The sequence below is a fragment of the Lentzea sp. JNUCC 0626 genome, assembly GCF_043632865.1.
Lineage (GTDB): Bacteria > Actinomycetota > Actinomycetes > Mycobacteriales > Pseudonocardiaceae > Lentzea.
Map to the genome: position 1 here is coordinate 338,932 of NZ_CP171635.1, position 224,983 is coordinate 563,914.

213 protein-coding genes (2 of these 213 running past the window's edge) are annotated in these 224,983 nt (G+C 69.3%); 121 read left to right on the forward strand and 92 right to left on the reverse strand.

All coding sequences use genetic code 11. The annotated features are described in order from the left end of the window. On the forward strand, positions 1 to 811 hold the 3' portion of the coding sequence (locus JNUCC0626_RS01635; RefSeq protein ID WP_394621949.1) for an SDR family oxidoreductase. 143 nt of this gene lie to the left of the window's left edge; 811 of the gene's 954 nt are visible here — the last part of the coding sequence; its start codon lies beyond the left edge, outside the window; it ends in the stop codon at positions 809 to 811. Here JNUCC0626_RS01635 and JNUCC0626_RS01640 read toward each other — a convergent pair. Together JNUCC0626_RS01640 and JNUCC0626_RS01645 are read right to left on the reverse strand one after the other, a co-directional pair. Next, the gene (locus JNUCC0626_RS01640; protein WP_394617824.1) at positions 777 to 1,397 is read right to left on the reverse strand and encodes an alpha-ketoglutarate-dependent dioxygenase AlkB; all 621 of its coding nucleotides are present in this window, start codon (positions 1,395 to 1,397) and stop codon (positions 777 to 779) included. The two genes, JNUCC0626_RS01635 and JNUCC0626_RS01640, sit on opposite strands and share 35 nt — an antisense overlap. A gap of 25 nt (positions 1,398 to 1,422) precedes the next feature. Beyond that, positions 1,423 to 1,962 carry a TetR/AcrR family transcriptional regulator gene (locus JNUCC0626_RS01645; protein ID WP_394617825.1) on the reverse strand — a complete coding sequence of 180 codons (540 nt, stop codon included), beginning with the start codon at positions 1,960 to 1,962 and terminating at the stop codon, positions 1,423 to 1,425. Positions 1,963 to 2,013: 51 nt separating this feature from the next. Between JNUCC0626_RS01645 and JNUCC0626_RS01650 the strand changes: the two genes are divergently transcribed. Further along, positions 2,014 to 3,612 (forward strand): AMP-dependent synthetase/ligase, encoded by a 1,599-nt coding sequence (locus JNUCC0626_RS01650; protein WP_394617826.1) that lies wholly within the window; start codon positions 2,014 to 2,016, stop codon positions 3,610 to 3,612. A 52-nt stretch (positions 3,613 to 3,664) separates the two neighbouring features. On the opposite strand, the gene JNUCC0626_RS01655 is transcribed toward JNUCC0626_RS01650, so the two are convergent. Both JNUCC0626_RS01655 and JNUCC0626_RS01660 read right to left on the reverse strand, forming a co-directional pair. Beyond that, entirely contained in the window at positions 3,665 to 4,474 is an 810-nt protein-coding gene (locus JNUCC0626_RS01655) for a DUF2382 domain-containing protein (RefSeq protein ID WP_394617827.1), read from the reverse strand. Positions 4,475 to 4,608: 134 nt separating this feature from the next. Further along, entirely contained in the window at positions 4,609 to 5,313 is a 705-nt protein-coding gene (locus JNUCC0626_RS01660) for an SDR family oxidoreductase (protein WP_394617828.1), read from the reverse strand. Positions 5,314 to 5,390: 77 nt separating this feature from the next. On the opposite strand from JNUCC0626_RS01660, the gene JNUCC0626_RS01665 reads away from it, so the two are divergent. Next, entirely contained in the window at positions 5,391 to 6,233 is an 843-nt protein-coding gene (locus JNUCC0626_RS01665; protein ID WP_394617829.1) for a LysR family transcriptional regulator, read from the forward strand. Here JNUCC0626_RS01665 and ilvD read toward each other — a convergent pair. The 4 genes from ilvD to JNUCC0626_RS01685 all read right to left on the reverse strand — a co-directional run bounded on the left by ilvD (position 6,210) and on the right by JNUCC0626_RS01685 (position 11,136). Next, on the reverse strand, positions 6,210 to 7,898 hold the full coding sequence (gene ilvD, locus JNUCC0626_RS01670) for a dihydroxy-acid dehydratase (RefSeq protein WP_394617830.1): 1,689 nt from the start codon (positions 7,896 to 7,898) through the stop codon (positions 6,210 to 6,212). The genes JNUCC0626_RS01665 and ilvD overlap by 24 nt on opposite strands. Before the next feature lie 9 nt (positions 7,899 to 7,907). After that, complete coding sequence (locus JNUCC0626_RS01675; protein WP_394617831.1) at positions 7,908 to 8,486, reverse strand: hypothetical protein; 579 nt, start codon at positions 8,484 to 8,486, stop codon at positions 7,908 to 7,910. A 417-nt stretch (positions 8,487 to 8,903) separates the two neighbouring features. Beyond that, positions 8,904 to 10,073, reverse strand: coding sequence for an alginate lyase family protein (locus JNUCC0626_RS01680; RefSeq protein ID WP_394617832.1), 1,170 nt, complete (start codon positions 10,071 to 10,073; stop codon positions 8,904 to 8,906). Between the two features lie 10 nt (positions 10,074 to 10,083). Then, complete coding sequence (locus JNUCC0626_RS01685; protein ID WP_394617833.1) at positions 10,084 to 11,136, reverse strand: NADAR family protein; 1,053 nt, start codon at positions 11,134 to 11,136, stop codon at positions 10,084 to 10,086. 84 nt (positions 11,137 to 11,220) lie between these two features. Here JNUCC0626_RS01685 and JNUCC0626_RS01690 point away from each other — a divergent pair, with 84 nt between their 5' ends. Then, a complete protein-coding gene (locus JNUCC0626_RS01690) occupies positions 11,221 to 11,649 on the forward strand; it encodes a DUF6210 family protein (protein ID WP_394617834.1) in 429 nt (142 codons plus the stop codon). Between the two features lie 77 nt (positions 11,650 to 11,726). Here JNUCC0626_RS01690 and JNUCC0626_RS01695 read toward each other — a convergent pair whose 3' ends face one another. Further along, positions 11,727 to 13,199 (reverse strand): DUF1996 domain-containing protein, encoded by a 1,473-nt coding sequence (locus JNUCC0626_RS01695; RefSeq protein ID WP_394617835.1) that lies wholly within the window; start codon positions 13,197 to 13,199, stop codon positions 11,727 to 11,729. Positions 13,200 to 13,290: 91 nt separating this feature from the next. Beyond that, entirely contained in the window at positions 13,291 to 14,187 is an 897-nt protein-coding gene (locus JNUCC0626_RS01700; protein ID WP_394617836.1) for a DUF4142 domain-containing protein, read from the reverse strand. Positions 14,188 to 14,325: 138 nt separating this feature from the next. On the opposite strand from JNUCC0626_RS01700, the gene JNUCC0626_RS01705 reads away from it, so the two are divergent. From JNUCC0626_RS01705 to JNUCC0626_RS01735, 7 genes are all read left to right on the forward strand, one after another. After that, positions 14,326 to 15,084: an SGNH/GDSL hydrolase family protein gene (locus tag JNUCC0626_RS01705; protein WP_394617837.1), complete on the forward strand. Its 759-nt coding sequence runs from the start codon at positions 14,326 to 14,328 to the stop codon at positions 15,082 to 15,084. Between the two features lie 138 nt (positions 15,085 to 15,222). Continuing rightward, a complete protein-coding gene (locus JNUCC0626_RS01710) occupies positions 15,223 to 16,620 on the forward strand; it encodes an ABC transporter substrate-binding protein (RefSeq protein WP_394617838.1) in 1,398 nt (465 codons plus the stop codon). Next, positions 16,617 to 18,434 (forward strand): ABC transporter permease, encoded by a 1,818-nt coding sequence (locus JNUCC0626_RS01715; RefSeq protein WP_394617839.1) that lies wholly within the window; start codon positions 16,617 to 16,619, stop codon positions 18,432 to 18,434. The genes JNUCC0626_RS01710 and JNUCC0626_RS01715 overlap by 4 nt, the downstream gene beginning before the upstream one ends. Beyond that, on the forward strand, positions 18,431 to 19,123 hold the full coding sequence (locus JNUCC0626_RS01720; RefSeq protein ID WP_394617840.1) for an ABC transporter ATP-binding protein: 693 nt from the start codon (positions 18,431 to 18,433) through the stop codon (positions 19,121 to 19,123). Before JNUCC0626_RS01715 ends, JNUCC0626_RS01720 begins: the two co-directional genes overlap by 4 nt. Further along, positions 19,120 to 19,773 carry an ABC transporter ATP-binding protein gene (locus tag JNUCC0626_RS01725; RefSeq protein ID WP_394617841.1) on the forward strand — a complete coding sequence of 218 codons (654 nt, stop codon included), beginning with the start codon at positions 19,120 to 19,122 and terminating at the stop codon, positions 19,771 to 19,773. Before JNUCC0626_RS01720 ends, JNUCC0626_RS01725 begins: the two co-directional genes overlap by 4 nt. Beyond that, positions 19,770 to 21,023, forward strand: coding sequence for a choice-of-anchor P family protein (locus tag JNUCC0626_RS01730; RefSeq protein WP_394617842.1), 1,254 nt, complete (start codon positions 19,770 to 19,772; stop codon positions 21,021 to 21,023). Before JNUCC0626_RS01725 ends, JNUCC0626_RS01730 begins: the two co-directional genes overlap by 4 nt. Then, positions 21,020 to 21,349 carry a hypothetical protein gene (locus JNUCC0626_RS01735; protein ID WP_394617843.1) on the forward strand — a complete coding sequence of 110 codons (330 nt, stop codon included), beginning with the start codon at positions 21,020 to 21,022 and terminating at the stop codon, positions 21,347 to 21,349. The genes JNUCC0626_RS01730 and JNUCC0626_RS01735 overlap by 4 nt, the downstream gene beginning before the upstream one ends. Here the strand turns inward: JNUCC0626_RS01735 and JNUCC0626_RS01740 are convergent. Then, entirely contained in the window at positions 21,336 to 22,106 is a 771-nt protein-coding gene (locus JNUCC0626_RS01740; RefSeq protein WP_394617844.1) for a methyltransferase domain-containing protein, read from the reverse strand. The two genes, JNUCC0626_RS01735 and JNUCC0626_RS01740, sit on opposite strands and share 14 nt — an antisense overlap. Before the next feature lie 231 nt (positions 22,107 to 22,337). On the opposite strand from JNUCC0626_RS01740, the gene JNUCC0626_RS01745 reads away from it, so the two are divergent. Beyond that, entirely contained in the window at positions 22,338 to 23,672 is a 1,335-nt protein-coding gene (locus JNUCC0626_RS01745; protein WP_394617845.1) for a cellulose binding domain-containing protein, read from the forward strand. A 148-nt stretch (positions 23,673 to 23,820) separates the two neighbouring features. Continuing rightward, positions 23,821 to 24,864, forward strand: a complete 1,044-nt coding sequence (locus JNUCC0626_RS01750; protein WP_394617846.1) for an MFS transporter — start codon at positions 23,821 to 23,823, stop codon at positions 24,862 to 24,864. Here the strand turns inward: JNUCC0626_RS01750 and JNUCC0626_RS01755 are convergent. Then, positions 24,858 to 25,802 (reverse strand): DUF1152 domain-containing protein, encoded by a 945-nt coding sequence (locus JNUCC0626_RS01755; protein ID WP_394617847.1) that lies wholly within the window; start codon positions 25,800 to 25,802, stop codon positions 24,858 to 24,860. The genes JNUCC0626_RS01750 and JNUCC0626_RS01755 overlap by 7 nt on opposite strands. Further along, the gene (locus JNUCC0626_RS01760) at positions 25,742 to 26,440 is read right to left on the reverse strand and encodes an LLM class flavin-dependent oxidoreductase (RefSeq protein WP_394617848.1); all 699 of its coding nucleotides are present in this window, start codon (positions 26,438 to 26,440) and stop codon (positions 25,742 to 25,744) included. Before JNUCC0626_RS01760 ends, JNUCC0626_RS01755 begins: the two co-directional genes overlap by 61 nt. A gap of 126 nt (positions 26,441 to 26,566) precedes the next feature. Here JNUCC0626_RS01760 and JNUCC0626_RS01765 point away from each other — a divergent pair, with 126 nt between their 5' ends. Further along, positions 26,567 to 27,421: a bile acid:sodium symporter family protein gene (locus JNUCC0626_RS01765; RefSeq protein ID WP_394617849.1), complete on the forward strand. Its 855-nt coding sequence runs from the start codon at positions 26,567 to 26,569 to the stop codon at positions 27,419 to 27,421. Here the strand turns inward: JNUCC0626_RS01765 and JNUCC0626_RS01770 are convergent. Next, on the reverse strand, positions 27,418 to 27,939 hold the full coding sequence (locus JNUCC0626_RS01770; RefSeq protein WP_394617850.1) for a DUF6790 family protein: 522 nt from the start codon (positions 27,937 to 27,939) through the stop codon (positions 27,418 to 27,420). The two genes, JNUCC0626_RS01765 and JNUCC0626_RS01770, sit on opposite strands and share 4 nt — an antisense overlap. A gap of 58 nt (positions 27,940 to 27,997) precedes the next feature. On the opposite strand from JNUCC0626_RS01770, the gene JNUCC0626_RS01775 reads away from it, so the two are divergent. Genes JNUCC0626_RS01775 through JNUCC0626_RS01785 form a run of 3 tightly spaced genes read left to right on the forward strand, consistent with a single transcriptional unit; the run spans position 27,998 to position 30,793 of the window. Then, complete coding sequence (locus JNUCC0626_RS01775; RefSeq protein ID WP_394617851.1) at positions 27,998 to 28,414, forward strand: MarR family winged helix-turn-helix transcriptional regulator; 417 nt, start codon at positions 27,998 to 28,000, stop codon at positions 28,412 to 28,414. Positions 28,415 to 28,449: 35 nt separating this feature from the next. Continuing rightward, positions 28,450 to 29,850, forward strand: a complete 1,401-nt coding sequence (locus tag JNUCC0626_RS01780; protein ID WP_394617852.1) for a carboxylesterase/lipase family protein — start codon at positions 28,450 to 28,452, stop codon at positions 29,848 to 29,850. A gap of 37 nt (positions 29,851 to 29,887) precedes the next feature. Continuing rightward, the gene (locus JNUCC0626_RS01785) at positions 29,888 to 30,793 is read left to right on the forward strand and encodes a lipopolysaccharide kinase InaA family protein (protein WP_394617853.1); all 906 of its coding nucleotides are present in this window, start codon (positions 29,888 to 29,890) and stop codon (positions 30,791 to 30,793) included. Here JNUCC0626_RS01785 and JNUCC0626_RS01790 read toward each other — a convergent pair. Continuing rightward, positions 30,710 to 31,489, reverse strand: coding sequence for an ABC transporter permease (locus tag JNUCC0626_RS01790; protein ID WP_394617854.1), 780 nt, complete (start codon positions 31,487 to 31,489; stop codon positions 30,710 to 30,712). The genes JNUCC0626_RS01785 and JNUCC0626_RS01790 overlap by 84 nt on opposite strands. Then, complete coding sequence (locus tag JNUCC0626_RS01795; RefSeq protein ID WP_394617855.1) at positions 31,486 to 32,424, reverse strand: ATP-binding cassette domain-containing protein; 939 nt, start codon at positions 32,422 to 32,424, stop codon at positions 31,486 to 31,488. The genes JNUCC0626_RS01790 and JNUCC0626_RS01795 overlap by 4 nt, the downstream gene beginning before the upstream one ends. Positions 32,425 to 32,524: 100 nt before the next feature. On the opposite strand from JNUCC0626_RS01795, the gene JNUCC0626_RS01800 reads away from it, so the two are divergent. Continuing rightward, positions 32,525 to 33,274 carry a TetR/AcrR family transcriptional regulator gene (locus JNUCC0626_RS01800; protein WP_394617856.1) on the forward strand — a complete coding sequence of 250 codons (750 nt, stop codon included), beginning with the start codon at positions 32,525 to 32,527 and terminating at the stop codon, positions 33,272 to 33,274. 207 nt (positions 33,275 to 33,481) lie between these two features. After that, positions 33,482 to 34,246 carry an anti-sigma factor family protein gene (locus tag JNUCC0626_RS01805; protein ID WP_394617857.1) on the forward strand — a complete coding sequence of 255 codons (765 nt, stop codon included), beginning with the start codon at positions 33,482 to 33,484 and terminating at the stop codon, positions 34,244 to 34,246. A gap of 66 nt (positions 34,247 to 34,312) precedes the next feature. Here the strand turns inward: JNUCC0626_RS01805 and JNUCC0626_RS01810 are convergent, their stop codons facing one another. From JNUCC0626_RS01810 to JNUCC0626_RS01825, 4 genes are read right to left on the reverse strand one after another with little or no spacing between them, the layout of a single operon-like run. After that, a complete protein-coding gene (locus JNUCC0626_RS01810; RefSeq protein ID WP_394617858.1) occupies positions 34,313 to 35,728 on the reverse strand; it encodes a nickel/cobalt transporter in 1,416 nt (471 codons plus the stop codon). Then, positions 35,725 to 37,026 carry a tetratricopeptide repeat protein gene (locus JNUCC0626_RS01815; RefSeq protein WP_394617859.1) on the reverse strand — a complete coding sequence of 434 codons (1,302 nt, stop codon included), beginning with the start codon at positions 37,024 to 37,026 and terminating at the stop codon, positions 35,725 to 35,727. The genes JNUCC0626_RS01810 and JNUCC0626_RS01815 overlap by 4 nt, the downstream gene beginning before the upstream one ends. Further along, entirely contained in the window at positions 37,023 to 38,621 is a 1,599-nt protein-coding gene (locus tag JNUCC0626_RS01820) for a DUF4331 domain-containing protein (RefSeq protein WP_394617860.1), read from the reverse strand. Before JNUCC0626_RS01820 ends, JNUCC0626_RS01815 begins: the two co-directional genes overlap by 4 nt. A 39-nt stretch (positions 38,622 to 38,660) precedes the next feature. Beyond that, positions 38,661 to 39,836: a pyridoxal phosphate-dependent aminotransferase gene (locus JNUCC0626_RS01825; RefSeq protein WP_394617861.1), complete on the reverse strand. Its 1,176-nt coding sequence runs from the start codon at positions 39,834 to 39,836 to the stop codon at positions 38,661 to 38,663. Between the two features lie 200 nt (positions 39,837 to 40,036). On the opposite strand from JNUCC0626_RS01825, the gene JNUCC0626_RS01830 reads away from it, so the two are divergent. The 10 genes from JNUCC0626_RS01830 to JNUCC0626_RS01875 all read left to right on the forward strand — a co-directional run bounded on the left by JNUCC0626_RS01830 (position 40,037) and on the right by JNUCC0626_RS01875 (position 52,257). Continuing rightward, entirely contained in the window at positions 40,037 to 41,344 is a 1,308-nt protein-coding gene (locus JNUCC0626_RS01830; protein WP_394617862.1) for a hypothetical protein, read from the forward strand. A 77-nt stretch (positions 41,345 to 41,421) separates the two neighbouring features. Then, the gene (locus tag JNUCC0626_RS01835; protein WP_394617863.1) at positions 41,422 to 43,473 is read left to right on the forward strand and encodes a DNA gyrase/topoisomerase IV subunit B; all 2,052 of its coding nucleotides are present in this window, start codon (positions 41,422 to 41,424) and stop codon (positions 43,471 to 43,473) included. A 34-nt stretch (positions 43,474 to 43,507) separates the two neighbouring features. Further along, a complete protein-coding gene (locus JNUCC0626_RS01840) occupies positions 43,508 to 47,275 on the forward strand; it encodes a DNA gyrase subunit A (protein ID WP_394617864.1) in 3,768 nt (1,255 codons plus the stop codon). A gap of 58 nt (positions 47,276 to 47,333) precedes the next feature. Beyond that, positions 47,334 to 48,248, forward strand: coding sequence for an aminoglycoside phosphotransferase family protein (locus JNUCC0626_RS01845; RefSeq protein WP_394617865.1), 915 nt, complete (start codon positions 47,334 to 47,336; stop codon positions 48,246 to 48,248). 184 nt (positions 48,249 to 48,432) lie between these two features. Beyond that, complete coding sequence (locus JNUCC0626_RS01850; protein ID WP_394617866.1) at positions 48,433 to 48,963, forward strand: hypothetical protein; 531 nt, start codon at positions 48,433 to 48,435, stop codon at positions 48,961 to 48,963. Then, positions 48,960 to 49,526: a hypothetical protein gene (locus JNUCC0626_RS01855; RefSeq protein ID WP_394617867.1), complete on the forward strand. Its 567-nt coding sequence runs from the start codon at positions 48,960 to 48,962 to the stop codon at positions 49,524 to 49,526. The genes JNUCC0626_RS01850 and JNUCC0626_RS01855 overlap by 4 nt, the downstream gene beginning before the upstream one ends. Before the next feature lie 49 nt (positions 49,527 to 49,575). Next, positions 49,576 to 50,106: a hypothetical protein gene (locus JNUCC0626_RS01860; protein ID WP_394617868.1), complete on the forward strand. Its 531-nt coding sequence runs from the start codon at positions 49,576 to 49,578 to the stop codon at positions 50,104 to 50,106. After that, complete coding sequence (locus JNUCC0626_RS01865) at positions 50,103 to 50,252, forward strand: hypothetical protein (protein WP_394617869.1); 150 nt, start codon at positions 50,103 to 50,105, stop codon at positions 50,250 to 50,252. The genes JNUCC0626_RS01860 and JNUCC0626_RS01865 overlap by 4 nt, the downstream gene beginning before the upstream one ends. A 318-nt stretch (positions 50,253 to 50,570) precedes the next feature. After that, positions 50,571 to 51,188, forward strand: coding sequence for a hypothetical protein (locus JNUCC0626_RS01870; RefSeq protein ID WP_394617870.1), 618 nt, complete (start codon positions 50,571 to 50,573; stop codon positions 51,186 to 51,188). A 73-nt stretch (positions 51,189 to 51,261) separates the two neighbouring features. Then, positions 51,262 to 52,257: a methyltransferase gene (locus JNUCC0626_RS01875; protein ID WP_394617871.1), complete on the forward strand. Its 996-nt coding sequence runs from the start codon at positions 51,262 to 51,264 to the stop codon at positions 52,255 to 52,257. Here JNUCC0626_RS01875 and JNUCC0626_RS01880 read toward each other — a convergent pair. Further along, positions 52,254 to 54,566 (reverse strand): transketolase-like TK C-terminal-containing protein, encoded by a 2,313-nt coding sequence (locus JNUCC0626_RS01880; protein ID WP_394617872.1) that lies wholly within the window; start codon positions 54,564 to 54,566, stop codon positions 52,254 to 52,256. The two genes, JNUCC0626_RS01875 and JNUCC0626_RS01880, sit on opposite strands and share 4 nt — an antisense overlap. 132 nt (positions 54,567 to 54,698) lie before the next feature. On the opposite strand from JNUCC0626_RS01880, the gene JNUCC0626_RS01885 reads away from it, so the two are divergent. Continuing rightward, on the forward strand, positions 54,699 to 55,136 hold the full coding sequence (locus JNUCC0626_RS01885; RefSeq protein WP_285631181.1) for an Lrp/AsnC family transcriptional regulator: 438 nt from the start codon (positions 54,699 to 54,701) through the stop codon (positions 55,134 to 55,136). A 237-nt stretch (positions 55,137 to 55,373) separates the two neighbouring features. Further along, positions 55,374 to 57,077 carry a diguanylate cyclase domain-containing protein gene (locus JNUCC0626_RS01890; protein WP_394617873.1) on the forward strand — a complete coding sequence of 568 codons (1,704 nt, stop codon included), beginning with the start codon at positions 55,374 to 55,376 and terminating at the stop codon, positions 57,075 to 57,077. Here the strand turns inward: JNUCC0626_RS01890 and JNUCC0626_RS01895 are convergent. Continuing rightward, on the reverse strand, positions 57,074 to 58,174 hold the full coding sequence (locus tag JNUCC0626_RS01895) for a glycosyltransferase family 4 protein (protein WP_394617874.1): 1,101 nt from the start codon (positions 58,172 to 58,174) through the stop codon (positions 57,074 to 57,076). The two genes, JNUCC0626_RS01890 and JNUCC0626_RS01895, sit on opposite strands and share 4 nt — an antisense overlap. After that, positions 58,147 to 59,304, reverse strand: coding sequence for a lipopolysaccharide biosynthesis protein (locus JNUCC0626_RS01900; RefSeq protein ID WP_394617875.1), 1,158 nt, complete (start codon positions 59,302 to 59,304; stop codon positions 58,147 to 58,149). Before JNUCC0626_RS01900 ends, JNUCC0626_RS01895 begins: the two co-directional genes overlap by 28 nt. Before the next feature lie 223 nt (positions 59,305 to 59,527). Between JNUCC0626_RS01900 and JNUCC0626_RS01905 the strand changes: the two genes are divergently transcribed. The 4 genes from JNUCC0626_RS01905 (at position 59,528) to JNUCC0626_RS01920 (ending at position 66,108) form a co-directional block, all read left to right on the forward strand. Further along, the gene (locus JNUCC0626_RS01905; RefSeq protein ID WP_394617876.1) at positions 59,528 to 62,230 is read left to right on the forward strand and encodes an arabinosyltransferase domain-containing protein; all 2,703 of its coding nucleotides are present in this window, start codon (positions 59,528 to 59,530) and stop codon (positions 62,228 to 62,230) included. Continuing rightward, the gene (locus JNUCC0626_RS01910) at positions 62,227 to 62,730 is read left to right on the forward strand and encodes a phosphatase PAP2 family protein (protein WP_394617877.1); all 504 of its coding nucleotides are present in this window, start codon (positions 62,227 to 62,229) and stop codon (positions 62,728 to 62,730) included. Before JNUCC0626_RS01905 ends, JNUCC0626_RS01910 begins: the two co-directional genes overlap by 4 nt. After that, on the forward strand, positions 62,727 to 63,617 hold the full coding sequence (locus tag JNUCC0626_RS01915) for a decaprenyl-phosphate phosphoribosyltransferase (protein ID WP_394617878.1): 891 nt from the start codon (positions 62,727 to 62,729) through the stop codon (positions 63,615 to 63,617). The genes JNUCC0626_RS01910 and JNUCC0626_RS01915 overlap by 4 nt, the downstream gene beginning before the upstream one ends. 106 nt (positions 63,618 to 63,723) lie before the next feature. Then, positions 63,724 to 66,108, forward strand: coding sequence for a glycoside hydrolase family 32 protein (locus JNUCC0626_RS01920; protein WP_394617879.1), 2,385 nt, complete (start codon positions 63,724 to 63,726; stop codon positions 66,106 to 66,108). Here the strand turns inward: JNUCC0626_RS01920 and JNUCC0626_RS01925 are convergent. After that, positions 66,105 to 66,854 carry an SDR family NAD(P)-dependent oxidoreductase gene (locus JNUCC0626_RS01925; protein WP_394617880.1) on the reverse strand — a complete coding sequence of 250 codons (750 nt, stop codon included), beginning with the start codon at positions 66,852 to 66,854 and terminating at the stop codon, positions 66,105 to 66,107. The two genes, JNUCC0626_RS01920 and JNUCC0626_RS01925, sit on opposite strands and share 4 nt — an antisense overlap. A 111-nt stretch (positions 66,855 to 66,965) precedes the next feature. Further along, positions 66,966 to 68,147 (reverse strand): hypothetical protein, encoded by a 1,182-nt coding sequence (locus JNUCC0626_RS01930; RefSeq protein ID WP_394617881.1) that lies wholly within the window; start codon positions 68,145 to 68,147, stop codon positions 66,966 to 66,968. An 825-nt stretch (positions 68,148 to 68,972) separates the two neighbouring features. On the opposite strand from JNUCC0626_RS01930, the gene JNUCC0626_RS01935 reads away from it, so the two are divergent. Continuing rightward, complete coding sequence (locus JNUCC0626_RS01935; protein WP_394617882.1) at positions 68,973 to 69,206, forward strand: hypothetical protein; 234 nt, start codon at positions 68,973 to 68,975, stop codon at positions 69,204 to 69,206. Between the two features lie 49 nt (positions 69,207 to 69,255). Here the strand turns inward: JNUCC0626_RS01935 and JNUCC0626_RS01940 are convergent, their stop codons facing one another. Next, positions 69,256 to 69,807 carry a DivIVA domain-containing protein gene (locus JNUCC0626_RS01940; RefSeq protein ID WP_394617883.1) on the reverse strand — a complete coding sequence of 184 codons (552 nt, stop codon included), beginning with the start codon at positions 69,805 to 69,807 and terminating at the stop codon, positions 69,256 to 69,258. A 96-nt stretch (positions 69,808 to 69,903) separates the two neighbouring features. Between JNUCC0626_RS01940 and JNUCC0626_RS01945 the strand changes: the two genes are divergently transcribed. The 4 genes from JNUCC0626_RS01945 (at position 69,904) to JNUCC0626_RS01960 (ending at position 74,304) form a co-directional block, all read left to right on the forward strand. Further along, positions 69,904 to 70,272, forward strand: coding sequence for a YchJ family protein (locus JNUCC0626_RS01945; protein ID WP_394617884.1), 369 nt, complete (start codon positions 69,904 to 69,906; stop codon positions 70,270 to 70,272). Next, positions 70,269 to 70,946: a hypothetical protein gene (locus JNUCC0626_RS01950; protein WP_394617885.1), complete on the forward strand. Its 678-nt coding sequence runs from the start codon at positions 70,269 to 70,271 to the stop codon at positions 70,944 to 70,946. The genes JNUCC0626_RS01945 and JNUCC0626_RS01950 overlap by 4 nt, the downstream gene beginning before the upstream one ends. Positions 70,947 to 71,062: 116 nt before the next feature. Further along, positions 71,063 to 73,459, forward strand: coding sequence for a hypothetical protein (locus tag JNUCC0626_RS01955; RefSeq protein WP_394617886.1), 2,397 nt, complete (start codon positions 71,063 to 71,065; stop codon positions 73,457 to 73,459). 56 nt (positions 73,460 to 73,515) lie between these two features. Continuing rightward, positions 73,516 to 74,304 (forward strand): carboxylesterase family protein, encoded by a 789-nt coding sequence (locus JNUCC0626_RS01960; protein ID WP_394617887.1) that lies wholly within the window; start codon positions 73,516 to 73,518, stop codon positions 74,302 to 74,304. On the opposite strand, the gene JNUCC0626_RS01965 is transcribed toward JNUCC0626_RS01960, so the two are convergent. After that, on the reverse strand, positions 74,301 to 75,305 hold the full coding sequence (locus JNUCC0626_RS01965; RefSeq protein ID WP_394617888.1) for a GDSL-type esterase/lipase family protein: 1,005 nt from the start codon (positions 75,303 to 75,305) through the stop codon (positions 74,301 to 74,303). The genes JNUCC0626_RS01960 and JNUCC0626_RS01965 overlap by 4 nt on opposite strands. Positions 75,306 to 75,386: 81 nt before the next feature. Between JNUCC0626_RS01965 and JNUCC0626_RS01970 the strand changes: the two genes are divergently transcribed. Continuing rightward, positions 75,387 to 76,349, forward strand: coding sequence for a GlxA family transcriptional regulator (locus JNUCC0626_RS01970; protein ID WP_394617889.1), 963 nt, complete (start codon positions 75,387 to 75,389; stop codon positions 76,347 to 76,349). Further along, entirely contained in the window at positions 76,349 to 76,969 is a 621-nt protein-coding gene (locus JNUCC0626_RS01975; RefSeq protein ID WP_394617890.1) for a DJ-1/PfpI family protein, read from the forward strand. The genes JNUCC0626_RS01970 and JNUCC0626_RS01975 overlap by 1 nt, the downstream gene beginning before the upstream one ends. Here the strand turns inward: JNUCC0626_RS01975 and JNUCC0626_RS01980 are convergent. Both JNUCC0626_RS01980 and JNUCC0626_RS01985 read right to left on the reverse strand, forming a co-directional pair. Further along, positions 76,955 to 77,599, reverse strand: coding sequence for a response regulator (locus JNUCC0626_RS01980; RefSeq protein ID WP_394617891.1), 645 nt, complete (start codon positions 77,597 to 77,599; stop codon positions 76,955 to 76,957). The genes JNUCC0626_RS01975 and JNUCC0626_RS01980 overlap by 15 nt on opposite strands. Beyond that, complete coding sequence (locus JNUCC0626_RS01985; RefSeq protein ID WP_394617892.1) at positions 77,596 to 78,645, reverse strand: sensor histidine kinase; 1,050 nt, start codon at positions 78,643 to 78,645, stop codon at positions 77,596 to 77,598. Before JNUCC0626_RS01985 ends, JNUCC0626_RS01980 begins: the two co-directional genes overlap by 4 nt. A gap of 99 nt (positions 78,646 to 78,744) precedes the next feature. Between JNUCC0626_RS01985 and JNUCC0626_RS01990 the strand changes: the two genes are divergently transcribed. The 3 genes from JNUCC0626_RS01990 to JNUCC0626_RS02000 are packed head-to-tail and all read left to right on the forward strand — an operon-like array spanning position 78,745 to position 80,852. Beyond that, positions 78,745 to 79,605: an ABC transporter ATP-binding protein gene (locus tag JNUCC0626_RS01990; protein WP_394617893.1), complete on the forward strand. Its 861-nt coding sequence runs from the start codon at positions 78,745 to 78,747 to the stop codon at positions 79,603 to 79,605. Then, a complete protein-coding gene (locus JNUCC0626_RS01995; RefSeq protein ID WP_394617894.1) occupies positions 79,605 to 80,420 on the forward strand; it encodes an ABC transporter permease in 816 nt (271 codons plus the stop codon). The genes JNUCC0626_RS01990 and JNUCC0626_RS01995 overlap by 1 nt, the downstream gene beginning before the upstream one ends. A 60-nt stretch (positions 80,421 to 80,480) precedes the next feature. After that, on the forward strand, positions 80,481 to 80,852 hold the full coding sequence (locus JNUCC0626_RS02000; RefSeq protein WP_394617895.1) for a hypothetical protein: 372 nt from the start codon (positions 80,481 to 80,483) through the stop codon (positions 80,850 to 80,852). On the opposite strand, the gene JNUCC0626_RS02005 is transcribed toward JNUCC0626_RS02000, so the two are convergent. Genes JNUCC0626_RS02005 through JNUCC0626_RS02020 form a run of 4 tightly spaced genes read right to left on the reverse strand, consistent with a single transcriptional unit; the run spans position 80,771 to position 83,710 of the window. After that, complete coding sequence (locus tag JNUCC0626_RS02005; RefSeq protein ID WP_394617896.1) at positions 80,771 to 81,829, reverse strand: molybdopterin-dependent oxidoreductase; 1,059 nt, start codon at positions 81,827 to 81,829, stop codon at positions 80,771 to 80,773. The genes JNUCC0626_RS02000 and JNUCC0626_RS02005 overlap by 82 nt on opposite strands. Continuing rightward, entirely contained in the window at positions 81,826 to 82,422 is a 597-nt protein-coding gene (locus JNUCC0626_RS02010; protein WP_394617897.1) for a methyltransferase domain-containing protein, read from the reverse strand. Before JNUCC0626_RS02010 ends, JNUCC0626_RS02005 begins: the two co-directional genes overlap by 4 nt. Beyond that, the gene (locus JNUCC0626_RS02015; protein WP_394617898.1) at positions 82,422 to 83,075 is read right to left on the reverse strand and encodes a TIGR04282 family arsenosugar biosynthesis glycosyltransferase; all 654 of its coding nucleotides are present in this window, start codon (positions 83,073 to 83,075) and stop codon (positions 82,422 to 82,424) included. The genes JNUCC0626_RS02010 and JNUCC0626_RS02015 overlap by 1 nt, the downstream gene beginning before the upstream one ends. Next, positions 83,072 to 83,710, reverse strand: coding sequence for a glycosyltransferase family 2 protein (locus JNUCC0626_RS02020; RefSeq protein WP_394617899.1), 639 nt, complete (start codon positions 83,708 to 83,710; stop codon positions 83,072 to 83,074). Before JNUCC0626_RS02020 ends, JNUCC0626_RS02015 begins: the two co-directional genes overlap by 4 nt. 121 nt (positions 83,711 to 83,831) lie before the next feature. Between JNUCC0626_RS02020 and JNUCC0626_RS02025 the strand changes: the two genes are divergently transcribed. Then, positions 83,832 to 85,007, forward strand: a complete 1,176-nt coding sequence (locus JNUCC0626_RS02025; protein WP_394617900.1) for a hypothetical protein — start codon at positions 83,832 to 83,834, stop codon at positions 85,005 to 85,007. On the opposite strand, the gene JNUCC0626_RS02030 is transcribed toward JNUCC0626_RS02025, so the two are convergent. From JNUCC0626_RS02030 to JNUCC0626_RS02045, 4 genes are all read right to left on the reverse strand, one after another. Beyond that, positions 84,994 to 86,034, reverse strand: coding sequence for an NAD-dependent epimerase/dehydratase family protein (locus JNUCC0626_RS02030; protein WP_394617901.1), 1,041 nt, complete (start codon positions 86,032 to 86,034; stop codon positions 84,994 to 84,996). The genes JNUCC0626_RS02025 and JNUCC0626_RS02030 overlap by 14 nt on opposite strands. A gap of 18 nt (positions 86,035 to 86,052) precedes the next feature. Continuing rightward, positions 86,053 to 86,862 (reverse strand): sensor histidine kinase, encoded by an 810-nt coding sequence (locus JNUCC0626_RS02035; RefSeq protein ID WP_394617902.1) that lies wholly within the window; start codon positions 86,860 to 86,862, stop codon positions 86,053 to 86,055. Further along, positions 86,862 to 87,533 carry a response regulator transcription factor gene (locus tag JNUCC0626_RS02040; protein ID WP_394617903.1) on the reverse strand — a complete coding sequence of 224 codons (672 nt, stop codon included), beginning with the start codon at positions 87,531 to 87,533 and terminating at the stop codon, positions 86,862 to 86,864. The genes JNUCC0626_RS02035 and JNUCC0626_RS02040 overlap by 1 nt, the downstream gene beginning before the upstream one ends. 82 nt (positions 87,534 to 87,615) lie before the next feature. Beyond that, positions 87,616 to 88,791 (reverse strand): beta-1,3-glucanase family protein, encoded by a 1,176-nt coding sequence (locus JNUCC0626_RS02045; protein WP_394617904.1) that lies wholly within the window; start codon positions 88,789 to 88,791, stop codon positions 87,616 to 87,618. A gap of 83 nt (positions 88,792 to 88,874) precedes the next feature. Here JNUCC0626_RS02045 and JNUCC0626_RS02050 point away from each other — a divergent pair, with 83 nt between their 5' ends. Then, a complete protein-coding gene (locus tag JNUCC0626_RS02050) occupies positions 88,875 to 89,843 on the forward strand; it encodes an alcohol dehydrogenase catalytic domain-containing protein (RefSeq protein ID WP_394617905.1) in 969 nt (322 codons plus the stop codon). Here the strand turns inward: JNUCC0626_RS02050 and JNUCC0626_RS02055 are convergent. Then, complete coding sequence (locus JNUCC0626_RS02055; protein WP_394617906.1) at positions 89,761 to 90,876, reverse strand: YbfB/YjiJ family MFS transporter; 1,116 nt, start codon at positions 90,874 to 90,876, stop codon at positions 89,761 to 89,763. The two genes, JNUCC0626_RS02050 and JNUCC0626_RS02055, sit on opposite strands and share 83 nt — an antisense overlap. A gap of 64 nt (positions 90,877 to 90,940) precedes the next feature. Continuing rightward, positions 90,941 to 91,228, reverse strand: coding sequence for a muconolactone Delta-isomerase family protein (locus JNUCC0626_RS02060; protein WP_394617907.1), 288 nt, complete (start codon positions 91,226 to 91,228; stop codon positions 90,941 to 90,943). Between the two features lie 85 nt (positions 91,229 to 91,313). Between JNUCC0626_RS02060 and JNUCC0626_RS02065 the strand changes: the two genes are divergently transcribed. The 3 genes from JNUCC0626_RS02065 (at position 91,314) to JNUCC0626_RS02075 (ending at position 93,362) form a co-directional block, all read left to right on the forward strand. Next, positions 91,314 to 92,231, forward strand: a complete 918-nt coding sequence (locus JNUCC0626_RS02065) for a LysR family transcriptional regulator (RefSeq protein ID WP_394617908.1) — start codon at positions 91,314 to 91,316, stop codon at positions 92,229 to 92,231. A 103-nt stretch (positions 92,232 to 92,334) separates the two neighbouring features. Beyond that, positions 92,335 to 93,027, forward strand: coding sequence for an SDR family NAD(P)-dependent oxidoreductase (locus JNUCC0626_RS02070; RefSeq protein ID WP_394617909.1), 693 nt, complete (start codon positions 92,335 to 92,337; stop codon positions 93,025 to 93,027). Beyond that, entirely contained in the window at positions 93,027 to 93,362 is a 336-nt protein-coding gene (locus JNUCC0626_RS02075; protein WP_394617910.1) for a hypothetical protein, read from the forward strand. The genes JNUCC0626_RS02070 and JNUCC0626_RS02075 overlap by 1 nt, the downstream gene beginning before the upstream one ends. Here the strand turns inward: JNUCC0626_RS02075 and JNUCC0626_RS02080 are convergent. The 4 genes from JNUCC0626_RS02080 to JNUCC0626_RS02095 are packed head-to-tail and all read right to left on the reverse strand — an operon-like array spanning position 93,359 to position 97,312. After that, positions 93,359 to 95,692: a glycoside hydrolase family 65 protein gene (locus JNUCC0626_RS02080; protein WP_394617911.1), complete on the reverse strand. Its 2,334-nt coding sequence runs from the start codon at positions 95,690 to 95,692 to the stop codon at positions 93,359 to 93,361. The two genes, JNUCC0626_RS02075 and JNUCC0626_RS02080, sit on opposite strands and share 4 nt — an antisense overlap. After that, positions 95,689 to 96,366, reverse strand: coding sequence for an HAD family hydrolase (locus JNUCC0626_RS02085; protein ID WP_394617912.1), 678 nt, complete (start codon positions 96,364 to 96,366; stop codon positions 95,689 to 95,691). The genes JNUCC0626_RS02080 and JNUCC0626_RS02085 overlap by 4 nt, the downstream gene beginning before the upstream one ends. A gap of 7 nt (positions 96,367 to 96,373) precedes the next feature. Then, positions 96,374 to 96,586 carry a hypothetical protein gene (locus tag JNUCC0626_RS02090; protein WP_394617913.1) on the reverse strand — a complete coding sequence of 71 codons (213 nt, stop codon included), beginning with the start codon at positions 96,584 to 96,586 and terminating at the stop codon, positions 96,374 to 96,376. A 24-nt stretch (positions 96,587 to 96,610) separates the two neighbouring features. Further along, on the reverse strand, positions 96,611 to 97,312 hold the full coding sequence (locus tag JNUCC0626_RS02095) for a VIT1/CCC1 transporter family protein (protein WP_394617914.1): 702 nt from the start codon (positions 97,310 to 97,312) through the stop codon (positions 96,611 to 96,613). A 176-nt stretch (positions 97,313 to 97,488) separates the two neighbouring features. Between JNUCC0626_RS02095 and JNUCC0626_RS02100 the strand changes: the two genes are divergently transcribed. Together JNUCC0626_RS02100 and JNUCC0626_RS02105 are read left to right on the forward strand one after the other, a co-directional pair. Beyond that, entirely contained in the window at positions 97,489 to 98,133 is a 645-nt protein-coding gene (locus JNUCC0626_RS02100; protein ID WP_394617915.1) for a hypothetical protein, read from the forward strand. 496 nt (positions 98,134 to 98,629) lie between these two features. After that, positions 98,630 to 98,932: an iron-sulfur cluster biosynthesis protein gene (locus tag JNUCC0626_RS02105; protein ID WP_394617916.1), complete on the forward strand. Its 303-nt coding sequence runs from the start codon at positions 98,630 to 98,632 to the stop codon at positions 98,930 to 98,932. 64 nt (positions 98,933 to 98,996) lie between these two features. Here the strand turns inward: JNUCC0626_RS02105 and JNUCC0626_RS02110 are convergent, their stop codons facing one another. From JNUCC0626_RS02110 to JNUCC0626_RS02145, 8 genes are all read right to left on the reverse strand, one after another. After that, positions 98,997 to 99,554 (reverse strand): LysM peptidoglycan-binding domain-containing protein, encoded by a 558-nt coding sequence (locus tag JNUCC0626_RS02110; protein ID WP_394617917.1) that lies wholly within the window; start codon positions 99,552 to 99,554, stop codon positions 98,997 to 98,999. 166 nt (positions 99,555 to 99,720) lie between these two features. Next, the gene (locus tag JNUCC0626_RS02115) at positions 99,721 to 100,707 is read right to left on the reverse strand and encodes a C40 family peptidase (RefSeq protein WP_394617918.1); all 987 of its coding nucleotides are present in this window, start codon (positions 100,705 to 100,707) and stop codon (positions 99,721 to 99,723) included. Between the two features lie 221 nt (positions 100,708 to 100,928). Next, positions 100,929 to 101,897, reverse strand: a complete 969-nt coding sequence (locus tag JNUCC0626_RS02120) for a C40 family peptidase (protein WP_394617919.1) — start codon at positions 101,895 to 101,897, stop codon at positions 100,929 to 100,931. 63 nt (positions 101,898 to 101,960) lie between these two features. Then, positions 101,961 to 102,113: a hypothetical protein gene (locus JNUCC0626_RS02125; RefSeq protein WP_394617920.1), complete on the reverse strand. Its 153-nt coding sequence runs from the start codon at positions 102,111 to 102,113 to the stop codon at positions 101,961 to 101,963. Positions 102,114 to 102,164: 51 nt separating this feature from the next. Then, a complete protein-coding gene (locus tag JNUCC0626_RS02130) occupies positions 102,165 to 102,482 on the reverse strand; it encodes a hypothetical protein (protein WP_394617921.1) in 318 nt (105 codons plus the stop codon). 28 nt (positions 102,483 to 102,510) lie between these two features. After that, the gene (locus JNUCC0626_RS02135; RefSeq protein WP_394617922.1) at positions 102,511 to 103,695 is read right to left on the reverse strand and encodes an MFS transporter; all 1,185 of its coding nucleotides are present in this window, start codon (positions 103,693 to 103,695) and stop codon (positions 102,511 to 102,513) included. Next, positions 103,692 to 104,735 (reverse strand): PLP-dependent cysteine synthase family protein, encoded by a 1,044-nt coding sequence (locus JNUCC0626_RS02140; RefSeq protein WP_394617923.1) that lies wholly within the window; start codon positions 104,733 to 104,735, stop codon positions 103,692 to 103,694. The genes JNUCC0626_RS02135 and JNUCC0626_RS02140 overlap by 4 nt, the downstream gene beginning before the upstream one ends. A gap of 55 nt (positions 104,736 to 104,790) precedes the next feature. After that, the gene (locus JNUCC0626_RS02145) at positions 104,791 to 105,132 is read right to left on the reverse strand and encodes a hypothetical protein (RefSeq protein ID WP_394617924.1); all 342 of its coding nucleotides are present in this window, start codon (positions 105,130 to 105,132) and stop codon (positions 104,791 to 104,793) included. Positions 105,133 to 105,212: 80 nt separating this feature from the next. On the opposite strand from JNUCC0626_RS02145, the gene JNUCC0626_RS02150 reads away from it, so the two are divergent. Genes JNUCC0626_RS02150 through JNUCC0626_RS02170 form a run of 5 tightly spaced genes read left to right on the forward strand, consistent with a single transcriptional unit; the run spans position 105,213 to position 109,760 of the window. Further along, positions 105,213 to 106,205, forward strand: a complete 993-nt coding sequence (locus tag JNUCC0626_RS02150; RefSeq protein ID WP_394617925.1) for an ABC transporter substrate-binding protein — start codon at positions 105,213 to 105,215, stop codon at positions 106,203 to 106,205. Between the two features lie 4 nt (positions 106,206 to 106,209). Beyond that, positions 106,210 to 107,409 (forward strand): MFS transporter, encoded by a 1,200-nt coding sequence (locus tag JNUCC0626_RS02155; protein WP_394617926.1) that lies wholly within the window; start codon positions 106,210 to 106,212, stop codon positions 107,407 to 107,409. Positions 107,410 to 107,421: 12 nt separating this feature from the next. After that, the gene (locus tag JNUCC0626_RS02160; protein ID WP_394617927.1) at positions 107,422 to 108,426 is read left to right on the forward strand and encodes a hypothetical protein; all 1,005 of its coding nucleotides are present in this window, start codon (positions 107,422 to 107,424) and stop codon (positions 108,424 to 108,426) included. A gap of 18 nt (positions 108,427 to 108,444) precedes the next feature. Next, positions 108,445 to 109,362, forward strand: coding sequence for a prolyl aminopeptidase (pip, locus tag JNUCC0626_RS02165; protein ID WP_394617928.1), 918 nt, complete (start codon positions 108,445 to 108,447; stop codon positions 109,360 to 109,362). Further along, complete coding sequence (locus JNUCC0626_RS02170) at positions 109,359 to 109,760, forward strand: DUF1992 domain-containing protein (protein ID WP_394617929.1); 402 nt, start codon at positions 109,359 to 109,361, stop codon at positions 109,758 to 109,760. The genes pip and JNUCC0626_RS02170 overlap by 4 nt, the downstream gene beginning before the upstream one ends. A gap of 223 nt (positions 109,761 to 109,983) precedes the next feature. Here the strand turns inward: JNUCC0626_RS02170 and JNUCC0626_RS02175 are convergent, their stop codons facing one another. Then, positions 109,984 to 110,499: a lytic polysaccharide monooxygenase auxiliary activity family 9 protein gene (locus JNUCC0626_RS02175; RefSeq protein WP_394617930.1), complete on the reverse strand. Its 516-nt coding sequence runs from the start codon at positions 110,497 to 110,499 to the stop codon at positions 109,984 to 109,986. A gap of 447 nt (positions 110,500 to 110,946) precedes the next feature. Between JNUCC0626_RS02175 and JNUCC0626_RS02180 the strand changes: the two genes are divergently transcribed. Both JNUCC0626_RS02180 and JNUCC0626_RS02185 read left to right on the forward strand, forming a co-directional pair. Next, entirely contained in the window at positions 110,947 to 112,971 is a 2,025-nt protein-coding gene (locus JNUCC0626_RS02180) for an ATP-binding protein (RefSeq protein ID WP_394617931.1), read from the forward strand. Continuing rightward, complete coding sequence (locus JNUCC0626_RS02185) at positions 112,968 to 114,086, forward strand: helix-turn-helix transcriptional regulator (RefSeq protein ID WP_394617932.1); 1,119 nt, start codon at positions 112,968 to 112,970, stop codon at positions 114,084 to 114,086. Before JNUCC0626_RS02180 ends, JNUCC0626_RS02185 begins: the two co-directional genes overlap by 4 nt. On the opposite strand, the gene JNUCC0626_RS02190 is transcribed toward JNUCC0626_RS02185, so the two are convergent. Beyond that, positions 114,073 to 114,714, reverse strand: coding sequence for a DedA family protein (locus JNUCC0626_RS02190; RefSeq protein WP_394617933.1), 642 nt, complete (start codon positions 114,712 to 114,714; stop codon positions 114,073 to 114,075). The genes JNUCC0626_RS02185 and JNUCC0626_RS02190 overlap by 14 nt on opposite strands. 23 nt (positions 114,715 to 114,737) lie before the next feature. On the opposite strand from JNUCC0626_RS02190, the gene JNUCC0626_RS02195 reads away from it, so the two are divergent. The 3 genes from JNUCC0626_RS02195 to JNUCC0626_RS02205 all read left to right on the forward strand — a co-directional run bounded on the left by JNUCC0626_RS02195 (position 114,738) and on the right by JNUCC0626_RS02205 (position 116,459). Further along, positions 114,738 to 115,529: a cytochrome c biogenesis CcdA family protein gene (locus JNUCC0626_RS02195; protein ID WP_394617934.1), complete on the forward strand. Its 792-nt coding sequence runs from the start codon at positions 114,738 to 114,740 to the stop codon at positions 115,527 to 115,529. An 8-nt stretch (positions 115,530 to 115,537) separates the two neighbouring features. Further along, a complete protein-coding gene (locus tag JNUCC0626_RS02200) occupies positions 115,538 to 116,011 on the forward strand; it encodes a TlpA family protein disulfide reductase (protein WP_394617935.1) in 474 nt (157 codons plus the stop codon). A gap of 157 nt (positions 116,012 to 116,168) precedes the next feature. Beyond that, positions 116,169 to 116,459 carry an HPF/RaiA family ribosome-associated protein gene (locus tag JNUCC0626_RS02205; protein WP_394617936.1) on the forward strand — a complete coding sequence of 97 codons (291 nt, stop codon included), beginning with the start codon at positions 116,169 to 116,171 and terminating at the stop codon, positions 116,457 to 116,459. Between the two features lie 18 nt (positions 116,460 to 116,477). On the opposite strand, the gene JNUCC0626_RS02210 is transcribed toward JNUCC0626_RS02205, so the two are convergent. The 3 genes from JNUCC0626_RS02210 to JNUCC0626_RS02220 are packed head-to-tail and all read right to left on the reverse strand — an operon-like array spanning position 116,478 to position 120,365. Continuing rightward, on the reverse strand, positions 116,478 to 118,706 hold the full coding sequence (locus tag JNUCC0626_RS02210; protein ID WP_394617937.1) for a PEP/pyruvate-binding domain-containing protein: 2,229 nt from the start codon (positions 118,704 to 118,706) through the stop codon (positions 116,478 to 116,480). A 58-nt stretch (positions 118,707 to 118,764) separates the two neighbouring features. Beyond that, the gene (locus tag JNUCC0626_RS02215) at positions 118,765 to 119,862 is read right to left on the reverse strand and encodes an MAB_1171c family putative transporter (protein ID WP_394617938.1); all 1,098 of its coding nucleotides are present in this window, start codon (positions 119,860 to 119,862) and stop codon (positions 118,765 to 118,767) included. After that, positions 119,859 to 120,365, reverse strand: coding sequence for a hypothetical protein (locus tag JNUCC0626_RS02220; RefSeq protein ID WP_394617939.1), 507 nt, complete (start codon positions 120,363 to 120,365; stop codon positions 119,859 to 119,861). Before JNUCC0626_RS02220 ends, JNUCC0626_RS02215 begins: the two co-directional genes overlap by 4 nt. 69 nt (positions 120,366 to 120,434) lie before the next feature. On the opposite strand from JNUCC0626_RS02220, the gene JNUCC0626_RS02225 reads away from it, so the two are divergent. Both JNUCC0626_RS02225 and JNUCC0626_RS02230 read left to right on the forward strand, forming a co-directional pair. Continuing rightward, a complete protein-coding gene (locus JNUCC0626_RS02225) occupies positions 120,435 to 120,782 on the forward strand; it encodes a YciI family protein (protein ID WP_394617940.1) in 348 nt (115 codons plus the stop codon). After that, positions 120,782 to 121,972 carry an RNA polymerase sigma factor gene (locus tag JNUCC0626_RS02230; RefSeq protein WP_394617941.1) on the forward strand — a complete coding sequence of 397 codons (1,191 nt, stop codon included), beginning with the start codon at positions 120,782 to 120,784 and terminating at the stop codon, positions 121,970 to 121,972. The genes JNUCC0626_RS02225 and JNUCC0626_RS02230 overlap by 1 nt, the downstream gene beginning before the upstream one ends. Here the strand turns inward: JNUCC0626_RS02230 and JNUCC0626_RS02235 are convergent. From JNUCC0626_RS02235 to JNUCC0626_RS02245, 3 genes are read right to left on the reverse strand one after another with little or no spacing between them, the layout of a single operon-like run. Further along, positions 121,913 to 122,470: a copper resistance CopC family protein gene (locus JNUCC0626_RS02235; RefSeq protein ID WP_394617942.1), complete on the reverse strand. Its 558-nt coding sequence runs from the start codon at positions 122,468 to 122,470 to the stop codon at positions 121,913 to 121,915. The genes JNUCC0626_RS02230 and JNUCC0626_RS02235 overlap by 60 nt on opposite strands. 25 nt (positions 122,471 to 122,495) lie before the next feature. Then, positions 122,496 to 122,996 carry a 2'-5' RNA ligase family protein gene (locus tag JNUCC0626_RS02240; RefSeq protein ID WP_394617943.1) on the reverse strand — a complete coding sequence of 167 codons (501 nt, stop codon included), beginning with the start codon at positions 122,994 to 122,996 and terminating at the stop codon, positions 122,496 to 122,498. Then, a complete protein-coding gene (locus tag JNUCC0626_RS02245; RefSeq protein ID WP_394617944.1) occupies positions 122,993 to 124,165 on the reverse strand; it encodes an MFS transporter in 1,173 nt (390 codons plus the stop codon). Before JNUCC0626_RS02245 ends, JNUCC0626_RS02240 begins: the two co-directional genes overlap by 4 nt. Before the next feature lie 125 nt (positions 124,166 to 124,290). On the opposite strand from JNUCC0626_RS02245, the gene JNUCC0626_RS02250 reads away from it, so the two are divergent. Both JNUCC0626_RS02250 and JNUCC0626_RS02255 read left to right on the forward strand, forming a co-directional pair. Next, entirely contained in the window at positions 124,291 to 124,686 is a 396-nt protein-coding gene (locus JNUCC0626_RS02250) for an ATP-binding protein (protein ID WP_394617945.1), read from the forward strand. 82 nt (positions 124,687 to 124,768) lie between these two features. Beyond that, on the forward strand, positions 124,769 to 125,170 hold the full coding sequence (locus tag JNUCC0626_RS02255) for an ATP-binding protein (RefSeq protein WP_394617946.1): 402 nt from the start codon (positions 124,769 to 124,771) through the stop codon (positions 125,168 to 125,170). On the opposite strand, the gene bla is transcribed toward JNUCC0626_RS02255, so the two are convergent. Genes bla through JNUCC0626_RS02270 form a run of 3 tightly spaced genes read right to left on the reverse strand, consistent with a single transcriptional unit; the run spans position 125,163 to position 130,197 of the window. Next, the gene (bla, locus tag JNUCC0626_RS02260; protein ID WP_394617947.1) at positions 125,163 to 126,062 is read right to left on the reverse strand and encodes a class A beta-lactamase; all 900 of its coding nucleotides are present in this window, start codon (positions 126,060 to 126,062) and stop codon (positions 125,163 to 125,165) included. The genes JNUCC0626_RS02255 and bla overlap by 8 nt on opposite strands. Before the next feature lie 4 nt (positions 126,063 to 126,066). Next, a complete protein-coding gene (locus JNUCC0626_RS02265; RefSeq protein WP_394621950.1) occupies positions 126,067 to 126,702 on the reverse strand; it encodes a GntR family transcriptional regulator in 636 nt (211 codons plus the stop codon). A gap of 18 nt (positions 126,703 to 126,720) precedes the next feature. Next, a complete protein-coding gene (locus tag JNUCC0626_RS02270; protein ID WP_394617948.1) occupies positions 126,721 to 130,197 on the reverse strand; it encodes a BTAD domain-containing putative transcriptional regulator in 3,477 nt (1,158 codons plus the stop codon). A 469-nt stretch (positions 130,198 to 130,666) separates the two neighbouring features. On the opposite strand from JNUCC0626_RS02270, the gene JNUCC0626_RS02275 reads away from it, so the two are divergent. Genes JNUCC0626_RS02275 through JNUCC0626_RS02300 form a run of 6 tightly spaced genes read left to right on the forward strand, consistent with a single transcriptional unit; the run spans position 130,667 to position 135,404 of the window. After that, positions 130,667 to 132,046, forward strand: a complete 1,380-nt coding sequence (locus tag JNUCC0626_RS02275; protein WP_394617949.1) for an extracellular solute-binding protein — start codon at positions 130,667 to 130,669, stop codon at positions 132,044 to 132,046. A gap of 25 nt (positions 132,047 to 132,071) precedes the next feature. Further along, positions 132,072 to 132,905: a carbohydrate ABC transporter permease gene (locus tag JNUCC0626_RS02280; protein ID WP_394617950.1), complete on the forward strand. Its 834-nt coding sequence runs from the start codon at positions 132,072 to 132,074 to the stop codon at positions 132,903 to 132,905. Beyond that, on the forward strand, positions 132,902 to 133,723 hold the full coding sequence (locus tag JNUCC0626_RS02285) for an ABC transporter permease subunit (RefSeq protein ID WP_394617951.1): 822 nt from the start codon (positions 132,902 to 132,904) through the stop codon (positions 133,721 to 133,723). The genes JNUCC0626_RS02280 and JNUCC0626_RS02285 overlap by 4 nt, the downstream gene beginning before the upstream one ends. Next, positions 133,723 to 134,088, forward strand: coding sequence for an ATP-binding cassette domain-containing protein (locus JNUCC0626_RS02290; RefSeq protein ID WP_394617952.1), 366 nt, complete (start codon positions 133,723 to 133,725; stop codon positions 134,086 to 134,088). Before JNUCC0626_RS02285 ends, JNUCC0626_RS02290 begins: the two co-directional genes overlap by 1 nt. Then, entirely contained in the window at positions 134,037 to 134,705 is a 669-nt protein-coding gene (locus JNUCC0626_RS02295) for an ABC transporter ATP-binding protein (protein WP_394617953.1), read from the forward strand. Before JNUCC0626_RS02290 ends, JNUCC0626_RS02295 begins: the two co-directional genes overlap by 52 nt. A gap of 6 nt (positions 134,706 to 134,711) precedes the next feature. Further along, positions 134,712 to 135,404, forward strand: a complete 693-nt coding sequence (locus tag JNUCC0626_RS02300; protein ID WP_394617954.1) for a phytanoyl-CoA dioxygenase family protein — start codon at positions 134,712 to 134,714, stop codon at positions 135,402 to 135,404. Here the strand turns inward: JNUCC0626_RS02300 and JNUCC0626_RS02305 are convergent. Then, the gene (locus JNUCC0626_RS02305; protein ID WP_394617955.1) at positions 135,380 to 136,513 is read right to left on the reverse strand and encodes a mandelate racemase/muconate lactonizing enzyme family protein; all 1,134 of its coding nucleotides are present in this window, start codon (positions 136,511 to 136,513) and stop codon (positions 135,380 to 135,382) included. The genes JNUCC0626_RS02300 and JNUCC0626_RS02305 overlap by 25 nt on opposite strands. Before the next feature lie 74 nt (positions 136,514 to 136,587). Between JNUCC0626_RS02305 and JNUCC0626_RS02310 the strand changes: the two genes are divergently transcribed. The 6 genes from JNUCC0626_RS02310 to JNUCC0626_RS02335 all read left to right on the forward strand — a co-directional run bounded on the left by JNUCC0626_RS02310 (position 136,588) and on the right by JNUCC0626_RS02335 (position 145,244). Further along, a complete protein-coding gene (locus JNUCC0626_RS02310) occupies positions 136,588 to 137,403 on the forward strand; it encodes an ABC transporter permease (RefSeq protein ID WP_394617956.1) in 816 nt (271 codons plus the stop codon). Between the two features lie 2 nt (positions 137,404 to 137,405). After that, a complete protein-coding gene (locus tag JNUCC0626_RS02315) occupies positions 137,406 to 138,413 on the forward strand; it encodes an ABC transporter substrate-binding protein (RefSeq protein WP_394621951.1) in 1,008 nt (335 codons plus the stop codon). 11 nt (positions 138,414 to 138,424) lie between these two features. Next, a complete protein-coding gene (locus tag JNUCC0626_RS02320) occupies positions 138,425 to 139,222 on the forward strand; it encodes an ABC transporter ATP-binding protein (RefSeq protein WP_394617957.1) in 798 nt (265 codons plus the stop codon). Positions 139,223 to 139,290: 68 nt separating this feature from the next. After that, entirely contained in the window at positions 139,291 to 142,164 is a 2,874-nt protein-coding gene (locus JNUCC0626_RS02325; protein WP_394617958.1) for a PQQ-dependent sugar dehydrogenase, read from the forward strand. Between the two features lie 126 nt (positions 142,165 to 142,290). Further along, complete coding sequence (locus JNUCC0626_RS02330; RefSeq protein WP_394617959.1) at positions 142,291 to 144,324, forward strand: PQQ-dependent sugar dehydrogenase; 2,034 nt, start codon at positions 142,291 to 142,293, stop codon at positions 144,322 to 144,324. Beyond that, on the forward strand, positions 144,324 to 145,244 hold the full coding sequence (locus JNUCC0626_RS02335; RefSeq protein ID WP_394617960.1) for a hypothetical protein: 921 nt from the start codon (positions 144,324 to 144,326) through the stop codon (positions 145,242 to 145,244). The genes JNUCC0626_RS02330 and JNUCC0626_RS02335 overlap by 1 nt, the downstream gene beginning before the upstream one ends. Here the strand turns inward: JNUCC0626_RS02335 and JNUCC0626_RS02340 are convergent. Together JNUCC0626_RS02340 and JNUCC0626_RS02345 are read right to left on the reverse strand one after the other, a co-directional pair. Then, entirely contained in the window at positions 145,241 to 145,801 is a 561-nt protein-coding gene (locus JNUCC0626_RS02340) for a DUF4232 domain-containing protein (RefSeq protein ID WP_394617961.1), read from the reverse strand. The genes JNUCC0626_RS02335 and JNUCC0626_RS02340 overlap by 4 nt on opposite strands. 89 nt (positions 145,802 to 145,890) lie before the next feature. Continuing rightward, entirely contained in the window at positions 145,891 to 147,066 is a 1,176-nt protein-coding gene (locus tag JNUCC0626_RS02345) for an SGNH/GDSL hydrolase family protein (RefSeq protein ID WP_394617962.1), read from the reverse strand. Between the two features lie 67 nt (positions 147,067 to 147,133). Between JNUCC0626_RS02345 and JNUCC0626_RS02350 the strand changes: the two genes are divergently transcribed. Beyond that, on the forward strand, positions 147,134 to 147,673 hold the full coding sequence (locus JNUCC0626_RS02350) for a class I SAM-dependent methyltransferase (RefSeq protein WP_394617963.1): 540 nt from the start codon (positions 147,134 to 147,136) through the stop codon (positions 147,671 to 147,673). 61 nt (positions 147,674 to 147,734) lie between these two features. Then, entirely contained in the window at positions 147,735 to 149,438 is a 1,704-nt protein-coding gene (locus tag JNUCC0626_RS02355) for a hypothetical protein (protein WP_394617964.1), read from the forward strand. Between the two features lie 13 nt (positions 149,439 to 149,451). Here the strand turns inward: JNUCC0626_RS02355 and JNUCC0626_RS02360 are convergent, their stop codons facing one another. Continuing rightward, positions 149,452 to 150,270, reverse strand: a complete 819-nt coding sequence (locus tag JNUCC0626_RS02360; RefSeq protein ID WP_394617965.1) for a LysR family transcriptional regulator — start codon at positions 150,268 to 150,270, stop codon at positions 149,452 to 149,454. Positions 150,271 to 150,353: 83 nt separating this feature from the next. On the opposite strand from JNUCC0626_RS02360, the gene JNUCC0626_RS02365 reads away from it, so the two are divergent. Then, entirely contained in the window at positions 150,354 to 151,232 is an 879-nt protein-coding gene (locus JNUCC0626_RS02365) for an MBL fold metallo-hydrolase (protein ID WP_394617966.1), read from the forward strand. Here the strand turns inward: JNUCC0626_RS02365 and JNUCC0626_RS02370 are convergent. Then, positions 151,229 to 151,579 carry an MmcQ/YjbR family DNA-binding protein gene (locus tag JNUCC0626_RS02370; protein WP_394617967.1) on the reverse strand — a complete coding sequence of 117 codons (351 nt, stop codon included), beginning with the start codon at positions 151,577 to 151,579 and terminating at the stop codon, positions 151,229 to 151,231. The two genes, JNUCC0626_RS02365 and JNUCC0626_RS02370, sit on opposite strands and share 4 nt — an antisense overlap. Before the next feature lie 324 nt (positions 151,580 to 151,903). Between JNUCC0626_RS02370 and JNUCC0626_RS02375 the strand changes: the two genes are divergently transcribed. From JNUCC0626_RS02375 to JNUCC0626_RS02385, 3 genes are all read left to right on the forward strand, one after another. Then, positions 151,904 to 152,638 carry a carbonic anhydrase family protein gene (locus JNUCC0626_RS02375; RefSeq protein ID WP_394617968.1) on the forward strand — a complete coding sequence of 245 codons (735 nt, stop codon included), beginning with the start codon at positions 151,904 to 151,906 and terminating at the stop codon, positions 152,636 to 152,638. A gap of 189 nt (positions 152,639 to 152,827) precedes the next feature. Further along, positions 152,828 to 154,039 carry an MFS transporter gene (locus JNUCC0626_RS02380; protein ID WP_394617969.1) on the forward strand — a complete coding sequence of 404 codons (1,212 nt, stop codon included), beginning with the start codon at positions 152,828 to 152,830 and terminating at the stop codon, positions 154,037 to 154,039. Between the two features lie 21 nt (positions 154,040 to 154,060). Beyond that, positions 154,061 to 155,287, forward strand: coding sequence for an MFS transporter (locus tag JNUCC0626_RS02385; RefSeq protein WP_394617970.1), 1,227 nt, complete (start codon positions 154,061 to 154,063; stop codon positions 155,285 to 155,287). Here JNUCC0626_RS02385 and JNUCC0626_RS02390 read toward each other — a convergent pair. Then, entirely contained in the window at positions 155,194 to 155,787 is a 594-nt protein-coding gene (locus tag JNUCC0626_RS02390) for a DedA family protein (protein ID WP_394617971.1), read from the reverse strand. The two genes, JNUCC0626_RS02385 and JNUCC0626_RS02390, sit on opposite strands and share 94 nt — an antisense overlap. Before the next feature lie 117 nt (positions 155,788 to 155,904). Here JNUCC0626_RS02390 and JNUCC0626_RS02395 point away from each other — a divergent pair, with 117 nt between their 5' ends. From JNUCC0626_RS02395 to JNUCC0626_RS02420, 6 genes are all read left to right on the forward strand, one after another. Further along, positions 155,905 to 156,438, forward strand: a complete 534-nt coding sequence (locus JNUCC0626_RS02395; protein WP_394617972.1) for a DUF1453 domain-containing protein — start codon at positions 155,905 to 155,907, stop codon at positions 156,436 to 156,438. Next, positions 156,435 to 157,487: a sensor histidine kinase gene (locus tag JNUCC0626_RS02400; RefSeq protein WP_394617973.1), complete on the forward strand. Its 1,053-nt coding sequence runs from the start codon at positions 156,435 to 156,437 to the stop codon at positions 157,485 to 157,487. The genes JNUCC0626_RS02395 and JNUCC0626_RS02400 overlap by 4 nt, the downstream gene beginning before the upstream one ends. Next, entirely contained in the window at positions 157,484 to 158,107 is a 624-nt protein-coding gene (locus tag JNUCC0626_RS02405; protein ID WP_394617974.1) for a response regulator, read from the forward strand. Before JNUCC0626_RS02400 ends, JNUCC0626_RS02405 begins: the two co-directional genes overlap by 4 nt. 93 nt (positions 158,108 to 158,200) lie before the next feature. Then, positions 158,201 to 158,965: a hypothetical protein gene (locus tag JNUCC0626_RS02410; RefSeq protein ID WP_394617975.1), complete on the forward strand. Its 765-nt coding sequence runs from the start codon at positions 158,201 to 158,203 to the stop codon at positions 158,963 to 158,965. Positions 158,966 to 159,065: 100 nt separating this feature from the next. Continuing rightward, entirely contained in the window at positions 159,066 to 160,418 is a 1,353-nt protein-coding gene (locus tag JNUCC0626_RS02415) for a gamma-glutamyltransferase (RefSeq protein WP_394617976.1), read from the forward strand. Between the two features lie 100 nt (positions 160,419 to 160,518). Further along, a complete protein-coding gene (locus JNUCC0626_RS02420) occupies positions 160,519 to 161,682 on the forward strand; it encodes an MFS transporter (protein ID WP_394617977.1) in 1,164 nt (387 codons plus the stop codon). Here the strand turns inward: JNUCC0626_RS02420 and JNUCC0626_RS02425 are convergent. Next, the gene (locus JNUCC0626_RS02425; RefSeq protein WP_394617978.1) at positions 161,635 to 162,750 is read right to left on the reverse strand and encodes a hypothetical protein; all 1,116 of its coding nucleotides are present in this window, start codon (positions 162,748 to 162,750) and stop codon (positions 161,635 to 161,637) included. The genes JNUCC0626_RS02420 and JNUCC0626_RS02425 overlap by 48 nt on opposite strands. Positions 162,751 to 162,760: 10 nt before the next feature. Then, the gene (locus tag JNUCC0626_RS02430; RefSeq protein WP_394617979.1) at positions 162,761 to 164,449 is read right to left on the reverse strand and encodes a serine/threonine-protein kinase; all 1,689 of its coding nucleotides are present in this window, start codon (positions 164,447 to 164,449) and stop codon (positions 162,761 to 162,763) included. 52 nt (positions 164,450 to 164,501) lie between these two features. On the opposite strand from JNUCC0626_RS02430, the gene JNUCC0626_RS02435 reads away from it, so the two are divergent. The 3 genes from JNUCC0626_RS02435 (at position 164,502) to JNUCC0626_RS02445 (ending at position 167,036) form a co-directional block, all read left to right on the forward strand. Further along, the gene (locus JNUCC0626_RS02435) at positions 164,502 to 165,254 is read left to right on the forward strand and encodes an FHA domain-containing protein (protein WP_394617980.1); all 753 of its coding nucleotides are present in this window, start codon (positions 164,502 to 164,504) and stop codon (positions 165,252 to 165,254) included. A 322-nt stretch (positions 165,255 to 165,576) separates the two neighbouring features. After that, positions 165,577 to 166,494, forward strand: coding sequence for a hypothetical protein (locus tag JNUCC0626_RS02440; protein ID WP_394617981.1), 918 nt, complete (start codon positions 165,577 to 165,579; stop codon positions 166,492 to 166,494). Then, positions 166,491 to 167,036, forward strand: coding sequence for a histidine phosphatase family protein (locus tag JNUCC0626_RS02445; protein ID WP_394617982.1), 546 nt, complete (start codon positions 166,491 to 166,493; stop codon positions 167,034 to 167,036). The genes JNUCC0626_RS02440 and JNUCC0626_RS02445 overlap by 4 nt, the downstream gene beginning before the upstream one ends. On the opposite strand, the gene JNUCC0626_RS02450 is transcribed toward JNUCC0626_RS02445, so the two are convergent. Next, positions 167,008 to 168,162, reverse strand: coding sequence for a metallophosphoesterase (locus tag JNUCC0626_RS02450; RefSeq protein WP_394617983.1), 1,155 nt, complete (start codon positions 168,160 to 168,162; stop codon positions 167,008 to 167,010). The two genes, JNUCC0626_RS02445 and JNUCC0626_RS02450, sit on opposite strands and share 29 nt — an antisense overlap. Positions 168,163 to 168,341: 179 nt before the next feature. On the opposite strand from JNUCC0626_RS02450, the gene JNUCC0626_RS02455 reads away from it, so the two are divergent. From JNUCC0626_RS02455 to JNUCC0626_RS02465, 3 genes are all read left to right on the forward strand, one after another. Continuing rightward, positions 168,342 to 168,731 carry a hypothetical protein gene (locus JNUCC0626_RS02455; protein WP_394617984.1) on the forward strand — a complete coding sequence of 130 codons (390 nt, stop codon included), beginning with the start codon at positions 168,342 to 168,344 and terminating at the stop codon, positions 168,729 to 168,731. Positions 168,732 to 168,805: 74 nt separating this feature from the next. Then, entirely contained in the window at positions 168,806 to 170,050 is a 1,245-nt protein-coding gene (locus tag JNUCC0626_RS02460; RefSeq protein WP_394617985.1) for a PIN-like domain-containing protein, read from the forward strand. Between the two features lie 106 nt (positions 170,051 to 170,156). Further along, a complete protein-coding gene (locus JNUCC0626_RS02465; protein ID WP_394617986.1) occupies positions 170,157 to 173,177 on the forward strand; it encodes an amidohydrolase family protein in 3,021 nt (1,006 codons plus the stop codon). Here JNUCC0626_RS02465 and JNUCC0626_RS02470 read toward each other — a convergent pair. From JNUCC0626_RS02470 to JNUCC0626_RS02490, 5 genes are read right to left on the reverse strand one after another with little or no spacing between them, the layout of a single operon-like run. Continuing rightward, on the reverse strand, positions 173,171 to 174,049 hold the full coding sequence (locus JNUCC0626_RS02470; protein ID WP_394617987.1) for a dioxygenase: 879 nt from the start codon (positions 174,047 to 174,049) through the stop codon (positions 173,171 to 173,173). The two genes, JNUCC0626_RS02465 and JNUCC0626_RS02470, sit on opposite strands and share 7 nt — an antisense overlap. Next, positions 174,046 to 175,059 carry a maleylacetate reductase gene (locus JNUCC0626_RS02475; protein WP_394617988.1) on the reverse strand — a complete coding sequence of 338 codons (1,014 nt, stop codon included), beginning with the start codon at positions 175,057 to 175,059 and terminating at the stop codon, positions 174,046 to 174,048. Before JNUCC0626_RS02475 ends, JNUCC0626_RS02470 begins: the two co-directional genes overlap by 4 nt. Continuing rightward, on the reverse strand, positions 175,056 to 176,813 hold the full coding sequence (locus JNUCC0626_RS02480; protein WP_394617989.1) for an FAD-dependent oxidoreductase: 1,758 nt from the start codon (positions 176,811 to 176,813) through the stop codon (positions 175,056 to 175,058). The genes JNUCC0626_RS02475 and JNUCC0626_RS02480 overlap by 4 nt, the downstream gene beginning before the upstream one ends. A 47-nt stretch (positions 176,814 to 176,860) precedes the next feature. Further along, positions 176,861 to 177,766, reverse strand: coding sequence for a helix-turn-helix domain-containing protein (locus tag JNUCC0626_RS02485; protein ID WP_394617990.1), 906 nt, complete (start codon positions 177,764 to 177,766; stop codon positions 176,861 to 176,863). A 21-nt stretch (positions 177,767 to 177,787) separates the two neighbouring features. Then, a complete protein-coding gene (locus JNUCC0626_RS02490; RefSeq protein ID WP_394617991.1) occupies positions 177,788 to 177,964 on the reverse strand; it encodes a hypothetical protein in 177 nt (58 codons plus the stop codon). A 243-nt stretch (positions 177,965 to 178,207) separates the two neighbouring features. On the opposite strand from JNUCC0626_RS02490, the gene JNUCC0626_RS02495 reads away from it, so the two are divergent. After that, positions 178,208 to 179,005, forward strand: coding sequence for a GlxA family transcriptional regulator (locus JNUCC0626_RS02495; protein WP_394617992.1), 798 nt, complete (start codon positions 178,208 to 178,210; stop codon positions 179,003 to 179,005). A 7-nt stretch (positions 179,006 to 179,012) separates the two neighbouring features. On the opposite strand, the gene JNUCC0626_RS02500 is transcribed toward JNUCC0626_RS02495, so the two are convergent. Then, positions 179,013 to 179,447 (reverse strand): NUDIX domain-containing protein, encoded by a 435-nt coding sequence (locus tag JNUCC0626_RS02500; protein WP_394617993.1) that lies wholly within the window; start codon positions 179,445 to 179,447, stop codon positions 179,013 to 179,015. Positions 179,448 to 179,502: 55 nt separating this feature from the next. On the opposite strand from JNUCC0626_RS02500, the gene JNUCC0626_RS02505 reads away from it, so the two are divergent. Then, a complete protein-coding gene (locus JNUCC0626_RS02505) occupies positions 179,503 to 180,438 on the forward strand; it encodes a phosphotransferase (protein WP_394617994.1) in 936 nt (311 codons plus the stop codon). Here the strand turns inward: JNUCC0626_RS02505 and JNUCC0626_RS02510 are convergent. The 3 genes from JNUCC0626_RS02510 to metH form a co-directional block, all read right to left on the reverse strand. Further along, on the reverse strand, positions 180,429 to 182,351 hold the full coding sequence (locus JNUCC0626_RS02510) for a putative bifunctional diguanylate cyclase/phosphodiesterase (RefSeq protein ID WP_394617995.1): 1,923 nt from the start codon (positions 182,349 to 182,351) through the stop codon (positions 180,429 to 180,431). The genes JNUCC0626_RS02505 and JNUCC0626_RS02510 overlap by 10 nt on opposite strands. Next, positions 182,348 to 183,382 (reverse strand): sugar ABC transporter substrate-binding protein, encoded by a 1,035-nt coding sequence (locus JNUCC0626_RS02515; RefSeq protein WP_394617996.1) that lies wholly within the window; start codon positions 183,380 to 183,382, stop codon positions 182,348 to 182,350. Before JNUCC0626_RS02515 ends, JNUCC0626_RS02510 begins: the two co-directional genes overlap by 4 nt. Before the next feature lie 126 nt (positions 183,383 to 183,508). Beyond that, a complete protein-coding gene (metH, locus tag JNUCC0626_RS02520) occupies positions 183,509 to 187,084 on the reverse strand; it encodes a methionine synthase (protein WP_394617997.1) in 3,576 nt (1,191 codons plus the stop codon). Between the two features lie 179 nt (positions 187,085 to 187,263). Between metH and JNUCC0626_RS02525 the strand changes: the two genes are divergently transcribed. The 6 genes from JNUCC0626_RS02525 to JNUCC0626_RS02550 all read left to right on the forward strand — a co-directional run bounded on the left by JNUCC0626_RS02525 (position 187,264) and on the right by JNUCC0626_RS02550 (position 195,856). Beyond that, entirely contained in the window at positions 187,264 to 188,094 is an 831-nt protein-coding gene (locus JNUCC0626_RS02525) for a patatin-like phospholipase family protein (protein ID WP_394617998.1), read from the forward strand. Between the two features lie 596 nt (positions 188,095 to 188,690). Then, entirely contained in the window at positions 188,691 to 190,328 is a 1,638-nt protein-coding gene (locus JNUCC0626_RS02530; protein WP_394617999.1) for a glycosyl hydrolase family 8, read from the forward strand. 120 nt (positions 190,329 to 190,448) lie between these two features. Further along, positions 190,449 to 192,140: a glycosyl hydrolase family 8 gene (locus tag JNUCC0626_RS02535; RefSeq protein WP_394618000.1), complete on the forward strand. Its 1,692-nt coding sequence runs from the start codon at positions 190,449 to 190,451 to the stop codon at positions 192,138 to 192,140. Between the two features lie 30 nt (positions 192,141 to 192,170). Then, a complete protein-coding gene (locus JNUCC0626_RS02540; RefSeq protein WP_394618001.1) occupies positions 192,171 to 193,808 on the forward strand; it encodes a HEAT repeat domain-containing protein in 1,638 nt (545 codons plus the stop codon). 34 nt (positions 193,809 to 193,842) lie between these two features. Beyond that, positions 193,843 to 195,147, forward strand: a complete 1,305-nt coding sequence (locus JNUCC0626_RS02545) for a serine hydrolase domain-containing protein (protein WP_394618002.1) — start codon at positions 193,843 to 193,845, stop codon at positions 195,145 to 195,147. Positions 195,148 to 195,154: 7 nt separating this feature from the next. Next, entirely contained in the window at positions 195,155 to 195,856 is a 702-nt protein-coding gene (locus JNUCC0626_RS02550) for a MerR family transcriptional regulator (RefSeq protein ID WP_394618003.1), read from the forward strand. Here JNUCC0626_RS02550 and JNUCC0626_RS02555 read toward each other — a convergent pair. After that, positions 195,837 to 196,904, reverse strand: a complete 1,068-nt coding sequence (locus tag JNUCC0626_RS02555) for a class I SAM-dependent methyltransferase (RefSeq protein ID WP_394618004.1) — start codon at positions 196,902 to 196,904, stop codon at positions 195,837 to 195,839. The two genes, JNUCC0626_RS02550 and JNUCC0626_RS02555, sit on opposite strands and share 20 nt — an antisense overlap. 59 nt (positions 196,905 to 196,963) lie before the next feature. Here JNUCC0626_RS02555 and JNUCC0626_RS02560 point away from each other — a divergent pair, with 59 nt between their 5' ends. The 3 genes from JNUCC0626_RS02560 to JNUCC0626_RS02570 all read left to right on the forward strand — a co-directional run bounded on the left by JNUCC0626_RS02560 (position 196,964) and on the right by JNUCC0626_RS02570 (position 201,412). Continuing rightward, entirely contained in the window at positions 196,964 to 197,848 is an 885-nt protein-coding gene (locus tag JNUCC0626_RS02560) for a DUF5829 family protein (protein ID WP_394618005.1), read from the forward strand. Between the two features lie 37 nt (positions 197,849 to 197,885). Next, the gene (locus JNUCC0626_RS02565) at positions 197,886 to 200,360 is read left to right on the forward strand and encodes a LuxR C-terminal-related transcriptional regulator (protein WP_394618006.1); all 2,475 of its coding nucleotides are present in this window, start codon (positions 197,886 to 197,888) and stop codon (positions 200,358 to 200,360) included. A gap of 77 nt (positions 200,361 to 200,437) precedes the next feature. Further along, complete coding sequence (locus JNUCC0626_RS02570; RefSeq protein WP_394618007.1) at positions 200,438 to 201,412, forward strand: alpha/beta fold hydrolase; 975 nt, start codon at positions 200,438 to 200,440, stop codon at positions 201,410 to 201,412. Here JNUCC0626_RS02570 and JNUCC0626_RS02575 read toward each other — a convergent pair. After that, a complete protein-coding gene (locus tag JNUCC0626_RS02575; protein ID WP_394618008.1) occupies positions 201,409 to 202,761 on the reverse strand; it encodes an amidohydrolase family protein in 1,353 nt (450 codons plus the stop codon). The genes JNUCC0626_RS02570 and JNUCC0626_RS02575 overlap by 4 nt on opposite strands. A gap of 122 nt (positions 202,762 to 202,883) precedes the next feature. Next, positions 202,884 to 203,921 carry a sugar ABC transporter substrate-binding protein gene (locus tag JNUCC0626_RS02580; protein ID WP_394618009.1) on the reverse strand — a complete coding sequence of 346 codons (1,038 nt, stop codon included), beginning with the start codon at positions 203,919 to 203,921 and terminating at the stop codon, positions 202,884 to 202,886. A 124-nt stretch (positions 203,922 to 204,045) separates the two neighbouring features. Between JNUCC0626_RS02580 and JNUCC0626_RS02585 the strand changes: the two genes are divergently transcribed. Continuing rightward, positions 204,046 to 206,001: a putative bifunctional diguanylate cyclase/phosphodiesterase gene (locus tag JNUCC0626_RS02585; protein WP_394618010.1), complete on the forward strand. Its 1,956-nt coding sequence runs from the start codon at positions 204,046 to 204,048 to the stop codon at positions 205,999 to 206,001. On the opposite strand, the gene JNUCC0626_RS02590 is transcribed toward JNUCC0626_RS02585, so the two are convergent. The 4 genes from JNUCC0626_RS02590 to JNUCC0626_RS02605 form a co-directional block, all read right to left on the reverse strand. Further along, the gene (locus tag JNUCC0626_RS02590; RefSeq protein WP_394618011.1) at positions 205,988 to 207,319 is read right to left on the reverse strand and encodes a M28 family peptidase; all 1,332 of its coding nucleotides are present in this window, start codon (positions 207,317 to 207,319) and stop codon (positions 205,988 to 205,990) included. The genes JNUCC0626_RS02585 and JNUCC0626_RS02590 overlap by 14 nt on opposite strands. Positions 207,320 to 207,372: 53 nt before the next feature. Continuing rightward, positions 207,373 to 208,392, reverse strand: a complete 1,020-nt coding sequence (locus tag JNUCC0626_RS02595) for a YbaB/EbfC family nucleoid-associated protein (RefSeq protein ID WP_394618012.1) — start codon at positions 208,390 to 208,392, stop codon at positions 207,373 to 207,375. 130 nt (positions 208,393 to 208,522) lie between these two features. Further along, a complete protein-coding gene (locus tag JNUCC0626_RS02600; RefSeq protein WP_394618013.1) occupies positions 208,523 to 209,824 on the reverse strand; it encodes a PepSY-associated TM helix domain-containing protein in 1,302 nt (433 codons plus the stop codon). A gap of 65 nt (positions 209,825 to 209,889) precedes the next feature. Next, complete coding sequence (locus JNUCC0626_RS02605; RefSeq protein WP_394618014.1) at positions 209,890 to 210,399, reverse strand: hypothetical protein; 510 nt, start codon at positions 210,397 to 210,399, stop codon at positions 209,890 to 209,892. Positions 210,400 to 210,471: 72 nt separating this feature from the next. Between JNUCC0626_RS02605 and JNUCC0626_RS02610 the strand changes: the two genes are divergently transcribed. Next, on the forward strand, positions 210,472 to 210,864 hold the full coding sequence (locus tag JNUCC0626_RS02610; protein ID WP_394618015.1) for a GNAT family N-acetyltransferase: 393 nt from the start codon (positions 210,472 to 210,474) through the stop codon (positions 210,862 to 210,864). On the opposite strand, the gene JNUCC0626_RS02615 is transcribed toward JNUCC0626_RS02610, so the two are convergent. Together JNUCC0626_RS02615 and JNUCC0626_RS02620 are read right to left on the reverse strand one after the other, a co-directional pair. Then, entirely contained in the window at positions 210,861 to 211,169 is a 309-nt protein-coding gene (locus tag JNUCC0626_RS02615; protein WP_394618016.1) for a hypothetical protein, read from the reverse strand. The two genes, JNUCC0626_RS02610 and JNUCC0626_RS02615, sit on opposite strands and share 4 nt — an antisense overlap. A 15-nt stretch (positions 211,170 to 211,184) precedes the next feature. Then, on the reverse strand, positions 211,185 to 211,757 hold the full coding sequence (locus JNUCC0626_RS02620; protein ID WP_394618017.1) for a PadR family transcriptional regulator: 573 nt from the start codon (positions 211,755 to 211,757) through the stop codon (positions 211,185 to 211,187). Positions 211,758 to 211,815: 58 nt separating this feature from the next. On the opposite strand from JNUCC0626_RS02620, the gene JNUCC0626_RS02625 reads away from it, so the two are divergent. Further along, positions 211,816 to 212,205: a nuclear transport factor 2 family protein gene (locus JNUCC0626_RS02625; protein ID WP_394618018.1), complete on the forward strand. Its 390-nt coding sequence runs from the start codon at positions 211,816 to 211,818 to the stop codon at positions 212,203 to 212,205. Here the strand turns inward: JNUCC0626_RS02625 and JNUCC0626_RS02630 are convergent. Continuing rightward, a complete protein-coding gene (locus tag JNUCC0626_RS02630) occupies positions 212,202 to 212,678 on the reverse strand; it encodes a nucleotidyltransferase domain-containing protein (protein WP_394618019.1) in 477 nt (158 codons plus the stop codon). The two genes, JNUCC0626_RS02625 and JNUCC0626_RS02630, sit on opposite strands and share 4 nt — an antisense overlap. A gap of 174 nt (positions 212,679 to 212,852) precedes the next feature. Between JNUCC0626_RS02630 and add the strand changes: the two genes are divergently transcribed. The 6 genes from add (at position 212,853) to JNUCC0626_RS02660 (ending at position 218,091) form a co-directional block, all read left to right on the forward strand. Further along, a complete protein-coding gene (gene add, locus JNUCC0626_RS02635; RefSeq protein WP_394618020.1) occupies positions 212,853 to 213,851 on the forward strand; it encodes an adenosine deaminase in 999 nt (332 codons plus the stop codon). A gap of 228 nt (positions 213,852 to 214,079) precedes the next feature. Then, positions 214,080 to 214,856, forward strand: a complete 777-nt coding sequence (locus JNUCC0626_RS02640) for an SGNH/GDSL hydrolase family protein (RefSeq protein ID WP_394618021.1) — start codon at positions 214,080 to 214,082, stop codon at positions 214,854 to 214,856. A 123-nt stretch (positions 214,857 to 214,979) separates the two neighbouring features. After that, complete coding sequence (locus JNUCC0626_RS02645) at positions 214,980 to 215,885, forward strand: AraC family transcriptional regulator (protein ID WP_394618022.1); 906 nt, start codon at positions 214,980 to 214,982, stop codon at positions 215,883 to 215,885. Positions 215,886 to 215,938: 53 nt separating this feature from the next. Next, the gene (locus JNUCC0626_RS02650) at positions 215,939 to 216,295 is read left to right on the forward strand and encodes an STAS domain-containing protein (protein WP_394618023.1); all 357 of its coding nucleotides are present in this window, start codon (positions 215,939 to 215,941) and stop codon (positions 216,293 to 216,295) included. A gap of 11 nt (positions 216,296 to 216,306) precedes the next feature. Further along, positions 216,307 to 217,572 carry a prolyl oligopeptidase family serine peptidase gene (locus tag JNUCC0626_RS02655; protein WP_394618024.1) on the forward strand — a complete coding sequence of 422 codons (1,266 nt, stop codon included), beginning with the start codon at positions 216,307 to 216,309 and terminating at the stop codon, positions 217,570 to 217,572. A gap of 207 nt (positions 217,573 to 217,779) precedes the next feature. Next, positions 217,780 to 218,091 (forward strand): macro domain-containing protein, encoded by a 312-nt coding sequence (locus tag JNUCC0626_RS02660; protein ID WP_394618025.1) that lies wholly within the window; start codon positions 217,780 to 217,782, stop codon positions 218,089 to 218,091. Here JNUCC0626_RS02660 and JNUCC0626_RS02665 read toward each other — a convergent pair. Together JNUCC0626_RS02665 and JNUCC0626_RS02670 are read right to left on the reverse strand one after the other, a co-directional pair. Then, complete coding sequence (locus JNUCC0626_RS02665; protein WP_394618026.1) at positions 218,079 to 218,621, reverse strand: hypothetical protein; 543 nt, start codon at positions 218,619 to 218,621, stop codon at positions 218,079 to 218,081. The genes JNUCC0626_RS02660 and JNUCC0626_RS02665 overlap by 13 nt on opposite strands. Beyond that, positions 218,618 to 219,607 (reverse strand): LacI family DNA-binding transcriptional regulator, encoded by a 990-nt coding sequence (locus tag JNUCC0626_RS02670; protein WP_394618027.1) that lies wholly within the window; start codon positions 219,605 to 219,607, stop codon positions 218,618 to 218,620. The genes JNUCC0626_RS02665 and JNUCC0626_RS02670 overlap by 4 nt, the downstream gene beginning before the upstream one ends. A 124-nt stretch (positions 219,608 to 219,731) precedes the next feature. On the opposite strand from JNUCC0626_RS02670, the gene JNUCC0626_RS02675 reads away from it, so the two are divergent. The 5 genes in view from JNUCC0626_RS02675 to JNUCC0626_RS02695 are tightly spaced (at most 7 nt apart) and all read left to right on the forward strand, a layout consistent with a single transcriptional unit that may run on beyond the window. Beyond that, the gene (locus tag JNUCC0626_RS02675; protein ID WP_394618028.1) at positions 219,732 to 220,772 is read left to right on the forward strand and encodes an ABC transporter substrate-binding protein; all 1,041 of its coding nucleotides are present in this window, start codon (positions 219,732 to 219,734) and stop codon (positions 220,770 to 220,772) included. Next, positions 220,762 to 222,264 (forward strand): sugar ABC transporter ATP-binding protein, encoded by a 1,503-nt coding sequence (locus tag JNUCC0626_RS02680; RefSeq protein WP_394618029.1) that lies wholly within the window; start codon positions 220,762 to 220,764, stop codon positions 222,262 to 222,264. The genes JNUCC0626_RS02675 and JNUCC0626_RS02680 overlap by 11 nt, the downstream gene beginning before the upstream one ends. Continuing rightward, positions 222,233 to 223,198 carry an ABC transporter permease gene (locus tag JNUCC0626_RS02685; protein WP_394618030.1) on the forward strand — a complete coding sequence of 322 codons (966 nt, stop codon included), beginning with the start codon at positions 222,233 to 222,235 and terminating at the stop codon, positions 223,196 to 223,198. The genes JNUCC0626_RS02680 and JNUCC0626_RS02685 overlap by 32 nt, the downstream gene beginning before the upstream one ends. After that, complete coding sequence (locus JNUCC0626_RS02690; RefSeq protein WP_394618031.1) at positions 223,195 to 224,169, forward strand: ABC transporter permease; 975 nt, start codon at positions 223,195 to 223,197, stop codon at positions 224,167 to 224,169. The genes JNUCC0626_RS02685 and JNUCC0626_RS02690 overlap by 4 nt, the downstream gene beginning before the upstream one ends. Positions 224,170 to 224,176: 7 nt before the next feature. Beyond that, positions 224,177 to 224,983 carry the start of an AbfB domain-containing protein gene (locus JNUCC0626_RS02695; RefSeq protein WP_394618032.1) on the forward strand. Its footprint extends 1,911 nt past the window's final position, so only the first 807 of its 2,718 coding nucleotides appear in the window; the start codon lies at positions 224,177 to 224,179; the stop codon falls past the right edge of the window.

The following is a 224,983-nucleotide window of genomic DNA, read 5'->3' on the forward strand; positions in this document are numbered from 1 at the left end:
GGCCGAGGTCGTCCTGCCGGTCCGCAACCAGCGCAAGGGCGAGGCGGCGCTCGCTTCGGTCCGGGGTGCGGACGTGTCGTTGCGGTCGCTCGACCTGTCGTCGTTGCGCTCGGTCGACGCGCTGGCCACGGCGTTGCTGGACGAGGGCAAGCCGGTGGACGTCCTGGTCTGCAACGCGGGCGTGATGACCCCGCCGGAGCGGCAGACCACAGAGGACGGTTTCGAGCTCCAGTTCGGCACCAACCACCTGGGCCACTTCGCGCTCGTGACGCGGCTGCTGCCGTTGCTCAAGGGAGGCCGGGTGGTCTCGCAGATCAGCATCGCGGCCAACGAGGGCGCGATCAACTGGGACGACCTGAACTGGGAGCGCTCTTACAGCGGCCGCAAGGCGTACAGCCAGTCGAAGATCGCCTTCGGCCTGTTCGGGCTGGAGCTCGCCCGGCGCAGTGCCGCGGCCGGCTGGGGCGTCACGAGCGTCCTGTCGCACCCCGGCGTCGCACCGACCAACCTGCTCGCCGCCCGCCCCGAGATCGGCCGCAGCGGCGACACGCTCGGCGTGCGGTTCATCCGGGTCATGTCCAGGATCGGTGTCCTCGGCACGGTCGAGTCGGCCCAGCTCCCGGCCTGGCTCGCGGCGACGACGCCTGAGCCCGCACCGTTCTACGGCCCGAGCCGCTTCGGTCACCTGAGCGGCCCGGCGGCCGAGCAGAAGCTCTACAGCCGCCTGACCAGCGCCGACGAGGCGCGGCGGGTGTGGGAGGTGTCCGAGGAACTGGTCAGCGGACTCCGTGCGGGCGGAACTGGACGCTGATCCGCGGCCCGACGACCTTCGACGTCTTCGGGATGGCGTGCTCCCAGGTGCGTTGGCACGAGCCGCCCATCACGAGCAGGTCGCCGTGCCCCAACGCGTACTTGTGCGTCTCACCGCCCCCGCGCGGCCGCAGCAGCAGCGCGCGGGGCGTGCCGACGGACAGGATCGCGACCATCGTGTCCTCGGTCTGGCCCCGGCCGATCGTGTCGCCGTGCCACGCGACGCTGTCCCGCCCGTCGCGGTAGTAGCAGAGGCCCGCCGTGGTGAACGGCTCGTTCAGCTCGGCCAGGTAGTGCCTGCTCAGCTGCTCGCGGGCGGTCGTCAGGACGTCGAACGGCAGCGCGCCGTCGTAGAAGCGGAGCAGGCGCGGCACGTCGACCACCGAGTCGTACATCTGGCGGCGTTCGGCCCGCCACGGCACCTCCTCGACCAGCTGGTCGAACACCGCGTCGGCGCCCGACAGCCAGCCCGGCTGCACGTCGATCCACGCGCCGTGGTCCAGCTCGGTGCGGCGCGGGGCGAGCGGGGCCAGTTCCGGCTCCGCTTCCAGGTCGAAGAGGGATCCCTGGCGCATGGACGGCAGCATAATCGAACACGTGTTCTAAAGCATGTCAGGGCTTGAGGACTGCCCACACCGCGTCCGCCACGACCTCGCGCGCCTGCGCCAGGTCGAACACGCCGAGCAGGAACCGGCGCACCGACTCGTGCGCCGGGCCCATCGCCACGGGTTCCAGCGTCCACGGCGGCACGGTCCGCAGTTCGCCTGCCGCCATCCGGTCGAGGAACCAGGCGAGCACCGGCGCGAACTCCGACATCTTGGCCGCCGGGTCCGCGTGGTCGGGTGCGGCGTAGAGGAAGCGGGCGCGGCTCGGGTTCGCCATGACCCAGTCGAGGTAGCTCAACGTCAGGCCGCGCACGCCCTCGGCCGCTGTCGGGGCTTGGAGCGCGGGCAGCATCGCGGCGACGCACCGGCCGTAGCTGTCGGCGTAGAGCTGCGCGAACACGCCCGCCCGGCTGCCGAAGTGGTGGTAGATGCTGCCGTTCGACATGCCGGAGCGCTCGGTCAGGGCCGCGATCGTGACGGCGTCCAGGCCGCCTTCCTCGACGAGCCGCAGCGCCGCGGCGAGGAGAGACTGTCGTCGGTCGGACACGAGGGTTAGAGTACCGCTCTGGAGCGACGCTCTAGACGAAGGTGGAGAGCAATGGCGCTGTCGATTCCCGGCCTGCTGCGCGATCGCGCGGCCCGCACGCCCGACGCCGAGGCGATGCGGTACCGCGGTGAGGGCGGCTGGGTCTCGCTGACCTGGGCCCAGTTGCAGGACCGGGTCGCCGCCGAGGCGTTCGGGCTCGTGGCCGCGGGGCTGCGCAAGGGCGACCGCGTGGCGTTGATGGGCAAGACGAGCATCGAGTGGATCGTCACCGACCTCGCCGTGCTCGCCGCCGGGGGCGCCACCACGACGATCTATCCGAACAGCACGGCCGGCGAGGTCGCGCACATCGTCGGCGACTCCGGCAGCCGGATCGTGGTCGTCGAGACCGACGAGCACGCCGCGTCGATGCCGGACGGCGTCGAGGTGCTGCGGTTCGGGGCGGTGCCGCGCGGCGAGGGCGACTACGCCGCGTTGATCGGCGTGCTCGCGCCGGACGACCTCGCGACGTTGATCTACACCTCCGGCACGACCGGCACGCCCAAGGGTGTCGAACTCACCCACGAGAACTGGCTGACGACGGCGGAAGCCATTGCGTCGCTGGGCATCCTGCGGCCGGACGACCTGCACTTCCTGTGGCTGCCGCTGTCCCACGCGTTCGGCAAGGTGCTCACGATGGCGATGATCGCCGCGGGCGTGCCGACGGCGGTGGACGGCAGCGTCGAGCGGATCGTCGACAACCTGGGCGAACTGCGGCCGTCGATCGTGGCCGCCGCGCCGCGCATCTTCGAGAAGATCCACGGCCGGATCGTCGCCGGGGCGCGGGAGAAGGGCGGCGCCACCGAGAAGATCTTCCGGTGGGCCGACCGCGAGCACGGTCCGGCGACCCGCTGGCTCGCGGATCGCCTGGTGTACCGCAAGTTGCGCGACCGGGTGGGCGGGCGGATCCGCTACTTCGTGTCGGGCTCGGCGCCGCTCGCGCCGGAGATCGCCGAGTTCTTCGAACGCGCCGGCATCACGATCCTGGAGGGCTACGGGCTCACCGAGTCGTCCGCCGCCACGTTCTTCAACCGGCCGGGCATGATCAAGATCGGCACGGTCGGCCCGCCGATCCCCGGCATGGACGTGAAGATCGCGGACGACGGCGAGGTGCTGCTGCACGGCCCCGGTGTCATGCGCGGCTACCACAACCGGCCGGACGCGACGGCCGAGTCGCTGGTCGACGGCTGGCTGCACACCGGTGACATCGGCGAACTCGACGAGGCGGGCCGGTTGAAGATCACCGACCGCAAGAAGGAACTGATCAAGACCTCGGGCGGCAAGTACGTGGCGCCGGCCAGGATCGAGAGCATGATCAACGCGGCGTCGCCGTACATCAGCAACGTGATCGTGCACGGCGACCGGCGCAAGTACTGCGTGGCGCTGGTGACGCTCGACCCCGACACCGCCGCGGGTCTCACCAACGCGGAGGAAGAGGTCGGCACCGCGATCAAGACCGTCAACGCGCAGCTCGCGAGGCACGAGACGATCAAGCGCTTTGCCGTGCTGGAACACGACTTCAGCGTCGAGGACGGGTTGCTGACCGCGTCGCTCAAGCCACGCCGGCGGGAGATCGAGAAGCGGTACAAGGACGTTCTCGACGGTTTGTACTGACGCGGCGAACCGCCCACCGGCGGAAGTGGTGGGCGGTTCGCAACGACGTTCGTCAGCGGCGGCCGCGCGGTTCGTCGTCGCGTTCGACCTCGACGCGTTCCTTGCGGACCTCGCCCTTGACCTCGCGCTGCTCGGTGACGGCGTTCTTCTCGAGCCGGACCCGTTCGGTGGCCTCGGTGCGCTTCTGCACCACCGGTTCCTCGCGGTGCAGCGTGACCTCGGCCTGCTCGTCGGTGAAAGCCTTGCCCGCGTTGCCCTTCGCGGGCTCGCGGACGACCCGGACCTCCTCGTGCGTGACCGGCACCGTGATGTTGCGCTGCTCGGTGACCGTGTGCTTGACGAGCCGGACCCGGCCCGTCTCGACGCTGCGGGTGCCGACGTCGAGCTTCTCCTCGGAGAGCGTGACCTCGGCGCCCTCGTCCCGCACGTCCTTGCCGCGCCCGTCCTTGCCGCGCGTGCCTTCGGCCCGCATCTCGTTGCCGCGCATGGCTTCGCGCCTGCGGTCCTGCCCGCCGTCGATCCGGTCGTGCTCGCCGGTCTTGGCCTGCGGGATCATCCCGTAGTGCCGGTAGAGGGCGTCCTGCTCCTCGTCGGTCATGTGGTCGTCCGAGGTGTGCACGCTGGGCGCGTCCTTCACCTGCTGCTTGGAGACGGGGACGGTGATCCCGCCGCCCGCCACCTCGCCCTGCTGGATCGGGACGAAGCTCTCCTTCATGCCGAACAGTCCGGTGTGGACCTCGGCCCACATCGGCCTGCCGGTGCCGTCCTCCAGCCACACCCGCTTGACCGAACCGATCTTCTCGCCGTGGTTGTCGATCACGTCGCAGTCGTACAGAGCTTCAACGTGCTTCTGGTCGATCATTGCGTCGTCCCTCTCGCGATTGGCTGGTGGCTTGCCATCGCGAGGTACCCGCGGCCCGGCGCCGCACCGCGGGTGACCGCCGACCGGGTGACCGTGCGCGGGCGGCTGTTCAGCCGACCGGGCGACCTTGGGTTTCACCAGGCGACGACTCCCTCGTCGTCGAAGAAGCCGCCGCGCGGGCCGTCGTCGGGCAGGGTGGCGAGCCTGAGCGCGATCGCGGCGCCCTCCTCGGGTGAGCGCTGCGACGCGTGGCCGGTGAAGTCGGTGGCGACGTAGCCGGGGCAGCAGGCGTTCACGACGACGTTCGTGCCCTCGAACGCCCGCGCGTACTGGACGGTGAGGCTGTTGAGCATCGACTTCGACGGCGCGTAGGCGGCCATGATCGGGCCGGTGCGCAGCGCCAGCGACCCCATGTTGCTCGACACGTTCACGATGCGCGGCCGTTCTGCCTTGCGCAGCAACGGAAGCGCCGCGTTCGTGACCCGCACGACCCCGAACACGTTGGTGTCCAACACAGTTCGGACGGCGTCGAGGTCGAGCGTGGTCGGATCCTGGGGCATCGGGCCGCCGATGCCCGCGTTGTTGACCAGCACGTCGAGCCTGGAGAGCGAGGCGGCGGCCGTGGCCACGCTGTCGTCGGACGTGACGTCCAGTGCGACGCCGAACGCGTCGATTCCCTTGGCTTGCAGGCGTGTGACGGCCTCGGCGAGGCGGACGTCGTCGCGCGCGCCTACCGCGACCCGGAAGCCGAGCGCGCCGAGTCCTGCCGCGATGGCGAAGCCGATTCCCTTGTTCGCGCCGGTGACCAGCGCGGTCTTCGTGTCGTTCACGCCTTCCATGCTCGGCTCACGGTCCGGGCGGTGTCCAAGATCGATTCAGTAAGCCCTGATACCCGCCGGGTATTAGCCTCGGTGGCGTGGACGACCTGGAGACCCGCGAGCTGCGCTACTTCGTCGTCCTGGCCGAGGAGTTGCACTTCGGACGGGCGGCGGCACGGCTCGGCATCGCGCAACCGCCGCTCTCGCGGGCGATCAGCCTGCTGGAACGACGGCTGGGCGTGCGACTGCTCGACCGCGACCGCCGCGGCGCCGAACTGACCGACGCCGGGCGGGTGCTGGCGCGGGAGGGCAGGATCGCGCTCGACGCGGTCTCGGCAGCGGCCCGCCGGACGCGCCGCGCAGGCGATCCGGAACGGCCGTTGGTGCTCGTGACGAAGGCCGGTGCGTCGCACGAGTTGCTGCGCGCCCTGCTGGACGAGGTGCGCGTGCCGGTCGAGGTGCTGCTGTGCGAGGTGGGGGAGCAGGCGCACCGGCTGCGCGACGGGCAGGCCGACGTGGCGATCATGCACCGGCCGTACGACGACCTCGCCGGGTTCGAGACCGAGGACGTGCACGTCGAGGGCCAGGTGGCGATCGTGCCCGCCACGCACCCGCTCGCGGCGCGGGAGAGCGTGACGCTGGCCGAGGTCAGCGACGTGCCGGGCCTGCCGATCGCCCGCTGGCCACGCCTCGACGGCACCTACCCCGACGGCCCGGGGCCCGAGGTGCGCACCCAGTCGCAGCTGGCCCAGCTCGTGGCGCTCGGCCTGACCCTGCTCGTCATCCCCGCGTCGAGCCGCGCCTGGCAGTGGCCGGAGCACGTCGCGGTGCCGGTCACCGACGCTCCGGACGTGACGACGGTGCTGGCCTGGCCGCCAGGAGCACCCGCAGGTGAACTGGTCCTGGCGGCCAAGGCACTAGTCGCAGACCGCTCCGCGTGACGCCGAGCCGACGAGCTTGGCGTACTTGGCGAGCACACCCCGTTCGTAGCGCGGAGGAAGCGGGGCCCAGCCGTCCTTGCGGCTGTCCAGGTCGGCGTCCACGTCGAGGGTGCCCTCGGCGACGTTCAGCGTGATCCGGTCGCCGTCGCGCACGAACGCGATGGGTCCGCCGTCGACCGCCTCCGGTGCCACGTGCCCGACGCAGAGTCCCGTGGTGCCACCGGAGAAGCGGCCGTCGGTGAGCAGCAGGACGTCCTTGCCGAGGCCCGCGCCCTTGATCGCGGCGGTGATCGCGAGCATCTCGCGCATGCCCGGCCCGCCCTTCGGCCCCTCGTACCGGATGACCACGACGTCGCCGGCGGTGATCGTGCCGTCCTCCAACGCGTCCATCGCGGCGCGCTCGCGGTCGAACACCCGCGCGGTGCCGGTGAAGACGTCCGAGTCGAAGCCCGCGGACTTGACCACGGCCCCCTCCGGCGCGAGCGAGCCCTTGAGGATCGTGATGCCGCCGGTGTGGTGGATGGGCTTGTCCAACGCCCGCAGCACCAGGCCGTCCGGGTCGGGCGGAGCGATGTCGGCGAGGTTCTCGGCGACCGTGCGGCCGGTGACCGTCAGGCAGTCGCCGTGCAGCAGACCGGCGTCCAGCAACGCCTTCATCACCACGGGCACGCCGCCGATGCGGTCGACGTCGGTCATCACGTGCCGCCCGAACGGTTTCACGTCCGCGAGGTGCGGCACGCGCGCGCCGATGCGGCTGAAGTCGTCGAGGCTCAGTTCGACGCCGGCCTCGTGCGCGATGGCCAGCAGGTGCAGCACGGCGTTGGTCGAACCGCCGAACGCCATGACGACCGCGATGGCGTTCTCGAACGCCTCCCGCGTCATGATCTGCCGCGCGGTGATGCCCTTGCGGAGCATCTCCACCACGGCCTGGCCGGACCTGCGCGCGAACCCGTCACGACGCCGGTCCGTCGCAGGGGGAGCGGCACTGCCCGGCAACGACATGCCGAGCGCCTCGGCCGCGCTGGCCATGGTGTTCGCCGTGTACATGCCGCCGCACGCGCCCTCGCCCGGACAGATCGCGCGTTCGATCAGGTCGACGTCCTCGCGGCTCATGAGACCCCGTGCGCACGCACCGACGGCCTCGAAGGCGTCGATGATCGTGACCTCCTTCTCCGTGCCGTCGCTCAGCGTGACCCGGCCGGGCAGGATCGACCCGGCGTAGAGGAACACGCTGGCGAGGTCGAGCCGAGCCGCCGCCATCAGCATGCCGGGCAACGACTTGTCGCACCCCGCGAGCAACACCGACCCGTCCAGGCGCTCGGCCATCATCACGGTCTCGACGCTGTCCGCGATCACCTCGCGCGACACGAGCGAGAAGTGCATGCCCTCGTGCCCCATGGAGATGCCGTCCGACACCGAGATCGTGCCGAACTCCAGCGGGTACCCGCCCGCCGCGTGCACACCGTCCTTCGACGCCTTCGCGAGGCGGTCCAGCGGCAGGTTGCACGGGGTGATCTCGTTCCACGACGAGGCGACGCCGATCTGCGGCTTCTCCCAGTCCTCGTCACCCATGCCGACGGCCCGGAGCATCCCGCGCGCGGCGGTGCGTTCCAGGCCGTCGGTCACGTCGCGGCTGCGGGGCTTCACGTCCGGTGTATCGGTCATGAACGCACGCTAGTCGTCAGCGGGTGCGCTCTCATCCTGAGACGCGCGGAAGTCGAGCAACGTCGTGCTCCGGTGCCAGGCGAGCGCGATCGGCACGAGCAGCACCGCGTACGCCGTGATCGGCACGGCGACCCAGCCGCCCAGGTGCCGCGCGGCCTTGACGAGCATGAGCCCGATGTACACGAGGTAGATGAGAACGACCCCGCCGTACGCGATGAGCGTCGCGAACTTCTGCGCCTTCGGGGCCGTGTGCACGTTCGTGGCCCGCTCGCTGGCGATGACGCCGATGGTGTCGGGGTCGAGTCCGCCCGCCGCGGTGGCGAGTTCCCGTTCGAGCGCCAGGATGGAGCGGGCGCGCAGGGCGGCCACCGTGAGCAGGTTCGCGTGGAACGCCGCGATGCACAGCAGCGGGAACGGCAGCAGCGCGATGGCCCAGCCGAGCAGGTCGATCTTGTCGTAGAACGCGATGGTGCCGACGAGGTAGGTGACGGCGGCGCCCATGGTGGCGAGGCTGACGGTGAGCGTCGCGCTGCGGTCGGCGCGATCCGCCTGGTAGATCGAGGTGAGCACCTGGAGTCGATCGGCCACTGTTTCCCCCGAGTGTGAACGGCGCTGCGAACCTACCGGTCAGGTTGATCGGTCGGCGCCCGGAGGCCGTTACGCGCGCTGCAACGTGCCTTGTCCCGCAGGCGAAGTCCCAATGACCGGCCGACGAGGGGAGCTGTCGTGCACCGGCCGAGGTGCTTAAGAGCCCGCGTCTGGCGAACTGCGTCGACCTGTCGGTCGTGTTCTCGGGAGCCTGCCTGGACTCCGGCGTGCATGTGTTGATCGTGCTGCTGGAGTCGACGACGGGCGGCCTTCCGGACTCCGATCCGACCCCGACGGCCGGGCGCGTTCCTCCCGATCGACATCACGAGAAGATCGACGAAGCGCGGCGTCTCGTGACCACGGCGCGGGAGTTCCACTCGCGGTGGGGCGGCCGTCGACCGCCCCACCGCGGGCGCGTTACGACGGGTTCGCCGCGTGGGTCAGGGTTTCCCAGGCGATGAACAGGTTGTCGGTCGCGTGTGGACGGTTGGACTCGGTGTAGATCTTGGTGTTGGCCATCGCGATGCCCAGCCGGGTGTTCAGCGCGTTGTAGCTGACCTCCGGCGTCGGGCCGAGTTCGCGGCTCAGCCTGCCGCCGCACAGCCAGGACGGCATCGGCTCGCCGTTCTGGTACTTCGAGTGCAGGCCCCAGGCGTGGCGCATGCGGTCCTTGATCTCGCCCCAGATGTCCTGGCCCTGGATGTGCGCGGTCTCGGCGAGGTGCGAGGCGGCGGACAGGCCGTAGGCGGTGTGGGCGAAGTCGCGGCAGGTCTCCTGGGTGAGGCCGTCGACGAACGTGGACTGGTTGTGCCAGTAGGAGATGATCTCCGCCCTGGTGTCGATGCCGCTGCCCGGCGGCGTCTTCGGCAGGGCGCCGTCGGTGGTCAGGTAGATGAACGCCTGGATGCGCGTCCGGAAGATGCCGATGGCCTTGTCGTAGGCGGCGCGGTCCTCCAGGAAGACGGCGATGCCGATGGACGCCTCCATCATGCTGAGTTCCCAGTTGCCGTTGGTGTTCGCGCGGCCGTTCTGGATCTCCGGCAGGTAGACGGTGCGCAGCATCGTGCCGAACCTGGCGCTGTTGGGCCAGTTCCCGTACACGTGCTTGATGATCTCGGCGGCCTTGGGCCAGCTGCTCGCCGACCAGGCGGTCTGCAGCGGGGCGTTCGAGTTGGTGTGGTCGCGGATGGTGTTGGACCAGGCGTCCATGATCTGGATCGCCTTGTTCGCGTACCGGACGTCGCGGGTGACGTACCAGGCGAGGGACAGGGTGTAGGCGGCGAGGGCGTCTTCGCGTTCGTCGGTGCACCCGTTGTTCGGGTTGCTGACGGGACCGCATTCCACGACCGCGCGCGGCTTCGGCGTGCGGTTCAGGTCGGCGTACTTCGACGCCATCATGCGGTCGTACGCGAGCTTCCACGGCTGGGCGCCCGCCTGGACCTTGGCGCGCACGAAGTCCAGCTGTGGCCGGGACACGACGACTCCCGGGTGGACGAACGTCGCGGGCGCAGCCTGGGCTGAACCCGTGACCGGCACCAGAAGGGATGCCAGCAATGCGATCAGAACCGTGCAGGACCGGGTGACCATGCGGCCAGTGTTAGTGGTCTATACCTTTCTGGTCAATCATCCCGGTCGAAGATTCATGCTGATGAACCGGTTCATCGTTGTGAACGAACAGTTCCGCGCGAATCAGCTCCAGCAGACGCCCCATCCAGTTCCTGCCCTCACCCCAGAACTCCGAGAAGTCGCTGTAGATCAGGCGCGCGGTTCCGGTTTCCTTCAACGTTTCCACGAGTTCGGGGTGTTGCGCGAACTTGAGGCGCAGCAGTTTCGCCATCACGGCCGTGCGTGCCTGCGGTGCGACGGTCGCCTCGACCGCCTTCCACGCCTCGTCGACGCTCGCGTGCGTCTGCCCGTCGACGGTGACGGGGGAGGGGAAGGTGTTGCGCAGCACCAGGATCCCAGGGTCGCTCGGCCAGCCGTTCGGGAACGTCACGAGGTTGATCGGGATGCTCGGCCCGGTGGGCTCCGGCGGGTTGCGCTCCTCGTACTGCCGCACCCGTTCGTCGCGGTCGGCGAAGTAGGCCAGGGCGCGTGCGTGGACCTCGTCGGTGATGGCGTGCTCTTCGCCGCGCAGGACGAACGTGCCACCCGGCCCGAAGGCGAGCGCCTGCAACGGCCAGTCGTGGTGGTCCATGTCGCCGAGGGCGAACTGCCGCTTGTGCTCGGGGATGGCGAGGTAGGCCGTGTGCAGGGCGGCGCGGCCGGTCTCGTCCGGCCGGGCGAGGAATGCGTCGAGTGCCAGGTGGCACCTGGTAGTGGAGTCCCGGTGGTTGAGGCGGTCGATCTCGTCGCGGACGTCGGCGAGGAGCCTTTCGGCGGTTTGCCAGGTGCTCGGCTCGGCGAACGTCCACGACGCCAGGTCGTGCACCCAGGCTGTGCCGCCGTCGGGCAGGTCGGGTGCGTGCGAGGCGATGTCCCTCGCGAACTCGTCGAACGGGACCAAGCGCCAGAAGCCGACCATGCCGTCGGCGTAGATGAAGAGGTCCCGAAGGACGTGGAGGTCGCCCTCGCGGCAGAAGACGTGCTGCCAGGTTCCCTCGATGCGCTCGCCGTCCACGTCCCGCCAGGTGCGGTTCCCTCTCGCCACGGGCGAAGCCTAGCCGCGGTGTTTTCCTCGGGTACAACGAAATTCGAGTTGAGCGCATGGGCGCGGGCCGCCACGCTGTCGTCCATGAGCCCGAAACGCCTCGTCGTCCTCGACCCCGACGGCACCGCCGGCGACACCTGGACGCACGTGGTGGTCGAGGCGCCGACCGGAGTCGTCTACGGCAACCAGTGCGGCGGCACCGCCAACCGGTTCGGCCAGGCCGAGGGCTTTCTCGTGCCGGTGAACGGCCTCGACGCGCTGGACGTCCTGCGCCCGCTGTTCGAGAAGGAGCTGCGCGGCGCCGGTGCCTGGGGCCACGAGTGGACCGACACCCAGTTGGACAGGCTCCGCGACGCCGTCGGAACGATCAGCTACTGGGCGTGTGACGCGGAGGGGGAGGATCCCACCACCCCGCGCCTGGACGAGAGCCGCCTGCGGGAGGCCGACGAGGCCTGGCTTCCGGTGATCACCGCGGACGGTCCCGGAATCCTGGTGTGGTGCAACTCCGACTGACGTTCCACACAGGACAGCGAAGAGCCCCGGTGCGCGGGAGGTGCACCGGGGCTCGACACTCACTGGCGGTCAGAGCGTCACTCGCGGCACTTCTTGCCCGAGTTCACGCAGTTGACCAGGCGGTTCATGATCTTCTGCGACATCACGTTGGCGAAGTCGTCGTGGTCGGTGAGCGGGTTGTGCTCCTCCTCCGGGAAGGAGTCGACCAGGTAGCGACCGTCCTGCTGGACGTCCAGCGGGATCTTGTAGGTCAGCGAGATGCGCAGCTGCGGCACGGCCTTGAAGCCCTGCTTGCACTTGCCGTTGGCGTCCGGGAACACGATGTGGTCGCGGTGGTTCGCCGAGTCGATGTTCTTGCCGTCCCAGCAGCTCGGGAAGTCGTGCACGCGCTTGACGTCCGAGCCCTGCGGGCAGATCGGGTACTTGTCCATCAGGACCTTGTCCTCGAAGCCGGTGCAGGTCCAGGAGGCCTTGGCGTTCTTCGGGCCGTTCTGGCCGGCCTTGGCGTCGCCGTAGAGCACGCGCAGGAACTTGGGCATCGCGGTGACCTTGCCGACGGGCGAACCGCGGAACGTCAGGTCGACGACGGCCGGGCGCTGGATCTCGCCCTCGTTGCCCTCGAGCTCGTTGTTGGCGTTCTCCTCGCCGTTGTTCTGGTTCTGCTTGTCCTCGGTGCCCTCGGCCTGGGCGTTGTCCGAGTTCTCGTTGCCGTTGTCGAGACCCTTCTCGCCCTGGGCCGCGTCCTTCACCGCACACGCGGCGGCCGGGTTGAGGTCGGGAGCCTGCTGACCCTGGCGGCTGAACGCCAGCATCATCCGGTTGAGGATGGCGGCGCGCTTCTCGCGCGTCGGGCCGACGATGACGTTGTCACGGTCCTGGGCCTTGGTGCCGGCGACCTTCTTCTCGGCCTCCTCGGTCACCTTCTCGATGTTCTCGAGTTCCTTGTCGATCTCCGCCTGGGCGCCTTCCGGCACGTCCTCGGGGAGCAGCGACGCGACGTCGGGGCACTGGAGCTGGGCCTGGTTCTTGACGGCCTTGTCCTTGTCCTGCTGCGCCTTGTCGTCCTTCTTCGGCGGCGCCTGCTCGCCGCCCTCTTCGCCTTCCGCGGCCTCTTCCTCGTCGATGATGCGGACGACGGGCCAGAAGTAGGCGGACTTGTCGCCGTTCTTGCAGGTCGTTCCGGCGGCCTGCAGCGACTGGTTGTTGGAGTCCGCGTTCGTGGAGAGGTTGCCGACGTAGTCGTGCAGGTGCTCGGCACCGTTGCGGACACCGGGCTGTGCGATGAAGTTGTCCGGGTTGAAGTGATTGTTCTCGTTCCGCCCGCAGTTCACGGTGAACGTGCCTGTGGTGGCGTTGTTCTGTTGCCTTGGTTTCTTGACGTTCGGCTTCACCTTGGTGATGTCGACGAACAAGCTCTTGTCCGCCCCGTCGGCGAGCGCGGAGCCATCAGAAGAACTGATGGCCACCACCGCGGCACCGCCCGCGACCACGGCCATCGCCGCAGCAGCGGCGGTGAGCCAGATCGTGGATTTCCTCCGGTGAATAGCCATTTGCCACCTCGTGGTAGTCCGGTAAAACGGCATGGCGAAGTCGGCAGCGCTATGGCGCCGCTGTCTTCGATATGAACCTGGGTGTGCTGTTTTAGAACGAACGAGACTTGCGTCGGGATTTCTTCGACCGGGAGATGAATCTCATCCCCACTAGCGCGAGTGCGAGCACCGCGATGGCGCCGAAGAAGACGCCGTTGTTCTCACCGAAAACGCCCTGCTCGGCGGTGCGGGTGAACCGCGTGCCCTCGGGCACGGTCGGGATCACGCCGTCGGTGGGGTTGGTCGACTGGTCGCCCGCCGCCTGGTCACCCGTCGCGGCGCTGTTGTCCGCGGGTGGTGGCGGTGCGAGTGGTGCCGGTGACTCCAGTCCTGCGAAGTCGACGCGACCGGTGTCCTCGAGCACCTTCATGTGGTCGAAGACGGTGATCATCGCTTGGGTCGAGAGGATGCGCACCAGTTCGTTCTTGGTGCCCGCGCGGATCTGGGCGGCGTAGGCGTAGACCTTGCCGTGCGCCGCGCGCAGCCGGTTGGCGAAGACCGCGTCGAACTCGTCGCCGGTCGCCGCGTCCATCTCGGCGAGCCAGCCCTTCTGCTCGTCCGAGGCCTCGGTGGGCAACGTGTGGCCGAGCAGGACGCCCGCCCGGTTCACCACGTTGTCCAGGAGGGTGTGCCCCTCGATGAGGTGCTTGCTGGCTTCCTGGATCTTGGGCTGGTCCGGCCGCTTGGCCTTGCCCTTCTCCCCAGCGGGCTTCTCCCACAACCCGGCCTGCTTGACGCGGTTCAGGAAGTCCCGGTCAGCCGGTCCGAGCGGGCCCCACTGCGTCTGGACGACCTCGTCGCCCGTCCCGCTGCTCCCGGGAGGCGGGGTGGAGATGGGGGTGGACGGCGTCGTACTCGGCTGCCCGGCGGCGCTCCCGGTGTTCAGGAGCACTGCCAGCACGCAGCCGGCCACCGCGACCATCAGTCGCGTCGGCTTCGCCAAGTCCATGGGGAGTCGCACGAACGGGGATACGGCCAGGAATGGGAGCGCGCCTCAGTTCGAGACGCCGCCGTTATCGAACTGTTATCTCCCGGACCGCAACCCCCCGGCGTTCCTGCTGCATATGCCCGACATAGGGTCGTGAGCATGAGCAAGCGTTTTGTGGCGTTGGGGGACTCGTTCACCGAGGGAGTGGGCGACGTCGACGCCAGCAGGCCGAACGGCGTGCGCGGCTGGGCCGACCGGGTCGCCGACGTGCTGGGTTCTCTCGACCCCGACTTCACCTACGCCAACCTGGCCGTACGTGGCCGCCTGATGCCGCAGGTGCTGGGGGAACAGCTCGAGCGCGCGCTCGCGATGAAGCCCGATCTCGTTTCCCTCTATGCGGGTGGCAATGACCTCATGCGCCCCAAAGTGGACATTGACGCACTTATGCGCCGATACCGCGCGGCCGTCGCACGGCTCGTCACCGCGGGCGCGCGCGTAATCCTCTTCACGGGCGTGGACGGCGCCGACGACCCGGTGTTCCGCAAGATGCGTGGTCGCGTGGCCATCTACAACGAGCACGTGCGCTCCATTGCCGCCGAGCACTCGTGCGTGCTCGTCGACATGTGGAACATGCGCCAGCTGCGAGACCGTCGCATGTGGTCGGTCGACCGGCTGCACCTCAACTCGCTCGGGCACGCCGAGGTCGCCATCTCGGTGCTCGAAGGTCTCGGCGCCGCGCACGCGCTGGAACGGACCGTCCTCGGCGTGGCTCCTCTGGTCGACCGCCGCGCCAAGCGCGCGGAGGACTGGAAGTGGGCGCGCGAGCACGTCGTGCCGTGGGTCGTGCGCCGGGTGCGCGGCGAGTCGTCCGGCGACGTGATCAAGCCCCGTTGGCCGGAGCTGTTGCCGCCCTCGTAACTAGAACGCGTTCTCGCGGGGTGTTCTAACGACGGCAGTGTCTTTTGGTGACGGGTTTCCGCGTGATTCTTTGCATGTAGAACGCGTTCTAGAACCACCCTGGACCTGGATGGATGCAGAGCCCTAGCGTCCGACCGTATGGTTCGCAGGACCGCACTGATCGCACTGACGATCTGCGCGTTGATCGCCGGGTGCGGGAGCAGACTCACCGACGAACAACGCGCCGCACTCGTCGTGCCCCAGGGCGGCTCGGCGGGTGCTCAGGACGGCGTCGTCACCGGCGAGGACGGCGCCGTGCCCGACGGCACCGCGGGCGAGCAGCCGGGCGCCGCGAACCCGCAGCAGCCGAACAAGCAGCCGAACCCGCCCGGCAGCATCGCGGGCGCCTGCCAGGGCACCGGCGGCGCCACGGACAAGGGCGTGACGGCGGGCGAGATCACGATCGCCAACATCTCCGACATCAGCGGCCCCGTGCCCGGCATCTTCCAGTCCGCGCAGCAGGCCACCAAGGCGTTCGTCGAGTACTTCAACGCCACCCAGGGTTCGGTGTGCGGCCGCAAGCTCAAGCTCGTGTCGTTCGACTCGCGCACCGACAGCGGCGGCGATCAGCAGGCGACCGCCCAGGCCTGCGACCAGGCCTTCGCGCTGGTGGGGTCGATGTCGGCGTTCGATCAGGGCGGCGGGCCCGCGGCTCAGGGATGTGGAATCCCGGATCTGCGCGCCTCGACCGTCACGGCCCAACGGCAGCGCACGGCGGTGAGCTTCGGCGCCGCGTCCAACGTCGTGAACCTCGTGTCGTCTGCCGGACCGGACCTGGTCAAGCAGGCGTTCCCCGGCGCGATCGGCAACGCGGCGTACATGTACCTCAACGCCGACGCGAGCGCCCAGAACGCCAAGAGCATGCAGAAGGCGGCGGAGGCGCGCGGCATCAAGTTCGTGTACTCGCAGGCCATCGACATCGCGGACGTCAACTACGCGCCGTACGTGGCGAAGCTGAAGGAGACCGGCGCCAAGATCGTCTACTGGATCGGGTCTGCGCAGTACGCGGTGCGGTTGCAGCAGGCCATGCGGCAGCAGGGGTACACGCCGGAGGCGTTCATTACCGACCCGTCCGCCTACGACCCCGTGTACGTGCGGCAGGGAGGGGCGGCCGTGGACGGGACCGTGGTCTACACGAACGGCGCGTTGTTCGAGGAGTCGAACGCCCAGGTGGCGCTGTACAAGCAGTGGCTCGGGCGGGTGGCTCCGGGGGCGGCGCCGTCGTACTTCGGGATGTTCGCGTGGGCGGCGGCTCGGCTGTTCGTGACGACGGCGGCGAAGGTGGGGCCGCAGTTGACGCGGAAGGCGATGATCGACGCGGTGCGGCAGGTGCACGACTTCACGGCCGAGGGGATGGTGGCGCCGCAGGACGTCGGGGGGAAGCGGACTTCGGCCTGCATGACGCTGGTGAAGCTCAAGGGTGGCGCGTGGAGCCGGTTGGCACCGGCTTCGGGGTACTCGTGCGGGTCGCTGATCGACACGGGGGTCGGGGGATGACCGCGCTCCTGGCGTACACCATCTTCGGGCTCGTCACCGGCGGTGCCTACGCCGTCGTCGCGGGCGGCCTCGTGCTCACCTACAGCACCTCCAAGGTCTTCAACGTCGGCCACGGCGCCATCGGCATGGTCATGGCGTTCCTCTACTGGGAACTCGCCGAGAACCGCGGCCTCCCGCAGTGGCTCGCCCTGCTGCTGGTCGTCGGCGTGGCCGCGCCGCTCTTCGGGCTCGTCGTCGAGCGGTTCATCATGCGCCGCCTGGTCGGCGCGCCGGTCGGCATCTCGCTGGTGGCCGGAGTCGGTGTGCTGGTCGGGCTGATCGGCGTGGCGCAGGTGATCTGGCCGCCGCAGGCACGGCCGGTGCGGCCCTTCCTCGACCAGCTCGGCGTCCACATCGGACAGTCGTTCGTCAGCGGGCACGACCTGATCACGTTGCTGTGCGCGGTGCTGGTGGCGGGCGGGTTGTACGTGCTGCTCAACCGGACGCGCACCGGGCTTGCGATGCGGGCCTGCGTGGACGCGCCGGAGCTGGCGGCGTTGTACGGGACGCGGCCGCACCGGTTGTCGGCGTTGAGCTGGGCGATCGGGTCGGCGCTGGCGGCGTTGGGCGGCATTCTGCTGACGCCGGTGGTGCAGCTCGACTACGTGACGATGACGTTGCTGGTGATCACCGCGTACACCGCCGCGTTGGTGGGGCGATTGCGGAGTCTGCCGTGGACGTTCGTCGGGGCGTTGGGGCTCGGGCTGGTGCAGTCGTACGCGGTGGCCTACCTGCCGTCGTCGCCGTTCTGGATCTCGTTCCGGGCGGCGATTCCGGCGTTGCTGCTGTTCGTGGTGTTGCTGGCGATGCCGCAGTCGCCGTTGCGGATCGGTGGTGTGCGGGGGCAGCGCGGAGTGGCGGTGCCGACCGCGTTGACGACCGGGGTCGGGGCAGGGCTGTTCGGCGCGGCGGTCGTGGTGCTGGCGTTGCTGGTGGACTCGGTGGTGGCCGGGCAACTCGCGCTGGCGCTGGTGTTCGGGATCGTGCTGCTGTCGATGGTGCTGCTCACCGGGTACGGCGGGGTGGTGTCGCTGGGGCAGTTCACGTTCGTCGGCATCGGGGCCGTCACGGTCGCGCGGCTCGGCAGTGCGTCGCCGCTGAGCCTGCTGGCCGGGGCCGCGGTGGCGGCGGTGGTCGGGGCGTTGATCGCGTTGACGGTGTTGCGGGTGAGCGGGCTCTACCTGGCGTTGGCGACCTTGGGGTTCGCGCAGCTCATGGACAAGCTCGTGTTGCAGTCGCCGATCGCGTTCGGGGTGCGGGGGAGTCTGCAGGTGCCGCCGGTGGTCGGGTCGGCCACCGGGCAGATGCTGTTGGCGGCGTTCGTGTTCGTGCTGGTCGGGATCGGGGTGCTGGCGATCCGGCGCGGACGGCTCGGGCGGCGGATGATCGCGGTCAAGGACAGCTCGGCCGCCTGCGCGACCCTCGGCCTCAACGTGCGCTGGATCCGGGTGTGGGTGTTCGCGCTGTCGGCCGCGATCGCCGGGCTGGCAGGCGGGTTGTTCGCGCAGTTGCGGGAAACCGTGGCGGCCAGCGACTTCCAGCTGTTCAACAACCTGCCGTTGCTGCTGTTCGCGGTGATCGCGGGCGTGACGTCGGTGTCCGGCGCGTTGCTCGGCGGGACGCTGCTGATGCTGCTTCCCGTGCTGCAGAGCGGGTTTCCGGCGTTCGCGGGGGTGGCGGTGGTGCTGCTCGGCGTCGCGGCCGCCGGTCTCGCGCGCGATCCGAACGGCCTGGTCAGCTGGGGCTTCCGGGCCTGGTCCTGGCGGCGCGCATGAGCACGTTGCGGGTGGAGGGCGTGACGGTCCGCTTCGGCGAGGTGACCGCGGTCGACGACGTGTCACTCGTCGTCGAACCCGGCGTGACGGGGTTGATCGGCCCGAACGGCGCGGGCAAGACGACGTTGTTCGACGTGATCAGCGGCCTGCGCCGGCCGACGTCCGGCCGGGTCCTGCTGGACGCGGCCGACATCACCGGCCTCGGCCCGCACCAGCGTTCCCGGCTGGGCGTGGCGCGGACGTTCCAGCGGCTGGAGGTCTTCGGGTCGCTCACGGTCTGGGAGAACGTGGTGGTGGCGCTGGAAAGCCGCCGCCGTCCCGCCAAGCTGGCCGGCGAACTCCTGGACCGGGTGGGGATCGGCGAGTTCGCGCACAACCAGGCCGACACCGTGCCCACCGGTGCCGCCCGGTTGCTGGAGCTGGCCCGCGCGCTGGCCACCGACCCTTCGTTGCTGCTGCTGGACGAACCGTCGTCCGGGCTCGACCGCGCGGAGACCGAGGAGTTCGGCGAGCTGCTGCGCCAGCTCAGCGCGGAGGGCCGGTCGGTCGTGCTGGTGGAGCACGACATGGACCTCGTCATGGGCTACTGCGACCACGTGCACGTGCTGAACCTGGGACGGCTGCTGGTGTCCGCCACGCCCGACGTCGTCCGCGCGGACGACGGAGTCCGGGAGGCGTACCTCGGATGATCGACCTGATGGACGTCCACGCCGGCTACGGCCGCATCGAGGTGTTGCGCGGAGTCTCGCTGAACGTGCCGCGCGGCACCGTCACCGCGTTGCTGGGCCCGAACGGCGCGGGCAAGTCGACGCTCGTCAAAGTCCTCAGTGGACAGATCAGGGCCACCTCCGGCCACGTCCACCTGGCGGGCGTGCACGTCAACGACGCGCCCCCGGACGAACTGGCCCGCGCGGGACTGTGCACGATCCCGGAAGGCCGCGCGATCTTCCCGAACCTGACCGTGGCCGAGAACCTGCGGCTCATGCGCGGCGACCCGGCCGTGGTCTACGACAGGTTCCCGAAGTTGAAGACGCGGCGGGGGCAGCTCGCGGGGTCGATGTCCGGCGGCGAGCAGCAGATGCTGGCGTTCTCGCGGGCGTTGCTCACCGACCCGGCGGTCGTGGTGATCGACGAACTCTCGATGGGCCTGGCCCCGGTGATCGTCGCCGAGCTGTACGAGGTGGTGGGGGAGCTGGCGCGCGCGGGCGTGACGATGCTGATCGTCGAGCAGTTCGCCGAGACCGCCTCCGCCGTCGCCGACCAGGTCGTCGTGATGACACACGGAACCGTGTCCGCCGACCACGACCTCGCCACCGTCTACTTCGGAGGGACGACATGAGGTACGCGCTCGTTCTGCTGCTCCTCCTGCTGTCCCCGGCACCGGCTCAGGCCGCGGACATCGGCGGTTTCACGCTCTCCGCCCACGCCGCGCCGATCTCCGTGCTGCTGCACACCGATCTGCTCCCGGTCCCGGCCGAACCGCAGGGCGAGGTCCACCTCTCCTACACCCAGACCGAACTGGGCTCCGGCCCGATCGGCCGTTCGCTCGCCTCCTCGGTGTGGCCGGGCGCCGCCGTGGGCACGGGCCTGCCGCAACTGCTCGGCTTCGCCTACCCGGTGCAGGCCAACGCGGCCCACCCCGGCGGCCCGGCCGATCAGACCCAGCCGGGCATGCGTGCCGCCGCCGGTGCCGCGAAGGCCGAGTCGTACGCGGGCGCCAAGCAGGAGGTGCCGTTCCTGCTCACCGCCGACGGGCTCTCCTCCACCAGTGTCAGCTCGGTCAGCACGTCCGAAGCCCGTTCCACCGCCGTCACGTCCGCGCAGACGATCTCGCTGCTCGCCGGACTCGTCGTGCTGTCGGGCGTGAAGTTCGAGTCCGTGGCCGTGAGCGACGGCGCGAAAGGCAGCGGCACCAGCACGTTCAACGTCGCCGAGGTCACCGTGCTGGGTCAGAAGTTCCCGGTCAAGTCCCCGGACGCACCACCGGACGGCCTCCTGAAAGCCTTGGCGCCACTGGGCATCACCCTCGACTGGCCCACCGCGTCGTCGAAGGTCGAGGCCACGGCGGCGACCTCGACCTCGCGCGGCCTGACGCTGACCGTCGACGTCCTGGCGTTGCGCACCAAGCTCGGCCTCGGCGGCATCCTGGACGGCATCGTCGCCCCGCTGCTGCCCAAGGAACTCGTGCCGCTGCTCAACCCGCTGCGCAAGATGGTGGTGATCGTCGGCGACACCGAGGCCGTCGCGAACGCCTCCGCCGCCGCACCCCTGACCCCGCCCGACGTGCCCGCGCCCGGCATCGTGCCACCGCCGGCACTCGACGCACCCCCGCCGCTCTCCCCGGGCACGCCGCCGGTCGCGGGCGTGAACCCACCGGCCAAGTCCGTGGTGCCGGTGGCCTCCGCCCGCACCCGGCCCCGGTCGTTGCTCGACTTCCCGGGCGTGCCGGCGTTGCTGGTGCTCACCGGCCTCGGCGTCGCGGCGGCCGGTGCGTTCGGCATGAAGTCGTTCGGCACGTTCCTGCTGGGCGGCGCCCCCTGTCCTTCCGGGCACCCGACCGGTGTCCCCGACCTGAGGGTGAAGCCATGACGATCCAGGACCGCCGCCGGGCCCGCCTGCGCAACGGGCTCGGGCTGGTCGGCACGATGCTGATGACGGCGGGCATCGCGGCGATCCTCTTCGCCTGGTGGGGCGTCGCGCACACCGGGTACACGTTCGAGCAGATCCCGTACGTGGTGTCGGGCGGGATCCTCGGGGTGGGCCTGATCGGGGTCGGCGGGTTCCTCTACTTCGGGTCGTGGCTGACGAAGCTCCTGGAGGAGCAACGCCAGACCACGTACGCGCTCCTCCAGCTGCTGGAAGAGCGCGACCGGGAACGAGATCGCGAGAAGTTGGAACGAACTAGCGTGCTGTGAGTGCGTAAGCGGGCAACGGCACGTTGCCCTTGTCCCGCGCGACCTGCCGCAGCAACTCCTTCGCCAGCCCGTCCGGCGCGTCGTGCACCGCGAAGCCGACCTCCCAGTCGGCGTCCTGCAACGCGCTGGTGTCCACCGTGGACACCTCCTCGACCTGCCACCCGGTCCGCTCCAACGCCTCCAGCACCGTCGCGCGCGTCAGCGGCGCCCGCACGTTGAGATCGGTGTCGCCCGCGCGCCGGTCCTGGGCGAGCACGGCCAGCAGGTGCGGGATCTGGTCGGTGTGCGCGGGCATCGGGTCCCACTCGGCGAAGCAGAGCCGCGACCCGAGCTCGCGCGCCTTCCCCAGCGTCCGCTCCAGCAGCCCGGCGGACGCGAAGTACCAGGAGCAGTGGACCAGCACGACGAGGTCGTAGCCGGTGCCGACGTCGTCGGTGAGCACGTCCGTCTCGAAGCGCATGTCGATCCGGGACCCGAGCGGGCCGTCCTGCAGGCGCCGGGCGGAGTCGCCGACGGTGATCGGGGCGCCGTAGCCGGGGACGGCGATGTCGGTGCCGACGACGCGGCCGTCCGGGCCCACCTGGTCGGCCAGCACGGCGGTCATGTCGCCCTGGCCGCAGCCGATCTCCAGAACCCGTGCGCCCTGGGGGATCTGCCAGGTCCCGGCCAGGTCGAGGCGGTAGGCGGTCTGCGTGAGCTGGATGTCCGGACTTACCTCGTAGGCCGCCATCAGCTGCGCGAGTTCTTGAGCGTTCATATGGCTCGGAGAGTACGACTGAAACGTGCCGGTCGCGGAACCGGTTTCTCCCACGTCAGCGGGTTTCGTCAGCGACCGAACAATGTGAGTCTTAAGTGGATTTAAGGTGAGAGCGTTCTCATCCAACGTCTGTACCAGCACAAACAGTGTCCGTTTCATCCCCTTGAACAGGTGGTTTAGACCAGTTAACGTGCCCTTCATCACGTACCCCCTGCACGTGAATGGAGCACCATGAAGAAGTTTCGCTGGCAGATCCTGACTCTCGGGCTGGCGATAGCCACCGTGGTCGGAGGCGTGGTCGCCGCACCCGCGAGCGGCGCGTCGGGCGTGACGGCGGCGTTCACGAAGACGTCGGACTGGGGCAGCGGCTACGAGGCCAAGTACACGATCTCCAACAGCGGCGGGTCCGCGCTCTCGTCGTGGACCGTCGAGTTCACGTTGCCGAGCGGGCAGTCGATCGCGTCGCTCTGGGACGGCAGTTACGCGGCCAACGGCCAGAACATCACGGTCCGCAGCACCTGGAACGGCACCGTCCCGGTGGGCGGCAGCACCAGTTTCGGCTTCACCGTGAAGGGATCGGGCGCCGGCCCGTCCAACTGCAAGGTCAACGGCGGTTCGTGCGACGGCACCGGCAACCCGCCGACGACGACCACGACGACCACCACCACGACGACGTCGAACCCGCCGTTGCCCGGCAACGGCCGTGGCGCGCCGTACCTGTACCTCGGCTGGGGCAACCCGCAGAGCGCCACACAGGTCATGAGCCAGACCGGCGTCAAGTGGTTCACGCTCGCGTTCGTGCTGTCGAGCGGCGGCTGCAACCCCGCGTGGGACGGCCAGCGGCCGCTCACCGGCGGGGTCGACCAGCAGACGATCAACGCGATCCGCGCGGCCGGTGGTGACATCGTGCCGTCGTTCGGCGGGTGGAGCGGTAACAAGCTCGGCCCGAACTGCTCGACCCCCGAGGCGCTGGCCGGCGCGTACCAGCAGGTCATCAACGCCTACGGGCTCAAGGCGATCGACATCGACATCGAGAACACCGACGAGTTCGAGAACGCCGAGGTCGCCGACCGGATCGTCAACGCCCTGCGGATCGTCAAGCAGAACAACCCGGGCATCCAGACGATCGTCACCTTCGGCACGTCGACCACCGGCCCGAACTTCCACGGCAACCGGCTGATCGACCAGGCGAAGGCGTTGAACGCGAACATCGACGTGTTCACGATCATGCCGTTCGACTTCGGCAGCTCCAACGTCCGCCAGGACACCATCAACGCGGCGACGGGGCTCAAGAACAAGCTCAAGTCGACGTTCGGCTGGAGCGACGCCGAGGCGTTCAAGCACGTCGGCATCTCCGGCATGAACGGGCTGTCGGACCAGCGTGAGCTGACCACAGTCGACGACTGGACCGCGATCCGCGACTGGTCGAAGTCCAACGGCCTCGGGCGACTGGCCTTCTGGTCGGTCAACCGCGACCGCGGCGGCTGCGACGGGCAGGTCTCCGCGAGCTGCTCGGGCATCCAGCAGTCCGAGCTGGCGTTCACGAAGATCACCGCCGGCTTCTGAGCACGCTCCGGTAGGTAAGCGACTACACGCCGTCAGCGCCATTTATTCAGTGGCGCTGGCGGCTTAGTCTTGTGTCATGCGTCGACGACATTGATCTTCACCTGATCTATCCCGAACCGCGACGGCGTGGGCGTGGTGTTCGCACCTCGTGCCCATCTACGCGCTGTACGCGTTGCTCTTCGCCGACAGCGGGCTGTCGGACGCCTCCATCTCGGTGCTGCTCACGATCTGGTCGCTGACCGCGGTCGTGTTCGAGGTGCCGTCCGGAGCGCTGGCCGACCGGTTCTCGCGGCGGAGCTGTCTGGTCGTTTCCGGTGTGCTGCAAGCACTCGGGCACGCGGCCTGGATCGTGTTCCCCTCGTTCTGGGGGTTCGCGGCGGGGTTCGTGCTGTGGGGCTTGGGCGGCACGTTGCAGTCGGGGTCGTTCGAGGCCCTGGTGTACGACGGGCTCGCGGCCAACGGCGACGAAGACCAGTACGGACGCCTCAACGCGCGCATCGACACCATCGAGCTGATCTCGCAGGTGCCGGTCGCGGTCGTCGCCACCGTGCTGTTCTCGACCGGCGGTTACGAGTTGGCGGGCTGGGTGTCCGTCGTCGTGCTGCTGGCGTCGTCGGTGATCGCCTTGCGTTTCCCCGAACCTGAACGCGGCGGCGACGACGAGGACGAGGAACTCGGTTACCTCGACACGTTGAAGACCGGCCTGCGCGCGTCCGTGCCGATCAAACGCGCGGTGCTCGCGGTGGCGCTGGTCTACGCGATCGACGCGTTCGAGGAGTACTTCACGCTGCTGGCCCAGGACTGGCACGTGCCGACGGTGTGGGTGCCGATGGCGACGATCGGGGTGCCGTTGCTGGGCGCGGCCGGTGCGTCGCTCGCCGGGCGGTTGCCGTTCCGCGGCTGGGTGTTGTTCGCCTCGGGCCTGCTGCTGCTCGTGGCGGCGTGGCTGGCGGTGCCGGTCGCGATCGTCCTGTTGGGACTGTTCTACGGCCTGTACCGGTTCGTGCTCGTGCACGTGGAAACCGAGCTCCAGCACCGGATCGAGTCCGACGCCCGCGCGACCATCACGTCGGTGGCCGCGATCGGGTCGGAGTTCGTGGCGTTCGCGGTCTACGGACTGTGGGTGCTGGGCTCGGCGTTCGCCGTCGCCGTGATGATCCTGGTGGTGGCGTTGGTGGTGCGGCGTCAGTGAGGAAGCGCGCGCCTCGGACGGCGGTCGTCCACGCCCTCGCGGTACTCCTCGATCGCGAGGGCCACGTCGAACGCCGTCCGCGTCTTCTGCAGCGACGGCAGGTAGTGCACGCTCTCCGCGAGCGCGTCCAGATCGACGCTGAAGTACACGCCCATCAACGGGTTCACGAACAACTCGCTGCCCTCGGTGCGGGTCGTGAACTGCACGTCGCCGAACTCACCCCGCAACGACGCCGCGATCTGGCCGTTCACGATGCTCGGCGACAACGGCGTCGCCTCCTGCGCCTGCCGGACCGCGGTCGTGTAGGCGCGGGCCTCGTGGCTGTCCGACGGGATGGACAACGCGCCGAAGTACGCACCGCGCTTGTCGAGCGCCGCCAGGTTCTCCAGCACGTGCGCGTGACACACGCCGTGGTGCGCGTCGATGCCGAACCCGAGGCTCGTCACGATCTTGACCACGCCGTCGATCCCGGTGACCGCGGCGAGGCTCGTCATGTCCTCGGTGGGCGTGCCGAGGTGCTGTTCGTCGCCGCGCAGCAGGATGTCCGTGCCGCCGTCGACCAGGACGACGGCGTCGATGTCGTGCTTCTCGATGATCGTGCGGTAGGCGGCGCGCAACGGCCGCACGCCGGTGCGCGGGAACGCGTAGACGGTGCTGCCGAGGAACCGCGCCAGCTCGCGTTCGGGGAAGTACGCGTCCTCACCGGACGTCTCGGGCTCGACGGCGGCGAGCCCCGGCTCGAGCCACGCGTCGAGGTCGAGGCGTTCGAGGTCGCTGAAGCTCAGGCTCGCGTAGTGCACGCGCTTGCCGAGGTCGCGCAGCGCGACGCCGAGCGGGATGCCGGCGAAGACGTCGAAGCCGCCACCGGCGCCGGCGATCAGGACGTTGTTCGCTGCCCGGAGCCGGGCGAAGAGCGGTGGTGTGGCAAGGCTGAACACACCCGCGACCATAGCTTTTCGACGTCCGCGGGGCTCGTGACTTTGATCAGCAACCGGTCGGGGTCGTGGGCGAGACCGTCGTCGAGGTCGTCGGCCAGCACGCCCAGTCGCGGGTGCGCGGCCTGGTCCCGGTACCTCGCCACGTGCTCGGTCTGGCCGGCGAACACGAAAAGGCCGTCGTCGTGGTGCGCGGCGAGGTCGGCGATCTCGGGGGAGCGCGTGCAGGCGTGCCAGACGTACGGCCCGTTCGGCCACAACGCGCGGAGCTGCGCGTAGTTCTCGAACGTCAGCGGCAGGCCGTACTCGATCTCCTTGCCGAACCAGCCGAACACCTTCGCGGTGTTGCCCCGGCCCAGCACCAGGTCGGTGCGGCCGGGGGCGAGCAGGTCCAGGGTGCGGTAGTCGGCGGCGAGCCGCGCGGGGTCGTTCGTGGTGATCAGCGTGGTGGCCGTCGAGAGGGCGATCGTCGTGGTTGCCGCGATGTGGGCGAGGAGCGTGGCCGGGCAGGACGAGCTGAACGGCGGGTTGTGGTGCTCGCCGACCGCGAAGACGTCGAACCCCGCCGCGTCGGCCGCGCGGGCCAGGGCCACGATCCCGGCCGGGTCCTGCTCGCCCGCGGTGAAGACGCCGATCTGCACGGCGTCCAGTGTGCCCGGATCGTGACGCCGCTACCGCCACCTGGCCGATTCCATCGAGGCGGGCGTAACGCCAGGATCTTCCGAACAGATCAAACTGCACAAAGCTGGACATTCGCGGAGGCCGCCGTGCTAGTCGTACAGATCTTCCTGCCACTGGCGCTCGGCCTGGTGATGTTCGGCCTCGGCCTGACGCTCACCGTCGACGACTTCGCGCGCGTCGCCAAGTACCCCAAGGCCGCCGTCATCGCGCTCGTCTGCCAGGTGATCGTGCTGCCCGCGATCTGCCTCGGGCTGGTGTTCGCGTTCGGGCTCAAGGGCGTGCTGGCCGTCGGCATGATGCTGCTCGTCGCGTCGCCGGGCGGCACGAGCGCGAACCTCTTCAGCCACCTGGCGGGCGGGGACGTGGCGCTCAACATCACGCTCACCGCGATCAACTCGGTGCTGGCGGTGTTCACGTTGCCGCTCGTGGTGGGCCTGAGCATGGCGCACTTCATGGCCGACAACGCCGAGGTCGGGTTGCAGCCGGCGAAGTTCGTGCAGGTGTTCGCGATCGTGCTGGTGCCGGTGGCGATCGGCATGCTGGTGCGCCGCAAGTTCGAGGCGTGGGCGCTCAAGATGAACGACCCGGTGCGCATCGCGTCCGTGGTGGTGCTGGTGCTGGTGATCATCGCGGCGATCGCGCAGGCCTACGAGCAGCTGATCGACAACATCGGCACGCTCGGGCCGGTGGCGTTGCTGCTGAGCATCTTCAGCCTGCTGATCGGCTACTACGTGCCGAGGCTGTTCAAGGTGGAGCGCAAGCAGGCGATCGCCAGCGCGATGGAGATCGGCATCCACAACGCGACGATCGCGATCACGCTGGCGCTGACCGTGCTGAACGACGAGACGATGGCGATTCCGCCCGCCGTGTACGGGGTGTTGATGTACGTGCCGGCGGCGGTGGCGGCACGGTTGTTGTCCCGCGACAAGACCGCTGTTTAGGCAGTCGCCGGTTCGGGCGTGGCGGCCAGTCGCTGTGCCCTGAGCGCGAGGACGATCAGGACGGCGGGCGCGAGCACGTCGTAGATCAGGATGCCGCCGGTGTTGCCCGGCTGGTGGTTGCCCGCCGCGAACCACTGGTGGACGTGCCCGATCACCGCGCCCCACAGGAACATGCCCGCGCCCACGCCGACGAGCACGCGTTCCCTGGTGGTGGCCGACGCCGACGCGGCGTGGAAGGCCAGCACCGCCAGGGCGAGGTTGGCGAAGGCGATCTCGAACTCGAACGGGGTGCGGGCGAAGCCGATCGTGGCCGCCATCTCGTCCGGGACGACGAGGAACGCGACGACGAGCCACGCGCTGCCGCCGCCGAGCGCGGCGCCCGCCCACCACCGCTGCCAGGTCTCGAGGCGGGCTGCGGGGGACGGCCTGCGGCGCGTGCGCACGACCGCTCCGACGACCGCGATCAGCAGCCAGAGCAGGGGAAACGAGGTCTGGGCGAGGTAGCTGTAGGTGTCCATAGCTTCGAGTGTTGCATGGTTAATATTAACCGCGCAACATTGGGGTAAGATCGCTCTCGTGGACGACGGACTCGCGGACCTGTTGCATCGGGTCGTGTACCTGCTCGGAGAAGCCGCCCGGCAGCGGGAGGCGGACCCCGGCGGGCTCAGCTACAGCCAGCTGCGGCTGCTGGGCATGCTGGAGGAGATCCAACCGGCGACGCAGCACCAGCTCGCCCAGGCGTTGTCGGTCTCCGACCCGGCGATCAGCAGGGCGCTGCGGCCGTTGGAGGCGGCGGGGCACGTGGAGGTGCGCGTCGACCCCGAGCACGCGCGGCGGCGGTTGGTCAGCCTCACCGAGGCGGGCAGCAAAGCGTTCCACGACAACGGGAAACCGATGTACGACGAACTCCGCACCGCCCTGCTCGCGGCGGGTTTCCCGTACGAGCGGTACCTGGACGACACCCTGCGGCTGGCCGAGATCCTGGAGCGGTGAAACGCGGTTGCGGCCGGCGTTAGGTTGGGCGAGACATGCGTTCAACCTCAACCATCGTGCTCGCGGCCGCACTTCTCGCCGCCACCGCCGTTCCCGCCCATGCCGCGGGACTCGTCCGCACCGACACCGGATTCGTGTCGGGAACCACCACCGAAGCCCTGCGTTCGTTCCAGGGCATTCCCTTCGCCGCCCCGCCCGTCGGGGAGAACCGCTGGCGCGATCCGCAGCCGGCCCGACGCTGGCAGGGCGTGCGCGCCGCCGACCGGCCCGGCCCGAGCTGCGAAGCCGCCGAGGACTGCCTGTACCTCAACGTCACGGCACCTCGGAAAGCCTTCGGCACGCCCGTCCTCGTCTGGATCCACGGCGGCAGCTTCACCACCGGTGCCGGGGCCGACTACGGCCCGGACCGGTTGGCGCGCAACGGTTCGGTCGTCGTCACGATCAACTACCGGCTCGGCGCGTTCGGCTACTTCGGCTTTCCCGGCCTCGCGGGGTCGGGCGCGTTCGGGCTCGCCGACCAGCAGGCCGCGCTCCGCTGGGTCCAGCGCAACATCCGGCAGTTCGGCGGCGACCCCCGCAACGTCACCCTCTTCGGGGCGTCGGCGGGCGGGCTGTCGACGTGTGCCCAGCTGACCACGCCGCAGACCCGCGGCCTGGTCCACAAGGCGATCATCCAGAGTGGACCGTGCGCGTTCGGCACCCCGGCAGGGGAGAACCGGATCGAGCACGCCTGGCGCTCCCGCGAGGACGTCGAACGCCTCGGCGCCACCGCCACCCGCTGCCGTGACATCGCCTGCCTGCGCGCACTCGACTTCGCCGAGGTGAAGGCGCTACCGGGATTCGCGTCGCCCGCCTACGGCACGGAAGCGTTGCCGGAGAACCCGGTCACGGCGATGCGCGCCGGCCGCTTCCACCGGATCCCGGTGCTCACGGGCACCGCGCGCGACGAGTTCTCGGTGTTCGCCGCGTGGTTCTACCCGCCACTCGACGCCCAGGGGTACGAGCAGGCGCTGGTCGACGGATTCGGTGCCACCAAAGCACAACGGATCCTCGCCGCCTACCCGCCGGCCGGTGGCGACGAACGAGTGCCGCTCTCGCAGGCCCTCTCGGACATGACCTCGGCCTGCCCGACCGCCGAACTGCGCGCGCAGACCGGGGCGTTCGGCTACGAGTTCGCCGAGCCGGACCCGCCGATGATCTTCCCGGACATGCCGGACTTCCCGTACGGCGCCTACCACGGCTCGGAACTGCCGTTCCTGTTCGACTACGCCGGGGCGACGCTCACACCGGAGCAGCAGGAGTTGTCGGCCGGGATGGTCGAGGCGTGGTCCCGGTTCGCGAGGACCGGGCGTCCTGGCTGGTCACCGCACGAGGTGCGGCTCTTCGCGACCCGGCCGGTCCAGCCGGCCGACCACCGGTGCGCACTCTGGCGTTAACCGAGGCCTGACCTCCGGCGTGTTAGACCGTGGGCCCATGTTCCCGTTGTTGCGGACGGCGGTCCACGTCGAGCCGTTGCAGGGCGAGGGTCTCACCAACGTCCTGCACCTCGTCACGCTCGCGGACGGCCGCAAAGCCGTGCTGCGCCAACCCAAGGTGGCCCGCGACCTGCCGAAGTTCGTCGTGCCGGGAGCGCCGGAGATCCTCGCGCACAACGGCCGCGGCGACGTGCTGGTCGAGTACGTCGAGGGCCGCACGCTCGCGGACGCGCTGCCCGTGTCCGAAGAGGTCTGGCGCAGCATCGGCCGGGCGTTCCTCAAGATCCACCGGATCGGCCTGCTGCACAACGACGTCAACCTCCACAACATCATCGTGGGCGACGGCGAGGCTACGCTGATCGACTGGGACAACCCCGGCCAGGGCAACCCGCTCGACGAGCTGGCGGCGTTCGAGGAACACCTCTACCTGCACGGAACCGTGCTGCCCCAGGCGTTCTGGGGCGGCTACGGGTCCACCCCGGACCCGAACCTGCTGCGCGTGCACCGGATCGCGGGGTGCATCGGCTGGCTCGCGAGCGCGGACTGGCGGGAGTGGGAGGACGACAGGACCCTGAGCGCCGACAAACTGGCGCGGATCCGGAGCTGGCGGCGACTCCTCGCGAAGTGGCTCGCCGACCAGCTCCGGAACGACCTAGCGCGCTGCCCGCAATCCTTACCGGGCGATTTCGGTGCCCAGCAGAGCGCCTCGCGGCACCGACCCCCGCCCCCCCCATATGTCCAATATGAGGGGCGGGGGTCGGCACCACGATGCACTCGTCTGGACAGCGAACTCACCCGGCAAGGGTTAGCGGGCAACGCGCTAGCGGCTGAGGTTGCGATACTTCAGGACCGACAGAGGCCAGAAGATCGCCACGAACACCGCGGGCCACAGCACCGCGAGTAGCAGCGCGTTCTGCGCGGCCCACGAGTCACCGCCGACCCCGGGGTTGCCGAACAGCTCGCGCGCCGCCGCCACCGTCGACGACAGCGGGTTCCACTCCGCGACCACCCGCAGCCAGCCCGGCATCAGCTCCGGCGAGACGAACGTGTTCGCGAACATCGTCAGCGGGAACAGGAACATCCAGGACGCCTGCGCCGCCTCGGGTTTGACCAGCAGACCGAGGTAGATGCCCACCCAGACCAGCGCGAACCGCAGCCACAGGAACAACGCGAACGCCAGCAGGGCGCCCGGCAACCCGTCGTGGAACGACCAGCCGATCATCAGCCCGCACAGCGCGAGCACCAGCAGTTCCAGCGACGAGTTCACCAGGTCCGCGATGCTGCGCCCGGCCACCACGCCGGTCTGCGACATCGGCGACGCGCGGAACCGGTCCGTGACGCCCCGGTCGGCGTCCATCGACACCATCATCATCGTGGTGGCCACGCCGAACGCGATGGTCTGGCCGAACATGCCCGGCATCAGGAACTCGATGTAGTCGCCGCCGCCGAAGACGTTCATCGCGCTGCCGAACACCAGGCCGAAGATCAGCACCGAGATGACCGGGTAGGCGAGGTTCGCGAACACCCTGACCGGCTCGCGCAGCCAGTGGATCAGATCCCTCTTGGCGACGATCCACGAGTCGACGACCGCGTACCTCATGCCCGCACCTCTGCCTTGTGTCCGGTGATCGCCAGGAAGACCTCGTCCAGCGTCGGTCGCCGCAAAGCGATGTCCTCTGCCTCGACCCCCTTCGCCGCCAACGCCGACGTCACGCGGGTCAGCGCCGCGACCCGGTCGGCGACGGCCGCGCTCACCCGGAACGCGTCCGGGTCGATCTCGGCGTCCGGCCCGAGCACGTCCGCCACGACCGGCAGTGCGTCGGCGTCGCGGACGACGACCTCGATCCGGTCGCCGCCGAGCTTGGACTTGAGCCCCTCCGGCGTGCCCTGCGCGGCGACGCGGCCGGTGTCCATCACCACGATCTGGTCCGCGAGCTGGTCGGCCTCGTCCAGGTACTGCGTGGTCAGCAGGACGGTCGTGCCCTCGGCGACGACCCGCTTCACCTCGCGCCACACCTCGCCGCGGTTGCGCGGGTCGAGGCCGGTCGTCGGTTCGTCCAGGAACAGCACCGACGGCCGCATGATGAAGCTCGACGCCAGGTCCAGGCGCCGCCGCATGCCGCCCGAGTAGTGCTTGGCCCGCTTGTCTGCCGCGTCGGTGAGGCCGAACTGCTCCAGCAGCTCGTCGGCGCGGGCAGCGGCCTGGCTCTTGGACAGGTGGTAGAGCCTGCCCCACATGATCAGGTTCTCCTTGCCGGTCAGCACGTCGTCGACCGTGGACTGCTGACCGTTCAACGCCACCTGCCGCCGCACCGCCGGTGCCTCCCGCACCACGTCGTGGCCCGCCACCTCGGCGCGGCCGCCGTCCAGGCGCAGCAACGTGGCCAGGATGCGCACCGCCGTGGTCTTGCCGGCGCCGTTCGGGCCGAGCAGCCCGCACACCGTTCCGGCGGGCACGGACAGGTCGAACCCGTCGAGCGCCCAGTTCTTGTCGAATCTCTTGCGCAGGCCTTCCGCGTGCACCGCGTGTCCCACGACTTCACCCCCGTGACTAACTGCGTACGTTGTAGACGAGGTGTACGTTGTACACGGTTCTAGGATTCACATGCAAGCGCGTTGTGAACGAGGGGGTTGGGTGAAGAGCGATCGGGACCGGAGCGTGCGGCTGCTGTGGGAGCCGCCGGCCGAGGCGACCAGGGGGCCGAAAGCCGCGCTGAGCCAGTCGCGGGTGGTCGAGGCGGCGATCAAGGTGGCCGACGCGGACGGGATCGACGCGCTCACCATGCGCCGGGTGGCCGAGACGCTCGGCAGCACCGCCATGGCGCTCTACCGGCACGTCCCCGGCAAGTCCGAGCTGCTGGACTTGATGGTCGACGCGGTGTGGGGCGAGACCGAGCACACGCCGGAGGGGGAGTGGCGCGCCGGCCTCGAGTTCTTCGCGCGGCAGATGTGGGAGATGTACCGCGCACACCCGTGGATGCTCCAGCTGACGACCTCGCGCCGGGTGCCCGGCCCGCAGTCCATGACCCGCAACGACGCCGCCTACGCCGCCGTGTCGCGGCTCGGGCTCGCGTCCGAGGAGATGGTCGCGGTGGTGACGACGGTGGCCCAGTTCGTCGACGGCGTCGGCCGCACGATGGCCGACCGCATCCAGTCCGAACGGGAGACGGGCATCTCCGAGGAGGACTGGTGGAACGGCCGGGAGGAGCTCTGGGAGCAGTTCACGCCCGAGCGGCTGCCGATGATGAACCACATCTGGAACACCGGCGGCTTCCACCGCCTGCTTCCCGAGTTCGAGTTCGGTCTGGCGAGGGTCCTGGACGGCCTCGCGGTGTTCATTGAGTCCGAGGATCGACCGCTGGTTCGTCCACAGACGTGCCTGTAGTCATTCAAGGCACCTTGAGTCGTCCGATCGAGTGAAAAGGGCAGCTCAGCGCGGTGCGGAAGGGTAGTTGGGCGGTTACGTAATGCCATTGTTATGCGCAATCAGAATGAACTCGTTCGAACGCTGAACCGACCACTCCTATCTGCCCGTTTTCCTTCGTGACACCGTTTCGCCGCGGGGGTCGAATCGGGACGACGAGGAGGTCGTATGACAGCTGGCGCGCACGACGCGGTCACCCTTGGCTGCTACGCGCTCGGCGTTCTGGACGCGCACGAGAGTCTTGGCGTGGAGCAGCACCTTCGGGGCTGTCCGTCCTGCCGTGCGCAGGTCGCCGACTTCCATCGGATCCGAACAGCACTTGACGACGTGCCTCGTGAGGCATTTCTGCACGAGCTCGAGGACGACCTGCCCATGCCGTCGGACCTGCTGCTGCAACGCACGTTGCGGCAGATCAGGCAGGAGTCGGTCATCCCGCAGCAGCGGGAGTCCGCTCCTCGTCTGAGAGCCAGTCCGGCGCCGCCGCCGGTGGAGGACCTTCCCTCACCGCAGCACGCCAAGTCCCGGCGCTGGCCGGGCTATCTCGCCGCCGCGGCCGTCGCCGCGGTGGTCGCGTTCGGGGGTGCCGCGGTGTTCATGCAGAACGAGGCACCGAGCACGAGCATCGCCTCCACTCGCACGGGCGAGGGGACGGCGGGTGCGATCAAGCTGGTGGCGGAGATCGGTCAGTCCTCACAGGACCGGTACCTGGTGTCGGCGAACGTCGACGGACTGGCCGCCGCGCAGAAGTGCAAGCTGATCGTGGTGGGCACGGACGGGACGAAGACCGAGGCCTTCGCCTGGACCACGACCGAGAAGCAACGGGTCGAGGGCTCCAAGCTGCGGGTCAACGTGAGCGTCCCGCCGGAGCAGGTGAAGTCGATCGCGGTCGAGACTGCCGAGGGCAAGTCGATCGTGGTGGCGAACCTGTCGTAAGGGACGGAAACACACGAAGGGCCCGGATTCTTCGGAATCCGGGCCCTTCGAGTTGCATTGGTGTAATTAGACGGCCTGCAATGTCAGCCAGCCGCCGACGACGATGACCATCGCGGCTGTGCCCACCGGTGCGTAATGAGACAGCAGGCGAGTGGCGCGGCCGTCCAGGATTTTCTCCACGCGTTCCCGCGCCTTCACGAGCAGCAGTCCGACCGCGGTGAGCGTGCCGGCCATGCCGATTCCGTAGCCGACGACGAGAAGGACGCCGAACCACGTGCGGCCGAGCGCCATCGCGCCGAGCAGGACCACGAGAGCGGACGGCGAGGGCACCAGTCCGTTGGCCGCGCCCATGCCGATGAGGCTCGCGCGGGAGTACCCGTGGCCGTGGCCGTGCCCATGACCGTGTCCGTGGCCATGACCGTGCCCATGTCCGTGGCCGTGCCCGTGTCCATGACCGGTGAGGGCACCGGCGAGCGCGGGCTGGCGTTGAGCCGAGAGGGCCGACCGCAGCAACATCACGCCGATCCCGGCGATCAGCACACCGCTGACCAGGCCGAGCCAGCGCAGCACCTGTTCCCCGGCCAACGCGCTGGAGGCGCTGATGATCAGGCCGAGGATCAGCACGCCACCGGTGTGCGTGGCCGTGACCGACGCACCGACTATGAACGCGTCCTTGGGCGTGCCCTGCCGTCCGGCCAGATAGGCCGCGATGAGCGTCTTGCCGTGACCGGGCAACGCGGCGTGCGAGGCGCCGAGCACCAACGACAGCAACAAAGCCAGGAACCCGAGCCACGGCGTGAGGTCGTCGCTGCCCAGGATGTCGTTGAGCTTGGCGGCCGTGACGCTGAAGGACTGGATGGGGGAGCCGGACGCCTGCTTCGGCTCGGACCCCGTGCCCGGTTCGGCGCTGAACGCGACGCTGCGCACGTCCATCGGGCTGCTGAGCAGGTCCTCCGGGTACGTGCGCAGTTCGTCGCTGATGCTCGCGGTCGGCACCTTCGAGTCGGCGATCCTGACCCCGGTGCCGGCGGCGGTGATCTCCCGCCAGCCGACCCGGTCGGCGTTCGACTCGTCGCGGAACTCGAGCCGCGCCGGCCGGTCCAGGTCCACCTTGGCGGTGAACTCGCAGACCAGCCGCGTCGTGGCGAGTTCGGCCTGGCCGAGCGGATGGTCCTTGCCGGCACTGGAGAGCGTCCACGAGATCTGCCGTCCGTCCACGTAGGAACGGTCGGTGCGGGACACCTCGTCGCACCACTGCTTCGCGTCGCGGGCCTTGAGGTTCTCCTGCAACGTCGGGATCTCCGCCACGTCGACCACGGACCGGAGATCGATCCGGTCGGGGTGCAGGTGCAGCCCGTGGTAGTGGTTGACGCTGAAGTTGCCCAGCGGGTGGGCGGACGCTTCACCGTTGATGAAGAAGATGCCGGCGAGCAACAACGCGACCACCAGAACGGGTCGCACCACCCAGCTGGACAGGCTCACCTGCCGCCTCGCAGCTCCGCGAGCTTGCGGCCTGCCTTGAGGGACTGGAGCGGGGAGAAGTTCGCGTTCAGCCGCAGTGCCTGCACGAGCGCCTCCTGGGCCTCGGCGACGCGGCCGAGCGCGGCCAGGATCATCCCGCGGTGGTAGGAGAACGTGGCGTTCTGCCAGCCCAGCGCCACCGCGCGGTCGGAGTAGCTCAACGCTTCCGCGTCCCTTCCGTTGACGTGCAGTGCCCACGCCATGGCGTCGGCGACGAAGACGCTCTGTCGTCGGCTCCACTCGGCTTCCGCGCGGCGCAGCGCCTGCATGCCATCACCGCGGTCTGCGGCGACGAGGGCCGCGGCCAGATCGTCGGAAGCACCCTGGGACTCCATCAGTCGTTGCTGCTCGGAGAGCACCGCGTACTGCCGCGCGGCCTCCTCGGTCTTCCCGTTGGCCTCCAGCAGTTCCGCGTACTCCTGCAGGTACTGGGGCAGGGGAGCGCGCGCCACGAGCCTGCGGTACGAGTCCAGCGCGACGGGAGCGTCACCCCGTGCCGCCGCGACCTTCGCCATGCCTTGAGTGAGAGTCATGTCGTCTCCTCTCGCCGCCAGTCCCTGCTCGTAGTGCTGCGCGGCAACGTCCAACTGGTTGTGGTCGAACGCGAGTTCGCCCAGCCGGTAACGGCAGAACGCGATCTCCTCCGGTGTCGTCGAGGCCTTCAGCGCGCGGTCCATCGCGTCGCGGGCACCGTCGACGTTCCCGTGGAGTTCGAAGTGGAAGGAGGCACGGGCGAAGGACGCCGTGTTGGGCTTGAGGTCCAGCATCTTCTGCACCGCCTCCTCCGCGCCCGCGTCGTCGCCGAGCTGCGTCAACGCGTCCGCCAGCACGCCGTGGGCCTCCGCGGAGGCGGGCAGTGCGGCAATCGCCTTCGCGGCCCAGTCGCGGGCCGCGTGGAAGTCGTGGCGGGCGTTGGCGAGCGTCCCCATGCCGATGGCGGCGAGGCCCGTGTCACCCGCGTTCTTCAAAGCACCTTCGGCCTTCGCGTAATACGCCGGGTCGGCCGTGACCCGTGCCAGCTCCACGTAGGACGATCCGAGCCTCGCCCAGGAGTCCTTGTCCTGTGGGAGCTCGTGCAGCCGTTGCTGGAGCTGGTGCACCACCTTGTGCATCTGGTTCTGCTGCGCCACGGCCGGAACCACCGGCGCAGGGGGCGCGCCCCCGGCCCTGCTGTCGGCAGGACCGGAGGCGGCTAGGTAAGCAAGCGCCGCGGTGACCAGGAGAACCACCGCGACGGCCTGCTGTTGTTGGTACTTCACTTCGAGTGCGACCCGTACTTGCGGATGTGCTGCTGACGCTTGCGCCACAACAGGAAGCCCGCGCCGAACACGACCGCCGAGCCGACCGCCGTCGTCATGGCCATCGGGTCGATGTTGCCGATCTGACCGACCGGGTTGACCGCGACCTCGGCGCTGTTGCCGGAGGTGTTGACCGCGGTGCCGTTGCGGGGCAGGCCCACGTACGGGAAGTTCGCCTCGAACGGCTGGTCGTTCGCGTCGACCTTGTCACCGGTGGCGAGCGCGTCGACGAGCTTGCCGGACGCCGCGGCACCCTCCATCGCCTGGATCGCGATGTCCACCACGTCGTCGGTCAGGCGACGGCCGTTCGGGAAGCCCTGCGTGTCACCGGCGAGCAGGCCCAGGCGGTTCGGGTTGGCGTTCGGGTCGATCATCATGTTCAGCCGCAGCATCTCCGCCGGGCGGAACTTCTGCGCGTTCGCGTCCTGGTTGTTGACCTGCGAGTTCAGGTCGGCGTTGATCTGCGCGCCGAGCTTCTTCGTGATGCCGGTCAGGAAGATCTCGGCCAGGTCGTCGCGCTGGCCCTGCGGCGCCGGGATCTTGTAGATCGCCTCGATGAGCTTCGGCAGTTCCGGGTTCACGACCCGGTCCACCAGTTCCTTGACGTTCGCGTCCTGGTCGGGGCGCAGGCCGTTGAACGCGTCCTTCAGGCCCGCGGGCGCCACGACCTCGTTGACCAGCGGGTTGCCCAGCCGCGAGACCTGCACGAAGTCACCGGTCGGCTCCGCCTTGCCCGGCGAGAGCTTCAGGCTGCGCTTCTGCGTGGTGCTCCAGATGCCGATGTTCGGGTTGCGGTGGTTGTCGTTGCGCAGCGCCAGCGCGTTCTTCGGCAGCTGGATCGCGATCGTGTTGACGTTGTAGCCGCGCAGCGTGTCCTGGCCGACCTCGCTCAGGTTGCCGCCGTAGAGCAGGTCGAACACCCGCAGGTCGGCGAAGAACGAGTCCTCGGACGGGCCCACGTAGACCTTGCCACCGCCCGCGATCTGCGTGACGGCCTGGTCGCGCAGCTTCTTGAAGTCGGGCATCGACGCCGGGCCGTTCGGGGACGGCGCCACCGGGGCGTTGTTCGCCAGCTTGACCTTCTGGCCGTTCTGGTAGATGGCCTCGAGGTTGTAGCGCTGGCGGAACAGCAGGTTCTCGTCGTCGAGCGAGTCCACGACACCGTTGGCGTACAGGAACGTGTTGTTCTTGCGCCGGTCGTCGGTCTGGAACGTGAACCGCAGCGTGACGTCGGGCTTCGCGTCGCCGTCGTTGTCGACGTTGAAGTCGTACTGCGCGTCCTCGGCCCACGGGAAGAAGTTGGGGCCACCGTTGGGCTCCTGGAACCCTGACCAGTTGCCGACCAGCGTCACGGTGTCCTTGTGGTCAGGACTCACGAACGCGTACAGGTCCGTGTTGTCCACGGCCGGGTCGCCCGCGATGAGCGGAGCCTCGCGGTGAGACGACGCCGTGGCGCCGCTACCGCCGAACATGGCCGCGTTCAGCAGTGTGGCGGCCACCAGCGCGGCCGCAGCCACCTGGCCGCGCCGACCGCTGAGGGCGTGCGGTGATGACATTTCTGGGCAACCTTTCGGAGAAATGGTTCAGGTGCGCTGTCAGGCGCTGTGCATCAGCAGCGACGGTTCGCTGGAATGGCTCGAATGGCTTGCGTGGTCGTTCGTCCACCTCGCCTGGGTGAAGTCGCGGATGCCCTCCACGAGCCGGTCGACGTCGTGCTCGGGCCGCACCACCAGCCGGGCGAACTTGCTGGTCATGCCGAGCTTGTTGCCGCACTCGCGGATGAAGACCTGGTGGCGGGACAGCAGGTGGTCCCTGAGCTCGCGGCCGTCCATGCCGCCGCCGAGCTTGACCAGCAGGAAGTTGGCCTGCGAGGAGTAGACGGTGAGATCCGGGATGCGCGAGAGCTCCATGCCCATCCGGTACCTGTCCCGTGACAGCAGACGCAGGCTTTCGGCGTACTCCGCCTCGTGTTCGGCCAGCATGAACACGACCGTTTCCGCCAACGAGTTGAGGTTCCACTTCGGCAGGATCTGGCGCATCTTCCCGGCCAGACCCGGGTTCGCGACCAGGTAGCCGAACCGGATGCCGTGCAGACCGAAGTTCTTGCCGAGGCTCTTCAGCACGACCACGTTGGGCCGGATGGACGCCTCGGCCGCGACGCTCGGGTTGCGCTCGACCTCGACGAAGTCGATGAACGACTCGTCGATGACGACGAGGTCCAGGTCGGCCAGTTCGTCCATGAAGCGGACGATCTCCCGGCGCGGCAGGTAGCCGCCGTCGGGGTTGTTCGGGTTGCAGATCACGGCCACCTTGCTGCCGCGAGCGCGGATGAACTTGATGTACTCGTCGATGTCCAGCTCGAAGTTGTTGCTCTCCTGGAGCAGGAACATGTCGACGCGCTTGTTGCTCTCCATCGGCTGGTCGGTCCAGCGGCCGAAGGTCGGGATCGGGATCGCGACGCTCTCGTGGATCCACATGTGGTCCATCCACGTGATGAGCTCGGTGGACCCGTTCGACATGGCGATCGTGGCGGGGTTGAGCCCCAGCACGGCGCTCAGCTGGGCCGCGATCTTCGACGAGTCGCTGGGGTAGAACTTCAGGACCGCCTCGAGGTTCTTGGAGAGCTCCTCGAACATCTGCGGGGTCGGAAAGTACGGATTGCACGGGATGCAGAAGTCGACGAGCTCGCCCGCACCCGTCCGCGACAGCTCGAAGTAGGACGGGCTGTGCGCGGTCTGCTGGAAGAGACCCGAGTCCACACCATGCCGCACGCGATCACTCCGTCCCTCGGTCCGTTTCCGACATCGGGGCATACGTGCCGATGTTCATCGCGGTTCACGGGTCCGTTTCGGGAAGGTCTCGGAACGGTCTCGTACGCAACCTCGCGTAGTCCGGATCCTCTCGTCGTCGGACGCCGGTTTGTCCGATTCGGTGGAACGTGGGCCGCACGTGATCGTCGGAGGAGGTTGTCGTGCTGGGGAAGCTGCTGCTCGCGGTGTCGTTGGTGCTGCCGGTGGTGCCCGATTCATTGACTGTCCACGTAGGACAGATCGACGGCGCCGAATATCGGGTCGAAGTTCCTTCTCGTTGGAACGGAACGCTTTTGTTGTACAGCCACGGCACATATCCGGCCGGGTACACGCCGCCGATCGAGATGGCCTCGCGGCCCGCCGCGCGGTCTGCTCTGCTGGACCGCGGATACGCTCTCGCGGCTTCTCGGTACCGGAATCCGCACGGGCATTCCGTGCCCGACGCGTTGCGCGACCAACCGGCGTTGGTGTCGTGGTTCTCCCGCGAGGTGGGACGGCCTTCTCGGGTGATCGCCTGGGGGTCGTCTCTGGGCGGGTTGACCTCGGTGATGCTGGGGGAGCGCGGGCGGTTCGACGGCGTCCTGTCCCTGTGCGGGGCTCTCGGAGGGGCCGTCTCGCGGTCCAACCAGCTGCTCGACCTGGGGTTCGTCGTGCGCACGCTGCTCGATCCGTCGGTGGAGGTCGTCCGAATTTCCGATCCCGCGGCGAACGAGGCGCGGGCGGTGTCGGCCGTCGACTCGGCGCTGGGTTCTGCTCTCGGACGCGCGCGACTGGCGTTGGCGAACGCCGTAGCGGGTATCCCGGCCTGGTCGCGGGTGCACGAACCCCGCCCGACCGAGGTGGAGGAGGCCGTGCGGCAGGCAGCCGTGCACGACAGGACGCTCGCCCGCTCGCTCGCGTGGGGCAGCGGCCGGGTGGACATGGAGACGCGTGCCGGGGGCAACCCCAGTTGGAACACGGGTGTGGACTACCGGCGGTTGCTGGAGCGGTCGTCGCAGGAGGAACTGGTGCACGCGGCCTATCGGGACGCCGGGCTGTCGCTGTCGGACGATCTGGCGACGCTGGCGGCGGCCCCTCGGGTGACGGCGGACAGCGCCGCCGTTCGGTGGCTGCGCGCGTTCGGCGAACCGTCTGGGCGTGTGCGGTCACCCGTCGTGACGCTGCACGCGCTCGGTGACCCGACGTCTGTTGAACACTCCGGTGCGTACCGCGGAAGTGACGTGCGTCAACTATTCGTCAACCGCGCCGGGCACTGCATGCACACGGCGGCGGAAGAACTCGTCGCGTTGCGCGTGCTGGAAGACCGGATCTCGGTTGGCCGGTGGACGGCTTTGGACACGAACGCTTTGGCTGGTCAGGAAGGCCCTGAGATGCGCGTACTCCAGGACTGGACCACGACTCCACCCCGCGAGGAGATCGTGGCGCCGGGGTTCGTGACGCACCACCCGGGGCACTTGCCACGACCGTGACGGACGGCCTGCGAAAAATTGTCGGTCGATCCGGATACCCTGCTGGCAGTCCGCACACAAATCAGGGAGCAGTACCCGTGACCGCAGAGACCCTGTACGGGGCCGACGACCTAACCCATCTGGAAGGTCTGGAGGCCGTCCGCAAACGGCCCGGCATGTACATCGGGTCGACCGACAGCCGAGGCATCAACCACCTCTTCAGCGAGATCATCGACAACTCGACCGACGAGGGCGTCGCCGGCCACGCCACCCGCGTCGTCGTGACGCTGCACGCCGACGGCAGCGTCCAGGTCGACGACGACGGCCGCGGCATCCCGACCGACGTGCACGCCAAGTCCGGTCTGTCCGGTGTGGAACTCGTGCTGACCAAGCTGCACGCCGGCGGCAAGTTCGGCGGCTCCGGATACAAGACCTCCGGCGGCCTGCACGGCGTCGGCGCCTCCGCGGTCAACGCCCTCTCGCACCGCTACGACGTCACCGTGCGCCGCGGCGGCAAGGTGCACGAGATGTCGTTCGCCCACGGCGTGCCCGGCGTCTTCGACGGCCCCGGCCCCAAGGCGAAGTTCACCCGCCAGTCGGGCCTTCAGGTCACCGGCAAGATGAAGCGCAACGAGTCGACCGGCACCTCGACCCGTTACTGGTACGACGCCCGCTACTTCGAGAACGGCGCTTTGCTGGACGTGGACACGGTCCGCGCCAAACTGCGCAACACGGCGTTCTTGGTACCAGGCGTCACCTACGTGCTGCGGACCGCGCTGGAAGACTCGATCTCCGAAGAGGTCTTCCACTACCCCAACGGCCTCACCGACATGGTCGAGTTCCTCGCCCCGTCCGGCGACCGAGCCGTCTCCGGCACCCTGATCATCAAGGGCACCGGCACCTACTTCGAGAACGCCGCCGACGAGAACGGCGTGATGCGGTCCAAAGTGGAGCGTCAGGCCGAGCTCGAGGTGGCGCTGCGCTGGGGCACCGGCTACGACCGCACCGTCGAGTGCTTCACCAACACCATCCGCAACGTGCACGGCGGCACCCACCGCCGAGGCTTCGACCGCGCCGTCCTGAAGTCGATCCAGGACGCCATCTCCAAGACCCGCGGCCTGCTGAAGCCGAAGGAGGACATGCCGACCCTCGACGACGTGCTGGAAGGCATGACCGCCGTCGTCCACGTCCGCATCCCCGAACCGCAGTTCACCTCGCAGACCAAGGACGAACTCTCCACCGCCGGCATCACCAAGGTGCTGCAGGGCGTCGTGGACCAGCACGTCCGCGCGTGGACCGAGGACCGCAAGACCAAGGTCGAAGCCAAAACCGTGCTGCAGAAGGTCGTCGACGCCTCGCGCGTCCGCCTGACCCAGAAGCAGCAGAAGGACGCGGCCCGCCGCAAGACGGCGCTGGAAGGCGCCGCGATGCCCGCGAAGCTCGTCGACTGCCGCACCACAGGTGTTTCGCGTAGCGAACTTTTTCTCGTGGAAGGCGACAGCGCACTCGGCTCAGCGCGGATGGCCCGCGTCTCCGAGTACCAGGCGCTGCTTCCGTTGCGCGGCAAGATTCTCAACGTCCAGAAGGCCTCGCTCGCCGACATCCTGCGCAACGCCGAGATCGCCTCCATCGTCCAGGTCCTCGGCGCCGGCACCGGCCGCACGTTCGACATCTCGGCCATGCGCTACGGCCGCGTGATCCTGATGGCCGACGCGGACGTCGACGGCAGCCACATCCGCACGTTGCTGATCACGTTGTTCGCCAAGTACATGCGCCCGGTCATCGAGGACGGCCGCCTGTACGCCGCCATGCCGCCGTTGCACAAGGTCATGACCCGCGGCCGCAACGCCGAAACGCACTTCACCTTCACCCAGCGCCAGATGGAACAGAAGGTCGCGTCCCTCGAAAAGGCCGGCAAACAGGTGGTCACCCCGGTCCCGCGATTCAAGGGCTTGGGCGAAATGGACGCCGACGAGTTGTGGGAAACCACGATGAACCCGTCGAGCCGTTCGGTCCGCCGCATCACCATGGACGACGCCGAGGCCGCGGAAGAGGCCCTCGAACTGCTGATGGGCGAGAAGGTCGAGCCGCGCCGCAACTGGCTCGTCGAGTCCGCCGCCAGGGTCGACCAGTCGGCCATCGACCTCTAAGCCCTCTTCAAGCAACAGACGGAGTCACGAAGTCATGGCACGCCGCAAGGGACCCACGACCAAGGTCGACCCAGCCGCGTTCGACCGGGCCGGTGCGACGGTTCTCGACAACTCGCTGAAGACGGAGATCGAGGACTCGTACCTGGAGTACGCGTACTCGGTCATCCACTCGCGCGCTCTCCCGGACGCGCGCGACGGCCTCAAGCCGGTGCACCGCCGCATCCTTTACTCGATGCACGACAACGGTCAGCGACCCACGTCGCCGTACGTGAAGTCGTCCCGGGTCGTCGGCGACACGATGGGCCGCTATCACCCGCACGGTGACACAGCGATCTACGACGCGCTGGTCCGCCTCGCACAGGACTTCAGCCTGAACGAGCCGCTGATCGACGGGCACGGAAACTTCGGTAGCCCGGACGACGGACCGGCCGCTAGCCGTTACTGCGTCGTCGGAGACACCCGAATTCGGCTCGCTGACGGCGCCAGTTTGCGGATGGCCGATCTGGTCAACCTCCCGGCCGACTCCGAGGCCGATGCCGACTTCGAGGTGCTCGACAAGGACGGCAAGGCCGTCCAGGTCGACAAGGTCTTCAACTCCGGTGTGCACCCGACGCTCCGGATGACCACGAAGTCCGGGTTCTCGGTCCGCGGCAGCGAGAACCACCTCGTGCTCTGCCTCGAAGCGCCGATGGGCGTGCCGCTGTTCCAATGGCGGCGCCTGGACGAGCTCAAGCCGGGTGCGGTCGTGGCAGTCGCGCGGAACGCCTGGTCACAGATCGTTCCCACCGCGCAGGAGTACGTCCTCGGAGTTCTGGCAGGAGCCTGGGTGTCGGAGGGCTTCGCGTCCGAGACCAGGGCCGGGTTCAACAACACCGACGAGCACTTCTTCAACGAGGTTCTCCACGCTTACGACCAGGTGGTCGGCGGCCGGCGGTACGTCGCTGAGCGGGAGACGCGCCAGGACCGGAAGCGGATCTGGGAACTGGACGTCCAGGAGAGCTCCGGCGGCATGGACGCCTTCCGGGCCAGTCCGCTCGCCGAGCTCATCGGGCACCAGGCGCGGGACAAGTTCGTACCTGAATGCGTCTGGCGGGGTGGCTGGGGCGTCAAGCGCGCGTTCCTGATGGCTGCCTTCGAGGGCGACGGCGGCTGCCGGGTCGCGAAGGACGGTTTCACGATCCAGTACACGTCGTACAGCGAGCGTCTCGCGGCCGAGATGCAGGAAATGCTCGCGGAGTTCGGCGTCATCGCCGCGCACCGCAGCTACGTGCGTCAGAGCGGTTCGGTCGAGCACCGGCTGGTGATCTCGGGGCTGCGCAACGTCACCGCGTTCGCCGAGCGGGTCGGCTTCCTCAAGACCAAGCAGGCGAAGCTGAAGGATCTGCTGAAGCACTCGCCGCTGCGGGCGCACAGGCTCAGCCAGGACTCGGTGCCGTTCGTCGCGGACTACGTGCGGAACGCGCTTGACTTCGACCGTCGTGGAAGTGGTCGGAAGTGGCTGACCCAGCACAACTTCGACCGCGTCGAGCGGTGGGAGACCGAGCGGCTCCGGATCATCGACCGGATCAAGGACCCGGAGATCCTCGCGACAATCCTGCCGATCATGGACTCCGGCTACCGGTTCGAGCGGGTGACCGCTGTCGAGGCGGCGGAGCCAGCCGAGGTCTACTCGGTGCGTGTTGTCTCGGAGGACCACTCGTTCCTCGCGGGCGGGTTCGTCAACCACAACACGGAAGCCCGCATGTCGCACGCGGCGATGCACCTCGTCGGTGAGCTGAACGAGGACACCGTCGACTTCCGCCCCAACTACGACGGCTCGCTCCAGGAACCGAGCGTGCTACCGGCGGCGTTCCCGAACCTGCTGGTCAACGGCACGTCGGGCATCGCGGTCGGCATGGCGACGAACATGATCCCGCACAACCTGCGCGAGGTCGTGGGCGCGGCGCGGTGGCTGATCAACCACCCGGAAGCCGATCTCGACAAGCTGATGGAGTTCGTGCCGGGGCCCGACCTGCCGACGGGCGGCATCCTGCTGGGCCTCGACGAGGTCCGGAAGGCCTACGAGACGGGCCGCGGCGTCGTGCGCATGCGCGCCAAGGTCGAGATCGGCCCGCTGGAAGGCAGCAGGGGCCGTCAGGCCATCACGGTCACCGAACTCCCTTACGGCGTGGGTTCCGAGCGGATCGTCGAGAAGATCACCGACGAGGTCAACAAGTCCAAGCGCCTCACCGGCATCGCGGACGTCAAGGACCTGACCGACCGCGAGAACGGCATCCGGCTCGTCATCGAGTGCAAGGTGGGCGTGAACCCGCAGGCGTTGCTGGCGGATCTCTACCGCCTGACGCCGATGGAGCAGTCGTTCGGCATCAACAACCTGGTGCTCGTAGGTGGCCAGCCGCAGACGTTGGGTCTCAAGGAGTTGCTGGAGGTCTTCCTCCAGCACCGCTACGAGGTCGTCACGCGCCGCACGAAGTTCCGCCGCCGCAAGCGCGAGGAACGCCTGCACCTCGTCGAGGGCCTGCTGCTCGCCCTGCTCGACATCGACAAGGTCATCAAACTGATCCGGGGCAGCGAGAACGCCGCTGCCGCCAAGGACGGCCTGATGAAGCAGTTCAAGCTGTCGGAGATCCAGTCCAGCTACATCCTCGACACGCCGCTGCGCCGCCTCACCAAGTACGACAAGCTCGAGCTAGAGAGCGAGCAGGACAAGCTCCGCCAGGAGATCGCCGAGCTGAGCGCGATCCTCGACGACGAGGGCGTCCTCAAGAAGCTCGTCTCCACCGAACTCGCCGCCGTGGCGAAGGAACTGGGCGGCGAGCGCCGCACGAGCCTCATCGACGGCGACCTGAAGGAGGTCCTGGCGGCCTCCAAGCCGGCGGGCCCGCTCGAGGTCGCCGACGACCCGTGCCAGGTCATCCTGAGCGCAGCGGGCCTGGTAGCCCGCACCGCGGCCGAGTCGGAGGAGGCCTCCGAGGGCAAGCGTCGCGCGGGCCGCGTCAAACACGACGCCGTGGCGGCCGTCGTGCACTCCACGGCCCGCGGCCAGGTCGTCCTGATCACGAACCTGGGCCGAGCCTTCAAGACAGACGTGCTCCCGCTCCCGGTGCTGCCAGAGCAAAGCGGCACCGTGTCGTTGCGCGGCGGCATGGCGGCGTCCGAACTGGTGCCTCTGGACAAGGGCGAGAAGGTCGTCGGCATCGCGCCGCTCGACCCGAAGGACTCACCCGGCATAGCGCTCGGCACCAAGCTCGGCACCGTCAAGGTGTGCGTGCCGGAGTGGCCGGTCCGCTCGGACGAGTTCGAGGTCATCACCCTCAAGGACGGCGACGAGATCGTCGGCTGCACCTGGCTCACCGACGGCAGCGAGACCCTCGCCTTCGTCAGCTCCGACTCGTCCCTGCTGCGCTACGACGCCAAACTCGTTCGCCCGCAAGGCCTCAAGGGCGGCGGCATGGCCGGCATCAACCTGAGCGGCGACGCCCAGGCCGTCTTCTTCGGCGCGATCCGCACCGACGACGACGAGCACGGCGAGCCGATGGTCGTCACCTCCTCTGGCCAGAGCGTGAAGGTCACCCCGTTCAGCGAGTACCCGGCCAAGGGCCGCGCCACGGGCGGTGTCCGTTCGCAGCGCTTCCTCAAGGGCGAGACTCACCTGGTGCTCGCCTGGATCGGGTCCCGCCCGGCGGGTGCCGACGACAAGGGCAGCCCGGTCGAGTTGCCGGACATCGATCCGCGCCGTGACGGCTCGGGCCACGCGCACCCCGGCCCGGACGTGATCGGCCACCTGATCGAACGCGACTAGTGCAGGGCGGCGGGCTTCTGGCGACGACGTTCGCGCGCTCGACAGAGGCCACCGCGCCGTGACGCACGCCGACGCCGAGATCACCGGGGAGCTGGTCACCGAGCTGTTGCGGGACCAGCACCCCGACCTGGCGGGGCTGCCGCTGCGGTTCGGTGCCCGAGGCTGGGACAACCAGCTGTGGCGCCTGGGTGACGACTACGCGGTTCGCCTGCCGTGGGCAACTGAGGACGCGGACGAACTCCTGCTCAAGGAGTTCGCTCTGCTTCCCGGTCTCGCGCCCGGCCTTCCGCTGCCGATCCCGGTGCCGCACCGCCTAGGCAGGCCCTCCGCACGGTTCCCGCGCTCGTGGATCGTCACCACCTGGCTCGCGGGCGAGCCCGCGGACCGAGCCCCCGCGACCTGGGGAGACCAGGCGGCGGACACCCTGGCGGCCTTCCTGACCGCCCTGCACCGACCGGCGGCCGGGGACGTCCCGGCGGGCCGGCACCTGCGCGGCGGTCCGCTGGCACGCATCGCGGCGGGCTTCGGCCAACTCCTCGACGAGGTGATCGGTCGAGGCCTGTTGTCCAACAACGAAGTCCTGCGCGCGGTGTGGGCCGACGCCCTGAAGGCCGGCGAGTGGGAGGGCCCGCCGGTGCTGCTGCACGGCGACCTGCACCCGGCCAACGTGCTGACCGACAACGGCGACTTCTGCGGTGTGATCGACTTCGGTGACCTGTGCGCCGGTGATCCCGCGTGCGATCTGGCCGGAGGATGGTTGCTGCTACCGGGCGGAGCGTTCGACCGGTTCCGCCGGGCTTACGCGTCGGCGGACGAGGCGACCTGGCGCCGTGCTCGCGGCTGGGCGCTGGTCAAGTCGTTGGCGTGCCTGGTGATCGGCGATGACGGGGCGCGCGGCCGTCCGGGAGGGAAGGCCACGTGGGGGCCACCGGCACTGGCGGCCCTCCACCGCCTCGCGGCCACGGTCGGCTGATACCACTGGCAGGTCAGGAGATCGTGAGCGTCGCCAGCTCGATCCCGTTGCCGCGCAACCGAACGGGTGTTCTGCGTCCTGGTCGACTCTGTCGGGGAGGACGGCTGGACTTGTAGTGTCAGCATCCCCAACATGACCAAGCTAGGAGCTTTCGCCAGTGGCACCAAGTTCAGCGGCTGTTGACGTGCTGGCCGACGTGGTCGGCTGGGACGGGTTTTCCAAGTGGCTGCCGGACTGGCAGGTCACCGAGCGACAGCTCGGCATTGCCCTGCCGGATGACTACAAGACGCTGCTCACCACGATTCCCGCGGGTCCTTACGCCGGCACCTTGCTGCTCAACGCACCTACCTTGAGGGGGCACGAGAACGACCTGCTCGCGCCCTTCCGCGAAGAGATGTTGTCGGTGACGAACGGCCGGAACTGTCCGTACGCCGCGTTTCCCAAGCTTCCGGGCTTGATTCCGTGGGCCTCGTCCAACGGTCCAGTGGCGTGCAGTCTGTTCTGGCTCGCGGATGAGGGCGATCCGAACTCGTGGCCGGTGGTGGTGTGGGGCGCGGACGGGACCTGGGAGGAGTACGACGTCGGGGTGGTCGCGTTCCTGATCGCTTTCGTGCGTGGCAAGCTGCCGAGCAACATCCTCGAGCCCCAACGCGGTGAGCCGGCCTACCTCACCGTCCAGAACTCTCCGGGCGCACCGAACAACACGGGACGATGACACAGCAGAGATCACGTTCAGCAGCCGTCGAGGTGCTGGTCGACGTGATCGGCTGGTCCGGAGTGCCCAGGTGGCAACCGGACTGGCCGTACACCGAGCGGTTGCTGGGGCTGGCGCTCCCGGGCGACTTCAAGGATCTGCTCGACGCCGTCCCGGTGGGTGAGTACGCGGGCTCGGTGCAGGTGGGACCTCCTACGGGCGAGGGAGAGGAAGGTGATCTCCTCGCTATGTTCGAGGGGATCACGGACATGCTGAACGACGGCTCGAAGCACCCGTACGCCGCGTATCCGGCGTTGCCTGGGCTGATCGCGTGGGCGGAGTTCGACTACCCCATGGCGGGGCAGCTGTTCTGGCTCGCGGACGACGGCGATCCGAACATGTGGCCCGTGATCGCCTGGGGAGCTGACGACTCGTGGGAGGTGTACGACGTCGGCGCCGTGCCCCTCTTGATCGCCCTGGTGCGGGGGAAGCTGCCGAGCGCCATGGTGGAGCCGAAGCCCGGCGCTCCCGCCTACCGGACGCTCCAGGACCTGCCGGGGTCGCCGAGCAACACAGGTCGATAGTGCTCGACGGAGAGGGAGTTCAGTGGGGTCGGGTTCGGCGGCTGTTGACGTGCTGGCCGACGTGGTCGGCTGGGACGGGTTTTCCAAGTGGCTGCCGGACTGGCAGGTCACCGAGCGACTGCTCGGCATTGCCCTGCCCGACGATTACAAGGCACTGCTCACCACGATTCCGATCGGCGTGTACGCCGGCACCGTGCGGGTCAAAGCACCTACCTCGTGGGGGCACGAGAACGACCTGCTCGCGCTCTTCCGCGAGGTGATGATTTCGTTGAGGAGCGGCCGAAATGATCCGTACGCCGCGTTTCCCGAGCTCCCAGGTCTGATTCCCTGGGGCTCGTCCGGCCATCCGATGGCGGGCAGCCTGTTCTGGCTTGCGGATGAGGGCGATCCGAACTCTTGGCCGGTGGTCGTGTGGGGCGCGGACGGGAACTGGGAGGAGTACGACGTCGGGATGGTCGCGTTCCTGATCGCGCTGGTGCGCGGCAAGCTGCCGAGCAGGATCATCGAGCCCCAACCCGGTGCGCCGTCCTACCGCACCTCCCAGAACTCTCCCGGCGCACCGAACAACACGGGACGATGACACTGCAGGGATCACGTTCAGCAGCCGTCGAGGTCCTGACCGACGTGGTCGGCTGGTCCGGATTGCCCAAGTGGCAACCGGACTGGCTGCACACCGAGCGGCTGCTCGGCATCGCTCTGCCGGACGACTCTTCGAAGAAGCCATGATCAGGTTGGCGGACGGGCGCAAGCATCCGCACGCGGCGTATCCGGCACTGCCGGGTCTGATTCCGTGGGCGCAGTTCAGCTATCCGAACGGTGGCACGTTGTTCTGGCTGGCCGACGACGGGGACCTGAACTCCTGGCCGGTCGTCGCCTGGGGTGCCGGCGACAGGTGGGAAGAATTCGACGTGGGCGTCGTCGCCTTTCTCATCGCGTTGGTGAGGGGCAGGGTTTCGGGTGAGGCGTGCGGGTCAAGCCGGGTGCGCCCGCCTTCGAGACGTACCAGGACATGCGTGGCGCACCGAACAACACAGGGCGGTAGTGATGCACGAGGCAGTGCGGCGGTTGGCCGAGGTGACGGGGTGGACCGGGCGGTCCTATGTGGAGACTCCGTGGGAGGTGGTGCAGACGAAGCTCGGGTTCGAGCTGCCGTCCGACTTCAAGGACCTGCACGCGGTGTTCCCGCCCGGCACGTTCGACGCGCCTGGGGTGTTGACCGGGGTCATGGTGCAGCCGCCGTACACCGTGGACGGGATGCCTGATCACCTGCACCAGTTCGAGGTCGAGGTGGACGAGATCGAGGACTGGCGGCGCGAGCACCCCGAGGACGTGCCGGCGGACATGGTGCCGTGGGCGCGGGGGAGCCGGGAGGGGCTGTTCTGGGTGCGGCGGTCCGCCGACCCGGAGCAGTGGACGGTCGCGGTGTCCAGCGGTGGGATCTGGGGGTACGACGACGCGCCCGCAGTGGAGGAGTTCGACTGCGGGGCCGCGGAGTTCCTGGTCGGGTTCGTGACGGGGAGCTTGCACAGCCGGGTGCTCGGGCCGGTCGAGCACCCGGAGGACCCCGGTGGGTTCCGGCCGATCGACGAGCAGGAGTGGCGGGGGTTCTCGGTCAAGGAGTCGCCGAAGGTGCGCAAGATTTCGTTGCGGAACTTGGGATGACGCGTAACCCGAGTGGGTCAACTATGCCGAGTGGAGGCGGCTGATTCCACCTGGACGGGACTAGGGTTTGGGCATGAACAGTCCTGAGGCCTCAGCGGTGTACCTCATCGGGGAGGCCCACGCTTACCTCAGGTCGGCCGCGCTCCGGGCGGTGGCGTTGCTCGGGGTGGCCGACCATCTCGGGGACGGGCCTCGGTCTGCCGAGGAGTTGGCGCACGCCGTGGGGGTCGATGCCGGCTGCCTGCGGCGGGTGCTGCGGTTGCTGGCCACCACCGGGGTGTTCAGGCAAGAGGGCGACGGTTTCGCGTTGACGTCGTTGGGGCAGGGGTTGCGGACCGACTCGCGGTACTCGGCGCGGCGGGGTGTGGTCATGAGCACCATGCACACGCATTGGGCCAGCGCGTTCGAGTTGGAGACCGCGGTGCGGGAAGGGGTGCCGTCGTTCGAGACGTTGTTCGGCATGCCGTTCTTCGACTACGTGGCGAGTGACGAGAAGTCCACAGTGGAGTTCCACGGCGGGATGGGGAGCTTCTCGGGCGCGGCGCGCAGGTTGGCGTTGGACGAGTACGACTTTCCGGCCACGGGCACGGTGGTGGACGTCGGTGGTGGCTCGGGTGGTTTCCTCGCGGACGTGTTGCGGGGCAACCCCGGGCTGAACGGGGTGTTGTTCGACCAGGCGCACGTGTTGCCCGGCGAGGTGCCGCAAGGGATCGAGCCCCACAGGTGGACCGAGGTCGCCGGGAACTTCTTCGACGGGGTACCGGCAGCCGACGTCTACCTGTTGTCGTACGTGTTGCACGACTGGGACGACGAGGCGTGCGTGCGCATTCTGAGCAACCTCAAGAAGACCTTGGCGCCCCACGGCCGGATCGCGGTGTTCGACGCGGTCGTCGGCGACGACGACCGGCCGGACGACGCCAAGTCTCTCGACCTGGTGATGATGATCCTGGTCAGCGGCAGGGAACGGACGGCGGACGAGTTCGAGGCGCTGTTCGGGAAGGCCGGCCTCAAGCTCGAGCGGATCGTCGCGTCGCAGGGGCCGTTGTCGGTGGTCGAGGCGCGGCCCTAAGAGGTCACGTCCAGGGCGGCGCTGACGATGCTGTCGGTGTCGATGCCGTGGTGGCGGTACACGCTGTCGAGGTCGCCGGACTGACCGAACGCGCTGACGCCCAGGTGCACGGCGCCGCGGCAGGTGAGACCCGCGAGGAACGCCAGGGTGTGCGGGTGGCCGTCCAGCACGGTGACCAGCGGCGTGGGCGACGGGAAGAGCATGTCGAGGATCCACGACGGGGCGTCCGCACGGCCACGACGTGCTTGCACCGCACGGAAAATCAGGTCCGGGCTCGTCAGGCAGACGACGTCGGCGGTGACGTTCAGAGCGGCGAGTCGGTCGGCCGCGGCCAGAGCTTCGGTGACCAGCGCGCCCATCGTCACGATCGTCACGTCGGCCACACCGGCGGAACGACGCAGCGGGTAGCCGCCGGCGACGACCTGACGGCGGCGGCGTTCACGGGCCGCCGGGTCGGTCGGGATCGCGGCCAGGGTCTGGTCGACCGGGCGGGTGGAGAGGCGCAGGTAGGCGGACGTGCCGTCGGGCTTGCCCAACTGGCCGAGCGCGGCCAGCAGGCACCACTCGGTGTCCAGCGCGAACGCCGGTTCCCACGTCGTGCAGCCAGGCTGTTCGATGCCGATGGACGGCGTGGTGATCGACTGGTGCGCACCGCCCTCAGGCGCCAGCGTCACGCCGGACGGGGTGCCGACGAGGATCGACTGGCCGCCCGCGTAGAGGCCGAACGACCACGGCTCCAACGCCCGCGAGACGAACGGGTCGTAGAGCACCCCGATCGGCAGAAGCGGCTGGCCCCACCGGTTCCAGGTCGCGCCGAGCTCACCCAGCAGGCCGACCAGGTTGGTCTCCGCGATGCCGAGCTCGATGTGGCGGCCGGTCGGGCGTTCGCGCCAGTGCAGGATCGTCTCGGCGTCGTCGGCGAACCAGTCGACGTTCTCACTGGTCGACCACACGCCGACCTTGTTCACCCAGCCGCCCAGGTTGGTGCTGGAGCTGACGTCCGGCGAGACGGTGACGACGCGTGCGCCCGCCTCGGGTGCGACGCGGTTCAGATCGAGCAGGGTGCGGCCCAGAGCCGACTGGGTGGTCGCGGTGCCGGACGGCGTGCGGCCCAGATCCGCCGGCACGGCAGGAGGTCCTGCCGGGGCAACGGGCTCACGACGAAGGCGCGCGGCGGCGGAGAAGCACAGCAGTTCCTCGGCGCTGCCAGGGGAGAACCGTTGCCACGGCTGCGAAGCGGACATCCCCGACCGTTCCGCCAGCTCCTCGAACTGGGCACCGGTCAGCAGCGCCGAGTGGTTCTGCGGGTGCCCGGCGGTCGGCAGGCCGTGCCCCTTCACGGTGTAGGCGATGATCACCGTCGGCCGGCTGTCGTCGATCTCCGTGAACGCCGTGCGCAACGCCTCGTGGTCGTGCCCGCCCAGCGAACGCAACGCCGTCGCCAGCTCCTCATCGTCCAAATCGGACACCAGAGCAGCGATCCGCGAGGCATCAGGGCCATCGCCGGGCAGCAACGAACGCAGGCGATCAGGCGAGTGCCGCAGCAGGCGCTGGTACTCGGCGTTGGTCATGGTGTCGATGCGGTCGCGCAACGCCTCCCCGCCGGGCCGCCGGAACAACGCCTCCAGGGCGGCGCCGTACTTGACGGTGATCACCTGCCAGCCCGCCGCCGTGAACAACGCGCGCATCCGGTCGCCGGCGAGCACCGGCACCACCCGGTCGAGCGACTGGCGGTTGAAGTCGACGATCCACACGACCTCGCCGAGCCCGGTGACCATCGGGTCGCAGATGGCCTCCCAGACCGCGCCCTCGTCGAGTTCGGCGTCGCCCACCAGCGAGTACTGCCGGCCCAGCGGCTGCTCGGCGAAGTGCCCGCCGACGTACCGCCGCGACAGCGCGCCCCAGATCGGCGCCGTCGCCCCGATGCCCACGGAGCCGGTCGAGTAGTCGGCGGGCACCGGGTCCTTGGTGCGCGACGGGTAGCTCTGCAGGCCGCCGAACGCGCGCAACGTCGTCAACGCCTCGGCGTCGAGCTGCCCCAGCAGGAACTCGATCGCGTGCAGCACGGGGGAGGCGTGCGGCTTGACCGACACCCGGTCCTCCGGCCGCAGGTGCTCGAAGTACAACGCCGTCATGATGCTCGTCATCGACGCGCTGGACGCCTGGTGGCCACCCACCTTGAGGCCGGAGGCGTTGGGGCGCACGCGGTTCGCGTGGTCCACGATCGCCGTCGACAGCCACAGCACCCGCTGCTCCACACTCCGCAGGACGTCCAGGTCCGTGGAGGTGGGCTCGCTCAACGTCGTCATGGCAGGAAGTGGAACCAAGCACAGGAATCCGCCGCAAGTATCACGCGTGATTTCGAGGTCTAAGTGCAGTTTTCCGCCACCCGAATCGGCAGCTCGCGCTAAAAAACTGCGCAAACCACTAGAGTTCGGCTCATGGCTGACTCGATCGACGACCTGGACCGCGAGATCCTCGCGTTGCTGATCGAGGACGGCCGCCGGTCGCTGGTCGACATCGCCGACCGCGTGAGCCTGTCGCCCGCCCCGGTGAAGCGCCGCATCGAACGCCTGGAGCGTCTCGGCGTCATCACCGGCTACACCGCGCTCGTCGACCACGGCAAGCTCGGCGCGGGCCTGGAGGCGTGGGTGGAGCTCAGGTTCGCGGGCGACGTCAGCGTCGAGGAGGTTACCGACGCGATGATGCGCATCCCCGAGGTGCAGGAGATCGTCACCGTGGCGGGTGATCCCGACGCCCTGGCGCGGGTGCGCCTCACCAACGTCGCCCAGGTGCGCGACGTGATCGACCGGATGCGCGAGGGCGGCTTCGTGATCGGCACCAAGACGTTGATGGTGCTGGGCCGCAAACGTCGCTGAGCCAGGCGTGCGTGTACCGTCGATCGCGCGTGTTTCCGCAGCTCAGCAGCCCAAGTCAGGTGGAATTCGACGGTGTGTGAACCGGTCGTGCTTTCGGTCCGAACGTCTCTTCGGGGGACACGGGCGGAGCGAACGGGCGGTGGAAACGATGAACCTCGGCACCGATGTCACCCCGTTGGCGCAACGACCGGGTTATTGCTCTTGTGTCACCGGAACCGGCTGGTGTGAGGTGTCGCAGTGACGACGTCCGGCAGCGCCCCGCAGCGGTTCGACGCGTTCTTCCGCGCCTGCCCCGCCGCGGCCGTCATCACCGACCCCGACGGGGTGGTGCGGGCCGCCAACCCCGCCTTCACCGACCTGGTCGAGAAGACCGAGATCGGGGCGCGCGTCGGGTTCGGCATCGGCGAGATGGCGACGACGGGCGCCACCGGGGCGTTCCTGGCCGACGCGGTGAACAAGCTCCGCCAGAACGCCGACCTCGTCGTGCGCGGCGAGGCCGAGATCGTGTCGGCGGAGGCGCCGAGCCGGTACGTGCGGGTGTCGGCGACCGCGTTGCCGGAAGAAGGGCTGCTCTTCCTGTTCGAGGACGAGCAGGAGTTGCGGCAGCTGCAGGAGACGTTCCGGCACCAGACGTTGCACGACTCGTTGACGGGCCTGCCGAACGACGCCTACTTCCGCTCGAAGCTCGAGAGCATGGTCGGCGGGCCTGCCGACGGCGACCGGATCGCCGTGCTGTTCCTGGACGTCGACGGCTTCGGCGTGATCAACGACGGCCTCGGGCCCGACCTCGCGAACCGCGTCCTGCACGCGACCGCCGCCACCCTGCGCGAGGTGTTCACGCACGAGAGCGCGTTCATCGCTCGGCTGTTCCGCGACGAGTTCGCCGTGGCGCTCAAGGGAGACATCACCCAGCAGTCGGTCGTGGCGCTGGTCGAGGAGATGATCGACCAGCTCGCGCAGCCGGTCTACCACGACTCCCGCGTCGGCGTGGGGGTGAGCGCGAGCGTCGGCGTCGTGGTCGCGGACTGCGCCGGTGCCGACCACAGCGCGCTGGCCCGCTCCGCCGAGGTCGCGTTGCACCGGGCCAAGGAGCTCGGCAAGTCGCAGTGGGTGCTGTTCGACCCGGAGACGGACCGGGCGGCGCGGGACCGCTACTTCCTGGCGGCGTCGCTCGCCGGTGCGATCGAGGTCGGTGAGGTCGGGTTCGTCTACCAGCCCCAGGTCGTGCTGCCCGACGCGCCGGTCATCACGTCGCTGAAGGCGAGCCTGTGCTGGCGGCACCCGTCGCTCGGGTCCCTGGGGGCGGACGAGGTCTACGCGCTCGCCGAACTCACCGGCATGACCATGCCACTGGGCCGCCACCTGCTCGCGGAAGCCGTCGAGACCGCCGCCGACTGGTGTGGGCGGTTCGCCGACGGAGCGCCGGTCGTGTGCCTGAACCTGCCGCAGCGCATGGCGATCGACCCCGACCTGGTCCGCATCGTCCGTGCCGAACTCGAACGGCGCGGCGTGGAGGCGCGGCGGCTGATGCTGTGTACCAACAGCGCGTCGTTGCTGGACAAGCGCGGCGACCTGCAGGAGTCGATCGGCGTGCTGGCGCGGCTCGGCATCGTGTTCGTGATGGACGTGGCCGGGCTGCCCGACCTCGAACTGGTGTCCGCGCTGGAACTCCCGGTGCCCGGCGTGATGCTGGTCGGCCCGGTCGTGGCCGTCACCGCCACCGGCGAGGCGCCCGAGTGGGCCCGCCGCCAGATCAGCCACCTCGTCGAACGGGCGGGGGAGCTGGGCATCGTGGTGGGCGCGCACGGCGTGGCCTCGCAGGCGCAGGCGGAGTTGCTGCACTCGCTCGGCGTGCTCGTCGGGGCCGGCCCGTACCTGCCGCAGTACGAGAGCAGGGAAGAGGCCGAGGTCTGGGCCGGCCGCGTGTGGTCAGCGGGCTAGCGGGCGTGCTTCTCGAACAACGCCTCGAAGGCGTCCAGCACGGCCGGAACGCTGAACTTCGCCGCTGCTGAACCGTCCGACACCGGCGGGCTGTCGAAGAGCGAACCGAGGCCCGCCGTGATGGCCGCCGCGTCACCGGGCGGCACGATCACCCCGAAACCCGTCTCCCGCACCGGGATCCGCACCCCGGGCAGGTCGCTCGCCAGCACCGGAACGCCCGCGAGCATCGCGACGACCTGCACGATCCCGAACGCCTCGAAGGCGTTCACCGACGGCAGCGCGAACACGTCGAGCGAGGCGTAGAAGTCGCCGAGGTCCTCGTCCGGCACGAACCCGAGCAGCTTGATCCGCGGGTCGCCCGCGATGTGCGCGCGGACGCGGTCGATGACGCTGCCGCCCGCGACGTTGCCGAAGTCGCCGCCGATCAGCAGTCGCGCCGACGGGTCGGGCACCGCGCGGAACCCGTCCACCAGGTGCTCGACGCCCTTCTCCTCGACGATCCGCCCGAGGAACCCGACGTGCGGGCCCTCGCCGTCGCGGAACCGGGGCGTGCCAGGGGGAACCGGGCGGCACGGCGGGGGCACGGCGACCATGTGCGGCCGGATCGACGGCCACAGCCTGCTCGCCCTCGCGTAGTCCTCGCTCGTCACCGCGACGGCGGCCGCGCGGCGCATCGCGAGACGGCTGGACGCGTCGATCACCTTGCCCTGCAAGGTGTTCACCGCACCGGGCGGCAGGCTGACGTCGCAGTGGTAGGTCACGACGACCGGGCACTTCGCGAGCGCCGCCACCGGACCTGCTTCCAGCATCGGCAGGTGCAGGTTGAGCACGTGGGCGTGCGCGGACGCCTCGCGCACCATCGCGGCGAACGCCGGGCTGATCACGCCCTTGCCGAGCTTCGCGAGCACCGGTGCGCGGCTGACGCGCACACCGTTGATCGTCTCCTCGTGCGGCAACGACGGGTCGTGCCGGGTGGTGACCACCCGGACCCGCTTCCCGCGCTCGGCGAGACCCTCCGCGACGTCCCGCGCGAAGTTGGTCAGGCCCGACACGTACGGCGAGTAGTAGGTCAGGGCGATGACGAGGTCGTCGAGCACAGTTCGCTCTCCTGTCGTGGGGAAGTGAGCAACCGGACCCCGAGGAGCAGTCCGGTGAGCGATCCGGCGAGGAACGCGATCTCCGCGCGCAGCACCAGATCGGGGATGACGGCGAACGTCGCCGCCGCGGTCAGGACGCCGGCGGCCCAGGTCCACGCGACCCGGCTGTGCAGTGCGTCCGCGACCAGCGCCTGGGTGGTGACGATCAACCCGAGGTGCGCGACCACCCCCAGTGCCAGCAGCGCGAGATCACCGGCGGACACCACGTAGAGATGTCCGAACACCAGTTGCACCAGCCAGGGCCCGATGGTGAACGCCACCGCGACTCCGGCGGCCCCGGCCACCGCGAGCAGGCCGGCGAGCCGGGTCACGACGGCCCGCTTCGGCCTGCCCGCGATCACCGGCAGCAACGCCGTCTGCAACGGGACCGCGACGAACAGCGGGACCCTGGCGAGCAGGAACGCCGCGAGGAACACCCCGGCGCGCGCCCGTTCCCCCGGTTCCGCGACGGCCGCGACCACCACCGGGATGCCGTTGAGCAACACCTGCGCGCACAGCGACCCGACGAGCAACGGCGCGACCGAGCGGGCGATCTCGCGCACGGGCACCTCGCGTTCGCCCTGCCACCAGATCGCGGCCAGCACGGGCAGATGCGCCACCGCGACCGCGGCCACCAGCGTCCACTCGAACTGGGCGCTCGTGGTCGCGCCGAGCCACCCGGCGAGCAGCGCGAACAGCACGCGCAGGGCGGTGTCGGCGACCAGCAGGCCGCCGTGCCACGACAGCCTGCCGCTGCCGATCAACGCGCCGCGCACCAGGAACTGCGCGGCGGACAGGAAGCACAGCACGACGACGGCGGGGGAGATGAACGCGGCGAACGCGCTCTCGACCACGGCGATGCCGATCGCGACGACCGCGGCCGACCGCAGCGCGCGCGGCCCGAGACGTGCCAACTCCTGTTCCACCGGCAGGAAAGCACCGAACCCGACCAGCAGCGCGATCGACCAGAACGCGCCGAAGTCGCCGTACTCGGCGGGGGTGACGCCGCGCGCGACGATCGCGAGGTAGACGTTGACCAGCAGTCCGGACAGGACGATGCACACCCCGACGAAGCTGAGTGCACGGAGCATGGGCGGACCCTATCCGTTGCGGCGTGGCGGTTTTCCCGCCCGTAACACGAATCCGGGGTATGGCAACGCAGACGTAGCAATGCCGTGGGTGACCGGCCGGTTCGCGTAACGAGGGCTCGCTAGCTTCTGACGCCTCGCCCATCCGAACCCCCTAGGACATCGGCGCGTGACGACACAAACGATTCCGCTAGCCCCCGAAGCGCCTGCCCCTGCCCCCAGGCCCGTGCGGGGGAAGAGACGGCTGAAGGTCGCCGCTCTCGTGTCCGGCGCGCTCACCGTGCTGTTCGCGGCGCTGATGCCGCTCGCGCCCGTGACGATCAACGATCCCACCGTGAGCTGGCCGGACGGCGCCGGAGCGCCGAAGTCCACGATGCTCCCGCTGAGCGCCTACCGTCCATTCGAGATGGACGCGCGGTTCGGTTGCGACACCGTGCGGGCCGCGCAGGCAAGCGGTGGCGTGGTGTTCGCGACGATCACACCCACGGCTCCCGCGCGCGGACTCGTGGTGCGCGCGGAGAACGGCCGTCTGCTGGTGAGCGGGGTGACGACGCTGGACGACCCGGTGCCCGCCGGGTCGTGCGCGTACGAGATCCGCGGCGACCGGGACGGGCTGAGCATCCTGCGCGACGGCAGGGAGATCGGTCGCTCGGTCATGCCGGACGTGCACGTGCTGGCGACGTCGATCACCGCGCCCGGCAGCGATCTGGCGGTGCGGATCAGGGTCGACGACCAGTTCAGCACCAGTCCGTCGGTGTGGAAGATCGTGTTGATGGTGCTGCTGGCGCTGTCGACGGCGACGGCGTTCGCCTGTCTCGTGCTGATGGACCGGCGCGTGGCGCGTGAGCCCTCGACGTTCCGGTGGCGGCTGAGCCCCGTCGACCTGGTCGTGCCCGCGATCATGCTGGCCTGGCTGTTCCTGGCGCCGATGTCCGACGACGACGGCTACTACAGCGCGATGGCGAGGAACGTGCCGTTCGAGGGATATGTCGGCAACTACTACCAGATCCTCAACCAGGGCTTCACGCCGTTCTCCTGGTTCTACTACTTCCTGGCGAAGTGGCAGGTCTTCGGGTTCGCGCCGGTCGTGCTGCGGATTCCTGCGCTGCTGTTCGGGTTGGTGACCTGGTTCGCCGCACGTCGTTACGTGTCAGGCAGGTTCAGCGGCGTCGTGCTCGGGGCCGCGTTCCTCGCGTGGTGGCTGCCGCTGGACATGGGCGTGCGACCCGAGGGCGTCGTGACCATGTGCGGTCTGCTCACCCTGCTCGCGGTGACGGCCGCCGTCGAACGGCAGCGGCTCGCGTGGCTCGGCGCGGCCGTCGGCGTCGCGGGCATCGGGTTCTTCGCGCACCCCACGGGGTTCACGACGCTCGCGCCGTTGATCGCGGGGCTGCCGTTCGTGTGGAAGCTGCTCGCGACGGACGCCGGCTGGCGCACGATCGTGGCCAGGACGCTCGCCGTGCTCTCGCCCGGCGCGATCGCGGTGATCATGGCGTTCAGCGACGGCAGCCTGCGCGACTTCCTGTACGCGCAGGAGATCTTCAAGAAGATGGCGGGCTCGGAGACCTGGTACACCGAGTTCGGGCGGTGGGTGTTCCTGCTGAACCAGGGCGACGCCATGGCGAACTACGCCAAGCGCGCGCCCGTGCTGCTGTGCGTCGTCGCGCTGATCTGGTTCGTCGTGCTGGTCACGGCGGCGCGGGCCCGCCGGATCGAGGTGCCGTCCCGGCTGGCGCTGACGGGCTGGTCGACGATGTTCGCGTTCTTCCTGCTGTGGTTCACGCCCAGCAAGTGGACGCACCACTTCGGCAGCCTCGCCGGGATCGGCTCGGTGTTCCTCGCCCTGATGCTGCTGGCTTTCGTGCCGTTGGTGCGCGAGCTGACCAACGACCGCAAGCTGTCCGTGCCGGTGCTCTTCGGTGGTGCCGTCAGCGTTGTGGTGATGATGGGACTCGCGGGGCACGGCGCCAACCTGTGGCCGTACTCGTGGCACCTGGGGCTGCCTTCCACCGGTGTGCCGCCGCACCTGTCGGTGCTCAAGTTCGACAAGCCCTACTGGTGGTTGCTGCTGATCGTGGTCGTCGCGGTCGTGTTGTACCGGCGGGGCAAGGGTTCTCTCGCGCCGGTCATCGCGATCCCGGTCGTGGTCGTGCTGTTCTTCGCCGCCAACGTGACGTATCTGGTGGGTGGGTTCGCCGTCGCCACCGTGCGCACGCTGGACACCTGGTCTCCGTGGGCGGCGAACGTGCGGGATCCCCTGGCGGAGCGGTGCGTCGCGGCGGACGGGATCGAGGTGGCCACGCCGCAGTCGCTGGTTCCGTTGCCGGACAGGTGGTTCGCGATCCAGACCGACCCGGTCGCGACGGTCGTCACCGGCAAGCCCGCTGCGGTCACCTACGAGTACGCGACGTCGAACGCCGAGGTGCTCGGCACCGGGAAGCTCACCGACACCGTCGACAGCACGCTGCGGCGCACCCTCGTGTTGCCGCCCGCTCCGCCCGGCGCGACGCAGGTGCGGCTCACCGGCGACGGCGAGTTCTCGGCGCCCGCCGCGCAGAAGTACGTGCCGTTGCGGGAGTTCCTGCCCCGCGAGGCAGCGGTCGGGGTGGCCTGGCAGTTCGCCTTCCTGTTCCCGTGCCAACGTCAGCCGCGCGTCCAGGACGGCGTGATCGAGCCGATCTCGTACGCCGTGCAGTGGGGTGACTCGCCGTGGCTCGGGCTGAGCGACGCGACCTGGCAGCCGGTGCGCGGGGCGTTGTTCGGCGACGTCCTGACCACGCACGAGGTCACCGCGTTGCCCGCACGACTGCGGGACTTCGCCGGCCCCCACCCGATCCAGGTCTACCGGACCACCCCGCTCTACGAGACCGGTGGCTACACCACCACCCACGACCGCCAGACCCGCACGGGTTGGGAAGGGCCACGATGAGCGAGCGTGAAGCGGAGGCATTGGTCGTCGTGCAGACGGCCCTGGCGAAAACGCCCGTGGTGCAGGCCGCGCGCCTGATGTCGTTCTTCGGCGAGCACAGCGCCGGATGGGTGCTGCTCGGCGTCGCCGGTGCACTGGTGGATCGCCGGCGACGTCCGGAGTGGACGGTCGCGGCGGCCTCGGTGGTCGCCGCGCACGCCACGTCGATCGTGGTGAAACGGGTGGTGCGGCGGAAACGCCCGCACCACGCGGAGGTCCAGGTGCTCGCGGGCACGCCGAGTCAGCTCAGCTTCCCGTCGTCGCACGCCACCTCGACCACGGCCGCCGCGATCGCCTACGGCGCGCTGACGAACCAGCCGCTCGTGCCGTTGCTGGTGCCGCCGATGATGGTCAGCAGGCTGGTGCTGGGCGTGCACTACCCGACCGACGTGCTGGCCGGCGCCGTGCTGGGGGCCGCTGTGGCCCGTGGCGTGCGGCGCGTCGTGTGGGGGCGGCGATGACCGTGGCGACCGAGACGCGACCCTCCCTGCTGCGCGGCCTCGTCAAGACCGCACGGCCGCACCAGTGGCTCAAGAACGTGCTGGTGCTGGCCGCCCCCTTCGCGTCCAGCCGGATCGCGGAACCCGTCGTGCTGCGGTCGGCCGCTCTTGCTTTCGTGGCGTTCTGCTGCGCGGCTTCGGCGGTGTACCTGGTCAACGACGCGAAGGACGTCGAGGCCGACCGCGAGCACCCGAAGAAGCGCACCCGGCCGATCGCGGCGGGCGTGGTGCCGGTACCGGTCGCGTTCGTCACGGCCGGGGTGCTGATGGCGGCGGCACTCGCTGTGGGCGCGGTGGCGAGCTGGCAGCTGCTCGTGCTGATGGGCGTGTACCTGGCCGTGCAGCTCGGTTACTGCTTCGGGCTGAAGCACCAGCCCGTGCTCGAGCTGTGCATCGTCGCGTCCGGGTTCCTGATGCGCGCCATCGCGGGCGGGCTGGGCGCCGGCATCGTGCCCAGCCAGTGGTTCCTGCTCGTGACGGCGTTCGGGTCGTTGTTCATGGTGGCGGGCAAGAGGTACGCCGAGATCACGCTGTTCCACGCCACCGGTGCCGCGATCCGGCACTCGCTGACCCGCTACTCCGAGACCTACCTGCGGTTCGTGTGGGCCACCTCGGCGGCCGTCATGAACATGACCTACGGCCTGTGGGCGTTCGAGCTCGGCCAGCGCACCGGCAGCCCGTGGGCCGCGCTGTCCATGATCCCGTTCGTCATCGCGGTGCTGCGCTACGCCGTCGACGTGGACAGCGGCAAGGCGGGCGCGCCGGACGACCTCGCCCGCTCCGACCGGGTCCTGCAGTCGCTCGGCCTCGCCTGGGTGGTGACCGTCGCGCTGGCCATCTACGTGTGACCTGTCGAGACGGTGTGGGAACGCTCTCACCCAGAGGGCGGTTGTGACGCACCCGCGTTCCGGGCCACGGTGACCAACGGCTGACAACGTTGTCCCGGGAGGTCTCGTGATACGTGCGCTGATCGTCGTGCTGGTGGCGGCTCTGCTCTTCCCGGCGGTGCCTGCCGCCGCGGGGACGACACCGGACTACCCGGAGTTCCCTTATGCGCCCACGACCTACTCCGAGCCGTTCCGCGGGCAGTTCCACTTCAGCTCGCAGTCGGGCTGGATGAACGACCCCAACGGCCTGGTGTTCGCCAACGGCCTCTACCACTTCTTCTACCAGCACAACCCGCACGGCCTCGAGTGGGACACGATGCACTGGGGTCACGCCACGAGCCCGGACCTCGTGCACTGGACCCAGAAAACCGTTGCGCTGGAACCCGGCGTGCACCCCGGCACGCTGTTCTCCGGCGGCGGTGTGGTCGACAAGGCGAACACTTCGGGCCTCAAGACCGGCGCACTCGACCCGATCGTCGTCTTCTCCAACGTCAACGGCGTCAGCGTGTTCTACAGCAACGACAACGGCCGCAGCTTCCAGGCGTACGACGGCGGCCGCAAGCAGATCGACATCCCGGAGGAGAGCCGCGACCCCAACGTCGTGTGGGACGCTCTGCGACGCCAGTGGGTCATGGTGGTGTGGTCCGACCGCGGCGGCAACGGCGTCGACATCTACACCTCGCCGAACCTCCTGAAGTGGACGTTCGCCAGCCGTTACGCCGCTTCCTGGCTGTTCGAGTGTCCTGACCTGTTCGTGCTGCCGTTGAACGGTGTGCCGCGCTGGGTGCTCACCTCGGCGACCGGCGAGTACGTGGTGGGCACGTTCGACGGCACCACGTTCCGCACCGACCGGCCGCAGCCTCAGCGGATGAACCACGGCACCACCTTCCCCGGTGGCACCTTCTACGCCGCCGAGACGTTCGACAACACCCCGGACGGCCGCGTGGTGCAGATGGCGTGGCAGGGCGGCAACCGGGGCAGCGTCTGGACGGGCAACGCGACGTTCCCGGTGTCTTTGGGGCTGGTCGCGTCGCCGGACGGCCCTCGGGTGACGAGAACCCCGGTCGCCGAACTGGCCTCGCTGCGGGCCGACACCCGCAGTTGGCGCAACCTGACGGTGAATGCCACGAACAACCCGTTCGCGGGCGTGCTCGCCGACACCTACGAGATCACCGCCCGCTTCGACCTGCGCGGCGCGACCGCTCGTGAGTTCGGTTTCGCACTGCACAGCCGTTCCGACGGCACCGCCGACCGGGTTGTGTCCTACGACCGAGCGGCCCGGACGTTGTACGGCAAGCCTTTCGAGACCGCGGGCAACGAGGTGAGCGTGCGCCTGCTGGTCGACCGCGGCCAACTGGAGATCTTCGGCGGCGACGGCGTGTTCTCCCTGTCCGACAACGTGAACTTCGACTCGGCCGCCGTCAGCCAGGGCATCCGGCTGTTCGCCGACGGCGGCACCGTTCGTCTGGTGGACGCTCGGTTCACCCGGCTCAGCACGAGTTGGGGCACCGCACAGTCCACTTTGGAGAGCAACCTGCCCGGACCCTGGCACGCCACCGCCGGTTCGTGGACCGATGTCGCGGGTGGCAAGCGCGCTCAGGCGAGTGGTGACGCGTTCTACCTGAGCGCGGGGATCGGTGGCGACGCTGTTTACGAGGGCGACCTCCGGCTGGACACCGCCCAGGCCGCAGGTCTGGTGTTCCGCGCCGGTGCCGATGGTGTGGGATACACCGCGAACATCGACGCGTCCGGTGTGGTGAAGCTGTGGCGGCCCGGTCGGGACATCGCTTCCGTTGCGGTGCCTGTGGTGCAGGGGCGCACCTACCACCTGAAGGTGCAGGCTCTCGGGTCACGGCTGAGGGTGTGGCTCAACCACGGCACGAACCCGATCATCGACGCGACCGACACCGCTTACACCTCTGGTCGGTTCGGTGCGAACGTCTACCGGGGTGCGGCGACCGCGCAGAACCTGAACACCGGTGCGTCGGGCTTCACCGCGTTCCCGTCGGGGCCGTGGACCGCGCCCGCCGGTACCTGGACGACGACACCGGACTCGGTGCGGGCGCAGGCTTCCGGCGACGCCTTCTACCTCAGCGACCGCATCGCGTCCGACCTGGTCTACGAAGGTGATCTGTCGATCGTGAACGGGGTGGCGGCCGGTCTGGTGTTCCGCGCCGGTGCCGATGGTGCGGGCTACACGGCGAACATCGACGCTTCCGGCGTGGTGAAGCTGTGGCGGCCGGGCCGGGACATCGCCACGGCTGCCGTGCCGATCGTCCAAGGCCGCACCTATCACCTGAAGGTCCAGGCCGAGGGCGCACGCCTGCGGGTCTGGTTCGACCGCGGCGCGAACCCCGTCATCGACGCGACCGACACGACCTACGCCGAGGGGAGGGTCGGGCTCAACGCCTACGCCGGCACCGCGACCATGCGCAACCTCGTCCTAGGCTAAAGCCCGAAGCCGCCGGACACCTCGACGTTCTGCGCCGTGATCCACCGCCCGTCCGGCCCCGCCAGCGCCGCGATCGCCACCGCCACGTCGTCGGGCTCGCCGACCCGGCCCAGGGCGGTGTTCGCGGCCAGCGCGGGGATCACCTCCGGGTACTTCTCGAACGCGTCACCGCCGAGCCGCGTCCGGGTCGCGCCGGGGGAGACGGAGTTGACCCGGATGCCGCGCGGGCTGAGTTCCTTGGCCAGGTAGCGGGTGAGCACGACCAGCGCGCCCTTCATGCTGGCGTAGCCCGAGTAGCCCGGTTCCGCCTGCTCGGTGGAGCTGCTGGTGGTGTTGATGACCACGCCACCGTCCGCGAGGAGCGGCAGCAGGGTCTGGGTGAGGAAGAACGGGCCCTTGAGCAGCACGCGGTAGAGCCGGTCGAACAGCTCCTCGCCCATGTCGGGGAACAGCGCCGTCTCGGCGAAGCCCGCGTTGTTCACGAGCACCTCGAAGGTGTCCGTGCCCCAGCCGCGCAGCACCTCGGTCACCTCGGCGCGGAACGCCGGGAAGGTGTCGCTGCGGCCCACGTCGAGGTGCAGCGCGGTGGCCTTGCCGCCGTTGCGCTCGATCAGGTCTACGGCCTGCTTGGCACCTGCCTCGTTGGAGCTGTAGGTGAGGATCACCGCGAAGCCGCGCCCGGCGAGTTCGACGGCCGTGCTCCAGCCGATGCCGGAGCTGCTGCCGGTGACGATCGCTGCTGACATGTTCCTGCCGCCTCACTGGTTCGCTGGAAGTTCCTGTGAACCAATAAGACCAGTCAGGGCACCGAAGGCGAGAGATCGAAGCTCTCGCCTTCTTGCCTGATCCTCCCGAGGTCAAGCTGTGCGACTCTCCAACGCGCGGAGCTGGGCGATCACGCGGTCCGCCGCGTCCAGGTCGGTCATGCCGCGGTGCGAGAGCCTGAAGATCTGCAGGAACACGGTCTCGCTGTTCAGCAGGTTCCTGGTCGACGGCGTGAGCGCGACCTGTCCGGAGGGGTGGGCCTGCTCGGGCACGGTGGTGCCGAGGCGAGCACGGTCTTCGGCTCCGGCCTCCTCCAGCAGTCTCGGCACGAACCGCTCCAGGAACTGGTGCGCGTGCAGGAGAGGGGCCACGGCTGCCGCGGAAGGCAGGGTGCCGTGCCGCACGAGGGCGTCCAGTTCGCCGTTGTGGTCGTCGATGCCCCCGGCGGCCAGGCCCTGGTCGTAGCGACTCAGGATGAACGCCCTCAGGTGCACGGTGATCCACCTGGTCACCGCGCGGTACGAAGGTTGTGGCGGGGCGGCCAGGATTCTCGGCTCTGGTGCTTCGGGGAGCTCCTGGACGTTGAGCAGCCGGACGCACGAGTCGAAGTCGGCGTGCACGATGTGGTGCGCGTCGAGCCACGCCGCCATGACGGCCACGTGGTTCGCGCTGCGGGTGCTGGCGAACGCCAGCGAGGAGGTCAGGTCTCGCCGCCTCTGCTCCTGCCGGGCGGCCTCGGTCAGCTGGGCGATCCTGGTCTGAGCCGCGACGAGTTGCACGCGCTGGCTCTCGACGACCGCGGCGCGGTCCGCGAGTTCGGCGGTGAGCCTGGCGATCTCCTTGCGCAGCGGCAGGATCGTGCTCTCGGCATCGGGAGCGGGGTGCGCGCCGGTCAGCCGCGCGTACTTCGTGGCGAAGCGCTGTTCGACGGCCTCCCGGCCGTGCTCGACGCTGCCCCTGATGATCCACGCGACCATCGACCAGGACGGCAGGTGCTTGGCCGAGCAGTTGAGCGACTCGTACAGCGCGTTCCTGACCGTGTTCGGCCTGCGGCTCGCCCAGCGGGGCAGATCCGGCTGCTCCTGGAGCCAGGTGACGAACTGGATGACGCTGTGCCGGATCGGGTGCTGGTGCAGGATCCGGCACACCTCGATGACGAACTCCTTCTCGTCCGTACCGAGCGGGCACTCCTCCTTGAAGTCCTCGAGCTTCTGCGGAAGACGGCGGCCCGGCGTGCCGGGCCGCTTCGTCTCGTCGCCGACGTGCTTGGCCATGAGTGGTTCGTGGTTCCTTGCTCCCCGACGAAGCTGGGCGGATATTCACCCGAACGGGTGGCTGGAGCACACCGGTGTTCGACGGGTCCGGAAGGCGAATGCCGGGCCGGTGTCGAATCCGGTGTGTGGTCGCGCTTTCACGGTCGTGACGTGCGACTTTTCTGTTCGGTCTGGACCGAATTGCCGGGTGGGCGCGCGGCGAATTCACCCGAAAAGCGGAGCCCTGGGTTCGCAGCCGCGGGCTCCGCTCTCGTCGAGATTCCGATGTCCGTCCTGAGTCGTGAGGAGTCGTGGCATCGGGGAATTTCCAGCGATCCGTACATTCCAGGGTCTTCCTGCTGTCGTGCAAGTGCTGTCACTCGTTCGGTGGGCCCGCAGGTCGCAGCCCGTGGCGGCGGCCTGCGCGGGGAGTGAGTCATTCCTCGCGGGCGGGACTGGGCCGGGAATGTTCGGAAATCAGGACAATCTTCGACGCCCATTGTCTGCGGGGAGTGCGGCGGCGTTAATTGCTCGGCCGGAACGCGCCTTCGTGCTGTCATGGTCGAGCTTGATGGATACTCGCCTTCAGGTCGTCATCCGGTGGATCGCAGCCCGCCGGATGAATGTCCGTCCTGAGTCACGTTGTTTGTCGAGGAGGCGGTCGAAATGTTTCATCTCAAGCGAGACAAATCGAGTGATCCGCATCACATCCGCGCAACCGGAGGAAGGAGAGGGCTTCTCAGGAAGCCACGACGGATGTTCCAGCAGAGGAGCGGGCCGCGCCGCATGCGGCCCGCTCCTGCCCGGGGCGGCGCCTGGCACGCGATCGCCGGGAGCTGGAGGGCGGTGCTGAGAACCACCGCCCTGCTGGCCGCCGCGGTCCTGCTGGCCTACGTGTCGGACGCCGCCGTGGCGTTCGGGCCGTTCGAGATCAGCGTCGCCAAGTCCTGTGAGGCTCCCGCGGTGGTGCACGTGCCCGCACCGGCACGGGAGATCGCGCCGAACGCGGGTGTCTCGGTGCGACCCGTGCCGTTCCACCAGGGAACGCGTCCGGTGGGCGTCGTGGTCATGTCGGTCTAGTCGGAATCAGGCCGGCGCCGGGAGTTCTCCGGTGCCGGCCGTTCGTCGTCTACTCGATGTGCAAGCTCTGGATCTTGGCCTCGGCGACGATGCGTTCGGCCTCGTCGCGGGCCACGTTGCGCAGTTCGGCCAACGCGCGCATGGCCTCGGCGCGGCGGGCGGACATGGCCAGGCGGAAGTCCTCGCGGATCTCCTCGCGCTTCGAAGCCGCGTGTTCGTCCAGGTCACGGGCCCGTTGCTCGGCCTCGCCCACGATCATCAACGCCTTGAGCTGGGCGTCCCTGATGACGTCGCGGCGTTCCTCCTCGGCGAGGGCGACCATGCGGGCGAGCCGTTCGGGCAGGCCCTTCGGGTCTATCGGGGTGAGGCAGATGCGGTGCAGGCCGTCCTGCAGGGCCGCGTTCTCCTCCTGCACGGTGATCAGCCTGGCGGCCAGTGCCTCCGCGCGGGCTTCCGACGCGTCGCGGTCGGCGGTGACCAGGCGAAGCTCGGCCTCCAGTTCGGCGACGTAGTCGTCCACCTCGTCACGGTCGTAGCCGCGCCAGCGCAGCCCGAACCACGTGCGCAGCGGTACGAGCTCTGTCCTGCTGTCGACGCTCACGTTCTGCCTCCTCTGCCTCCCGCGAGTCAGTCCTGCCAAGGGGTACGTACGGAGCAGTGCATCGGTTCTAACGGGATTACCAGGCACAATGTCGGCGTGAACAACAAACTGTGTCCCTGCGGCACCGGCGGGTCCTATGTGGAGTGCTGCGGCGCGCTGCATTCGGGCGCGCGCAAGGCGGCCACCGCGGAGCAGCTGATGCGGTCCCGGTACAGCGCTTTCGCGGTGCACGACGAGGACTACCTGCTGCGCACGTGGGCCACCCGGCACCGGCCGTCGACCGCCGGGGTCGACTCGACGGACCGCTGGTTGAAGCTCGAAGTGCTGGCCACGGAGAACGGCGGGTTGCTGCAGAACGAGGGCGTCGTGGAGTTCCGCGCGCACTACGTCGGAGGCATCGTGCACGAGCGCAGCAAGTTCGTCCGGGAGAACGGCCAGTGGGTGTACCTGGAGGGGCAGGAATGAGCACCGTCAAGGTCGCGAGCAGGTTCAACGGGCCGCCCGGCATGGGCAACGGCGGATATTCGGCGGGCCTGCTCGCCGCGCACGTCGACGCCCGCGCGGTGAGCGTCCGGCTGCGCAAGCCCGTGCCGCTCGACCGCGACCTGGAGGTCCGCGGCGGAGACCTGCTCGACGGCGACGTCGTGATCGCCTCGGCCGAGCCCGCGATGCTCGACCTGGAGGTTCCGGACGCGCCGACGCTCGAAGAGGCGCTCAAGGCGTCCGCGCAGGTGCCGTGGCGCGACCGGCACCCGTTCCCGACGTGCTTCGGCTGCGGCCCGGACCGCGAGGACGGCATCGCCGCGCTGCTCGGCCCGCTGGAAGGCCGCCGCGAGTGGGCGGGCGTCTGGCGGCCGTCCGAGGTCCTGCCGAACGACGGCGTCAGCGTGCTGCCGGAGATCGTCTGGGCCGCGCTCGACTGCCCTTCCGCGCAACCCGTGGCCCCGGACGGCGGCCCGGCGTTCGTGCTCGGCACGTTCGTCGCCCAGGTCGAGCAGCCGGTGAAACTGGGCGTGGACCACGTGCTGCTGGCGTGGGAACTTGGCAAGGAAGGGCGCAAGGCCTACTCCGCGTCCGCGATCGTCGGGCCTGACGGAGTGTGCGGACGAGCACGGGCCGTGTGGGTCTCGATCGGATGAGATCAAATAACCCGACTGGGTGAGACGGATGCGCTGCGTCTTGATAGCGTGCACGACCGTTGCCCGATTACACCGAAAGGGCGAGTGACCGGGATGGCACGGAGGTGATCAGGCGCTTGTTGGGCCGACGTGCCGCCGCCCAAGGCGAGCAGCAACCACAGATCCAGCAGACCCAGCAGAGTTCTGGCCAGAGCGTTTTCGGGGTGCAGACCATCACGAGCACTGATCAGGACCAGGATCTGTACGCCGTCGAGCAGCCCCCGGCAGCAGCGCCGCCGCCGGAGCCGGTGCCCCAGAGAACGCCGTTCGCGGCCAACCTCGTGGGCGCCACGCTCGTTGTTTCCGCTCCGGAAGGCCCCAGTCAGGGCGCCACGGGCCTCGCCCGCGCGTTGCCCGCGGACACCGGCCGGACCGTTGTCGTGGTCGACTTCCCGAGCGGAGACCAGAGCACTTTCTGGCCGCACGTCGTGACGGCGTTGCACGGCCGTGGGCCCATCCGGCTCGCGGTGTCGCACGCCGGCACGATGCGGCCGACCGCACCCGCGCAGTGGCTCGCCGAGCAGCTGCAGGCCGAGGTCGTCGCGCCGGACGGCGTGCTGACCACCGTGCCCGGCGCCGCGTTCGTCGTCGGCACCCAGGGCTACGGCAGCTGGGTGCGGTTCCAGCCGAACGCGTCCCCGATGCCGTTCGGCCGCCGCTTCCCGGTGCCGCAGTGGGAGGCGATGGACCCGAACTCGCCGTGGCCCACGGGCGAGATCGGGATCTCCGAACCCATCCCGAGCGGCATGTGGCTGCGCGCGCAGGTGCCGCCGTTCGACCCGGCCGCCCAGGACTCGCGGCCGATCGTGGCGCTGCCGTGCCGCGACAACGTGCTGACGCTCGTCGTCGGCGGTCCCGGCCAGTCGGCGATCCCGATCGACGAGGTGTGCCGTCTGCTCACCGCGCTGCCCCAGGCGGCCCGGTCGCGCGTGCGGCTCGTCCCGTACGGCATCGACGCCTCGATCGGCAGCCTCGTCGCGGACGAGATCGGCGAGCCGATCGCCATGTTCACCGGCCTCCCGGTCGGCAACCTGCGCTCCGGCGGTCCCGCGGTGATCGCGGTCGACCCGCGCGGCCAGCAGACCTGGCGGCCGTTCGTCACCGAGGTCCTGTGCCTGCCGAACGAGTCGGTGCCCGTCGTGTCCGGCTACCGGGCGCCCGTGCAGGGCCTCAACGAGGTCTCGCCCGGCGTGTTCGCGCTCGGCGACGGCGTGGTGCTGGAGGTCGTTCCCTCCGGTCTGTGGGTGCGCGAGCAGGACGAGCCGTACAACGCGGCCGAGGTGCGCACGCAGCCGTTGGACCCGGAGTGGGCGCGTCTGACCGTGGGCACGCCGGGACGCACGACGCCCGGTGCGGTCGCTGTGCACGGCGCTGCTCTCGTGGAACGCCTGGAGCCCGAGGTGCGCAAGCTGCTGCGTCTCGTGTTCTGCGACTCGAAGGTCACCGCACCGCCGCCCCCGCCGCCTCCCGCCCCGGAACCCGTGAGCACCTCGGCGCACGCGTTGACGAGGCGTGACTCGTCGGACAACGGCTCGGGCTTCTTCACGCCCGTCACCCCGGCCGAGTCCGGTCCCGCCTACGCCTCGATCAGCGCCGGTCCGGCGATCGCGAAGGTCACCTCGCACGCGCTGGACGACCCGGACGAGGCCGCGTTCCCGTCCGACGACCCGGACTCCGCCCCGATCCGCTTCCGCGTCGACGGCCCGCTGCCGTTGCAGCCGCTGGCGATGTGGGAGGTGCCGCCGGAGGACGACGGCGAGCGCGAGACGATCGCCCGCGAACACAGCAGCTCGGACGCGGAACGTGACACGGTCCGGCGCGCGCTCGGTGAGCGTTACGGCGTGCACGCGGCGACGGTGGTCCGCCTGCTCTCCCAACGTCCGGACGCCGAGGAGGACCCGGCCGCGTTCGAGGCCACGGTCACCGACCTCACGGCGTTGCTGGCGTGCGTGTCGCAGGACGAGGACATGGTCGTCGAAACGCTCCGCATGGGACGCCTGGGCCGCCTGCGCCCGTACGTCGCGTGTATCGTCTCGGGCCTGAACCGCCTGCCCGTGCACGGCGGCGTGGCGACGGTGTGGGGCGTCAGCGGCCCGACCGGCCCGCGCCGCTACCGCAGCGGCGACGTCCTGGTCGACCACGGCCTGATCGACGCCGTCGCGAACCCGTCACAACGCATCGAGGGCGTCACCGAGTACCTGATCTGGTCCGTCACCGGCCGCCGGGTCGAGGTGTCGGACCGCGTCACCGTGTCCACCGAGGAACGCGTGGTCTTCGCACCCGGCACGCCGTTCCGGGTGCTGGCGGTCGCCGACGCCGAGGGTGATCACCCGCAGCAGGTGCTGCTGCAGGAGATGGCCGGAACGGCGGCGGACCAGGAGATCGCGGGGATGCGCCCGAGCGTGCTGGCGCAGTTGGAACGGGCGGGCGCGAACCTGCGCGTGCTGCCGTTCTCGCACCAGGTGACGGCCTGAACCTCGGCATCCGCTACGCCGAACCCGCGGTCGGCTCGCTCCGCCTCCACCCACCGGTGGACTGCGACGGCGAGCCGACCGGCGCGTTCGGCGACTCGCACACGCTGAACGTCTGGTCCACTGTGGACTCGGGCGGTCCCGTGCTGGTGTGGGTCCACGGCGGCGCGAACACCGTCGGCTCCTCGTCGCAACCGGAGTACGCGGGGGATGTGCTCGCGTCTCTCGGCATCGTGTTCGTCAGCTGCAACTACCGGCTCGCCGTGGACGGATACGGTGCGCTGGAAGGGGTTCAGCACAACCGGGGGCTGCTCGACGTCGTGTCGGCGTTGCGGTGGGTGCAGCGCAACATCGCCCGGTACGGGGGAGATCCCTACAACGTCACCGTCGCCGGCCAGTCGTCCGGGGCGCAGACCGTCGCGAGCCTGATGGTGATGCCGTCGGCCGCCGGTCTGCTCCACAAGGCGATCGTGCACAGCCTCGCAGGGCGGTTCTTCACGCCTCAAGAAGCCGTCGAGGTGCAGCGCGCCGCCGATCCGGATGTCGTGCTGTACCAACCGATCGTGGACGGCGACACGCTCCCGCGCAGCCCGTTGGAAGGTCCGTACGACGTCGAGCTGATGGTGTGCCACACGGCCGACGAGGACGTGGACCTGTTCCAGCGCCCCACGATGAGGCTCGCCGACGAGCACCGCGGCGCGTTCCGGTCGATCTACGCCCGGCATCCCGCACACCACGGAGCGGACGTCCCGGACATGTTCCGCGGTGACATCGCCGAGGCGTGGGCGGCGTTCGCGCGCACGGGCAAGCCAGGCTGGGATCGTGACGAGCTCAAGCTCTGGGTCTAGCTTTCAGTCGTGAGCCCGAGCGAGCCGTCCAGCTTCGGCACGCACGCCCCGTCCCGCTTCTCCGACGCCAGGAACTCGCTCAGGCACCGCGCGATCTGCGCGTGCCCGCGGGCGTTGGGGTGGAACGACTCCTGCAACGCGTGCGAGGCGCGCCGCTCGTCCCGCAGCCCCTCCCAGTCGACCGACAGCCGGGTGAACCACTCCGTCGACGGGTCGTCGCCGCCCACGCACGCCTCGTGGCCCTCCCCGGCGCGGGCCAGGTCGAGGAACCGGGCGTTGACCTTGCCCGCCGCCGTGCGCAGGCCGTTCGACAGCTCCGGCACCGCCTCCTCGACGACCCACTGCAGGTCGGAGGTGCGCAACGGGCAACCGGACAGGTTCTGCAGCGAACGCGGCATCTTCGGCGACACCGGGGCCGCGTAGGACTGCACGACCAGCTGGTACGACGAGTCGAGGTAGCCGGAGTCGCGCATGGTCTGGCGGATGGCGTTCAGGGTGTTCTCGACCTTGGGGATCATCCGCTTGACGCGCTTGGTCCACTCCGGCGCGACGGACGACGTGCAGTCGCTGCGCTTGCCCCACGCCTCGAAGCACTTGTTGAGGATCTCGGAGAAGCGCGGGTCGTCGTTCGCGCCGATGGCCACGACGATCGCGACGACCTGGTTCGCGCCCGCGAGCTGGCGCAACCGGGGCAGCTGCTCGTTGCGCAGCTTGTCGGAGTTGGCGCCCGAGCAGGCCAGGTTGATCTTCTGGTCGGCCTGGAACTCGGTGTGCAGGATCTCGGCGGCGCGCGAGCGGTGGCACCAGTTGCCGCCCTCTTCGCCGTCGGTGCCCGGCTCGTAGTCGCCCGCGCCCTCGCCCGACATCGTGCTGTCGCCGAGCGCCACGACCGCGGTGCGGGTCTCGCGGTCCGGTTCGGAGGGCGGTGGGAACACGTGGTCGCTCACGACCAGCAGGATCGTGAGCACGCCGATCGCACCGAGATAGAGCAGTTTGCGCATCGCGCACCAGTTTACGGGGGTGGCCGAATGCGAGGGAGATGTGGCGTTGCCGCCTCAGCCGGGGATGGGGAAAGTGGAGGTGTGGGGAATCCGAGGGAAATAGTCGTCGTCGGGTACGACCGCACGGCGTTGCTGGACCTGGCGGGACCGATCGAGGTGTTCGCCGCCGCGAACTACGTCGAGGAGCGCTACCAGGTCACCGTCGCGACGCTGGGGGGAGAGCCGTTCGTCGCGACGGCGGGCGTGCGCATCGAGGCCGGGGCCGACCTGCGCACCCTCGACCGTCCGATCGACACGCTGCTCGTCGTGGGCGGCTGGGGGTACGACGAGGCCGCGGCCGACGCGGTGCTCACGACGAACCTGCGGCGCCTGGCGTTGCGCTCACGCAGGGTCGCGGGTGTCTGCACGGGCGCCGTGGTGCTGGCCGGGGCCGGGCTGCTCGACGGCAAGCGCGCCACGACGCACTGGGCGTTCACCGGTGAGCTCGAGAACCGGGGCGTCGAGGTGGAGCCGGACGCGATCTTCGTGTGCGACGGCCAGGTGGCCACGTCGGCGGGCGTGACGGCGGGCATCGATCTCGCGCTCGCCATGGTGGAGCAGGACCACGGGCCCGCGCTGGCCCGCAAGATCGCGCAGTACCTGGTCGTCTTCCTGCAACGCTCCGGCGGCCAGTCGCAGTTCAGCGTCCACACCCGCGCGAAGCCGGTGAAGGACGGCTCGCTGCGCGCGTTGCTGGACGACATCCACGCCGATCCGACGCGGGAGTGGACGGTGCCGGTCATGGCCCGCAAGGCCATGATGAGCGTGCGGCACTTCGCCCGCGTGTTCTCCCGCAGCGTGGGCACCTCGCCCGCGCAGTACGTCGAACGTGCCCGCGTCGAGGCCGCCGCCGACCGGCTGGCGAGCACCGGCGACTCGCTCGACCTCGTCGCACGACAGTCCGGTTTCGGCTCGGCCGAGACCCTGCGACGGGCCTTCCTGCGCGTGCTCGGCGTGTCGCCGGGCAGCTACCGCGCCCGCTTCCGGACCACTGGGGTTGCCTGATGGACGCCACTTTCGTGCTCTACCCGAACATGACCTCGCTCGACTTCGTCGGCCCGATGGAGGTGATCGCCAGCGTGCCGGTCGTCACCGCCCGGTTCGTCGCGGCGACGCTGGACCCGGTGAGGTCCGACAACGGGTTGATCGTGACGCCGACCGACACGTTCGACTCGCTGAAGTCCACCGACATCGTCGTGGTGCCGGGGTCGGGGCACTGGAAGGAACTGCTGAAGGACTCCGGCGGCGTCGTCGAGTGGCTGCGCGAGGTGCATCCGACGACGAAGTGGACGACGTCGGTGTGCACGGGGTCGACGTTGCTCGCCGAGGCCGGGCTGGTGTCGAAGGCGACGACGCACTGGGCCGCGCGCGAGGACCTGGAGGTGCGCGGGGTCGAGGTGTCGACGGACCGGGTCGTGTTCGACGGCAAGGTCGTCACCGGCGCGGGCGTGTCGGCGGGCATCGACATGGCGTTGCGGCTGGTCGAGGCCGAGTTCGGCGAGGTGGTGGCGCAGGCCGTGCAGGTCGGCATCGAGTACGACCCGCAGCCGCCGCGCTCCTACGACTCGATCCCGCCCGAGATCGCCCTGGGCCTCAGGCAGGCCTTCGAATCAAGTCAGGCCTGACTGGACGGCGAACACCACGAGCTGGGCGCGGTCGCGTGCGCCCAGCTTCACCATCGCCCGCGACACGTGCGTGCGGACCGTCGCGGGCGAGATGACCAGCACGGCGGCGATCTCGTCGTTGGACGCGCCGGACGCCACGTGCCGCATGATCTCCCGCTCGCGTTCGGTGAGCTTGTCGAGGTGCGGCACCGGGCGGGCGGAGGCGCCGGACGCGAACCGCTCGATCACCCGGCGCGTGACGGACGGCGAGAGCAGCGACCCGCCGTCGGCGACCACGTGCACGGCCCTGAGCAGGTCCGTCGGGTCGGAGTCCTTGACCAGGAACCCGGACGCGCCGGTGCGCAGCGCCTCGAACACGTACTCGTCGAGGTCGAACGTCGTGAGCATGACGATCCTGACCTCGGCCAGGTCGGGGTTCGCGCTGACCCGCCGGAGCACCTCCAGGCCGTCCATCAACGGCATGCGGATGTCGAGGAACACCACGTCCGGTTTCGTGGCCTGGATCAGCCCGAGCGCTTCGCGGCCGTCGGCTGCCTCGCCGGCGAACTGGACGCCGTCCTCGGTCTCGATCAACGTCCGCAGTCCCATCCGGACCAGCGGCTGGTCGTCGGCCACCACCACGCGAATCATGACGGCAACGGTATCCGGGCGATCACCGCGAAGCCGTGCGCTCCGCTGACTTCGAGCGTGCCGCCCAGCTGTTCCGCGCGTGACCGCATGCCCGTGATGCCGTGGCCCTCGACGAACGCGGCGGGCGCGCCGGTGTCGGTGACGTGCACGACCAGTTCCCCGCGCACGGTGTAGACCTTGACCGTCGCCGTGACGCCGGGGTTCGAGTGCCGCAGCACGTTGGTGAGCGACTCCTGCACGATCCGGTAGACCGCGAGCTGGTAGGTGTCGGGCAGGTCGACGTCCTCGATCTCCGTCGACACCTCGAGTCCCGCCTCGCGCATCCTCGCGGCCAGGGGCGGGATGTCGGCGAGGGTGATCGTCGGGGTGAGGGGAGCGCTGCCGCGCAGGGTGTCCAATTCGGACCGGAGCCCTTCCAGCGCTTCCTTCGACGTGGCGCGGATGGCTTCGAGTGACGCTCTGGCCTTGGCCGGGTCCTTGTCGAGGACGTAGAGGGCGACTCCGGCCTGCATGGCGATCACGGAGAGCCCGTGGCCGACGACGTCGTGGACCTCCTGGGCGAGCCGCAGCCGTTCGGAGATCACCGCCCGCTCGCGAACGTCCACAACGGACTTGCGGCGCAGCCTCCTCAGCACACCCGCCGCCGCGGGCAGCAGGATCCAGCCCGCCGCCCAAGTGATCCACGAAGTGATCGAGTCGTTCCACCACGGCAGAATCGCGAGCGCGTAGACCAGGGCGCTGGCGGCGGCGAGTTCGATGCGGGCGTACACCGCCACCGCGTACATCGCCGCGACCCCGCTCATCAGGATCGGGCCGAACGGGTAGCCCTGCGCCAGGTAGACGGTGATGGCCACCGTCGTGATCCCGACCGTCCACAGCGGACGCGCGGTGCGGAACAGCAGGCCGCTCGCCGCCACCGTGATCAGCAGGTAGGCGAAGACGTCGGGGGAGACCGCGTTCTGCAGGAGCGCGGCGAACCGCGTCCCGCCGAGGCCGAAGACGAGCAGGGCCACCGTGATGACGATGTCCTGCCATTTGATCCGCATGGTCCTGACCATACGACCGGGCGCGTACGCAGATGTGCGTATCTTCATGACGCTCCGGAGCGGACGACCTTCTGCTGTGGCGCGGCCAGTGTTGTCGGCATGATCGTGACGACGGAGAAGCTGACGAAGCGCTACGGCGACCGCGCCGTGGTGGACGAGGTCAGTCTGTCCGTGCGGCGGGGCGAGGTCTACGGGTTCCTCGGCCCCAACGGCGCGGGCAAGACGACCACGATCCGCATGCTGCTGGGGCTGGTGAAGCCGACCAGTGGAACTGCCCGCGTCCTGGGTGAGGCGCCGGGCACGCCCAAGGCGTTGCTCAAGGTCGGGTCGCTGATCGAGGGGCCCGGCTTCTACCCCTACCTGTCCGGCCGCGACAACCTGCGCGTGCACGCGTCGCGGCGTGGTGTGCGTGCCAGCGAGGTCGAGGCCGCATTGGAACAGGTCGACCTGACGGGCGCGGCGGGGGAGAAGTTCCGCCGCTACTCGCTCGGCATGAAGCAACGGCTCGGCGTCGCCGCGGCGTTGCTCGGGCAGCCCGAACTGCTGATCCTCGACGAGCCGACCAACGGCCTCGACCCGGCGGGCATGGCCGACATGCGCGACCTGGTGCGCGCGTTGGCCGCGCAGGGCCAGACGGTGCTGCTGTCGAGCCACCTGCTCGGCGAGGTCGAGGAGATCTGCGACCGGGTGGGGGTGATCTCGGGCGGGAAGCTGGTGGCCGAGTCGACCGTCGAACAGCTACGCGGCGACACGGTGCTGCTGATCCGCGCGGACCCGCTGGAGAAGGCGCTGGTGCTGATCGAGGGCAGCACGCGGCACGGCGACGTGCTGCACGTGCGGGAGACGGACGCGGGCGCCCTGGTGCGTGCCCTGGTGGCGGCCGACGTGGACGTGCAGGAGGTCCGGCCGCTGCGCCGGACGTTGGAAGAGGTCTTCTTCGAGATGACGGGAGCGGCGTGATGGGCAGCGTGAAGGCGGAGCTGCTCCGCCTGTGGAAGTGGCCGGCGACGTGGGTGCTGATCGGCGTCTGGCTGGTGATGACGCTGACGTTCGGCTACGTGTTCAACTACCTGGCGTTGGAAGGCGGCACGAACACGCGCGGGATGTCCCAGCAGCAGCTGATCAGCGCGATGCAACCGGAGAACGTGGGCGTGGCCGTCGTGCGCGGCCTGCCGATGTTCGGTGGCGCGATCATCCTGGTGCTGGCGGCGTTGGCGGTCGGCAGCGGCTACGGCTGGGGCACCTGGAAGACCACGCTGACCGCCGGTCCGCGCCGGGTGTCGGCGATGGCGGGCACCCTGGGCGCGTTGGCGGTCGTCGTGGTCCTGCTGGTGGCGTTGACGTTCGTGGTGAACCTCAGCGCTGCCGTGGTGATCGCTTCCGTGGAGGGCTGGGACTGGAGCCTGCCGGGGTGGGGCGTGTTCGAGGCGTTGGGCGCGTCACTGCTGATCGCCGCCATGTGGACGGGCTTCGGGGTGTTCCTCGGCGTCGTCACCAAGGGCCCCGCGCTGGCCGTCGGGCTCGGGTTGATGTGGGCGATCGTGACGGAGAACCTGTTGCGGGGCGTGGGTTCCCTGCTCGGCCCCGTCGAGTCGCTGACCGAGGTGCTGCCCGGTGGTTCGGCCGGCAACCTCGCCGGGGCCGTCGGCGGATCGGGTGCTCCGGGCGTCCTGACCTCTTTGAGCGGCACCACCGCCGCGCTGTTCCTCGCCGGGTACGTGGTGGTGTTCGTGGGTGCGGCGACGGTGCTGAAGGTGCGCCGCGACCTCGTATAGGGCCACCGACGCCCAGACGACGGCGAGCGCGACCGCGACTCCGGTGGGGTAGTCGCGGTCGTGCAGGCCCGGGTTGGCCGGGCCGCTGTGCTCGCGCCAGAGCAGCGGGACGGCTACGAGCGTGAGGACGCCGCTGACGGCCAGGCCGATGCCGATGGACGGGCGTTTGACCACGAAGCCGGACATGCCGACGAGTGGGGCGATCAGGAAGTCGTGCAGCACCACGCCGCCGCCGAGCCAGAGCAGGAGTTCGAGGGTGACCTGGGGGAGCAGGAGCCACGCGCCCCAGGCACCCAGGGCCACGCCGGCCACGCCGATCGCGACCCTCGTGGTGAAGACAGCCGGGTTGCTCATGCCCGCACCTCCAGCGACGTGACCCACTTCGTCTGCAACACCCCTGGCCTGTTCGGCGCGATCAACCGGCACGGGTAGCCGTGGTCCGGCGTCAGCTCCTCCCCGTCGAGCCGCAGCGCCAGCAACGTCAACGGGTCCCGCGCGAACGACTCCGGCAACGTCGTCGCCCGGTACAGCCCGTCCTTCTCCAGCGACTCGACCCGCACGTCCCCTCCGCTCACCAGGTCACGCACTCGCACCCCGGTCCACGTGGCGTTCTGACTCCACCCCTCGACGCACGCGATCGGCAGTTCGACCGTCGTCTGCGGCATGGCTTGCAGGTCCTTGAGCGAGTAGGTCCGGCCACCGGCCGTCAGCTTCCAGTCCGGGGGCACGACGATGTTGGCGGCCTTGGCCGTCCGGTTGACCGGCAGCGCGTCGCCCGACCGCCACGCCAGCACCGACACCTTGCGCAGCCACGGCACCGTGACCCCGGCCGTCGCGACCACCGCGACGCCGGTCGTGAGCGCGGTGGTCCGCAGGAAAGCCCTGCGCGACAACACGGTCCGCTCCTCCGACTGCGGTTCCAGCGTCCGGCGGATCGCCGGGATCTTCACGGCGATGTGCACGAGCATCGCCCCGATCGCGATCCACGCCACCGCGTAGTGCGCCGTCGGGAAGTAGAACGACCACGGGTAGTTCTGCGCCGCGTTGAACAGCCCCGTCACGAGCTCGAAGAACGACGCCCCGAGCAACACGAAGATCGACGCGCGCTCCAGGGCGTGCGGCACCGACCTGACCAGCGGCCGGTCGAACAGCTTCGGGTAGACGCTCCACAACTTGGCCAGCAGCAACGGGATCGCCGCCACCCCGGAGATCACGTGCACTCCCTGCGTGACCCGGTAGAGCCCGGCCGGACGCGTCGGCCACGGCCACTCGTGCTGGATGCCGTGACTGATCAGCCCGGTCACGAAGCACAACCCGAACGCGATGCCGAGCCACGTGCCGACCCGGCTGGTCACGCCGGGGTGGTGCGCGGGCGCCTTGAAGACCGGGAGTTTCAGGGGACGTTTCACAGCCGCTCCCAGCACGCGAACCAGCGCCCGGCCCGTTCCACCTGCCACAGCAGGAAGAACCCGTCCGCCGCCACCGACTCCGCGTCACTCCACGCCCACGGGAACCGCTGCCCGCAGGTGTCGGCGGTCCGCACCCGAGCCAGCCCGACCGTGAGACCGGACCCCGGCGGCTCCACCTCGACGACCACCGTCCCGCTGGGCCCGAGCAACCGGCGAACGCGCCGCAACAACGCCGCCGGATCACCGCCGATGCCGATGTTGCCGTCGGCCAGCAACACGTGCCGCCACCGCCCTTCACCGGGCAGCGGCCCGAAGACGTCACGCCGGATCGCCACGCCACCCCGCGCCGTGGTGCGCCGGACCGCCTCGGGCGAGACGTCGACGCCCAGCGCGTGCACGCCGCGGGACAGCAGCGCGGTGACCAGACGGCCGGGTCCGCAGCCGACGTCGAGGGTGGGGCCGGCGCAGGCGTCGAGGAGGACCGCGTCGCCGTCGTCGGCGTCGGCCTGCCAGCGGGCGACGCTGAGTTCGCGCGAGGTGACGCCGGGGAGGTCGAGCCAGCTGGGACGGCCGCGCAAGGCCTGGTCGAACATCACGACGTCACCGCCGTGATCCCGAGCAACGTGGCGGCGAACCGGCTGCCTGGCACCTGCCCCGCGACGAGTCGCGCGTCCTCGATCGTGTCCACATCGGACAGCGTCGGCAGCATCCGCACCTCGTCGTCCCGCAACCTCTCCGGGCCTTGCAACGCCTCCAACGTCCGCGCCCCGGTATCCGACCGCGACATCGGCACGTCCCGCAGCACCGACGCCCGCAGCGGGTCCCGCAGCCCGAGCGCCCACCACCCGCCGTCCGCCGCGAACCCCAGAGCCGCCTCCCCGAACTCGCCGCACGACTCCAGCAGCGACGGCGTCACCTGCGGCGTGTCCATCCCGATCTGCAACACCGGCATCCGGAACCGCGCCACGTCGGCGTGCGCGTGCACCAGCCGCGAAGCGAACGTGTCGCCCCGCTGCGGGATCACCACGCACTCGGCCAGCGCGTCCCGGACGTCCTCGCGGCGCACCACCCCCGCCAGCGCCACCACCGGCACGGCACCCGGCGTGTCGAGAGCGGCCGACAGCGTGTCGAGCAGCGAGGCCGCCGCCACGTCCGCCGCCTCCTCGGGCGACAACGGCGGGCACAGGCGGGTCTTCACCTCGCCCGGCACCGGGGACTTGGCCATGATCAGCAGGCAGAACCTCATCGCAGCACCCCCGCCATGTCCCGGGCGGCGCGCATCGTGCCGCGCACCGAGCCCGACACCTTCGAGCGCGTGCCGGCCGCGCGGGCCCGGTAGGTCACGTCCACCTCGTGCACGCGCCACCCGGCGGCGGCCGCGCGCACCAGGAGTTCCAGGGGATAGCCGAACGCGCGGTCCTGGACGTCCAACGCCAGCAACGCTTCCCGGCGGCAGACGCGCAACGGCGCGATGTCGTGCACGGCCAAACCTCTGCGCCGCAACAAGGTGGCGATCACGGCGTTGCCCGCCCGCGCGTGCCACGGCCAAACGCTTGCGTGCACGGGTCGGCGCCGGCCGACAACCAGGTCGGCATCGGAAAGAAGGTCCGCCATCGCGGGGAGTTCGGCCAGGTCGAGGGAACCGTCCGCGTCGGCGAACGCCACCAATTCCGAGGTGGCCGCGAGCAGACCGGTGTGCACGGCGGCGCCGTAGCCGCGGCGGGGCTCGTGCACGACGAGCGCGCCGCACGCGGCGGCCACCTCGGGCGAGCCGTCGGTGGATCCGTTGTCCACGACGATCGCGCGGTGGCCGGGAGGCAGGGAGGCGAGGACCGCGGGCAGTGCGGCGGCCTCGTCCAGGCAGGGCAACACGACATCCATGGGTCCACCTTGGACCAAGGGAAAGTGTTGTGGTGCTTACGGAATTGTGACGCACGAAAGAGTTCTTACGATTGTCTTGCGAGCCCGGCGGGCATCCGGCGGACCCCCTAGGTTGGGCGCGGTGCGTCTCGTCATCGCAGGGCTGCTCGTCGCTGCCGCCATCATCATCGGGGTCGTCGTCAACGTCAACGACCCCGGAATCCTGTTCGCCGCCGCGGCACCGCTGTTCGGCGACTGGCAACCCCACGTAGGCCCCGGCACGCCTGCCGCGATCCTGATCGCGGTCCTCGTCGTGACCAAGGGACCCGAGCTGGCACGGCACAGGTTCGCGCTGCCGATCGCGTACGCGACCTCAGTCGCGTTCACCCTGTCGCTGGCCATGATCGACGGCTGGGGCCGGTTCGTCACCAGGCTCACGACCGACGACGAGTACCTGCACGAGGTTCCCGGCGTCACCGACATCCCGGCGATGCTCAGCACGTTCGCCCAGCGCATCCCCGACTTCCAGCCCGACTCGTGGACCACGCACGTCTCCGGACACCCGCCGGGCGCGCTGCTCACGTTCGTCGCGCTCGACCGGATCGGGCTCGGTGGGGGAGCGGTCGCGTCGTTGTTCTGCGTGCTGGTCGGCTCGCTCGCCGTGGTCGCGATTCCCAGGGCCGTCGACAACAACGCCGTGCTGCCGTTCCTCGTGCTGTTCCCCGGCGCGGTGTGGGTGGGGGCGTCGGCGGACGGCCTGTTCCTGGGCGTCGCGGCGGTCGGGATCTACCTGCTCACGCGCTGGCCGGTGCTCGGCGGCGCGGTGCTCGGCTGGTGCCTGTTCCTGTCGTACGGGCTGGTGCTGCTCGCCCCGCTCGCGCTCGTCGCCCTGGGCAAGGACTTCCGCAGGATCGGCTGGGCTGCCGCAGGCGTGCTCGCGGTCGTGGGGGCGTTCGCGATCAGCGGGTTCTGGTGGCTCGACGGCTACGAGCTCGTCAAACTCCGCTACTACCAGGGCATCGGCGACACCAGGCCGTACTGGTACTGGGTGTGGGCGAACCTCGCGGCGCTCGCGCTGGTCATCGGCCCGGCCGGGATCCAGGGGCTGCGCAGGGACAAGTGGGTGATCGGCGCGGGCGTCGCGATCCTCGCCGCCGACCTGTCGGGTCTCAGCAAGGCGGAGACCGAACGCATCTGGCTGCCGTTCGCGGTCTGGCTCCTCGTCGGCACGGCGAAGCTCGACCACCACAAGAGGTGGCTCACCGCCCAGGCCGTCACGGCCCTGGCGGTGAACCACCTGGTGCTCACGAACTGGTGACCGGCTCCCGCTGCGCGGCGAAGGCGAACTCCCGCACCCCGTCCTCGAACCCGACCTGAGCCTCGAAACCCAGCACCTCCAAGGCCTTCGCAGGTGACGCGACGACGTGCCGGACGTCGCCCGCCCGCGCCCCGCCCACGATCTCCGGCGTAGGCCCGTCGCACGCGTCGGCCAGCGCGAACGCCAGGTCGCCGATCGTGTGCGGGGTGCCGGAGCAGACGTTCACGGCCTCGAAACCAGGCCTCGGTGACGCGAGCGCCAGCGCGTTGGCCCGCGCCACGTCCGTGACGTGCACGAAGTCCCGTCGCTGCCGCCCGTCCTCCATGACCCGCGGCGCGACGCCGTTCTGCAACGCGGAACGGAAGATCGACGCCACCCCGGCGTAAGGGGTGTCGCGTGGCATCCGCGGCCCGTAGACGTTGTGGTAACGCAACGCCCACACGCTCCCGCCGGTCTGCCGCGCCCACGCCACCGCCAGGTGCTCCTGCGCCAGTTTCGTGGCGGCGTAGGTGCTGCGCGGCTCCAGCGGCGCGTCCTCGGGCACCAGTTCGGACACCACGAAGTCACCGCAGAAGCAGCGCGGCTCGTACATGCCCATCGCCACGTCGGCGGCGGTGCGTTCGGCGCGCACGATCCCGTGCGTCAGGCAGCGGTAGCGCCCCTCGCCGTAGACGACCATCGACGACGCCAGCACCAGCCGAGACACCCCCGCCCGGTGCATCTCGGCCAGCAGCACGGCCGTCCCGAGGTCGTTGTGCCGCGCGTAGGAAGGCGCGTCGAACGGGTCCACGCCGTGCCCGACCATGGCCGCCTGGTGGCACACGGCGTCCACAGTGGACAACAGTGGTCGCAGCACGTCCGGATCGGTCACGTCGCCCACGACGAGTTCGTGTTCCAGCACCGGAACGGTGCCATGTGCCTCGGGCAGCAACGCGTCGAGCACCACGCATTCGTGGCCCTGGGAGGTCAGCTCGTCCGCGACGTGCGACCCGATGAACCCGGCCCCGCCGGTGATCAGTACTCGCATGAACCGACCGTAGGGCCGTCACGCCCGCCCGGCGCCGCGAGACGCCCGGCCGTCAGAACTCCGTAAGACCATCTCCACGACGAACCGCGCTCCCCGTGGCGCGCGGTCCTCCACCCACACCCGGCCGCCCAGCCGGTGCACGTGGTCGCGGACCAGCGCGAGCCCCAGCCCGCTGCCGGTGTCACCGCCCCGGCTGCCCGCCATGACGCCGCGCGCGAACCGTTCGAAGATCTCCTCCCGCAACCGCGCGGGCACCCCGGGCCCGGCGTCCTCGACCTCCAGCCGCACCGACGTGCCCGCCACCCGCACCGTCACCAGGACCGCGCCGCCTGCGTGCCGTTCGGCGTTGTCGAGGAGGTTCGTCAGCACGCGATCGAGGCGCCGCCGATCGCCGAGCACGACGGCAGGCGCCAGCTCCATCGGCACGGGTGCGGCGCGTGTCGCGATCACGTTGCGCACCAACGCGTCCAGCGCGATGTCCTCCGGCGGCGGGTCGTCGGTCTGGTCGGCGCGCGAGATCTCCAGCAGGTCCACCACCATCCGGGCGAACCTGTCGACCTCCGAGGTCAGCAGCTCCAGCGCCGTGCCCGCCGTGCCGGGCAGGTGTTCCTTCCGCCGCCGCAACACCGCGCCCGCGTTGACCATCGTCGTCAGCGGCGAGCGCAGCTCGTGCGAGACGTCGGAGGCGAACCTGGCCTCCCGCAACGCCCTCTGCTCCAACTCCCGCGCCATCGAGTCGAACCTGGCCCTCAGCGCCCGCCTGGCCGCCCACGAGCCCAGGGCGGCGCCGAGCAGTGCCGAGCCGATCGCGACGGCGACCTCCGGCATCACGAGCGGATCCGGTACCCGGTGCCGCGCACGGTGAGCAGCAGGTCGGGATCGTCGGGGTTGGCCTCGATCTTGCGGCGCAGCCGTCTTATGTGCACGTCCAGCAAACGGGTGTCGCCGAAGTAGTCGTATCCCCACACCTTTTGCAGCAACTGCTCTCTCGTGACGATGCGGCCGCCCGCACCAGCGAGTTCCAGCAACAGCCGGAATTCCGTCCTGGTGAGATGAACGCGTTCACCCGCACGGTGCACAAGTCCTTCCTGCGGACGGATTTCCAGGTCCCCGATCCGCACGGCCTCGCGGCCCGGCCCGCGTCGTCGCAGCAACGCGCGGATGCGTGCGGCGAGAACGCTCGCCATCAACGGTTTCGTGACGTAGTCGTCCGCTCCCGCCTCCAGCCCGGCGATCACGTCACGGGCGTCCGTGCGCGCCGTGACCACGATGATGGGCAGGTCACCGCGTGCCCGCAGGGTTCTGACCACCTCCAGACCGTCCACGCCGGGCAGGGTGAGGTCGACCAGCACCACGTCGAACGACTCCGTCCCCAAACGGTGCAACGCGACTTCGCCCGAACCCGCCTCGCCCACCGAGAAACCCTCGTCGGACAAGGCGAGGCTCAACGCCTGCCGGATTCGCTCGTCGTCTTCGACCAGCAAGACCCCTACGCACACAACGACTCCACTGTGTGAGAGCCGCGGCGACGGCGCCTCACACAGTGGAGTGAAAGTCGATCAAAATCAAGATTGCTTCGGTCTAGAATCCGGTCAGCGTGATCTTTGCCGAACGCGGGTTCGGTTCGTGGACAAGTGACTCGAAGCCGCCGACGTCGTCGAAGGCGAACCCGTAAGCCCGTCCGTCGACCATGTTGGCGTGCACGATCTTCGAGAAGTGGTTGGTCGTCGCACGGGTGTAGAACTGGCTCGCGTTGTACGTCGGCGCCGTGTGGATGAAGCCGAGCGTCGAACGGTTGAGCGCCGCGCACAGCGACCGCGAGATCGCGCCGAGCTCGTTGTTCGGCGCCGCGAGCCGTCCGTCGCAGTTGAGCACGTCCCGGGTGGACGGCTGCTGGAACTCCGCGACCTGCTGGCCCGCCGTGTTCGTGAACCGCATGACGCCACCGCTGACGCGCCCGGTGAACTTGCGGTTCGGCTCCGCCTGGAACGGCACCACGGTCAGCGGCGTGTTCTGGTAGGTCGACCAGACGCTGTTGACGTAGGACTGGAAGTACGTGCTGGAGAAGACACCGCCGTCGAGGCCCTTGCTCGGGTTCAGCACCCGCAGCCGCGTGCCGTCGGAGCGGCTGTACGCGAGCCGCGCCCAGTCACCACCGAGTTGCTGGTGCGCGTCGAAAATCCGGTTCCGCCCGTTCGCGACGAGCTGGCCGGTCTTCTTGGTGACGTTGCCCTGCGAGGTGGCCTCGACCGCGTGCGGCACCGCGAACATGTCCACCTGGGAGCTGTTGAGCCACAGACCGCCGCCGTCGTAGCTGAACTCGCTCCAGTCGAACAGGATGTCGCGGTTGGGGTCGCCGCCCGCCCACGGAGCGGGCTGCACCAGCCCGTTCGGCACGAGGCTGAACTTCAGCTTGTCCCGGAAGGCCATGTAGATGCGGCCGCCCGCGAAGTTGATCGGGATGTTGACCGTCTTGCTGGCGCCGTTGCCCGGCCCGGGGATCGAGAAGTCCGGCGCGGGCACCGGCGGAATCGCCCCGCCGGTCCACGGCGTGAACTGGCCGTTGCCGTTCAGGTAGCCGAGCCGGCCGTTCATGATGCCGGTGATGTAGAGGTGGACGGCGTCACCGCGCCCGGAGTTGTTCGTGACGGTGAGAGGGAGCTGGCTCGGCGGCGCTGACTGGGCGGGTATCGACGTTGCTGTCATCGTTGTCAGCCCTAGTAGGGCCGATGTCGCGAGCAGCAGGAGCTTGCGCATCGACTTATCTCCTCACTGAGACAGGGTCGTGAGAGCGCTCTCATAGTCAGCGTGCGGGTGTTGATGTGTCAAGAATGGTCTTCATGCGCGCACTGACGGTGGATCTTGCCCGGGCCGGGTCGTTGTCTCTGGAGGAAGTGCCTGATCCGGTGCCTCTGCCGGGCGAGCTGCTGGTGGCCGGGGTCGCCGTGGGCATCTGCGGCACCGACCGCGAGATCGTGCGCGGCGAGTTCGGCGTGGGCCGCCGCCTGGTGATCGGCCACGAGTCACTCGGACGGGTGGTGAGCGGGCCGGGGTTCGAGCCCGGCACCCTGGTGGCCGGCGTGGTGCGCAGACCCGACCCCGTGCCGTGCGAGGCGTGCGCGCGCGGTGAGTTCGACATGTGCCGGAACGGTCTCTACACCGAGCGCGGGATCACCGGGCTGGACGGCTACGCCTCCGAGCTGTGGACGGTGCCTGCCGAGTACGCCGTGGCGGTGAGTTCGTTCTCCGGGGTGTTGGTGGAGCCCGCTTCGGTGGTGGTCAAGGCTTGGGAACGGCTGGATCGGCTGGGCTTCGCCTTCGATTCGGTGCTGGTGACCGGGGCTGGGCCGATCGGGTTGCTGGCGGCGTTGATCGGGGTGCAGCGGGGGTTGGACGTGCACGTGTTCGATCTTGCTGAGGATGGGCCCAAGCCTGCTCTGGTGTCGTCTTTGGGGGCCACCTATCACCGGACCTTGCCTGATTGTCCCGTGGTGATCGAGGCGACCGGGGCGCCGTCGGTGGTCGCTTCCGTTTTGGGGCGGGAACTGGTGTGCCTGACCGGGGTGCCTTCTCCTGAGGTGGTGCCGGTCGACGTCGGGCAGATCAACCGGGATCTGGTGCTGCGCAACGGGATCGTGTTCGGGACGGTCAACTCGAACCCGCGCCACTACCGGGAGGCGTCCGCGATGCTGGACCGGGCGGATCCTGCGTGGCTGACTTCGTTGATCACTCGGCGGGTGCCTTTGGAGCGTTTTGGTGAGGCCTTTGAGACGCGGCCCGGTGACGTGAAGGTGGTGCTAGAGCTGTGATGGCGGCTGTTGCGACTATGGCTGCGGCCAGGAGAAGTGCCTGGTCGTAGCCGGATTTGAGGAGCGGGGTGGCCAGGAGGGGGCCGATGATCTGGCCTGCCGAGTAGTCGGCGGTGAGGATGGCGGGGGCGTTCGGGATGCCCAGTGCGGTGCCTTGGTTGAGGGCGGTGGCGGCTATGCCGATGAAGGTGCCGCCGAAGAGGAGCGTGGCGATCAGGGCCGAGCCGTTGATCAGGGCGGGGAGGGCTATGCCTGCGGCTTGGACGGCCAGGGCCGCGGGGAGGGTGTAGCGGCCTGGCTTGATGATCGTGGGGGAGAGGGCGGCGGCGAGGCCGACGACGATCCAGGCGCTGCTGCCGAGTGGGCCGCTGATGGCCGCGACCAGGAAGGTGGCGGCGATGATGTAGCCGACGCCTTCGAGGGTGTAGGCGGCGAACAGGAAGCCGAACGCCCGGCGCGTAGCTTGCCTCTGGATCGATCCCGGCTCACCGGCCCCCAAGGGGCTTCGAGGCCCCACTCCTATCGTCGCAGGCAGGTCTGACAGTTTCGGGGCGTCCGGCCGCAGCCCCCACGCCACGACCCCCAGCGCGGCCGCCACTCCTGCCGCCACCCACCAGGTCGCCTGCCACTGCCCGAACCCCAGCACCACCAGCCCGGACAGCGCGATCCCCGCGCCCACGCCCGCCATGCCCCACCCCGGCCGCGCGTTCACCGCCGCCACGAACACCACCGCGCTCGCCACCCCGGCGACCAACCTCAACGCGAACCACGCCGCCATCGAGTGCGTGAGCGGCATTCCGGCGAGCGTGGCCACGAGCAGCACGAGGGCCACAGGGTTCGCCACCCGCGACGGCGCGCGCACGACCGTGGCGATGGCACCGACGAAGTAGCCCAGGTAGTTGGCGGTGGCGAGGGATGCGGCGGCGGCGGTGGAGAGGCCCGCTTGGGCGGTCATGAGCGGGAGGATCGGGGTGTAGACGAAGCGGCCGATGCCCATGCCCGCCGCCAGTGCCGCGGCAGCGCGGACGCTCATCGGAGCGGCATGCTCGGGTGCGGGGCCGCGACGCTCACCTGGTCTGGGTGCGGTGCCACGGCGCTCACCGGCCCGGGTCGTTCGGGTGCGGGTCCAGCGCGGTGACGGCGATCGCGGTCATGTACGGGCGGAACGGGAGCGAGCCCAGCACGGTCGTGCGCAGGTCGTCCTCGTCGGTCGCCTGCCAAATGCCGACGCTGCGCTTCTCGCCGGCCGGGCGCCACAGGCGGACGAGGGCGCCGGAGGCCGCGAGTTCGGCGGCGCGGGCGGCTTCCGCTGCGCGCAGGGTGTCCACTTCGGACTCGGTGAGATCGGGGAACGCGGTGGTGATCTCGACCAGGAACTCTGTCATGAGCCCATCGTGCGTCCGGAGCCACGTCGCGGGCCACGACCGGCTTGCTCCTGCGTGGGAGGCTGAGGCTCCTAGGATGCGGAGCGTGGAACTGCGTCAGCTCAGATACTTCCTCGCGGTCGCCGACGAGCTGCACTTCGGGCGGGCGGCGGCGCGGTTGTTGATCGCGGGGCCGTCGTTGTCGCAGCAGATCAAGGCGCTCGAACGGGACCTCGGCGTGCCTCTCTTCGCGCGCGACCGCAGGACGGTGGCGTTGACGGCGGCCGGGGCCGCGCTCGTGCCGGAGGTGCGGGCACTTCTCGAACGGGCCGACGAGCTGCAACGGCACGCTCGGCAGTTGTCCGGGTCGCGGCCCGTGCGGATCGGGTACGTCAACTGGTTGCCGCCGGACCTGACTGCGCGCACGGCCGGGGTTGCACAGCTGTACGTCGACGCGTGGGTGGTGCCGTCGCATCAGCAGGCGGCGCGGGTGGCGGACGGGAGTCTGGACCTCGCGGTGTGCTGGATTCGGAAGGCCGACGCGGAGCAGCTCGGGCTCAAGGCGCAGCTGCTCGGGGCCGATCGGCTGTACGCGGTGGCGGTCGGGTCGGACGCCAGTCCGGTGAAGGCGAAGGACATCGCGGTGCTGGTGGACGACGACGTCACGTCGTGGCAGTCGTGGAACGACTACGCCGAGGAGTTCGCGCGCGACACCGGGTGCAAGGTGCGGCGCATCCACAACGGGGCGATCACCGGGCCCGCGTTCTTCGACCACGTGCGGGTGTGCACGACGCCGGTGTTGAACTCGCCGAAGGGGCAGACCACGCCGTTGCCGCCGGACCTGGTGGCACGGCCGGTGGTCGAGCCCGAGGTGTTGTGGACTTGGTCGTTGGTGCGGCGGGCGGACGAGGAGCGCGCGGACGTCGTCGCGGCCGCCGAGGCGATCGTGCGGGACGTCGGCGACCTCGGGGTGGAACGCGCGTGGTTGCCCTCGGACGACCCCTATCGAGGTCTGCGAGGCTGAGCCTCTCACGCAGGAGGAAACGGGTCGCAATTCCGCGAAATGAACGCGGAGTGCGGCTCGTTGTGGCTGTTCAGAAAGCCCACTCCTCGGAAAGCAGGAAGAAATGAGCAAGGTCGCGATCGTCACGGGTGCGTCGCAGGGAATTGGTGCGGCACTCGTTCCGGCTTATCGCAAGCTCGGTTATTCGGTGGTCGCGGTGTCGCGGTCCGTCGAATCGACCGACCCCGAGGTTCTCGCCATTCGTGCCGACCTCTCGCAGACGGGTGAGGGCGCACGGGTCGTCGAGGAGACCCTGAAGAAGTTCGGCCGGGTCGACACGCTCGTGAACAACGCCGGCATCTTCGTCGCCAAGCCGTTCACCGAGTACACCGACGACGACTACGCTGCCGTCACCGGCGCCAACCTGACCGGGTTCTTCGACATCACCCGCGCCGCCGTCGCCGCCATGACCGGGCCCGGTCACGTCGTCAGCGTGTCCACGACGCTGGTCGAGCACGCGCTGTCCGCCGTGCCGTCCGCGCTCGCGTCGCTGACCAAGGGTGGTCTGAACGCCGTCACGAGGTCGCTCGCCGTCGAGTACGCGGCCCGCGACATCCGCTTCAACGCCGTCGCGCTCGGCATCATCAAGACGCCGATGCACGCTCCCGAGACCCACGAGGCGCTCGCCGGGCTGCACCCCGTCGGCCGCATCGGCGAGGTCTCCGACGTCGTCGACGCCATCACGTTCCTCGAGCAGGCGGGCTTCGTCACCGGCGAGATCCTGCACGTCGACGGCGGCCAGAGCGCGGGCCACTGATGAACATCACCGAGGTCATGGACCGCTGGAAGAACGGAATCGCCGCGCACGCCCCCGAGGCCGTGGCCGCGACCTTCGCCGAAGACGCCATTTTCCAAGGGCTCAAGCCTTATGGAGTCGGCCGCGAAGCAGTGGCGAAGTACTATGATTCCCAGCCCGTCGGAATGACGGTTGACTACCAGATCCTGGAAACGAGAGAAATAGCCGAAGACGTGCTCCTCGGCTATTTCAAGGCCGATTTCTCGTTCGTCGACCGGCCCACCCCCACCCTCTACCTGAGCGTGCTGGTGAAGGGAGACCTGATCGCGCACTACCAGGTCTCCCAACTCGGCTAACGCCTGCGCGGCTCCCGCCCGAACGGCCCCGGAGGTCGTTCGAGGTCGGGGGCCTTCGGGATCGGCACGGTCACCGGTGCGTCCGCGGTGATCGTGATCGCCTCGCCGTGGTGCCTCGTGGACAGCTCCGTGCCGTCCACGATCCGGTAGGTGGCCTCGCCCGCGGACACGTCGACGGCGATCCTGGTGCCCTGCCACGACATCCGGAACGAGAAGCGGGTCAGCGCGTCCGGCAGCCGCGGCGCGAACGTCAGTTCGCCGCCGTGGTCGCGCATCCCGCCGAACCCCGCCACCAATGCCGTCCACGCGCCCGCCAGCGACGCCATGTGCAGGCCGTTGGTGACGTTGTCGTGCAGGTCGTGGAGGTCGGTGAACGCGGCCTCGACCAGGTAGTCGTACGCCAGCCCGAGGTGCCCGACCTCGGCCGCCAGCACCGCCTGCGTGCCCGCGGACAACGACGAGTCACGCACCGTGCGTGCCTCGTAGTAGGCGAAGTTGCGTGCCTTCTCGTCGTCGGAGAACACATCGCCACGGACGTGCATCGCCAGCACGAGGTCTGCCTGCTTCACGACCTGTTTGCGGTACAGGTCGAAGTACGGGAAGTGCAGCAGCAGTGGGTACTTCTCCTCCGGTGTGTTCTCGAAGTCCCACTCGGCGTGCTTGGTGAAGTTGTCCGCCTGCGGGTGCACCTGCACCATCTCGTCGTACGGCACAGACATCGCGTCCGCGGCTCTGCGCCACGTCGCGATCTCCTCTTCCGTTGCGTCGCAAGGGTTTCGTTCGGCCGCGTCGGCGGCGGCCCACAGGTTCTGCTGCGCGATGAGGTTGGTGTAGACGTTGTTGTCGACGATCGCGGAGTACTCGTCGGGGCCCGTCACGCCGTCGATGCGGAAACCGTCGTGCGGGTCGTGGTGCCCCAACGACGCCCACAACCGTGCGGTGCTCACGAGGATTTCGGTCGCTTCGTCGCGGTCGAAGTCCTCGTCATTAGTGGCGTTCAGGTACTGCTGCGTGGCGTAGGCGACGTCACCTGAGACGTGGAACGCCGCGGTGCCCGCCGGCCAGTACGCGCTGCACTCGGCGCCGTTGATCGAACGCCACGGGAACGCCGCGCCCTTGAGTCCCAGCACCTCCGCGCGTTCCCGTGCCTTGTCCAAAGTGGAGTGACGCCAGCGCAGCGCGTCGCGGGCGGCGTCCGGCACGGTGTAGGTGAGCACCGGCAGGACGAACATCTCGGTGTCCCAGAACGCGTGTCCGTCGTAACCGGGGCCGGTGAGACCCTTGCCGGGGATGGCCCGGGACTCGCCGCGCGCACCCGCCTGCAGGATGTGGAACAACGCGAACCGGATCGCCTGCTGGAGTTCGTCGTCGCCCTCGATCTCGATGTCGGCGACCTCCCAGAAGTCGTCCAGGAACGCCTTCTGCTCGGCCAGCAGGCCGTCCCAGCCCGTCTGGCACGCCCCGGCGAGCGCCGCCTCGACCTGGGCCCGCAGCGCCGGCGTCGACCGTTGCCCCGACCAGCCGTAGGCGATGTACTTGGTGAGCTTCAGGCACCCGCCCGCGGGCACGTCGACAGCCGCGGTGAACCGGGCCAGGTCGTCCTCGGCGCGGATCTCCGTGCGCGGCTCGTCGTGCAGCTCGTTCTCCGAGCGGGTGACCGCGACCTCGTGGTCCATCGCGGCGGCCATCCGCAGCCCGGACACCTTGGTGTGGTGGCACAGCACGGCGCGCGTCTTCTCGGCCATCCTGAAGTCGCTGACCAGCGGCGAGTCCAGCGCGGCGGCGACGCGCGGGTCGTTGCTGCGGCTCTTGGTCGGCTCGTTGGCCAGCAGGTCGGACTGGACGACGAGCTGCAGGTCGTCCTCCGGCTCCACCTCGTACCGGATCGCCGCGACCGCGCGCTGTGAGAACGACACGAGCCGTTCGCTGCGCACGGTCACACGCCGTCCCGTCGGAGACTCCCAGACCGTGCGGCGGCGGAGCGTGCCCGTGCGGAAGTCGAGCGTGCGTTCGTGCTCGATGGCGTTGCCGTAGCGCATGTCCAGCGGCTCGTCCTCGACCAGCAACCGGATGATCTTGCCGTCGGTGACGTTGACGACGGTCTGCCCCGCCTCGGGGTAGCCGTAGCCTCCCTCGCCGTACGGCAGTTGGTGCTCCTCGTAGAAGCCGTTGAGGTACGTGCCGGGCAACCCGCGCGGCTCGCCCTCGTCGAGCGTGCCCCGGAAGCCGATGTGGCCGTTGGCCAGCGCGAACGTCGACTCGGTCTGGTGCAGGTGGTCCACGGACAGGCCCTGCCAGCGCAGCTGCCACGGTTCGACGGCGTAGCTCATGACAGCAGCTCGTCGAGCTCGTCCACGACGACCGTCGCGCCGTGGGCTTGGAGAGCGTCCCGCTGGTGGCCGCGGTCGACGCCGACGACGAACCCGAAGCCGCCATCACGTCCGGCCTGCACGCCCGCCAGCGCGTCCTCGTAGACGGCGGCGTTCTCCGGAGCGGTCCTGAGTCTTCTCGCGCCCTCGATGAACGAGTCGGGGGCCGGTTTGCCCTTGAGGTTCGACGCGGTGATGACGTTGCCGTCCACCAGCGCGTCGACGTAGTCGAGCAGGTTGCCGGCGCGCAGCACGCGCATCGCGTTGGCCGAGGACGTGACCACGCCGATGGGGATGCCTGCTTCGCGCGCTGCCTTGAGGTAGGTGACGGACGCGGGGTACGGCGTGATGCCCTGCTCGTCGATGATGGCGTTGACCAGGTCGTTCTTCTGGTCGCCGATGCGGCGGACCTCGTCCTCGGACGGCGTGAGGCCGCGCGAGGTGAGGAAGCTGCGGACACCGTCGTAGCGCGGTTTGCCGTCCACGTAGGCGAGGTAGTCCTGCTCGCTGAACGGCTGGCCCATGGCCTCGAACGTCTGCCGCCACGCCTGGCGGTGCAGCACGGCGGTGCTGGTGAGCACGCCGTCGAGGTCGAAGAGCAACGCCGTGATCTTCTCCGGGATGCCGAGGCTCATAGGTCGATCATGCACCCGTCTCGCCGACATCGCTCCGCTCTTCTTTGAGGCGTTCATCCAGCGGCCGGGGGTGCGCCTGTTCGTATTCGGTCATCCCGTACTTGGTGGACTCCGCCCAGCCTTCTTCCGGTTCGGTCTCCAGCGGGTCGCGGCCGAGGTTGTCCTCGTCGAGACTCTCGAAGCTGTCTTCCTGGGCGTAGGCACCGCGTTCTTCACTCATGCCCTCGCTGTACCCCGTTCGGCGCTATCCGATGCTTTGCCCGACCAGCGAACCGATCGCGTAGGTGACGCCCATCGCGATCAGGCCGCCCGCGATGTTGCGCACGACCGCGCGTCGCTTGTCCGCGCCGCTGAGCCGGGCGCTGACGAACCCGGTCAGGGCGAGCGTGAGGATCGCGGCGGCGACCGTGACCGGCACGCGCAGGCTGGTCGGGGTGAGCATGACGGCGGCCAGGGGGAGGAGGGCGCCGATCGTGAACGAGACGAAGCTCGCGATCGCCGCGCCCCAGGGGTTCGTCAGCTCGTCGGGGTCGATGTGCAGTTCGGCCTCGGCGTGCGCGGCCAGTGCGTCGTGCTTCGTGAGCTGCTTGGCGACCTCTTCGGCCGTCTGCTCGTCCAGGCCCTTGCCCTCGTAGATCTCCTTGAGCTCTTCGAGTTCCTCGTCCGGCGTGTCCTTCAGTTCCTGGCGTTCCTGGGCGAGCAGGGCGCGTTCGGCGTCGCGCTGGCTGCTGACGGACACGTACTCGCCGCTGGCCATCGACATCGCGCCCGCGAAGAGGCCCGCGAGCCCCGCGACCAGGATTTGCGTGCGATCCGTCGTCGCCCCCGCCACACCCACCACGAGGCTGGCGGTCGACACGATGCCGTCGTTGGCCCCCAGCACGCCCGCGCGGAGCCAGTTCATCCGATCGCCGGTGACCTCGTCGTGAGGCTCGTGGTGGCTCATTTCCGCAGGTTAGCGAGGTGTGGGGCGTTTGGCGCGCGACGTCCGGGTGACCTGGCGCGTTGTGCTGAACGGGTGAGTTTTGCCTGGTCAGCGCCTGGAGGTTCATTTTTTGTCAGACCCCCGTGGCAGCATGTCGAACAGGTGTTCGTGTGCGAGCTAGAGGAGGTCAGTACCCGATGCAGATCGAACCCAGCCGCTGGCCAGGCCGCGTGGTGCCGTCCACCAACGCAGACGTGGACGTGGCAGTCGAGTCCCTGTGCGACCGAGCAGCGTGGCCGGACGCGGACCGCCGCTGGATCCGCCGCGTGCTGGAACCGTGGTTCCTGGCGCGCTGGAACGTGGACTCCCTGCTGGCGGCCATCGACACCAAGCCGGACGGCACCCGCCAGGGCCGCCCCCGCTCCCGCGACCAGGTGGCGCACGAGTTCCTGCGCGCCCGCCTGCGCGCCTGGACCGCGGACGGCTCCGGCCTCGCCGACCCGCCGCTGCAGGGCATCACCCTGGGCCAGTGGTACCGGGTGAACCGCCGCAACGCCGCCCTGAACGCACCGCGCCGCGGCGCCGGGCTGACCGCTGCCGGGCGGGAGGCGCGCGCGGAGACCCGTGCGCTCGCGCACCGGCGGGATCCGGTGGAGCGCAGCCGGGAGAAGGGGCGCCGGCGGCAGGAGGTGCTCGACAGCCTGCTGGTGCCGGGGCAGGAGGTGCCGTCGTTCGCCGATTCGTGGCGGCTGGTGGCGGAGCTGATTCCGGTGCAGCGGGTTTGTTCGGCTTGTGGGCACGTGCGGAACGAGGCGTCGCGGCAGGCGCATCGGGTGGCGTGAGGGGGCCGGCTGGGGAGCCGGGTGAGAGGGAGCCGGGGCGCTGGGACGTGCCGGATGGGGTGGCGTGCGAAGCAGTCGACGGCCCGCGTCTTGTCGCTCGCGCCGTGTCGGATGGGGTGGAGTGCGAGGCAGCCGACGGCCCGCGCCGTGCTGTTCGCGCCGTGCCGGACGGGACGGCAAGCGAGGCGGCGGAACGGGCGGGCGAGTCGTGTGGGGCGGGCCCGCGCCGCATCAGTTCACGTCGTGCCGCCTGCCGCGTCCACTCGTGCCACCTGCCACGTTCGCGCGTGCCGTGCCCGCCGTCACTTTCGTCGCGATCTCGCGCGATCCGCCGCCGATCCTTCGGACGCCAATCCACCACCTGTGACCAGTGCGAACACCCCAGAGCCCTCCGCTGACCCCCAGCCACGCGCCGCGTGAATCAGGTGAGCGGTGGTTGAAACCTGCTGAGGCGGGCACCCCTGACGAGTTTCTGTTTCCTGATGAAGGGGCCGACATGCTCGAAGTGACGCCGATGGCTGCCGAGGTCATCAACGAGCTCACGTCACAGTCAGCCGCCGCCAACGACGGTGTCGGCCTGCGTTTCGCACTCGCCGCCGAGCAGAACAGCCAGGCCGCCCTGGAGTTGTCGCTCAGCGAGGCCACCGACGGTGATCAGGTGGTGACGGCCGACGCCGGGGCCAAGGTCATCATGGAGCCCGGGGCGGCGCAGTACCTGGACGACAAGGTCCTCGACGTGCGCCAGGACGAAGAGGGCAACCCGGCCTTCGCGATCGCGCGCCAGGACCTGCCCACCTGAGGCAACGCGACAAACGGGCCGGGTCTCCCGCAGGAGGCCCGGCCCGTGTCGTGTGAAAGCGCGATCAGGGGATGGTCAGCACCTGGCCGGGCTGGATGAGGTCGGGGTTCGCGATGCCGTTGGCGTTCGCGATCTCCATGTAGCGGTTGCCGTCGCCGTAGAAGCGCTCGGCGATCGCCCACAGCGAGTCGCCGCCCTGGACCTCGTAGGTCTGCACGGCGGGGGCGGCCGGAGCGGCCGGGGCCTCTTCGACGACAGGGGCCGGGGCTTCCGGGGTGGCCTGCGGCGAGTCGGTGTTGGTGTTGGTGGCCCACTTCGCGTTGCCGTCGCCGCCGACGACGACCAGGTTGCGGTCGTTCTGCAGGACGAGGTGCGAGCCCGAGTTGCCCTGGGTGCCGGTGGACCAGACGGCGTCGTTGCTGTCGGTGTAGAGGACGAAGTTGCCGTCGTCCTGGAACGACGCGCGCACGGCGCCCTTGCCGTCGGTGCCGCTCGCCCACACCGTGCCGGTGTTCTCCGAGAGCACCAGGTTCCCGTCCGACTGCAGGGTCAGCTGGTAGCCGTTGGCACTGGTCAGCTGCTGGCCGCGGGTGAGTTCCTGACCGGCTTGCAAGGTGTCCACAAAAAGCTCCACTTCGGACGACGAGGACCGCCCGAACCGGCGGCGCCCGAAGCGGAACCTAGTCAAGGCCCGGCCACTGCGCGCGTCCACAACGGAACGTGCACCCGAGCGAGTGAAAAGCAGAACGCCCCCTGCCCGAAGGCAAGGGGCGTCCGGAAGAGAACGATCAGCCCTCGATGCGGCGGATGACCGAGATCGGGCCGATCGAGTCGATGTCGGCGATCTTCACCGGCACGCCCTCGGTGGACGCGTGCACGGCGCGGATGCCGTCGATCGCCAGCGCCACGTGGGACTGGCTGCTGTAGTAGACCAGGATGTCGCCGGCCCTGACGTCGCTGCGCGGCACCGAACGTCCGGCGGCCGCCTGCGCGTAGCTGGTGCGGCCGATGGACACACCCGCCGAGCGGTACGCGGCCTGGATCAGCGACGAGCAGTCCCACGAGTTCGGACCGTTCGAGCCGTAGACGTACGGCTTGCCGCGCTGCGCGAGCGCGAACGACACGGCCGCACCGGCGGTACCCGCGGGCACCGAGATGTTCGACATGTCGCCGGCGGCCGCGAGCTGGTTGCGGGTGGCCGCGCTGAAACCGTCGTAGACCTTCTTGGCGTCGGCGAGCTGCTTGTCGAGCTCCGCCTTCTTCTGGTCCATCTCGGCGACGATCTTCTTCGACGCCTCGGTGGCCTCGTTCGCGGTCTTCGTCGCCGCGTCGGCGGCGTTGACGGCGTCGGTGAGCTTGCCCAGCGCCTCCGCGTTGTCGGCCGCGAGGATGTTGATGGCCGACATGCGGTTGAGGAAGTCCTGCTGCGAGTCGCTCACCAGCAGCGCGGAGATCTGGCTGAAGTTCGCGCCGGAGTTGGTGGCCTCGGTGAGGAGGTCGACCTGTCCGCGCAGCGACTCCTCCGCCTGCTGCGCGGTGGCCAGGTCACCCTTGGCCTTGTCCAGTTCGCCCTGCTTGGCCTTCAGGTCGTCCTGGGCCTTGAGGTGGTCCTGGTTGAGCTTGGACGCCTGCTCCTGCAGCTCGTTGTACTTCTTGAGCGCGTCCGCGGCGTTGGGCTGAGCGGTGGCCGGCGCCGTCGGGAGTGCTGCCGCGACGACTGCTGCCGTCGCTACAAGAGCTCCACGCACGATGCGGCGTGAGGGTTGCGACACCACGTCGCGGGTCCTCCTTTTTCCTGGCGGCCGCCCCGCGAGAACTACTCCGCGTAAGGCGACAACCTTGGCGTGTGCCCCGAGTGGGTTAACTGCTGGGCCGAAGGTCTCGGACAGGTTACGGAATGACCTTGCCTTCGTCCAGCACCGGGGGCCGGCACCTTGCAGGCCCGCACGCTCTCACAGTCGTCTACGTCGCTTTATCGCGGGGTAGGAGAGAAGCGTCACCCAACTACCCGTCGAATCACCGAAATGGGTCCGATGGAGTCAATGTTCGCAACCTTCACCGGCACGCCCTCGGTCGACGCGTGCACCGCGCGAGTGCCGTCCACGACCATCGCGACGTGCGACTGACCTGAGTAGTAGATGACGAGGTCGCCCGGCGCCACCTCGCCGCGACCGACGGAACGGCCGACCTTCGCCTGGTCGTAGGTGACGCGGGGGATTGACACTCCCGCCGAGGCGTAGGCCTTCTGCATGAGCGACGAGCAGTCCCACTGATCCGGACCGTTCGCGCCGAACACGTAAGGCTCGCCCTGCTGCGCCAGCGCGAAGTTCAACGCCGCCCCCGCCGCGCCGGCCGGAGCGTTCACCGTGACCTTCGGGCCGGTGGCCTTCAGCGTCTGCTGCTGCGGCGCGCTCAACGACTGGTACTTCGCACGGGCGGTCGACACCTGCGCGTCCATCGCTGTCTTGCGGGTCGCCACGTCCGCGGCGAACTTCTCGGCGGCACCGGCGGCGGTCGTCGCGTCCGTGCGCGCCTTCTGGGCCGTGGTCAGCGCCGCGTCGAGGCGTGCGACGGCCTCGTTCTGGTCGGACGCGATGATGTTCATCGCCTGCATCCGCTCCAGGAAGTCCTGCTGGGACGTCGACGTGAGCAGCGCGGAGATGTTGTTGAACCGGGCGCCCTCGAACGACGCCTCGGTCAGCACGTCGACCTGGCCGCGGAACTGCTCGGAGTCCGCGAGCGCCTTCTTCTCGGCCTCGGTCGCGGCGCCCACGATCGCGTTCGCCTGTTGCAGGTCGCCCTGCGCCTTCAGGTGGTCCTGGCTGAGCTTCTCCGCCTCGCGGGTGAGGTCGTTGTAGACCTTCAGCGCGTCTTCGACGGGTTGCGCGTGAGCCGAGGGCATCGACACCACCGTCGCGGCGATCACGGCGGCCAGGGCGGTGGTCCTTGCAGCACGGCCGGGCACGCGGCCTCCTCAAAAGTCGGAATCGGCTTCTGAGGAGGCGTACGGCCTAACGAGTGACGGGGTTCAGTCGAACTCGACGAGCGGTCCGTCCACGACGACCAGAGGGGCGTCGACCTCGACGTCCACGAGTTCGTCGGCGAGCACGGGCGACGCGGTCATCAGCGCGACCCCCGCCGTGGCGGCCAGGACAGTTGCGATGCGTGAAGAAAGAGACACGCAGAGCAACCTAACCCACTCAAACAGCGCAAAACGGGCGAACTCACCCGATCAGGCGGCGCGATGTGCCTCGATCGAGGCACGGCACGCGGCGATCAGCCGGGCCGTGGCCGCGCTGCCCCCGCACCCACAACGGGGACAGCGCATCGCGACGTCACCCGCGAGTTCGTCGACCACGACGCCCAGCGGTGAGTCGCAGCCACGGCACCAGCGGTGCCGGGTGACCGGGTTGATGTGCACGGGCGACGACACGCACTGGTGGATCCACCTCCCGTGCACGTGGCAGGTGAGCCGGTCGTCGGGCGCCAGGACGCCGTCGTCCTCCGCGTGGTCCTCCTCGACCAGTGTGGCGATGAGCGTGGCGATCATGGCGACCCTCCGATCCGGAACCTGCCTTCTACCCGGACGTCGAAGGGGAGAGCTCCGAATCGACACGTGCCGCCAAGATTTTCAACGCCCACGCGCACCCGAGCCCCACGGCGACAAGGACGAGCCACGGCACCCATGGCACACCAGCGCGCCGAGCGGCGTCGAACCCGATCCCGGTCAACAGGTTGCCGAGCAGGATTCCGACGCCCACGACGGTGTTGTAGAGCCCGTAGTGCGTCGCCACGAGCCGATCACCGGACAGCGACACGATCTTGTCCATCTCGAACGGGAACACCACCATCGTGCCCAGCGCGAGCAGGGCCGCGCACAGCACCAGCCCCGCCCACCCGAACCCGGCGGGCAGGAAGGCCAGTCCCAGCACCGCCATTCCGGCCACCAATGCCCGATCTGGCCCGAGTCGTGCCCGCGCCCACGCCGTCACCCGCAGCTGACCGGCGACCGCCAGCACGCCCGACACCGCGAACAGCACGGCCGTGAGCACCGCCGACCCCGAGGCCAGCGGCAACGCCAGATACACCTGGAACGACAGCACGTACGACCCGGTCATCGCGAGCGCGAACAGCACGAACTGCCTGTTGGAGAACACGTTCCGCCAGTCCGCGAGCACCGAGTCCCCGGACGGCGACCCCGCGCGGGCGGGCAGCGACCGCCACTGCAACACCGTCAGCACCAGGAACACCAGCGCCGCCACCAGGCACGTCAACCGGAAGTCCACAGTGGTCAGCGCGAGCCCGATCAACGGCCCCACCAGGATGCCGGTCTGGTAGAAGACGTTGAACAACGCGAACGCCTCCACCCGCCGCGGCCCGGCGTCGGCCGCGACGTACGCGCGCACGGCCGGGTTGAACAACGCCCCGGCGAACCCGGTCGCCGCCGACGCGATCACCAGCGCCGGCACGCCGTCCACGAACCCGAGCAACGCGAACCCGCCGGTGCGCAACGCGCAGCCCGCCACGATCAAGGGCTTGTACCCCAGGCGATCGGCCAGCGTCCCGCCGATCAGGAACATGCCCTGCTGCGCGAAGTTCCGCACGCCCAGGACGAGTCCGACGGCCCACCCGGCGAGCGCCAAAGTCACGGACAGGTGCGTGGCGAGGTACGGCATCAGCATGTAGAAGCCCACGTTGATGCTGAACTGGTTGAGCAGCAACAACTGCACGCTGCGGTCGAACGAGCGGAACTTCGCGATCACGCCGTCACCGCCACCGGGTCCACAATGGAGGCACAGCGCGTCCACGACAGCACTTCACGCTCACCCGGCGCCTCGATCACCAGCGGATCGGCGGCCGGAACCACGTCCAGCAGCCCCTGAGCGGCGCAGTACTCGTCGTTGAACACCGTGTCGAAGTAGCGCTGCGGCCCGTCCGGGAACACCGCGGCGATCCGGGTCCCGGGAGGCGAGGTGCGCGCCACCCAGGACGCCACCAGCGCTACTGCCCCGACGCTCCAGCCGCCGCTCGCGTAGTGCCGCGCGGCGAGTGTCCGGCACGCCCACACGGCCTCGCCGGGGTTCACCCAGTGCACCTCGGCGAACGCCGGGTAGTCGACGTTGCGCGGGAAGATGCTCGACCCGAGTCCGCGCATCAGCCGGGTCCGCGCGGGCTGGCCGAAGATCGTCGACCCGATCGTGTCGACGCCGACCAGCCGCAACGCCGGGAAGTGCTGCCGCAGCACCGACGACACGCCCGCGCTGTGCCCGCCGGTGCCGACCGCGCAGACCAGCACGTCGACGTGCCCGAGCTGCTCGGCCAGTTCGTGGGCCAGCGGCGCGTAGCCCGCCACGTTGTCGGGGTTGTTGTACTGGTCGGGGCAGTAGGCGCCGGGAATCTCGGACAGCAACGCCGCGACGCGTTGGCGACGGGCCTCCTGCCAGCCTCCGGTCGGATGTGGACGGTCGACCATCTCGACGGTCGCGCCGTACGCCTGCAGCATCCGCTGGATGATCGGCTCCAGGCCGGGATCGGTGACCAGCGTGACCGGCAGGCCGTGCACGATGCCGGCGAGCGCGAGGCCGAGCCCGAGCGTGCCGCTGGTCGACTCGACGATGTGACCGCCGGGAGCGAGATCACCGCGGTCCAGCGCGCACCTGATCATGTGCAGGGCGGCGCGGTCCTTCATCCCGCCGCCGGGGTTGGCGCTCTCGAGCTTCGCGAAGAAGCCGGTGGACGACGTGCGCGACAGCTCGTCGATCCAGAGCACGGGCGTGCTTCGGTCCAGCACGGGGACAGACATGGGGAATCCCTCGGAAAGGTGTGGGAAAAGCGGGTGTCGGGGGCTGGGGCCCGACCTATGTCCGAGAGATGCCGAGATCGAGCAGCAACGAGCGTCCCGAGTTGCCGTGGTCCGCCGAAGGGACGCCCGAGCGCGTTCTCGTGACGGTGCGGACGGCGGGTTCGGCGTCCGGAGCAGTGAACGGCAGCGCGCTGACCTGCACGGCTGCCTGTGCGGGCGCGCTGGGGGACGCGTGGTGGGTGTCGCCGTGATGGCACAGCTCACCGGAGATGCCGGGCACGAACGCGCCGTGGTGCGCGGGTTCCGGCGGGCACGCCGGGTGCAGCGCGAACACGGCGATCAACAGGAGCACGGCGACCACGAATCGGCCACGCCCTGTCGTCGATCGGTTCCGCACGGTCACCAATCTACCGCAATGTCCGATCGCGCAGATTCGCCTGTTAACTTAGGCAAGCCTAAACTCAGGAGGTGGACAGATTGCGCAGGACAGTCGCCGCGGTTCTGCTGCTCGGCCTAGTGGCCGGGTGCGGTGGAAACGCTCCCACGGAGCAAGCGGGTGGCCAGTGGTCGTTCAAGGACGACCGCGGCAAGGAGGTCACGGCGGAGAAGCGCCCGGAGCGCGTCGTCGCGCAGGTGTCCGCCGCGGGTGCGCTCAAGGACTACGGCATCAACGTCGTGGGCACCTTCGGCCCCCTCAAGCGCGCGGACGGCTCGACCGACCCGGAGGCCGGCAGCATCGACCCGAGCCAGGTCACCGACGTGACCGGCCCGGGCTACGGTGAGATCGACTTCGAGAAGTTCGCCGCGCTGAACGCCGACCTGGTCGTCGCCGGCTACTACCCCGAGGTCTCCGGGCTCTGGCACCTCACGGCCGAGTTCGAGGAGAAGGTCACCAAGGTCGCCCCGACCGTCGGCATCGGCCAGTCGAAGATCCAGCTGCCGGACGGGATCAAGCGCTTCAAGGACCTCGCGAAGTCGCTCGGCGCGGACGTCGACTCGGCGAAGGTGAAAGCCGACGAGGAGGCGTTCACCAAGGCCGCCGACCGGTTGAAGGCCATCGGCAAGAAGATGACGGACGCGAAGCAGAAGATCCAGGTCATCGGTGCGGACCCGAAGCTCTTCTACGTCGCCGTGCCCGCCCGCAACCCCGACCTCGACTGGTACGTCAAGGAACTGGGCCTGCCGCTGCTCACGCCGGACAAGCCCGACACCGAGGGTGGCGGCTACTTCCAGTCGCTGTCGTGGGAGAACTCCGGCACGTACAAGGAGCACGTGATCATGTGGGACACCCGCCAGCACGTGCTGACTCCGGAGCAGATGAAGGAAGGCCACCCGGTCTTCCAGGGCCTGCCCGCCGTGCAGGCCGGCCGGTTCGTCGAGTGGAACGCGGTCGCGCCGCTGAGCTACTCCTCCTACGCGGGGATCATGAACAAATTGGCTGACCAGCTGGACCAGGTGTTGGCAAAGTAGCCATGTGCTGACGCTTTTGAAGGAAAACGGCCCGTTGCGCGTGCTCAGCACCGCACGGGTCGTTTCCGTTGTGGGGGACGCGCTCAGCCTGGTCACGCTGATGCTGCACGTGCAGTCCGTGCTGGGGAAGGCCATCGCGGTGGCCGCGCTGCTGCTCGTGGGGGACTTCGCGCCGGCGTTGCTCAGCCCGTTGACCGGGGTGATCAGCGACAGGTTCGACCGGCGCACGGTCATGATCGTGTGCGAGGTCGCGCAGGCCGTGCTGCTGGCGGTCATCGCGTTCACGTTGCCGCCGTTGCCGGTCCTGCTGGTGCTCGTCGGGGTGCGGGCGGTGATCGGACAGGTCTTCATCCCCGCGTCGCGCGCGGCCGTGCCGAGTCTGGTGGCGGAGAAGGACCTCGCGCAGGCGAACACCGCGCTGGGCCTCGGATCCAACAGCGCGGACGTGATCGGGCCGTTCCTCGCGGCGCTCTTGTTGCCGTTGCTCGGCGTTCGCGGTGTGTTGTTGGTGGACGCGGCTTCGTTCGGCTTGTCCGCGTTGTTGTTGCTGCGCCTGCCGAAACTCGTGGTGGCGGCGGAGCCGGGGGAGACGGTGTTCTCCGACGCGAAGGCCGGGCTGAGCGAGATCTGGCGCAACCGGGCGTTGCGGATCGTCTACGTCGGGTTCTGCGGTGTGGTCGCGTGCACGGCGATCGACGACGTCGCGGTGTTGCAGCTGACGATGGGCGTGTTCGGCTCGTCGGAGAGCGTGGCCGGGGTGGTGCTCGGCGCGGTCGGCATCGGTCTGCTGCTCGGGTACGCCTTGCTGGCGCGCGGTTCGGCGCGGCTCAGCATGGTCGTGCTGCTGGTGGTCGGGTTCGTGATCAGCAGTGCCGGCAACCTGTTCACCGGGCTGGCGTGGGGAGTCGCGGCGGCGTTCGCGCTGCAGGCCGTGCGGGGACTGGGGATCGCGGCGATGGACGTCGCGCACAGCACGTTGATCCAACGCCTCGTGCCCGCTGATCGAACAGGCAGGGTGTTCGGCAACTTCTACGGCGGAATCGGGGTGGCTGCGGCAGTTTCGTACGTCGCCGGAGGTCTGCTGATCGACGTGCTGGGGCCGCAGCTACTGCTGGTGTGCGCGGGTGGTGCCGGGGTTTTGGTGGCGTTGTGGGTTGTTGCCGCTTCGCGCGCGAGAGGTGTTGAGTGGGAACCAGCCTCTTGAGGGGAGAAGGCGATGTGGGGGAAACGCATTGCTGTTCTTGCTGTTTCGTTGCTGTTGACCGGATTGACCGCTTCGGTGGCGTCCGCCGGCACCGGTGTCGTGCCCGCGTCGACGTCGTGGACGTCTGCTGACCGAGGTTTCGTGTTGGGCCTCGACACCTTGTGCCAGACCGCGAACTGCCCGCAGCTCGTGCGCACGTTCGACGGCGGTACGACGTGGACGCGGGTGAAGACGCCGCCGTTGTCCGTGCCGGAGACGGACCGGCTGCGCGTGCTCTTCGCGAACGACGCCGCCGGGATGGTGACCGACGGCGAGCAGCTGTTCGTCACCTCGAACGGTGGCACTCGCTGGGAGGCGTCCGGGCTGAAGGGAACCGTGGGGGCGCTGGGGTTCGACAGCTCCGGGTTCCTCGCGGTGATCTACGACGGCACGGCGTCGCGGCTGTTCCAGCGGCCGCTGTGGTTCGGGACGTGGCAACCGGTGCCGGGCGTCGAGATCCCCGGCCAGGCACGTGGAGAGATCGCCGACGGTCAGGTCTCGCTGGCGCGGTTCGGCGAGGAGAACCGGTACTGGGTCAGGTCCGGGGCCGGGTGGTCCGAGGAACCGGCGCCGTGCGACCAGTTCGCGGCCACCCGGCTTGGCACGGTCGATGCTGCCCGTTATGCGTTGTGCAGCTTCGATCCCGGGTTCGGGAACATGTCCAAGGAGGTGCGCCGGTCCGACGGCGGGCCGTTCAAGACCGTCAGCGCGCCGCCGCGTGAGGGCATCACGACGGGATTCGCAGTGTCGTCGGAGGCGGCGCTCGTCGCTGCGACGGGACGTGACTGGTCGTTCGTGCACCACGGCCTGGGCGAGAAGTGGGACACGCCGTTCGTGCTGGGCGGGTCGCCGTTCGAGGATCTGGCGTTCTCGGACGTACGCCACGCGACGCTCGTGCGCGGCGGGCCCGGCCAGGAGTTCGCCGAGGTCTACCGATCGGACGACGCCGGGCTGACGTGGAGGATCTTGTCGGTGTAGCTCGGTACGCTCGATCTCATGGAGCCCTACGACCACGGCCTGCTCGACGTCGGCGACGGCAACCACGTCTACTGGGAGACCGTCGGCAACCCCGGCGGCAAGCCGGCCCTGTTCCTGCACGGCGGCCCCGGCTCGCCGTCGAAGGGCGCCCGGAAGTCGCTGGATCCCGAGAAGTACCGCATCGTGATCTTCCACCAGCGCGGCTGCGGGCAGAGCACCCCGCACGCGAGCGATCCGGCCGTGGCGATGGGTGTCAACACGACCGACCACCTGATCGCGGACGTGGAACGGCTCCGTGAGCACCTCGGCATCGAGAAGTGGTTGCTGTACGGCGGTTCCTGGGGCTCGACGCTGGCCGTCGCCTACGCGCAACGGCACCCCGAGCGCGTCTCGGAGCTGATCCTGATCGCGCTGACGCTGTCGTCGCCGCGTGAGATCGACTGGCTGTACAAGGGCGTGTCGCGGTTCTTCCCGGAGGCCTGGGCGCGGTTCAGCGCGCACGTCGAAGACGCTCCGGACGTGGTGCGGGCGTACGCGGACCTGATGGAGAACCCCGATCGCGCGGTGCGGGAAGCCGCCGCGGCCGAGTGGTGCCGCTGGGAGGACACGGTGCTGTCGCTGGAGAACTTCGGCCAGCCCGACGTGTTCTCCGGCCGCCCGTCCGACGACGTGATCGCGCTGGTCCGGATCATCGCGCACTACTACGCGAACGCCGGTTTCGTCGACGATCTGCTGGGTGGTGCGGCCAAGCTCGCGGGCATCCCGGCCGCGATCATCCACGGCAGGCGCGACATGAGCTGCCCGGCCGACACGGCGTACGCGTTGGCTCAGGCGTGGCCGGACGCCGAGTTGACCCTGGTGGACGACAGCGGCCACAAGGGCAGCCCCGCGTTCCGCGAGGCGATCGACAGCGCAGTCAGGAGGTTCTCCCCATGACCCAGCGGAAACCGCCCGGAATGGACTTCGAGTCGTGGATCGACAGGCAGATCCGCGAGGCGCAGGAGCGGGGCGAGTTCGACGGCCTGCCGAGCGCCGGCAAGCCGCTGCCGGGCGCGGGCGCGCCGCTCGAAGAAGACTGGTGGATCAAGAAGAAGGTGCGCGAGGAAGAGGGCGCCTCGGGCCTGCCTCCTTCTTTGGTGCTGCGCAAGGAAGCGGAGACGGCCAAGGCTCGTGCGCTGGCGGCCGCGACCGAGGCCGAGGCGCGCGCGATCATCGGGGAGATGAACGCCCGGATCCTCGACGCGCTGCGGAAACCGATGTCCGGCCCGCCGTTGACGCTGATGCCGTTCGACGTCGACGAGATCGTGCGGGAGAGGGCGTCGGGCGGGCGGTGAGCCGGCCCTCGTGGACGTCGGTGGCCACAAGGGCGGCCCGCGGTCACCGAGTAGATCGGTGGCGCAAGTCGAGCGGAACGGCCGACCGCGGAAGAGGACGAGACAGGGGTGCCCTCTTCCACGGTGTCGAGCGCGCGGACCAAGGCCGCCGGAGTGCGTTCACCCCAGCGGCCGAGGTCGTGCGAGAGTCGCGTGAGAGGAAGGGGTCCTCACGCGGGAAGGATCAGCTCGCGTTGATGTCGATGCAGGAGTAGAAGGCCATCGCGGTGTCGCCGATGTTCCACACGGCCAGGATCTTGTGGCGGCCGGGCGAGCCGACGTTGACGGTGTGCTGCACGGTGGCCGGCGGCTGCTGGTTGTTGCCGCTGAACGTCGCGACCTTGCGGCCGTCGACGAAGTAGTCGTAGTCACGCGTGCGGTGGCGAGCGGTGAACGTCCAGTTGAACGTCACCGAACGGCCGGTGTTCGTGACCCGCCAGCCCTTGTTGTCGTTGCTCAGCTCGGAGAACTGCGACAGGTTGGCGTGGCAGCTCTGCAGGCCCTTCGGGCCCTCGACCGACTGCGGTTCGTACTGGATGTTGCCGCACGCGATGGTGCGCGCGGCGCACTGGGCCTGACGGCTCGGCGGGGAGTTGATGTACCCGTGGGCGAGTGCCGTGCCGCTGGGGAGTGCCACGACGATCAACGGTGCAGCGAGAACGCCGGCCATGGCGGCCGTCACCTTGCGTCCAATCTTCATGTGTCTTCCTTTGCCTTGATGTGTGCGTACTCCCGTTACATCGCGGCGGCGATTGAAGGTCTAGACCATACCGCGCGTAATCACGGCACCACAAGGTGTGTCTGATGGATCAGTCAGGTGAGCGAATACCGCTCAGGTTTGTACAAGCACGAAATTTCGGTCATGTGTGCGCGATGTCGTTCGATGCTGTGGGAGCTTGCGTGGATTCGCGGTGCTTCCCGCGTGGACTCGTCGGCTTCTGCGGGTTCCCGGTCCGCCTGGCGCAGACCGGGATGGGGACCGGAATCTGGCGGTGAGCGACGGAGGGTGAGGAGTGAGCGTCTCAGCCGGTGACCGGTTCCAGGCGGTGCCGACCGGTATCGGCGCAGTTCACGGCCGTTTCGGGAGTGGTACCGCAATTGTTGAGCGACATTTCTTCTTTGTGCATTCGCTCCTAGAATCGCGCGCATGTGGTCGTCGGGGCACTCGCGGGCCCGCCTGGTGGGGCGGGAACGGGAGTTGACGACCGTGCGTCGGCTCCTGCGCAAGCACCGGCTGGTCACCCTGACGGGACCGGGAGGGGCGGGGAAGTCACGGCTCGCGGCCGAGTTGCGGCTCGGGGACGCCGTGGTCGAGCTGGAGCCCGTGCACCGGCCGGACCTGCTGTGGCACGTGATCGCGTTCGCGTTGAACGTGTGGGAGGAACCGGGCTCGTCGGTGCACAAGGCGGTCATGCGCGCGCTGGCCGACCATCGCGTGTTGGTCCTGGACAACTGCGAGCACCTCATCGACGAGGCCGCCGCCGCTGTCGCGGAGTTGCTGGCCGGGTGCCCACGCCTGCGCGTGCTGGTGACGAGCCGGGAACCGCTCGACCTCGCGGGCGAGATGTGCGTCGAACTCGGTCCGCTGCCGCCCGCGGAGGCCCGGCAGCTGTTCGTCGAGTGCGGCGGGGCACCGGAACTCGCCGACACCGTGCGTGATCACCTGCCGTTGGCGATCGAACTTGCGGCGGCGCGCACCGACGTACCCGAGCGGCACCAGACCCTGGACGCGGTGATCAGGTGGAGCTACGACCTGCTCACTCCGGCCGAGCAGGCGGCGTTGCGGGCCCTGTCGGCGTTGATCGGCGACTTCGACCTGGGGCTGGCGGCGGCGGTGTGCGGGGTGTCCGCCGACGCCGTGGCGCTGATGGGATCGTTGCGCGCCAAGTCTTTGGTCGTGCGGTCGCCGTCGCTCTCGAGCGCGCGGTTCCGGATGCTGGAGTCGATCCGCCTGTTCGGTCTGGCCCGGCTGGAGGAGCACGGCGAAGCGGCGCCGACGTTCGACCGGCTCGTCACGCACCTGACCGAGACGATCCAGGCCGTCGGGGCCGCACCGGTCGTCACGAGCGAGATGAACGCGTGGCTGCTGAGCCAGGAACACCAGCTGCTGCACGTGATCGGCCGCGTCCAGCGCACCGATCCGCGCTACACCTGGCTCGTCGCGGGCGTCGTGCACGTCTGGTACGTCCAGGGGTCGTACAGCGAGGCGATGAACTTGGCGTGCGCCACGTTGACGCACGGGCCGTTGACATCGCACGCCGAGTTGCTGCTCTTCCGCGCGGCCTGGCTCGCGGGCTTCACGGGCAACGAGGCGACGGCGTTGCGGTTCGCCGAGGCGTTGGTAGCGCATCCGGCGACCAGCGAACCCTCGTGGGACGCCCGTGCGTGGAACGCCTTGGGCTACGCACGGGGCGTGAACTCCGATCTGGACGGTGCGCGCGTGGCCAACGAACGATCGGTGGCGGCCGCACGCGCGATGAACAATCCTGCTTTGTTGATGACGTTCCTCAACAACCACGCGTGGCTGCTGATGCGCCTGAACGACCTGCCGGGCGCGCTCGCGGCGACGCTGGAATCTCTGTCGTTCGGTGTGCTGGACGCCTTCCACCTGATGGCGTCACGGCACACCGCAGGGGTGATCGCGCTGGCGTCCGGTGACGTCGACCAGGCCGAGCACCACTTCCAGATCGCGTTGCGCGTAGGAGCGCCCGCCGCCGTGTCCGAAGCCGGCGTGCTGGAAGGACTTGGTGTCGTGGCAGCTCGTCGTGATGATGCCGACCGTGCGGTCGTGCTGCTCGCCGCCGCCGAGGTCGCGCGCAGAAAACGTGGTTCGCGCAAGGAAGAACCGTGGAACCAGATGGTGGTGGACGCGCGCGAACTCGCGGTGGAATCGGCCGGTCCGCGCCGGGCGGTGCAGGCTCGGCAACTGGGCGAGCGGCTCGACCACGCCGGGCTGATGGCGTTCGTGAGCGCGGGTCGGCAGGACGACCCGCTGACCGTGCGGCAGCGGGAGATCGCGGACCTCGTGGCGGACGGGCTGACCAACACGGAGATCGCGACCCGGCTGGGGATCTCGGCGGGGACGGTGCGCTCGCACGTGACCCAGATGCTGTCGCGGCTGGGGCTCACGTCGCGGACCCAGCTCGCGGCCCGGACGGCGAGGGCGCGGTGACCTGCGAGGACTGCGGAACGGCGCTGACCGCTCCCGGCAAGTACTGCTCGGGCGCGTGCCGTCAGCGCGCCTATCGACGCCGTGCGCGTGACGTCGTGCCCACGTCGTTGCGACTGGACTCGTTCGTCGGCCGTGCCGCCGAGGTCGCGGATCTCACGAAGCTGTTGGCGCGCAACAGGATCGTCACCGTGACGGGGCCGCCGGGCGTCGGCAAGTCGCGGCTCGTGCACGAGGTGGTCGCGCATCGGCAGAACGTGCTGTTCGTCGAACTCGCGGACGTCAGCCGGGTGCCGGACCTGCTCGACGTCGAACCGGCGCTGCTGGTGCTCGACGGCTGCGAGGGCGTCCTGGAGGACTGCGCGGCTTTGATCGCACGGCATCCATCGGTGCGTGTGCTGGCCACGAGCCACTCGCCGCTGGCCGTGGCGGGGGAGCAGCAGTACCGGCTGCAACCGTTGAGCAGGCACGAGGCGAAGCGGTTGTTCAGCGACCGGGCGACGGCGCTCGACAGCGAGTTCGACGAGAAGTCCGCGCTGCTGGACTTCGTGTGCGAGCAGCTCGACCGGTTGCCGCTCGCGCTCGAACTCGCGGCCCGGCTGGTGCGGGTGCTGACGCTGGAGGAGATCGCGGGCAGGCTGGACGACAGGTTCGCCGTCCTCACGCACGCCCCGCGTGACGCCCCTGCGCACCACCGGACGCTGCACGTGGCGTTCGACCGCGCCTACCAGCTGCTGACCGACGAGGAAAAGGTGGCGCTGCACGGGTTCGCGCTCGTGCCGGGCACCATCGACGCCGACCTCGCGGAGGGGTTGCAGGCGCGGTCGTTGCTGGAACCCGGGCCCGTGATGCTCGAGTCGGTGCGGCAGTTCGCGTTGCCGGGGGTGTCCGTGGCGCCGCCGAGTCCGCAGGCCGAGCCGGAGGAGACCGCGCTGTCGTGGCGTGACGAACGACTGTTGCGCGTCGCGGCGATGGTCGCGGAAGGTCTGACGAACAAGCAGATCGCGGACGACCTGCACGTGTCGTTGCGGACCGTGGAGGCGGACGTGCGCGACCTCAAGACGGTGCTGGGCGTGCGGTCGCGCGCCCAGATCGCCGCCTGGACTACGCGGGCGTGACCTCTTCTGCTTTCTCGGCCTTTTCGGCGGCCTTGGCGAGGCGCTTCTTCACGATGAAGACACCGGCCACACCGAACACCACCGCGATCGCGAGGCCCGCGTAGGAAAAGCCCTTCAGCCACTTCTCGGCGACGACACCGAGGTAGTAGACGGCGGCCGCCGTGCCGCCCGCCCACACGATGCCACCCAGTGCGTTCGCGACGAGGAACCGGCCGTACGGCATGTGCATCGACCCGGCCAGCGGCCCGGCGAGAATGCGCAGCAGTGCCACGAACCGGCCGAAGAACACGGCCCACGCACCGCGTTTCTGGAACACCCTGCGGGCGTGGTCGAGCTGCGTTTCCCCGAAGTGCTTCGGGAATTTCCGCCCCATCCACGCAAACAGCCGGGGCCCGCCGCGCCGCCCGATGAGGTACCCGAAGTTGTCACCGATGATGGCGCCCGCGCTCGCCCACACGCCGATCCACAACGGGCTCAGCTCGTCGTGCTGTGACGCCAGCAGCGAGGCCGTGACCAGCACGATCTCGCCGGGCAACGGGATGCCGAGCGACTCGAAACCGATCACCAGGCCGACGATGACGTACACGAGCAGAGGTGGAATGGCTTCGAGCCACTGTTCGATCGGCACGTCCCCACCCTAACCTCTGCCGCGTGAACGAGCTCGCACTAGCGGTTCTCGCGGGAATGGTGGCCACGGTCAACCCGTGCGGTTTCGCGATGCTGCCCGCCTATTTGGCACTGGTGGCCCGGGACTCTCCCACGCGTGCCTTTATGTCCGGTTTGGTGATGACGGCCGGATTCGTCACTTTCTTCGGCGCATTCGGAATTCTGGTCAGCCCGGTGGCCGCGACGCTCAAGCGCTACCTGCCGTTCGTGACGGTCGTGATCGGGCTCGTGATGCTCGTCGTCGGCGTGCTCCTGCTGCTGGGCAAGGACCTCTACGTCCGGCTGCCCAAGCTGTCCGCCGCGCCGCGCAGCCTGTGGTCCATGTACGGCTACGGCATCGCGTTCGCCATCGCCTCTCTCTCGTGCGCGATCGGCCCGTTCCTCGCCGTGGTGGGCGCATCGCTGCAAACGGGCGTGTTCGCGTTCCTGGCCTATGCGTTGGGTATGGGCCTCGTGGTCACCGTGCTGGCCGTGACGGGTTCCGCACTCGCACCGCACGTTCGTCGCCTGCTGCCACACGTCGGTCGCATCGGCGGTGTGGTGTTGGTCTTGGTCGGTGCCTATGTGACCTACTACGGCGTCTACGAGCTACGGCTGTTCCTGGCCGGTGGCAGCGCCATCGACCCGGTCGTGCGGGGTGCGGGCCGGTTCCAGTCGACGCTCGTGCAGCTCGTGTCAGCGCTTGGGCCGTGGCCGTTCGTGGTGGTGTTGGTCGTCGTCGGTGCGTGGTGGCTGAACCGGAGGAGGCGCAAGGCCGTACGTCCTGACGGGAGGTGAGGGGCCGAATGCGCATCCTCGGACTGCTGCTAGGGATCCTGCTGCTCGCCGGCTGCGCGGAGAAGACACCGCCACCGGAGAAGTTCCAGTTCACCTCGAAGACGTTGGACGGCGCGGAGTTCCGCGGCGACAAGCTCGCCGGACAGCCCGCCGTGCTGTGGTTCTGGACGCCGTGGTGCCCGTCCTGCAACGCCGAGGCCGAGACCGTGGAGGCACTCGCCAAGCGGCACGACAAGGTCCAGTTCGTGGGCGTCGCGGCCGAGGACCAGCTCGACGCGATGAAGAAGTTCGTGGCCGACCACAAGATGAGCAGCTTCCCTCACCTCGCCGACCTCGACGGCTCGGTCTGGAAGCGCTTCGGCGTCACCGCGCAGCCGACGTTCGCGTTCGTCAGCGTCGACGGCTCGGTCGAACTCCTGATCGGTTCACCCACCGAAGAACAACTCGACGAGCGAGTTTCCTCTTTGGTGCCAAAGACTTGATCCCAGTGAAATCACCAGGTCCCCTGGCAGCACCATCTCCTCAGTAGAAAGACCCTGCTGTGTCGGGACCAACGCCTGGTTCGGCGTTGCGATCGAATTCGTATCGTCGAACTGGCCGCGCGGCGCTGTCGCGCGGCCTCTGAGGAGGCAGGTGTCGATGGACTACATCCAGGTCTCGCTCGCGGAGGCCATCCCCGAGCAGGCCAGGGACTACGCGTCCGCGCGGATCGGGTCGCTGGACCGGTACGCGCCGGACCGCGTCGACTTCGCGTGGGTCAACCTGACCTCGGACAAGTCCGTGATCCACGCCCACGCGCGGCTCGACCTGAAATGGGTCGAGGTGCAGGCGTACGCGGAGGCCGACACGGTGACCGAGGTGATCGACCTGGTGCGCGAACGCATGCGGCGCCAGCTGGTCTCGATGCGCGGCGTGGCCGTGCACAACTGATTCTGGACAACAACTGACCTAAGGCAGCTTTCGCACCGTCCCGCGCGTGCCGTCCACCACGACGACGTCTCCGGTGGCGATGCGGGTGGTGGCGTTCCCACATCCCACGACCGCCGGGATCCCCAACTCGCGCGCGACGATCGCCGCGTGCGACAGCGGCGCACCCACGTCCGTCACCACCGCGGCGGCACGGGTGAACAGCGGCGTCCAGCCGATGTTCGTCACCGTCGTCACGAGAACCTCGCCTTCCCGCAACGCCTCGCCGTCCTCGACCCGCGCCAGCACCCGTGCCGTGCCCTCCACGACGCCCGCCGACCCCGCGAAACCCGTGACGTCGGCGGGCATCGGCACGTCGGTCGTCGCGTCGTGGAGGTCGGCGCGGCGGTCCGGCGAGGCCGCCCACGACTCCGGGTCGAACCGGCCCCGGATGACCGTCGGATACGGCGGCAGCGCGCGATACCGCTCGTACGCCTGACGTTGGGCGGGCGCGCGTTCCAGCAACGAGGTCTCGCCGCCGAGCACGCGCAGCACGTCGTCGATCGGCAGGAAGAACAGGGCGTCACCGGACGACGTGAGTTCGCTGGCCCGCAGCACGAACGCCCGCAGCACGCCGAACACCCGCACCATCTCGGAGCGGGCCTGTTCCCGCGCCCGAGCACCCGCGCCGATGCGGTCGAGCCGTTTGCGGATCTTGACCGCCTCGCCGGGGTGCGCGGCCAGCAGCCGTTGCCACGCCTGCGCGCGCTTCGCCGCCTGCCGTTCGAGCAGGGCGCCGGGATCGCTGAACGACTCGAGCTGCCGGGAGATCCACTCGGGATCTTCGGCGGGCCGAGGCGCGGACAGTTCGAACTCGGCGGCACACCGATGTCCCCAGGTCCGGGCGAACGCCTCGCGGTCGATCTCGCCCGCCCTGAGCCGGGCGAGCCCGACCAGCGGACCGAGGCTCGCGAGCCCGCCGCCGTCGTGGAAGCCCGTCAGCAACGTAGCCGCGTCGTCCTCGCCCACGAGCGCGACCAGCGTTCGCCGGAACGCCGCCGGACCGCCCGCGATCATGCGCGCACCGGCGTCCAGCACGGGACACACCACCCGCAACAGGTCGTCCAGCTCCCGCCGCCACACCTCCAGCAACGCGGCGGTCGTCGTGGCGGTGGCGATCTTCCGCTGCGCCGCCGCACAGCGTTCCGGGTTGGCGCGGACCAGCCGTTCGCGCTGCGTCCGGTACCGGAACTGCTGCTTGAGCGGCTCGCCCGCACCCCGCAGCACGGCGCCGAGGATCGCGGCCCGCGACATCGGCAACGGCGGCACCGCCACCCCGGCCGGGATCCGGCCGAACGTCTCCTCACCCGCCCGCAGCATCTCGTCCGCCCGGCCCACCGCCGTGCCGAGCGCGGTGTAGGTGCTGATGTTGAGGTAGAAGCGGCCGCCGATGTTGCCGGAGATCCGGTGCGGCCCGATCGCCGCACTCGACAGCACCCGCACCACCGACCACGTCACCGGCGTCATCACCTCGGGCACGGCCTCGCCGACGTTGCCGCTGGACCACAGGTAGTCGCCGTCGAGACTGTCGTTCCACTCGACCCGCAACGCCGTGATGGGCCGCGCCTGCAGGATCTGGAACCCGCCGCCCGCGAACGCCCACTCGACGTCCATCGGCGTGCCGTACAACGCCTCGATCCGCTCGCCCAACGCCACGAGCGTCGCCTTTTGCTTGGAGGACAACAGATCTGCGGCGTCGGCCGCACCGCTGACGAGCGCCTCACCGAGCCCGCGCACCGCGTTGGTCACCGGCTCGGCCCGTCCGGTCACCGGGTCCGCCGTGAACAGCACGCCCGAGATCTCCGCGGGCACCATGCGTTGCACGACGACCGCCATCTCGGCCGACGCGACCCCGTTGCGTTCCCGGTAGGCGACGGCCCGGTCCGAGCGCAGCGAGTCCCAGCACCGCAGGATCGCGTCGAACAGCCCGTCCTCGGACACGTTCAGCACGGTGTCGTGCTGCCCGGCGAACGACAGCCCCGGCAGGTCCTCCGCCGTGGCCGACGACCGCACCGCCACCGGCCCGCCCAGCTCCCGGAACGCCTCCAGCACGCCCTCCATCGACCGCTCGCGGTAGGCGCGGGTCGTGAGGTGGAACCCGGCGGGCACCGGCAGACCGGCCGTGACCAGCCGCGCGAGCGACGCGCCCTTGCCACCGGCGGTCGCCAGGGTGGCGCGCGGGTCGTCGAGGGGGAGGATCAACGGGGACATGATCGCCATCGTCGCCCACGAGGTCGCGGGATGGGGCGGCAACGGGCAAAGCGGTCCGTCAGCGCGGCAACGTCCGCGACACCTCGATCAGCCACCCGAGTTCGGCGTCCGGATCGTCCGGCCGGTTGTCCGGCGCCCCCGTCCCGTCGGTCACCGGCACTCCCTCCCGCCGGCGCCGCAACCCGTCCGCGATCAACGCCGCCTCAGCCGCACCGTCCCCAGGCACCGCGAAAGGATCGAGATGCGGCCGCAACCGCAACCGGCCGTCCCAGATCTCGATGATCCGCCGGTACAACGCGCGCTCGGGATGACGAAAGCCCGCGTGCCGCGCGGGCACGTCCAACGCCAGTCCGGGGAACTCCTCGTACAACGCCCGCCACAACGGCCCGAGCCGCCGATAGGACCGGTCGATCCGCCACCAGTGCGCGAGGTGGTCGAGACCGAGGCGCCCACCCACCAGCGGTAGCGCGATCCCGATGAACACCAGCCCGGAAGCGGTCAGGTAGAGGTTGCCGATCAGGTTGCCGCGAAGGACCGGCACCACGACGCCCAGCTGATAGGTGACCATCGCCGACAGCCGCACGACCGTGTACGCGATCGCGATCACCGAGGCCAGCGCGATCGCGATCAGCCCGTACCGCAGCGAGAACCGCTCGGCGACCAGCACGTAGGCCCAGGAGGCCCGGATCAGCCCGACGCACAGCACGGCGAGAGCGACGAGGTAGACGTAGCCGGCGGCGGAGGTCACCGGCACCTGGATCGCCTTGTCGGCGTTGGCCAGCACCTCCTCGTAGTTCGACGGCACGAACGCGAACAGCACCACCACCAGCACGATCACGCCGGACGTCCACCGCAGCACCGAGCTGCGCGCACCGGGCCTGACCACGTGCAGGAACCCGCGCTGCGCACACGCCGCCGCCAGCAACGTCCCGCAGTTGGACAGCGTGCCCGCCGTGTTCAACGTCGTGACAGCGTCGACGGCGGCACGCACCACGGTGAACTGGAGCGCCAGCGAGAACGTCAGGATGCCGAGCGACGCGGTGATCCACGTCATCGCCGGGTTGGCGTTGCGGTGCAGCTGGAAGAGCCGCAGCACGAGCGCCGTGCAGCCCGCGACGACGACCAGGATCACGTACTGCTGGGCGGACCAGTTCACGAGCGGAGTCCCGGGGCGAGTGCCGCCTCGACGCGGTCGAGGAGCGCGCAGAGTTCGGGGGAGAGGGGACGCACCCGGGACGGCAGTTTCCCGGCGCGTTCGAGCATGAGCATCGCGAACATCTCCGCCTGCCGCTCTTCCGGCGCGCTGTAGGCGGTCCGGCCGAGCACCGACCTGACCATCGCGGGGTCGAGGGACGGCAGCAGCAGCCGCAACGCCAGGTCGGGGTCGGGCTGCGGGGTCTCGTGGTCGCAGAGCAGGTGGCCCAGCTCGTGCAGGACGATGTGCTCCTGGTGCATCGGGCTCGTGCCCGCCGCGTACCAGATGTGGTCGGTCGTGCCGGTCGCGATCCACAGCCCGCTCGGGCCCTCCGGCGGCATCGCGGCGGCCCGCAGCACGATCGGCCGTTGCCTCGTCGCGGCGATCCGGCGGACGAGCTCCTCGACGCTGAACGGGTCGGGCACGTCCAGGAGTGCCACGATCTCAGCCAGCCGCCCGCTCACGAAACAGAACGTACACGGCTGTCGAATCGGGCCTTCCGCGTTCGTGTACAGGGGGAGAGGAGAGTCACGATGACGCAGAAGTACCTGCTCAGCATCTACCAGCCCGACGGCGAGGTGCCGCCGCCCGACGTGCTCGAGCCGATCATGGCGAACCTGAACGCGCTCAACGAGGAGATGCAGGCGAAGGGCGCGTGGGTGTTCGCCGTCGGCCTGCACCCGCCGTCGACCGCGACCGTGCTCAGGGTGAAGGACGACGACGTGCTGATGACCGACGGCCCGTTCACCGAGGGCAAGGAGCACATCGGCGGGTTCACCGTCATCCAGGCCGAGGACCTCGACGAGGCGCTCGACTGGGGCCGCCGGCTCGCCGGGGTGCTCAGCCCGTTGTCGATCGAGGTCAGGCCGATCGCGGTCTGATGATCGAGGAGATCTTCCGGGCCGAGTACGGCCGCGCGGTGTCCGTCCTGACCCGCTTCCTCGGCGACCTCGACCTCGCCGAGGAGGCCGTGCAGGACGCGTTCGCCAAGGCCGTCCAGCGCTGGCCCGTCGACGGAACGCCCCCGTCCCCGGCGGGCTGGCTCATCACGACGGCCCGCAACCAGGCGATCGACCGCCTGCGCCGCGAAGCCAAGGGCCGCGAGAAGTACGCCGAACTGCTGCCCCAAGAGCCGTCGACCGAGGAGGTGGAGGACGTGCCCGACGAACGGCTGCGGCTGATCTTCACCTGCTGCCACCCGGCGCTCGCGCGGCAGGCCCAGGTCGCGCTCACGCTGAAACTGTTCGGCGGGCTGACCACGGCGGAGATCGCCAGGGCGTTCCTCGTGCCGGAACCCACGATGGCGCAACGGATCGTGCGCGCGAAGGGCAAGATCCGGGCGGCCCGCGTCCCGTACCGGGTGCCGCGCGACGCCGACCTGCCCGACCGCCTCAACGCCGTGCTCGCCGTCCTCTACCTGATCTTCAACGAGGGCTGGCTCGACAAGCACGACCTGGCGGACGAGGCGATCCGGCTCACCCGCGTGCTCGCGCACCTCATGCCGGACGAACCCGAGGTGCGCGGCCTGCTGGCGTTGATGCTGCTCATCGCCTCCCGGCGGGACGCACGCCTGCGAGACGGCCGGATCGTGCTGCTGGCGGACCAGGACCGCACGAGGTGGCGCGCGGACCTGATCGCCGAAGGCCAGGACCTGGTGCGCGACTGCCTGCGCCGGAACCTTCCCGGGCCGTACCAGATCCAGGCCGCGATCAACGCCGTGCACAGCGACCCGCCGACCGACTGGCACCAGGTCGTCGCCCTCTACGACCAGCTGATGGCACTCACCCCGAGCCCGGTCGTCGCCCTGCACCGGGCCGTCGCGATCGCCGAGACCGAGGGCCCGCTAGCAGCCCTGGCGTTGGTCGACGCGTTGGACCTCGACCGCTACCACCTGTTCCACGCCGTGCGCGCGGACCTGCTGCAACGCCTCGGCGAAGATCCGTCGGCATCGCTGAAGGCCGCGCTGGAACGGGCCGAGCACCCGGCCGAACGCGACCTGCTGACCGAACGCCTACGCGTCCTCGGGCTTGCGCCGCCGCACGAGCAGGATCGCGCCGACGACCACCGCTAGCCCGATCAGGATCCACACCCACAGCGGCACGCCACCGGACTCGGCGGGCGTCGTCGACGGCGGCGCGTTCGACACCGGCGCGCTCATCGTCACCGACGAGGGCGGCGCCGCGCTGGACGAGGTCTGCTCCGGCGCGGTCATGGTGAACGCGAACGTGCCGGTGATGGTGTCACCGTCGTCGGACTTGGCCGCCCACGCCACGGTGTGCGCGCCCGACTTGGCCGTCTTGACGTCGAGGGTCGCCGTGATCGTCTTGTCGACGGCCTCCACCTTGGTGATGGTCACCTTGGCACCGTCGGCTCCCGTGACGGTGACCGCGTCCCCGTCCGGCAGCTGGATCGCCTCGCTGAACACCAGCTCGACGGTCGCGGGCGGGGCGGCCAGCGCCGCGCCGGATGCCGGGGTGCTGCTCTTGAGCTCCGCGTGGGCCTGGGCGGGGACGACCACGGCCGTCGCGGCGAGCAGGGCCAGCACGAGGGCGCTGAAGTAACGCGTCACGTGCGCAGCGTAACGGCAGAGTCGATCAGTCCGGCAGCCTCAATTCGTGCCGGAAAACCTCTTCGAACCGCGGCCGCCCGGCGGCACTGCGGTCGGCGACGAGCGCGATCCGGTCCGCGACCCACTCGCCCGCCAGCGGCTGACCGGCGAGCGTGGCGGGCACCCGGCCGCGGGCCAGCACGACGTCCGCGCGGAACGGCTGCGGGTGCGTGACCGGCACGATCGGCGCGGTCGCGGCGAACACGGCCGCCGCGAGGTCGTCCAACCCCGCCACCGGCACCCCCAGCCACTGGCCGATCGAGCGCGTGCGCGGTCCCAGCACGCAGCGCACCGCGGGTGCCCCGTCCAGTTCGTCGGCCAGCGCCTCGGCCAGCGCGGACACGAGCCGTTCGGGCACGGTGCCCAGGGGACGCACCTTCACCATCCACTGCGCGGGCACCGACCACTGGACGCCCGGCGCTCGATCCAGCGCGCCGAGCACCTCGACGATCTCCGGCGGTGGCCAGAGCGACACCGACAACCTCACCCGGCAGAGTGTGGGACACGCGGCCCGGCGGGGACGAACGCCAGCCCCGTCGCGATCAGCGCGGCAGCCCCGGCCACGAGCGCCGGCGCGTTCGGTTCCACCTCGTACAGCACACCGGTCAGCATCGGCCCCACCACGAACGTCAGCCCGCTCGCCAACGTCACGAGCCCGGCGACCAGGCCCTGCCGCTGCGGCCCCACCCCGAGCGAGGCCGTCGCGGTGAACCCGGTGACACCGAGCCCGACACCCAGCGACACCACCAGCAACGCCAGCGTCAGCACCCCGGCCGACGGCGCGGTGGCGAGCAACGCGTACCCGGCCACGGCCACGGGCGCGCCGATCTTCAGCAGCCGGTCCGGCGTCCACTTCAGCAGCGGCACCAGCACACCCTGGGCCAGCACGAGCCCGAGCCCGGCCGCGAGCATCACACCCCCGATCGCCCCGGACTCGATCCGCTCCCGATCGGCGGCGAGGAACACGACGACGACCTCGGCGATCGCGAAGGACAGGTACAGGAACAACCCGGCACCGAACGCGGGCAGCAGTTCCACCGGCTGCACCCGCACGGGTTCGTGCACCACGGGCACCGGAGGCTTCACCATCACGAGCACCACGGCCGCCGCCACCAACGCCAGCACGGGCGCCAGGTAGACCGGCCACGTCATCGAACCGGCCGCGAGCGCACCGGCGATGATCGGTCCGACCAGGACGCCGAGGCCCTGCGCCGCACCCACGAACCCGATGGCGCGCGTGCGATCCCCGACCCCGGCCGTCGTGAGTCCCGCGACCGCGAGCGCCGCGACGAGCACCGCCGCGATCCCGATCCCGAACACCACCCCGCGGAAGAACAGCACCAGCAGGAACGCGAAGTCCGTGCTCAGCGACTCGGTGAGCCCGAGCGACACGACGGCCGCGAACCCGGCGGGCCCTGCCACGCACAGCGCGAGTCCGGCGATCAGCACGACCCGAGCACCGGCGGCGTCGACCAGCAGCCCCCACAACGGGCTCGCCACCGCCGTCGCCACGGACGCGACCGAGAACAACAGACCGATCTGGCCCGTCGGCAACCCGAAGCTCACGGCGAGTGGGCCGACGACGGAAGCGAGTTGTTGCTGCACCAGGTACATCAGCAGCACGGCGATCAGCACTGGTGTCAGCGTTCTGGGCACGCGGTTCCCCCTGGCGTTGCGGCGGAGCCGTGAGGGTAGTTGACGTTGATGAACGGAAGGGATGGTTTGGCCGTCGATGCACTCGGGTAACCGGGCCCGAACTGATCAACTGACTGAGGAGCGGTTTGGCTCGCGACCAGGCGGCACGGACGGGAGAGGCGGCGGACCTGCCACTGGGCAGGCAACGGCCGTCGCTCGCGGCGGTCCGGCGCTGGGTGCGGCTGGAGCTCATGGGCGAGGACACCGACGCGGTGTCGGACGTGTTGCTGGTGGTGAACGAGCTGGTCAGCAACGCGTACCGGTACACGTCGGAACCGTCTTTCTTACGCGTCGTCGTGGAGCAGAAGAAGATCCGCGTCGAAATCGCGCACGACGCCCGAGCCCATCCGCCGTTGCGCAAGGTGTCCCGGCCCCAACGCGGCTACGGCCTGGTCCTGGTGGCCCGGCTGTCCGACCGGTGGGGTGTGGACAGGGCTCACGGGGGCACCGTGGTCTGGGCCGATCTCCCGAGGTCGTCATGATTCCAGTTCGGTGGGTTTCGATGTGCGCGCTCTGGGGTATGAAGCCTGCTGCCTTGAACGAACAGGGCGCGGGGAGATGCTGATGGGTATTGCAGGACGGTCCGGCGAACGACTGGACCTCGTCCTACCGGAGGGTGCTCTGCCGCTCGCGAACGTGCGGGCGGAGGTGCGTCGCCTCTTGAGGGGCATGCACGAGAACGTCATCGTCGACGTGATGGTCGTGGCCACGGAACTCGTGAGCAACGCCTACCACCACGCCGCCCCGCAGCGCCGGGCCCGGATCTTCCGCCTGCCCGAACGGGAGGTGGTGCGGGTCGAGGTCGACGACGGCACCCCCGGCCGTTTCCCCCAGCTCGGGCGGATGGGCTTCCTCGGGCGACGGCAACGAGGGTTGTTGCTGGTCAACGGTTTGGCGCAGGTGTGGGGGCACAACCGGTTCCCCGACTCCAAGACCGTGTGGGCGGACGTGTCGTCCGTCAGGTGAGGGTCTTGACGACGTAGGCGGCGGCTTCGGCGACGAGAGCCTCGTCGTACTTCGCGTCCGCGGACGCCTTGCTCGACATGATCGCGATCAGGACCGGCTCCCGGTTCGGCGGCCAGACGACGGCGATGTCGTTGACCGTGCCGTGCTCGCCGGTGCCGGTCTTGCTCGCGACCTCACTGCCCTGCGGCACCCCGGCGCGGACGCGGTTGGCGCCGGTGACCGACCGCGCCAGGAGGTCCTTGAGGAAGTCGCGCTTCTCGGGCTCGAGCGCGTCGCCGAGCACGATTCGCTGGTAGTCCGTGCCGAGCGAGCGCGGGGTGGCGGTGTCGCGCGGGTCGCCGGGGGTGGCCGAGGTGATGTCCGGTTCGATCCGGTCCATCCTCGTCTCGGTGTCGCCGAGCTCGCGCAGGTACTTCGTGAGCTCCGCCGGACCGCCGACCTCGCGCAGCAGCAGGTTGCCCGCCGTGCCGTCGCTGTAGCGGACGGCGGCGTCGCACAGGTCACGCAGTTTCATGCCCGTTCGGACGTTCTGCTTCGTGATGGCCGAGCTCTTCATCAGCTCGGCCTCGGTGTAGGTGACCACCTTGTCCAAATGCGACATCGGGTTGCGGTGCAGAACCGCCGCCGCGGCAAGGCCTTTGAACGTCGAGCAGAACGCGAACCGCTCGTCCGCCCGATGTTCGATCGTGCTTCCGTTGTCGCTCATCGCGTAGACGCCCAGCCGTGCGTCGAACTTCCTCTCCAGCTCGAACAACGCCTCGTGCCGCACGGGAGCCGCGCTCGTCGTCGGTGTTGCCGTCGTCGTCGTGGTTGTGGTCGTGGTCGGGGTGGCGGCACAGCCGGCGAGCGGGAGCAGGGCGAAGGTTTTCAGGACGGTGCGTCGATCGGTCACTCATTCACACTATTGGATCTCTCTGAACTCGCGGCAACGTCAGGTGGACGCGATCGCTGCGCAGGACGACCCTCGACCGTTCCCTCGGCGCGCCCGTGTTGTCGTGGCTGAGCCAGGAGACCGCCAGCAGCGGGGTGGCGGGGCGGACGTGCAGCAGGCTCGCCACTCGTGGGGTGGCGAGTGCGGTGGTGCACCGCGGTTCGCTCTGACGGAGGCGGTAGGTGGTGAGGAACTCCGTCAGGGGAGTGCCGGGGTCGTAGCGGGCGGTGAAGCCCGGGAGCCGGTGCAGGTGCGTCTGGCGGACGCCGATCGGGTTGTCGAGGTGGACCAGCACCGACTCGATGGTGGTGACGTCGTTCCTGGTGCTGATGGTGGTGTGTTCGCGGGCGATCTGGTCGTTCGTCAGCGCGTGCAGGGTGATGCGGTGGGGCTGTTCGGGTGGCGCGACCGTGGTGCCCTGGCGGCCGGTGCCGCGCAGGAGCCTGCCTTCCAGCACCAGTTCGTCCAGGGCTTTGCGGATGGTGCTGCGGGACATCCGCAGCAGGTCCGAGAGCGCGCGTTCCGGTGGGAACGGGGTGTGGCCCGGCAGGTCGTCCAGCAGGGTCAGCAGCTGGGTCTTCGCCTGGTAGTAACGGGGGATGGGGCACGTTTCCCGACGCTATTGCCGGTCGATAACCAGCGACTCATCGTCGGCGTCGGGGATGGAGCCGATCTCCTGGTAGATCCGCTTCGCGGTGTGCTTGTCGCCGTTGAGGTGGGCGACGGCGGCGTCTTTCCAGCGCGACCAGGACACGGTGTCGAGGGCGTGGGGGCCGTGGCCGGTGGCGGCCAGGACCACCGGCAGGTCCACACCGATCAGGCCGGTGATCTGGTGGCCTCCGAGGGTGCTCAGCAGTTCGGTCGTGTCGGGGTGGTCGTGCTGGTGCAGGGCGATCTTGGCGTGGAGGGTCAGCGGGTGGTGCAGGTCGGTCTGGAGGCCGGTGGTCCTGGCCAGAGTCAGTGCTGCGGTGGCGTCTGCTCGGGCTCCCTCGAGGTCGCCGGTCAGCAGGCGGATGCGACCTCGGGCGGCGTAGAGGTGGGAGTGCGTCGGGTTTTCCAGGACCTTCAGGGCCTCGGCGTACCGGCCGTTCCAGAACAGTTCGACGTAGCTGGACGCGGCCAGCCAGGCGAGCGTGTCCTGGTCGCCGTGGCGGTGAGCGGCGGCGCGCGCCTCGGCCCTGGTCTTCTCTCGTTTTCTGGCGTCGCCGAGGGCGGTGTAGGCGGTGCTCGTGTTGACCAGGCAGAGGCCGGTGGAGATGCCGGCTCGTCGGCGTTCTTCGACGGCCTGGTGCAGGTCGTTCGTTCCGGTGGGGTCGCCCTGTTTGACCTTGGCGAGGCCTAGAGCTTCCAGTGCGATGGCCCGTTCCACGCCGGTGGCGTTTCTCAGTGCGCTTTGTGCGGCTGTGGTTGCTTCTTGGAGCCTGTCCGCGAGTGTCAGGGCGTGTGCCACGTACGCTTGCACGTCGTGTGCCGGTTCCTGGTCGAGGAACTCGATCGCCTGGTCCAGGTGGTGCCTGGCCCGGTCGTGGTCGCCTCGGTGCCAGGCGGCGCGCCACGACGCTCTCGCTGCTCTCGCCGCGCCCGCGAAGTTGTCGGCAGCTGTGTGGAGTTCGACCGCTTTCGCCAGTTCCGTTGTGCCCTCGCCGGTTTGAGCCAGGGAGGAGCCGAGCAGGGTGAGGAGTTCGGCGGTGTCCGGGTGTCCGGGCGGGCAGACGGCGAGTGCTGACCGGTAGCAGCGGATCGCGGTTTCCCTGGCGGCCAGGGTGGTGGCTCTCCTGCCGGCGTCGGTGAGGGCGGTTCTGGCTTTGGCGCCCATGATGTCGCACGGGCGTCCGGAAGCTTCCGCGATCCACACCGCCTCCTGGAAGTGGTGCGCCAGCAGGGGAACGTGCTCCAGCGGCAGTGACCGGAACCACTCCGCGGCGTGGTAGTGCTTCATCGCCTTGGTGCCGCGGGGGACCCGGTCGTAGGCGACGTCGCGCACCAGGACGTGGCTGAACGCGTACTCGGCTTCTCCGGCCACGTTGCTCCTGCTGCTGCGGTGCAGGAAGTCCCGTTGGGTCAGGACTTCCAGGCAACGGGTGACCTCTGCTTCGTCTCGTTCGGCCACGGCGGCCACTACTCCTGGCCAGACGGTGGTTCCGATCACCGCTGCGTCTTGGAGCACTGACCTTTCCAGCTGTGGCAAGGAGTCCAGGCGTGCGCCGATGACGTTCTGCACGGTTTCCGGGAGGGCTTCCGGTGCGCCGTCTCTGAGCATGCGGACGTATTCCTGGGCGAACAGCGGGTTGCCCTGCGAGTGCTTGATGAGCTGTTCTTGATCTGCTTTTACGTTGTGGCGCTTTGTCAACGCTTGCAGCAGTTCTGCTGTGTCCTCTTCGGACAATCGCTCCACTTGGACTTCTGCGTGGATCCTCGGGTCTGGGCGTGCGGTGAGGAGGATCAGCAGGGGCACCGTGGTGTTCGCCAGGTCGTTGAGGAAGTTGAGCAGTTGGTCGTCGGCGCTGTGGACGTCTTCCACCACCAGGATCAGTGGTTCGTCGGTGAGCTGTTCGATCAGCCGTCGCCATGCCGTCAGCACGTCGTTGCCCTCGGGGCCCACGCCTACCAGCGCCTTGAGTTGGGTGGCCTGCCACGGGTCCTGGCTGATCGCTTCGACCTTGGCGGCGGTGGTTGTCGCGGTGTCGGTGTCGAGGATCCCGGCGTGTGCTCGGACGATCTCGGCCAGCGGGGCGTAAGTGTCGTTGCTGGCGAACGGGGGTGTGCGGGCGGTCAGGGTCCGTTTGCCGGTGGCGAACTCTTTGACCAGCCTTGTCTTGCCGGTGCCCGGTTCGCCCGTCAGGGTGACGACCCTGGGGCTGTTTGTTCGTTTGACCTGGTCGTAGGCTCGTTGGAGAGCTTCCAATTCTGGTGCTCGGCCGATGAGCGGGGTGTCGTCGCCGGTGCGCGTTGTCGCTCTGGTGGTGACTGGGCACGTCTTGACCTCGCCTGTTGTGGTGTGGGCGAGGAGATTCTGGGCTGCGGCTATGACCGTGCCGCTCACCTCTACGTGGTCGCCGGTGGTCACCAGGGCCGGGCCGGTGGCCACGGCGGCTGCGGCTGGGTGCCGGCTGGTGATTTCCAGGGCCGCTTTGGTGGCTCGTGCGGCGTCGTCTTCGCGGTTTCTCGGGGCGCCGAACGCTGTGCAGATGATGGCGCCCAGGGTGGTGATCTCGGTGCCGCCGAGGGTTTCTGCTTGCTGTTTGATCGCGGCTGCTGTGTTTGCGAGTTGTTCGTCTGCCGCTTCGTCCGTGCCTGTCAGGTCCAGGCGGACGACCAGGACGCTGACCTTCTTGCGTTCATGGACGGTCAGGGTTTCTTGGGTTTGTGCGGTCAGGGCCGGGTCCTGGGTGAGGATGGCGTGTTCCAGGCTGGTCAGGTCTGGGCTGGGGTCCACGCCCAGTTCTGTGGCCAGGTTGTGTCGGGTGGTTCTGGCGGTGGTGAGGGCATCGGCCTGTCTGCCCGCGCGGTAGAGGGCCAGCATCAGCAGGGTTTGGACGCGTTCGCGTAGTGGGTGGGCTTGGGACAGGGCTTCCAGGTCTGCGATGACTTCGCGGTGGTGGCCGCAGGTCAGTTCGGCTTCGTAGCGGTCTTCGGTGGCGGTGTCTTTCAGTTCGGTGAGTTTGGAGAGGGTTGGCCAGGTGATGCCTTCGGCCACCAGGTCCGCCAGTGCTGGGCCGCGCCACAGGGCCAGGGCTGACTGGAGGATGGTTGCCCGGTCCGGGGGTGGGGCTATCGCGGCTTTGGCGAGGGCGGTTCGGAACCTGTGCAGGTCCAGGCCGGTGTCGTCCGTGTTGAGGAGGTAGCCGGGTTTGCGGGTGGTGATGGGGATGCCGGCCTTGCGGAGAGCCGAGACCGCGTTGAGGAGGATGCCTCTGGAGGTGGGTGGGGGATCTGTGGGCCAGAGGGCGTTGGTGAGGTCGCTGATCGAGATGATCTGGTTCGGGTGCAGGAGGAGGTAGGCCAGGGTGGCTCGGCGGGTGAAACCGCCTAGGTGGTGCTCGTGGCCGTCCACGCGCACTTGCAGGGGACCGAGTACCGCGAACTCGATTGCCATTGGTGTGGACCATACCCGGTTACGTTTGTTGGTTGCGTTTTGTTGGTTGGGCTGCGGTTGCGAGGGTGGTCCATCAGGCAGTGACGTCTGAAGTGGGTTGCGATTGGGGCTTGACCTTGAGCCTCTAGCTGGATGCATTCGCGGCCTCAAAAGCCGGGGTGAAGTACGCCCCGGCCGGACCGGACAGGTTGGCATCCAGCCCCTCAAGGTCAAGCCCCAATCGCCATGAACGGCGGAACCGGTTGCTCAACTTGGTAGCAGCCCGTTCGGGCTCGCTTCGCTTCGCCACGCCAGGTTTCGTAGGTGGTGGGGTTTGCGTTGGTGGCTGGCGGTTGGCACCACGCGCCTGGCTTGCGTAGGTGGTCGGCCTGCGTTGACGACTGCGGTTGGACGCCTCATCCCCGGCCACCGCACCGTCCTCCCGTCCTTCCTCTTGTGGGCCAGATGAACTAGTGCCAGGTTGGGAGGCATGGGGCGAACAAAGGTGTTCGGGCTGCTGGTGGTGTGCGGGCTGCTCGCCGGGTGTTTGGGGCAGACGCAGAGCGGGGATCAGGCGCGGAATGCTGATGCCAAGGAGTTCACGCTGACGATCGTCGCCAACGCGGCGGTGGGTGGGAAGAACGCTCGCGGGGCCAACTGGATCCAGAACTGGGTGATACCTCGGTTCACCGAGATGCAGAAGGCCAAAGGGGTGACCGCGACGGTCAAGTTCGAGCAGAACGGTACCGGGGACGAGGACTTCAAGACGAAGGTCGCGCTCGACTTGAAGACCGGTGGTGGTGGGGACGTCGTCGAGATCGACGGGATCTGGCTCGGCGAGTTCGCGCAGGCCGGGCAGATCAAGCCGTTGGACGATGTTGTCGGCGATACGTCGTGGGACGGGTGGGGGCAGATTCCCAAGGCCGTGCAAGGCCTGGGGGAATTTGAGGGTAAGAGGTACGGCGTGCCCATGGGTACGGATGGGCGGGTGTTGTTCTACAACAAGAAGTTGTTCGCGCAGGCCGGGTTGCCTGCCGAGTGGCAGCCTCGGTCTTGGCAGGAGGTGTTGGACGCCGGGGCGAAGTTGAAGGGGGTGGCTGGGGTTACGCCGATTCAGCTCAACGCCGGGTCTGCCATGGGCGAGGCCACGACCATGCAAGGGGTGTTGCCCGCGCTCGTGGGGACCGGGAAGCCGGTGTACGAGAACGGGAAGTGGCAAGGGGATTCGGCTCAGGTCAAGGACGTGCTCGGGCTCTACCAGAAGATTTATGGAGGTGGGCTGGGCGATCCCGTGTTGCAGCAGGAGGCGAACGGGCGGCAGCGGTCGTTCGCGTTGTTCAGCGAGAACAAGATCGGGATCTTGCTGGAGAGTGATTACTTCTGGCGGTCTGTCGTCGAGCCGGTCAACGGGGTGGCGAAGATGGCGGATCGGGACTCCGCTGTCGGGTGGGCGCTGGTGCCCGCGAAGGAAGCCAAGGCCGGAGTGGGTGGGCAGGACTTCGTGAGCATGTCCGGGGGTGGGGTGCGGGTGATCAACCCCAACACGCAGTACCCGCGGCAGGCCTGGGAGTTCATGCAGTTCCTCAATTCGGCGGAGGCGGTCAAGGAGTCGTTGGCCGGGACCGCTCAGTTGACGCAGCGGCAGGACGTCAACGACCAGGTGCTCGGGGGTGACCCGATGCTGTCGTTCATCGCCGAGAAGGTCTTGCCGATCACGCGGTATCGGCCCGGGGTGGCGGACTACCCGAAGGTTTCCGCGGCGTTGCAGCAGGCCACGGCGGATGTTGTGGGCGGGATGAGTCCGGACGAGGCGGCGAAGGCCTATCGGGCCGCGTTGGTCAAGGCGGTCGGCGAGCAGAACGTTGGATAGCTCCGGGTTGGGCGTTCGGCGGGCGGTGGGGTTTGTCGCGCCCGCGCTGGTGTTGATCGGGGTGTTCCTGGTCTTTCCGGCGCTCTGGACGCTCTACATCGGGATCACCAACTACCAGCTCACCGGGGCCGCCGCGGCCAATCCTCGGGTGGTGGGGGTGGAGAACCTCGTCGAGGCCGTGCGGGATCCGCTGTTCACCAACTCGGTGTGGTTGACGGCCTTGTTCGTGTTGTTCTCGGCGGTGATCGGGCAGAACGTGCTCGGGTTCGGGCTGGCCTGGTTGCTGCGGTCGGTGAGTCCCTGGTTGCGGCGGACGGCCGAGGGGCTGGTGCTGCTGTCGTGGATCTTGCCCAGCACGGTGGTGGCGTTCCTGTGGTTCGCGGTGCTGAGTCGGGACACCGGGACGCTCGGCTTGCTGCTCGGGTCGCCACAGACGTCGTGGCTGGTGGAGTACCCGATGACCAGCCTGATCATTTTCAACGTGTGGCGCGGGACCGCGTTCTCGATGTTGTTGTACACCTCGGCGCTGGCCGCTGTGCCGCCGTCGCAGTTGGAGACGGCGCGGCTGGTGGGGGCCTCGGGGTGGCAGACGGTGCGGGACGTGGTGTTTCCGCACATCCGGGGGCACGTGCTGACGAACACGTTGCTGATCAGTTTGTGGACTGCCAACGACTTCACGCCGTTCTTGTTGACGTCTGGTGGGCCCAATCATCAGTCCGAGGTGTTGCCGGTACTGATCTACCGGCAGGCGTTGGAGGGTGGGCAGCTCGGGTACGCGTCGGCGATGTCGATGTTGTTGCTGCTCGGGAACCTGGTGGTGGCGCTGGTGTACCTGCGGTTGCTGCGGAGGCGCGCGTGAGTCCTCTGTGGATGGTGCGGCGGATCGGGTTCTACGTGCTGGTCGCGGTGGTGCTGGCGTTCTTCGCGGTGCCGATGCTGTGGCTGGCCAGTGCGCCGTTCGACGAGAAGCCCGGGCTCGGGTTGCGGTGGCCGGACTGGACGTTGCGCAACGTCGTGACGACTTTCGAGCACCCGTACGCGGTGTCGTCGCTGGTCAACTCGCTGGTGCTGTGCGTGGTCGCCACCGTGGTGACGACGGTGCTCGCGGCGTTGGCGGCCTACGCGTTGTCGCGGGTGCGCATTCCCGGCCGGGATCTGCTGTTGTACCTGTTGCTGTTGTTGTCGTCGGTCGTCACGGGGACGGCGGCGATGGTGCCGATCTTCGTGATGATGCTGCAGCTCGGGCTGATCAACTCGCAGTTCGGCACGGCGCTGGTGATCGCGGGCGGGATGTTGCCCGCCGCGATCTTCATCCTGAAGGACTTCATGGACGCCGTGCCGCGCTCGTACGAGGAGTCGGCGCGGGTGTTCGGGGCGTCGCCGCGGCAGGTGCTCAGCCACGTGGTGCTGCCGGTGGCGCGGCCAGGGGTGGCGACGATCTTCGTGTGGGCGTTCGTCAACGCCTGGGGCAACTTCCTGCTGCCGTTCCTGCTGTTGCGCGACGTCGGGCAGCAGCCGGCGGCGGTGTTGTTGCGGACGCTGTACGACGAGGGCGGCAGCGCCAACCTGACCGTGATCCCGGTGTTCTCGTTGCTGTACTCGATTCCGGTGGTCGTGCTGTACCTGTTCGTGAGCAAGCGGTACGGGTTCCGATTTCACGGAGGCATCAAGAGCTGATGGCGGGCATCACTGTCGAAGGTTTGTCCACTGTGTACCCGAACGGGGTGCGGGCGGTGGACTCGTTGGACCTGGAGATCGCCGACGGCGAGCTGTTCGCCCTGCTCGGGCCGTCCGGGTGCGGCAAGACGACGTTGCTGCGCACGATCGCCGGGCTGGAGGCCGCCACCGGCGGGGCCGTGGCCATCGGGGAGCGGGACGTCACGCGCCTGCAACCCGGCGATCGGCGGGTCGCGATGGTGTTCCAGGACTACGCGCTCTTCCCGCACATGACGGTGTCGGAGAACATCGCCTACCCGCTGCGGGTGCGGGTGTGGCGAAGGCCGTGCAGCAGGAGACCGCCGTGCGGACGGCCGGCGGGCTGAGCCTGGGTGAGCTGCTCGATCGACGGCCGGGGCAGCTCTCCGGCGGGCAGCAGCAACGGGCCGCGCTCGCCCGGGCGGTCGCGGCGTCGGCCGAGGTGCTGCTGCTGGACGAACCGCTGTCCAATCTGGACGCGCGGCTGCGGCTGGAGGCGCGGACGTTCCTCAAGAAGCTGCAACGAGAACTGGCGTTGACGACCGTGTTCGTCACGCACGACCAGGCCGAGGCGCTGGCGCTGGCCGACCGGATCGCGGTGATGGACGCCGGACGGATCCGGCAGCTCGGCACGCCGCGCGAGGTGTTCCAGCGGCCCGCGGACACGTTCGTCGCCAACTTCATCGGCTCCACGCCCATGAACCTGGTGCCGCGCGGCGCGGAGATCATCGGGGTGCGGCCCGAGTACCTCTCGCCCGCCCGCGAAGGGCTCTTCCACGGCGTGGTGTCCATTGTGGAGAACCTCGGCGTCACGTCGCTGGTGACGCTCGACTGCGGTGAGGACCATATCGGGTACGTCGTGCCGGAGGACGAGGAACCCGCGGTCGGCGCCGTGGTCACCGTGGACGCGCCGGACACCCGTGTTTTGCGGTACGACAAGGAGACCGGCCTACTCGTGAGGTGACGAGCGATGTTCCAGACCGACGGTTACGAGACGCACGCCAGCCTGCTGGCACCGGCCGAGTTCGAGGCGTTGGCCGCGCACTTCGAGGCCAAGCTCGCGGCGTTGCCGGAGGGACAGCGGCCTGAGCACATGGACGTGCCGCACCTCACCGACCCGGCGTTGTTCCGCTGGCTGCTGGACCCCGCCGTGCTGGACCTCGTCGAGTCGCTGATCGGACCGGACATCGCGTTGTTCTCGTCGCACTTCATCTGCAAGCCCGCCGGGGACGGGAAGCCCGTGCCGTGGCACCAGGACGCGCACTTCTGGCGGGACAGCATCGACCCGGCCGGAGACGCGGTCACGGTGTGGCTGGCGATCGATCCGTCCACAGTGGAGAACGGCTGCCTGCGGGTGATTCCGGGCAGTCACCGCGCGGCCGTCGAGCACACGGGTACGGCCGACTCGTTCTTCAACCAGGAGACGGCGGTGGACGAGTCACGCGCGGTCGACGTGGAGCTGGAGCGCGGGGCGTGCAGCGTGCACTCGGCCATGCTGGTGCACGGCAGCCCGCCCAACCGCAGCACGCTGCGGCGCTGCGGTTACACCATGCGCTACATGCCCACGACCGTCCGGTTCCTGAAGCCGGACAGCCACAGGATCTACCTCGCGCGCGGCCGTGACCACGCCGGCAACACCTACAGCTCGACCGAGAGCTCCTGAACCACCGACTCGTCCACCTCGACGCCGAGGCCTGGGCCCGTCGGAACCTGCGCCACGCCGTTCTTCACCGTGAGACCGGAGGCGTAGGGCGAGGCGATGAACTGGCGGCCGTTGAGGTCCGCCGGACCGCTGATGCCGTGCGCGCTGAACAGGTGCAGCGACGCGGCCAGGCCGATGTCCGAGTCGGTCAGGCCCGACCCCAGCAGGCGGACGCCGCAGTCCTCGGCCAGCTGGCAGAGGCGGTGGGAGAGCGTGAGGCCGCCGGAGCGTTGCACCTTCGCCACGGCCACGTCGATGGCGTCGAGCTTGACGAACGTCGCCAGGTCGGTGGGGTGCCTCAGGCTCTCGTCCAGGGCCACGGGCAGGGGAGAGGCGTTGCGCAGGCGGCGCTGGCCCGCCACATCGTTGGCCGGTAGAGGCTGCTCGAACGCGAATACGTCGTAGGGCTGGAGCTTCGTGGCGACGCGGAGGGCCTCGTCGACGGTGTAGGCCTGGTTCGCGTCCACCCACAGGGGTGCGTCCGGGGCGGCCTCGCGCACCGACCTGACCACGGCGAGGTCCGTCCGCTCGTCGTGCAGGCCGATCTTCACCTTGAACGAGCGGTAGCCGTTCTCGACGCCCTCCGCCACGGATTCGGCCACGGCGGAAGGCGTTTGGCCGGAGATGATCCAGGCCAGTTCGACCTCCTCGTGCCGACGCTGACCCCACAGGACGCCGATCGGGACGTTCAGGGCGCGGCCGATCAGGTCGTGCAACGCGACGTCGAGCGCGCACTTGGCGAGCGGGGCGCCGATCGAGAAGCCGCGGTTGATCGTGCGGTCGAAGAGCTGACTGATCCGGTCGAGCTGCCACACCGGCTGACCGATGATCGCGGGCGCCAGATACCGCTTGATCGTCCAATAAATCGATTCAGCGGTCTCGTAGGTCCAGGCGGGAATCGGCGTGGCCTCGCCCCACCCGTGCGCCCCACCCGCGCTGATCTTCACGAGGATCCGAATGCTCGGATGACCTGCGACGGCGACCGATCCGCCGGACACGCCGAACGAGCGCAACGTCGGCAGCGCGACGGCGTGGACGCTGACTTCTTCGACGGTCAGGCCGAGCTGCATCGATCCTCCATCTTGACCGGTCAGTGGACCGGACATAGCGTACGGGAAAGCGCTTTCCAATCCGAGGGAGCTTCGTGAGCACAGTTCCGGCAGACCGCTGGCGAGGTGTCGTGGAACGGACGTGGCGTCCGGCCGCGCTTCTTGCCGCGTGCCTCGCGATCTGGCACCTCATCACCGTCACCGGGATGGTCGAGGCCTACCTCGTGCCGTCGCCCGCCAAGACGTTCGGCCTGCTGGTCGACAAGTGGTCCTACCTCTCGGGTCACACCTGGGTGACCACGTACGAGACCATCCTCGGGTTCGTCATCGCGGGCGTGCTCGGCGTCCTGGTGGCGGTCGCCATGGTCTACTCGCGCACGATCGAGAGCACCGCCTACCCGATCCTGTTGTTCGCGCAGGTCATCCCGAAGATCGCGATCGCGCCGCTGTTCGTGGTGTGGCTCGGGTTCGGCTTCGAGCCCAAGGTGATCGTGGCCGTGCTGATGGCGTTCTTCCCCGTCGTGATCTCCACCGTCACCGGCCTGAAGTCGGTCGACACGGAGATGCTCGAACTCGCCGCCACGATGGGCGGCGGCCCGGTCAAGACGTTCGTGAAGATCCGCTTCCCGGCCGCGCTGCCGCACCTGTTCGCGGGGCTGAAGGTCGCCGTCACGCTCGCCGTGACCGGGGCCGTGGTCGGGGAGTTCGTGGGCTCCAACGAAGGCCTCGGGTACGTGATCCTGCAGGCCAACGGCAACATGGACACCCCGATGCTGTTCGCCGGCCTGATCGTCATCTCCGTGGTCGGCGTCGTGCTCTTCCTGCTGCTCGACCTCGCCGAAAAGCTGATGCTGCCGTGGCACGCCAGCCGGCGTGGCGCCGCCGTCACAACCCTTCTCGCGAAAGGCTGATGATGAAACGAGTGCTCGCAGGCCTGCTCCCGGCGATGCTGCTGATCACCGCCTGCGGTGGGGGAGGCGGTACGACGTCGAGCTCGGGCGGTGAGGCCAAGGACGTCACGCTGACCCTCAACTGGTACCCGTACGGCGAGCACGCGCCGTTCTACTACGGCGTGGCGCAAGGCATCTACGAGAAGCACGGCATCAAGCTCAAGATCCAGGCGGGCCAGGGCTCCGGCAAGACGGTCACCGCCACCGGCGCCGGGCAGACGGACTTCGGCTGGGCCGACACGTCCGCGCTCGCCACGGCCGTCGAGCAGGGCGTGCCGGCCAAGAGCATCGGCGTGTTCCTCCAGACCACGCCCGCGTCCGTGCAGTTCTTCACCGACAAGAACATCAAGAAGCCCGAGGACCTCAAGGGCAAGTCGGTCGCCACGACGGCGGGGGACGCGCTGACGAAGACGTTCCCGGCGTTCCTGAAGCAGAACGGCATGCAGGAGTCGGACGTCTCCATTCAGAACATCGACCCGGCGGGCAAGATGGCCGCCGTCATCTCGAACCGCACCGACGTGCTGCTCGGGTTCGCGTCCGACCAGGGGCCGACGATCAAGGAGAAGGCCGGCAAGGACGTCGGCTACCTGCGGTTCTCGGAGTTCGGCCTGAACTACTTCAGCAACGGGCTGCTCACCTCGAAGTCCATGCTGCAGAAGGATCCCGAGCTGGTGAAGAAGATGGTCGCGGCGACGCAGGAGGCGTGGGCGGCGGCCGAGAAGGCGCCGGAGGCCGCGGCCGAGTCGATGAAGGGCGCCGCGGAGCAGCTGCCGTCGCCGACGGTGGTGCTGGAGCAGTTCAAGACCACGCTCACGTTGCTGCACACCGACGCCACGAAGGGCAAGGCGCCGGGCGTGAACTCCGTGGAGGACTGGAAGAAGACCATCGACACCTTCCAGAAGACCGGCATCATCAAGGAAGCGTCGGAACCGTCGGCGTACTGGGAAGAAAGCGTTGCCCCGAAAGGATGAGCACAGCAGGGATGAGCATTGATATGACGGCCACCGCCACCTCCGCTGTCTCGATCAACGACGTCTCCGTGCGCTTCCAGTCGAAGCGCGCGGAGGTGACCGCGGTCGAACGGGTCTCGCTCGACGTCGCGCCGGGCGAGTTCGTGTCCATCGTCGGGCCGTCCGGCTGCGGCAAGTCGACGTTGCTGAAGCTGGTGTCCGGGCTGCTGAAGCCGTCGTCGGGCTCGGTGACGTTGCTCGGCTCGGAGGTGAACGGGCCGCGCCACGACATCGGGTTCGTGTTCCAGCGCGCCGCGTTGCTGGAGTGGCGGTCGGCGCGCAAGAACATTCTGTTGCAGGCCGAGATGCGCGGGATGAACGCGGCCGAGGCGGGCAGGCGGGCCGACGAGCTCATCGAGATGACGGGCTTGTCCGGGTTCGAGAACGCCCTGCCGCACGAGTTGTCCGGCGGCATGCAGCAGCGCGTGGCGTTGTGCCGGGCGTTGCTGCACCAGCCGCGCGTGCTGCTGATGGACGAGCCGTTCGGCGCGTTGGACGCGTTGACCCGCGAGCAGATGAACGTCGAGCTGCACCGGGTGTGGCGGGAGACCGGCACGACCGTGCTGCTCGTGACGCACTCGATCGCGGAGTCGGTGTACCTGGCGAACCGGGTGATCGTGCTGACGCGCAGGCCGGCCGTCGTGCACGAGGTCATCGACGTGGACCTGCCGGCCGAACGCGACTACTCGGCGACGATGGCGCGTCCCGAGTTCGCGTCGGCCACGGCCCGCATCCGCGACCTGCTCGGAGCCGTGACAGGTCAGGACTGAGCGCGTAGAGTCTGGCTCGCCGCCGCGTGGTAAGCGCTTTCCCAAGCCGATCCACGAGGTGGTGCGCGTTGAAACGATCGCTCTCGGTCCTGGCCGCGTTGGCCGTGGCGGCGGCCACCCTGGTACCTCAGGCGGCCGCCCAGCCCGGTCCCGTCCCCGACCCGCTGCCGAGCCCCGCACCGTCCGGAACGGGCGTGCGGCTGCAGGAGATCGCCCGGCTGCCGCAGTCGTCGACCACGCCGGCCGCCGGTGACAGCAGGCTCAACCAGTACAACCGGATCAACTACCTCGGCGAAATTCCGGACGGCTCCGGCAGGTTCTTCGTGCCGGACATGAACGGCAAGCTGTACACGCTGAGCGGGGGCGCGCAGCGCACGTACCTCGACGTGCGCGCGACCATCGGCGCGAACTTCCACAACCACCAGGGACTCGGCAGCGGGTTCGGGTTCGTCGCGTTCCACCCGCAGTTCGCCACGAACGGCAAGTTCTACACCGCGCACACCGAGGCCAAGGACGCGCTGAAGAACCGCAAACCCGACCTGCCGTCACCGAACTCCGTGGTGCACGGCGTGATCACCGAGTGGACGGCCTCCAACCCGAAAGCGGTCACTTTCTCCGGTACGCGACGGGAGCTGCTGCGCGTCGGGTTCGCCCAGTACCTGCACGGGTTCCAGGAGATCGGCTTCGGGCCGGACGGGCTGCAGTACCTGGCCGTCGGCGACGGCGGCATCGGGTACCGCTCGGACGTGCCACAGGACGTTTCGGTGCCGCAGGGCAAGATCCTGCGGATCGACCCGGCGGGATCGAACAGCGGCAACGGGAAGTACGGCATCCCGCCGTCGAACCCGTTCCTGGGCAGGCCCGGCGCGCTGGCCGAGCTGTACGCGATCGGCATGCGCGACCCGTACCGCTTCAGCTGGGACACCGGCGGCACCCGCAAGATGCTGCTCGGCCACATCGGCGAGAAGGTCGTCGAGTCGGTGTACGAGGTCAAGCCCGGCGCGAACCTCGGCTGGGGGCAACGGGAAGGCCACCTCTCCTACCGCCGCAACGACCCCAAGTGCCAGCTCTACCCGTTGCCGGCGGACGACGCGAAGTTCGGCTACACCTATCCGGTCGCGGGCTTCGACCACAACCGGCCGGGTGGTGGCTGCGGGGACAGCGGCAACGCGTTGATCGGCGGGTTCGTCTACCGCGGCAGCGCGATCCCTGCGTTGCAGGGCAAGTACGTCTACGGCGAGGGCGTGAAGGGCCTGCTGTACTACGCCGACGAACGCGACATGCGGGCCGGTGCGCCGATCGCGAAGACGTTCGAACTCGCGGTGTACGACGCGGCGGGCAACCGGACGACGATGAAGTCGTTGGCCGGCAAGAGCCGTGTCGACCTGCGGTTCGGCACGGACGCCGCCGGTGAGCTCTACGTGCTGGCCAAGGCCAACGGCAAGGTCTGGAAGGTCACCGGCACCGTCCAGACGGCGCAGGCCTGTGCCGGCGGCAGCGACGTCGTCAGCGACGTGACCCGGGCGGCCGACTGGAAGCCCGTCACGCCGTCGCGCTGGCGGTTCCCCGGCACCGAGGTCGTGCAGTCCAAGGCAGGGGCGGTGCGGCCAGGTCCGCGGCGCCCCAACGAGTACGCGGTCGTCACCAAGGGGCCCGCGTTCGGCAACGTCGTGGTGGACGCCCAGGTGCGGCTGGACACGCCGGTCTCGCAGAAGGACCGCGATGTCGTGATCGTGTTCGGGTACCAGTCCGACACCCGCTTCTACTACGCGCACCTGTCATCGGACAACAAGATCTACCCGCACAACGGCATCTTCCTGGTGGACAACGCCGACCGGGTGCGCATCGACGACCAGTGGAACGGCTCGGTCGGTGCCGCACCGGCGATTTCCGACATGAAGTGGCATCGCGTGCGCGTGACGCACTGCGCGGACACCGGGGCGATCGCCGTGCACGTGGACGGGTCGTCGCAGCCGTTGATGACCGCCACCGACACGACCCTGCGGTCCGGGCGCGTCGGGTTCGGGTCGTTCGACAACATCGGCCGCGTCGCCGACCTGCGGATCAGCGGAACGGCCGCCGGTGTGCGGGCGTCCGCTTCCGAGGTGTCGCCCGGCATCGCCGCGTCGGTCGTCAACCACTACGACTTCGAGCACCCGGCCGCCGACCCCGGCAAGGAGTCCGATCTCGGGCGGGACGGCTCGCGCACGCCGATCACGCTGGTCAACGGCGGCGCCGCGATGCGCGTGCAGGACGGCGCGTTCGCGGCCTCTCAGACGTCGCTCCAGCTCCGTCAGGTGCGGCCAGGGGTGCAGAGCAACGACGACTGGAAGGCGGGCGTGTACGGCTCGTCAGGGGTCGCGTCGATGAAGGCGTTCAGCAAGGCGCGCGGTATGTCGATCATGACCTGGGTGAAGATCACCGGCGAGGCGCCTGCTCGGAACACGTCCGGGTTCTACGGCGCGATCGGGTTCGCCGGAGTGCTTTCGGGTGATTCCGAGGGCCACGCCGCGCGGGCGTTGCTGGAGGCGGAGAACCACGACGGGGCGATGCGGCTGATCGCCTTGGGGCGGCGGCTCGACGGCGGTGACAAGCAGTTCTTCGTCGCCAAGGCGGACTGGAGGACGTTGCTGCCGCCGGGGAAGTGGGTGTTCCTCACGGGGACGTTCGACTTCGACAACGGCACGATCGGCCTGTACGTCGACGGTGCGCCGGTCGAGGGGTCGTACGCCGTTCGCGGTGATCCGTGGAAGATCGTCGGTGGGGCCGAACCGGACGTCACGTCCGCCGCTCTGCCGCGGGGCATCAAGATCGGCGGCAGCCACCCGCAGAACAACCGCGAGGCCAACGCCTGCAACTGCCGCCTGGACGGGCTGATGTTCCTGGACCGCGCGGTGACGGCGGACGAGGTGCGCGCTCAGTACGAGTGGGTGCGGCGGTAGAGGGGTTGTAACCACCTTATTAGCTGGGTAGATTCCGGTTGCCGCCGCGTTGGAAAGCGCTTTCCGCTGCCGTGCTGAACGGCCTGGCCCACAGGGTGGTGGGGGATGTACCGACGCTTATCTCGTTTGGCAGTCACAACATTCGTGCTCTCGGCGTTGTTCGTGCCGATCGCTTCGGCGCAGGCCGACGTGCCGATCGCCGACCCGTTGCCGACACCGGGCGCGTCCGGTGTCGGCCTGGAGCTGACCGAGGTGGCGCAGCTGCCGAAGTCGCAGCCCGTGCCGCCGCCGACCGACGCGAGGCTGGTGCGCTACAACAGGATCAACTACCTGGGTGAGGTGCCGGACGGCTCGGGACGGCTGTTCGTGCCCGACATGAACGGCAAGCTCTACCTGCTGGACAAGGGAGTCCAGCACGCGTACCTCGACCTGGGAGCCGTGGTCGGTCCCGACTTCCACACCCATCGCGGTCTGGGCAGCGGCTTCGGGTTCGCCGCGTTCCACCCGGACTTCAAGCGCAACGGCAAGTTCTACACCGTGCACACCGAAACCGGTTCCGCGCTGACGGACAAGAAGCCCGACCTGCCGTCGCCCGGTGCCGTGGTGCACGGCGTGGTCACCGAGTGGACCGCTGCCGACCCGCGTGCGGTCGTCTTCGCCGGTACCCGTCGCGAGCTGCTGCGCGTCGGGTTCGCGTCGTACATCCACGGGTTCCAGGAGATCGGCTTCAACCCGGCCGCGCGCTGGTGGGACGAGGACCACCGGCTGCTGTACATCGCTTCCGGTGACGGCGGCATCGGCGTTTCGACGACGGTGCCGCAGGACCTTTCAGTGCCGCAGGGCAAGATCCTGCGCATCGATCCCGCCGGTCGCAACGGCGTGAACGGCCAGTACGGCGTGCCGCGCGCGAACCCGTTCGTGCGCACCGCCGGCGCGTTGGGCGAGATCTACGCGTACGGCATGCGCGACCCGTACCGCTTCAGCTGGGACAAGATCACCGGCCGGATGTACATGGGCCACATCGGCGAGAAGGCCGTCGACGCGGTCTACGAGGTCCGCAAGGGCGCCAACCTGGGCTGGAGCGAACGCGAGGGCATCTGGGAGTACCGGCGCGGCGACCCGTCGTGCGGCGTGTTCCCGCTGCCCGCCGACGACGCCCGCTTCGGCTTCACCTACCCGGTGGCCGCGTTCGACCACAACCGCCTCTCCACCCAACGACCCTGCGCGGACAGCGGCAACGCGTTGATGGGCGGGTTCGTCTACCGCGGCTCGAAGATCCCTTCGTTGCGCGGCAAGTACATCTACGGCGAGGGCGTGAAGGGCCTGCTCTACTACGCCGACTCAGGTGAGATGCGCGCCGGCCGTCCGATGGCCACGTCGCGCGAGCTGATGGTGTACTCCGGCGGTCAGCTCACCACGATGAAGGACCTGGTGGGCGATCCGAACCGCGTCGACCTGCGGTTCGGCACGGACGCCGCCGGCGAGCTGTACGTGCTGGCCAAGGCGAACGGCAAGATCTGGAAGGTGACGGGCGCGCGCACCTTCGCGTCCTGCCGCTCCGGCCACGACTTCGTCGGTGGTGCCGTCAGTGCGCGCTCGTGGCAGCCGGTGACGCCTTCGCTGTGGCAGTTCCCGGGCCGCGAGGTAGTGCTGGCCGAGGCCGGAGTGGCCCGTCCGGGCCCGCGCCGCCCGTTCGAGTACGCGGTGCTGGCCAAGGGCCCGGAGTTCGGTTCCGTGCAGGTGGACGCGTCGGTGCGGCTCGACACCCCGGTGTCGGTGTCCAACCGGGACGTGATCATCGTGTTCGGCTACCGCTCGGACACCGAGTTCTACTACGCGCATCTCTCGCAGGACAACAAGATCTACCCGCACAACGGCATCTTCGTCGTGAACAACGCCGACCGGCTGCGCCTCGACCACCAGTGGGACGCCGTGCGTTCCGTCGGCGCCGCCCCGGCCGTCACGGACGAGGCGTGGCATCGCGTGCGGGTCAAGCACTGCGCCGACTCCGGCGAGATCGCCGTGTACATGGACGGCTCGCCGTACCCGTTGATGACGGCCGTGGACAAGACGTTCTCGTCCGGGCGCGTCGGCTTCGGCTCGTTCGACAACGTCGGCCGCCTGCGCGACCTGCGCGTGCAGGGCAAGGGGGTGCGGTGATGCGCGTGATCATGCTCGTGGCGGCCTTGCTCGTGGGCCTGGCCGCGCCCGCTCAGGCCACGTTCGGCACCGTGCTGCCGACTCTGTCGCGCAACCTGGTGTCGTACTACGACTTCGAGCACCCGGTGCGTGGCGATCTGGCTCTGGAACGCGACCGGGGCCGTTCCGGCACGTCGTTGCAGCTGATCAACGGCGGCGCCGAGATGCGCGTCCGGGACGGCGCCTTCCGGGGCAGCCGCACCTCGTTGCAGCTCAAGCAGATCAACCCTGACGTCGCCGGCAACGACGACTGGAAGGCAGGCCTCTACCGCGAAACCGGCGTGCCGACCCTGAAGGCGTTCAACGGCGCCCGCGAGGCGTCGATCCTGGGCTGGGTGAAGATGACGGGCCAGAACCCGGCCCCGAACTCCAACTCCGCCAACCCTTCCGACCTCTACGGCGCCATCGGCCTGGCGGGCGTGCTGACCGGCGACTCCAACGGCCACGCGGTCCGCGCACTGCTGGAACTCATCCAGGTGGACGGGAAGCTGAAACTCGTCGCCCTGGCTCGCCGGATCGACGGCGGCGAGTCCCAGACGTTCGCGGCCGCGGAGGACTGGCAGAAGCTGTTGCCGCAGAACGAATGGGTGTTCCTGGCCGCGACGTTCGACTTCGACACCGGCAAGATGGCTCTGTACCGCAACGGAAAGCCTCTGGCCGGTGCCTACGTCGTGGCAGGTGACCCGTGGCAACTGGAGGGCGACCCGGAACCCGACGTCGCCTCGGCCACGAACCCGCGCGGCTTCAAGATCGGCGGCAGCTACCCGCAGAACACCCGGGAGGGCAACGCCTGCAACTGCCGCATGGACAGCCTGATGTTCCTGGACCGCGCGGTGCGACCGTGGGAGGTGTCGCTGCAACACCGCCTGATGAAGGGCTAGTCGAACACCGTGACGCCCTGGGCGGCCGGCTGCATCGTCCCGACCTTGGCCTCGCTCACCTTGAGCTTGGACATGTCGGCGATCGGCTGGCCGTCCGTCCCGACGAACGTCACCTTGGCCGGCGTCATCCCGGGCAGTTCGGCCGTCATCTCGTTGAGGGCGAACGAATTGGCGTCGTCCATCTCGAACAGCACGCCCGCGAACGCCGTCTGCCCGGGCTGCAACGTGATCGACGGCCCCTCGCCCGGCACCAGCTTCTGCTCGACCGGGATGGCGGCGGGCTCGTTGGCCGGGTTGGTGAACGCGAGCTTCGGCCAGCCCTGGAACGTGATCGGCGCGCTGCCCTGGTTGGTGGCCGTGAGGAGCCCGAGCCCCGGCTTGCCCTGCATCGTCAGCTCGGCCTTGACCGCGGGCTTCTGCTTGTCACTGGACCCGCTGACAGGCGTGCTCGCCGAGGAGGGCGTGTCCGTCGCCTGGGTCGGCTGGGCCGCCGGGGACGACCCGCAGGCCGTGGTGGCGGCGGCCGCGAGGACGGCGGCGACGATCGTGAGACGCATGCGTGGACCCCTTACCGGTGGAACGTGTTGATCTCCATCGAATAGCCCGCGCAGGGGGTCCCGCAAACCTGAACCGCTCGATCGGGTGGTCAGAGAGTGGCGAGCTTCACCGCCTTCGCCATCGCCTCGAACCCCTTGTCCCCGGGATGCAGGTGATCCCCCTGGTCGTAGTCGGGCCGGATCCGCTGCGGATCGGCGGGATCCCGGATCACCGCGTCGAAGTCCACCACGGCGTCGAAGTCCCGGCTGGTGCGGATGAACGAGTTGACGGCCTGCCGCACCCCCTCCAGCTGTTCGGTGTAGCTGTTCCACCCCTTGAACGGCGTGATCGTCGCCCCCACCACCCGCAACCCACGGTCGTGCGCCCGAGCGGCGATCTGCTTCAACGCCGCGATGATCGGGGCCGGATCGGTCTGGTGCGGGGTCTGCTGGATGTCGTTGATGCCCTCGAACACGATCACAGTGCGCACCCCGGTCTGGGTCAGGACGTCGCGGTTCAGCCTGGCCAGGGCGTTCGGGCCGGCTGAACCGCCGTCGAGCAGGAGGCGGTTGCCGCTGATGCCCGCGTTCAGGACGCCGAGGCGGGAGTTCACGCGGTCGGCGAGTTGGTCCGGCCAGCGGAGGTTGGCGCCCCAGGTGGAGTTGGCGCCGTCGGTGATCGAGTCGCCGAGTGCCACGACGGCGCCCTGCAGGGTCGACGAGCGGACGTCCACGCCGGAGACGTAGTGCCAGGCCGTGGTGCGTTCGGGGTAGAAGGCGGCTGACTCCTCGGCGGTGACGTTGCCGGTGCGGTTGAAGTACGAGTTCTGCATCGTGAGGCTGTGGTGGGTGACCGGGCCGCCGGGGGTCGGCGTGAAGGTGCTGATCAGCAGGTCGGAGTCGGCCGGGACGATCAGGGCCACGCCGTCGCTCACCACGTCGGCGCCGGGCGGGGCGGTGATGGAGGAGGCGCCGCCGAACGTCAGGGTGCGCATCGTGCCGGGCAGGGCCAGCGGGGTGTCCGGGCCTGCCGCTCGGGCCACGGTGACCTGGCCGAACGTGATCGGCGTGCGGCCGTAGGCGTTGGAGAGGCGGACGCGGATCTCCTTGCCGCCCGCGCTGACGTGCACGATGTTGCGGATCGAGAAGTTCGGATAGCCGTTGTCGGTGCCGGGGACCGCGGACGACGGCGCGGTGGCCCAGGTGCCCACCCACCGCGGGGGTGCGGCGTGCGCGGGGGAGGCCGCCGCCACGAGCAACGCCACTGCCAGCAGAAAGCGCGTCATGCCTTCGACCTTGGCAGCGCTCTCACACGGGCGGTATCCGCCGATCTTCGGTTCTATGCTGAACGGCGTGTGGAACGGGGCGGAGTACCAGCGCAGATTCGACGCACTCGCCGAGTCGGGGATGGACGTGCACGGGGAGGCAACTTTCGTGCGCGCGTTCGGGCCGAGTTCGGTGCTCGACGCCGGGTGCGGGACCGGGCGGGTGGCGATCGAGCTCGCCCGGCACGGCATCGAGGTGGTCGGGGCGGACCTCGACGAGTCCATGCTGGACCACGCGCGCGAGCAGGCGCCGCAGCTCACGTGGGTGCGGTCCGACCTGGCCGAACTCGATCTGGGACGCACCTTCGACGTCGTCGTCATGGCGGGCAACGTGCCGTTGTTCACCCCGCCTGGGACGCAGGGCGCGCTCGTCGCGGGCGTCGCGAAACATGTCGGGAATGTGTTGATCGCCGGGTTCGGTCTGGGACGTGGCTACAGCCTCGAGGAATACGACGAGCATTGTGCGCAAGCTGGGCTCACGCTGGTCGAACGCTTCGCGACGTGGGACCGGAAACCCTTTGAGGGCGGCGATTACGCGGTGACGGTGAGTCGTCTCAACAGGTCCTGAGGCCTGGTCCTCTCCGCACTCCTCGCGGTAGATCTGGAACATCTACTAGCAGGGGGAGCACATGCGTTTAGTAGCAGCGATCGCCGCCACCGCACTGGTGATGAGCGGTCAGGGTGTCGTCGCCTCGGCGGCACCGGCGCCGGTCCAGCCGGACCCGTTGCTCTCGTGGTCGGAGAACCCCGGCCAGGTCGACGCGGGCACGCTGGCGCGGACGCGGGCGGCCAAGTCGCGTGCGCGGATCCTCGCCACGCCCACGCCCGGCCGGACCTACGTCGAACGGGAACCGGCGTCGGTGCGCGGCCGCAACGACGTGCCGGCGTCGGCCGAGGTCACGGGGTTCAGCAGCAACCCCAACGCGTTGATCACCGGCTCGTTGCTCGCGGACCCGACGCTGTCGGTGCTGCCCGAGTTCGCCGAGCCCAACGACTCGATCGCGACCGCGAGCAACACCGGCGTCGGCGTGCCCGCCCGCCGCGCGATGCGGACGACGGGCAGCATCACCGGCGCTGACCAGGACTTCTACCGCCTGCGCGGCTGGGGGAACACCCGGATCGCCACGCTCACGCCCGGCAGTGACCTCGACACCGTGCTGACGGTGTTCGACGCGGCGGGCCAGGAGATCGCGTCCAACGACAACGTCGGCGCCACCTACGACGCGAGCCTGGAGCTCGACCTCACCACGGGTGCCGAGTACTTCGTGCGCGTCACGGGCGGGCCCGGCGGTGCGTCCGGCACCTACGAGCTGACCATCGGCGCCGGGGAAGGCTTGGGAGACAAGGACTTCTACTCGGTGCAGCTCAAGGCGGGCGACGTGCTCGGCGCGTCCGTCACGGGGTCGGCGCGCAAGCTCGTCGTGCGCGACACCGCGGGCCGTGAGGTGCAGGGCTCGCGGCAGGACTTCTCGGTGGCGTACCCGCCGGCCAGCCCGCTGCCCGGTGGTGGCAACGCCGTCGTCGACTTCATCGCGCCGTCGGCCGGGCGCTACTACCTCGGCGTCGAGGACGGTGCGGGTCGCTACGACCTGACCGTGAAGGCGCTGCGGCCCGGTGTGGAGGCTGCTGGTCTCCAGACGGTGTTCGTGGACTTCAACGGTGCTCTGGTGGACACCGTGCCCTATGGCGGTGAGGGCGTGAAGTCGTTGTCTCCCATGACGAACTTCCTCGCCGCGTGGGGGCTCGGCTCGTCCGACGAGGACGCGGTGATCACGGCCGCGGTCGACACGCTCCGCGAGAACCTGGCGCTGGGCTCGAACGTGCGGATTCTCAACAGTCGCGACCACGCCGACCCGTGGGGGCAGCGCAACGTCAGCCGCCTGGTGATCGGTGGCACGGTCGCCGAGTCCGGTGTGGACACCGTGGCCATCGCGCAGAGCATCGACCCGGGCAACTTCGCGCACGAGGAGACCGCGCTGGTGCAGCTCGACCGGCTGAGCGCGCCGGCGGGCCCGTCCGTCTCGCTCAACACCTACATCACGCCGGCGAGCAACAAGACCTACTTCATCGGCCGGGCCCTCGGCAACATCGCGGCGCACGAGCTCGGCCACATGTCCGGGTCGTGGCACCAGCACCAGTTCAACGAGCACGACACGTTGATGGACCAGGGCGGCAACCCGCGGGCGATGTTCGCGGTCGGCGCTGACGGCGTCGGTGGCAACGCCGACGACATCGACATGGACTTCGGCGAGGACGTCTTCGTGCCGAACGAGGGCTTCACCGGGGTCGAGGACGCGGCGAACCGCACGAACTGGGGTTACAGCCGGGGTTAGTTCGGGGGTTGTTTCACGGCTGGTAGGCGCGGCTCGCTGACTCGACGAACGACCGGGTCAGCGGGTCGTCCTTGATCCACGCGATCACGACGGGGCTGGGCGCCATGTCGGCGAGCGGCACCGTGACGAGTTCGCCGAGATCGTGCCCGAGTGGGGCCAGGCCCACGGAACCGTTCCACAGCACGGACTGCACGCACTCCTGGACGGCCCTGACCGTGGGGCCGGTGCGTGCTTTCCCGCCGTTCCAGTAGTTCTGCCAGATCTCGTCGGTGCCCGTGGGGAACTGGAACCAGTCGCGGCCGTCGAGGTCGGCGGTGGTGATCTGGGTTCGTGCGGCCAGCGGGTCGTCCGATCTGAGCACCGCGCCCACCGGATCCTCTTTGAGGACAAGGGTTTTCAGGCCTCGGTCGTCGAACGGGCCGCGGGTCAGGGCGACGTCGACGTGGCCTGCGCGCAGGCCGCAGGTCGGATCGGTCAGGTCCGTTTCGCGGACGCGGATCTCGACGTCCGGGTGGGTCCTGCGGAACGCCTCCGCCAGGTGCGGGCCGTGGTCGCCCAGCATGCCGACGGTGATCGTTCTTCTGGCGAGCTTGGCGCGGATGCGGTCGGCGTGCTCCAGCAACGCCCTGGCCTCCTCGAGCAGCGTGTGGCCCGCGTCGGTGAGCGTGACCCCGGCGGGGGAGCGGACCAGCAGCGTCGTGCCGAGGTCGTGCTCCAGGTGCTTGATCGCGCGGCTCAGCGGCGGCTGGCTCAGGTGCAGTCGCCGTGCGGCCCGGCCGAAGTGGCGTTCCTCGGCGACCGCGACGAAGTAGCGCAGCGTCCGCAGCTCCATGACCAGGCACGATACTCGCTCGGTATCGGGCGTGCGCAGTTGGTCTTGGACGTGGGGTGTCGGGTGGGGGTTCGGTTGGGGTTATGAACCTTCCTGATCCAGTCGTCCAGGTCTCGGGCGCCGTCGAGGTGGCGTCCGAGGTGCTGGTGATCCCCAACTCGGGTGCGGGCCTGGTGCCCAACATCGGGGTCGTCGGCGGCCGTGAGGCGGTGCTCGTGGTGGACACGGGGCTCGGCCTCGCCAACGCCTCGGCCGTGCGCGAGTTCGCCGCGGAGTTCGCTCGCGGTCGGCGGGTGTACCTGACCACGACGCACTTCCACCCAGAGCACGCGTTCGGTGCTTCCGTCTTCGCCGAGTACCTGGTGAACTCCGCGCAGGCGGATGACCTGCGCCGCAAGGGTTCCGGCTACCTGGAGATGTTCCGCGGGTTCGGCGGGCACGTGACGGCGCGGCTGGTTGACGTGACGTTGCCGGTGCCGGACGAGGTGTACGACGGCGTGCGCGCACTGGACCTCGGCGGCCGGACCGTCCTGTTGCGGCCGACCGGGCGCGGGCACACCTTGGGGGACCAGGTGGTCGAGGTTCCCGACGCCGGTGTGCTGTTCACCGGCGACCTGGCCGAGACCGGGCAGTTCGCGATCTTCCCGTGGTTCCCGCCGCACGACACCGACGTGTCCGGGGTGGCGTGGATCAGCGTGCTGGACTCCTTGATCGCCGGTGCGCCGCACATCGTCGTCCCAGGTCACGGGACGGTGGGTGACGTGGGGGTACTGCAGGGGGTACACGCCTACCTCCGCGAGTTGCGCGACGAGACGTGGCGGCGCAGGGACTCCGCGATGGCCGTGGAGGAGATCGAGGCCGAGGTGCGGTCGGTGCTGCTCGCGCGGCACCCGTCGTGGACCGGTCAGGAGTGGATCGAGCCCGGCGTGCGTTGTCTATGCAGTGACTTCAGTGTTGACTAAAGATAGGCCTCGCCGAGGCGCTCGCGGATGAGCTTCTTGGGCACGCACATGGCCCAGGCGCCTTGGACGAGCTCGGTCATCTCCTCGACGTCCAGTTCGGCCATCGAGGCGTGCACCCACTGGAAGCGCATGTCGGACTCGCTGGGAAAGGCGAACTTGACGGGGTCGCTCGCGACGAGCGCCTCCCGTTCCTCGCGGGGGTAGCCGAAGCCGAGCACGGTCTCGTCGCGGGACAGGGCCGCGTAGACGATCTGGCCGACGCGGAACTTCACGCGGTCGCGAATGAGGTGCTCGGTGGTGCGCGGCAGCGTCTTCGCCACAGCGCGAATGTCGTCCACGGTGACCATCCGCTCATCCTGCCCCATCCGTCGTGTTCGCGGAGTTACTTCAGGCAAATTCGGCAAATCACCCTGAATCGGACAATGGTGATCAAGAACGGCGCCGTTCATCAATTTCCCGGTTGTCTCAATTCGAATTTGCGTGCTCAACGAACTTGCCCGAATCGGCGCTCGCCCATACCTGTTTCGTCGCCCGTGACCTGCGAAGACCAACGTCCGGGCGCTGAATCAGTTCAGTCTTGTCCCGAATGGAACGCCGGGAATAATTCCGGCTGATGAGAGCGCGACCACACTCCTCTCCCCATTTCACCCGATCGGGTGAAAAGTGACGTTATGAACCTCAAGCGGTCCCTCCCTGCGCTTCTTCCGCTCGTGCTCACCGCGACGTTCTTCGCGTCCGGTGCGGCCGAGTCGGCGACGCCGAAGCAGAGTCCCGTCAACGTCACGCCGAACGCGATCCGGTTCGACCCGCACGCACCGAAGCTCGACGTTTCGTACGGCGAATCCGCGCTGGAGCTGAAGTACATCCGCAAGGACGCGGACAAGGACAACGGCTGCACCACCCGCGACCACGAGGAAACCGAAGAGGCCGAGGTAGAACCCGGCGCCGGCCACGTGACCGTGGCGGGCACCAGATACGACCTGGTCCAGTTCCACTTCCACACGCCGTCCGAGCACGCCTTCGGCGGCCGCCACACCCCGCTCGAAATGCACCTCGTCCACCGCAGCGCCGCCGGCAAGCTCCTCGTCGTGGGCGTCCCGCTGGTCGTGGGCGGCCACTCGGTCGTCGACGACGTGCTCGCCAAGCTCTCCCCGGAGTGCGGCGCGCCGGTCGACATCGAGCCGATCAACCTCAACCGCCTGCTGCCCGCAGGCCACCACACGCTGCACTACACGGGCTCGCTGACCACGGCCCCGTTCACTGAGGGCGTCGAGTGGTACCTCACCGGCGAGCAGCACGTGACGGCGGCGACCATCGCCCGCTTCAAGGGCCTGTTCACCGCGGGCAACGCCCGCGCGACGCAGCCGCTCAACGGCCGCACGTTCGTGGACGTGCCGCGGATCTGAGTTCGGGTTGAGGGAAGGCCGGTCCCGGTTGGGGCCGGCCTTTCGTCGTGTTCGGGGGATGGGTGGGGTTGTGGGTGGGGGCCGAGGCGGAGCGTGACCGGCTTCACCGATTCAGGAGGTGCGTGCAAATGCCCGCGTGTGCAACTATTGCTGGCGCGGACAACCTACGACTTCAAGGATTGTGTGACCATGCCTGTCGCTCTGCTCGCCCTCGCGATCAGCGCCTTCGCCATCGGCACGACCGAGTTCGTGATCATGGGACTGTTGCCGGAGGTGGCTGCTGACCTCGGCGTGACCATCCCCGGCGCGGGACTGTTGATCTCCGGCTACGCCTTGGGCGTGGTGGTCGGTGCGCCGTTGCTGACCGTCCTCGGCGGGCGGCTGCCGCGGAAGAAGATGCTGGCCGGGTTGATGGTGCTGTTCATCGCGGGGAACCTGGTGTCGGCGCTCGCGGACACGTACGGCGTGTTGATGAGCGGGCGGGTCGTGGCGGCGCTGGCGCACGGGGCGTTCTTCGGGGTCGGGTCGGTGGTGGCTGCTGACCTCGTTGCGCCGCAACGCAGAGCCAGTGCGATCGCGTTGATGTTCACCGGGTTGACGGTGGCCAACGTGCTCGGTGTGCCGATGGGGACGGCGCTGGGGCAGGCGTTGGGGTGGCGGTCGACGTTCTGGGCCGTGACGGCGCTGGGTGTGATCGGGTTGCTGGGGATCTTGTTCCTGGTGCCGCAGCAGCAGGCCCAGGAGAGCAGTCTGCGCAGTGAGCTGAAGGTGTTCCGGAACCCGCAGGTGTGGCTGGCGCTGCTGATGACGGCGTTCGGGTTTGCGGGGGTGTTCGCGTCGTTCACCTACATCGCGCCGATGATGACCGAGGTGGCCGGGTTCTCGAGTGGGGCGGTCACGTGGTTGCTGGTGTTGTTCGGGGTCGGGTTGTTCGCGGGCAACCTGCTCGGTGGCAAGGCCGCTGACCGCAGCGTCATGAAGAGCGTGATCGTGATCCTGACGGCCTTGGCGGCGATCTTGACGGCGTTCGTGTTCACGGCGCACTCGCCGGTGTTGGCGGCGGTGACGATCGTGTTGTTCGGAGCGGCCGGGTTCGCGACGGTGCCGCCGTTGCAGATGCGGGTCATGCAGACCGCTGAAGGGGCGCCGGCGTTGGCCAGTGCGGCGAACATCGCGGCGTTCAACCTCGGGAACGCCGGTGGGGCCTGGCTCGGCGGGCTCGCCATCGAGCGGGGGCTCGGGTACACGGCGCCGAACTGGATCGGGGCGCTGCTCGCGGTGGGTGGTCTCATCATCGCTCTGGGGTCGGTATTCCTGGAGCGGCGTGTGAGGATCGGCACCAGGTCAGGGGCTTCTGAAGCGCGTCAGAAGGACCGTAAAATCGATGCAGTAGCTAACTAGCTGACTAGCCATGGGGAAGCCTTGAACACCACGCGCGCCATGACCGCGCTCGCCCTCGGCGGGTTCGGCATCGGGACGACCGAGTTCGCGACGATGGGGTTGCTGCCGCAGATCGCGGAGACGTTCGGCATTCCCGACTACGAGGCCGGGCACGCGATCAGCCTCTACGCCGCCGGCGTGGTCGTCGGGGCGCCGCTGATCGCGGTGCTCGGGGCCAAGTTGCCGCGCAAGGGCATGTTGATCGGGCTCATGCTGGCGGTGGCGCTCGGCAACGGGTTGTCGGCGATCGCGCAGGACAAGACGCTTCTTCTTATCGCCCGCTTTGTGGCTGGACTGCCGCACGGCGCGTTCTTCGGCATCGCGGCGGTTGTCGCCGCCACGCTCGTTGCTCCCGAACGGCGCGGAACGGCTGTTGCGCGCGTGATGGTCGGTCTGACCGTGGCGAACCTTGTGGGCGTGCCGTTGGCAACGGCGGCGGGGCAGCAGATCGGGTGGCGCACGGCGTACCTGGCGGTCGCGGTGATCGCGGTCATCACGGCGTTGGCCATCAGTGCCTGGGTGCCGCGGGTGCCCAAGGTCGAGGGCGCGTCGATGCAGGGCGAGGTCCGCGCGTTCGGCCGGCCCACGGTGTGGTTCGCGATCTTCACCGGCATGATCGGTTTCGGCGGCATGTTCGCCGTCTACTCCTACGTGGCGCCGCTGACGACCGAGGTCGCGGGGCTGTCGTCGAGCGTGGTGCCGTGGATCCTCGCGGTGTTCGGGCTCGGCATGACGCTCGGCGCGGCCTTCGGCGGACGGTTCGTCGACCGGTCCGTGACGGGCTCGGTGTTCGGCGGACTGATCGCGGTCACCGTGATCCTCGTGCTGTTCGGGTTGCTCGCGGCCATCCCGGTGTTCCTGTTCGTCTTCCTGTTCCTGCTGGGCTTCACCGTGCAGATCCTCGCCGCGGCCCTGCAGATCAAGCTGATGGACGCCTCGCCGGACGCGCCGTCGCTCGCCGCCTCGTCCAACCACTCGTCGCTCAACGTCGCGAACGGCGCCGGCGCGTGGCTCGGCGGGCTCGCCATCGCGGCGGGCTGGGGTTACACCTCCACCGCCTGGGTGGGTGTCGGCCTGTCGCTCGCGGGCCTCGCGATCGCGGGCGCGGCGCTGGTCTACGAACGGCGCTCCCTGACGCGCGCCACCACGAACCAGGCGACGCTGATGGCCAGCACCGCGAGCACGCCGGTCGAGACCCAGCCCAGGTAGCGGTCGACGAGTTCGTAGTTGTCGCCGAGCGCGTACCCGGCGAGGATCAGCGCGGTGTTCCAGACGAGGCTGCCCGCCGCGGTGTAGAGCGTGAACTTCACGATCGGCATCCCGGACACCCCGGCGGGGATGGAGATCAGACTCCGCACCACCGGCACCATCCGGCCGAAGAACACGGCCTTGTTGCCGTGCTTGTCGAACCACGCGTCGGACTTGTCCACATCGGACGCCGACGTGAACGGGATCTTGTCCGCGACCTTCCGCAGCCGCTCCAGCCCGAGCCACGCGCCCAGCCCGTAGAGCACCAATGCGCCGACGACCGAGCCCGCCGTCGTCCACAGGATCGCGGCGACCAGCGAGATCTTGCCCTGGCCCGCGGTGAACCCGGCCAGCGGCAGGATCACCTCGCTCGGCACGGGCGGGAACACGTTCTCCAGCGCGACCGCGAGGCCCGCGCCGGGCGAGCCGAGTGCCTCCATCAGGCGGGTGATCCAGTCCATGTTCGTCGAATTACCCGTTTTGCCCCGCATCTCAACCTGGGGGTGGAGACGGATCTCCACCCTGGCTACAGCGCTGGGTCCACGCGCTGACCTGCGGAAATTCCTAACGTTGTCGGCATGAACGCAACCGCAGAGATCGTCCTCATCGCCGCCGCGATCATCTACGTGCTGGCCCGCCGGCTGATGGGTGAACCCGCCGTCGGCAAGCGCCTGCTGCTGCTCCCGGTGATCCTCGGCGTCATCGGCCTGACCCAGACCACACCGAACGGCCTGGGGTTCCTGCTGGTCAGCATCGTGCTGAGCGTCGCGTTCGGAGTGTTGCGCGGACTCACGATCCGCACCTACGAGCAGAACGGCATCGTGATGGTCCGCTACACCGCCACGACCGTCGCGCTGTGGGTGGCGAGCATCGCCGCACGGTTCGCCCTGGTGTTCCTGCTCGCCCCCAGCGGTGCGCAGAGCAACGGCCTGATGCTCGTCGTCGGCGCCGGCCTGCTGGCCGAGGGCCTGGTCGTGATGTCGAAGGCCGTGCGGGTGGGCGGCCAGGTCGTGTGGGCGAAGGGGCGCAACGGAGCGCCGCACCGCACCTCGCCGCTGCTGGACTCCTGGCAGGAGAAGGTCCGCGAGACCCGGCATGATTCGACTCGATGAAGCTCGCTGACGAGATGTTCCGGCCGTTGGCCACGCTGGTGCTCGCCTCGGTCACGGCGATCCAGGTGGCGACCCGTCCGCCCTCGCTACCCGCCCTGACCTGGACCGTGACCGCCGTGGTGATCGCCGCGGCGGTCACCTCCGTGTTCGCGCTCGACCGGCTCCCCGACCGCGGCCAGATCGCGGTCGTCGGAGTGTTCGTGCTGGCCGCCGCGCCGTTGTTCGCGCTCGCGCCGTCGACGGCCGGAGTCGCGTTCGTCTTCCTCGCGACCGGCACGGCCGGGCGTCAGCTCGAGTCGCGGCACGCCTCGGTGGCGCTGGCCGTGGGCGGCGCGGTGCTCGCGATGATCTCGACGTGGGTGGCCGAGGCGCTCGGAGCCACCGTGGTTCCACCGTGGTGGCTCGGCCTCACCGCCGGGCTTCCCGTGTACTTCGGCCTGGTCCGCCGCGACCGCGTCGCCGCCCAGGCCGCCGCCGAGTACACGGCGGTGCTGGAGGAACGCGGCCGCATCGCGCGCGAGATCCACGACGTCGTCGGGCACTCGCTGTCGGGGATCGCCGTGCAGCTCGACATGGCTGATGCACTGCACGGCGCGGGCAAGTCCGCGGAGGCCAACGAAGCCGTGCTGCGGGCACGGGCGTTGGCGGTGTCGGGTCTGAAGGAGACGCGACGGGCCGTGCACGCGCTACGAGAGAGCACGTTGCCGTTGACGGAATCGATCGCACGGCTGGCGGAGACTCATGGAGCCACGTTCCGCAGCACGGGGGAGGGGCCGGTGAGCGTGGAGATCGCGCAGACGGTGATCCGGGCGGCGCAGGAGGCGTTGACGAACGCCCACAAGCACGCGCCAGGGTCAGCGGTGGTGGTGGAGTTGGAGTACGCGCCGACGATGGTGAAGTTGACGGTGACTGACAACGGCACGAACGACGCACAAGGCAGTGGCATGGGTCTGGCGGGAATGCGAGAACGCGCGGAACTCCTGGGCGGCAAGCTCTTCGCCGGCCCGGAAGGTCCAGGGTGGACGGTCAGGATGGAGCTGCCCCGATGATCAGGCTGTTGATCGTGGACGACCAGGCCGCCGTGCGCGACGGCCTCGCCGTCATGCTCGACCTCGACCCGGACATCACCGTCGTCGGCACCGCGCCCAACGGCCAGGACGCCATCGCGAAGGTCGGGGAACTGGCCCCAGAGGTCGTGCTGATGGACCTCAACATGCCGATCATGGGCGGAGCCGAGGCCACCAGGCACCTGAGGCAGTCACATCCAGACCTGCCGGTCGTCGTGCTGACGACGTTCGACGACGACGAGTCGATCTTGGAGGCGCTCCAGGCCGGGGCACGCGGTTACCTGACCAAGGACGCCGACCGGGGAACGATCATCCAGGCCGTCAAGAGCGCCCACGCCGGCAACGCGATCCTCGACCCCGCCGTGCAGCTGAGGCTGCTCGACCTCGCGAGCCGCCGGCCGGCCGCCGACCCCGGCCTCGACCTCACCGCCCGCGAACGCGAGGTGCTCGACCTCATCGGCCAGGGCCTGCGCAACGGCGAGATCGCCAGGAAGCTCTTCATCAGCGAGGCGACGGTGAAAACCCACATCAACAACCTGTTCGCCAAGGCCGGGCTGCACTCGCGGGCGGACGCGGTCAGGCTCGCCCTCAAGCTCCGATGACTGCGAGTCATTCATAGGCATTTTGCCTGACTTTGATTGACAGTCCTGGTGGAGACCTCCTACCTTCGGTGGTGCCGCCAGGAAGGAAGCACGATGAAAATCGCACTGACGGCCGCCGCGCTGATGCTGGTCGCCGTCACTCCCGCGAGCGCGGCGCCCGCGTGGAGCCCCGACCCCGCGAAGGACGGCCTCAAGGCGTTCGAAGGCATCGAGGCCGACCGCGGCAACAAGTTCCCCGACCGTAAGGGCGAGTACGTCGTCGTCCAGGGCGACACCTACCGGTTCAACATCTGGAAGAACGACCGCGACACCACCGGCGGCGGCGACCGCCAGCGCACCGAGTCCAAGGGCATGGTGTCCGGTGGCAACGCGCTGAAGATGAAGAACGGCGAGACGTGGGTCATCTCGTACGAGATGTACATGCCGTCGTCGTTGCACGGCACGAGCAAGTTCACGCACATCTTCCAAACCAAGACGCCCGAGACCAACGGTGGCCCGTGGACGACGTTGTCCCTGAGCCGCAGCGGTAACACCGAAACGATCCGAGCGCGCGCGTTCAGCACTGACGGCGCACCGGACATCGCCGCGACGAACCTGGCCCCTTTGCGCGACAAGTGGGTCACGGTCGAATGGACGATCACGCCCGGTTCCAGCGGCACGGTCGGTTTCGTGCTCCGCAACGGCACGGGTGCTAACGCGCCGATCGCGGTGCAGGGCAAGCGAAGTGGCGTGAAGATCCCGGACGAAGGCGACTACGTGCGGCCGAAGTGGGGCATCTACCGCTCGGTCGAGAGCGCTTCCTCGGACATCCTCGACACGTACCTGAGCTTCCGGAACTACTCGGCCACGAAGAAGTAGGACCCCAAGAAGTAGGACGCCAAGCAATAGGAACCAGCCGGGTGGCCCGCCGTTCGCGACCAGGTCTACCGTGGAACGCCTTCACTTCTGGAGGTCGACGGTGCGAGGCGCGATCGCGGCGGGCCACCCGCTCACCGCACAGGCGGGCGCGGCGATGCTGCGCGCCGGGGGCAACGCCGTGGACGCGGCCGTGGCGGCGATGCTCACGTCGTGCGTCACCGAACCACTGCTCACCGGTCTGGGCTCGGCCGGGTACATGATGATCGCCCCGGCCGGGGAAACCCCTGTGCTGCTGGACTTCTCGGCGGTCGCGCCAGGTAACGGCAAGCAGGGACCCAGGGCGCCGCTCGACCCCATCACCGTCCACTTCGGTGACGCCGAGCAGGAATTCCACGTGGGACCGTCGTCGGTGGCTGCCTACGGAATGCCCGCCGGTGCCGCGAAAGCCGCCACTCACGGCCGCGCGCCACTAGACGAACTCGTGGCCACAGCGGCGATGCATGCCCGCAAAGGCCATCGGGTCAACCGCTACCAGGCGTACGTGACGACGTTGCTGCTGCCGCTCGCCCGCAGCGCGGGCCTCACCGCGCTGGAGGAGGGCGAACTCCTCGTCCAGCCCGAACTCGCCGAAGCCCTCGACCGGCTCGGCAGCGACGGCGCCACCCCGTTCTACGACGGCGACATCGCGACCGCGATCACCGACTGGATCCAAAGCCAGGGCGGCGACCTCACGCGCCAAGACCTCAGGACGTACGAGGCCATCGAACGAGAACCGCTGCACGTGCGGCATCGTGGCCGTGACATCCACACGAACCCACCACCTGCTGCGGGCGGTGCGTTGCTCACGCAGATGCTCGAGGCGTTGCCGGACAACCCGTCGCAGCAGGACCTGATCCGCGCGCTCGCCACCCCGAAGACGCACCTGAACCGCCTCGGCTCCACCACGCACATCTCCGTGCTCGACGCGGACGGCACGGCGTGCAGCGTCACCACCACGAACGGCGCGGGCTCCGGCATCTCGATCGCGGGCGTGCACCTCAACAACATGATGGGCGAGGAGGACCTGTCGCCGGACGGGTTCTTCAGCCACGCGCCGGGCGACCGGCTGCCGTCGATGATGGCGCCGACCGTCGTGACGCACCACGGCCGCACCGAACTCGTGCTCGGCAGCGCCGGGTCGAGCCGGATCTGCGGCGCGATCCTGCAGGTGCTGGTGAACGTCCTCGACCGCGGCATGCCCGCCCAGGACGCCGTCGACGCACCGCGCCTGCACCTGAGCGGGGACCACCTCCACGTCGAACCGGGAATCAAACCGGAAAGCGAGCTGCCGGTCACCCGGTTCCGCGCGCCGAACATGTTCTTCGGCGGCTGCCAGGTGGTCGAAATGACCGGATCGGGCCTGCTCAGAGGTGGTGCGGATCACCGCCGGGACGGTGCGATCGTCATCGCGTGAGATGTTGACCGCATCATGGGATATCTAGTTTCCTGATCGACCGCTCAACGAGCACCATGGGCGGGTGACGGCACTTCGCGAGAGAACATCCTCGCCGTTCTTGTCCCGTACTTTCCTCCAACTCTCCGGCATCAGCGTCGTGTCGGGCATCTCGATGGCACTCGCGCTGCCGTTCGCCTCGCTGTTCCTCACCAGCGAGATCAAGGTGACGCCGTTCCAGCTCGGCTTCTTCCTGATCGTGATCCCGCTCGCGCAGGTGGTCGCCAGCACGATCATGGGCAAGCTGTCGGACGGCCGGGTGCAACGCCGGTACCTGCTCGCCGTCGGCGGTGTCGCCGGCGCGATCGGCTACGGCCTGTTCGCCGTGCTGCGCGACTACTGGTCCCTGCTCGGCGCGTCCGTGGTGTTCATCGGCATCACCGGATCGTTGCTGCCCCAGCTCTTCGCGTACGGCCGGCAGGTCTCGCGGGGGCCGTCGATGATCGTCAGCGTGCTGCGCACGCTGCTGTCGGTCGCCTGGGTCGCCGGACCGCCGCTGGCCGCGCTGCTCGTCGCGCAGACCGGCTGGTTCGGTCTGTTCGTCGCCACCGCCGCGCTCCAGCTCGGCGTGGCCGTCCTCGCCCTGACGCTGCCGGTGCCGCCCGCGCAGGCCGAGGAGGAGAAGCCCGAAGAAGAAGCAGGGTCGACCCGCAACAACATGCTGGTCGTGTCGGCCGCTTTCCTGTTCCTGCAGGGAGCCGTGGCGCTCGCGGTGAGCGGCCTGCCGGTGTTCCTCACGACCGAGCTGAACGGCTCGGCCGGCGACGCGGGGCTCGCGATGGGCCTGTGCGCGGCGCTGGAGATCCCGATGATGCTGTGGTTCGGCTCGCTCGCGAACCGCATGTCGCAGCACAAACTCGTGCTCATCGGCGCCGTGATCGCGTTGGGCTATCACGGCGTGATGGTGTTCGCCGACGCCATCTGGCAGGTCATGGCCGCGCAACTGCTGCACGCCACGGTCATCTCGTTGATCATGGGCGTGGGCATCACGTACTTCCAGAGCCTCGACCCGTTGCGGCCCGGCCACGCCACGACGATGTTCAGCAACACCCAGATCGTCGGCGGCATGGTCGCGGGCGCGTTGCTCGGTCTCTCCCAGCAGCTGGGTTTCCGCTGGACGTACGGGTTCAGCCTGGCGATGAGCGTGTGCGGCCTCGTGCTGCTGCTGGTCGTGGGCTCACTGAATCGTCGAACCGCTGACCTTCGGCTTCTCGGCCGCGCCTAGGTAGAAGATCCCCTTGATCGTCTCGAAGCCGAGGCTGGGGTTGCGGCGCAGCGTGGAGCCCTCGACCGACATCGAGCCGGACTTGTCGTTGCTGACGAAGAAGACCGCGCCACCGCCCTCGTTGGCGGTGTTGTCCTCGATCAACGATCCGGCGACGCGCAGCGTGAACGTGTTGCCGTCGTTGTAGATCGCGCCACCGCTGCCGCCGCCCGGCGTGCCCCCGCGGGCCGGGTTGGCGCCGCGGCCGATGGCCTTGTTGCCGCGCATCAGGCTGTTGAGCACCACGAACGACGCGCCGATGCTGCTCAGCGCTCCGCCGTTGGAGCACACGCCACCCTCGAACGTGCTGCCGGTGACGTAGATCGGCGTCTTCTGCGCCCAATCGGTCACCCGGATCGCGGCACCGCCGAGGTCGGGTCCGTTGGTGTCGCACCTGTTGTTCGCGAAGCGGGAGTTCACGACCTTGAGCTGGCCGCCGAGCACGAAGATCGCGCCGCCGCCCCCGCCCTCGGTCTGGTCGCCGGTCGAGTTGCCGTCGGCGAGCGTGATGTTCTGGACGACGAGCCGCGGCCCGTTCTGCTCGATGATCCGGCGCTGGCCCTGACCACTCAACGTGACCCGGCCGCCGCCGTCGAGCACGGTCCGCTGACGCACCTTCGCGGTCGCGGCCATCGGGATGGTGTGCGGCTGCGCGCCGCAGTTGAAGGTCACGACACCACCGGCGCCGAGAGCCTCGGTCACGGCCTGCGAGGTGCAGCTCGCCGGTGTCCCGGTGCCGATCACGCGGGTGGGCTTGGAGGTGTCCTCGGCGGCGGCTTCCGCGGGCACGGCGACGGTGCCGTTCGGGTTGCCGAACTTCGCTACGGGAGGAGGCGGGGGCGGAGGCTGCGCGGGCGGGGGAGCGGCGGCGCTGCTGCTCGACGCGGGAGTCGTCGTCACGACGGTGACGGTCTGCGAGGTCGACGTGGACGGTAACTGCGGTCCTGCGACGGGGGAACCTTGGATCGCCGTGCCGCAACCCGCCACGAGGGCGGCAAGCAGCACGACGGCCTGTCTACCTGAGGGCATGGCGGGCACCCTAAACGGGCTGGGGGAGCTTGGCTACCACCGCTTTGGCGAGCAAGATCGCTCCGGGACAGAGAGTTGAAGAGTCCTTCACGTCCGAGTCCGACAGCACGACGACGACCACCTCGAACCGGTCGTTGCTCAACGCCTTGTGCTGCACCGAGACCTCGCAGCCGCCCTCCTCGGGATCGGTGATGGCCGGCCTGCCGACGTCCACCGGGTCGCCGTCGTCGGGTTCGAACGCACCCTGGCGGCTGAACTCGATGCCGATCTGACGCTGCTGGTAGTCCCAGCCGCAGCCCCACCTGCCGAGCTCGTTCCACGGGTACGGGGTCGCCTCGGCCTCCAGCTGGGCGCGGATGTCGCCCTTCTCCAGCAACGCGCAGGCGTTCGCGGAGGCGAGGGAGTCCGACGGCCAGGCGTGGTCGCGGCGCGGGATCTCGTCGGCGGCGAGCACCTTGCGCGCGTGCCCGCCCGCCACGTCGGCGATCTCGCACAACGGCCGTTGCGACGTGCCGCCGGTTTTCACGTCGATCTGCAGGACGTTGCCGTCCACGAGCTCGGCGGTCTTCGTGCAGATGTCGGGCGTGTCGGCCTGCTGCTCGAGCTGGCCGAGCACGCCGTCGGGTTCCTCGGCGCCGTACTGCGCGAACTGCTTGACGGAGTACTCCACCACCACGCCGTCGTCACCCTTGTCGTCGAACGACAGCCAGGTCGCGCACCCGTTGAACCAGTACGACTTCTCAGCGGCCGTGTCCGCCTTGCGCGCACCGAACCGCTGGTAGTCGTCCTGCGTCGCGGCGAGCGCGCAGACGTCCATCGACGCCGGGTCGCCGACGGTGCCGGCCGTGGGGCGTTGCCAGAGGTAGATGCCACCCGCCACGACGACGAGCGCGAGGGCCGCCGCGCCGAGCACGAGAGGCCGCCGACTCCGACGAGGTGTCACGCCCTCCAGCAACGCGCGGACGTTCTCGGCGGCCGGACGGTCCTCGGGCGAGCGCCGCAGCAGCTGGGCGAGCAGGTCCCCGAACGGCCCGGAGTGGCGTGCGGGCGTGATGTCGTAGGCCTTGGCACGCCGGAGCTGCTCGGCGGACCCGGCGTCCGGGGAGCCCCACGGCGAGGTGCCCTCGACGGCGGCGAAGAGCGTCGCGCCCAGAGCGAAGACGTCCGCGGCGGGCCGTGCCTCGTGGCCGTCCGCGACCTCCGGGGCGAGGTAGGCAGGAGTGCCCGCGACGTCACCTCCGCCGACCTGGGTCGCCTCGGCCCAGCGCGAGATGCCGAAGTCGCTGAGCTTCGCGACGTCGTGCGAGGTCACCAGGACGTTGCCGGGCTTGACGTCGCGGTGGACCATTCCCTTGGCGTGCATGGCCGTCAACGCGTCCGCGAGCTGAACGCCGATTCGCGCGGCCCGGTCGGGCGCGATCGGTCCGTCCGTCTCGATGATCTCCGCGAGCGTGCGGGACGGCAGGTACTCCATCACCAGCCACTGCTCGCCACCGTCGGTCGTGGTGCCGAGGGTCGCGATGACGTTCGGGTGGCTGAGCTCGGCACCGATGCGCGCTTCGCGGGAGGCGTCGCCGGTGCGTTTCAGCGCGACTGTCTCGCCGAGTTCCAGATCCATCGCCCGCCAGACCTCACCCATGCCTCCCGTGCCGAGATGCTCTTCGAGCCGGTACCGGTTCGCGATCGTCCGCCCAAGCACAGATCCGGATCTTAGGGACGGGTCCCCGGGTTGGGGGAGGAGACTGCTCAGAATGTACGAAAGCTTGGCCCGGCAAGTGCCGCAGACCGTGCCCGGAGGGATCGTCGCGCTCGCGCTCGCGGGCCGCGTGAACAGCGCTCCGGTGGACGGCCATGCCGTCGTGTTCGGCCGCAACCGCCCCGACGTCGACATCTGCGTCGGCGAGAGCGACCTGCGGGTGTCGCGCAAGCACGGCGCGCTGACCTGCCGCGACGGCGGGTGGTGGGTGAGCAACCTCGGCCGGCTGCCGATCCGGCTGCCCAAGTCGCGGTGGCTCTTCCCCGACGAGGACGCGGTCCCGCTCGCGCACGGCTACACGCCGTTGTTCATCCGCGGCACCCGCGACCGCGAGCACCTGCTGGAGCTTTACGTGGCCGGACCGGACGGCGGGCAGCCGTCGGTGCCGCACGGCGCGGTGACCGAGCCTCCACGCCGATGGCGTCTCACCGACGACGAACGACTGCTTCTGGTCGTGCTCGGCCAGCGGTACCTCATGCACGAGGCGAACCCACAACCGTTGGCACGCCAGCACGTCGCCGCCGTTATGTCTGATTTGCGGCCTGACGAGCAGTGGAGCCACAAGAAGGTCGAACACATGGTGGCCGCGGTGCGGGCCCGGCTGTCACGCGAGGGAGTGCCCGGACTGGTCCGCGAGGAGGTCGGCGAGCCCGTCGGCAACGCGTTGAACGACAACCTGATGCGGGAACTCGTCCTGTCGACGACCCTGGTGCCGCCAGATCTTGCGCTGATCGACGCCCTGTCCTGAACATGGCAGTGCTGAACCGGTTCCGTTGCCCCAAAACGCAACGAGATCAAGGCGTTCTGCAGGTGTTTCCCTTCCGTGACGCGGAAACCGGGACAAGATCCGGTTTTTCGCCACTTGCGCGACGGGTGTCCGCAGGTGCGGAAGGGTGCTTAGCTTGACTCACAAGTCAGGAATCACCGCTGGATTGACCCGCTCGCCGTCACGGTGGGTAGACGAAACGGGCTAACGGCAGACACAGCGTGCGGTCCATTGAGTTCAAACAACCCGTTCGTGAAAGAACCACACGTTCGAGTGGCCGTGTGTCCCTGGCACACTGCGCTCCGTGCCGACCCAGTTCCCCGAGGACCCACCGACCGAGCGCCATCTGGCGCCCGACCCCCAGTTGATGGAGGCTGCCCGCGCCAGGGGAGCCGCTCGCTGGGCCGCCGCCGGTGACCGCGTGGAGCAGGAAGAGCAAGCGAAACAGGCCGGTCCCCTCAAGCCCCGTGCCGCCGCGATCGCCGCCATCGTCGCGCTGGTCGTGCTCGGCGGGATCGCGATCTCCACGTTCAACGGTGGCTCCGGCGACGGCACCACCGACATGGCGAACCCCTCGCACAGCTACATCCCCGGCATGATCACCCCGCCCGAGGACCTGCCGGAGGAGTCCGCGTCGAACAGCCAGAACCCGTCGCTCGCGTCCTCGGCGCTGGGCCTGGTGCCGACGACCACGCAGAACGTCGCCCCGCCGCCCGCCGGGGACACGGCGCGCGCGCCCGGCGGTGCCAAGTCGTTCACGACCGGGCCCGGCTGCGGCGGCTTCAGCAGCGTCGGCTCGTACCGCGACGGCAAGAAGGGCTGGGTCGACCACGGCGACGGCAAGTGCGGCTCGACGTTCGTGTCGATCCCCATGTCGGGCGACGCCCGCAAGGACGACAGCTCCGCCTACGGCCTGTGGACGTTCGCGGTGACCGGCACGTGCGACGTCTCCGTGCACGTCCCGGACGGCGGCCTGGAGGAGGTCGGGGGTAATCCGACCGTGTACAACGTCTACGACCGCAACGGGGTCGGCGGCACGCCGCTCGCGTCGTTCGCGATCAAGCAGGTCGACAAGCGCGGCCAGTGGGTCAGCGCCGGGAAGTTCAAGGCCAGCGGAAACCTGACCGTGCAGCTGCTCACCCGAGGTCAGGACTGGAACAACTCCGGACCCACCCACGCCCATCACGCCGCGAGTGCCATCAAGGCAGACTGCACGGCGTGACAAGAGATCTTCACCTGGTCCGGCACGGCGAAGCGACGAAGGACGAGTCGAGACTGACCGCACGCGGTCGCCAGCAGACCGAAGCGCTGGCGGAACGGTTGCGGGGCACGGGCTTCGCGGCCGTGCACCACGGTCCCTTGCCCCGTGCGGCCGAGACCGCCTCGATCATCGCGGACGTGCTGAAGGTGCCGAGCCGGGTCGAGGCCGCGGCGGACGACTTCGTGCCGCACTTCGTCCCCGACCACGACGAGTTCTTCGACCAGTTCCCCGAGTCCGAACGCACCCGCGGCCCGGCACTGGCGCACGAGGCAGAGACCCGGTTCGCCCGGCCCGGCGACGGACCGGTGCTGGTCGTGACGCACGCGTTCCTGATCAGCTGGCTCGTGCGGGACGCGCTGGACGCCCCGCCCGAGAGCTGGCTGACGCTGAACCACGACAACGCGGCGCTGACGGTCATCCGCTACACGACCGGACAGTCACCGCGTCTCGTGCGGTTCAACGACTCAGGGCATCTCAGCTCGCTTTCAGCGTCAGCAAGCTGATCTCGCTGGGCGCGAAGACGCGCATCGGCGGACCCCAGAAGCCGGCACCGCGGCTGGTGTAGAGCTGGGTGCGGTCGCTGTGCCTGGACAGGCCGGCGACCACCGGCTGCTGGAGTCGCACCAGGTAGTGGAACGGCCAGATCTGCCCGCCGTGCGTGTGCCCGGACAGCTGCAGGTCCACGCCCGCCTCGACGGCCTTGCCGATCTCCGACGGCTGGTGCGCGAGCAGCACGACCGGCGCGGTGGAGTCGGCGCCGCGCAACGCGTGCGCGAGATCGGCGGCGTGGCCGGGTTCGCCGGAGTGGCTCGCCGTGATGTCGTCGGTGCCCGCGAACACGAGCTTGGCCTCGCCGCGCGTGAGCGTCTCGTGCTCGTTGCGCAACGCCTTCCAGCCCAGCCGGGTCATCAGGTCGACCCAGCCCTGGCCGTTCGAGTAGTACTCGTGGTTGCCGGTGATGTAGAAGCGGTGCGGCGTGTTCACGTCACCGAGCGGCGTGGCCTGCTCGAGGCGCTGCTCGGCCGTGCCGTCCGCGATGTCACCGACGTGCACGGCGACGTCCGCGTTCAGGCCGTTGACGGCGTCGACCATGCCGCGCGACCACTTGGCGCGGTTGATGGCGCCGTAGTGCGTGTCGGTGATGACCGCGACGGTCAGGCCGTCGAACGCGGGGTCGAGCCGGGGAATCGTCACGTCCTGCCGCTTGATCCGCGGTACGCGCATCGCCTCGTACACGCCGTACACCGTCACGGTGACGATGAGAACCGCGAGCAGCACGGCGATGAAACGGCTGCGGAACGGGTTCTCGACGCCCGCGAGCGCCATGCCGAGCCGCACGACGTCCGAGATCAACGTCCATACGAACGCGATCCACACGAACCCGAGCAGGAACTGGGAGATCCGCGCGGCCCGGTCGCTGGCGCGTTGCGTGAACAGCACCATCATCGCGACGGCCGCGGCGATGAACACGATCGCCGCGATCGGGCGCACCGGGTCCGGCCACTCCGCGCCGGCCGCGAACAGGCCCTCGAACGGCACCCAGAACAGCAGTGTCGTCACGGTGAGGAGGACGAGCGTGAACACCACCCGCCGAACCGTGACGCGGGGCCGGGTAGCGGTGGTCGTCATCGAGCACATCCTCCTGAGTCAGTTGCCTTAGATCTGGTTCAACGCACGGACGCGACCATTTGTTCGCTTTGCCGCCGATTGACGTCCGTCACAGGCGTTTTCCCTGTTCGGACGCAACCGCGCCGGTGCTCGGGAGTCTTCTAATCAACACCGGAACCCGACGACCTAGAGTGGGCCACATGATCTTCTACACCGACGAGGAAAGCCGCACGCTCCGCACCGCCGTGTACGGCGCGATGCTGTTGGTTTCCCACGCCGACCCCGGCCCCGTGCTGGAGGAGAGGTTCGCCGGACTGCGCGCTTTGACGCACCTGTCGCCCGACCTGCGCACCGTGCTGGGTGGCGCCCGCCCGTCCGTGCCCGCCGGGACCGACGAGGAGATCGAGCCGGTGATCCTGGAGGCGCTGCGGTCGTCGATGAAGACGCTGACCGCGAAGTCGCCGGAGGACGCGGCGGACTTCCCGCGCGCGGTGCTCGCGATCAGCCGCGAGGTGGCCGAGGCGGACGGCGTCGTGGTGGACGCCGAGGACGCGATGGTCGCCCGCATCGAGGGCGCGCTCGCTCTCTGACGTCCGGTGGGCCGTTCGGATGAACGGCCCACAACCCGCTGAAACGCCTCCGGCCCGGCCGCGATCATTCCGGCATGAACGGGTTGTACGACGGCGAGTTCGCCGGCTACAAGATCGCGTCCGCGGCCGAGCTCGACACCGCGCTGCGGGAGGCGGTCGTCGCGGTGGACGCGAACGTGCTGCTCGACCTGTACAGGTTCAGCCCGCGAACGTCGAGCGACCTGATCAACACCTTCAAGAGCCTGGGTGACCGCCTCGTCGTGCCGCACCAGGCGTTGCGCGAGTTCTGGCGGCACCGCCAACGGGCGCAGGGCAGCCCGCGCGGCGCGACGAAGACCGCGACCGACGCGCTCGCCAAGGCGGGCCGCTCGATGAACGACGCCCTGGGTATCTGGGCCAAGGCGGTCGGCTTCAACCAGGGCGATCTCGGCGGGCTCACCGGCGAGGTCGACGCACTCGTACGTGGTCTCCAGGAGAAGCTCCAGCAGGCACTTGCACACGCGGACGCGGACCGGGTCGGTGATCCCATCTTGGAGCAGCTGGAAGGGTTGCTGCGCGGCCGGGTCACCTCGCCGCTGGCGGACGAGGAGCACGCGTCCTGCGTGGCCGAGGCTGGTCGGCGCATCACCGCGGAGATCCCGCCGGGCTACAAGGACGCGGGCAAGCAGGAGGACGGCTCTGCCGATGGCGGTGCTGGCGACTACCTCGTCTGGTACCAGGCCACCCGCTACGCCCAGGAACACCAGCGCGACCTGCTGATCGTCACCCGCGACGAGAAGGAGGACTGGTGGTGGCGGCAGGGAGCCGAGTTCATCGGACCGCGCCCCGAACTCTCCCTGGAGTACCAAGGCCTGACCGGACGGCGGCTGTTCCTCATGCGCCCGACCGATCTGCTCGCACGTGCGTCCGTGCTGGAGGTCGAGGTCGACGAGGAGTCGTCCGCGGACGCGGGTCGCTCGCTCATCTACCTCGACGAGATTGAGAACCAGCAGCCGGCGACGTGGACGCTGGAAGAGCTCGCCGTGCTCCTCGTCGAACTCGACGCCCACGCGCCGCCCCAGGCGGCAGCGCTCCGGCTCGCAGCCAAGGGGCACCCGGTCCACCTCGATCAGGTACCCGAGCTCGGCGCCGCCCCAGGCGTTCGTGAGATGACCATGTTCGCCAGCCCCTACCACCGCCTGACGGCGACGCTGCAGGCGCAAGGGCTTCTTCACCCGGCGTTGCCTCGGATCTTCAGGTACGACCTGGCGGCCCGAACCGAGTGCTTCGTGGTTCCCCCGGAGGTGCCTGCGTTGCTGCGCACGCTTGCCGCCAACTGAGACTGACATCCCATCAGGTGGGTGGTGGGCCGAATGGCGGATGTGCCGCGAAATCGCGGTGCCAGGGTGGATTCCACAGGGGATCGACACTGGGGAGTGTGCCGCCATGGAACTGTCGCGCCGCGAACTGCTGACCCGCAGCGGTCAGGCCGCCGCCGTCGCCACCGCCGCATCCACGTTGGCGATCGGAACGGCCTCCGCCTCCGCCTCCGCTTCCGAGCCGGGCGAGCGGGTGAAACTGACGCAGGGCACCAACATCTCGGTGTCCCGGTCGCGCGACGGCAAGTGGCTCGCCATCGACCTCGTCACCGCGATCTGGTTCTTACCGGCGAGCGGTGGGGAAGCGCGCAAGCTCACCGACGAACTGCAGGACGTCACGCTGCCGTCCTTCGGACCGGGCAACCAGATCGCGTTCCAGTCCTATCGGGACGGTAACTTCCACCTCTACCTGATCGGGCTCGACGGGCACGGCCTGAAGCAGCTCACGCACGGGAAGTTCGACCACCGCGAGCCCGCGTTCTCGCCGGACGGCAAGCACCTGGCGTTCGTCAGCGACCGCGCCGGCAGCTACGGCGTGCACGTGCTGGAGCTGGCCAGTGGCGCCATCACGCAGCTCACCGGCGTGCCGGACGAGGCCGCGGCGCCGCAGTGGTCAGCGGACGGCAAGCGGATCATCTTCACCGTAGGCAACGCGGCGGTGGACGTGGTGTCGTTGGACGGCAAGCGTGAACGGCTCGTCACGGCGCCTGCGGGGTGGCAGCTGTTCGGGGCTGCGTTCGGACCGGGTGACCAGGCGAGCTACACGCGGATGCGGCCGGGCGAGGCCGAGTTGGTGCTCGGGACCACGGCGGTCGTCACCGGGCAGGACGTGTTCGGGTTCGCGCCGGTCTGGGACGGCTCCAGCGTTCTCTACACCGCTGACGGCAAGATCCGCCTGCTGGCCGGTGGATCCACAAAGGACATCGCGTTCGCGGCCGTCGTTCCAGTGACCACCAAACGGCGGCCCGCACGCACGCAGAACCTCACCGGCGGCGCGGTCAAGGGCATCGCGAGCCCCGTGGTGTCGAGCGATGGCAAGATCGCGTTCCGGGCGTTGAACGCGCTGTACGTGCTGGCCGACGGCAAGGCCACCAAGCTCACCGACGGCAGGTACTTCGACTCCGATCCGGACTTCTCGCCCGACGGCAAGCGGATCGTCTACGCGAGCGACCGCACCGGCGTCGCGCAGCTGTGGGTGCGCGATCTCGCTTCTGGCAAGGACGAACTGTTCGCGCCCGCACCCCACGCCCAGATCACGCCGCGCTACTCACCGGACGGCACCCGCGTCGCCTACCTCGACCAGGACGGCCAGGTGTGGGTCACCGACCGGCAGGGCCGCCGCCAGCTCACGCCGACGTTGTTCCAGCCCGGCCGCCCGACCTGGTCGAAGGACGGCACCGTCGTCGCCTTGGCTGCCGTGAAGCCGTTCTCGCGCCGGTTCCGCGAGGGCACCAGCCAGGTCCTGAGCGTCGACCTGACCAGCGGCGAACTCAAGTACACCGAGCCGATGTCGTTCCGCTCCATCGCGACCCGCGGCGACGACGGCCCCGTGTGGTCGCCGGACGGCAAGCACCTCGCGTTCGTCGTGGAGAGCGTCGCGTGGGTCGTGCCGGTCGACGCCAAGGGCACCTTTGTAGGGCAACCGCGCCAGGTCACCCGCGAGGTCACCGACTCGCTGGCGTGGCACGGCAACGACGCGTTGGTGTACCTCAACAACGGCCGCCTGCGTAAGTCCACTCTGGACGGCAAGGTCACGACCATCCGGCACGGCCTCACCTGGCGCAAGCCGAAAGCCCCGGACCGCAAGGTGATCCACGTCGGCGCCTACTGGGACGGCGAGGCGCACGAGCTCAAGCGCAACGTCGACATCGTCGTCGAACACGGCAAGATCGCCGAAGTCCGCCCGCACCGAGGCAAAGCCGACGTCGACGCCAGCGCTCTGACCGCGATCCCGGGCCTGATCGATGCTCACAACCACTGGCACCTGCGCGGCCGTCAGTGGGGCGCGCGGCAGGGCAACGTCTGGCTCGCCTACGGCATCACAACAGTCCGCTCGCCCGGCGACCCGGTCTACCAGATGGTCGAGACCAGGGAGGCGCTGGCGGCCGGAACCCTGACAGGCCCGAGGTTCTACGCCACCGGCGAGGCCGTAGACGGTGGCCGCGTCTACTACAACTTCATGCGCCCGACCCTGAGCAAGGCGCAGCTCGACCTCGAACTCCGCCGGGGCCACGAACTCGGCTACGACATGATCAAAACCTACGTCCGGCTCCCGGTCGAACTGCAACGCGCCGCCGTGCAACGGTCGAAGGTCCCGCTGTCGAGCCACTACCACTACCCGGCCGCCCTCTTCGGCATGGACGGCCAGGAACACGTCGGCGCCACCAACCGCCTCGGCTACTCGCACACGATCACCAGGCAGGGCAAGGCCTACCAGGACGTCGTCGCGATCTTCACCAGGTCCGGCATGTCCATGACCCCGACGCTGTTCCAGTCACGAGCCTTGTACGACAACGACAAGTCGCTCGCCACCGACGAACGCACCCGCGTCCTCTACCCGCCGTGGGAGTACGAACGCAACCTCGCCGACGCCAACGCCCAGGGCACCCCGGCAGGCACCTCGTCCCGCGCGGTCCTCAAGGGCTGGGTGGAGTTCGCCCTGAACGTCCACCGCGGCGGCGGATTCGTCATCACCGGCACCGACGCCCCGCTCGACAGCCCGGCCACCGCCACCCACCAGAACCTGCGCGCACTGGTCGAATACGGCTTCACCCCGAGGGAAGCGCTCATCACCGCGACCCGCAACCCGGCGAAGTGGCTGGGCCTACCGCTCGGCGCGATCAAGCCGGGCGCACCGGCCGACATCGCGTTCGTCGAGGGCAACCCGCTGGCCGACATCAAGGCGGCGGCGAACGTCCGGCAGGTCATGGTCGGCGGCGCGCTGCACTCCGTGCCCGACCTGCTGAAGCCGTATCAGCAACAACAATCGCTGACGTTGTCAGCGGCGCTCGACCCGTTCCCGTCCGCCGAGAACAAGCACTGGTGGCACGAACCGGAGTGGGCCGAGCGCGTCTGCTGCGATCACTGAGAAGGCGCCAGCACGATGTCGAAACGGGAGCGCGTCCACGGCTTGTCGCCGAGCGCCCTCCCGTCCGGCGTCGGCGCCCCCGCCGGCTGCTCCTCGAACCGCTTGACCAGCGACTCCTTCACCCCGAACACCGAGTCGCCGATCTCCAGCTGCGGATCACCCTCGACGAAGATATGCGTGACCAACGTGCGGAAACCCGGTGCCGACACCATGAAGTGCAGGTGCGCGGCCCGCACGGGGGAGCGGTCGACGGCGTCGAGCAACGCGCCGACCGGGCCGTCGTGCGGGATCGGGTACGCGGTCGGCTGCACGCCCCAGAAGGCGAACGAGCCGTCGGCGCCGGAGAACAGGTGGCCGCGGCCCGCCACCCGCGAGTCGGTGTACTGGACGTCGTAGAAGCCGTCCTCGTCGGCCTCCCACACCTCGATCCGCGCGCCCGGCAAGGCATTGCCCGCAGTGTCGCGGACGGTGCCGGAAACCCAGCACGGGGTTCCGGCCGCGCCGCCCGCGATGTCGCCGCCGATGCCGACCAGAGGAGATTCCTCGATGAAGAACGGGCCGAAGACCGTTGCCTCCGTGGCGTTCTCGTACGCCTCGTTGTTGACGGCGATGGTCTGCATCGAGGCGCCCAGGACGTCGGACAGCAGGATGAACTCCTGCCGCTTGTCGTCGGTGATGTGGCCTACGGCGGTGAGGAACTCGATCGCGCGCGTCCACTCCGCCTCGGTCAGGCGGGTCTCGCGGATGAACGCGTGCAGGTGCCGGACGAGCGCCTCCATGAGCTCACGCAACCGCGGGTCCGGGGTGCGGGCGAACGAGGCCAGCACGTCCGCGATCAGCTGTTCTTCGACTCGTTGCTGGGCGGTGGTCATGCCGGCACTCCATCCGGGTTCTGGCCCGCCTGGGCGGCGGCGAGCAGGGTGATCAGGTCGTCCTCGGTGACGGCGCGAGGGTTCGACGGAGGAACGGACGGCAGGATCAGCGCGGCGGCCTCGCGCACGTCCGGAACGCCGTGCAGCACGTGTGAGGCGCCCACCGCGTCGTAGACGTCGATCAGGCTGCCTCCCAACGCCTCGCGGATCCGGGCGGCCGCCTCGGGGACCGCCGGGGTGTTGAACGCCAGCACGTACGGCAGGATCGCCGCGTGCGTCTCGGCGTGCGGCACGTTGTAGGCGCCGCCCAGCACGTGGCAGATCTTGTGGTGCAGCCCGGATCCGGCCGACGCGAACGCCACCGCGGCCAGGTAGGCGCCGTAGAGCATCTGTTCGCGCGCGTCCTCACGCAGGCCGGCACTGAGCGCGCGGATGCCCTCCAACGCCAGCGCCTGGTTGATCGGGTCGGTGCGGGGCGCCCACATCGAGTCGACGCAGTGCGCCAGCGCGTTGCAGCCCGACGCGACGGCCAGCGAACGGGGCAGGGACGCGGTCAGGGCGGCGTCGTAGATGACTGTCTTCGGCAGCACCCGGTCGTCCGCGCCCGTCGTCTTGCGCGACGCCTCGGTCAGGCCCCACACGTTGGTCGCCTCGGAACCCGCGTACGTGGTGGGGACGGCGACGATCGGCAGGCCCGTGGTCAGCGCGATCGCCTTGGCCAGGCCGGTCGTGGAGCCGCCGCCGACGCTCACCAGCAGGTCCGCGCCCGACGATGAGGCCAACGCACGGGCCCGTTCGGCGTTCTCGACCGGCACGTGCGGCGCGACGTCCGTGCAGTGCGCGGCCACGTCGATCTTCGCGGCCACCTCGGCGGCGACGGGTTCGCTGGAGATCAGCAGCACTTGCCGGGCACCGAGTCGGTCGACCTCGGCGGCCAGGTCGGCTGCCGCAGTGCCGGTGCCGAACCGGACCCGCTGGCCGAGCGTGACGTGTTCGAACTGCCAGGTCATGCGCTCTCCTCCCGGCTCAGCACCGAGGTCAGCACGGTCATCAGCTCGGCCTCCGGATCCGCGGGCAACGACGAGACGCGCCACGCGACGTGCTTGTCCGGCCGCACCAGCACCGCCCCATCTTCGTCCACACCGGACAGTCGCGACCAGTCGAAGTAGAGATCGGTCACCTCGCGGCCGGGTCCGATGATCACGGTCCGCAGCGCGACGCCCAGCCGGTCGGCCGCCTTCTGCGCCGCGTCCGCCCAGGCCTCGCCGGTGATGCCGGTCAGCAGCGTGAACTGCCCGTACGGCACCAGGTCGTGCGTCGAAACCTTGCTGCGGCTGTCCCCGACCCACGCGTGCGGCAGCCGGGCACCCGGCCAGGTCGACGGCTCGTAGTACAGCTCCGGGTCGCGTGACGGCGCAGGGCGTGCGGAACCGTCGCCCACAACAGCAAGCGATACGTACGTCTGACCCATCTCCACGCCATGAGCGTTGAACTCGTAGTTCTTCAGCTCCATCGCTTCCCTCACGGCCGCGCGCTTGGCCGCACCAGCCAGGCTGCTGTCCTTGCGTTCCTCGATCCGCGCGTCCATCTCGGCCGCCGACTGCGACGCGTCCAACCCGAGTGCCTCGAACAACGCACCGAACTCGCGGGCGGACTTGTTGGCACGCGTCACGATCTGGCGCGCGACGGGCGCGCGTTCGTCGGAATAGGTGTCCAGCAAAGAGGTTCCGGCCTGCCCGTTCAGCACCAGCGCGAGCTTCCACGCCAGGTTGTAGGAGTCCTGGATCGAGGTGTTGGAGCCGAGCCCGTTCGACGGCGGGTGCTTGTGCACGGCGTCCCCGGCGCAGAACACGCGCCCGCTCTGCAACCGCGTCGCGTACTGCTCGTTGTTGCCCCACAACGAGATCCCGGTGATCTCGGCGTCCAGCGTTGGATCACCGACGAGGTTGCGGACGATCTGCAGCGCGTCGTCCTCGCTCACCTCGGGCACGCCCTGCGCGAGGTCGAAGCCCCACACGATCAGCCACTCGTTCCACGGCCGCACCATCCGCACGAGCCCGGCACCGATGCCGCCGACGTTCGCGCCCGGCTGGATCACCCAGTACAGCACCGAGGGCCGGTGCCGGCAGAGTTCGGAGAGGTCGGCCTTGAAGGTGATGTTCATGGAGCCCGCGATGTCCATCTCGCCCTCGTAGGGCAGACCCAGGTCCGCGGCCACGGCGGACCGGGCGCCGTCCGCGCCGATCAGGTACTTCGCCCGGATCTCGTACTCGTGCCCGGTCGTCCGGTCGAGCACCCGCACGGTCACGCCGTCCGCGTCCTGCTCGTGCCCCAGGTACTCGGTGCTGAACTGAGTGCGGGTGCCGCGTTCCGTGGCGTTGCGGACCAGGATCGGCTCCAGGTACGTCTGCGGGATGTCGCAGTTCATCGACGGTGACGCGAGCACGTGGTCGGCGTGGCGAGCCGGATGGGTGCCCCAGGTGAGGATGCGGCCGATCTCCTCGCCGGTGATCGACGTGCAGAAGACCGTGTCACCGATCTGGTCGTGCGGGGTGGCGTCGGCGAGCACCTGGTCCTCGACGCCGACGTCGCGGAGGATCTCCATCGTGCGCTGGTTGGTGATGTGCGCACGAGGCGTGTTCGCGGTCCACCGGTACTTCGTGATCATGATGTTCGGAACGCCCAGGGTGGACAGGAACAACGCCGCGGAGGCCCCGGCCGGGCCGGACCCCACGATCACCACATCGGTCTCGACGGTCACCATGCCGAGAACGGTGACAGGTCAACTTCTTGGTCGGACGCCCGCGCGCTTCATGTGGCGGAAACAGGCAAAAACTTCAGCGCCGCCCGGTCCTGCCGGGGCGTCACGCCGAACCGCGCCCGGTACGTGCGGGAGAAGTGCGCCTGCGAGACGAACCCGGTCCGGGCCGCGACCTCGGCCAGCGGGATCGGTTCGGCGAGCTTCGACCGGGCCGCGTCGAGGCGGGCGTTCAGGATCGCCTGCGGGACGCTCTGCCCCGACTTCGCGAACAACCGGGACAGGTGCCGGTCCGAGTAGCCGATGGCGGCCGCGATCCGGTGCGCGCACAGCTCCGGTTCGTGCAGGTGCGCCTCGATGAACGCGTGCGCGGCGGCCAGGTCGGCGGCAGGCGTGCGGGTGCCCAGCAACGTGTCCAGCAGGGCGGCGGCCGTGCTCTCCAGCCCGTCCCAGTCCGCTGGTCCGCGCAACGCCCCGGTCAGCGCGTTGACCAGCGCGAACGCGTGCGGGTTGTCCCGGAAGCCGAACAATTGAGGTGTCACCGGACCCCGGCGCGGCGCCTTCAGCACGAGTTCGGTCAGGCCGTCGGAGAACTCGCGCCGGAACGGCCGGTCGGCGTCCAGCACCAACGCCTGACCGGGCACGACGAGGTCGCTGCCACCCCGGTGCTCGAACGTGCTCCGCCCGGCCAGCGAGAAGTAGACGACCACGCCGTCGGCGGGGTGCTCGGCGATCTGCCGGACGTCCCGGTCGACGGCGTGCGGCGACCCGGTCACCCGCGCCACCTGGAGCTTCGGCAGCGTCAGGTTCACCTCGGTGCCCTCGAACGGCCGATCCGCGGTGACCCGCAGACCGACCAGGGCGCGGGCGTTGTGCTGCTCCCACCCGGTCAGCCTGCGCGCACCGGGCAGGTCGTGCGTCCGGAACCTGGTCAGGCCGGGCGGGTGCACGAGTGCCATCCGTTCACGGTAACCCGTCCGTCACACGCGGGCGATGAACTTGATCTCCACCAGCTGTTCCGGGAACGCCAGCCCGGTCGTGCCGACGAGCGTGCTCGCCACCTGCGGGTCGGGCCTGCCGTACGCCTCCTTGCGCACCTTGCCCGCCGCCGCGAACGCCGCCGGGATGTCCAGCACGTAGAGGACCTCCTCGACCACGTTGTCGAGCCGTTCGCGACGGGAGCGGGCGCGACGAGGGTCTCGACGTCGTGCGCCAGCTGGCCGGAGATGTAGATCGTGTCGCCGTGCTTGAGGGCCTGCACGTATCCATAGGCGGATTCCCAAGGCACACCGTGGTTCTGCGTTTCCATGCCGCCGAGCTTCGCCGGGGTCGCTAGTGGACACGACCCGAGTCGGTGCCGGAACCGCAAGGATCGTGCCACCCGGAGTACGGTCGGATTCGTGCTGACCGTCGAGGTCGTGTCGTCGCTGGGCCAGGCCGACATCGTGGTGGTACCCGGCTACGCGAACCCCGAGACGGCGCCAGGGGAGGAGCACCTCCGGGCGTTGCTCGACGCGCACGCCCGTGGCGCCCGGATCGCGGCCATCTGCACCGGCACGTTCGCGCTGGCGTTCGCCGGCTTGCTGGACGGCCGCGACGCCACCACGCACTGGCGCTACCTCGAACCGCTGCGCGCGCTGCGGCCGTCGGTGAACGTCCTGGAGAACCGGCTCTTCGTCGAGGACGGCGCCCTGCTCACGTCCGCGGGCGGCGGGGCGGGCATCGACGCGTGCCTGCACCTGATCCGCGCCGACTTCGGTGCGGCCGCAGCGCACGAGGCAGGCCGCGAGGTCGTCGCGTCGCCGGCTCGGGACGGCGCCGAACCGCAGTACGTCGACGTGCTCAGCCCCGTGCGCGCGGACCTGTCGGCGGTCAGGTCGTGGGCGATGGCGCACCTCGGCGAGGCGATCACCGTCGACCGGCTGGCCGCGCGCGGGAACCTGGGGCGGCGGACGTTCATCCGGCACTTCGAACGGGAGACCGGCCACTCGCCGATGCGGTGGGTGACCCTGCAACGGGTGCTGAGCGCGCGGCGGCTGCTGGAAACCTCGGACTGGCCGGTGGACCGGATCGCGGCGGCGACCGGCTTCGGCACGGGATCGAACTTCCGCTCGGTGTTCCGGCGGGAGATGGGCACCACGCCGACGGGCTACCGCAAGGCGCACCTGAGCACGCCGACCGGCGCTCAAGCGGGATAGCCGGGGGTCACCAGCCGATGACCCCGAACTTCTCTCCCGCCAGATAACCCGCGATCCCCGCCGCCGGGTACCCGATCATGTCCTCCGGCAGCTCCGCGAGCCCGAACCACCCGAGCTCCGAACACTTCTCCGGCTCCATGTTCACCGGCTTCCCGCTCCACCGCAGCACCTCGAAGTACAACCCGAGCCGCGGCTCCACCCCGAACCCGTTGGCGTGCGACGTGTGCACGTGCCGCAGGTCGGCGGCATCGATCACCACCCCGACCTCCTCCTTGGCCTCCCGCGCGGCGGCCGCGACCACCGACTCGCCGGCGTCGAGCTTCCCGGACGGCAGGTGCCAGCACCCGTCGAACCGCGGATCGGGATCACGCCGCCGCGACAGCAGCACCGAGCCGTCGCGGACGAGCAGGACGTGGACGTCGATCAGATGACGGTCAGCCATGATCCCCAACGTAAATGATCTGCGAGCACCCCGGGCGTTGTGACACTGTCGTGCCATGACAGCTTTCGCGACCCCCGAAGACATCGCCAACCGCACGAAGGCGGCCACGCAGGCCGCGGTCGAGGCCGGTCGCGAACTCGGCCTGGAGATCACCGAGGGCAAGGTCCTCTACGAACTGTTCTCCGTCGTCGTGCACCTCGCGCCGTCCCCGGTCGTGGCGCGCATCCCGACCGTCCTGCCGCACACCACCACGCTGGAAAGTCTGGCCAAGAGGCAACAGCAGGAGTTGGACGTCGCGCAGTGGCTGCACGACCAGGGCACCCCGGTGATCCCGCCGAGCCCGCTCGTCGAGCGCAAACCGGTGCAGCGCGACGGTTTCTCCATCACCTTCTGGCCGTTCACCGACGAAGACAAGTCGAAGGAACCCGACTACGTCAAGAACTCCGAGCTGGCCGCCGATCTGCACAAGGCGTTGCGCACCTACCCAGGCGAGCTCGACTTCCTTTCGTCGGCCGAACCGCAGTTCGTCCGCGAGGGCCTGGAACGCCTGGCAGGCCTCGACATCGTCAGCGAAGCGGACCTCACCAGGGCACGCGCCGAGTGGGAGGTCCTGGAGCCGCTCGCGAGCGACGAGGCCGAGTTCCGCAAGCGGTTCCCCGGCATCGACCTGCAACCGATCCACGGCGACTCACCGCCCGCGAACATCTTCGCGAGCACGAACGGCCCGTTGTTCTCCGACTTCGAACTCATCACCTACGGCCCGGTCGAATGGGACCTCGCCGGACTCGGCCTGGAGTACGAAGCCGCCTACAACAGGGGTGCGCACAAGAACGGCCTGCGCGAACTCGACAAGGAGGTGCTCAGGTTCGTCAACGCCATCGGCGCGATCCGCGTGCTCGCCTACCTGTCGGTGGCGGACCAGCTTCCCGCCATGGTCGACTTCATGCAGCCGTTCATCAACCAGTGGCGGGACACCGACGTCTACGCGTGAGCCGCAGCCCGATCTCCCAGCCAGGCCACGACTTCCTCGGCGGGCAACGGCTCGCTGAGGAAGTACCCCTGCACCACGTCGCACCCGGCCTCGGCCAGCGCGGTCCAGGTGTCCTGGTCCTCCACGCCCTCCGCGACGGCCTGCAGACCGAAGTTGCGGGCCAGCGCCACCAGGGCGTGCACGATCGCTGAATCGCCCGCGTCGGTGCACATGTGCGTGACGAACGACCGGTCGAGCTTCATCTCGTGCACCCGCATGCTGCGCAGGTACGAGATCGACGAGTAGCCGGTGCCGAAGTCGTCGATCGAGAGCCGCACGCCGAGTTCGGTCAGGCCGCGCAACACCTCCACCGCGCGGTCCGGGTCCGAGATGATCGCGGACTCGGTGATCTCCAGCGTCAGCAGGCGCGCGGGCAGACCGTGCCGCTTGATCAGGTCGGCCACGTCGCCGGGGAACTCGGTGTGGTGCAGGCACGCCGCGCCCACGTTCACCGAGACCGGCACCTCCCAGCCCGCGTCCGACCACGCGCGGCACTGCCGCAGCGCCGCGTCGATCACGTACCGGGTGAGCGGCTCGATGAGGCCGTTCTCCTCGGCGATCGGGATGAACTCGTCCGGCCGGACGAGGCCGCGGGTCGGGTGCTGCCAGCGGGCCAGCGCCTCGACGCCGCACACCGCGCCCGTGTCGGCCAGGGCCTTGGGCTGGTAGTGCAGGAACAGCTCGCCGCGGTCGATCGCGTGTCGCAGCTCCGTGACGGCCGTGAGGTGCGCGGCGCCGCGTTCGTGCAGGCGTGCGTCGTAGACGGCCACACCGGACTTCTCGCGCTTCGCCGCGTACATCGCGATGTCCGCGTGCCGCAGCAGTTCGTGGCCGTCGCCCGAGTCCGACGGGCACAGCGCCACACCGACGCTGCCCGCGATCTCCAGCTCCAGGCCCTCCAGCGTCACCGGCATCGCCAGCGCCTGCAGGATCTTCTCCGCGACCATGCTCGCGTTCTCCGCCGAGCCGACACCCGGCAGCAGCACCGCGAACTCGTCGCCGCCCAGCCGCGCCACCAGGTCCGTGTCGCGCACGGCCCACGACAGGCGGTGCGCCACCTGGCGCAGCAGCAGGTCGCCGGTGTGGTGGCCGAGGGAGTCGTTGACCTCCTTGAACCTGTCCAGGTCCACGATCAGCAACGCCAGCGGCTCGTCCTTCTTGCGCGCCTTCTCGACGGCCTCTTCCATCCGCCGCGCGAGCAACGCCCGGTTCGCGAGGCCGGTCAGGGTGTCGTGGTGCGCCTCGTGCTCGTTCTTCGCGGCCTGGCGCAGGATCATCCGGCGCTGGCCGAGCAGCACCACGCCGAACAACGCGACCAGGGCCGCGTCCAGCACGAACACCACGATCTGCGCGATCCGCAGCTGCGCGTTCTTCGCGTCGGCCGTGCGCAGGTACTCGTTGGTGTCGAGGCGCTGCACCCCGATCGTCGAGGAGATCTGGCGCTTGAGCGACGAGTGCGCGAGCGAGGCCTGGTCCGCCTGCAACGGGTCGGTGCCGGCGACGACCGCGCGCAGCATGTCCGTGCTCTGGTCGTACAGCGTCAGCAGCCGGCTCGCCTCCTGCTTGTCGGACGGCGAGCCGTTGGCGAGCAGCCACTCGAGGTCCGGCCGCGCCGACGCGACGGAGTTCTGCAGCGGCTGGACGGTCTGCTCGGTCCGCGCCAGCCGGATGTCGCTCAACGCGTTGTCGGCGACGTTGATGTGCTCCAGCACGCGGGCCCAGCGTTCGCTGGTCTCGTTGAGCTCACGGACGTGCGCGGTCGTGGCCTGTGCGCTGATGCTGCTCCACAGCGCCAGCCCGGCCAGGACCAGCAGTCCGAACGTCAGCCCCACCGTCGCCACCCGTGCGGTGGCGCGGCCCTCCCAAAAGCTCACCGTGCCTGCTCCAACGGTCGCACCCAGCTCGCCGGATCCTCGACGAAGCTGTCGATCTGAGGCTGGAAGAAATCCTTGCGGGCCTTCTCCGACTCCTGCCGGTGCAGGATCAGGTCCAGGTTCCCGGTGGTGACCGTGAGCCCCGGCGTCTCGATCCAGCCCTGCGGCAGCGGCTCTCCACCCTTGGCGTGCCGAGCCAGGAGCCAGCCTGCCACAGCGCCCTTGAGGTAGTGCTCCGGCGAGATGGACGCCACCATCGCGCCGTCCCGCACCGCCTGCAACGTTCTCGGGTCGACCCCGAACCCGCCCACCAGCCACCTCGCCGACTTCTCGGTTCTCAGCGCGGCGAGGTTCACGCCGTCGCAGTCGCCGGTACCAACGAACGCGAGGGCGTTCGGGTTCGCGGCCACGAGACGTTTCCACGCGTCGCGATTCGCGGCGTCGTCACGTTGCGTGTCGAACGGGCCCAGCACCACTACCCCCGGTAGCTTTTCGGTGAATCGACCCCGGATTCCCTCTGCCCGGTCGTCGAATCCGGCGAGTCCCGGCGCGGTGTTTCCCAACACCACTGTTCCGGTCGCGTCCGAGGGCAATCGGCGCATCAACTCGTCAGCCAGCTTTTCGCCCAGTTCGTAGTCGTCGTTACCGATGTGCAGCTTCACTCCGGAACTCGCGGTGAGCCGGGTGTCCACACCGACCACCGCCACGTGCCGGTCGAGCGCCTCACCGATGGACGGGGCCATCAGCGCGGGTTCGGACGTCGCCACGGCGATTCCGCCTTTCGCCGCGCTCGTCAAATCCCGGAACAACTCGACTTCCTTGTGCCCGTCCTGCCCGCGAGGACCGGTGACCGTCGCGCTGACGCCGCCGATGCGGTTGACGCCCTCGTGAAAGCCACTGGTCATCTCCTGCGCGAACGAGCCGCCGGTGCGCTTGACCACGAAACCCACGTGCGGCAACGCCTGGGAACCGGTGGCGCCGCCGCAACCCGCCAACAGCACCAGACCCAGCACCAGCGCCGCAGCTCGCATGGATGACCTCGGGCTCGTTCGATCCAGGGATGATTGATCTCCAGAGCGGCTGAGCCTACAACGCTTGGACCCGAACCGGGATAACGCCTGCCAATACCGGCAAGCGCTTTCACGGTGCGGAACCGATCAGGCCGGTTCGTACCCGAGGTTGGGGCGCAGCCACTGCTCGACTTCGGCGAGCGGCTTGCCGTACCGGCGCGCGTAGTCCTCGACCTGGTCGCGGCCCAGCCGTCCGACGGTGAAGTACTTCGCCTCCGGGTGCTGGAAGATCAGGCCGCTCACGCTCGCCGCCGGGTTCATCGCAAACGATTCAGTGAGCGCGATCCCGATTTCCTGCTCGGCGTTCAACAGGTCGAACAGTTCGCGCTTCACCGTGTGGTCCGGGCAGGCCGGGTAGCCCAGGGCCGGGCGGATGCCGCGGAACTTCTCGGCGTGCAGCTCGGCGAGTTCGGGCTCGGCGTCCGGCTCGAACCAGTCGCGCCGCGCCCGCAGGTGGATCCACTCGGCGAACGCCTCGGCCAGCCGGTCTGCCAGCGCCTTCACCATGATGGCGCGGTAGTCGTCGTTCTGGGCCTCGTACTTCGCGGCCAGCTTCTCCGCGCCGAGGATCGTCACCGCGAACCCGCCGATGTGGTCGCCTTCCGGGGCCACGTAGTCGGAGAGGCACCGGTTCGGGCGGGACAACGGCTTCTGCGTCTGCTGGCGCAGCATCGGGATTCGCACGCCGTTGTCGAGCAGGATGTCGTCGCCGTCGGAATGCGCGGGCCAGTACCCGTACACGCCCTTCGCCTCGAACAGTTCACCGGCGATGATTTCGTCCAGCAACGTCGTCGCGTCGTCGAACAGTTCACGCGCGACCGGGTTTTCCAGGATCGCCGGGAACTTGCCCTTGACCTCCCAGGCGAGGAACAGGAACGTCCAGTCGATGAACTCGCGCAGTTCCGCGAGCGTCGGCGTCATCACGCGAGTTCCGGTGAATTCCGGCGTCGGCGTTTCGGAGAAGTCCACCTTCTCCGCGTTTGCCCGGGCGTCCTCGACCTTGAGCAGCGGAACCGATTTGCGGTTTTCGTGCTGTTCGCGCAATCGGGCCTGCTCGGCGCGGTTCGAGAGGTTCAGGTCGTGGGCGCGCTGGCCGTCGAGCAGGTCGGAGACGACGCCGACGACCCGGGACGCGTCGAGCACGTGGATGACCGGCTCGTCGTAGACCGGGGCGATCTTCACGGCGTTGTGCTGCTTGGACGTCGTGGCGCCGCCGATCAGCAGGGGCAGCTTCATGCCGCGCCGCTGCATCTCCTCGGCGACCGACACCATCTCGTCCAGCGACGGCGTGATCAGCCCGGACAGGCCGATGACGTCGGCGTGCTCCTTGATGGCGGTGTCGAGGATCTTCGCGGCGGGCACCATCACGCCGAGGTCGATCACCTCGTAGTTGTTGCAGCCCAGCACGACGCCGACGATGTTCTTGCCGATGTCGTGGACGTCGCCCTTGACCGTGGCGAGCACGACCTTGCCGTTGCCGCCCGCGGTCGCCTTCGGTTCGGCGTCCATGAACGGCTCGAGGTACGCGACGGCGCGCTTCATCACGCGGGCGCTCTTCACGACCTGGGGCAGGAACATCTTGCCGGCGCCGAACAGGTCGCCGACGACCTTCATGCCGTCCATCAGCGGCCCCTCGATGACGTCGAGGGGCCGGGGGAGGGCCTGGCGGGCCTCCTCGGTGTCGTCCTCGATGAAGTCGACGACGCCGTGCAGGATCGCGTGTTCGAGGCGCTTGCCGACCGGGGCCTCGCGCCACGACAGGTCGACGACGCGCTTCTGGCCGGGGCCCTTGACGGTGTCGGCGTGCGTGACGAGCCGGTCCGTCGCGTCCTCGCGGCGGTTGAAGATGACGTCCTCGACCAGTTCGAGCAGGTCGGCCTTGATGTCCTGGTAGACGACGAGCTGGCCGGCGTTGACGATGCCCATGTCGAGCCCCGCCTTGACGGCGTGGAACAGGAACGCCGAGTGCATGGCCTCGCGGACCACGTCGTTGCCGCGGAAGGAGAACGACAGGTTCGAGATGCCGCCGCTGATGCGGACTCCCGGACATCGCTCCTTGATCCGCGGCAGCGCGTCGATGAACGCCTTCGCGTACCCGTTGTGCTCCTCGATGCCGGTCGCGACCGCGAGCACGTTCGGGTCGAAGATGATGTCCTCGGCCGGGAAGCCGACCTTCTGCGTCAGCAGGTCGTACGCCCGCGCGCAGATGTCCACCTTGCGGTCGGTCGAGTCGGCCTGCCCGGTCTCGTCGAACGCCATCACGACGACACCGGCGCCGTAGTCGCGGATCGTGCGGGCCTGCCGCAGGAACGGCTCCTCGCCCTCCTTGAGGCTGATCGAGTTGACCACGCCCTTGCCCTGCACGCACCGCAGCCCGGCCTCCAGCACGGTCCAGCGGGAGCTGTCGATCATCACCGGGATGCGGGCGATCTCCGGTTCGGTGGCGATGAGGTTGAGGAAGGTCGTCATCGCCTGCTCGCCGTCGAGCAGGTCGGCGTCCATGTTGACGTCGAGCAGGTTCGCGCCACCGCGCACCTGCTCCAGCGCCACGTCCAGCGCGGCCTGGTGGTTGTCGGCCTCGATCAGCCGGCGGAACTTGGCGGAGCCCGTGACGTTGGTGCGCTCGCCGATCATCACGAACCCGGTGTCGGGCCCGATCTCGAACGTCTCCAGGCCGCTGTAGCGAGTCATGTGCCGAGGCTGGGGGACTGGCCGCAGGGTCTCGTCCTTGACGGCCTCGGCGATGGCCTTGATGTGTGCGGGCGAGGTGCCGCAGCAGCCGCCGACGACGTTGACGATGCCGTTGCCCGCGAAGTCCTTCAGCAGCGCCGCGGTCTCGTCCGGCGTCTGGTCGTACCCGCCGAACGCGTTGGGCAGCCCGGCGTTGGGGTGGCAGGCGACGTAGGTGTCCGCGAGCCGCGCGAGGTCCGTGACGTGCGGCCGCATCTCCTCGGCGCCCAGCGAGCAGTTCACGCCGACGACCAGCGGCTTCGCGTGCGCGATGGAGTCCCAGAACGCCTCGACCGTCTGCCCGGACAGCGTGCGCCCGGACAGGTCGACGATCGTGACCGAGATCCACAACGGCAGCTCCGGCGCCACCTCGCGGGCGGCGGCGATGGCGGCCTTGCAGTTGAGGGTGTCGAAGATCGTCTCGATCAGCAGCAGGTCGACGCCGCCCTCGCGGAGCGCGTCGATCTGCTCGACGTAGGTGGCCTTCACCTGCTCGAACGTGACGGCCCGGTACGCGGGGTCCTCGACCTTGGGCGACAAGCTGAGCGTGACGTTGAGCGGGCCGACCGACCCGGCGACGAACCTGCCGCCGAACTCGTCCGCGGCCTGCCGGGCGAGCCGCGCGCCCGCGATGTTCATCTCGCGGACCTTGTGCTCCAGCCCGTAGTCGGCCTGGCCGATCGAGGTGGCGGTGAACGTGTTGGTGGTCGTGATGTCGGCGCCGGCGCGCAGGTACTGCCGGTGCACGTCGAGGACCAGGTCAGGGCGCGTGAGGTTCAGCAGATCGGGGTCGCCCGCCACGTCCGGGACGTGGTCCGCGTACTCGGTGCCGTAGTAGTCGCTCGGAGCGAGCTTGGCCTGCTGGAACATCGTGCCCCAGGCGCCATCCAGCACGGCGATCCGCTGGTCCAGCAAGGACTTGAGTCCACTCACGCGCGCTCCCGAAGATGTCCGGAAGCGCCCTTTGTTCGTGGTGGAACGAAGCCGAGCGTGGCAGGCTTGCTGGCCCGTTGCAGCGCTTCTCGGTTTCAACTGTAAGGCTACCAATCCCGACCAAACGCCAGGAACTCGTCTCACTCCATAGGATGGGTGTGCGTGCCAGTATGGGCGTCGTGACTGGAGAGCGCGCGTTGGTGCTGGGTGGCGGGGGCGTCACCGGGATCGCCTGGGAGACAGGGATTCTGCACGGGTTGGCCGCGGCGGGGGTGGACCTGTCCCGTGCCGATCTCTTCGTCGGCACGTCCGCCGGGTCGGTGGTGGCCGCCGAGGTGGCCGGGGGTGGGGTGCTGGCCGACCTGTACGCGGGCCAGTTGCTGCCGCCCGAGGCGGAGATCCCGGCGCGGTTGACCCCGTGGATGGTGGCCCGGTACGCGCTTTCCTACGTGATGCCGGGGTCTGCCGCGGCCAAGCGGGCTCGGTTGGGGCGGGCTGCTTTGAAGGCCTCTACTCCTTCGGAGGAGTCCCGGCTCGCTGTGTTCGACTCTCGTTTGTCCATTAAGGACTGGCCCGCGCGGGCGTTGAAGGTCACGGCGGTGGACGCGGTGAGCGGGAAGTTCGTGGCGTTCGACCGGTCCAGCGGGGTGCCGTTGGTCTCCGCGGTGGCCGCCAGCTGTGCGGTGCCGTTGGTGTGGCCGCCGGTCACCGTCAACGGGAGCAGGTACATGGACGGCGGGATGCGGTCGGTGGCCAACGTGGACCTTGCTGCCGGGTACGAGCGGGTCGTGGTGGTCGCGCCGTTGACCCGGGCTGCCAGCGCGGCTGCTTCGCCTGGGGCTCAGGCGGCTCGGCTGGGGGTGCCGTCGATCGTGGTCAGTCCGGATCGGGCCGCGTTGGCCGCTATCGGGCCGAACCTGCTGGACCCGGCTCGGCGGCGGGCGGCTGCTGAGGCCGGGTTCGCGCAGGCCGCGTCTGTGGTCGGTGCGGTTCGGGAGGTTTGGGGCTGAGACCTTGACGAGCGTGGTCCGTGCATCGCCGCTGGCGCGACGATAGAGATTGGGGCTTGACTTCGGGGCGCTTGCGAGGCGCTTCACGGACCGGAAAGGCCGGGCTGAAAAGCGCCCGGCCGAGCCACGAGTGGTAGCACCTCGCACCCAAAGTCAAGCCCCAATCCCACACGTACGTGGGCACGTTGACACCACACGTCACCACACCGGCTGGACAGATTCGCCACGACTGACGGGCTCGCCTTCGGCTTCGCGAAGCTCGGGCGCGCGTTGTCTTTAGCCAAGACAGACGGCTCGCCTACGGCTTTGCGCCTATGCCTTGGGTGGTTCGGCTGCGCCATCGCGATGCTCGCGCTCGTTCGGCCTGGCCTGCGGCATGCGTTCTCCCCAAGCCATTGGTTGCCCAGCTCTCGCCCAGCGAAGTCTTGGCTGCCTTGCTCCTGGCTGCCTTGCAGCCGGAACGGCTGGAACTCGTTCCGGTCTCCGGTTTTGTCCAGGACAACTGGTTCGTACCTCTTGTCCGGGGGTGACCTGCCGCCTAATCTGCGCCCGTCTGCGATCAGGCAGCTTTGTTACCCAATGGGCTAGAGGTGGTTGTGAGCAGCAGATTGATGGTGGGAGCGCTCGCATTGGCGCTCCTCGCGGCAGGGACGACCAGTGCTTCGGCGGCGGATCCGCTGGTCTCCCGCGGCAAGACGACCACGGCGTCCTCCGTGGAGGCGTCCGGCTACGAGCCGGACAAGGCGGTGGACGGCAACACCGGTACCCGGTGGGCCTCGGCGCTGGGCACTGCTCAGGAGTGGATCCGGGTTGATCTCGGGTCGGCTCACTCGGTCAGTCGCGTGCGGCTGAACTGGGAGGCGGCCTACGCCAGGGCGTATCGGGTGCAGACCTCGCCGGACGGTGGGGCGTGGACCGACGTGTTCACGACCAGCAGCGGTGACGGCGGGGTCGACGACCTGACCGTGTCGGGCAACGGGCGGTACGTCCGCGTGCTCGGGACGACTCGGGGCACGGAGTGGGGGTACTCGCTCTGGGAACTCGAGGTGTACGGGGTCGGTGACGGCACGCCGCCGCCCACCGGTGTCGCGGTGCCGTTCGGCAGCCGGCAGCAGCCGTACGCGGCGGGGATGTCGCGGCCGTCGGGTAGCACGTCCACTTTGGACGCTCAGGTGGTGGACTACTACCAGCGGTGGAAGTCGGCGTTCGTGCGGCAGAACTGCGGGAACGGGTGGTATCAGGTCATCTCGCCTGATGCCGATCACCCGTACGTCGCCGAGGCGCAGGGGTACGGCATGGTCGTCGTCGCGACGATGGCCGGGGCGGATCCCGACGCGAGGAAGATCTTCGACGGGCTGGTCAAGTGGAAGATCGACCATCCCTCGTCGATCAACCGGGACCTGCTGGCCGCTGAGCAGGACGTGAACTGCCGCAGCGTCAACGGAGGGGACGGCGCCACCGACGGCGACATGGATGTGGCTTACGGGCTGCTCCTGGCCGACCGGCAGTGGGGCAGTGCCGGGACGTACAACTACAAGCAGTTGGCGATCCGGCACATCAACGCGATCAAGGCCAGCGAGGTCAACCCGCAGACCAACCTGCTGAAGCTGGGCGACTGGTCGAGCGCGGGGGACCAGTACTACTACCTGTCGCGGTCCTCGGACTGGATGGTCGACCACTTCCGGGCGTTCCGGAAGGCGACCGGGGACGGGGCGTGGGACACGATCCGCGGCGCGCACCAGAACGTGATCGCGCAGCTCCAGCAGAACTACTCGCCGGGCACCGGGTTGTTGCCGGACTTCGTGGAGAACACGAACTCCTCGGCGCGGCCGCCTGCCGGGCAGGTGCTGGAGAGCGTCAACGACGGCAAGTACTACTGGAACGCTTGCCGCGTGCCGTGGCGCATCGGCGCGGACGCGGTGACCAGTGGGGACTCGCAGTCGCTGGCGGCGGCCCGCAAGCTCAACACGTGGGTCAAGGGCAAGACCGGCGGCAACCCCGACAACATCGCGATGGGGTACCAGCTCAACGGCACGCAGATCTCCGGTGGCAGCGCCGCCGCGTTCTTCGCGCCGTTCGCGGTGGTGGCCGCCACCGACCCGGGCAGTCAGGTGTGGCTCGACGCGCTGTGGAACAAGATGCTGCAGACGCCGATCGACGGCGGCAGCTACTTCTCCGCGAGCATTCAGCTGCAGGTCATGATCACGGTGACCGGCAACCACTGGGTGCCGTAGGAGCGCTGCTGTTCGAACGCGCAACAAGCGGGCTCACCTCTTGTGAGCTGCGCGGATGCCTGCCTACCGTCCCCTCCAACTCGCATTGGCAGTTTTGTTAACCAATTGCTGGAGGCGGTCGTGGGCGGCAGAAAAGTGGCATTCGGGGCGGCCGGGCTCGTGCTCGGCCTCCTCGTCGCCGGAACAACCATCGCGTCGGCGGCGGACCCGCTGGTCTCGCGCGGCAAGGCCGTCCTGGCCTCGTCGGTCGAGGGCAGCGGGTTCGAGGCCGGCAAGGCGGTCGACGGGAGCACGTCGACGCGCTGGGCGTCGGCGGAGGGCAACGACCCGGAGTGGCTGCGGGTCGATCTCGGCTCGGCGCACTCGATCAGTCGCGTCAAGCTCAGCTGGGAGGCCGCGTACGCGAAGTCGTACCGGATCCAGACCTCTCCGGACGGCTCGGCGTGGAGCGACGTCTACTCGACGAGCAGCGGTGACGGTGGCACCGACGACCTGACGGTGTCCGGGGCGGGGCGCTACGTCCGCGTGTACGGAACGGCGCGTGGCACCACGTACGGCTACTCGTTGTGGGAGTTCGAGGTCTACGGCGTTTCGGGCGGCACCCCGCCGACGACGACCACCACCACGACGACCACGACGACACCGCCGCAGACCGGGCTCGGTTACCCCTTCGGCAGCCGGAAGACCCCGTACGCGGCGGGCACGCTGCGCCCGTCCGGCAGCACGTCCACATTGGACGCCAAGATCGTGGACTACTACCAGCGCTGGAAGTCCGCGTTCGTCAAGCAGAACTGCGGCAACGGCTGGTACCAGGTCATCTCGCCGGACGCGAAGTTCCCGTACGTGGCCGAGGCGCAGGGCTACGGCATGGTGATCACCGCGACGATGGCGGGCGCCGACCCGGACGCGAAGAAGATCTTCGACGGCCTGCTGAAGTACAAGCTCGCGCACCCGTCCGTGCACAACGCCGACCTGCTGGCCTCCGAACAGGACACGGCCTGCCGGAGCGTCAACGGCAGCGACAGCGCGACCGACGGCGACATGGACACCGCGTACGGCCTGCTGCTCGCCGACAGGCAGTGGGGCAGCAGCGGCACCTACAACTACAGGCAGATCGCCGTGAAGAACATCAACGCGATCAAGAAGAGCCTGGTCAACCCGAACACGAACCTCCTGCTGATGGGCGACTGGTCCGGCCCGGACGACAGCAGGAAGTACTACGGGTCGAGGTCGTCGGACTGGATGTCGGACCACTTCCGCGCGTTCCGCAGCGCCACCGGCGACGGCGCCTGGGACACGATCCGAGCCAAGCACCAGGACCTCATCGCCCAGCTCCAGTCGAAGTACGCGCCGAACACCGGTCTGCTGCCGGACTTCGTGCAGGACACCAACTCCACGCCCAAGCCCGCCGTCGGCGAGTTGCTCGAGGAAGACGAGTACGACGGCAAGTACTGGTACAACGCGTGCCGCGACCCGTGGCGGATCGGCGCGGACGCGGCCCTCACCGGCGACGCGAAGTCGTTGGCGGCGGCCAGGAAGATGAACTCGTGGATCAAGGGCAAGACCGGCGGCGACCCGAACAAGATCGCGACCGGCTACCAGCTGGGCGGCACGCAGATCCAGAGCGGCGGTGACTCGGCGTTCGTCGCGCCGTTCGCGGTCGCGGCCACGACCGATCCCGGCAGCCAGGCGTGGCTCGACGCGCTCTGGACCAAGATGGTGAACACGCCGATCGCCACCGACACCTACTTCGGTGCCAGCATCCAGCTCCAGGTGATGATCACGGTGTCCGGCAACCACTGGATCCCGTAAATCGGTCGCTGATCAGGGTTGAATGGTGCGATGGGGATCGGCAGGGCCAGACGCATCGCACGACGGGCACACCGGGGACAGCTCACCCACGGGGGTGGGCTGTTCCTGGACGAGCTGGAGCAGGTCGTCCGCAGGGTCGAGGAGAACGGCGGCGGCAGGCTGGCCGTCCAGGCGGCCTGGCTGCACGCCGCACCCGCGGCCGGGGTGAACCTGGACAGCGAGGGCGTGTCCCTGCGGGTCCGGCAGGTGGTGAAGGGGCTGCGGGCGGGGCCCGGCTGGACCCGGCCCGAGTCGCCCAGGGTGGCGCGAGCCTGCGAACTGGTGCGTGCCGCGATCGTCGCGCAATGGCGGGTTGTCGCGCAGGCCCAGGAGGACGACACCCCCGCCCTGCCGCTGGCGGAGCTGCTCGACCGCTACCGGGTGAAGCCGGGGCCGGAGGTCAGGGGAGCGATCTACGCCCTGGTCGGGGAACTGGACGGGCCCGCGACCCCTGTCGTGGCCGAGCTCGTCGAGCGGTGGTGGGACTCCGACGACTGGTGGGAGCCCATGATCGCGGTGAGGGCGGCGCACCGGGTCGGTCTGCTGGATCGGGAACGCTTGCTGCGCAAGGTGGTCGAGGGTCCTTCGTCCGCCGCGGGGGCCGCGATCCAGGCGCTGGACGGCCCGGGCGACGAGGCCGAGGTCGCGGCGTTGCGCGCGGTGCTGCGCAGGCCGGAGCCCGAGTGGCGTTCGGTGCGTGGCTCCGCGCGGAGGCGGCTGAGCGAGATCGGCGGTCCGGCCGCGGAAGAATCCTCGCAGGACTGGTACTTCAGCCCGATGGACGTGCCCTGGCGCTACGACATGCGTTGGCTGCGGCGCAACGGCGCGAGCGTGCTGGCCCGGCTGATCGAGGCGCTGAACGATCCGGCGTGGCAGTACGAGGCGCCGCAGGCTCTCGGCGTGATGAAGGCCGTGGAGGCCGTGGGACCGCTGTGCGCACTCGCGCCCACCTTGCCGGACCCGACCCCGTTCATCCGGGCACTGGGTGTGATCGGTGATCCGGCCGCTGGCCCGGTCCTGGCCGAGTTCACGCGGCACGCCAAAGCCGGCATGCGGGAGCTCGCGGTGCAGGCGCTCGGCCAGACCGGTGGCGCCGACGTCACGGCGGTGGCGCTGGCCGCGTGCGACGACCCGGACGTGCACGTGCGGTACCGGGCGGCTCGGGTGCTCGCCGCACACGGCGACGAACGTGCCGTCACGACACTGATCCGCCTGTGCGACACCGAACACGCGGCCGTGGCGGCCGACGCGCTGGCCCGCATCGCCGACCCGCGCGCCGAGTCGACGTTCTGGCATCTGTTCAACCACCACCCCGACCGGGCGGCCCGGCACGCGGCCGGACGGGGTCTCGCGCGCATCGAGTGCGACGAGCAGTGGCCCAGGCCCGAACCGGTGATCGAGCGCGCGTACATGTGGCTGCTCGGGCACAAACCGGAATGGTCCCGGTTCTACCTGGAGACAGGCACCCAGAACGCCGACGCCATGGTGCGGGTCCGGGCCGTCGAGGCGTTCGCCCGCCTGCGCGACCCCGGCGGCATCCCGCACATCCGTCCTCTGCTGACCGATCCCGACGCACGGGTCCGGGCAGCCGCGCGGAACGTGCTGAAGTTCCTCGAAGGAATCGCTTGACCTTGACCCTGGGTCAAGGTTCGAGGGTATGGGCATGGACAACGACTTCCTCGCCCGCACCGCCACCCGCTTCGCCATCCCCGGCGCTGCCGTCGGGATCTTCCACGACGGCCGCGAGCACTACCTCACCCACGGCGTGACCAGCGTCGAGAACCCGTTGCCGGTCACCGAGGACACGCTCTTCCTGCTCGGCTCGATCACCAAGACCTACACCGCCACCGCGATCATGCGGCTGGTCGAGCAGGGCCGCGTCGAACTGGACGCTCCGGTGCGGACGTACGTGCCGGAGCTGCGGCTGCTCGACGACCGCGAGTTCACCGTCCGGCAGCTGCTCAACCACACGTCCGGCCTCGACTGGGGCACGCTCGTGGACACCGGCGAGGGCGACGACGCGTTGCGCCGGCACGTCGACGAACTGGCGACGCTCAAGCTCGTCGGCGAGGCAGGTGAGCGGCCGTCCTACAGCCAGTCCGGGTTCAACCTGGCCGGGCGGATCATCGAGAACGTCACCGGCCAGACCTACGAACAGGCCATGACGTCGTTGCTGCTGGAGCCGCTCGGCCTCGGCAACACCCACTTCGAGCGGGACGCCGTGATGACCCGCCGGTTCGCCGTCGGGCACGAGAAGGGCGAGGTCGCGCGGCCGTGGCGGCACTGGCGCGCCAACAACCCCGGCGGCGGCATCGCGGCCTCGGTCGCGGATCTACTGACGTGGGCCCGGTTCCACCTCGGCGACGGCGGCGGGATCGACCTCGCCGCGATGCGCGAGCCCACGGCGGTGTTGCGCGGCAGCAACCTCGGGGACGCGATCGGCGTCGGCTGGTTCCTGCGCGAGATCGACGGGGTGGCGGCGATCGGGCACGGCGGCTCGTCCAACGGGCAGTTCGCCGAGCTGCTGATCGTGCCGTCGCTCGGGTTCGCGGTGGTGTCGATCGCGAACCAGGGCCCGGACGGCATCCCGTTCAACCAGGCCGTGGTGCGGCAGGCGCTGGAGGACCACGCCGGGCTGCTCGACCGCGACCCCGAGCCGTTGCCGTACGACGCGGCCCAGGCGGCGGAAGTCGTTGGCGGCTACGGCAACGACGCGATGGTGATGTCCATTGAGGACTCGGTGGACGGGCTGGTGCTGGAGGTGCTGATCCGGCCGGAGATCCGGGCGTCCGCCGAGATGGAGCTGCCGGCCGACCACGCGCCGTTCCCGATGGGGCTGCTGCCGCGCGACGAGTACGTGATCACCGGCGGCGCGTTCAGCGGTCAGCGCGGGTTCTTCACCCGCGACGACCGAGGAGTGATCGTCGGTGTCGATCTCGCCGGACGTGTGTTCGGCCGGGTGCGATGATGCCGCGGTGATCACGATTGGCCAGCTCGCCCGGTACGCGGGCGTGACGATCAAGGCGGTGCGGCACTACCACAAGGTGGGGCTGCTGCCCGAACCCGAGCGCGACCACTCCGGCTACCGGCGCTACAGCGCCCAGGACGCGGTCGACCTGGTCAAGATCCGCACGCTCGCCGAGGCCGGGGTGCCGCTCGCCAGAGTCAAGGAACTGCTGACCGCCGGAGCCGCCGAGTTCGCCGCGGCGATCAGCGAGATCGACGAGGCGTTGCGCCGCCGGGAAGAGGAGATCCGGCAGGCCCGGCAGCGGGTCGTACGCCTCCAGGCGGGGGACGCGCTGGTCGTCGACCCGCAGGCCACCGCGATGCTGGAGTTGTTGCGGGAACTGGGGGTCAGCGACCGCGGGGTGCGGCTGGAACGCGAGGTCTGGGTGCTGATGCAGGCCGTCGCACCGGACGAGGCCGCGATCTGGCTCGCCGACAAGCTGGAGTCGTTGGCGGACCCCGAGTTCCGGCGGATCTACCTGGCCTACGACGAGGCGTTCGAGTTCGCGCCGGACGACCCGCGGCTGCCCGCGCTGGCGAGGCGGGCGGCCGCGTGGCTCGCGGGCAGGCCGGAGATGCCGGGGGCGGACCCGGAGATCACCGCGCTGGCGATGGCCGCGGCCGGTGCCACCTCACCGGCCTGGGACGCGCTCAGCAGAGCGTCCGCATGAACGCCGGGCCGCCCTCCTCGTCGTTGCGGCCCTTCTCCACGAACGCGATGTTGTGGTGGAACGTGATCCCGCTGATGTTGCGTTCCAGATAGGAGCCTTCGCCGTGCGGGTCACCCACCTCCGCCCGGTTCAGGCCGTCCACAAAGGACTTCAGCAGGCCCATCGACGTGCCGGTGGTCGCCTCCGGGTGGCCGCCCCAGCGCGGCCAGTACGCGGTCTGCAGGTCCTCCACGACGTAGAGGCCACCGGACCGGACGTGCGGGAACAACGCGTGGAACGACGTCTGCACGTGCTCGTTGTTGTGGCTGCCGTCGTCGATGACCACGTCGAACGGCCCGAGCTCGCGGCCCAGCCGGTCGAGGAACGCGCCGTCGGCCTGGTCGCCCTGGATCGCCGTGATCCGCGGCCCGGTCACGGTCTTGGGCACGATGTCCAGCCCGTGGATCAGGCCGCGCCGGAAATACCGCTGCCACATCCGCAACGAGCCGCCGCCGCTGTCGGGGGCCTCCCAGCCGCCGATGCCTATCTCCAGCACCTTCACCGGTTCGTCGCGCAGCCGGGCGAAGTGCCGTTCGTAGTGCTGCGTGTACCAGTGCAGGTCGCCCCACTTGTCCGAGCCGAACTCGACGGCCAGTTCGCCGAGGTCGCGGTGGCCGGGCCGCAGCGCCGACAGCAGCTGCTGCACGGAGTCCGCGAGGCCCTTGCGGCTGTGGAACCAGCCCGCGACGCCGCGCTCGTCCAGGGCGGGGTCGGGCGTGCTGACGGCGAGGCTCGGCCACGGCCGTTCGCCGGTGCCGTACAGGCCGCGCACGGCGTCGGCCAGGTCGAGCCGGACCACCACGTCCGAGTCGATGCGCAGGTGGGAAGTGGTGCGGTCGGCGAACGTGAGCTCGAGGCGGACGTCGTGGTCGTCGCCGATCTCGGCCAGCAGGCAGTCCGCGACGGCCTCCTGGCCGAGCCTGCGGATCGTGTCGTCCAGCAGGTCGCGGCCCGCGGTGACGGCCTGGAGCAGCGGAGCGAGAACCGTCCACCGTGCGGCGTTGTCCACCAAGTCCCCCTTGTACGACTTGAGTCTGGCTTGAGTGCGACCGTTTTACGATCGAATGTATGGGGATCCGACGTGTTGCTTGCCTGATCTTGGCTCTAGTTCTGGTTGTGTCGGGTGCGGGATCGGCACAGGCGGGAGAACGGCAGTTGTTGTACTACAACCACGCATGGGGAACGTACGACCGCGCCACCGCGGACGCGGTGGAGCACTCGAGCTACCTCAAGGAGTTCGCGGACTTCGAGGTGCGCACCACGACCGGCGCCGACGGCAGGTCGTGGACGGGGCGTTACCTGCGCGGGCACCTGAGCTACATGGAGGTCTTCGGACCCGGTGACGTGCCCGGCAAGGACGGTGAGCCGGGTGGCGCGGGCCTCGCGCTCTCGACGGACCACGACGGCGACATCGAGAAGCTCCAGGCGAAGCTGACCGCGGCGGGATCGAACCCGATCGAGTTCACCCAGACCCGCGACTTCGGCGACGGCGTGCACGTGCCCTGGTTCGACGCACTGTTCCTGCACGAGACCTACGAGCGGTTCGGCACGTGGGCCATGGAGTACCGCGACGAGTACCTCGAGGACCCGCGTGCCGAGGTGGGCCCGCCGAAGTTCCCCGGCGACGTCAGCCGCGAGCGCTACCTGCCGGACACCTACAAGCGCAAGCTGATGCGCGACATCACGTTCCTGAACTTCGCCGTCACCGAGTCCGATCTCCGCGACACCATGCCGTTCCTGCGGGTCGGCGGCTTCTCGGTGCGGACGGACGGCGACTCGGTCGTGGCGTCGCGCGGCGGCACCACCCTGCGGTTCGACGAGGTGCCGGCGGCGCGGACCGGGTTGAAGCGCGTCGAGTTCGAACTCAACCGCCCGGTGGCGCGGCACGTCGAGCGGCTGGGCACGTCGACGCTGGTCGTGGGGCCGGGCAAGCGCGCGGTGTGGACGTTCTGACACTCTGGTCCTAACGGACCAACGAACGGGGTGTCGGGTGCTCGTCGGGCGGGAGCGGGAACAGGAACGGCTGGCCGCGTTGTCGCGCTCGGGCGGTTCGCTGCTGATCGTCGGCGAGCCGGGGGTGGGCAAGTCGGCGTTGCTGGCCACGCTCGACGGGCACCTCGTCACCGGTGTGGAGGCCGAGCAGGACCTGCCGTACGCGGGCCTGCACCAGGTCCTGCACCCGTTCCTCGATCTGTCCACTGTGCCCGGTGTGCGGCGCGTGGCCCTGGAAGTCGTGTTCGGACTCTCCGACGGGCCCGCGCCGCCGCTGCACCTGGTCGGGCTCGCCGCGCTGGACGTGCTCTCGGCCGCGCGACGAGTCGTGCTGGTCGACGACGCGCACTGGCTGGATGCCGCGAGTCAGGACGTGCTCGGCTTCGTGGCCCGGCGGTTGACCGGCTCGGTGCTGGTCGTGGCGGCGCGGACGCCGGTCTTCGCGGGTGTGCCGACCATGGTGGTGGAACCGCTCTCAGCCGCGGACGCCCAGGCGTTGCTGGACTCGGTCGCTCCCGCTTTGAACGCCGAACGCCGGTCGTCGGTGCTCGCGCAGGCGGACGGAAACCCGTTGGCGCTCACCGAACTCCCGTTCGGTGGCGCCACCCTGGAAGAGGCGTTCGCCGCGCGCTGTGCCGCTCTGCCCGCCGAAGCGCGCTCTTCCTTGCTGTCCCTGGCGTTGGGCGGCGCTCCGTGCCCGGACCTCGCGCCCGCGGTCGAGGCCCGGCTGGTCGGCCGCGACGGCGGGTTCCGGCATCCGCTGATCAGGTCGGCGGTCGTGCGCTTCGCGGGCCCGTCCGAGGTGCGCGACACCCACCGCCGCCTCGCTTTCGCCGTGGAGGAGCCCGAACGCCGCGCGTGGCACCTGGCGGAGGCGTCTTCCGGCGCCGACGAGAACGTGGCCTGCCTGCTGGAGAAGACCGCCGACCGGGCGTTGGCCCGAGGCGGCGCGGTGGCGGCCGTGCGGGCTCTCGAACGTGCCGCAGTGCTCGGTTCCGCCGACGCACGGGTGCGCCGTTCGTTGCGTGCGGCCGAACTCGCCGCCGAAGCAGGCCGACGTGACGATGTCGAACGAATCCTCGCTGGGTTGCGCGGCTTGGACCTGACTGCCCGTGAACGCGCTCTCGTGACGTGGCTGCCCACGGCGTTCGACGACGGCGTGGGCGTGGCGGGCCCGGCAGAACTGGTCGGCCTCGCCGAATCCGTGGCGGCCGACGACGTGGAACTGGGCCTGCGGATCTTCTGGAGCGTCGCGATGCGCTGCTTCTGGGTGGAACCGGGCACGGCCGTCCGCGACCGCATCGCCGCCATCGCCCGCCGCCTGCCGATTGACCCGCGCGACCCGCGCATGCTGGCGATGGCCGCCTACGTGTGCCCGGTGCAGCAGAGCGACGCCGTGGTGGCGGGCCTGCGCACGCCGTCCGACGACCCGGCGACGCTCAGGTTGCTCGGTAGCGCCGCACTCCAGGTGGGTGCGTTCACCGACTCGGTCCGCCTCTCGCGCGCCGCCGGCCTCGGGTTCCGGGCCCAGGGCCAGTTCGGACTCCTCGCCCGCGCATTGGCCGTCGAAGCCTGGAGCCGCACCCGCCTGGGCGACCTCTGCGCACCGCTCGCGCGTGAAGCCGCGCTGCTGGCCGAGGAGACCAGCCAGCCGTACATGCACGGCCTCGCCGTCGCCGTCCAAGCCGAGATCGCCGCCCTCCAGGGCTGCTACGAACGTTGCGCGGAGCTCGCTGCCGAGGCCGAACGCATCGGCCTCGCCGCCGGCGCCCGACCGGTCCTCGCCACCGTCCAACTGGCCAGAAGCCTTGCCGCGCTGGGCGAAGGCCGCTACGCCGACGCGTACGCCGCGATCCTGCGCGTGCACGACCCGGCCGACCCCGCGTACCAGCTGGCACTCCGCCGCTACGTCCTGCCCGAGCTGGCCGAGGCCGCCACCCGCAGCGGCAACGCCGACGAGGCCCGCAAGATCGTCGAGGAACTCGACACCACCACCGCCTCGCCTGCCCTGGCGTCCGGACTGAGGTACGCGCGGGCTCTCCTCGCCCCGGAACCCGAGCAGCTGTTCGAGACGGCCCTGGACGCCGAGAGCTCGCCGTGGGACCGCGCTCGGGTGCGGCTGGCGTTCGGGGAGTGGCTGCGCAGGCAACGGCGAGCGGCTCAGGCCCGTCCGCACCTGAAGGCGGCGGCGGAGGCGTTCGAGGCGTTCGGCACGGTGGACTGGGCGGAGCGGGCACGGGAGGAGCTGCGGGCGTCCGGCGAGTCGCGGGGCGTCGCGGGCGAACTCACCGAGCACGAACTCACGATCGCGCGGCTGGCGGCGGACGGCCTGACCAACAAGGAGATCGGCGAACGCCTGCACCTGTCGCACCGCACGGTCAGCACGCACCTGCACCGCATCTTCCCGAAGCTGGGCGTGACGGCCCGCGCGGAACTGAAGGAAGCGCTGGCGGAGGCCCGCGCGGACGAGTGACGGCGGAGCCATGACGTACCGCGACACCGTCACCTGACGCTCGCGACCCCGCCCTCCCGACCCCTACCGTCGCCCGCATGATCAGCAGGCGACAGTTCTCCCAGGCACTCGCCGTGGCCGGCCTGGCCACACCCCTCGTCACCGCCGCCACGGCCCACGCCGCCCCCACCTGGGGCCCGATCAAGCAGGTCAGGGCAGGCCTGCTGAACATCGGCTACGCGGAGATGGGCCCTGCCGACGGCCCGGTCACGATCCTGCTGCACGGCTGGCCTTACGACATCCACAGCTACGTCGACGTCGCCCCGGCCCTCGCCGCGCAGGGCCACCGCGTGCTCATCCCGTACCTGCGCGGCTACGGCCCGACCCGGTTCCTCCGCGCGAGCACCGTCCGCAACGGCCAGCAGTCGGCGCTGGCGACCGACGTCATCGCGTTCATGGACGCCCTGAAGATCCGCAAGGCCACCGTCGCCGGCTTCGACTGGGGCGCGCGGACGGCCTGCATCACCGCCGCCCTGTGGCCAGAGCGGGTCAAGGCGCTCGTGTCGGTCAGCGGCTACCTGGTCGTGAACCTCAAGCAGAACCAGGAACCGCTCACCCCGCAGGCCGAACTCGGCTGGTGGTACCAGTACTACTTCGCAACGGACCGGGGCGTGAAGGGCTACGAGCAGAACTCCTACGAGTTCAACAAGCTCATCTGGAAACTGGCCTCGCCGCAGTGGAACTTCGACGAGGCCACCTACGCCCAGAGCGCCGCGGCCTGGCAGAACCCCGACCACGTCGCGATCGTCATCCACAACTACCGCTGGCGCCTGCAACTCGCGCAGGGCGAGCACCGCTACGACGCCCTGGAACGCAAGTTGCAGGCCAAGCCCGTGATCAGCGTGCCGACGATCACGATCGCCAGCGACTTCGACGGCCCCAACTCCGACGGTGCCGCCTACCGCAAGCAGTTCAGCGGACGCTACGACCACCGCGTTCTCGACGGCATCGGCCACAACGTGCCGCAGGAGGCCCCCGAGGCGTTCACGAAGGCGGTCCTCGACGTCGCTTAAGGCGTCAGGATCCCGCCTGCCTCACGCCGAATCCGCAACGACGACGCCCGCGCGTCCCGGATGATCCGCCCGACGTCGTGCACCAACCGCCCGCCGCGCTTGATGATCCGCCCGTCGGAGAACACCGTGTCGACGTTGGCGGTGCTCGCCTGCACCGCCGTCGTCTCGATCAACCCGCCCGGCGCGAGATTGATGTCGTTGGTGCGCACCAGGATCACGTCCGCGCGCTTGCCGACCGTGATCGACCCGGTGACGTCGCCGAGCCCCAGCGCGCGGGCGCCGTTCAGGGTCGCCATCTCCAGCACGTCGCGGAACCCCGCCTCGGGCAGCAGCCGCATGGTCTCGAACACGTCCGACGGCGCGATCGACGTGGCGTCCGAGGACAGCGACACCGGCACCCCGGCCTGCCGGAACCTCAGGAACGCCGACCGCGGATCCCCGGCTGCCCCGAGGAGGAACTCCGAGTGCGGCGCCCACGAGAACCCCGTGCCGGTGCGGGCGACGATCTCCATGTCGCTGTCCAGCGCCGTGACGTAGTGGCACAGCAGGGTCTTCGGGCCGAGCCACCCGCGCCGTTCGTAGTCGGCGGCGTCCACGATCCGCGGTGGCGCCTGCCCGGCGTGGATCGACACCGGCAGGCCACGGCCGACCGCCGCGTCCATGTCCGCGAAGAACGCAGGTTCGGTGCTCTGTGAGAGTCCCCTGAGCGCCACCCCGAAGTGCACCAGCCCGTACGAACCGTCGGCGAAGTACTGCCGCCGCACCCGATCCACGTCCGTGAAGTCCATCGGCACGTCCCGGGGCATCTGGTCCACGTGCCCGTAGGAGAACCGGGCGCGCAGGAACCCGTCCCGATGCGCACGCAGCTCGGCGTCGGCGTGCGCGGGCGTGCGGGTGTTGTTGGACCAGTTGTGGACGGTCGTCACGCCCGCGTTCGCGAGTTCGGCGAGCCCGAGCAACACGCTCCGGTACACGTCGTCCGCGGTGTACAGGGTCGACGTGGCGCGCTTGGCGGCGAAGTAGGGGAATCCGTCGGCCACGAAATTCCGGCCCAGCGCACTCCACATGTGGTGGTGGGTGTTGACGAAGCCTGGCAGGACGATCATGTCGGTGGCGTCCACGACCTGCGCGCCCCTGGCCCTGAGGTCAGGTCCGACCGCGACGATCAGGCCGTCGTCGATCAGCACGTCCGCGCGCGGCAGCACCCCGAGCACCGGGTCGACGGTGATGACGGCGCCGTTGCGGATCAGGTAGCGGCGTCGACCCGTGTCCGCGGTGGCGGTGCCGGGCACGGCGGACACGGCGAGCGCCGCGCCCAGGGATTTGGTCAGGGTCCTTCGGTTGATCATGCGGCCTCCTAAGCAGGGAGACCCGTCATGCTCGCCCGGCGGTCAGCGGGATGTCACGGGCGGGGAAAGCGGTTGCTCTGCACGGTGCAACGTGCGGTGGCAAGCGGTTGCCCGCGCCCGGCTCAGCGAGCCTGGTCCAACGGCCGCACATGATCAGCCGAGCCGATCAGCTCGTCGATCTTCGGCCGCGCCGCCGCGAGCCGGCTCTCCTCGGTCGCCTGCCGCCGCACCACCTCGTCCACGTTGGACGCCTGCACCAGCAACCCGGGCGACACCATCCACCCCTCGGGCAACGGCCGCCCCTTCGCGTGCTCGGCGAGCAACCACCCGGCCACCGCGCCCTTCAAAAAATGCTCCGCGGACACCGTCGCGAACAGATGCCCGTCCTTCACCCCCTGCAACGCCTTGGCGTCCAGGCTGAACGCCCCGGCCAGCCAAGACGCGCTCTTCTCCGCGTGCACCGCGGCGAGGTTGATCGCGTCCACGTCACCGGCGCCGAGCAACGCCACCGCGTCCGGGTTCGCGTCGGCCAGCCGCCGCCACGTGTTGAGGTTCGCCCCCAAGTCCCGCCCGGTGTCCAACGGCCCGATGACCTGCAACTTCGGCAACCGCTCCGCCAGCCGTTCGCGCAACCCGAGCGACCGCAGGTCCAGTGCGGGCATCGCGGGGGAGTTGCTGCCGATCACGATCTTGCCTGCCGAGTCGGCGGACAGCCGTTCCACCACGGCGTCCGCGAGCACGCGGCCGAGTTCGTAGTTGTCGTTCTCGATCAGCAGGTGCACGCCGCTGCCCGGCGCGACCTGCCCGCCCGCCACCGCGATCACCGGCACGCCCTGCTCGACGACCTGCGCCATCGGCTCGGCCACCAGTTCCGGGGCCACAGCGGACAGTCCAATACCGCCCTTCGCGCGCGTCGCGAGATCGCGCAGCAACGCGGCCTGCTTCAGACCGTCGTGAGTGTCCGGTCCCGTCGTCTCCGTCCGCACGCCGCCGGAGATCGCCGCGCCCGCCCGGAACCCCTCGCTCATCTCCTTCGAGAAGTCGCGGCTGGTGTTCTGCGACACGAACCCGATCGTCGGCGGGTCATCGGACGTCTGTTCGGCACCGCACCCCGCCATCAGCAAAACCGCAGGCAGGATCACGAGAGCGGAACGGAACACGGTCAAGCCCCATCAGTCGGCCGGTGAAAGCCGAGGAGGTTATCGCACGGTCACCCGTGGTGTCGGCTTGCGTGTGGTCCTTTGGCTGCGTACCAATAGCTACTTCGCTGGGAAGGCGGCACCGATGCTGTCCAACTGGGTCGAGGCCCGCACCACCGTGCAGACGACGGTCGTCAGTCTGACGGTAGGTCTCGCCGCGCTGGCCGGCCTCGCCCTGTGGACGAGCCTGAGCATGCAGCAGGCGGCCACGCACCTGCACGAACTCAACGAGGTCAACGACCGCTGGGGCATCGTCGTGCAGAACGTCGACGTCGCCGATCACGCGCTCACCGACTACGTCCGCTCCGGCACGCCGATCATGAGCCAGCCCGTCGCGACCGCCGCCGGAGCCGCTGACGAAAGCCTGCGCTGGCTCCAGGAGCACGGCACCCCCGCCGACGTCCGCGCCGCCACGATCGCCCGCGACCTCTACGACGACTACACGGTGCTGCTCCGCGAGACCGTCGTCGCCGCGGACCCCGTCACCACGCTGCAGAAGGCGGACCAGGCCGAGCTCACGTTGGCGTCGTTGCGCAAACAGCTTTCCACGGTCGTGCAGGTCAAACGCCTGGAGACGACGGACTACCTGCGTTCGGCGGAACTCCAGAACGGCAACCTGCGGATGGCCGCGCTCGTCGCGTTCATCGTCGACCTGGGGCTCGTCGCGCTGTGCGGCGTCGTCCTGCTCGGACACCGGCGCAAGATCCTGCGCCAGGCCGCGAAGAGCGAGCACGAGGCGATGCACGACGCGTTGACGGGCCTCGCCAACCGCACGTTGCTCACCCAGCACACCGCCCAGGCCATCCGGCGCAGCAACCAGACCGGCGACCCGCTCGGGTTGTTCCTGATCGACCTCAACCGCTTCAAGCCGATCAACGACACCCTCGGCCACGCGTTCGGCGACCGGCTCCTGCAACTCGTCGCGACCCGCCTCACCCGTGCCGTCCGCGAGGTCGACACGGTCGCCCGGCTCGGCGGCGACGAGTTCGCCGTGCTGCTGCCGTCGGTCAGCACGGCCGCGAACGCCCTGATCGTCGCCCAGCGCGTGCACAAGGCGCTGGACGAAGCCGTCGACCTGGACGGACTCTCGGTCGACGTCGGGTGCAGCATCGGCGTCGCGCTCTACCCGACGGACTCGGCCGACGCGCACGAACTGCTCAAGCACGCCGACATCGCGATGTACGCGGCCAAGCGCGCCCGCCTCGGCACCGCCGTCTACGAACCGGGCCTCGACGAGCACAGCGCCGCCCAGCTCACCGTGATCAGCGACCTGCGCCGAGCGCTCGACCAGTCCGAACTCGTCCTGCACTACCAGCCGAAAGCCGACCTGCGCAGCGGCACGGTCTGCGGCGCCGAGGTCCTGTGCCGCTGGCAGCACCCGCGGCACGGCCTGCTCGGCCCGGACAGGTTCATCCCGGCCGCCGAGGAGACCGGGCTCATCGAGCCGCTCACCCAGTACGTGCTCGACCACGCGCTGGCCCAGCACCGCGCCTGGCACCTCGACGGCCGCGACGTGCCGATCTCGGTCAACGTCGGCGCGCAGTGCCTGCACGACAGGACGTTCCCCGAGCAGGTGGCCGCGTCGCTGGAACGCCATCGCGTCCCGGCCGACGTGCTGACGCTGGAGATCACCGAGAGCGCGATCATCGCCGACCCGCACCGGGCGAGCGACGTGCTGACCCGGTTGCGGGACCTCGGCGTGCGGCTCTCGATCGACGACTTCGGCACCGGCTACTCGTCCATCGCGTACCTGCGCACGATGCCGGTGCACGAGATGAAGATCGACCGCTCGTTCACGACGAACATGCGCACGGACGCGTCCAGCGGCGCGATCACCCGCTCGTTGCTGGGACTCGCGCACAACCTGGAGCTGGAGGTCGTGGCCGAGGGCGTCGAGGACGAGGAGACCTGGAGCGTCCTCGCCGCCCTGGGCTGCGACATCGTGCAGGGCTACTGCCTGAGCAAACCGCTGCCCGCCGACGAGTTCGCCGTGTGGTTGCAGGACCGGTCGTTGAAGGAACTCATCACTACTTCTGACTAGCGAGCCGGTAGGCGGCCGCGCCGATCAGCTCCAGCGAGACCTGCAACCGTTCCAGGCTCACGTTGTCGCGGATCGTGTCCTCGGGCGTGTGGTAGATCGGTTCGAGGTTTGCCGGACCGGCCTCGCCGCGCCAGCTGAAGTTCGCCGACGCCATGCCCTTCTCGTGGAACGGCACGTGGTCGCTCGACCCGCGCGCCACCGGCCCGTACACCCGCGGGTCGTAGCCGAGTCGTTGTGCCGCGGCCCGCACTGCCGCCGTGGTCGCGTTGTCGGCGCCGTCGACGGACAGCAACCAGTACGCGGTCGCGGGGGAGTGGCTGGTGGCGACCATGTCGTTCTGGAACACGCCCTTGATCCGCGCGATCTCCTCCGGCGGCAGCTGCGAGACGTAGTGCCGCGAACCGAGCAGACCCTGTTCCTCAGAACCCCACAACGCGAACCGCAACGCCTTGTGAGTGGGCAGATAGCGGAGGACGCGCGCGAGTTCCAGGCACAGGACCGTGCCGCTGCCGTCGTCGTTGGCGCCCGGCGAGCCCGGCACGCTGTCGTAGTGCGCGGAGACCATCACGACCCCGTTGTCGCGCCACGGGAACGTCGCCGGGCGGTCCGCGATCACGTTGTAGGACGTCAGGTTCGGGTGATGCGTCGTCTTGATCGTCAACTCGCCGGTGCCCTGCGCACGCAGCTTCTCGGTGTGCACCTGGGCGAGCCCGATCACCGGCACTGTGACGTTCCGGTCGAGCGTGGGGGAGAACGCGCTCGACTTGCTCGCGGTGGCGGAGATCCGGCCGAGGACCACGGCCACCGCGCCGCGTTCGATCGCCGCGTGCGTGGGCGCGGACCCCGCCGGGGCGTTGACGTAGAAGGCGATCTTGCCGGTCAGGTCCGGTAGCGCGCCGTCGGTGACCTCGACGAACGGGGCCTTGACGGTGACGCCGAGCGTGCCGAAGCGCGAGGCACCGGCCTGCCACCTGTCGTTGACGTCGGCGAGGTACTTGTCCGGCACGGTGAACGGCTGCGTCGTCACCTGGTACCGCAACGACTTCAGCTCGCGCACCAGGTAGTCGCGGGCCCGGTGCTCGGACTCGGTGCCGCCGATCCGCGGCCCGATCTTCTCGCTCAGCACCTTGAGGTGTTCGAGCGCGGTGCGGGCGCGAACCCTTGCCACGACCGGGAAGTCGCCGAGGTTCAGGTCCGGCAGGTGCGAGGCGCCCGGCCGTTGCTCGGTGGCCGCGAGCGCGCTCGCGGGATTGGCCACGACAGCGGCCACTCCGGCCGCCGCTGCGAAGAAGTCACGTCTGCGCAAGTCGTCCCCCATCTCCCGAAGTTCTCAGGCGAACGTAGGCAGGACGTGATCCCTGCGGCAACCGACTAGTGGCTGGCTTTCACCATCTGGTCATCGGCGTGCTCCAGCACGAGATCCTCCACTTGGCGGCGTGCGTTCGCGCGCGCTTTCTGCACGCACGCCATCAGTTGCGCGGCGAGGACCTCCGGCTCGAGCTCACGCACCTCGGGGCTCAGGTCGATGCCGGTCGTGAGGCCGTTCGAGTCGACCGTGACCGTGATGCCGCCGCGGGTCGCCTCGCCGCTGACCGCCGCGAGCAGCGAGACCAGGTCGAGGTAGCGGCGCTGCTCGCGTTCGGCGGCCGCGTCCCGGCGCTCCTCCCACCACGTGATCCGGCGGCGCAGCAACGCCCGCGCGCCCTCGGGATCGGCCACCGGCACCGTCCAGGAACCCGACGCGGTGTGCAGCGCGATGGCGTTGGCATGCGCTGTCACCCGGAGGATGCGGGCGAACGACACCCCGGCGTCGACGCGGGCGCCGTGCCGGGTGGTCCAGTCGACGCGGTCGGTGCCGATCACGACGCGCGTGCCGTGGCCGTCGAGCACGAGCGGGAACGCCGTGGAGCCGAGTTCCAGCACCGGCGCGGAGAGCAACGACCGGTGGGCCATCCGCGCGAGTGCGGTGGCCGAGCCTGCGCCGAGGAAACCGGCCGCGCACAAGGCTTTCACGGCGATGGCCGCGCCGGGGCTGAGCCTCAGCGCGATGCCTGAGCCCGGCAGCACCCCGAGCACGAGCTGCGCGCCCGTCATCAGGGTGGTGGCGGGCAGCCACGAGTGCGGGTCGCTCAACCCGTTGCGGCGCAACCAGGTCAGCAACGCCCACGCGCAGGCTGCCGCGGCGACCGCCGGAATCGCCACCCACCACGGCATGATCCGCTGGCCCGCCGAGGTCATCCCGGCGAGCACGACGCAGACGATGCCGATGGCGACGGGCAGGACACCGGCGGAGAGCAGGAGCAACGTCCTGGTGCGGCGCCACCGCGCGGCGAGCGCGTGGACGACCTGGGGATCGTTGATCAGAGGAATGGCGTGGGGGATGAGTGTCATGGGCACACCCCTGTCAGCTCTCCGCCCGTCACCCTGTCGCGACGGGCGGGCCGACCAGGCTTCCCGGCTCACCGGGCATTAATATGCCGTAAATGTCCAGATCAAGCAAGCCCTGTCCACTGTGGACATTCTAGGAAGCCGAGGCTTTCGCCTTCCTGCCAAGGAGAACGTCGACGAGCAAGAAGGCCAGAAGAGTGATCCCGAACAGCGGCGCGAACCACCCTGCGAGCAGTGCCGCCGCCCCGAGTCCGATCAACGCCTCGCGCGGGGCCTTGCGCCACTGACCGCGCGGCGTCGGCCGCCCGAAGCCACTGGTGGGCCTGCGCTTCCACCACATGCGGTAACCGAGTACGACCAAAGCGACCAGTCCGCCGCCGATCAGCAACAGCAGCAGCTGGTTGGGCCAGCCGAACAACACGCCCATGTGCGCGTCGATGCCCCACCGCGTCAGCTTCGCGCCGAGCGGGAAGTCGGCGAACCGGAGCTCGCCGACGACGTTGCCGCCCTGGACCGCGACGGAATCGCCCTGTGATGGCAGGCCCTTCTCGATCTCGGCGACCTTCCAGGGGCCACCGGCCGCGGCGGGCAGGCTGATCTCGATGCCGTTCGCGTCGATGCCCGCGCCCCTCGCGGCACCGAACACCTCGTCGATCTCGCCGTGCCCGCCGGCGGACGGCGTGGGGGCGGTCGTGCCGTGGTCGCCGTGGCCCTCGCCGGAGCCGGTGATCTTCAGCGTGGGCGTGCTCCAGCCGACGGCCGTGCGCAGCAGCGCGACGTTCTCACCGGCGTAGGCGGACCAGGTGAGCCCGGTGGCGGACAGGAACAACGCGCCCGCGAGCGTCCAGACGCCGATCAGGCCGTGCACCTTGATGCGCTTGCTCTTGCGGGCGCGGGAGAACCACAGAACCAGACCGCCGAGCGCGACGACCCACAGCCAGGACGCGGCGAGTTCGCTGTAGAGGCGGCCGGGTTCGCCGAGCATCAGGTTGCGGTGCAACTGGTCCAGCGTCGTGCGCAGCGGTAACACGCCGCTCGACCCGTAGACCACGAGATCACCGGTGACTCGTCCGGTGCCGGGGTCGACGAAGACCGCGCGCCGTTCGGACTCGCCCAGACCCTCCTCGGCGAACAGAACCCGCGTCGTGTCACCGGGTTCGGGGGCGGGACGAACCGCGACGAGTTCGCCCTTCGGGGCCGTTCCGAGCGCGGCGTCGACCTGAGTGGACAGCGGAAGTTGTTGTGCGGTGGCGGGAACGCGCAGCTGGTCGGAGTAGATCCACGACTCGAGCTGCGGAGTCAGTGCGTACAGGACGCCGGTCAGCGCGGCGATCAGGATGAAAGGGCCGACGAGCACACCTGCGTAGAAGTGCAGGCGCAGGAAGAGTCCCCGCCACGCGAACGATGTGCGTGACGGAGCGGCTGTGGTGGTCATGGCGCTCCAATGTGGGCGTGAACAGGGGCAGGACCGCTCGCGCGAGCGGACCTGTGAAGGGGACTTCAGACCTGTTCAGCGGGAGGCCCGCGCCACGACAGCACGTGCAGGACGACCGCGGTGCGCGCGATCGACGGCGTGGCGACGCCCAGGGGAGCGCTGGCGGGCAGCGCGGGAAGCCTGCGGGGGAGCACGGCCGCGATCGCGCGGGCGAGCGCGAGCACCGTGCGTTCGGCTGTGGCGAGCACGGCGACCGTTACGACCGTGGCCGCGACGTGGGCCATGAGCATGCGCACCGGTTCGGCCTCGTGCACGTGCCGGAACGCGGCGAGCGACACCAGGGCGTGCATCGCGAGCTGACCGCCCCCGATCAGCAGGAGCAGCCGCTGCCACGTCAGCTCGTGCCTGGCGAACCCCGCCGTGGCCCACGTCAGGAGTCCTACCAGCGAGAACACGAGTCCGGCGTCGGGCAGCTGACCGTCCGCGCCGGAGTGCGCGAGGACCGCGAGCGAGCCGTTGACCACGCCGACGGCAGCACAGCGCGCACGGCGCAGTGGAGCGGTCGGCAAGGGCATGACCAGGAGCTTAACCGCAGAATCGGCCAGAAATTCCGCTACGCAATCGGCGCCGAATTGGTTCAATGCGGCGTGATTTCGTACAGCACGGATGTCAGCGGCCTGACCGAGGCCGATCTCGCCGGTTTCTTCGTGGGCTGGCCCGCGGCGCCGTCACCCGCGCAGCACCTCGCCGTGCTGCGCGGGAGCTACCGGGTGGTGGTGGCTCGGTCCGGCGCGGAGGTCGTGGGGTTCGTGAACATGATCAGCGACGGCGTGCTCACGGCGTTCGTGCCGTGGCTGGAGGTGCGGCCGTCGTTCCAGGGGCAGGGGATCGGCAGCGAGCTGGTGCGGCGGATCGTGGCCGAGGCCGCCCACCTGTACTCCGTGGACCTCACGTGCGACGAGGAACTGCGGCCGTTCTACGAGCGGCTCGGTCTGACCGCGCTGACCGGTATGGGGCTGCGCAACCGTTCGGCGCTTTAGATGCCTTCGAGGTCCAGGGTCTGCTGGTGCGGGCCGCCGGTGAACGAACTGGTGAGCAGTCCGGCGCTGCGGCACCGCCCGCACGTCACCGGGGAGGTCGTCGCCTTGAACCGGGTGAAGTCCCAGCTGCCCGTGCCGACGTGGCAGCCGGGGCCGGGCACTTCCAGACCCAGCCAGCCCTGCAGCCGCACCGCGTGCACGACGTCCGAGCCGTCGAGGTAGCCGTTGAGCCGCCCCGCGAACCGGTTGCGCGCTTCCTGCGCGGGCGCGCTCAATGCCTCCTGCAAGATCGAGATGCCGTTCATGAACCCGATTCAACCTCACGTGGGCGCGTCGAGGCGGGCACCACGCCGCTCCAGCACGCTGAGGCTCTTGGCACACCACTTCACGTTGTCCCGCTCGAAGGACAAACCCCGTTGGAGCGTCAGGTAAGGGCCGACCCGGTCGGCGTTGATCAGGAAGTCGTCCTCGGTCCGGCCGTCGAGGAGCTTGCCCCTGAGTCGTTCGTAGCGCTCGATCTTCGCCTCGGCCCACTGCCTGCGTTCCCGGATCGAGGCTTTGACGGCCTCCAGGTCGCCGTGGTCCGCGGCCATCACGGCGACCAGCAGTTCGTCGCGGATCGCGGTGGGCTTGTGCTGCTGCGCGGTGAATTTGGTGAGTTCTTCCGCGCCTTTGGTTGTGAGCGTGAACAGCCGTTTGTTCGGCCTGCGTTCCTGCTCGACGGTCCTGGCCGCGATCAGCCCGTCGGCCTCCATCCTGTCGAGCTCCCGGTAGAGCTGCTGCGGCGTGCAGATCCAGAAGTTCGCCACGGCCGCGTCGAAGGTCTTGGCGAGGTCGTAGCCGGACGCCTCGCCGTCGAGCAGGGCGGCCATCACGGCGTTGCGCAGCGACATACGAGCAGGTTACGGTGCGCTGACCTAGTCAACAAGTTGAGTATGTGAGGGTGTCGCCGTGAAGGCATTCCGCAAGGCAGTCGAGGCAGGCGACACCGAGGCGATGGCCGCGTGCCTCGCCGACGACGTGGTGTTCACCAGCCCCGTCGCGTTCGCGCCGTACCCCGGCAAGGCCCTGACCGCGGCGATCCTGCGCGGCGTGATGCGGGTGTTCGAGAACTTCCGCTACGAGCGCGAGATCATCGACGGCCAGAACCACGCGCTGGTGTTCCGGACCGAGATCGGCGGCAAGGAGATCCAGGGCTGCGACTTCCTGCACCTGAACGCGGACGGGCTGATCGACGAGTTCACCGTGATGGTGCGGCCGCTGTCCGGCGCCCAGGCCCTGTCCGCCGCGATGGCGGCCCAGTTCGAGCAGATCAAGGCCGAGGCTCTCGAGGCTTCCTAGGCGCCACCGGCTATTTCCTTGAGCAGCGCCAGGTCGTGCAGATCGCGGTCGCGCGGCTCGTAACCCTGGTGGAAGTGCAGCTGCTGAGCCGCGGACAGGCACCGCACCGGCGTGCCGAGGATCGTGCCGGTGACGAAGCACTCGGCGGGGTAGCGGAACGGTTCACCCGGCGTCAGCGAGGACTGCTCGGCGCTGCCGTCCACCGCGAACCGCAGCGGGTGCAGATCGATCTCGCGCGGCCCCGGCCCGGTCAGCACGAACCTGACCGGACGCCAGGAAAGCGTTTCCACGAAACCCCGCTCCTGGAGGACTTCCAGGATCTGCGGTTCCTGCTCCTCGCGGTGCATGAGGTCGAGGTCGCCGTGTGGTCGCGTCTGCCGGCCGACGAGCGCGTCGACTCCCCACCCGCCACCCACGTGGACGTCGAAGCCGTCGAGCGCGTTCAGGATCTCCAGCACGTCTTCCCCGGTCACGGGACTCATCGTGCAAGTGAGGCTCGCGCGCCGCCACCGGGTTTCGCTAGGTTGGGTTTCGTGCCGGACTTCAAGCTGCCGCTCTACGGCGCTGACACCGAACGCGGCGACCTCGCTCCCTGAGTCGTCCCCGTTTCCCGCACACCATTCGCCTCTTCATCGGGGAGCTCTGCCATGCGTTCGTTCATCCACGCCCTGCCCAAGGTCGAACTGCACGTCCACCTCGTCGGTTCGGCCGGCCTCGACACCGTGCTCGAGCTGGCCCGCCGCCACCCGTCGGCGGGCGTGCCCACCGACCGCGCCGAGCTGGAGCGCTTCTACACGTTCCGGGATTTCGACCACTTCCTGAAGGTGTTCTGGGCCGTCCAGTCGATGCTGAAGAGCCGCGCCGACATCCACGCGCTCGTCGTCGGCCTGGCGCGCGAGCTGGCGCGCCAGAACGTCCGGTACGCCGAGGTCACCGTGACGCCGTACAACCACCTGACCGACGGCATGCCCGCAGACGAACTCCTGGAGGGTCTCGCCAGCGGCCGCGCCGAAGCGCTGGCCCTGGGCGTCGACCTGGCCTGGTGCTTCGACATCCCCGGCGAGAAGGGCCTGGTCGCCGCCCGCGAGACGCTCGCGTTCGCGCTGGCGTCCCGCCCGGACGGACTCGTCTCCTTCGGACTCGGCGGCCCCGAGCAGGGCGTCGGCCGCGCCCAGTTCGCGCCTTTCTTCGCCGCCGCAAGGGAAGCGGGCCTGCACAGCGTGCCGCACGCGGGCGAGACGTCCGGCCCGGAGGCGATCTGGTCGGCGTTGCGCGACCTGCACGCCGAACGCGTCGGCCACGGCACGAGCTGCTCCGAGGACCCCGCGTTGCTGGAACACCTGGCGTTGAAGGGAATCCCGCTGGAGGTCTGCCCGACGTCCAACGTGCGCACGCGGCAGGTGCCCTCGATCGAGGCGCACCCGGTGCGGCAGATGCTCGACGCGGGCGTCGTCGTGACGCTGAACACCGACGACCCGCCGTTCTTCGGCGCCACCCTCGAAGGCGAGTACCTGGCCGTGGCCACGACCCTGAACCTCGACCGCCCGCAGGTCGCCCGCCTGGCCGAGAACGCCGTGCTGGCGTCGTTCCTGCCGAACGACCGCAAAACCGCGCTGCTGGAGGAGATCGCCGCGATGTCCGAGTAGCACGGTCGGGCCGAAGTTGTTGCCCTCATCTCCGAAACCCTGACGTCACAACGGCCCGGGCATCTCGATTGGCGGCACCGAGATGCCCGGTTCGGGCACTATCGCGAGTGCACTGAAGTCGACATCGGGGGTCCGGTGAAGAGAACTCTTGTTGTACTCACAGCTGTTGCGGCTGCCCTTGGGATCGCTCCCACGGCAAACGCGACCTACTCCACCTCGCTGGTCGTCATGGGCGACTCCTACGCCTCCGGCACCGGAGCGGGGTCCTATCAAGACGGTACCGCCGGCAACTGCTGGCGCAGCAACAACTCCTACGGCGAACAGGTGGCCGCCCGCCTGCGCGCCAAGGGACGACTCGGCAGCTTCGCCAACGTGAGCTGCAGCGGCGTCGAAACCCAGGAGCTCGCGGCCCCGTTCAAGGGCCAGCCCTCCCAGTACGAGGCCCTGAAGCGCAACACGGACGTCGTGCTGCTCACCATCGGCACCAACAACCTGAAGTACGCCCAGTACGGCGGCCTCTGCATCCAGTCGGACTGCACCGGCGCGCCCACCGAGGCGATGCTGGCGAAGCTCCCCCAGATGGGCAGCGACGTCACCGGCGTCCTCACCGAGATCAAGAAGCGCAGCCCGCACGCCCGGATCGTGCTCGTGGGCTACGGCCGTCAGGTCTCGACGAAGGCCAACCCGGCTGGGGCCACCCTCGACCCGGTCTGCGGCGACGGCATCCTCACCACCGAGGAACGCGCCCAGGGCAACAAGGTCGCGGACGGCATCGACGCCACCCTCCGCGCGGCGGCGACGAAGGCCCTCTACAAGGGCGTCAACGTCACCTACGTGAGCCCGTTCTCCCGCCCCGGCACGTTCGACGGCCACGCCCTGTGCGAGTCGGGCACCCCGTTCCTGCGCGGTTTCGACGCGCTGGCGCCGGGCCAGGAGGGCCAGGAGGCGGTGTTCCACCCGAACCAGCTGGGCCAGACGGCTCTCGCCTCGCTCGTCCGGGTCTAGTGCGGTTCTAGTCGGTGGCGGAACGCCCTGCAGGGGCACGAGACAGGGCGTTCCGCTCGCCTGCTCCGGAACTGCCGGAATCGATCGTTCGGCCGGTGGACACCACCCGGCGCGGCGAGGATCGTGCAGCACGTGGAAGCGGTCGTCGAGGTGACGGACTTGGACGCGGCGCACGAGGTGCTGACCACGGCGTACGCGAAGTTGCGCTTCAGCAGCGGTGACCGGGGCTCGTCCCTGCGCTTCGCCTCCGGGTCGCTCGGCCCCGTGCGGTTCGACCGGTTGAGCGGTCACATCGGCTTCGAGGCCGCCGGTGAGCCCATGGGCGACTACATCTTCGGGCACCTGACGTCTGGCCGGATCCGCTACAGCTCCGACGGCGAGGACCGGTTCGTGTCGCCGGGCGAGGTCTTCCTCTCCGTACCGCCCGGCCGGCCTTTCACAGCGGGCACGCAGGACCCGCGGGCGTCGATGGTCGTGTTCACCCAGGCCGTGATGGACGAGGTGGCTGACGGCGTGCGGTTCGCTGGGTGTCGCCCTCTCTCGTCACGTGCTGGGGCCGCGTGGAAGTCGATGTGCACCCATCTGCACGACGAGGTGCTACCGACGTTCGGCGATAACCCGTTGGTCGTGGCGAACGCGACGCGTCTGCTCGTGTCGACCACACTGGCGACGTTCCCCCACAGCACGTTGGACGACACGGCCGAAGCACAACCGCAGACCGTACGGCGCGCCATCGCGTTCATGGAGGCCAACGCCGCGAGAGACATCACGGCCGGAGACATCGCACGGGCCGCACGCGTGTCCATCCGTGCGCTACAACTCGCATTCAGGCGACATCTCGACACAACCCCGATGGCGTACCTACGGAGCGTGCGTCTGTCGTGCGCGCATGAAGACCTACGTGCCGCCAACGGCACGGTGACGGCCATCGCCGCACGCTGGGGTTACGCCCGCCCGAGCGTTTTCGCCGCGCACTACCGCACGGCCTATGGACGGTCACCGTCGCAGACACTTCGTTTTTCGAGCTGAGGCTTCGTTTCCGCTGCTATCGTTCGGGCCGGTCGGTGCGCTGAAGTGGATCGATGACCAGCCCGTTCGCCGTGTGGACGCAACACTCCGGAGCCCGCTTCGTCGCCACCTGCCGCGGCGAGATGGACATGACGACCTGCGACCTCCTCTTCGCCGCCGTGTTGCCCGGCGTCACCGACACCACGACCGACCGCGTCACGATCGACCTGGCCGAGGTGACGTTCCTGTCCGCGAGCGGCCTGCGCACGCTCCTCCTGCTGCTGTGCGCGGCGCACCACAACGGCAAGTCGTTCAGCCTGCACCACACCCAGCCGCAGGTGCGCCGGGTGCTGGACCTGTTCGGCTTCACCACCTTCAAGGCGGGCCTTGTGTGGCAGGCAACCATGTCGCCGAAGGGCCACCACAACTAGCTTGACCAGCTATGTTGCTTCCGCTGGTACTGGTACTCGCGCTGACGCCGCCGACCGCAGCGATGAAGGTCCCCGGCGCCGAACACCACGAACTGGCCCGCCTCACCGACCTCACCACCACGGGCCTGGTAGCCACCGGCCACACCGACCCGGCCGACTGGGCAGGCCTCACCAGCACCGCACTCCCGGTCCCGCCCGCCGTCCCCGGCATCCAGATCGACGGCTACTTCCCGGACACCTCCCGCACCAACACCAACAACGGCTGGCACGACTCGCAGTTCGTCATCAGACTCCCGGACCGCTGGAACGGCGGCCTGGTCGTCACCGGCGCCCCCGGCGTCCGCGAGCAGTACGCCAACGACAGAGCCATCTCCGACTGGGTCCTGTCCCGCGGCTACGCCTTCGCCGCCACCGACAAGGGCAACACCGGCGCCCAGTTCTACCAAGACGGCAACGCCATGCAGGAGTGGAACACCCGCTTCACCCAACTCACGATCGCCGCCAAGTCCGTTGTCTCCCAACGCTACGGCCGAACCCCACGCCGCACCATCGCCACCGGCATCTCCAACGGCGGCTACCTGGTTCGCTGGCAACTGGAGAACCGCCCGCACCTCTACGACGGCGGCGTCGACTGGGAGGGGACACTGTGGATGGTCAAGGGCCCCAACCCGCTGACCTTCCTGCCGCCGATCCTCCGCGCCTACCCGCGCTACCTGGCCGGCGAACGGGGCGCGCACGAGGAGATGGTGGCGGCGGGCTTCCCGGCCGGCACCGAGTTCCTGTGGGACTACCACTACCGCTACTACTGGGACCTGACCCAGCGCATCTACCGCGAGGAGTTCGACCCGTCGTTCGACGGCGCCCTGGAAGCAGGCGTGCCGTTCTGCGCGTCCGGCACCCCGACCTGCGACGCGGACTACTCGTACGGGGATCGCCGCCACGTCGCCGGGCCTGCCGTGTCGCGGGTTGCCTTGACAGGCAAGGTGAAACGGCCGCTGCTGACCGTGCACGGCACCTACGACGTGCTGCTGCCGATCAGCCAGGACTCGGACGTGTACGCGGCCATGACACCCGACCGGCTGCACCGGTACTACCGGGTGGAGCAGGGCACGCACGTCGACGGCCTCGTGGACACGTACCCAGACCGATTGCGGCCGCTCGCGCCGTGCCACCGGTCGGCGTTCGTGGCGCTGGAGCGCTGGTTGGACGGCGTGCAACCGCCGCCCTCAGCCACGCTGCCCAGGCCGGCCGACGTGAACACCTGCCCGCTCGCCTGACACGAATCAGAAACGCCGCCGCGAAAGGCCCCGCCCACCCAGGGGGCTGACCACCCGCCGCCAACATCGAACTTAGCGCAGCGTGAACCCTGTCAAGCCCCTCCTGCGCGGATCTGTGGACAACTCGGCTCGCACCGCAAGGCGGCCCGGAGTTGTCCACAGATTGCCGCGCGGACTCTTGACACGGCCAAATCGGCGCTAAGTTGAGTGGAGGCAGGTGGTCAGCCCCCTGGGTGGGCGGGGCCCCGCGCCGACATCGCGATCCACACCGTCGGCCCGGTCTGGTCGCCGACCGAGGACCGCTCCCCACTCCTCGCCGACTGCCACCACAACGCCCTGAAGATCGCCGAAGAACTCGGCGCGAACTCCATCGCGTTCCCCGCGATCTCCACCGGCATCTACCGCTGGCCGATCGAGGACGCCGCCCGAATCGCGAACGCCGCGACACGAAACGCGACCATCGAGCTGATCAGGTTCGTCCTGTTCGACGAGAAGACCCTGGCCGCCTACCGCCCGTAGTCGGCGATCTCCATCGCCCACCGGTAAACCTCGCCCGGATCATCCAAAGACGAAGGCAGAGCCGAGGGCACGAGGGTCCCGCTCAACGCGTCCAACAGGTCGTACAACCCGAGATGCGCCCACTCCCACAACATGCTGTCGAGGTTGTAGGCCTCCATCAACGGCGCCACCCGAGCCCGGATCGAGTCCACATCGGACTGCGTCAGCCCCACCCCGCGCAGCCGGGCATCGGTCGCAGCGACGTGCGCAGCATCAAAAGACGTGTCCAGGAACGGCTCCAGCAGGTTGCCCCACACGTCGAACCGCGCCACCTCAGGCACCTCGTGCCGCAGGCAGAACGCCTTCAACCCAGCCGAATCCCCGGTCAGGAACAACGTCTCACCGGCCACAGTCCGGATCTCGAAAGGAGCAAAGTCACAAGACACGTCCCGCACGTCACCAGCCCGCAGCACCCCATGCGGCGCAACGGAAGCCCACGGAAACCGGTAGGACGAGAACACGATCCTGTCGGGACCGAACGTCACCGTCACCGCGCCACGGTGCTTTCCCGAACCTGCAAGGAAAACGGCGTCTCGACGTCGGCCAGCAACTCACCTGACTCGACCCGTTGGTGCAGCAGGTCAACGGCCGCACGGGCAATGGCCGACTTGTCCGGCGCGACAGAGGTCAACGACGGCGAGCTGTAAACGCTCTCCTCGTTGTTGTCGAACCCGACCACGGCCAACTCGGACGGCACCCGCACCAGACGCTCGGCAGCCGCCCGCATCGCACCGATGGCCAGCAGGTCGTTGAAGCAGAACACCGCATCGGGCGGCGAAGGCAGGTCCAGCAACGACCTCATCGCCGCCGCACCGTCCGCGCGGTGGTAGTTCAACGCCGGAATGACCAGCTCGTCGACGAACGGCAGCGAAGCCTCGGCCAACGCCGCCCGATACCCCTCAAGACGCAACGCGGCGGTACCACGGTGGGGGTGCGCGCCGATGGCCGCGATCCGCGTGTGCCCCAGCGAGATCAGGTGCCGGACGGCGGCCTGCGCGGCGGCCACGTTGTCGATGCCCACCCGCGAGATCGGGACGTCGACGGCGTGCTCACCCAGCAGCACCGCGGGCACCGAGAGCTGGAAGTCGTCCGCCTCCAGCGCCTCGGGCGACAGGATCGCCGCGTCCACCAGGTGCGGCCCCAGCGAAGCCAACGCCGACCGCTCGCCGGCCAGGGTGCCGAAGGTCTGCTCGATGAGAACGTTCCACTCGTGCTCCTGGGCGGCGGCGATCACCAGGCCCGCCAGTTCGGCGAAGTACGGAATGGAGAGTTCGGGCAGGACCAGGGCGATGAAGCCCGTGCGGCCGCGGCGCAGGTTGCGGGCTCCCAGGTTCGGCCGGTAGCCGGTCGCCTCGAGGGCCTCCTCGACGCGCCGGCGGTTGTCCGCTTTGACGAACGAGTAGCCGTTGACCACGTTCGACACGGTCTTCACCGAGACTCCCGCCAGCCGAGCGACGTCCTTGAGCGTGGCCAACACAGCCTCCTGAAAAGTGCCGCGAAAAAAACCGGGAGGGTTCCGGGTCTTTACATCGTTGGAACAACGATGCAAATCTAACGCCTGAGAGCGCGTCCACGCCAAGCCCGCCGTGTAGGAGCCAACGATGTCTCGCATGTTGCTCATCGCCGTCGCCGCCTTGCTCGTGACGGGGTGCACAGCCAGAGAAACCCCGACCACAGCCAGTAGCGAGGGCCCCGCCGCGTCCGCCGCGCAGAACCAAAGCGCAGGTCCGGGCTGTGCGCGCAGCAAGACCGGGTACCCGCAGGTCGAGCTCAAGGGCGCCTCGGTCGGCTTCTCGCAGTCGGAGAAGGAGGCGAACCCGTTCCGCATCGCGGAGACCCAGTCGATCAAGGACGAGGCCGCCAAGCGCGGGGCCGAACTGCTGGTCACCAACGCCCAGAGCGACCTGAACAAGCAGATCAGCGACATCAAGTCGTTGCTCGACCGCGGCGTGAAGCTGCTCATCGTCGCGCCGCTCAACTCCGACGGCCTGCAGCCCGCGTTCGACGCCGCGAAGGCCAAGCAGGTGCCGGTCGTGACGATCGACCGCAAGGTCACCTCGCAGCCGTGTACCGACTACCTGACCTTCATCGGTTCCGACTTCGTCAAGCAGGGCGAACGCGCCGCGCAGCAGATGATCAAGGCGACCGGCGGCACCGGCAAGGTCGCGATCCTGCTCGGCGCCTCGGGCAACAACGTCACGGTCGACCGCACCAAGGGCTTCAAGGACGGCATCGCGGGCACGCCGGGCCTCACCGTCGTCGCCGAGCAGACCGGTGAGTTCGACAGGTCCAAGGGCCAGGCCGTGATGGAGCAGCTCATCCAGAGCAACCCCGACATCACCGCCGTCTACGCCGAGAACGACGAGATGGGCGTGGGTGCGGTCACCGCGCTCAAGGCCGCGGGCAAGCAGCCGGGCAAGGACGTCAAGGTCGTCTCCATCGACGGCACCCGCAACGCCGTGCAGCTCATCGCGGACGGCAGCTACACCGCGGTCGTCGAGTCCAACCCGCGCTTCGGCCCGCTCGCGTTCGACACGCTGGAGAAGTTCGGCAAGGGCGACGAGATCCCGAACACCATCGTGATCTCCGACGACGAGTACGACACCACGAACGCGGCGCAGAAGCTCGGCAATGCCTACTGATCCCGTCATCGAGGTCGCCGGCGTGACGAAAACGTTCGCCGGCGTCCGGGCACTCTCCGACGTCAGCTTCACGCTCCAGCGCGGCGAGATCCACGCGCTGGTCGGGGAGAACGGCGCCGGCAAGTCGACGCTGATCAAGGTGCTGACCGGCATCCACACCCCGGATGCCGGTTCCATCACCCGCAACGGGAACATCTCCACGATCTACCAGGAGGTGAACCTCGTCCCGTTGATGAGCGTCTCGGCGAACCTGTTCCTCGGCCGCGAGCCGCGCAACCGGTTCGGGCTGATCGACCGGGCGCGCAGGGACGCCGACGCCGCGGAACTGTTGCGCGGCTACGGCATCACGGCGGACGTCAGCAGTCCACTCGGGACGCTCGCGGTCGGCGAGCAGCAGATGGTCGCGCTCGCCAGGGCCGTCGACGCCGAGGCGGACGTCGTGATCATGGACGAGCCCACGTCGTCGCTCGAACCGCGTGAGGTCGAGACGCTCCTCGGTGTCGTGCAGAAGCTGCACGACGAGGGCATCGCGATCATCTACGTCAGCCACCGCATGGACGAGCTGTACCGGATCTGCGACACCGTCACGGTGCTCAGGGACGGTGTGAACGTGCACAGCGGCTCTCTCAAAGAACTTCCGCGCATCGAGCTCGTCTCGCTGATGCTCGGCAGGTCGGTGAAGGAGATCGAACGCGACGGCACCACGGCGTTCGGCGAGGACCACCACGCCGACGCGCAACCGGTGCTCGAAGCGCGGGACCTCACGAGCACGCCGCGCATCAACGGTGTGAACGTGTCGATCCGGCCCGGCGAGGTCGTCGGCCTCGCCGGCCTGCTCGGCTCGGGTCGCACCGAGACCGCGAAGGCGATCATCGGCGCGCTGCCGCTGAACAGCGGCACGGTGCTGGTCGCGGGCAAACCCGTGGCGCACACCGTGAAGGCGGCCACCAAGGCGGGCATCAGCATGCTCGCCGAGGACCGCAAGACCGAGGGGATCATCCCGAACCTGTCCGTGCGCGAGAACATCGTGCTCGCGGCACTGCCGCGGCTGAGCAGGTTCGGCGTGGTCAGCCGGTCCAAGCAGGACAGGATCGTCGACACCTTCGTCAAACGTCTGCGCATCAAGGTGTCGAGCCCGGAGCAGAAGGTCGCGGAGCTCTCCGGCGGCAACCAGCAGAAGGTGCTGCTCGCCCGGTGGCTCTGCACCGAACCGAAGATCCTGCTGCTCGACGAACCGACGCGCGGCATCGACGTCGGTGCCAAGGCCGAGGTGCAGGCGCTGATCGACGAACTCGCCAGGGAAGGCCTGGCGGTGCTGCTGATCAGCTCCGAACTGGACGAACTGCTCGACGGGTCGGACCGGATCGTCGTCCTGCGCGACGGCGCGGTCGCCGGTGAACTCGAAGGAGACCAGCTCACCCGTGAGCACGTGCTCAACGCGATCGCGGCGGAGGTGAGAGATGACGCAGACGACCACGCAGCCAGCCGCTAAAGCCACTACGAAGGCCGCGCGCACGCAGTGGTTGCAGGACAACGGTGTCTACGTCGCCGTAGCCGCCCTGCTGCTGTTCAACGCCCTGTTCACGACCAACTTCCTGACGGTCGGCAACTTCACCACCCAGCTCGTGCAGGCCGCGCCCGTGCTGATCGTCGCGCTCGGCATGGCGCTGGTGATCGGCACCGAGGGCGTCGACCTGAGCGTCGGCGCGGTCATGGCGCTCGCCGCCGCGATCATCCCGCTATACCTGGGCGCGGGACCGCTGATGGCGATCACGATGGCGCTGGTCGTCGGCGTGCTCTGCGGAGCCTTCAACGGGTTCCTGGTCGCCAAGGTCGGCATCCAGCCGATCGTCGCCACGCTGGCGTTGCTGGTCGGCGGCCGCGGCCTCGCCCTGGTGATCGCGAACGGCCAGCTCGTGCAGCTGCGCGACCCGTCGTTCCTCGAACTCGGCACGGGTGACGTGCTCGGCCTCCCGATCAGCGTGCTGATCGCCGGAGTGTTAGCGCTCATCATCGCCGGAGTCACCAACCGCACCACGTTCGGCCGTCAGCTCGTCGCGATCGGTGGCAACCGCAAGGCCGCAACGCTCGCGGGTCTGCCGGTCAACCGCGTGCTGGTCGGCGTCTACGCGATCTGCGGCGCGCTCGCCGCCGTCGCCGGTGTGCTGGCCACGTCCCGGCTCGCCGCGAGCGACCCCGCCGACATGGGCATGCTGATGGAGCTGTCCGCGATCACCGCCGTGGTCGTCGGCGGCACCCCGTTGACCGGCGGCAAGGTCCGCGTGCTCGGCACGGTGTTCGGCGTGATCCTGATGCAGCTCGTCCGGGCGACCCTGATCAAGCACAACCTGCCCGACTCGATCGCGCAGATGATCCAGGCCGCGATCATCGTCGCCGCCGTCTACGTGGCTCGGGAGCGCCGATGACGACGACACTGACCAAGTCGGTGCCGACACCGACCAAGGCCGCGCGGACGAAAGTCCTGCAACGCCAAGGCGCCGCCGTCGCGCTCGTGCTGATGGTCGCGGTGTCGTGGCTGGTGTTCCCGCGCTTCGGCAGCCTCGACAACCTGCGCGACCTCGCGTTGCAGGGCTCGTTCCTGGCGATCATCGCGATCGGCATGACGTTCGTGATCATCACGGGCGGCATCGACCTGTCCGTCGGGTCGCTCTACGCACTCGGCGGCGTGCTCGCGGCGTGGGGCGCGCAGTACGGGTTCCTGGTAGCGCTGACACTGCCGCTGGTGGTGTGCGGGCTGATCGGCCTGATCAACGGCCTGTTGATAGCCAGGACGAACATGGCGCCGTTCATCGTCACGCTGGCATCGCTGCTGTTCGCCCGCGGCCTCCTGCTCGCGATCACCGACGAGGGCGCCAACACCTACAAGATCGACGGGGACAGCGCGTTCGTCGAACTCGGCCGCGGCACGGTGGCGGGCTTCGGTTACCCGATCTTCGTCGCGGCCGTGCTCGCCGTCCTGGGCGGCATGGTCCTGAACCGCACCAACTTCGGCCAGAACGTCTTCGCCACCGGCGGCGCCGAGCAGTCGGCGGTCCTGCTGGGCGTACCCGTCGCCAAGACCAAGATCCTCGTCTACACGATGAGCGGCACGCTGGCGGGACTCGCCGGCGCCCTGACCGCCGCTTATCTCCAGTCGGGCGTCACGGTCATCGGCGTCGGACTCGAACTGGACGCCATCGCGGTCGTCGTCATCGGCGGAACCCTGCTGACCGGTGGCATGGGCACGATCCTCGGCACCGTGATCGGCGTGGGCCTGATCAAGGTCATCCAGAACGTCATCAACCAGATCGGCACGCTCGACAGCAACTACCAGTCAGTGGTGAGCGGGGTGTTCCTGCTCATCGTCGTCGTCCTGCAACGAATATTGCGAAGATAGGAGAGCCATGACCAGACGCGTCCTGGGCGTATTGGTCGGATTCCTCATCACAGCAACCTTTCTGACACCGACCGCGGCGCAGGCGGCGGAGTGGGTTCCGAAGACCCCTCCGCTGGCCACGCCGTGGACCTCCCAGGTGTCCCCGACGAACGCCCTGCCCGAGTACCCGAGGCCGCAACTCCAGCGCCCGGAGTGGCAGAACCTCAACGGTGTCTGGGAGTTCGCCGGGGCACCCAACCTCAACTCGCCGCCCATCGGCAGGCCGCTGGCCGAGGGCGTCCTGGTGCCGTACCCGATCGAGTCCGCGCTGTCGGGGATCAAACGGCACGAGGACAACATGTTCTACCGCCGCACCTTCACCGTCCCGTCCGGCTGGAACGGCCGTCAGGTCAAGCTGAACTTCGGCGCCGTGACCTGGGAGACCCGCGTCTGGGTCAACGGCAGGCAGGTCGGCACGCACACCGGCGGGTTCGACGCGTTCTCGTTCGACATCACCTCCGCCCTCAACGGCGGCACCAACGAGATCGTTGTGGGCGTTCACAGCCCGATCGACGGCAGCCGCTACCCGATCGGCAAGCAACGCCGGAACCCCAGCGGGATCTTCTACACGGCCGCGTCCGGCATCTGGCAGACCGTGTGGCTGGAACCGGTGCGGGCAGCGAACATCACCCGCCTCGACACCACCCCGAACGTCCCCGCGAGCGCGCTCGACCTCGTCGTGCAGGGCACCGCCGGTCAGGCCGTCACCGCTGAAGTGCTGAGCGGCGGCCAGGTCGTCGGCCGACAGACCGGCACGACCGGAACCTCGTTGCGC

What these genes read in the sequence shown, in the direction of transcription:
- JNUCC0626_RS01640 (WP_394617824.1), bottom strand. Translation starts at nt 1,397, where the DNA reads ATGCTGCCGTCCATGCGCCAGGGATCCCTCTTCGACCTGGAAGCGGAG.
- JNUCC0626_RS01650 (WP_394617826.1), top strand. Translation starts at nt 2,014, where the DNA reads ATGGCGCTGTCGATTCCCGGCCTGCTGCGCGATCGCGCGGCCCGCACG.
- JNUCC0626_RS01655 (WP_394617827.1), bottom strand. Translation starts at nt 4,474, where the DNA reads ATGATCGACCAGAAGCACGTTGAAGCTCTGTACGACTGCGACGTGATC.
- JNUCC0626_RS01660 (WP_394617828.1), bottom strand. Translation starts at nt 5,313, where the DNA reads ATGGAAGGCGTGAACGACACGAAGACCGCGCTGGTCACCGGCGCGAAC.
- ilvD (WP_394617830.1), bottom strand. Translation starts at nt 7,898, where the DNA reads ATGACCGATACACCGGACGTGAAGCCCCGCAGCCGCGACGTGACCGAC.
- JNUCC0626_RS01680 (WP_394617832.1), bottom strand. Translation starts at nt 10,073, where the DNA reads ATGGTCACCCGGTCCTGCACGGTTCTGATCGCATTGCTGGCATCCCTT.
- JNUCC0626_RS01690 (WP_394617834.1), top strand. Translation starts at nt 11,221, where the DNA reads ATGAGCCCGAAACGCCTCGTCGTCCTCGACCCCGACGGCACCGCCGGC.
- JNUCC0626_RS01695 (WP_394617835.1), bottom strand. Translation starts at nt 13,199, where the DNA reads ATGGCTATTCACCGGAGGAAATCCACGATCTGGCTCACCGCCGCTGCT.
- JNUCC0626_RS01700 (WP_394617836.1), bottom strand. Translation starts at nt 14,187, where the DNA reads ATGGACTTGGCGAAGCCGACGCGACTGATGGTCGCGGTGGCCGGCTGC.
- JNUCC0626_RS01705 (WP_394617837.1), top strand. Translation starts at nt 14,326, where the DNA reads ATGAGCAAGCGTTTTGTGGCGTTGGGGGACTCGTTCACCGAGGGAGTG.
- JNUCC0626_RS01710 (WP_394617838.1), top strand. Translation starts at nt 15,223, where the DNA reads ATGGTTCGCAGGACCGCACTGATCGCACTGACGATCTGCGCGTTGATC.
- JNUCC0626_RS01715 (WP_394617839.1), top strand. Translation starts at nt 16,617, where the DNA reads ATGACCGCGCTCCTGGCGTACACCATCTTCGGGCTCGTCACCGGCGGT.
- JNUCC0626_RS01720 (WP_394617840.1), top strand. Translation starts at nt 18,431, where the DNA reads ATGAGCACGTTGCGGGTGGAGGGCGTGACGGTCCGCTTCGGCGAGGTG.
- JNUCC0626_RS01725 (WP_394617841.1), top strand. Translation starts at nt 19,120, where the DNA reads ATGATCGACCTGATGGACGTCCACGCCGGCTACGGCCGCATCGAGGTG.
- JNUCC0626_RS01730 (WP_394617842.1), top strand. Translation starts at nt 19,770, where the DNA reads ATGAGGTACGCGCTCGTTCTGCTGCTCCTCCTGCTGTCCCCGGCACCG.
- JNUCC0626_RS01735 (WP_394617843.1), top strand. Translation starts at nt 21,020, where the DNA reads ATGACGATCCAGGACCGCCGCCGGGCCCGCCTGCGCAACGGGCTCGGG.
- JNUCC0626_RS01740 (WP_394617844.1), bottom strand. Translation starts at nt 22,106, where the DNA reads ATGAACGCTCAAGAACTCGCGCAGCTGATGGCGGCCTACGAGGTAAGT.
- JNUCC0626_RS01745 (WP_394617845.1), top strand. Translation starts at nt 22,338, where the DNA reads ATGAAGAAGTTTCGCTGGCAGATCCTGACTCTCGGGCTGGCGATAGCC.
- JNUCC0626_RS01770 (WP_394617850.1), bottom strand. Translation starts at nt 27,939, where the DNA reads ATGGACACCTACAGCTACCTCGCCCAGACCTCGTTTCCCCTGCTCTGG.
- JNUCC0626_RS01780 (WP_394617852.1), top strand. Translation starts at nt 28,450, where the DNA reads ATGCGTTCAACCTCAACCATCGTGCTCGCGGCCGCACTTCTCGCCGCC.
- JNUCC0626_RS01785 (WP_394617853.1), top strand. Translation starts at nt 29,888, where the DNA reads ATGTTCCCGTTGTTGCGGACGGCGGTCCACGTCGAGCCGTTGCAGGGC.
- JNUCC0626_RS01790 (WP_394617854.1), bottom strand. Translation starts at nt 31,489, where the DNA reads ATGAGGTACGCGGTCGTCGACTCGTGGATCGTCGCCAAGAGGGATCTG.
- JNUCC0626_RS01805 (WP_394617857.1), top strand. Translation starts at nt 33,482, where the DNA reads ATGACAGCTGGCGCGCACGACGCGGTCACCCTTGGCTGCTACGCGCTC.
- JNUCC0626_RS01820 (WP_394617860.1), bottom strand. Translation starts at nt 38,621, where the DNA reads ATGTCATCACCGCACGCCCTCAGCGGTCGGCGCGGCCAGGTGGCTGCG.
- JNUCC0626_RS01840 (WP_394617864.1), top strand. Translation starts at nt 43,508, where the DNA reads ATGGCACGCCGCAAGGGACCCACGACCAAGGTCGACCCAGCCGCGTTC.
- JNUCC0626_RS01855 (WP_394617867.1), top strand. Translation starts at nt 48,960, where the DNA reads ATGACACAGCAGAGATCACGTTCAGCAGCCGTCGAGGTGCTGGTCGAC.
- JNUCC0626_RS01865 (WP_394617869.1), top strand. Translation starts at nt 50,103, where the DNA reads ATGACACTGCAGGGATCACGTTCAGCAGCCGTCGAGGTCCTGACCGAC.
- JNUCC0626_RS01870 (WP_394617870.1), top strand. Translation starts at nt 50,571, where the DNA reads ATGCACGAGGCAGTGCGGCGGTTGGCCGAGGTGACGGGGTGGACCGGG.
- JNUCC0626_RS01875 (WP_394617871.1), top strand. Translation starts at nt 51,262, where the DNA reads ATGAACAGTCCTGAGGCCTCAGCGGTGTACCTCATCGGGGAGGCCCAC.
- JNUCC0626_RS01880 (WP_394617872.1), bottom strand. Translation starts at nt 54,566, where the DNA reads ATGACGACGTTGAGCGAGCCCACCTCCACGGACCTGGACGTCCTGCGG.
- JNUCC0626_RS01885 (WP_285631181.1), top strand. Translation starts at nt 54,699, where the DNA reads ATGGCTGACTCGATCGACGACCTGGACCGCGAGATCCTCGCGTTGCTG.
- JNUCC0626_RS01900 (WP_394617875.1), bottom strand. Translation starts at nt 59,304, where the DNA reads ATGCTCCGTGCACTCAGCTTCGTCGGGGTGTGCATCGTCCTGTCCGGA.
- JNUCC0626_RS01910 (WP_394617877.1), top strand. Translation starts at nt 62,227, where the DNA reads ATGAGCGAGCGTGAAGCGGAGGCATTGGTCGTCGTGCAGACGGCCCTG.
- JNUCC0626_RS01915 (WP_394617878.1), top strand. Translation starts at nt 62,727, where the DNA reads ATGACCGTGGCGACCGAGACGCGACCCTCCCTGCTGCGCGGCCTCGTC.
- JNUCC0626_RS01925 (WP_394617880.1), bottom strand. Translation starts at nt 66,854, where the DNA reads ATGTCAGCAGCGATCGTCACCGGCAGCAGCTCCGGCATCGGCTGGAGC.
- JNUCC0626_RS01930 (WP_394617881.1), bottom strand. Translation starts at nt 68,147, where the DNA reads ATGGCCAAGCACGTCGGCGACGAGACGAAGCGGCCCGGCACGCCGGGC.
- JNUCC0626_RS01950 (WP_394617885.1), top strand. Translation starts at nt 70,269, where the DNA reads ATGAGCACCGTCAAGGTCGCGAGCAGGTTCAACGGGCCGCCCGGCATG.
- JNUCC0626_RS01965 (WP_394617888.1), bottom strand. Translation starts at nt 75,305, where the DNA reads ATGCGCAAACTGCTCTATCTCGGTGCGATCGGCGTGCTCACGATCCTG.
- JNUCC0626_RS01975 (WP_394617890.1), top strand. Translation starts at nt 76,349, where the DNA reads ATGGACGCCACTTTCGTGCTCTACCCGAACATGACCTCGCTCGACTTC.
- JNUCC0626_RS01980 (WP_394617891.1), bottom strand. Translation starts at nt 77,599, where the DNA reads ATGATTCGCGTGGTGGTGGCCGACGACCAGCCGCTGGTCCGGATGGGA.
- JNUCC0626_RS01985 (WP_394617892.1), bottom strand. Translation starts at nt 78,645, where the DNA reads ATGCGGATCAAATGGCAGGACATCGTCATCACGGTGGCCCTGCTCGTC.
- JNUCC0626_RS01990 (WP_394617893.1), top strand. Translation starts at nt 78,745, where the DNA reads ATGATCGTGACGACGGAGAAGCTGACGAAGCGCTACGGCGACCGCGCC.
- JNUCC0626_RS01995 (WP_394617894.1), top strand. Translation starts at nt 79,605, where the DNA reads ATGGGCAGCGTGAAGGCGGAGCTGCTCCGCCTGTGGAAGTGGCCGGCG.
- JNUCC0626_RS02010 (WP_394617897.1), bottom strand. Translation starts at nt 82,422, where the DNA reads ATGTTCGACCAGGCCTTGCGCGGCCGTCCCAGCTGGCTCGACCTCCCC.
- JNUCC0626_RS02015 (WP_394617898.1), bottom strand. Translation starts at nt 83,075, where the DNA reads ATGAGGTTCTGCCTGCTGATCATGGCCAAGTCCCCGGTGCCGGGCGAG.
- JNUCC0626_RS02020 (WP_394617899.1), bottom strand. Translation starts at nt 83,710, where the DNA reads ATGGATGTCGTGTTGCCCTGCCTGGACGAGGCCGCCGCACTGCCCGCG.
- JNUCC0626_RS02030 (WP_394617901.1), bottom strand. Translation starts at nt 86,034, where the DNA reads ATGCGAGTACTGATCACCGGCGGGGCCGGGTTCATCGGGTCGCACGTC.
- JNUCC0626_RS02035 (WP_394617902.1), bottom strand. Translation starts at nt 86,862, where the DNA reads ATGCCGGAGGTCGCCGTCGCGATCGGCTCGGCACTGCTCGGCGCCGCC.
- JNUCC0626_RS02045 (WP_394617904.1), bottom strand. Translation starts at nt 88,791, where the DNA reads ATGCGCAAGCTCCTGCTGCTCGCGACATCGGCCCTACTAGGGCTGACA.
- JNUCC0626_RS02050 (WP_394617905.1), top strand. Translation starts at nt 88,875, where the DNA reads ATGCGCGCACTGACGGTGGATCTTGCCCGGGCCGGGTCGTTGTCTCTG.
- JNUCC0626_RS02055 (WP_394617906.1), bottom strand. Translation starts at nt 90,876, where the DNA reads ATGAGCGTCCGCGCTGCCGCGGCACTGGCGGCGGGCATGGGCATCGGC.
- JNUCC0626_RS02060 (WP_394617907.1), bottom strand. Translation starts at nt 91,228, where the DNA reads ATGACAGAGTTCCTGGTCGAGATCACCACCGCGTTCCCCGATCTCACC.
- JNUCC0626_RS02070 (WP_394617909.1), top strand. Translation starts at nt 92,335, where the DNA reads ATGAGCAAGGTCGCGATCGTCACGGGTGCGTCGCAGGGAATTGGTGCG.
- JNUCC0626_RS02075 (WP_394617910.1), top strand. Translation starts at nt 93,027, where the DNA reads ATGAACATCACCGAGGTCATGGACCGCTGGAAGAACGGAATCGCCGCG.
- JNUCC0626_RS02080 (WP_394617911.1), bottom strand. Translation starts at nt 95,692, where the DNA reads ATGAGCTACGCCGTCGAACCGTGGCAGCTGCGCTGGCAGGGCCTGTCC.
- JNUCC0626_RS02085 (WP_394617912.1), bottom strand. Translation starts at nt 96,366, where the DNA reads ATGAGCCTCGGCATCCCGGAGAAGATCACGGCGTTGCTCTTCGACCTC.
- JNUCC0626_RS02090 (WP_394617913.1), bottom strand. Translation starts at nt 96,586, where the DNA reads ATGAGTGAAGAACGCGGTGCCTACGCCCAGGAAGACAGCTTCGAGAGT.
- JNUCC0626_RS02095 (WP_394617914.1), bottom strand. Translation starts at nt 97,312, where the DNA reads ATGAGCCACCACGAGCCTCACGACGAGGTCACCGGCGATCGGATGAAC.
- JNUCC0626_RS02100 (WP_394617915.1), top strand. Translation starts at nt 97,489, where the DNA reads ATGCAGATCGAACCCAGCCGCTGGCCAGGCCGCGTGGTGCCGTCCACC.
- JNUCC0626_RS02105 (WP_394617916.1), top strand. Translation starts at nt 98,630, where the DNA reads ATGCTCGAAGTGACGCCGATGGCTGCCGAGGTCATCAACGAGCTCACG.
- JNUCC0626_RS02130 (WP_394617921.1), bottom strand. Translation starts at nt 102,482, where the DNA reads ATGATCGCCACGCTCATCGCCACACTGGTCGAGGAGGACCACGCGGAG.
- JNUCC0626_RS02140 (WP_394617923.1), bottom strand. Translation starts at nt 104,735, where the DNA reads ATGTCTGTCCCCGTGCTGGACCGAAGCACGCCCGTGCTCTGGATCGAC.
- JNUCC0626_RS02160 (WP_394617927.1), top strand. Translation starts at nt 107,422, where the DNA reads ATGTGGGGGAAACGCATTGCTGTTCTTGCTGTTTCGTTGCTGTTGACC.
- pip (WP_394617928.1), top strand. Translation starts at nt 108,445, where the DNA reads ATGGAGCCCTACGACCACGGCCTGCTCGACGTCGGCGACGGCAACCAC.
- JNUCC0626_RS02170 (WP_394617929.1), top strand. Translation starts at nt 109,359, where the DNA reads ATGACCCAGCGGAAACCGCCCGGAATGGACTTCGAGTCGTGGATCGAC.
- JNUCC0626_RS02175 (WP_394617930.1), bottom strand. Translation starts at nt 110,499, where the DNA reads ATGAAGATTGGACGCAAGGTGACGGCCGCCATGGCCGGCGTTCTCGCT.
- JNUCC0626_RS02180 (WP_394617931.1), top strand. Translation starts at nt 110,947, where the DNA reads ATGTGGTCGTCGGGGCACTCGCGGGCCCGCCTGGTGGGGCGGGAACGG.
- JNUCC0626_RS02200 (WP_394617935.1), top strand. Translation starts at nt 115,538, where the DNA reads ATGCGCATCCTCGGACTGCTGCTAGGGATCCTGCTGCTCGCCGGCTGC.
- JNUCC0626_RS02205 (WP_394617936.1), top strand. Translation starts at nt 116,169, where the DNA reads ATGGACTACATCCAGGTCTCGCTCGCGGAGGCCATCCCCGAGCAGGCC.
- JNUCC0626_RS02210 (WP_394617937.1), bottom strand. Translation starts at nt 118,706, where the DNA reads ATGTCCCCGTTGATCCTCCCCCTCGACGACCCGCGCGCCACCCTGGCG.
- JNUCC0626_RS02225 (WP_394617940.1), top strand. Translation starts at nt 120,435, where the DNA reads ATGACGCAGAAGTACCTGCTCAGCATCTACCAGCCCGACGGCGAGGTG.
- JNUCC0626_RS02230 (WP_394617941.1), top strand. Translation starts at nt 120,782, where the DNA reads ATGATCGAGGAGATCTTCCGGGCCGAGTACGGCCGCGCGGTGTCCGTC.
- JNUCC0626_RS02255 (WP_394617946.1), top strand. Translation starts at nt 124,769, where the DNA reads ATGGGTATTGCAGGACGGTCCGGCGAACGACTGGACCTCGTCCTACCG.
- JNUCC0626_RS02270 (WP_394617948.1), bottom strand. Translation starts at nt 130,197, where the DNA reads ATGGCAATCGAGTTCGCGGTACTCGGTCCCCTGCAAGTGCGCGTGGAC.
- JNUCC0626_RS02275 (WP_394617949.1), top strand. Translation starts at nt 130,667, where the DNA reads ATGGGGCGAACAAAGGTGTTCGGGCTGCTGGTGGTGTGCGGGCTGCTC.
- JNUCC0626_RS02290 (WP_394617952.1), top strand. Translation starts at nt 133,723, where the DNA reads ATGGCGGGCATCACTGTCGAAGGTTTGTCCACTGTGTACCCGAACGGG.
- JNUCC0626_RS02300 (WP_394617954.1), top strand. Translation starts at nt 134,712, where the DNA reads ATGTTCCAGACCGACGGTTACGAGACGCACGCCAGCCTGCTGGCACCG.
- JNUCC0626_RS02305 (WP_394617955.1), bottom strand. Translation starts at nt 136,513, where the DNA reads ATGCAGCTCGGCCTGACCGTCGAAGAAGTCAGCGTCCACGCCGTCGCG.
- JNUCC0626_RS02315 (WP_394621951.1), top strand. Translation starts at nt 137,406, where the DNA reads ATGAAACGAGTGCTCGCAGGCCTGCTCCCGGCGATGCTGCTGATCACC.
- JNUCC0626_RS02320 (WP_394617957.1), top strand. Translation starts at nt 138,425, where the DNA reads ATGAGCATTGATATGACGGCCACCGCCACCTCCGCTGTCTCGATCAAC.
- JNUCC0626_RS02335 (WP_394617960.1), top strand. Translation starts at nt 144,324, where the DNA reads ATGCGCGTGATCATGCTCGTGGCGGCCTTGCTCGTGGGCCTGGCCGCG.
- JNUCC0626_RS02340 (WP_394617961.1), bottom strand. Translation starts at nt 145,801, where the DNA reads ATGCGTCTCACGATCGTCGCCGCCGTCCTCGCGGCCGCCGCCACCACG.
- JNUCC0626_RS02345 (WP_394617962.1), bottom strand. Translation starts at nt 147,066, where the DNA reads ATGACGCGCTTTCTGCTGGCAGTGGCGTTGCTCGTGGCGGCGGCCTCC.
- JNUCC0626_RS02355 (WP_394617964.1), top strand. Translation starts at nt 147,735, where the DNA reads ATGCGTTTAGTAGCAGCGATCGCCGCCACCGCACTGGTGATGAGCGGT.
- JNUCC0626_RS02360 (WP_394617965.1), bottom strand. Translation starts at nt 150,270, where the DNA reads ATGGAGCTGCGGACGCTGCGCTACTTCGTCGCGGTCGCCGAGGAACGC.
- JNUCC0626_RS02365 (WP_394617966.1), top strand. Translation starts at nt 150,354, where the DNA reads ATGAACCTTCCTGATCCAGTCGTCCAGGTCTCGGGCGCCGTCGAGGTG.
- JNUCC0626_RS02370 (WP_394617967.1), bottom strand. Translation starts at nt 151,579, where the DNA reads ATGGTCACCGTGGACGACATTCGCGCTGTGGCGAAGACGCTGCCGCGC.
- JNUCC0626_RS02375 (WP_394617968.1), top strand. Translation starts at nt 151,904, where the DNA reads ATGAACCTCAAGCGGTCCCTCCCTGCGCTTCTTCCGCTCGTGCTCACC.
- JNUCC0626_RS02380 (WP_394617969.1), top strand. Translation starts at nt 152,828, where the DNA reads ATGCCTGTCGCTCTGCTCGCCCTCGCGATCAGCGCCTTCGCCATCGGC.
- JNUCC0626_RS02390 (WP_394617971.1), bottom strand. Translation starts at nt 155,787, where the DNA reads ATGGACTGGATCACCCGCCTGATGGAGGCACTCGGCTCGCCCGGCGCG.
- JNUCC0626_RS02395 (WP_394617972.1), top strand. Translation starts at nt 155,905, where the DNA reads ATGAACGCAACCGCAGAGATCGTCCTCATCGCCGCCGCGATCATCTAC.
- JNUCC0626_RS02400 (WP_394617973.1), top strand. Translation starts at nt 156,435, where the DNA reads ATGAAGCTCGCTGACGAGATGTTCCGGCCGTTGGCCACGCTGGTGCTC.
- JNUCC0626_RS02405 (WP_394617974.1), top strand. Translation starts at nt 157,484, where the DNA reads ATGATCAGGCTGTTGATCGTGGACGACCAGGCCGCCGTGCGCGACGGC.
- JNUCC0626_RS02410 (WP_394617975.1), top strand. Translation starts at nt 158,201, where the DNA reads ATGAAAATCGCACTGACGGCCGCCGCGCTGATGCTGGTCGCCGTCACT.
- JNUCC0626_RS02425 (WP_394617978.1), bottom strand. Translation starts at nt 162,750, where the DNA reads ATGCCCTCAGGTAGACAGGCCGTCGTGCTGCTTGCCGCCCTCGTGGCG.
- JNUCC0626_RS02435 (WP_394617980.1), top strand. Translation starts at nt 164,502, where the DNA reads ATGTACGAAAGCTTGGCCCGGCAAGTGCCGCAGACCGTGCCCGGAGGG.
- JNUCC0626_RS02450 (WP_394617983.1), bottom strand. Translation starts at nt 168,162, where the DNA reads ATGACGACCACCGCTACCCGGCCCCGCGTCACGGTTCGGCGGGTGGTG.
- JNUCC0626_RS02455 (WP_394617984.1), top strand. Translation starts at nt 168,342, where the DNA reads ATGATCTTCTACACCGACGAGGAAAGCCGCACGCTCCGCACCGCCGTG.
- JNUCC0626_RS02460 (WP_394617985.1), top strand. Translation starts at nt 168,806, where the DNA reads ATGAACGGGTTGTACGACGGCGAGTTCGCCGGCTACAAGATCGCGTCC.
- JNUCC0626_RS02465 (WP_394617986.1), top strand. Translation starts at nt 170,157, where the DNA reads ATGGAACTGTCGCGCCGCGAACTGCTGACCCGCAGCGGTCAGGCCGCC.
- JNUCC0626_RS02470 (WP_394617987.1), bottom strand. Translation starts at nt 174,049, where the DNA reads ATGACCACCGCCCAGCAACGAGTCGAAGAACAGCTGATCGCGGACGTG.
- JNUCC0626_RS02475 (WP_394617988.1), bottom strand. Translation starts at nt 175,059, where the DNA reads ATGACCTGGCAGTTCGAACACGTCACGCTCGGCCAGCGGGTCCGGTTC.
- JNUCC0626_RS02480 (WP_394617989.1), bottom strand. Translation starts at nt 176,813, where the DNA reads ATGGTGACCGTCGAGACCGATGTGGTGATCGTGGGGTCCGGCCCGGCC.
- JNUCC0626_RS02485 (WP_394617990.1), bottom strand. Translation starts at nt 177,766, where the DNA reads ATGGCACTCGTGCACCCGCCCGGCCTGACCAGGTTCCGGACGCACGAC.
- JNUCC0626_RS02500 (WP_394617993.1), bottom strand. Translation starts at nt 179,447, where the DNA reads ATGGCTGACCGTCATCTGATCGACGTCCACGTCCTGCTCGTCCGCGAC.
- JNUCC0626_RS02505 (WP_394617994.1), top strand. Translation starts at nt 179,503, where the DNA reads ATGACAGCTTTCGCGACCCCCGAAGACATCGCCAACCGCACGAAGGCG.
- JNUCC0626_RS02515 (WP_394617996.1), bottom strand. Translation starts at nt 183,382, where the DNA reads ATGCGAGCTGCGGCGCTGGTGCTGGGTCTGGTGCTGTTGGCGGGTTGC.
- JNUCC0626_RS02540 (WP_394618001.1), top strand. Translation starts at nt 192,171, where the DNA reads ATGGGGATCGGCAGGGCCAGACGCATCGCACGACGGGCACACCGGGGA.
- JNUCC0626_RS02545 (WP_394618002.1), top strand. Translation starts at nt 193,843, where the DNA reads ATGGACAACGACTTCCTCGCCCGCACCGCCACCCGCTTCGCCATCCCC.
- JNUCC0626_RS02560 (WP_394618005.1), top strand. Translation starts at nt 196,964, where the DNA reads ATGGGGATCCGACGTGTTGCTTGCCTGATCTTGGCTCTAGTTCTGGTT.
- JNUCC0626_RS02570 (WP_394618007.1), top strand. Translation starts at nt 200,438, where the DNA reads ATGATCAGCAGGCGACAGTTCTCCCAGGCACTCGCCGTGGCCGGCCTG.
- JNUCC0626_RS02575 (WP_394618008.1), bottom strand. Translation starts at nt 202,761, where the DNA reads ATGATCAACCGAAGGACCCTGACCAAATCCCTGGGCGCGGCGCTCGCC.
- JNUCC0626_RS02585 (WP_394618010.1), top strand. Translation starts at nt 204,046, where the DNA reads ATGCTGTCCAACTGGGTCGAGGCCCGCACCACCGTGCAGACGACGGTC.
- JNUCC0626_RS02590 (WP_394618011.1), bottom strand. Translation starts at nt 207,319, where the DNA reads ATGGGGGACGACTTGCGCAGACGTGACTTCTTCGCAGCGGCGGCCGGA.
- JNUCC0626_RS02595 (WP_394618012.1), bottom strand. Translation starts at nt 208,392, where the DNA reads ATGACACTCATCCCCCACGCCATTCCTCTGATCAACGATCCCCAGGTC.
- JNUCC0626_RS02600 (WP_394618013.1), bottom strand. Translation starts at nt 209,824, where the DNA reads ATGACCACCACAGCCGCTCCGTCACGCACATCGTTCGCGTGGCGGGGA.
- JNUCC0626_RS02605 (WP_394618014.1), bottom strand. Translation starts at nt 210,399, where the DNA reads ATGCCCTTGCCGACCGCTCCACTGCGCCGTGCGCGCTGTGCTGCCGTC.
- JNUCC0626_RS02615 (WP_394618016.1), bottom strand. Translation starts at nt 211,169, where the DNA reads ATGAACGGCATCTCGATCTTGCAGGAGGCATTGAGCGCGCCCGCGCAG.
- JNUCC0626_RS02620 (WP_394618017.1), bottom strand. Translation starts at nt 211,757, where the DNA reads ATGTCGCTGCGCAACGCCGTGATGGCCGCCCTGCTCGACGGCGAGGCG.
- add (WP_394618020.1), top strand. Translation starts at nt 212,853, where the DNA reads ATGCGTTCGTTCATCCACGCCCTGCCCAAGGTCGAACTGCACGTCCAC.
- JNUCC0626_RS02640 (WP_394618021.1), top strand. Translation starts at nt 214,080, where the DNA reads ATGGGCGACTCCTACGCCTCCGGCACCGGAGCGGGGTCCTATCAAGAC.
- JNUCC0626_RS02650 (WP_394618023.1), top strand. Translation starts at nt 215,939, where the DNA reads ATGACCAGCCCGTTCGCCGTGTGGACGCAACACTCCGGAGCCCGCTTC.
- JNUCC0626_RS02655 (WP_394618024.1), top strand. Translation starts at nt 216,307, where the DNA reads ATGTTGCTTCCGCTGGTACTGGTACTCGCGCTGACGCCGCCGACCGCA.
- JNUCC0626_RS02675 (WP_394618028.1), top strand. Translation starts at nt 219,732, where the DNA reads ATGTCTCGCATGTTGCTCATCGCCGTCGCCGCCTTGCTCGTGACGGGG.
- JNUCC0626_RS02680 (WP_394618029.1), top strand. Translation starts at nt 220,762, where the DNA reads ATGCCTACTGATCCCGTCATCGAGGTCGCCGGCGTGACGAAAACGTTC.
- JNUCC0626_RS02685 (WP_394618030.1), top strand. Translation starts at nt 222,233, where the DNA reads ATGACGCAGACGACCACGCAGCCAGCCGCTAAAGCCACTACGAAGGCC.
- JNUCC0626_RS02690 (WP_394618031.1), top strand. Translation starts at nt 223,195, where the DNA reads ATGACGACGACACTGACCAAGTCGGTGCCGACACCGACCAAGGCCGCG.